The sequence below is a fragment of the Gilliamella sp. B2887 genome (assembly GCF_026537015.1).
GTDB lineage: Bacteria > Pseudomonadota > Gammaproteobacteria > Enterobacterales > Orbaceae > Gilliamella.
Map to the genome: position 1 here is coordinate 115,343 of NZ_JAFNMX010000001.1, position 194,379 is coordinate 309,721.

General features: G+C 34.7%; 176 protein-coding genes, 1 tRNA gene, 1 other RNA gene, 3 pseudogenes and 2 riboswitches (1 of these 183 running past the window's edge). Of the genes and pseudogenes, 97 read left to right on the top strand and 84 right to left on the bottom strand.

What is annotated here, in order from left to right; genetic code table 11:
• The 14 genes from J3U13_RS00485 to J3U13_RS00545 all read right to left on the bottom strand — a co-directional run.
• Positions 1–778: the 5' portion of a DEAD/DEAH family ATP-dependent RNA helicase gene (locus J3U13_RS00485; RefSeq protein ID WP_267339431.1), read on the bottom strand. It extends 992 nt beyond the left edge of the window; 778 of the gene's 1,770 nt are visible here — the first part of the coding sequence; the start codon lies at positions 776–778; its stop codon lies off the left edge, out of view.
• Between the two features lie 355 nt (positions 779–1,133).
• Positions 1,134–1,994, bottom strand: a complete 861-nt coding sequence (gene nlpI, locus J3U13_RS00490; protein ID WP_267339432.1) for a lipoprotein NlpI — start codon at positions 1,992–1,994, stop codon at positions 1,134–1,136.
• 23 nt (positions 1,995–2,017) lie between these two features.
• Positions 2,018–4,132 carry a polyribonucleotide nucleotidyltransferase gene (pnp, locus tag J3U13_RS00495; protein ID WP_416380323.1) on the bottom strand — a complete coding sequence of 705 codons (2,115 nt, stop codon included), beginning with the start codon at positions 4,130–4,132 and terminating at the stop codon, positions 2,018–2,020.
• A gap of 275 nt (positions 4,133–4,407) precedes the next feature.
• Positions 4,408–4,677 (bottom strand): 30S ribosomal protein S15, encoded by a 270-nt coding sequence (gene rpsO, locus J3U13_RS00500; RefSeq protein ID WP_267339433.1) that lies wholly within the window; start codon positions 4,675–4,677, stop codon positions 4,408–4,410.
• 149 nt (positions 4,678–4,826) lie between these two features.
• Positions 4,827–5,750 carry a LysR family transcriptional regulator gene (locus J3U13_RS00505; RefSeq protein ID WP_267339434.1) on the bottom strand — a complete coding sequence of 308 codons (924 nt, stop codon included), beginning with the start codon at positions 5,748–5,750 and terminating at the stop codon, positions 4,827–4,829.
• Between the two features lie 203 nt (positions 5,751–5,953).
• Positions 5,954–6,676, bottom strand: a complete 723-nt coding sequence (locus tag J3U13_RS00510) for an MBL fold metallo-hydrolase (protein WP_267339435.1) — start codon at positions 6,674–6,676, stop codon at positions 5,954–5,956.
• A 1,484-nt stretch (positions 6,677–8,160) separates the two neighbouring features.
• Positions 8,161–8,913 (bottom strand): TSUP family transporter, encoded by a 753-nt coding sequence (locus J3U13_RS00515; protein WP_267339436.1) that lies wholly within the window; start codon positions 8,911–8,913, stop codon positions 8,161–8,163.
• On the bottom strand, positions 8,910–9,983 hold the full coding sequence (gene aroC, locus J3U13_RS00520) for a chorismate synthase (protein ID WP_267339437.1): 1,074 nt from the start codon (positions 9,981–9,983) through the stop codon (positions 8,910–8,912). The genes J3U13_RS00515 and aroC overlap by 4 nt, the downstream gene beginning before the upstream one ends.
• Before the next feature lie 28 nt (positions 9,984–10,011).
• On the bottom strand, positions 10,012–10,905 hold the full coding sequence (prmB, locus tag J3U13_RS00525; RefSeq protein WP_267339438.1) for a 50S ribosomal protein L3 N(5)-glutamine methyltransferase: 894 nt from the start codon (positions 10,903–10,905) through the stop codon (positions 10,012–10,014).
• Between the two features lie 149 nt (positions 10,906–11,054).
• Positions 11,055–11,142, bottom strand: a tRNA-Ser gene (locus tag J3U13_RS00530).
• 73 nt (positions 11,143–11,215) lie between these two features.
• Positions 11,216–11,305: a YnhF family membrane protein gene (locus J3U13_RS11410; RefSeq protein ID WP_416380322.1), complete on the bottom strand. Its 90-nt coding sequence runs from the start codon at positions 11,303–11,305 to the stop codon at positions 11,216–11,218.
• 38 nt (positions 11,306–11,343) lie between these two features.
• The gene (gene prc / locus J3U13_RS00535; RefSeq protein WP_267339439.1) at positions 11,344–13,419 is read right to left on the bottom strand and encodes a carboxy terminal-processing peptidase; all 2,076 of its coding nucleotides are present in this window, start codon (positions 13,417–13,419) and stop codon (positions 11,344–11,346) included.
• 9 nt (positions 13,420–13,428) lie between these two features.
• The gene (proQ, locus tag J3U13_RS00540) at positions 13,429–13,977 is read right to left on the bottom strand and encodes an RNA chaperone ProQ (RefSeq protein WP_267339440.1); all 549 of its coding nucleotides are present in this window, start codon (positions 13,975–13,977) and stop codon (positions 13,429–13,431) included.
• Between the two features lie 69 nt (positions 13,978–14,046).
• A complete protein-coding gene (locus J3U13_RS00545) occupies positions 14,047–14,403 on the bottom strand; it encodes a DNA-binding protein (RefSeq protein WP_267339441.1) in 357 nt (118 codons plus the stop codon).
• 177 nt (positions 14,404–14,580) lie between these two features.
• On the opposite strand from J3U13_RS00545, the gene J3U13_RS00550 reads away from it, so the two are divergent.
• The 3 genes from J3U13_RS00550 to rnpB all read left to right on the top strand — a co-directional run bounded on the left by J3U13_RS00550 (position 14,581) and on the right by rnpB (position 15,977).
• Positions 14,581–14,880, top strand: coding sequence for a helix-turn-helix transcriptional regulator (locus tag J3U13_RS00550; RefSeq protein ID WP_324169955.1), 300 nt, complete (start codon positions 14,581–14,583; stop codon positions 14,878–14,880).
• 153 nt (positions 14,881–15,033) lie between these two features.
• Positions 15,034–15,396 (top strand): hypothetical protein, encoded by a 363-nt coding sequence (locus tag J3U13_RS00555; protein WP_267339442.1) that lies wholly within the window; start codon positions 15,034–15,036, stop codon positions 15,394–15,396.
• Between the two features lie 192 nt (positions 15,397–15,588).
• An RNA gene (gene rnpB, locus J3U13_RS00560) (RNase P RNA component class A) lies at positions 15,589–15,977 on the top strand.
• Positions 15,978–16,010: 33 nt separating this feature from the next.
• Here rnpB and J3U13_RS00565 read toward each other — a convergent pair.
• From J3U13_RS00565 to J3U13_RS00590, 6 genes are all read right to left on the bottom strand, one after another.
• Positions 16,011–16,679 (bottom strand): DedA family protein, encoded by a 669-nt coding sequence (locus tag J3U13_RS00565; protein WP_267339443.1) that lies wholly within the window; start codon positions 16,677–16,679, stop codon positions 16,011–16,013.
• 30 nt (positions 16,680–16,709) lie between these two features.
• Positions 16,710–18,167 carry a metalloprotease TldD gene (gene tldD, locus J3U13_RS00570; protein WP_267339444.1) on the bottom strand — a complete coding sequence of 486 codons (1,458 nt, stop codon included), beginning with the start codon at positions 18,165–18,167 and terminating at the stop codon, positions 16,710–16,712.
• A 112-nt stretch (positions 18,168–18,279) separates the two neighbouring features.
• The gene (gene rng, locus J3U13_RS00575) at positions 18,280–19,755 is read right to left on the bottom strand and encodes a ribonuclease G (RefSeq protein ID WP_267339445.1); all 1,476 of its coding nucleotides are present in this window, start codon (positions 19,753–19,755) and stop codon (positions 18,280–18,282) included.
• A gap of 14 nt (positions 19,756–19,769) precedes the next feature.
• Entirely contained in the window at positions 19,770–20,255 is a 486-nt protein-coding gene (mreD, locus tag J3U13_RS00580) for a rod shape-determining protein MreD (protein WP_267339446.1), read from the bottom strand.
• Entirely contained in the window at positions 20,242–21,084 is an 843-nt protein-coding gene (gene mreC, locus J3U13_RS00585; protein WP_267339447.1) for a rod shape-determining protein MreC, read from the bottom strand. The genes mreD and mreC overlap by 14 nt, the downstream gene beginning before the upstream one ends.
• 139 nt (positions 21,085–21,223) lie before the next feature.
• On the bottom strand, positions 21,224–22,267 hold the full coding sequence (locus tag J3U13_RS00590; protein WP_025316140.1) for a rod shape-determining protein: 1,044 nt from the start codon (positions 22,265–22,267) through the stop codon (positions 21,224–21,226).
• Positions 22,268–22,634: 367 nt separating this feature from the next.
• Here J3U13_RS00590 and accB point away from each other — a divergent pair, with 367 nt between their 5' ends.
• The 3 genes from accB to J3U13_RS00605 are packed head-to-tail and all read left to right on the top strand — an operon-like array spanning position 22,635 to position 25,179.
• The gene (gene accB, locus J3U13_RS00595) at positions 22,635–23,102 is read left to right on the top strand and encodes an acetyl-CoA carboxylase biotin carboxyl carrier protein (protein WP_267339448.1); all 468 of its coding nucleotides are present in this window, start codon (positions 22,635–22,637) and stop codon (positions 23,100–23,102) included.
• A gap of 33 nt (positions 23,103–23,135) precedes the next feature.
• Positions 23,136–24,482 (top strand): acetyl-CoA carboxylase biotin carboxylase subunit, encoded by a 1,347-nt coding sequence (accC, locus tag J3U13_RS00600; protein ID WP_267339449.1) that lies wholly within the window; start codon positions 23,136–23,138, stop codon positions 24,480–24,482.
• 58 nt (positions 24,483–24,540) lie between these two features.
• The gene (locus J3U13_RS00605; protein ID WP_267339450.1) at positions 24,541–25,179 is read left to right on the top strand and encodes a bifunctional 4-hydroxy-2-oxoglutarate aldolase/2-dehydro-3-deoxy-phosphogluconate aldolase; all 639 of its coding nucleotides are present in this window, start codon (positions 24,541–24,543) and stop codon (positions 25,177–25,179) included.
• Between the two features lie 49 nt (positions 25,180–25,228).
• Here J3U13_RS00605 and J3U13_RS00610 read toward each other — a convergent pair whose 3' ends face one another.
• Together J3U13_RS00610 and J3U13_RS00615 are read right to left on the bottom strand one after the other, a co-directional pair.
• A complete protein-coding gene (locus tag J3U13_RS00610) occupies positions 25,229–25,999 on the bottom strand; it encodes an ABC transporter permease (protein WP_267339451.1) in 771 nt (256 codons plus the stop codon).
• On the bottom strand, positions 25,992–26,933 hold the full coding sequence (locus J3U13_RS00615) for an ABC transporter ATP-binding protein (protein ID WP_267339452.1): 942 nt from the start codon (positions 26,931–26,933) through the stop codon (positions 25,992–25,994). Before J3U13_RS00615 ends, J3U13_RS00610 begins: the two co-directional genes overlap by 8 nt.
• Positions 26,934–27,173: 240 nt before the next feature.
• On the opposite strand from J3U13_RS00615, the gene mog reads away from it, so the two are divergent.
• The 5 genes from mog (at position 27,174) to cysS (ending at position 32,611) form a co-directional block, all read left to right on the top strand.
• The gene (gene mog, locus J3U13_RS00620) at positions 27,174–27,752 is read left to right on the top strand and encodes a molybdopterin adenylyltransferase (protein ID WP_267339453.1); all 579 of its coding nucleotides are present in this window, start codon (positions 27,174–27,176) and stop codon (positions 27,750–27,752) included.
• A 182-nt stretch (positions 27,753–27,934) separates the two neighbouring features.
• Positions 27,935–28,393 carry a transcriptional regulator ArgR gene (gene argR / locus J3U13_RS00625; RefSeq protein ID WP_267339454.1) on the top strand — a complete coding sequence of 153 codons (459 nt, stop codon included), beginning with the start codon at positions 27,935–27,937 and terminating at the stop codon, positions 28,391–28,393.
• Between the two features lie 110 nt (positions 28,394–28,503).
• Positions 28,504–28,678, top strand: a riboswitch (Lysine riboswitch).
• An 82-nt stretch (positions 28,679–28,760) separates the two neighbouring features.
• Complete coding sequence (gene lysC / locus J3U13_RS00630) at positions 28,761–30,122, top strand: lysine-sensitive aspartokinase 3 (protein WP_267339455.1); 1,362 nt, start codon at positions 28,761–28,763, stop codon at positions 30,120–30,122.
• A gap of 363 nt (positions 30,123–30,485) precedes the next feature.
• Positions 30,486–30,728 (top strand): GlsB/YeaQ/YmgE family stress response membrane protein, encoded by a 243-nt coding sequence (locus J3U13_RS00635; RefSeq protein ID WP_267339456.1) that lies wholly within the window; start codon positions 30,486–30,488, stop codon positions 30,726–30,728.
• A gap of 491 nt (positions 30,729–31,219) precedes the next feature.
• Positions 31,220–32,611: a cysteine--tRNA ligase gene (gene cysS, locus J3U13_RS00640; RefSeq protein ID WP_267339457.1), complete on the top strand. Its 1,392-nt coding sequence runs from the start codon at positions 31,220–31,222 to the stop codon at positions 32,609–32,611.
• A 79-nt stretch (positions 32,612–32,690) separates the two neighbouring features.
• Here the strand turns inward: cysS and trmJ are convergent, their stop codons facing one another.
• Complete coding sequence (gene trmJ, locus J3U13_RS00645) at positions 32,691–33,371, bottom strand: tRNA (cytosine(32)/uridine(32)-2'-O)-methyltransferase TrmJ (RefSeq protein WP_416380329.1); 681 nt, start codon at positions 33,369–33,371, stop codon at positions 32,691–32,693.
• Between the two features lie 321 nt (positions 33,372–33,692).
• On the opposite strand from trmJ, the gene raiA reads away from it, so the two are divergent.
• The 5 genes from raiA (at position 33,693) to J3U13_RS00670 (ending at position 38,924) form a co-directional block, all read left to right on the top strand.
• A complete protein-coding gene (gene raiA, locus J3U13_RS00650) occupies positions 33,693–34,028 on the top strand; it encodes a ribosome-associated translation inhibitor RaiA (protein ID WP_267339459.1) in 336 nt (111 codons plus the stop codon).
• Between the two features lie 99 nt (positions 34,029–34,127).
• A complete protein-coding gene (gene pheA, locus J3U13_RS00655) occupies positions 34,128–35,279 on the top strand; it encodes a bifunctional chorismate mutase/prephenate dehydratase (protein WP_267339460.1) in 1,152 nt (383 codons plus the stop codon).
• Positions 35,279–36,325, top strand: a complete 1,047-nt coding sequence (gene mutY / locus J3U13_RS00660; RefSeq protein ID WP_267339461.1) for an A/G-specific adenine glycosylase — start codon at positions 35,279–35,281, stop codon at positions 36,323–36,325. The genes pheA and mutY overlap by 1 nt, the downstream gene beginning before the upstream one ends.
• A 119-nt stretch (positions 36,326–36,444) precedes the next feature.
• A complete protein-coding gene (locus J3U13_RS00665) occupies positions 36,445–37,602 on the top strand; it encodes an MFS transporter (RefSeq protein WP_267339462.1) in 1,158 nt (385 codons plus the stop codon).
• A 281-nt stretch (positions 37,603–37,883) separates the two neighbouring features.
• The gene (locus tag J3U13_RS00670) at positions 37,884–38,924 is read left to right on the top strand and encodes an NADH:flavin oxidoreductase/NADH oxidase (protein WP_267339463.1); all 1,041 of its coding nucleotides are present in this window, start codon (positions 37,884–37,886) and stop codon (positions 38,922–38,924) included.
• Positions 38,925–38,981: 57 nt separating this feature from the next.
• Here the strand turns inward: J3U13_RS00670 and J3U13_RS00675 are convergent, their stop codons facing one another.
• Both J3U13_RS00675 and tatA (J3U13_RS00680) read right to left on the bottom strand, forming a co-directional pair.
• Positions 38,982–40,166: an FAD-dependent monooxygenase gene (locus tag J3U13_RS00675; RefSeq protein WP_267339464.1), complete on the bottom strand. Its 1,185-nt coding sequence runs from the start codon at positions 40,164–40,166 to the stop codon at positions 38,982–38,984.
• Between the two features lie 11 nt (positions 40,167–40,177).
• Complete coding sequence (tatA, locus tag J3U13_RS00680) at positions 40,178–40,339, bottom strand: twin-arginine translocase TatA/TatE family subunit (RefSeq protein ID WP_416380321.1); 162 nt, start codon at positions 40,337–40,339, stop codon at positions 40,178–40,180.
• Positions 40,340–40,980: 641 nt separating this feature from the next.
• Between tatA (J3U13_RS00680) and J3U13_RS00685 the strand changes: the two genes are divergently transcribed.
• Together J3U13_RS00685 and J3U13_RS00690 are read left to right on the top strand one after the other, a co-directional pair.
• Positions 40,981–41,673 (top strand): LexA family transcriptional regulator, encoded by a 693-nt coding sequence (locus tag J3U13_RS00685; protein WP_267339465.1) that lies wholly within the window; start codon positions 40,981–40,983, stop codon positions 41,671–41,673.
• Between the two features lie 251 nt (positions 41,674–41,924).
• Complete coding sequence (locus J3U13_RS00690; RefSeq protein WP_267339466.1) at positions 41,925–43,760, top strand: ABC transporter ATP-binding protein; 1,836 nt, start codon at positions 41,925–41,927, stop codon at positions 43,758–43,760.
• A 79-nt stretch (positions 43,761–43,839) separates the two neighbouring features.
• Here the strand turns inward: J3U13_RS00690 and dacB are convergent, their stop codons facing one another.
• Positions 43,840–45,276 carry a serine-type D-Ala-D-Ala carboxypeptidase gene (gene dacB, locus J3U13_RS00695; RefSeq protein WP_267339467.1) on the bottom strand — a complete coding sequence of 479 codons (1,437 nt, stop codon included), beginning with the start codon at positions 45,274–45,276 and terminating at the stop codon, positions 43,840–43,842.
• Between the two features lie 183 nt (positions 45,277–45,459).
• Here dacB and J3U13_RS00700 point away from each other — a divergent pair, with 183 nt between their 5' ends.
• Positions 45,460–46,482, top strand: coding sequence for a TerC/Alx family metal homeostasis membrane protein (locus J3U13_RS00700; protein WP_267339468.1), 1,023 nt, complete (start codon positions 45,460–45,462; stop codon positions 46,480–46,482).
• 46 nt (positions 46,483–46,528) lie between these two features.
• Here J3U13_RS00700 and cycA read toward each other — a convergent pair whose 3' ends face one another.
• Positions 46,529–47,902, bottom strand: coding sequence for a D-serine/D-alanine/glycine transporter (gene cycA, locus J3U13_RS00705; protein ID WP_267339469.1), 1,374 nt, complete (start codon positions 47,900–47,902; stop codon positions 46,529–46,531).
• A gap of 195 nt (positions 47,903–48,097) precedes the next feature.
• On the opposite strand from cycA, the gene mltA reads away from it, so the two are divergent.
• The 3 genes from mltA (at position 48,098) to asmA (ending at position 51,767) form a co-directional block, all read left to right on the top strand.
• On the top strand, positions 48,098–49,186 hold the full coding sequence (mltA, locus tag J3U13_RS00710; RefSeq protein WP_267339470.1) for a murein transglycosylase A: 1,089 nt from the start codon (positions 48,098–48,100) through the stop codon (positions 49,184–49,186).
• A 70-nt stretch (positions 49,187–49,256) separates the two neighbouring features.
• Positions 49,257–49,838, top strand: a complete 582-nt coding sequence (gene dcd, locus J3U13_RS00715) for a dCTP deaminase (protein ID WP_267339471.1) — start codon at positions 49,257–49,259, stop codon at positions 49,836–49,838.
• A gap of 36 nt (positions 49,839–49,874) precedes the next feature.
• Entirely contained in the window at positions 49,875–51,767 is a 1,893-nt protein-coding gene (asmA, locus tag J3U13_RS00720) for an outer membrane assembly protein AsmA (protein ID WP_267339472.1), read from the top strand.
• Between the two features lie 83 nt (positions 51,768–51,850).
• Here asmA and hslU read toward each other — a convergent pair whose 3' ends face one another.
• The 11 genes from hslU to sucC form a co-directional block, all read right to left on the bottom strand.
• Positions 51,851–53,179 carry an HslU--HslV peptidase ATPase subunit gene (hslU, locus tag J3U13_RS00725; RefSeq protein WP_267339473.1) on the bottom strand — a complete coding sequence of 443 codons (1,329 nt, stop codon included), beginning with the start codon at positions 53,177–53,179 and terminating at the stop codon, positions 51,851–51,853.
• 27 nt (positions 53,180–53,206) lie between these two features.
• On the bottom strand, positions 53,207–53,734 hold the full coding sequence (hslV, locus tag J3U13_RS00730) for an ATP-dependent protease subunit HslV (RefSeq protein ID WP_267339474.1): 528 nt from the start codon (positions 53,732–53,734) through the stop codon (positions 53,207–53,209).
• A 162-nt stretch (positions 53,735–53,896) separates the two neighbouring features.
• Positions 53,897–54,982: a cell envelope integrity protein TolA gene (gene tolA / locus J3U13_RS00735; protein ID WP_267339475.1), complete on the bottom strand. Its 1,086-nt coding sequence runs from the start codon at positions 54,980–54,982 to the stop codon at positions 53,897–53,899.
• A gap of 41 nt (positions 54,983–55,023) precedes the next feature.
• Entirely contained in the window at positions 55,024–55,443 is a 420-nt protein-coding gene (gene tolR / locus J3U13_RS00740) for a colicin uptake protein TolR (protein WP_267339476.1), read from the bottom strand.
• A 2-nt stretch (positions 55,444–55,445) separates the two neighbouring features.
• A complete protein-coding gene (gene tolQ / locus J3U13_RS00745) occupies positions 55,446–56,126 on the bottom strand; it encodes a protein TolQ (protein WP_267339477.1) in 681 nt (226 codons plus the stop codon).
• Positions 56,127–56,522, bottom strand: coding sequence for a tol-pal system-associated acyl-CoA thioesterase (gene ybgC, locus J3U13_RS00750; protein WP_267339478.1), 396 nt, complete (start codon positions 56,520–56,522; stop codon positions 56,127–56,129).
• 182 nt (positions 56,523–56,704) lie between these two features.
• Entirely contained in the window at positions 56,705–56,812 is a 108-nt protein-coding gene (locus J3U13_RS00755; protein WP_267339479.1) for a cytochrome bd oxidase small subunit, CydX/CbdX family, read from the bottom strand.
• A gap of 9 nt (positions 56,813–56,821) precedes the next feature.
• The gene (gene cydB, locus J3U13_RS00760; RefSeq protein ID WP_267339480.1) at positions 56,822–57,958 is read right to left on the bottom strand and encodes a cytochrome d ubiquinol oxidase subunit II; all 1,137 of its coding nucleotides are present in this window, start codon (positions 57,956–57,958) and stop codon (positions 56,822–56,824) included.
• Positions 57,959–57,975: 17 nt separating this feature from the next.
• Positions 57,976–59,547: a cytochrome ubiquinol oxidase subunit I gene (locus J3U13_RS00765; RefSeq protein ID WP_267339481.1), complete on the bottom strand. Its 1,572-nt coding sequence runs from the start codon at positions 59,545–59,547 to the stop codon at positions 57,976–57,978.
• Positions 59,548–59,648: 101 nt separating this feature from the next.
• Positions 59,649–60,521: a succinate--CoA ligase subunit alpha gene (sucD, locus tag J3U13_RS00770; protein WP_267339482.1), complete on the bottom strand. Its 873-nt coding sequence runs from the start codon at positions 60,519–60,521 to the stop codon at positions 59,649–59,651.
• A gap of 21 nt (positions 60,522–60,542) precedes the next feature.
• Entirely contained in the window at positions 60,543–61,715 is a 1,173-nt protein-coding gene (gene sucC, locus J3U13_RS00775) for an ADP-forming succinate--CoA ligase subunit beta (RefSeq protein ID WP_267339483.1), read from the bottom strand.
• Positions 61,716–61,895: 180 nt separating this feature from the next.
• On the opposite strand from sucC, the gene fldA reads away from it, so the two are divergent.
• The 5 genes from fldA (at position 61,896) to cls (ending at position 65,512) form a co-directional block, all read left to right on the top strand.
• Positions 61,896–62,408 (top strand): flavodoxin FldA, encoded by a 513-nt coding sequence (gene fldA / locus J3U13_RS00780; protein WP_267339484.1) that lies wholly within the window; start codon positions 61,896–61,898, stop codon positions 62,406–62,408.
• 79 nt (positions 62,409–62,487) lie between these two features.
• On the top strand, positions 62,488–62,946 hold the full coding sequence (gene fur / locus J3U13_RS00785; protein WP_267339485.1) for a ferric iron uptake transcriptional regulator: 459 nt from the start codon (positions 62,488–62,490) through the stop codon (positions 62,944–62,946).
• A gap of 74 nt (positions 62,947–63,020) precedes the next feature.
• Positions 63,021–63,563 carry an inner membrane-spanning protein YciB gene (locus J3U13_RS00790; RefSeq protein WP_267339486.1) on the top strand — a complete coding sequence of 181 codons (543 nt, stop codon included), beginning with the start codon at positions 63,021–63,023 and terminating at the stop codon, positions 63,561–63,563.
• Positions 63,564–63,584: 21 nt separating this feature from the next.
• The gene (gene yciA, locus J3U13_RS00795) at positions 63,585–64,043 is read left to right on the top strand and encodes an acyl-CoA thioester hydrolase YciA (protein ID WP_267339487.1); all 459 of its coding nucleotides are present in this window, start codon (positions 63,585–63,587) and stop codon (positions 64,041–64,043) included.
• Positions 64,044–64,048: 5 nt separating this feature from the next.
• Positions 64,049–65,512 (top strand): cardiolipin synthase, encoded by a 1,464-nt coding sequence (gene cls / locus J3U13_RS00800; protein WP_267339488.1) that lies wholly within the window; start codon positions 64,049–64,051, stop codon positions 65,510–65,512.
• On the opposite strand, the gene cpdA is transcribed toward cls, so the two are convergent.
• Together cpdA and nudF are read right to left on the bottom strand one after the other, a co-directional pair.
• Positions 65,513–66,343 (bottom strand): 3',5'-cyclic-AMP phosphodiesterase, encoded by an 831-nt coding sequence (cpdA, locus tag J3U13_RS00805; protein WP_267339489.1) that lies wholly within the window; start codon positions 66,341–66,343, stop codon positions 65,513–65,515.
• 166 nt (positions 66,344–66,509) lie between these two features.
• Entirely contained in the window at positions 66,510–67,136 is a 627-nt protein-coding gene (gene nudF / locus J3U13_RS00810; protein WP_267339490.1) for an ADP-ribose diphosphatase, read from the bottom strand.
• A gap of 138 nt (positions 67,137–67,274) precedes the next feature.
• Here nudF and tolC point away from each other — a divergent pair, with 138 nt between their 5' ends.
• A complete protein-coding gene (gene tolC, locus J3U13_RS00815; RefSeq protein WP_267339491.1) occupies positions 67,275–68,630 on the top strand; it encodes an outer membrane channel protein TolC in 1,356 nt (451 codons plus the stop codon).
• Positions 68,631–68,779: 149 nt separating this feature from the next.
• On the opposite strand, the gene J3U13_RS00820 is transcribed toward tolC, so the two are convergent.
• A complete protein-coding gene (locus J3U13_RS00820; protein WP_267339492.1) occupies positions 68,780–69,667 on the bottom strand; it encodes a LysR family transcriptional regulator in 888 nt (295 codons plus the stop codon).
• 102 nt (positions 69,668–69,769) lie between these two features.
• On the opposite strand from J3U13_RS00820, the gene J3U13_RS00825 reads away from it, so the two are divergent.
• Positions 69,770–70,444, top strand: coding sequence for an NADPH-dependent F420 reductase (locus J3U13_RS00825; protein ID WP_267339493.1), 675 nt, complete (start codon positions 69,770–69,772; stop codon positions 70,442–70,444).
• Positions 70,445–70,541: 97 nt separating this feature from the next.
• Positions 70,542–71,330, top strand: coding sequence for an SDR family NAD(P)-dependent oxidoreductase (locus J3U13_RS00830; protein WP_267339494.1), 789 nt, complete (start codon positions 70,542–70,544; stop codon positions 71,328–71,330).
• Between the two features lie 324 nt (positions 71,331–71,654).
• On the opposite strand, the gene J3U13_RS00835 is transcribed toward J3U13_RS00830, so the two are convergent.
• Entirely contained in the window at positions 71,655–71,942 is a 288-nt protein-coding gene (locus tag J3U13_RS00835) for a MerR family transcriptional regulator (protein ID WP_416380328.1), read from the bottom strand.
• A 164-nt stretch (positions 71,943–72,106) separates the two neighbouring features.
• Here J3U13_RS00835 and J3U13_RS00840 point away from each other — a divergent pair, with 164 nt between their 5' ends.
• Positions 72,107–73,264, top strand: coding sequence for an MFS transporter (locus tag J3U13_RS00840; RefSeq protein WP_267339496.1), 1,158 nt, complete (start codon positions 72,107–72,109; stop codon positions 73,262–73,264).
• 105 nt (positions 73,265–73,369) lie between these two features.
• Positions 73,370–73,942 (top strand): hypothetical protein, encoded by a 573-nt coding sequence (locus J3U13_RS00845; protein ID WP_267339497.1) that lies wholly within the window; start codon positions 73,370–73,372, stop codon positions 73,940–73,942.
• A 133-nt stretch (positions 73,943–74,075) separates the two neighbouring features.
• Here J3U13_RS00845 and metG read toward each other — a convergent pair whose 3' ends face one another.
• Positions 74,076–76,103: a methionine--tRNA ligase gene (gene metG, locus J3U13_RS00850; protein WP_267339498.1), complete on the bottom strand. Its 2,028-nt coding sequence runs from the start codon at positions 76,101–76,103 to the stop codon at positions 74,076–74,078.
• A 256-nt stretch (positions 76,104–76,359) separates the two neighbouring features.
• On the opposite strand from metG, the gene apbC reads away from it, so the two are divergent.
• On the top strand, positions 76,360–77,427 hold the full coding sequence (gene apbC / locus J3U13_RS00855) for an iron-sulfur cluster carrier protein ApbC (protein WP_267339499.1): 1,068 nt from the start codon (positions 76,360–76,362) through the stop codon (positions 77,425–77,427).
• A gap of 99 nt (positions 77,428–77,526) precedes the next feature.
• Here apbC and J3U13_RS00860 read toward each other — a convergent pair whose 3' ends face one another.
• Positions 77,527–78,267: an acid phosphatase gene (locus J3U13_RS00860; protein ID WP_267339500.1), complete on the bottom strand. Its 741-nt coding sequence runs from the start codon at positions 78,265–78,267 to the stop codon at positions 77,527–77,529.
• A 309-nt stretch (positions 78,268–78,576) separates the two neighbouring features.
• On the bottom strand, positions 78,577–78,930 hold the full coding sequence (locus tag J3U13_RS00865; protein WP_267339501.1) for a DMT family protein: 354 nt from the start codon (positions 78,928–78,930) through the stop codon (positions 78,577–78,579).
• Between the two features lie 227 nt (positions 78,931–79,157).
• Here J3U13_RS00865 and tpx point away from each other — a divergent pair, with 227 nt between their 5' ends.
• Both tpx and J3U13_RS00875 read left to right on the top strand, forming a co-directional pair.
• Positions 79,158–79,667 carry a thiol peroxidase gene (gene tpx, locus J3U13_RS00870; protein WP_267339502.1) on the top strand — a complete coding sequence of 170 codons (510 nt, stop codon included), beginning with the start codon at positions 79,158–79,160 and terminating at the stop codon, positions 79,665–79,667.
• A 148-nt stretch (positions 79,668–79,815) separates the two neighbouring features.
• Positions 79,816–80,979, top strand: coding sequence for a sugar transporter (locus J3U13_RS00875; RefSeq protein ID WP_267339503.1), 1,164 nt, complete (start codon positions 79,816–79,818; stop codon positions 80,977–80,979).
• Positions 80,980–81,042: 63 nt separating this feature from the next.
• Here the strand turns inward: J3U13_RS00875 and J3U13_RS00880 are convergent, their stop codons facing one another.
• Positions 81,043–82,971 (bottom strand): ABC transporter ATP-binding protein, encoded by a 1,929-nt coding sequence (locus tag J3U13_RS00880; RefSeq protein WP_267339504.1) that lies wholly within the window; start codon positions 82,969–82,971, stop codon positions 81,043–81,045.
• Between the two features lie 226 nt (positions 82,972–83,197).
• On the opposite strand from J3U13_RS00880, the gene J3U13_RS00885 reads away from it, so the two are divergent.
• Positions 83,198–85,405 carry a hypothetical protein gene (locus J3U13_RS00885; RefSeq protein WP_267339505.1) on the top strand — a complete coding sequence of 736 codons (2,208 nt, stop codon included), beginning with the start codon at positions 83,198–83,200 and terminating at the stop codon, positions 85,403–85,405.
• An 80-nt stretch (positions 85,406–85,485) separates the two neighbouring features.
• Here J3U13_RS00885 and glyA read toward each other — a convergent pair whose 3' ends face one another.
• Positions 85,486–86,742, bottom strand: a complete 1,257-nt coding sequence (gene glyA, locus J3U13_RS00890) for a serine hydroxymethyltransferase (protein WP_267339506.1) — start codon at positions 86,740–86,742, stop codon at positions 85,486–85,488.
• 829 nt (positions 86,743–87,571) lie between these two features.
• On the opposite strand from glyA, the gene J3U13_RS00895 reads away from it, so the two are divergent.
• From J3U13_RS00895 to thiD, 13 genes are all read left to right on the top strand, one after another.
• On the top strand, positions 87,572–89,014 hold the full coding sequence (locus J3U13_RS00895; protein ID WP_267339507.1) for an LTA synthase family protein: 1,443 nt from the start codon (positions 87,572–87,574) through the stop codon (positions 89,012–89,014).
• 7 nt (positions 89,015–89,021) lie between these two features.
• Positions 89,022–89,645 (top strand): LysE family transporter, encoded by a 624-nt coding sequence (locus tag J3U13_RS00900; protein WP_267339508.1) that lies wholly within the window; start codon positions 89,022–89,024, stop codon positions 89,643–89,645.
• Positions 89,646–89,839: 194 nt separating this feature from the next.
• Positions 89,840–90,802 (top strand): arabinose-5-phosphate isomerase GutQ, encoded by a 963-nt coding sequence (gutQ, locus tag J3U13_RS00905; protein WP_267339509.1) that lies wholly within the window; start codon positions 89,840–89,842, stop codon positions 90,800–90,802.
• A 186-nt stretch (positions 90,803–90,988) separates the two neighbouring features.
• The gene (aroK, locus tag J3U13_RS00910) at positions 90,989–91,510 is read left to right on the top strand and encodes a shikimate kinase AroK (RefSeq protein WP_267339510.1); all 522 of its coding nucleotides are present in this window, start codon (positions 90,989–90,991) and stop codon (positions 91,508–91,510) included.
• Between the two features lie 66 nt (positions 91,511–91,576).
• On the top strand, positions 91,577–92,344 hold the full coding sequence (locus J3U13_RS00915) for an SPOR domain-containing protein (protein ID WP_267339511.1): 768 nt from the start codon (positions 91,577–91,579) through the stop codon (positions 92,342–92,344).
• A 52-nt stretch (positions 92,345–92,396) separates the two neighbouring features.
• The gene (locus J3U13_RS00920; protein ID WP_267339512.1) at positions 92,397–93,218 is read left to right on the top strand and encodes a Dam family site-specific DNA-(adenine-N6)-methyltransferase; all 822 of its coding nucleotides are present in this window, start codon (positions 92,397–92,399) and stop codon (positions 93,216–93,218) included.
• A 39-nt stretch (positions 93,219–93,257) separates the two neighbouring features.
• Positions 93,258–93,935, top strand: a complete 678-nt coding sequence (rpe, locus tag J3U13_RS00925) for a ribulose-phosphate 3-epimerase (RefSeq protein ID WP_267339513.1) — start codon at positions 93,258–93,260, stop codon at positions 93,933–93,935.
• Positions 93,928–94,623, top strand: coding sequence for a phosphoglycolate phosphatase (locus J3U13_RS00930; protein WP_267339514.1), 696 nt, complete (start codon positions 93,928–93,930; stop codon positions 94,621–94,623). Before rpe ends, J3U13_RS00930 begins: the two co-directional genes overlap by 8 nt.
• A gap of 38 nt (positions 94,624–94,661) precedes the next feature.
• Complete coding sequence (gene trpS, locus J3U13_RS00935; RefSeq protein ID WP_267339515.1) at positions 94,662–95,657, top strand: tryptophan--tRNA ligase; 996 nt, start codon at positions 94,662–94,664, stop codon at positions 95,655–95,657.
• Positions 95,658–95,800: 143 nt separating this feature from the next.
• On the top strand, positions 95,801–97,162 hold the full coding sequence (gene trkA, locus J3U13_RS00940) for a Trk system potassium transporter TrkA (protein ID WP_267339516.1): 1,362 nt from the start codon (positions 95,801–95,803) through the stop codon (positions 97,160–97,162).
• 35 nt (positions 97,163–97,197) lie between these two features.
• Positions 97,198–97,300: riboswitch (TPP riboswitch) on the top strand.
• Between the two features lie 57 nt (positions 97,301–97,357).
• A complete protein-coding gene (gene thiM, locus J3U13_RS00945; RefSeq protein WP_267339517.1) occupies positions 97,358–98,146 on the top strand; it encodes a hydroxyethylthiazole kinase in 789 nt (262 codons plus the stop codon).
• A gap of 9 nt (positions 98,147–98,155) precedes the next feature.
• Positions 98,156–98,803: a thiamine phosphate synthase gene (gene thiE, locus J3U13_RS00950; protein WP_267339518.1), complete on the top strand. Its 648-nt coding sequence runs from the start codon at positions 98,156–98,158 to the stop codon at positions 98,801–98,803.
• 11 nt (positions 98,804–98,814) lie between these two features.
• Positions 98,815–99,609: a bifunctional hydroxymethylpyrimidine kinase/phosphomethylpyrimidine kinase gene (thiD, locus tag J3U13_RS00955; RefSeq protein ID WP_267339519.1), complete on the top strand. Its 795-nt coding sequence runs from the start codon at positions 98,815–98,817 to the stop codon at positions 99,607–99,609.
• Between the two features lie 324 nt (positions 99,610–99,933).
• Here thiD and J3U13_RS00960 read toward each other — a convergent pair whose 3' ends face one another.
• The 3 genes from J3U13_RS00960 to J3U13_RS00970 form a co-directional block, all read right to left on the bottom strand.
• Complete coding sequence (locus tag J3U13_RS00960; protein ID WP_267339520.1) at positions 99,934–100,389, bottom strand: STY0301 family protein; 456 nt, start codon at positions 100,387–100,389, stop codon at positions 99,934–99,936.
• 159 nt (positions 100,390–100,548) lie between these two features.
• Positions 100,549–101,034 (bottom strand): STY0301 family protein, encoded by a 486-nt coding sequence (locus tag J3U13_RS00965; RefSeq protein ID WP_267339521.1) that lies wholly within the window; start codon positions 101,032–101,034, stop codon positions 100,549–100,551.
• Between the two features lie 254 nt (positions 101,035–101,288).
• Positions 101,289–101,492 (bottom strand): heavy-metal-associated domain-containing protein, encoded by a 204-nt coding sequence (locus J3U13_RS00970; RefSeq protein WP_267339522.1) that lies wholly within the window; start codon positions 101,490–101,492, stop codon positions 101,289–101,291.
• A gap of 455 nt (positions 101,493–101,947) precedes the next feature.
• Here J3U13_RS00970 and J3U13_RS11415 point away from each other — a divergent pair.
• Positions 101,948–102,088 (top strand): annotated as a pseudogene (locus J3U13_RS11415) (hypothetical protein); the annotation flags it as partial.
• A gap of 315 nt (positions 102,089–102,403) precedes the next feature.
• Here the strand turns inward: J3U13_RS11415 and mnmE are convergent.
• From mnmE to J3U13_RS00985, 3 genes are all read right to left on the bottom strand, one after another.
• Positions 102,404–103,768, bottom strand: a complete 1,365-nt coding sequence (gene mnmE / locus J3U13_RS00975) for a tRNA uridine-5-carboxymethylaminomethyl(34) synthesis GTPase MnmE (protein ID WP_416380327.1) — start codon at positions 103,766–103,768, stop codon at positions 102,404–102,406.
• 128 nt (positions 103,769–103,896) lie between these two features.
• Complete coding sequence (locus tag J3U13_RS00980) at positions 103,897–104,490, bottom strand: YdcF family protein (RefSeq protein ID WP_267339524.1); 594 nt, start codon at positions 104,488–104,490, stop codon at positions 103,897–103,899.
• Between the two features lie 10 nt (positions 104,491–104,500).
• On the bottom strand, positions 104,501–105,079 hold the full coding sequence (locus J3U13_RS00985) for a DNA-3-methyladenine glycosylase I (RefSeq protein ID WP_267339525.1): 579 nt from the start codon (positions 105,077–105,079) through the stop codon (positions 104,501–104,503).
• Positions 105,080–105,283: 204 nt separating this feature from the next.
• On the opposite strand from J3U13_RS00985, the gene J3U13_RS00990 reads away from it, so the two are divergent.
• A complete protein-coding gene (locus tag J3U13_RS00990) occupies positions 105,284–106,636 on the top strand; it encodes an MFS transporter (protein WP_267339526.1) in 1,353 nt (450 codons plus the stop codon).
• A gap of 88 nt (positions 106,637–106,724) precedes the next feature.
• Here J3U13_RS00990 and gorA read toward each other — a convergent pair whose 3' ends face one another.
• The 11 genes and pseudogenes from gorA to ribE all read right to left on the bottom strand — a co-directional run bounded on the left by gorA (position 106,725) and on the right by ribE (position 116,571).
• Positions 106,725–108,077 (bottom strand): glutathione-disulfide reductase, encoded by a 1,353-nt coding sequence (gorA, locus tag J3U13_RS00995; protein ID WP_267339527.1) that lies wholly within the window; start codon positions 108,075–108,077, stop codon positions 106,725–106,727.
• Positions 108,078–108,359: 282 nt separating this feature from the next.
• Entirely contained in the window at positions 108,360–109,784 is a 1,425-nt protein-coding gene (gene hldE / locus J3U13_RS01000) for a bifunctional D-glycero-beta-D-manno-heptose-7-phosphate kinase/D-glycero-beta-D-manno-heptose 1-phosphate adenylyltransferase HldE (RefSeq protein ID WP_267339528.1), read from the bottom strand.
• A 47-nt stretch (positions 109,785–109,831) separates the two neighbouring features.
• Positions 109,832–110,602 (bottom strand): twin-arginine translocase subunit TatC, encoded by a 771-nt coding sequence (tatC, locus tag J3U13_RS01005; protein ID WP_267339529.1) that lies wholly within the window; start codon positions 110,600–110,602, stop codon positions 109,832–109,834.
• 14 nt (positions 110,603–110,616) lie between these two features.
• Positions 110,617–110,940 (bottom strand): annotated as a pseudogene (gene tatB, locus J3U13_RS01010) (Sec-independent protein translocase protein TatB); the annotation flags it as partial.
• A 3-nt stretch (positions 110,941–110,943) separates the two neighbouring features.
• Complete coding sequence (gene tatA / locus J3U13_RS01015; RefSeq protein WP_416380320.1) at positions 110,944–111,156, bottom strand: twin-arginine translocase TatA/TatE family subunit; 213 nt, start codon at positions 111,154–111,156, stop codon at positions 110,944–110,946.
• A 69-nt stretch (positions 111,157–111,225) separates the two neighbouring features.
• Entirely contained in the window at positions 111,226–112,767 is a 1,542-nt protein-coding gene (gene ubiB, locus J3U13_RS01020; RefSeq protein ID WP_267339531.1) for a ubiquinone biosynthesis regulatory protein kinase UbiB, read from the bottom strand.
• A gap of 14 nt (positions 112,768–112,781) precedes the next feature.
• Positions 112,782–113,558, bottom strand: coding sequence for a bifunctional demethylmenaquinone methyltransferase/2-methoxy-6-polyprenyl-1,4-benzoquinol methylase UbiE (gene ubiE / locus J3U13_RS01025; protein WP_267339532.1), 777 nt, complete (start codon positions 113,556–113,558; stop codon positions 112,782–112,784).
• A 360-nt stretch (positions 113,559–113,918) separates the two neighbouring features.
• Positions 113,919–114,443, bottom strand: a complete 525-nt coding sequence (gene nadR, locus J3U13_RS01030) for a multifunctional transcriptional regulator/nicotinamide-nucleotide adenylyltransferase/ribosylnicotinamide kinase NadR (protein ID WP_267339533.1) — start codon at positions 114,441–114,443, stop codon at positions 113,919–113,921.
• Between the two features lie 156 nt (positions 114,444–114,599).
• A complete protein-coding gene (locus tag J3U13_RS01035) occupies positions 114,600–115,655 on the bottom strand; it encodes a TrmH family RNA methyltransferase (protein WP_267339534.1) in 1,056 nt (351 codons plus the stop codon).
• 21 nt (positions 115,656–115,676) lie between these two features.
• Positions 115,677–116,096 carry a transcription antitermination factor NusB gene (nusB, locus tag J3U13_RS01040; RefSeq protein ID WP_267339535.1) on the bottom strand — a complete coding sequence of 140 codons (420 nt, stop codon included), beginning with the start codon at positions 116,094–116,096 and terminating at the stop codon, positions 115,677–115,679.
• 4 nt (positions 116,097–116,100) lie between these two features.
• Positions 116,101–116,571: a 6,7-dimethyl-8-ribityllumazine synthase gene (ribE, locus tag J3U13_RS01045; protein ID WP_267339536.1), complete on the bottom strand. Its 471-nt coding sequence runs from the start codon at positions 116,569–116,571 to the stop codon at positions 116,101–116,103.
• A gap of 381 nt (positions 116,572–116,952) precedes the next feature.
• Between ribE and lpcA the strand changes: the two genes are divergently transcribed.
• On the top strand, positions 116,953–117,531 hold the full coding sequence (gene lpcA / locus J3U13_RS01050; RefSeq protein WP_267339537.1) for a D-sedoheptulose 7-phosphate isomerase: 579 nt from the start codon (positions 116,953–116,955) through the stop codon (positions 117,529–117,531).
• Position 117,532: 1 nt separating this feature from the next.
• Positions 117,533–118,324 (top strand): class II glutamine amidotransferase, encoded by a 792-nt coding sequence (locus J3U13_RS01055; RefSeq protein WP_267339538.1) that lies wholly within the window; start codon positions 117,533–117,535, stop codon positions 118,322–118,324.
• Here the strand turns inward: J3U13_RS01055 and mdtH are convergent.
• From mdtH to pncB, 6 genes are all read right to left on the bottom strand, one after another.
• Positions 118,290–119,501, bottom strand: a complete 1,212-nt coding sequence (gene mdtH, locus J3U13_RS01060) for a multidrug efflux MFS transporter MdtH (RefSeq protein ID WP_267339539.1) — start codon at positions 119,499–119,501, stop codon at positions 118,290–118,292. The two genes, J3U13_RS01055 and mdtH, sit on opposite strands and share 35 nt — an antisense overlap.
• On the bottom strand, positions 119,502–119,960 hold the full coding sequence (locus tag J3U13_RS01065) for a methylglyoxal synthase (protein WP_267339540.1): 459 nt from the start codon (positions 119,958–119,960) through the stop codon (positions 119,502–119,504).
• 136 nt (positions 119,961–120,096) lie between these two features.
• Entirely contained in the window at positions 120,097–121,236 is a 1,140-nt protein-coding gene (locus J3U13_RS01070) for a porin (protein WP_267339541.1), read from the bottom strand.
• 304 nt (positions 121,237–121,540) lie between these two features.
• Positions 121,541–122,662 carry a porin gene (locus J3U13_RS01075; RefSeq protein ID WP_267339542.1) on the bottom strand — a complete coding sequence of 374 codons (1,122 nt, stop codon included), beginning with the start codon at positions 122,660–122,662 and terminating at the stop codon, positions 121,541–121,543.
• A 297-nt stretch (positions 122,663–122,959) separates the two neighbouring features.
• On the bottom strand, positions 122,960–124,363 hold the full coding sequence (gene asnS / locus J3U13_RS01080; RefSeq protein ID WP_267339543.1) for an asparagine--tRNA ligase: 1,404 nt from the start codon (positions 124,361–124,363) through the stop codon (positions 122,960–122,962).
• A 151-nt stretch (positions 124,364–124,514) separates the two neighbouring features.
• Positions 124,515–125,708, bottom strand: coding sequence for a nicotinate phosphoribosyltransferase (gene pncB / locus J3U13_RS01085; protein WP_267339544.1), 1,194 nt, complete (start codon positions 125,706–125,708; stop codon positions 124,515–124,517).
• A gap of 157 nt (positions 125,709–125,865) precedes the next feature.
• Here pncB and pepN point away from each other — a divergent pair, with 157 nt between their 5' ends.
• Together pepN and J3U13_RS01095 are read left to right on the top strand one after the other, a co-directional pair.
• Complete coding sequence (gene pepN / locus J3U13_RS01090) at positions 125,866–128,499, top strand: aminopeptidase N (protein ID WP_267339545.1); 2,634 nt, start codon at positions 125,866–125,868, stop codon at positions 128,497–128,499.
• Between the two features lie 121 nt (positions 128,500–128,620).
• Entirely contained in the window at positions 128,621–128,956 is a 336-nt protein-coding gene (locus tag J3U13_RS01095; protein ID WP_267339546.1) for a rhodanese-like domain-containing protein, read from the top strand.
• A gap of 72 nt (positions 128,957–129,028) precedes the next feature.
• Here J3U13_RS01095 and J3U13_RS01100 read toward each other — a convergent pair whose 3' ends face one another.
• On the bottom strand, positions 129,029–129,877 hold the full coding sequence (locus J3U13_RS01100) for a MetQ/NlpA family ABC transporter substrate-binding protein (RefSeq protein WP_267339547.1): 849 nt from the start codon (positions 129,875–129,877) through the stop codon (positions 129,029–129,031).
• Between the two features lie 184 nt (positions 129,878–130,061).
• On the opposite strand from J3U13_RS01100, the gene J3U13_RS01105 reads away from it, so the two are divergent.
• The 17 genes from J3U13_RS01105 (at position 130,062) to J3U13_RS01190 (ending at position 150,088) form a co-directional block, all read left to right on the top strand.
• Positions 130,062–131,222, top strand: coding sequence for an amidohydrolase (locus J3U13_RS01105; RefSeq protein ID WP_267339548.1), 1,161 nt, complete (start codon positions 130,062–130,064; stop codon positions 131,220–131,222).
• Positions 131,215–132,258, top strand: a complete 1,044-nt coding sequence (locus J3U13_RS01110; protein WP_267339549.1) for a methionine ABC transporter ATP-binding protein — start codon at positions 131,215–131,217, stop codon at positions 132,256–132,258. Before J3U13_RS01105 ends, J3U13_RS01110 begins: the two co-directional genes overlap by 8 nt.
• Positions 132,259–132,957, top strand: coding sequence for a methionine ABC transporter permease (locus J3U13_RS01115; RefSeq protein WP_267339550.1), 699 nt, complete (start codon positions 132,259–132,261; stop codon positions 132,955–132,957).
• Positions 132,958–133,264: 307 nt separating this feature from the next.
• Positions 133,265–134,056: a phospholipid ABC transporter ATP-binding protein MlaF gene (gene mlaF, locus J3U13_RS01120; RefSeq protein ID WP_416380326.1), complete on the top strand. Its 792-nt coding sequence runs from the start codon at positions 133,265–133,267 to the stop codon at positions 134,054–134,056.
• Positions 134,056–134,835 carry a lipid asymmetry maintenance ABC transporter permease subunit MlaE gene (mlaE, locus tag J3U13_RS01125; protein ID WP_267339552.1) on the top strand — a complete coding sequence of 260 codons (780 nt, stop codon included), beginning with the start codon at positions 134,056–134,058 and terminating at the stop codon, positions 134,833–134,835. The genes mlaF and mlaE overlap by 1 nt, the downstream gene beginning before the upstream one ends.
• Positions 134,836–134,846: 11 nt before the next feature.
• Positions 134,847–135,434, top strand: a complete 588-nt coding sequence (gene mlaD, locus J3U13_RS01130; RefSeq protein ID WP_267339553.1) for an outer membrane lipid asymmetry maintenance protein MlaD — start codon at positions 134,847–134,849, stop codon at positions 135,432–135,434.
• Between the two features lie 2 nt (positions 135,435–135,436).
• The gene (gene mlaC, locus J3U13_RS01135; protein WP_267339554.1) at positions 135,437–136,069 is read left to right on the top strand and encodes a phospholipid-binding protein MlaC; all 633 of its coding nucleotides are present in this window, start codon (positions 135,437–135,439) and stop codon (positions 136,067–136,069) included.
• Positions 136,070–136,084: 15 nt separating this feature from the next.
• On the top strand, positions 136,085–136,357 hold the full coding sequence (locus J3U13_RS01140) for an STAS domain-containing protein (protein ID WP_267339555.1): 273 nt from the start codon (positions 136,085–136,087) through the stop codon (positions 136,355–136,357).
• A gap of 91 nt (positions 136,358–136,448) precedes the next feature.
• On the top strand, positions 136,449–136,706 hold the full coding sequence (locus tag J3U13_RS01145; RefSeq protein ID WP_267339556.1) for a BolA family protein: 258 nt from the start codon (positions 136,449–136,451) through the stop codon (positions 136,704–136,706).
• Positions 136,707–136,799: 93 nt separating this feature from the next.
• The gene (gene prlC / locus J3U13_RS01150) at positions 136,800–138,827 is read left to right on the top strand and encodes an oligopeptidase A (protein ID WP_267339557.1); all 2,028 of its coding nucleotides are present in this window, start codon (positions 136,800–136,802) and stop codon (positions 138,825–138,827) included.
• Positions 138,814–139,545, top strand: a complete 732-nt coding sequence (locus J3U13_RS01155) for a class I SAM-dependent methyltransferase (RefSeq protein ID WP_267339558.1) — start codon at positions 138,814–138,816, stop codon at positions 139,543–139,545. The genes prlC and J3U13_RS01155 overlap by 14 nt, the downstream gene beginning before the upstream one ends.
• A 20-nt stretch (positions 139,546–139,565) precedes the next feature.
• A complete protein-coding gene (rsuA, locus tag J3U13_RS01160; protein WP_267339559.1) occupies positions 139,566–140,255 on the top strand; it encodes a 16S rRNA pseudouridine(516) synthase RsuA in 690 nt (229 codons plus the stop codon).
• Positions 140,256–140,407: 152 nt separating this feature from the next.
• On the top strand, positions 140,408–141,652 hold the full coding sequence (locus J3U13_RS01165) for a Bcr/CflA family multidrug efflux MFS transporter (RefSeq protein WP_267339560.1): 1,245 nt from the start codon (positions 140,408–140,410) through the stop codon (positions 141,650–141,652).
• Positions 141,653–142,278: 626 nt separating this feature from the next.
• Positions 142,279–145,242: a DNA translocase FtsK 4TM domain-containing protein gene (locus J3U13_RS11420; RefSeq protein WP_416380623.1), complete on the top strand. Its 2,964-nt coding sequence runs from the start codon at positions 142,279–142,281 to the stop codon at positions 145,240–145,242.
• Between the two features lie 110 nt (positions 145,243–145,352).
• Entirely contained in the window at positions 145,353–146,240 is an 888-nt protein-coding gene (citG, locus tag J3U13_RS01180) for a triphosphoribosyl-dephospho-CoA synthase CitG (protein WP_267339561.1), read from the top strand.
• 577 nt (positions 146,241–146,817) lie between these two features.
• On the top strand, positions 146,818–148,674 hold the full coding sequence (locus J3U13_RS01185; protein ID WP_267339562.1) for a beta-glucoside-specific PTS transporter subunit IIABC: 1,857 nt from the start codon (positions 146,818–146,820) through the stop codon (positions 148,672–148,674).
• Between the two features lie 10 nt (positions 148,675–148,684).
• Positions 148,685–150,088: a glycoside hydrolase family 1 protein gene (locus J3U13_RS01190; RefSeq protein WP_267339563.1), complete on the top strand. Its 1,404-nt coding sequence runs from the start codon at positions 148,685–148,687 to the stop codon at positions 150,086–150,088.
• A 352-nt stretch (positions 150,089–150,440) separates the two neighbouring features.
• Here the strand turns inward: J3U13_RS01190 and J3U13_RS01195 are convergent, their stop codons facing one another.
• Both J3U13_RS01195 and J3U13_RS01200 read right to left on the bottom strand, forming a co-directional pair.
• Positions 150,441–151,151: a response regulator gene (locus J3U13_RS01195; RefSeq protein ID WP_267339564.1), complete on the bottom strand. Its 711-nt coding sequence runs from the start codon at positions 151,149–151,151 to the stop codon at positions 150,441–150,443.
• Positions 151,152–151,169: 18 nt separating this feature from the next.
• A complete protein-coding gene (locus J3U13_RS01200; protein WP_267339565.1) occupies positions 151,170–152,759 on the bottom strand; it encodes an ATP-binding protein in 1,590 nt (529 codons plus the stop codon).
• A gap of 308 nt (positions 152,760–153,067) precedes the next feature.
• Between J3U13_RS01200 and J3U13_RS01205 the strand changes: the two are divergent.
• The 7 genes and pseudogenes from J3U13_RS01205 to citX all read left to right on the top strand — a co-directional run.
• Positions 153,068–154,363, top strand: a pseudogene (locus J3U13_RS01205) (2-hydroxycarboxylate transporter family protein); the annotation flags it as partial.
• A gap of 93 nt (positions 154,364–154,456) precedes the next feature.
• A complete protein-coding gene (locus J3U13_RS01210) occupies positions 154,457–155,302 on the top strand; it encodes a fumarylacetoacetate hydrolase family protein (protein ID WP_267339567.1) in 846 nt (281 codons plus the stop codon).
• A 4-nt stretch (positions 155,303–155,306) separates the two neighbouring features.
• Positions 155,307–156,341: a [citrate (pro-3S)-lyase] ligase gene (gene citC, locus J3U13_RS01215; RefSeq protein ID WP_267339568.1), complete on the top strand. Its 1,035-nt coding sequence runs from the start codon at positions 155,307–155,309 to the stop codon at positions 156,339–156,341.
• A 21-nt stretch (positions 156,342–156,362) separates the two neighbouring features.
• Positions 156,363–156,653 carry a citrate lyase acyl carrier protein gene (gene citD / locus J3U13_RS01220; protein ID WP_267339569.1) on the top strand — a complete coding sequence of 97 codons (291 nt, stop codon included), beginning with the start codon at positions 156,363–156,365 and terminating at the stop codon, positions 156,651–156,653.
• Entirely contained in the window at positions 156,650–157,537 is an 888-nt protein-coding gene (gene citE / locus J3U13_RS01225; RefSeq protein ID WP_267339570.1) for a citrate (pro-3S)-lyase subunit beta, read from the top strand. Before citD ends, citE begins: the two co-directional genes overlap by 4 nt.
• Before the next feature lie 12 nt (positions 157,538–157,549).
• Positions 157,550–159,079 carry a citrate lyase subunit alpha gene (citF, locus tag J3U13_RS01230; RefSeq protein ID WP_267339571.1) on the top strand — a complete coding sequence of 510 codons (1,530 nt, stop codon included), beginning with the start codon at positions 157,550–157,552 and terminating at the stop codon, positions 159,077–159,079.
• Positions 159,080–159,146: 67 nt separating this feature from the next.
• Positions 159,147–159,695 (top strand): citrate lyase holo-[acyl-carrier protein] synthase, encoded by a 549-nt coding sequence (citX, locus tag J3U13_RS01235; protein WP_267339572.1) that lies wholly within the window; start codon positions 159,147–159,149, stop codon positions 159,693–159,695.
• A gap of 89 nt (positions 159,696–159,784) precedes the next feature.
• On the opposite strand, the gene metB is transcribed toward citX, so the two are convergent.
• A complete protein-coding gene (gene metB, locus J3U13_RS01240) occupies positions 159,785–160,951 on the bottom strand; it encodes a cystathionine gamma-synthase (protein WP_267339573.1) in 1,167 nt (388 codons plus the stop codon).
• A 177-nt stretch (positions 160,952–161,128) separates the two neighbouring features.
• Here metB and metJ point away from each other — a divergent pair, with 177 nt between their 5' ends.
• A complete protein-coding gene (gene metJ / locus J3U13_RS01245) occupies positions 161,129–161,446 on the top strand; it encodes a met regulon transcriptional regulator MetJ (protein ID WP_267339574.1) in 318 nt (105 codons plus the stop codon).
• A gap of 107 nt (positions 161,447–161,553) precedes the next feature.
• Here metJ and rpmE read toward each other — a convergent pair whose 3' ends face one another.
• From rpmE to J3U13_RS01275, 6 genes are all read right to left on the bottom strand, one after another.
• The gene (gene rpmE / locus J3U13_RS01250; protein ID WP_034883381.1) at positions 161,554–161,769 is read right to left on the bottom strand and encodes a 50S ribosomal protein L31; all 216 of its coding nucleotides are present in this window, start codon (positions 161,767–161,769) and stop codon (positions 161,554–161,556) included.
• Positions 161,770–161,912: 143 nt separating this feature from the next.
• Positions 161,913–162,965 (bottom strand): outer membrane-stress sensor serine endopeptidase DegS, encoded by a 1,053-nt coding sequence (gene degS, locus J3U13_RS01255; RefSeq protein WP_267339575.1) that lies wholly within the window; start codon positions 162,963–162,965, stop codon positions 161,913–161,915.
• Between the two features lie 117 nt (positions 162,966–163,082).
• Positions 163,083–164,462: a Do family serine endopeptidase gene (locus J3U13_RS01260; RefSeq protein ID WP_267339576.1), complete on the bottom strand. Its 1,380-nt coding sequence runs from the start codon at positions 164,460–164,462 to the stop codon at positions 163,083–163,085.
• Positions 164,463–164,542: 80 nt separating this feature from the next.
• Positions 164,543–164,947, bottom strand: coding sequence for a YhcB family protein (locus tag J3U13_RS01265; protein WP_267339577.1), 405 nt, complete (start codon positions 164,945–164,947; stop codon positions 164,543–164,545).
• Positions 164,948–165,006: 59 nt separating this feature from the next.
• Positions 165,007–165,468, bottom strand: a complete 462-nt coding sequence (locus tag J3U13_RS01270) for a DUF721 domain-containing protein (protein WP_267339578.1) — start codon at positions 165,466–165,468, stop codon at positions 165,007–165,009.
• A gap of 839 nt (positions 165,469–166,307) precedes the next feature.
• A complete protein-coding gene (locus J3U13_RS01275; protein WP_416380626.1) occupies positions 166,308–167,786 on the bottom strand; it encodes a mannitol dehydrogenase family protein in 1,479 nt (492 codons plus the stop codon).
• Between the two features lie 268 nt (positions 167,787–168,054).
• On the opposite strand from J3U13_RS01275, the gene J3U13_RS01280 reads away from it, so the two are divergent.
• The 3 genes from J3U13_RS01280 to J3U13_RS01290 all read left to right on the top strand — a co-directional run bounded on the left by J3U13_RS01280 (position 168,055) and on the right by J3U13_RS01290 (position 171,111).
• Entirely contained in the window at positions 168,055–168,816 is a 762-nt protein-coding gene (locus J3U13_RS01280) for a GntR family transcriptional regulator (protein ID WP_267339580.1), read from the top strand.
• A 77-nt stretch (positions 168,817–168,893) separates the two neighbouring features.
• Positions 168,894–170,075, top strand: a complete 1,182-nt coding sequence (uxuA, locus tag J3U13_RS01285; protein ID WP_267339581.1) for a mannonate dehydratase — start codon at positions 168,894–168,896, stop codon at positions 170,073–170,075.
• Positions 170,076–170,661: 586 nt separating this feature from the next.
• Positions 170,662–171,111: a DUF3597 domain-containing protein gene (locus J3U13_RS01290; protein ID WP_267339582.1), complete on the top strand. Its 450-nt coding sequence runs from the start codon at positions 170,662–170,664 to the stop codon at positions 171,109–171,111.
• A gap of 98 nt (positions 171,112–171,209) precedes the next feature.
• On the opposite strand, the gene pth is transcribed toward J3U13_RS01290, so the two are convergent.
• Positions 171,210–171,794 (bottom strand): aminoacyl-tRNA hydrolase, encoded by a 585-nt coding sequence (gene pth / locus J3U13_RS01295; RefSeq protein ID WP_324123783.1) that lies wholly within the window; start codon positions 171,792–171,794, stop codon positions 171,210–171,212.
• A 93-nt stretch (positions 171,795–171,887) separates the two neighbouring features.
• Entirely contained in the window at positions 171,888–172,835 is a 948-nt protein-coding gene (locus tag J3U13_RS01300) for a ribose-phosphate pyrophosphokinase (protein ID WP_267339583.1), read from the bottom strand.
• 257 nt (positions 172,836–173,092) lie between these two features.
• On the opposite strand from J3U13_RS01300, the gene trmB reads away from it, so the two are divergent.
• The 11 genes from trmB to relA all read left to right on the top strand — a co-directional run bounded on the left by trmB (position 173,093) and on the right by relA (position 186,531).
• On the top strand, positions 173,093–173,794 hold the full coding sequence (gene trmB / locus J3U13_RS01305; RefSeq protein ID WP_267339584.1) for a tRNA (guanosine(46)-N7)-methyltransferase TrmB: 702 nt from the start codon (positions 173,093–173,095) through the stop codon (positions 173,792–173,794).
• Between the two features lie 20 nt (positions 173,795–173,814).
• A complete protein-coding gene (gene nfsA, locus J3U13_RS01310) occupies positions 173,815–174,540 on the top strand; it encodes an oxygen-insensitive NADPH nitroreductase (RefSeq protein ID WP_267339585.1) in 726 nt (241 codons plus the stop codon).
• Positions 174,537–175,694, top strand: a complete 1,158-nt coding sequence (locus J3U13_RS01315) for a histidine-type phosphatase (protein ID WP_267339586.1) — start codon at positions 174,537–174,539, stop codon at positions 175,692–175,694. The genes nfsA and J3U13_RS01315 overlap by 4 nt, the downstream gene beginning before the upstream one ends.
• 864 nt (positions 175,695–176,558) lie before the next feature.
• A complete protein-coding gene (locus tag J3U13_RS01320) occupies positions 176,559–177,833 on the top strand; it encodes an MFS transporter (protein ID WP_267339587.1) in 1,275 nt (424 codons plus the stop codon).
• Between the two features lie 43 nt (positions 177,834–177,876).
• Positions 177,877–178,893, top strand: coding sequence for a UDP-glucose 4-epimerase GalE (galE, locus tag J3U13_RS01325; RefSeq protein ID WP_267339588.1), 1,017 nt, complete (start codon positions 177,877–177,879; stop codon positions 178,891–178,893).
• 53 nt (positions 178,894–178,946) lie between these two features.
• Positions 178,947–179,996 (top strand): galactose-1-phosphate uridylyltransferase, encoded by a 1,050-nt coding sequence (galT, locus tag J3U13_RS01330; protein ID WP_267339589.1) that lies wholly within the window; start codon positions 178,947–178,949, stop codon positions 179,994–179,996.
• A complete protein-coding gene (gene galK, locus J3U13_RS01335) occupies positions 179,997–181,154 on the top strand; it encodes a galactokinase (RefSeq protein WP_267339590.1) in 1,158 nt (385 codons plus the stop codon).
• Positions 181,145–182,143 (top strand): galactose-1-epimerase, encoded by a 999-nt coding sequence (gene galM / locus J3U13_RS01340; RefSeq protein ID WP_267339591.1) that lies wholly within the window; start codon positions 181,145–181,147, stop codon positions 182,141–182,143. Before galK ends, galM begins: the two co-directional genes overlap by 10 nt.
• A gap of 284 nt (positions 182,144–182,427) precedes the next feature.
• Complete coding sequence (coaD, locus tag J3U13_RS01345; RefSeq protein ID WP_267339592.1) at positions 182,428–182,916, top strand: pantetheine-phosphate adenylyltransferase; 489 nt, start codon at positions 182,428–182,430, stop codon at positions 182,914–182,916.
• Between the two features lie 17 nt (positions 182,917–182,933).
• Positions 182,934–184,262, top strand: a complete 1,329-nt coding sequence (rlmD, locus tag J3U13_RS01350) for a 23S rRNA (uracil(1939)-C(5))-methyltransferase RlmD (protein ID WP_267339593.1) — start codon at positions 182,934–182,936, stop codon at positions 184,260–184,262.
• 10 nt (positions 184,263–184,272) lie between these two features.
• On the top strand, positions 184,273–186,531 hold the full coding sequence (gene relA / locus J3U13_RS01355; protein ID WP_267339594.1) for a GTP diphosphokinase: 2,259 nt from the start codon (positions 184,273–184,275) through the stop codon (positions 186,529–186,531).
• A 46-nt stretch (positions 186,532–186,577) separates the two neighbouring features.
• Here the strand turns inward: relA and folA are convergent, their stop codons facing one another.
• Both folA and J3U13_RS01365 read right to left on the bottom strand, forming a co-directional pair.
• Positions 186,578–187,078: a type 3 dihydrofolate reductase gene (folA, locus tag J3U13_RS01360; protein WP_416380315.1), complete on the bottom strand. Its 501-nt coding sequence runs from the start codon at positions 187,076–187,078 to the stop codon at positions 186,578–186,580.
• 5 nt (positions 187,079–187,083) lie between these two features.
• A complete protein-coding gene (locus J3U13_RS01365) occupies positions 187,084–188,148 on the bottom strand; it encodes an MJ1255/VC2487 family glycosyltransferase (protein ID WP_267339595.1) in 1,065 nt (354 codons plus the stop codon).
• 495 nt (positions 188,149–188,643) lie between these two features.
• Between J3U13_RS01365 and J3U13_RS01370 the strand changes: the two genes are divergently transcribed.
• The 3 genes from J3U13_RS01370 to J3U13_RS01380 are packed head-to-tail and all read left to right on the top strand — an operon-like array spanning position 188,644 to position 194,210.
• On the top strand, positions 188,644–191,175 hold the full coding sequence (locus tag J3U13_RS01370) for a type VI secretion system Vgr family protein (RefSeq protein WP_267339596.1): 2,532 nt from the start codon (positions 188,644–188,646) through the stop codon (positions 191,173–191,175).
• A 58-nt stretch (positions 191,176–191,233) separates the two neighbouring features.
• Complete coding sequence (locus tag J3U13_RS01375; RefSeq protein WP_267339597.1) at positions 191,234–192,358, top strand: hypothetical protein; 1,125 nt, start codon at positions 191,234–191,236, stop codon at positions 192,356–192,358.
• Between the two features lie 19 nt (positions 192,359–192,377).
• A complete protein-coding gene (locus tag J3U13_RS01380; RefSeq protein WP_267339598.1) occupies positions 192,378–194,210 on the top strand; it encodes a lipase family alpha/beta hydrolase in 1,833 nt (610 codons plus the stop codon).
• Positions 194,211–194,379 lie beyond the last annotated feature (169 nt).

Genomic DNA, 194,379 nt, shown 5'->3' on the forward strand with positions numbered 1-194,379 from the left:
CATCCAATGTCGCTGATTTTGTGCGAACAAAAATAATCGCAGCATCAAAATCTTCAGCTTCCAAAAAGCGAACAATTGCTTCATTTTTTCTCATACCACGAACAAGCCAATAGCTCTGATCGATATCTGGTGCAGTTTGGTTAGTCCCTTTGATTTGTACCTCTTTAGGGTTATGCATAAATCGTTTAGTAATACGGCGGATTGGCGCTGGCATTGTTGCTGAAAATAGTGCTGTTTGATGATCTTCAGGAATCGTCGCCATGATGCTCTCAACATCATCAATAAAACCCATTCGTAGCATTTCATCAGCTTCATCAAGCACTAATCCTTTAAGATTAGAAAGATCTAATGTTTTACGATTTAAATGATCAAGTAAACGTCCTGGTGTACCAACCACAATTTGAGGGCCTTGCTTTAACGCTTTTAATTGAACGTCATAACGTTGACCACCATATAATGCTAATACTTTGATCCCTTTCATATATTTTGAATATTCTGCACAAGCGTCAGCAACTTGAATTGCAAGTTCTCGAGTCGGTGCTAAAACTAAAAGTTGTGGTGCTTTTAGATTTGCATCAATATTCATTAAGAAAGGAATTGAAAACGCAGCAGTTTTACCACTACCTGTTTGTGCCATCCCCAATACATCGTTTCCTTCTAATAATAAAGGAATACATTCAGATTGAATTGGTGATGGTTTGCTAAAACCAAGATCATTTAATGCGTTAAGGATATCCTCAGATAAACCAAGGTCAATAAAAGAAATTTCTTTTGTCATGTAAACTCGCTTAAAAATTTTGAATATACAAACTTAATTTTGGTTAACCATATTAGATACATTGATTAACAAATAACAGTAATCGCTAAATTATTACTATTTCAAACAAAAAAAGTTTATATAAATTTATGCCAGCTCACTAAATTGAAAATTTACAACTCACCCCAATAACTAACTACCGATATTGACTCAACTACGATCCAATGTATACAAAATAAATAAATTTAAAGTTAAATGATATTTATTTAAAAGATGATAAAACTATTTGTATTATCAAATGTTGAGAATATATTTTTTGGCAAATCAGAACTACGCTATAACAATATTTTCACTTTTAAAACTGGCATGACCCATGTTACTTTTCATTTTCTGCAAGTAACTTCATTTCATAGAGCGCCTGTTGATGTTCAACAAAGTTATAAATATTATTAGCTAAAGCATATTTAAATAACATTTTAGCACGCTCGTTGTTACCTTTACTTTGATAATATTTACCTAAATAAAAGTAGGCTTCGCAAAGACGTTCGGCTAGTTGCCGGTTACTTTCAACGCCTTGTTGAAGATTTTGCATTAACTTAGATTCATTAATCTTACCTAAATAAAATGCAATGATATCGCTACTATAAATCGTTTTATCATTCATAAGATCATAACGTTTTTGTAGCTTATTTTGTGCAGCTTTATTATCTATCTCTTTGTCAATTAAATAAAGCCATAAAATTCTTATCGGTTCATTCACATCAAATTGATAGAATTGATGTGCATCGCGTTCTGCTGATTGATAATGACCAGTACGATATAAAGTAATGGCACGATTTAAATAAGCATAAGCATAATTTGGATCAAGTTCTAATGTCGTATTAAAGGACATTAAAGCATTGTCAAAATCCCCTTCACGTAAAGCATAAGTTCCCATGAAATTGTAAATGTCTGGAATTTCAGGATTGAATTCCATCAAGTAACTAAAATCACTTTGCGCAAATGCTTTGAAGCCTAGTGAATCGTAAACAATGCCACGTTGAAATATAAGCTGTATCCGCGTAACTGTATCAATGTCTTTTTGAGATAACTGTTGACTTATTTGTGCAATTTTCAGTTCGTCATCATAGGAGACTTGATCAGGAACAGCAAGCAAAGGCTGAGAATTACAACAACCTGACATAAGAATAATTGCTAATGAAAAGCTAATAATTCTCATCAGGTTGTATTGTCTCATCTTAACTCCTAGTGAATAATTTTTTATTCGGTAGTTTGAGCTGCTTCTGTTGTTGGTTCTACAGCATCTTTCATGCTCAAACGAATCCGACCTTGTCGATCAATTTCTAACACTTTAACATTCACTTCTTGTCCAACTTTTAAATAATCAGAGACTTTTTCAACACGATGATCTGCAATCTGTGATACATGGACAAGACCTTCTTTACCACCAATAATTGATACAAAAGCACCAAAATCAACAATCCGTGTAACTTTACCTGCATAAATTTTGTCAATTTCAACATCTGCAACTAAATTATTAATGCGCGCCATTGCGTCTTTCGCTTTATTGCTGTCTGAAGCAGCAATTTTAACAGTACCATCATCAGTGATTTCAATAGTGGTACCCGTCTCTTCGGTCAAGGCTCTAATCGTTGCGCCACCTTTTCCAATAATATCGCGAATTTTGTCCGGATTGACATTCATGGTATAAATACGTGGTGCAAACTCTGAAATCTCTTGACGAGGTTTATTAATAGCTTGTTCCATCACGCCTAAAATATGTAAACGAGCACCTTTTGCTTGATTAAGCGCAATTTGCATAATTTCTTTCGTGATACCTTCAATCTTGATATCCATTTGTAATGCACTTACACCTTCACGGGTACCCGCTACTTTAAAGTCCATATCACCAAGATGATCTTCATCACCTAAAATATCAGATAAAACGACAAATTTATCGCCTTCCTTCACTAGCCCCATTGCAATACCAGCAACGGAGGACTTAATTGGTACACCAGCATCCATAAGTGCTAATGACGCACCACATACAGAAGCCATTGAAGAAGAACCATTAGATTCCGTAATTTCAGAAACAACGCGAACCGTGTAAGGAAACTCTTCTATACTCGGCATTACAGCTGCAACACCACGTTTAGCTAAACGACCATGACCAATCTCACGGCGTTTTGGTGAACCAACCATACCTGTTTCACCAACAGAATACGGAGGGAAGTTATAATGCAATAAAAAGCGTTCAGTGTATTCACCGGTCAACTCATCAATAATTTGAGCGTCACGTTCAGTACCTAAAGTGGCTGTTACTAATGCTTGAGTTTCACCACGAGTAAATAATGCACTACCGTGAGTTCTAGGTAAGACATTCGTACGAATATCAAGCGCACGAATCATATCTTTTTCGCGACCATCAATACGTGGTTCACCAGCAATAACGCGTTGACGAACGATTTGACTTTCTAAATCAACAATAATATTGATAACTTCGTTTTCATCAAGTTCTTCATCTTTCTCTTTAAGTGCCGCTAATACCTCTTCTTTAATTAAATCGATTTGAGCATAGCGCGCTTGTTTTTCAGTAATTCGATACGCTTCACCTAAGCGATCTTTTGCTAATTCAGAAACAGCATTATAAAGTGCTTCATTTTTAACTGGTGCAACCCAATCCCATTTTTCGCAATTAGTTTTAGTCACAAACTCATTAATATTATCAATGACAACTTGTTGTTGCTCATGACCGAAAACGACCGCCGCCAACATTTGATCTTCAGTTAATAAATCTGCTTCAGATTCAACCATTAAAACCGCACTTTTAGTACCAGCAACCACTAAGTCTAAACGACTTGTCGCTAGCTCTTTTACTGAAGGATTTAAAACAAATTCATCATTTATCAAGCCCACACGAGCTGCACCAATTGGACCATGGAAAGGCACACCAGATAGGCATAGCGCAGCAGAAGCACCAATCATAGCAACCAAATCAGGACTAACATCTGGATTAACTGATACAACCGTGGCAATAATCTGAATCTCATTAACAAAGCCTTCAGGAAATAAAGGACGAAGTGGTCGGTCGATCAAACGAGCAATGAGAGTTTCCCCTTCACTTGGCCGGCCTTCACGTTTAAAAAATCCGCCAGGAATACGCCCAGCTGCATAAGTACGTTCTTGGTAATTAACTGTTAAAGGGAAGAAGTCTTGGCCTTCTTTAACTTTCTTGTCAGCAACAACCGTTACAAATACAGCAGTATCATCCATATTAACCATTACAGCAGCAGTTGCTTGACGAGCCATAATGCCTGTTTCTAAAGTGACGGTATGACGACCATATTGAAATTTTTGATATGTCGGATTAAACAAAATAATGTCCTCTTGTAGTAATTTTGTTGAAGTTTGATATTTTGATAGAGATCAGCACAACTTTAGTTATGATACTTACTTCAACAATGTGGGAATGATCAACAAAAGATTATTTCACTGTCACGACTAATGACAAATCTATAAATTATAGAACTCTCATTAGTCGCGCGAAACATGAGATATAATCTTTTACTTTTCGAACTCAGCATTATATCAGAGCCCTAATTTTTCACAACGAAAAAGAGGCCTAAGCCTCTTTCCTAGTAGATTATAAATTAGCGACGTAAACCTAATTTTTGAATCAGTTGGCTATAACGTTCGAAATCTTTACGACGTAAATAATCTAATAATTTACGACGACTAGATACCATGCGTAACAAACCACGACGACTATGGTGATCTTTCTTATGTTCAGAAAAATGACCTTGTAAGTCATTAATGCGTGCAGTTAAAAGTGCAACTTGAACTTCAGTTGAACCAGTGTCGTTAGTACCACGACCAAAGTCGGCAACGATTTTCGCTTTAGCTTCTACAGTTAGAGACATAATAAACCTCTTAAATTAACATAAAATATGGAATGACCGATCTCTAATTCAGACACTCCTCGATATTCATATACTAGATATATGAATCGTGCGCAATTATACTAGAATTTACTGAAATAGCAATTTGATTTGTTTTTATTGCACTGGCATCATTTAATGGTATAGCCATACTCTTCTTGAATGAGTTTTTTAAGTGCTTCAATATAATTTTGTGCCGAAATACTCAATTGTACTTTTTGAGAGGTAATCCACCCTACTAATATTTTTTCTTTCACTTTGAGCGGTATAGATATAATATCAGAACCATTCAAATCTGTGCTTAATATTCCCGTACTTATAGTATAACCATTTAAACCATGTAGTAAATTGAACAAAGTTGCTCTATCACTAACATGAATACTTTTTTTATGATATACCGTACTCAAAATCTCTTCCGAAAAATAAAACGAATTATACTCACCTTGTTCAAACGATAAGTAAGGATACTCTTCTAAATCATGTAAAGTTAGTAATTTCATATCAGCTAAAGGATGATTAGTACTGATAAATACATGAGGATCCGCTTCAAACAGAGGATTAAAAGTCAGCCGATGCTCTTTTAATAAACGTAAAATGACCTTTTGATTAAAATCATTAATATATAAAATGCCGACTTCGCTACGTAAATTAGCCACATCAGTAATGATATCGTAAGTTCTAGTTTCTCGTAATGTAAACTCGTATTCATCGGTGTGATTTTTTTTAATAAGATTAACAAAAGCGTTGACTGCAAATGCATAATGCTGAGTTGAAATGCTACATAACTGTTTCGATGGTGCTTTTTTAGCATAGTGTTGCTCTAACAGTTCAGCTTGATCCAATACTTGCTTAGCATACCCTAAAAATTCCACACCATCGGTTGAAAGTGAAACCCCTTTTGACGTACGCACAAAAATCTCAATACCAAATTCTGTTTCTAATTCTTTAACGGCAGTTGATAAACTGGGTTGGGTAATATATAAATTTTTAGCCGCTTCATTTATTGAACCTGAGCGGGCAATTTCTAAAATATAACGTAACTGTTGAAGTTTCATAGCATCACTTAATTGATTGTTATAAACAAATCATTTTGCAAAATAAATTCAACTATATACAAAATATAATTACAAGCGCAATAAAAAACTACAGTCCAAAACTCTAATTACACAAAATAGATAAACTAATTTAATATAACTTTTTATTCATGATATGGATCATAACTGTAATTAATTTTTAATTTCCTCGATAATTATTCTACTCACCAATTATCTAATATTAATATATCTTGCCAGTTTCCTTTATAAATACCGCCATGATAACAAATCACTTCTTCAATTTGGTAATGAAATAAACTTTTCACTGAACTTTGTGCTTGAGATAAGTCATAAGCAAATTCTGGATAAGGAATAATTAGTCGATCATCAACCAAAACCAATGCATCACCAGCTATAAGCGTTTTGGTTTCCTTAATATATAAGGATATGTGACCTTCAGTATGTCCTGGTGTAAAAATAACCTCAACACCTTGACTTATAGCTAAAATTTGGTGATTACTTAAAATATCAGTAACTTCAACCCTTTCTATACTTTCTAATATATTATGGAAAGTAATAGCCTGCTTTTTTTCATCATCAGATAAGGAAGAATATCTTTTTTCTGCTTGTTCTAAACGCAAAGGTTTTCTTCTTTTTTCGATATATGCTTTTTCTACATTAGATGACAATATTTTAATATAAGGATATTTTTTTTTAAAATCAGCTAATGAGCCAATATGATCAAAATCATGATGTGTAATAATAATATGAGATAACTTATTTAAATTTAGATCCTTTTTTTTTGCTTCTTGTTCAAATAAGTTGAACTGACAAGGATACCCAGCATCAATTAATATCATATTATTATCATCTTGTATAATAACAGGATGAATGACCTGTAAAACGCCATTATAATCAAAATTTATATCTAATACTTCAATTATCATTTTGTACTTAGCTTATTTGAGAATACTATGTAATTTGAATTAACTAAAATAACATAAAATTTAATTTTTGAAACTTATTCTTTACCAATATATTTCTACATTCAGCTTCAACGTACGAACTGAAGCGTTAAGACCAACTAGCGAGAGCAAAACAGCAGTTTTCTACACATCAAGGAAAATAGTTAAATGGCTTTGATAAGCTCCTTATAAAAATTCGCTATACATATTAAAACATCTTCTATCGTGCTTGACGCTATTCAGTGAGTGCTTTGCCTAAATCATCAAATTTTTTCGCTCTAATTCTTTTAATAAAATAGCAGCGATCAAACCATTTTTACATGGTATTGCTTTTTATATATATATGATCCGCTGTCCATAACTCAATGCTTTTACTGCTGATTTTGATGTCCTGCTTAGTGACCAGATTAACTTGGGCATTTTGGGCTTGCAGGTTTATATCACCCTGATTGGCAAAGGTGCTGTCTGAGCCCTCTATACCTACTGGACTAATAAGATTCTGCTTCCCTGTGCATAGGTTAAAATCCCTTATTCGATAATCGGATTAATGCCATTTTGAATGGTTTATCACCTGACAATTATAATAATGGCAAAATTATTTGCCCGGACTTGTTGCCCATGATCTAAAAATTGGGTGGATTTTTCAGTTTAAGATATTGTCCCATGCTGACGTTATTGTACTTTCCTTGCTACCCTTTAGGCATGCCGTGTTTTTTTAACCCGGCTTTAGCTTTGGAAGTGATTTCAGTTATTTTCAATTAGGGTAAGGATTCGGACACGCATCAGATCCTTGTGATATCCGTTCGGTATCCTTTTACCAAACTCTATTGACGGTGCATCAGGGTGAGCAACGGCATGATCCAACCGATCACATTGCCAGCCGGAACAAAACCAATAATAACCGTGTTACTATAACCTAAGTTGAATTCACGTTAACAAATAATCTAAAAAAGATTATAAAACACTCTTTTCGTATATTTTGCAATCTTTTTTTAAAATTCTTTAAATTTGAATTATGAATATAACTTACTGATATCATTAATAAATTAATGAAATATCCATCAAGCTTATTGCCTTAGCATTATCAAAAAAAGAGAAACCGAATTGAACTTTTACCAATGGTTTTTGAACATTTTGCACGGAACGTTGGTTAAGTTTTAATAGCTGAATAATCCTTTTTACGGAATCGTCCCCCCTTTTGTTCAAAATTTTTGACAAAATAACGGATGGCAAAGTGATAAAAATGGGTTACAACCGACCAATAAGATAAGCTGTTAAATGAAATTTTAGTGTGACGAATGAATTTTTTGAATATCGTGTTTTATAAGTAAATGATCATTTAAGTTGTAAAAAATATTCAGGAGTGTATACCGTTTTGTTTTTTGTTTTTTGTTTTTACATTCACCTATAAAGTGCCAGCCAGAGCATAAAAGAAAAAACATACGTTTAAGTGTAAAACTGAATCACTAAAAGAAGTTTTCATAGAAGAGTTTGATACTCATAATGGTCGAGACGGTAATAAGCATGGGCCTTATTAGTTTTCGCCCTTTGGTGATAACCATTTTTGCTCCTAACCTTGCACCAATAAATTGGCCTACAAGCATGACTAAACCAATTGACCAAACCACTTCTCCACCAACAATAAAAAAGATTAAACCCGCTAAGTTAGAAGTAAAATTAAGTACTTTCGTGTGTGCAGTGGCTTTGGTTAAATTAAAACCAGCTAGAGAGATATAGGCAAGTGCGTAGAATGAGCCTGCTCCGGGACCAAAGAATCCATCATAAAATCCGATTATTAACGCTGGTAATATGGCAAATTGGATTATGGTTAAGCGACTTTTACGATCATTTACCCCAATGGTTGGGGATAATAAGAAATAGAGCCCTACACTGATGGTTAAAATGGGTAATAATAATTTTAAAAAGTTCGCTTGTATATGCATGACTGATAATGTGCCAAGCGCCGAGCCGATAAAAGCACATATAATCGCCCATTTTTGCTGTTTTAAATCAACCATGCGTTCACGAATAAAGTAAAGACTGGCTGAAAATGATCCACCACAGCTTTGTAATTTATTAGTGGCTAAGGCGCTCGCTGGAGGTAAGCCAACTGCCAATAATGCAGGTACGGTTAATAATCCTCCACCACCAGCAATTGAATCGATAAATCCAGCTAAAGTAGCAAGAGCAAATAATAATAATAAGAGTTCATCACTCATAATTTATTCATATCATTACACTGGGCCCGATAACGAAGATAGTGATCCATTAAAACAATAGCAACCATTGCTTCAGCAATTGGCACAGCCCTTATACCGACACACGGATCGTGCCGTCCATGTGTTGATACTTCAACACTCTCACCATGAATGTTGATAGATTGACTTGCGATTTCAATACTTGGCGTCGGTTTTAATGCAATACTCGTTAAAATAGTTTGCCCTGAGCTAATTCCACCCAAAATACCACCAGCATGGTTAGATAAGAAACCTTGTGGAGTTATTTCATCACGGTTTTCACTACCACGTTTACTAATAACATCAAAACCATCACCGATTTCTACACCTTTTACAGCATTTATGCTCATTAGTGCATGGGCAAGTTCGGCATCTAATCTATCAAATACAGGTTCACCTAAACCAACTGGTACATTTTCAGCTACAATGCAAACCTTCGCCCCTATTGAATCACCTTCTTTTTTTAATGATCTTAATAATTCATCTAATTTTTCAAGTTTACTTTCATCAGCACAAAAAAATGGATTTTTTTCAACTTGTTGCCAATCTTTTAATTGACATTTTATCTCACCCATTTGGGCTAGATAGCCGCGAATGGTGATCCCTAATTTTTCATACAAATATTTTTTTGCTATTGCACCAGCAGCAACTCGCATCGCAGTTTCACGTGCCGAAGAACGCCCACCACCACGATAATCGCGGATCCCGTATTTATGTTGATAAGTGAAATCAGCATGGCTTGGTCTAAAAATATCTTTAATTTTGCTGTAGTCTTGGGAACGTTGATCGGTATTCTCAATTAATAGACCAATGCTAGTACCAGTTGTTACCCCCTCAAAAACGCCTGATAAGATTTTTATTTGGTCAGCTTCACGCCGTTGAGTTGTATAACGCGAGGAACCTGGACGACGACGATCAAGATCATGTTGCATATCTGACTCAGTCAAAGCGAGCCCAGGAGGCACACCATCAACAACACAACCTAAAGCAATACCATGTGACTCTCCAAATGTTGTGACTTTAAATAATTTTCCTATTGAGTTTCCAGCCATAATAATTTTTCCGAATATTGAAAATAGCCTAAATAAAACAGTGATGATATTGAATCAGCTTTTCTCGAGTGATAGAAAAAACACCTAACCCACCTCGTTCAAATTGCAACCACTGAAAAGGTACTTGATGATATTGCTCTTGTAAGTGAACCCAGCTATTTCCTACCTCACAAACTAATACACCTTGTGGTGATAAATAATTAATTGCATCACTTAAAATTCGTTTAACGATATCTAAACCATCAAATCCTGCTTCAAGTGCTAATTTAGGCTCATAGGAAAACTCATCAGGCAAATCGTCCATATCTTCATTATCAACGTAAGGAGGATTGGTAACAATAAGATCATATTGTTTTGTTGGAATATCATTGAATAAATCAGATAGCATTGGTGTTACTTGGAAATTCATTTGATGCAAGTCGATATTTTGTTGTGCTACATCTAATGCTTCTAATGAAATATCAGTAATATCAACTTGTGCATCAGGAAAAGCGTAAGCACACGCAATACCAATACATCCACTACCTGTACAGAGATCTAAAATCTGTTGGGGTGATTGGGATAATAAAGATTGGAAGTGATTATCAATTAATTCACCAATCGGAGAACGAGGAATTAAGACTCGTTCATCAATATAAAAACTATGTCCACAAAACCATGCTTGATTCGTTAAATATGGTGTTGGCACTCGATCATGAATCCGTCTTTGGATTACATTGAAAAGCTCTTGTTTTTCATCATTTGTAAGATTTGCTGAATAAAATTCGGTAGGAATAAACAGTGATAAACCCAAAGTGGTTAAGATAAGTTGTTTAGCTTCATCGATAGGATTATCAGTTCCGTGACCTAAAAAAGCATCTGATAAACTAAGTTGCGATGATGTCCAGCGTATAAAATCCTGAACCGTGCGTAAGTTTTCCATAATGGCTCCAATGATTAAGGAGAGGGAAGGTATAACTCGTCACTTCCGATCACATTATAATGAGGAAATGCACTAATATAATATTGAAAATGATATATGTAAATCACATTGAACAAAAGATTCTTCATTTCCAAAAACTAAAATAAATATGGCGGTGAGGAAGGGATTCGAACCCTTGATACGTTGCCGTATACACACTTTCCAGGCGTGCTCCTTCAACCACTCGGACACCTCACCTTATATTTACAACCTGCTTTAGAAAAAGCAGGTTGCATACTATAATAATCTCAAGCTAATTAATCAAGTTTTTTTAATGCGTAAAAACAATGATACCAAACACAACTAAAACGGATAGAATTGCAACTGTTGTCATTAAAGCAAATTTTAAATCTGTACACATCTTAAATTTTCTCCAATAATTCTGTTATTGACCAAAACCTATTTATTAATTGGTGAACTAAGTGAAATAACCTCTTGAGTTGATTTTTTTACCTCAATATTTGGATATTTAGGCGCTAAATCCAAAAGAATTTCGACTGATTCATTTAAATAAGCATCTGGTTGCTTATAATCTTTAGGTAAATCTTCTAATTTAGAAATGGGTGGTTTACCTTCACGAGCTAAACGTTCATTGGTTCTTTTTAAATCACGATCTTCATAACTTTTTTGTTCAGCTTCACGATTCTTTTTATTGAGAGACACAATATACCGACGTTCTTTTTTATCATTAAGCTCTTGAATATCTTGATCGATATAAACAAATTCTGGATTATTTGAAATTCGAGTTAAATGTTCTGATTTCAAATAAGGCAATATTGGTTTTATATTAGTCAGCGTTAAATATTCAGATGATGGTATTTTATCCCATGGCATGGCATTATCTAAAAAACGTTCACCTGTTTCATCGTCATATTTTGTTTTGCCCATTTCAATATCGGGTTCAACACCTTTAAGTTGTGTACTCCCTCCATTGATACGATAAAACTTCTGTACAGTATATTGTACACCACCTAACTCGGGCCAATTAGGATGGAGTCTGGCATCTGTTTGATAAGCAATATTTCGTGAGGTTTGAACAGTCCCTTTACCATAAGTTGTTTCACCGACTATTACAGCTCGACCATAATCTTGTAACGCTGCAGCAAATATCTCTGAAGCAGAAGCGCTATAACGATTGACCATTACAACAATGGGACCTGTATATTCAATACCTTTATTTTTATCATCATAAACAATTACTTTTTGAAGATTATCGCGAACTTGAACTACTGGTCCATAATCAATGAAAAGTCCTGTCAAAGAGATAACCTCCGCTAAAGAACCCCCACCATTATTACGTAAATCAATAACCAGACCTTGTAACTTAGCTTTATTAGCATCCAATAAAAGAGATTCGACTTTATCGGTTAATCCCATATAAAAACTTGGTATATCAATAATACCAACTTTTCCTCGCGGGTTATCGACAATATTTAATTTTGCTTCACGATCTTCAAAGTGAATTTTATCTCGAGTAAGTTCAATAATTTTTGGTTTACTATTGTTACCCGCGGGCAATATTTCAAGTTTAACCACTGTTCCTTTCGGACCTCGAATTTTGTCAACGATATCATCTAAACGCCAACCAATTACATCTTCTATAGGAGAATTACTTTGCCCAACACCGATAATTTTATCACCTACGGCAATTGATTTACTTTTTTCAGCCGGTCCGCCAGTAACAAAAGACATGATTACTGTATAATCGTCTTGTTGACTAAGTGTTGCACCTATACCTTCAAAAGATAAACTCATTTCCGAATCAAAATCACGTTTTTTACGTGGTGCTAAATAACTGGTATGAGGATCTATTTCTCGCGCAAATGCATTCATAAAGACTTGGAAAGCATCTTCATTATTTGATTGTTCAATAGTTTTTAAAACTCGATTATAACGTTTGGTCAATATTTCTCGAATTTGAGTTTCAGTTTTTCCAGATAAAGATAAGCTAAGCTCATCATATTTAACACGCTTATTCCAATAAGAATCGAGCTCTTTTTCAGTAATTGCCCAAGATATATCTTCACGATTAAAATCAATTTCATCGTTAGTCGAAAAATCCATTGGAGATTGTAAAACTTTAAGCGCATATTTATAACGTTCATAACGTTTACGCATTGCAAGATTATAGATATCGTATGCCGTTTTTAAATTACCATCAAATAATTCTTGACCTAATAACTCTTGCCTGTTGCGGAAAGTATCGATATCGTCTTGAATGAATATCGCTTTACTACCATCTAGCATTTTAAAATAGCGATCAAAAATTTTAGCTGAAAATGCACCGTCTAATGCAAAGTTACGATAATGTGCTTGAGTAAAAAAATTTGTTACTCGCTTAGCTACAACTTGATGAACATCATCTTGTTTAAGTATTGGTAATTGTTCAGCGACAGGCTGTTTGGCCTGTACACTTAGACTTACAATGCATAGTGCAAGGCTTAATTTAATAGTGCCTTTGAGTAATTTATTCATTCAAATTCTCTATTTGGTAATAATATGCTCAGGTTTAACAGTTAATTCCATACCAGATCCGACATTTACTTTGATATGCTCTTTTTCAATATTAATGATTTGTACTTTTAACGGTTTATTACCTAATATTACTTTAACATAATCACCTATTTTTAATGTTTTGGCTTTTTTGACAGACGGACGTGAATTTTTACGTTTTTCTTTTTGTGTTCGCTCTTTTAAACGCTCTTTAGCTTTCTGTTTACTTTCTTTTAATTGTTGTTGAGCATATTCCATTTGTTCTTTGCTTATAAGTTCATTTAGATTTCCATCTAAATCAACACGATGAGCGCCTTCTTTAATACTATATAAATAGCGCCAACTCATGGTATAAGCGCGTAAGGCAACACGAAGTTTTGTTTTACTTAGCGCCTCATCATCCAAGCGAGAAAGGATATCTTGAAAAATTCCAATTTTTAAAGGTTTTGCTTCACCTTCAAGAGTAAAACAATTTGGAAATTGTTGAGCTAAATATACAATAATATCTTTACTATTTGTTAATTGAAACTGACTTTCCATTGTTTATTCCATAGCAACTAAATTGATTTTTTACTAGCGTTAAAGTATATCGCAGCTTGCGCAATAACACTAACTATCTTTTTTATGTTTATTAATAAAACTTATAAAATCTTTAATGCCGTTTCGCATTAACCACGATATAACAATGGATTTTTCATCAACAGATAACTGTTCAAATGCTGTCATCCATAATTGCAATGGATCAATTGGTGAAACAACATATGTAGCACTTTCTTCTTCAAGATATAATGCTTTTTTGACACTTAGAGGTAAGCTGCTTATATGATACTCTAAAGCCTTTCCTCTAACACCCGTTCTTTTGCGTGCAGTCCAATTTTCAGCTCTTGCTTTACGATTAACACCTTGTATCGTTGATGGCATCCCGGCAATACTTGATAGCTCTTTTGATGAGAACCATTCTTTCATTTTACTATCCCATTTTAACACAATAAGAAAAAATTATAGAAATTAAAGAAACTTTGATACAATAAATAAGAAACAAGAAGTCATAAATAACTATAGTTAGATTATAAACTTACTTGTTTAAGTAACATCAAAGCATATCATAGATATACAAGGTTATAAACTAAGAGGAAATAAAAAATGAAAATTGATTCTAGTGATTGGCATCCTGCAGATATTATTGCCGCACTAAAAAAGAAAGGCACAACGCTTGCTAATCTTTCTCGACAATCAGGTTTAAGTTCATCGACATTGAGTAATGCTTTAGCTAGACCTTGGACAAAAGGAGAATTTATTATTGCACAAGCATTAAATATGGAGCCACATGAAATTTGGCCCAGTCGTTATATAGATTCCATAACCAATCAACCGATAAAGCGCGTACTACGACTTAAGAAGAAAAAAAAGCGAAAATCCATGACTAAACAAAAAAAAAATTAATAAAGAGTGATGAAATTATGGAAACATATAGAAATAAAAACAACATTTCTATCTTGATGTAGATTAAGTTTTTTGTAGATCTTGAACGTTACCAAACATATGCTATCATTCACATTCATGGAGAAAAAATATTAATTATCAGGTTACAATATAATGAAAAATGTTAATAAGTTCTTTATCGCTTTATTCTCAATCATATTATTATCGGGTTGTACACAAAATAATTTTATTGAACAAGGTACACCACTAAGTAAAGACAAAGTTAGTAGTATAGTTGAAGGTTCAACAACTGAAGCACAAATAATATCGTTATTTGGTGAACCGGCAAGTAAGAAAGTGATTAATTCTGATGAAGTACAATGGACATATAAATACATTAGAAAAAGCTCAACCAGCCATTTAATTATTGGTGAGACCCAATCTAATGCTATCAGCGGAACATTGGATGTTATCATTTCGAAAGGCGTAGTAACTTGGTATAATTATGATGAAAATCATGAACATAAAAGATGGTAGTTACACTTACTTTATTTATACCGATAGCACATTGCTATAATGTGCTATTAGCGTGAATTATTTTACTTCATTTAAGAGCAACTCTATCTTTTTCCGATAATAACCGTATAAAAAAGTATACACTTTACCCATCTATCTAATTAAGAACAGACATTACTGGACAAAATCATACATTAAGTTATACTCATTAACGAGATTAACCAGACAATCGCTGCTTTGTTATTGTCCTTTGTAAAAAGGAAACAAACAAAGGGGAGGAAAGTCCGGGCTCCATAGGGCAGAGTGCCAGGTAACGCCTGGGGGATGTTGGCGTGAGCGAACATTCACGACTAGTGCAACAGAAAGTATACCGCCGATGGCTTATTTATAAGAACAGGTAAGGGTGAAAGGGTGCGGTAAGAGCGCACCGCGCAACTGGTAACAGTTGTGGCACGGTAAACTCCACTCGGAGCAAGGTCAAATAGGGATTCATTGGCGCGGCCCGCGTTGAATCCGGGTAGACTGCTTGAGCTAATGCGTGAGTATTAGCCTAGAGGAATGATTGTCCACGACAGAACCCGGCTTATCGGTTAATTTCGCCCTCTTATTTATAAATTCATCTGTAAAATTAAATCTCAAGATTGCTTCTTCTTTGCTAACCAACGTTTAAAAGCAAGCCACAACGAGAAAATTAATCCTAATAATAATAATAAAACTGGAATCAACATAAGAAGAGACATGATTTGTTTTTCATATTTATTAAAAACTGGCGATAAACCAAATAAATAACCTAATGTTACAATTAAGAAGATCCATAATGTTGCACTTATCCAGTTATAAATATGAAATTTTCGACTATGTAATCCTGATAATCCCGCCATGATAGGTAATAACGTACGTACAAAAGCAATAAATCGCCCAATAAAAAGAGCTTGTAATCCATATTTATGGAATAAAACTTCTGATTTTTTATGATATTTTTCTGGAACATGTTCCATCCAGCTTTGTACAAGCTTAGTGTTACCTAACCAAAGACCTTGTGCATAACCTAACCAAGTACCTAAAGCGGCTCCAGCAATTAAAATAACATTTATTAAACCAAAATGAAAAACGTCGAGACTAATCAATACTCCAGTTAAGAATAATAAACTATCACCTGGTAAGAATGCTGCTGGTAAAACTCCATTTTCTAATAAAATAACGACAAATAACATACCGTAAAGCGTCCAAAGCACATTAGGATTTGATAGCGTTGCCACATCCAGATTAACAAAAGCATGATAAAGAGTAATGATTGTTTCCATCTATTTAATTTCCCATTTCATTTATAATTATTAGTTATTAATCGTTCCACCAACGGTTAAGTTATCCACTTTTAAAGTGGGTTGTCCAACTCCTACAGGAACACTTTGTCCAGCTTTACCACAAATGCCTACACCTGAATCTAATGTAAGATCGTTCCCTACCATCGATATTTGTTGCATGGTTTCAATGCCGGAGCCAATCAAAGTTGCACCTTTAACTGGCGTAGTTATTTTTCCTTTTTCAATCAAATAAGCTTCTGATGTTGAAAAAACAAATTTACCCGAAGTAATATCAACTTGACCGCCAGAAAAATTAGGTGCATAAAGACCATAATCTACACTGTTGATAATGTCGTTGAAAGACGATTCTCCTGCTAACATATAAGTGTTGGTCATTCTTGGCATAGGTAAACATGCATAGCCTTCACGACGCCCATTACCGGTTGAATATGTATTCATTAATTTAGCATTAATCTTATCAAACATATAACCTTTTAAAATACCTTTTTCGATAAGAACAGTTTTTTGACTTACTGTACCTTCGTCATCAATTGATAATGATCCCCTGCGATTTTCAATTGTTCCATCATCGACAATTGTACAGAGTTCCGAAGTAACTTTTTCACCAATTTTTCCTGAAAACACCGAGCTGTTTTTGCGATTAAAATCCCCTTCTAAACCATGCCCTACCGCTTCATGAAGTAATACACCAGGCCAACCCGCACCTAAAATTACTGGCATTGTACCTGCTGGAGCAGCTTTAGCAGATAATGAAACCAATGCAATCCGCACAGCTTCACGAGTATAACTATCAGCAAAGCTTTCAGACGCCTTAGGATTAATGTTCAAAAAATACTCATAACCAAAACGACCTCCACCGCCACTACCACCACGCTCACGTTTTCCATCTTTTTCTACAATAACCGAAACAGATAAACGAACTAATGGACGGATATCGGCACATAGTGTACCGTCAGTACCTGCAATCAAAATTTCTTCGTAACTACCCGTTAAACTGGCTGATACTTCAATTACATTTTTATCAATTGACCTTGCTAACTGATCAATATGTCGCAGCAATGCAATTTTTTGCTCTTGAGAAAAAGAATTAATTGGATTAATTGATGCATACAATGGTACGGTTTTAGCTGTTCTAAGCGGCGTAACAACAATAGGAGGTTGCTGTTTAGTAATGGAATTGGCTGCCAATACGCTTTGCTCTAAACGAGTTAGAGAAAGCTGATCAGTATAGGCAAAACCCGTTTTTTCGCCAACAACTGCACGAACACCAACACCTTGATCACGATGGAAAGAAGCATTTTTGATAATGCTATCTTCCAATACCCAGCTTTCGTAATAGCCAGATAAAAAGTATAAATCTCCAAAATCAATTTGCCTTGAACTTAACATATCAAGCAAATGCAAAATATCATGTTGACTTAAATTATTAGGGTTGAGTAGTCGATCACTCACTTGAGTTAATATCATAAATTCCTTAAATTTTAATTTTTGATGCTATCTTTCTGATATATATCCATTATTCTTTTATTTCCATACAGAAACGTATAGTTAACCTGAAACTTTTTAACACATTACTGTTTTACATTAGTACCACATCATATTGTTCTTGAATATAAAGTGGTTCAATTTTTACTTCAACTCTTTTACCAACAAAGACTTCAACTTCTGCAAGTGCATGTGACTCATCAATAGTTAAAGCATTAGCAACAGCAGATGACGCATAAACTAAAAAATATTCAGAACGATGAGCTTTATACACTCTAACAATTTCACGTAAAATTTCATTGCAAACAGTTTCAACTGATTTAACCATCCCTCTACCCTTACAAGCAGGACATTCTTCACACAAAATATGTCCAATACTTTCTCGAGTTCGTTTACGTGTCATTTCAACTAATCCCAATGTTGAAAATGAATTAATCGTCGTTCTAGCTCGATCTTTTGATAAAAAATCCTGCAATGATTGTAATACACGTTCTTGATGTACATTTTCTTGCATATCGATAAAATCAATAATAATAATACCTCCTAAATTGCGTAATCGTAATTGACGAGCAATAGCGATGGTTGCTTCTATATTGGTATTAAAAATTGTCTCTTCTAAATTTCGATGACCAACAAATGCACCAGTATTAATATCAATTGTTGTCATGGCTTCGGTTTGGTCAATAATTAAATAACCACCAGATTTTAGTTTAACTTTGCGATCTAATGCTCTCTGAATTTCATTTTCAGTATCATATAGATCGAATATCGGAATGTTACCACGATAATGAAAGAGTTTATTGGTCACTTCTGGCATAAACTCTTGAGTGAAATCGACTAAAAGATCGTAAGTTAATTTAGAGTCGACTAAAATACGCTCAATTGGATCACCGACAAAGTCCCTTAACACGCGTTGCGATAAAGCTAACTCACCATAAACTAAATTTTTGCTGGTAGGACGAGCCATTCGTTCTTGAATTTTACTCCATAACCGTTTTAAAAAATTTGCATCTTGCTCAAGCTCATGAGCGTTTGCACCTTCTGCGGCAGTTCTAACAATAAAACCACCATCTGGAGTTACGAATTGTTCAACAATATCTCTTAATCTTTGGCGTTCTTCTTCACTTTCAATACGTTGAGAAGTAGCAACATGAGCGGAATTTTGACCTGGCATCAATACTAAATAACGTGACGGTAAAGTAATATCGGTTGTAAGACGAGCACCTTTAGTTCCTAAAGGATCTTTAACTACTTGTACCATTAAATCTTGTCCTTGACGGACAAGTTCAGAAATGTCTTTTACTTGAAATTGCTCTTGCTCTGAATCCGAAACACATTCAGTATGAGGCATGATATCTGATGCATGCAAAAATGCAGCTTTTTCAAGACCGATATCGACAAATGCTGCCTGCATACCAGGCAAAATACGAATAATTTTTCCTTTATAGATATTACCGACAATGCCTCGACGAGATTCACGATCAACATGAATTTCTTGTAATACACCATCTTCAATATAAGCAACTCGCGTTTCGGATGGAGTGACATTCATTAATAATTCAACTGACATACAGAAATATTCCCCTAATTAATTGCAAAGTTTTGTTTTATTCTTTGCATTAGCAAATATATCCATATCCATAAAAAACCATCAACGCAACTTGATAATAATATATATGGTGACATAGTAATTGTATGATAAATACTTACCTGAAATATAAATATTAATGCATTATAACAAACCGAAATACCAAATAAGATAAAAGCCTGTTGCCATAAAGCTAAATTACTCAGCAATTGGTATTTAAATACGAGTAAATAAGCAATTAAAGAATAAATGAAGGCATGAACACCTAATATTGTCCCTGAACATAAATCTATTATTAAACCAAACACAAATGCTGTACCTATACCAATCTGATATGGCATAGTAATTAACCAATAAGCGATTATTAATAAAAATAAATGTGGTTTAAACATATCATATGATGGTGACCAAGGTATAATTTGAAAAAATAAGCCTATTAACAAAGTGAACCAAATAATTAATATGCTATTACGAGCCCTCATGCTTTACTCCTTGATCTCCCCATAGTAATAATAAATAACGTAAACGTTTTAAATCGGCTGTCGGCGTTGCTGAAATAACTGGAGTTGAATCGCTAATATCAAGTTTAACTGAACTGACTATTGCGACAGGATAACCTTCAGGAAAACGACCGTCTAATCCAGAAGTTACTAATATGTCACCAACTTTAATATCAACATTATTTGGTAAAAAATCGAGTGTTAAATCATTACTGCATCCGTTACCAACTGCCACCATAGAAATATCGTTTCTTAATATTTGTACAGGTATTGCATGTTGATAATCACAAACTAAAATTGCTCGGCTAGTATTTTGAGCTGTTTCATAAATTTGCCCAACAATACCTTTATCATCAACTACAGGTTGACCAATGTAAACACCCTCTTTTTTACCTTTATTGATAACAACTTGATAAACATAAGGGTCAGTATCAGCTAATATGACTTGAGCTGCCATTTTATGTTCATCATGTCTTAAAGGCGATCCGAGTAATTCTCTTAATCGATCATTTTCATGTCTAAGATGCTCAAGCAATAATAAATCTGTCTTTTTTTCAAGCAATATATTATTTAGATTTGCATTTTCTTTTTCTAACACTTCGCGTGTCTTTGACATCTCATACAGTGTGTCATACGTCGCTTTTGGCGCATTTGAAATATAATACAATGGCGAAATCATTGTATCTAAATAGTAACGAACTTCTTTAAACGGACGATAATTTAAATCTAATACTATTAATATAAAAGATAATAGTAAAGATATAAATAATTGCACACTAAGAGGAGAACGTTTAGAAAAAAGTAATTTCATTATCCAGTGCTTACCTGTTATATGCTTAAAATCTAATTAATTCAAGATATGACTCCGCCGACTATGTCGGCGGAAAAAATGAGATGTTTATTGACCATCGACTTCATAAATATGAAATTAATCAATAAGTAAATAATAATTACTCTTCACTAAAGAGATCTCCTCCCTCCATATCAACCATATCGAGAGCTTTACCACCACCTCTTGCTACACATGTAAGAGGGTCTTCGGCGACAACTACATGAATACCCGTTTCAGCCGATAATAATTTATCAATATTACGTAATAGAGCACCGCCACCAGTTAATACCATTCCATGTTCGGAAATATCCGAAGCCAGTTCAGGTGGACATTGTTCTAACGCAACTTTAACAGCACTAACGATACCACTAAGTGGTTCTTGAAGCGCTTCTAAAATCTCATTAGAATTTAAAGTAAAACTACGAGGCACACCTTCAGCAAGATTTCGACCACGAACTTCAATTTCAAGAACTTCATCTCCAGGATAGGCACTGCCAATAACATGTTTAATTCGTTCAGCGGTCGCCTCACCAATTAATGCACCATAATTTCGACGAACATAATTGATAATTGCTTCATCAAAACGGTCACCACCGATTCTTGCCGATGCCGAATAGACAACACCATTTAACGAAATAACGGCAACTTCAGTGGTACCACCACCAATATCAACGACCATTGAACCTGTTGGCGATGAAACAGGTAAATCCGCACCAATAGCTGCAGCCATCGGCTCTTCAATTAAATAAACCTCACGGGCACCTGCGCCCAATGCTGACTCACGAATAGCACGACGCTCGACTTGTGTTGCACCAACTGGTACACAAACTAATACACGAGGACTTGGTCTTAAAAAACTGTGGCTATGCACTTGACGGATAAAATACTGTAACATCTTTTCAGTTACAGAAAAGTCAGCGATTACGCCATCTTTCATCGGTCTAATAGCAGCAATATTACCTGGAGTACGTCCTAACATCTGTTTCGCAGCCTGCCCAACAGCAGCGACACTTTTAGGTGTGCCTGTGCGATCTTGACGGATGGCGACAACTGAAGGTTCGTTTAGTACAATACCTTGACCTTTTACATAAATAAGGGTGTTAGCTGTACCTAAATCAATCGATAGATCATTTGAAAACAAGCCACGAACTTTTTTGAACATAATAAAAACTCTTCCTAGAAATAATCTTGTTTAAGTGTTAGTGAGTACTTGAAGCAAACCATAGAATAAAATACTTAATTTTAATTTTATATCGTATAAAATAGTATTCTAGATTATTTTTTAAAACCTGTTTGCTTCAATAACAATTAGGTTTTTCTATTGTATCGCAATTCTAAAATAATACCTAGAAAATAGTATAATAACAGTTTGTAAAGGAAAGATATATAATGACAAAATCTAATTTACAGTGTATGCTTCCGCGTTAATGTTGAGTTACTGCCTTATTATCACTTTAAAAGATTACTTTTGAGATATTAAGGATGCATTAAATAATTGTTACTTATATCAAATAAACACGGTGTAATTCATGGATATACGCAAAATTAAAAAATTAATTGAATTAGTTGAAGAGTCAGGTATTTCAGAAATTGAAATTTCTGAAGGTGAAGAATCAGTTCGAATTAGTCGATCAATACCTACAGCAAACTATTCAGCGCCAATACAAAACATTCAAATCCCTCAAGCTGCCCCAGTTGTTGTAGCTCCTAGCTCAGCAAGTGAAAGTGTAGCTGAAACGGATCCTATTACTCCCGCTCCGGCAGGTACTACTATAAAATCGCCAATGGTTGGAACGTTTTATCGCACGCCAAGCCCAGAATCGAAAGCTTTTGTAGAAGTTGGTCAAACTGTCAATGTCGGTGATGTACTTTGTATCGTTGAAGCGATGAAAATGATGAACCAAATTGAATCTGAAAAAGCAGGCACAATTAAAGCTATTTTAGTTGAAAATGGTCAACCAGTTGAATTTGATCAGCCACTATTCATCATTGAATAATATTAACTTATTTATAAGATTAAGAGATCGAATATGCTTGATAAAATTCTTATTGCTAACCGTGGAGAAATTGCTCTACGTATCCTACGAGCATGTAAAGAACTTGGAATTAAAACTGTCGCTGTTCATTCCTCGGCAGATAAAGATTTAAAACATGTATTACTTGCAGACGAAACTGTCTGTATAGGTCCAGCAGCTTCCGCTAAAAGTTACCTCAATATTCCTGCATTAATTTCTGCCGCTGAAGTTACAGGTGCAGCAGCAATTCATCCTGGATATGGTTTTTTATCAGAAAACGCAGACTTCGCTGAGCAAGTAGAACGTTCTGGATTTGTTTTTGTTGGACCAAAGCCTGATACCATTCGTTTAATGGGTGATAAAGTGTCAGCAATTCATGCCATGAAAAAAGCTGGCGTACCTTGTGTGCCTGGCTCTGATGGACCTTTGAGCAATGATATTGAAAATAATAAGCAGATCGCCAAACAAATCGGCTATCCGGTTATTATCAAAGCGTCCGGTGGTGGCGGTGGTCGTGGTATGCGTATTGTTCGAGAAGAAAAAGATCTTGAACAAGCAATAAAAATGACCAAATTAGAAGCAAAAACCGCTTTCAATAACGACATGGTCTATATGGAAAAGTTCCTCGAAAACCCTCGTCATATTGAGATTCAAGTGCTTTCTGATGGTCAAGGCCATGCTATTTATTTAGGTGAACGTGATTGTTCAATGCAAAGACGTCACCAAAAAGTAGTTGAAGAAGCACCGGCAGTTGGCATTACCCCGAAAATGCGCAAATTCATTGGTGAGCGCTGTGTTAATGCGTGCATTGAAATCGGTTATCGTGGCGCAGGAACATTTGAATTCTTATTTGAAAATGGTGAATTTTATTTCATTGAAATGAATACGCGTATTCAGGTTGAACATCCAGTTACCGAAATGATAACAGGTGTAGATCTGATTAGAGAACAGATCTTAATTGCCGCAGGCAAACCTCTTTCTATCCAACAAAGTGATATTGAAATCAAAGGTCATGCCATTGAATGCCGTATAAATGCCGAAGACCCTAAAACATTTATGCCTTCACCAGGTAAAATTACTCGCTTCCATGCGCCAGGTGGTTTTGGTATTCGTTGGGAATCACACATTTATGCGGGTTACACAGTACCGCCTTACTATGATTCAATGATTGGTAAGCTAATTGCGTATGGTGAAACTCGTGAAGTTGCTATTGCACGAATGAAAAATGCATTAGCAGAACTAGTGATTGATGGTATTAAAACAAATATAGATCTTCACATTGAAATTATGAATGATAAAGACTTCCAAAAAGGAGGAACAAACATTCATTATTTAGAGAAGAAATTAGGCATTTACGAATAACAAAATAATCCCTATCATTTAGGGATTATTGCTATTTATTAAATATGGATAGAAACAAATGAAAAACTGGAAAAGAAGTGCTGAAGAAATTTTAACCATAGGCCCTGTTGTTCCTGTTATTGTTATTGAACGAATTGAAGATGCCGTGCCACTGGCAAAAGCGTTAATTAATGGCGGTGTTAAAGTTCTTGAAGTTACATTACGAACAGAATGTGCGCTTGAAGCAATCAAAAAAATCATTAAAGAAGTTCCAGAAGCAGTGGTTGGTGCAGGTACAGTAACAAGTGTTGAACAACTTAAACAAGTTACAGAAGCTGGAGTTGAATTTGTGATTACTCCAGGCATAACTGATGCCATTTTAAAAGCTGCAGTTGAAGGACCTGTTCCAGTAATTCCTGGTATTGCGACCATTTCTGAGTTATTAACAGCCCAAGAATATGGCTTAACAGCATTAAAATTTTTTCCAGCAGAAATTAATGGTGGCGTCGCTGCATTAAAAGCTTTTTCTGGTCCTTGTGGATATATGAAGTTTTGCCCTACTGGCGGTGTAAATCCTAAAAATTATCGGGATTATCTTGCACTTAGTAATGTACTTTGTGTTGGTGGGACTTGGTTTATTCCAACCGATGCTATTTCTAATGGTGATTTTGATAAAATTACTCAAATGGCAAAAGAAGCCGTTACTGGCGCCAAATAATTATTTTCCGCCGATATCATTCGGCGGTTATTCTGTTATTTAGTTATTTTTAACTTCTTAACCCTCGCCCACTTTCAATAAGTCGCCATGCAATTACATATAGTACAGAAACAAACAAAATTAACATTGAAAATGTGATCCATAGTGATACGTCAGTTACACCTAAAAAACCATAACGAAAACCATTAATCATATAAACGATTGGATTTAGTTTTGATACCCATTGCCAGAAAGTTGGTAGCATGGTTATTGAGTAAAATACTCCTCCAAGATAAGTTAATGGTGTTAATACAAATGTTGGAATAATACTGATATCGTCAAAAGTTTTTGCAAATACAGCATTTAATAATCCTGCTAATGAAAACAAAATCGAAGTTAATAGCAAAGTACAAATAACAAAGGGCCAAGAATGAACTTCAAAATGAACAAAAAATAACGATACCATCGTTACTAAAATACCTGTTAAAATACCACGCATCACACCTCCACCAACATATCCCCAAATCAAAATATGCGTTGGTACTGGTGCAACTAATAATTCCTCAATATTACGTTGAAATTTGGCGCTAAAAAAAGAAGAACAGACATTGGTATAAGAGTTTGTAATTACAGACATCATAATTAAACCAGGAACGATAAATGACATATAGCTAAAACCACCCATATCCCCCACACGTGAACCAATTAGATTACCAAAGATAATAAAATAAAGTGACATAGTGATAATAGGTGGGATCAACGTTTGCAACCAAATTCTTAAAAATCGTGTCACCTCTTTACGCCAAATACTTTTTAAAGCTATCCAATATAAATTACACATTATCACTTCCTTCTGAATTATTGTTGCGTAACAAATCAACAAATAGTTCTTCTAATCGATTAGTTTTATTTCGCATGCTAATCACTTTAACATTTTGATGATTGAGTTGCTCAAACAACTGATTTAAACCACGTTGTTTATCAACCTTAACTTCTAGCATTCCTGTATCAACATTTGTATAATTATAATCTGTTAAAACTATTGATTCACTTGTTGGTACATAATCGATAATAATAGTTTCAGATTGGCTATTAGCTAATAATTGACGCATAGAAGAATTCGCAATCAATTGACCATTTTGAATTATGCCAATATTACGACATAGCATTTCCGCTTCTTCTAAATAATGGGTAGTTAAAATAATCGTAATACCTTCATGATTGATTTCACGTAAAAAATCCCACATGGAACGTCGTAACTCAATATCAACCCCTGCTGTTGGTTCATCAAGAATTAATAATTTGGGTTCATGAACTAGTGCTCTTGCAATCATTAAACGTCTTTTCATACCACCTGATAACATGCACGCTCGACTGTGGCGTTTATCCCATAAATCTAAAATTCGCAGGTATTTTTCTGCTCGTTCTAAGGCCAATTTACGCGGTAGACCATAATAGCCTCCTTGATTAGTGATGATCTGAATCACTTCTTCAAATTGGTTAAAATTAAATTCTTGTGGTACCAAGCCTAATTGCCTTTTAGCATTGACAATATCGGTATCTAAATCGTAACCAAAAATTCGCACTTTACCCGAGGTTTTGGTTACCAATGAGCTTAGTATGCCAATAGTTGTTGATTTCCCGGCACCGTTTGGACCAAGCAATGCATAAAAATCACCTGCCTTAACCGTTAAATCAATACCTTTTAAGGCTTCTACACCATTTTTATAAATTTTTTTAAGTGCGACTAATTCAAGCGCAGGAATAGACGACATGATAAAATCCTAATTGAATAAGTTATGATTGAAATTATATAAACTCAATTATTAATGAGCTGCAATATTGACAACTTAATGAACTGTTGTAAAGGTATTTTTAGTTTTCTTTATTTTGATATAAATGAGTTATAATTTTCAGCTTTAGCGTACATTAACTTTAAGAAGCCATTAGCAGTATTTTGATGTGGTCTTAATTTTGATTCATAGCGATAAAAAATCACCTAAGGAATAAGTATTATGTTTAAAATTGGTTTAGTTTCTGTGTCTGATAGAGCTACAAAGGGTATCTATGACGATGAAGGTATTCCATCATTAATATCTTGGTTACAAACAGCATTGAAAACTCCATTTATTACCGAAAATCGAATAATTCCAGATGAAATATCTATTATTGAACAAACATTATGCGAATTTGTTGACCAATTACATTGTGATTTGATTCTAACCACTGGCGGTACAGGACCTGCCATTAGAGATGTCACCCCTGATGCTACTTTAGCAATAGCCGATCGGGTAATGCCAGGATTTGGTGAACAGATGCGTCAAATCAGCTTACATTTTGTACCTACCGCTATTCTTTCCAGACAAGTTGGTGTTATTCGAAAAAAATGTTTAATTTTAAACTTACCTGGCAGACCAAAATCGATAAAAGAAACGCTTGAGGGTGTAAAAAATAGTGAAGGAAAAATAATTGTTAATGGTATTTTTGCCAGCGTTCCTTATTGTTTAGAATTATTAGAAGGACCTTACATAGAAACGTATGAGCAAATAGTAAAATCTTTTCGCCCTAAAAGCAGCAACAAATCGAATATTTGATTTTATGCAAATCTTATGCATAATTATGTTTATAGAATGTAAATTCTATAACTTAATGTTTGATATTTAAATGATTTCAAAAATGTTTATAAAACTTATTCTTTTATACCGATATATTCAGCAATATTAATTTATTGCTATTTTAAGCTTAAACAGCAATAAATTAATTCCAAAGGAAAAATATGAAACAAGATGATCTGACTAAAGCTTTTAAAGAAATGCTTTTACAAGAAAAATTTAGTTCTCAAATAAGCATTGTACAAGCTTTACAAGAACAAGGGTTTGATAACATTAATCAATCCAAGGTTTCACGAATGTTAACCAAATTTGGGGCGGTTAGAACACGTAACGCAAAATCAGAAATGGTCTATTGCTTACCTGCTGAAATGAGTGTTCCTACAGCCAGTAGCCCATTAAAAAATTTGGTTGTTGATATTGATTATAATAGCTCAATGGTGGTAATTCGTACTAGTCCTGGGGCTGCACAGCTTATTGCCCGATTACTTGATTCAATTGGTAAATCAGAAGGTATTTTAGGTTCTATTGCTGGAGATGATACAATTTTCAGTACGCCAACTAAATCTTGTACGGTCAAAAGTTTATATCAAACTATTATTCAATTATTTGAACAAGAGTTATAACTATTATTCTAGAAATTAAAGTTTTAATAAATAATTTTTCCTATTTAACCTATTGACACATTTAGTAAAATCGTTAATTCTATATGATAATTAAATTGTAACTTAAGTTACGAGAACGAAGAGGCGCATTGCTCAGGTAGATTATTTTAGATACTGGAATCGATGATAAATGATTGAGGGGATGCAGTGCCGAGGTTTGATTGATTATCCAGAAAGCAATTAATCCGACTGCAAGGGCTGAATCCCTTGGGTTGTCACCCTAACAGGTGGAGCGCTTCGCGGTTTGTACTTTTTAAATAAGAACGGTAAATTGCACATACCCTCGCTCTAACTCTGTTAAAAATAAAATTTTTAATATGAGGAATACATGGAAACATCATTTGTAATTGCTAAGTTTGGTGGTACTAGTGTTGCTGATTATTCAGCAATGGTAAATAGTGCCAATATTGTTATCGCTAACTCATGTGTAAAAGTTGTAGTATTATCTGCATCTGCAGGTATTACGAACTTATTAGTAGCATTAGCTGAGGGTCGTGATTCTGATGTCCGAGCCCAGCATATAGCCAAAATTCAATCAATCCAATACAATATTTTAGAACAACTCCCTGAAAATCCAATATTAAGAGCTGAAATTGATCGCATCATTGCCAATATCGCATCTTTATCTGAAGCCGCAAGCTTAGCTACTTCACCCGCATTAACCGATGAGTTAGTCAGTCATGGTGAAATTATGTCTTCGAAACTATTTGTTGAGGTATTAAGAGAAAAACAAAAAAGTGCCATATGGTTCGATGTACGTAAAGTTATGCGAACCGATGATAAATTCGGTAAAGCTCAACCCAAAATTGAAGAAATCAAACAGCTTTGCTGTGCACATTTAAAATCCTTAAATACTAACGCGCTAATTGTTACTCAAGGTTTTATTGGCACAGAAAGTACAGGTAAGACTACAACATTAGGTCGTGGCGGAAGTGATTATACAGCAGCGTTACTTGGCGAAGCGTTAAATGCAACGCAAATAGATATTTGGACGGATGTTGCAGGTATTTACACTAATGATCCTCGCATTACACCATCGGCAAAAAGAATTGATGAAATATCTTTCGCTGAAGCTGCAGAAATGGCAACTTTTGGAGCGAAAGTTTTACATCCAGCAACATTAGTGCCAGCAGTACGAAGTAACATCCCTGTATTTGTTGGTTCAAGTAAAGCTCCACAAGATGGTGGTACGATTGTTTATAATACGAATAGTATCACATCTAAATTACCTGTGTTTAGAGCACTAGCATTACGACGCAAACAAACGTTGTTAACCTTAACCAGTTTAAATATGTTACATGCTCAAGGATTTCTTGCTAGAGTATTTACTATATTAGCTAAACATAATATATCCGTCGATTTGGTTACCACATCAGAAGTCAGTATCGCTTTAACTATTGATACAACAGGTACTTGTACTAATGGTAACAGTCTATTAACCAAAGAATTATTTGATGAGCTTTTAACTCTTTGTCATGTAGATGTTGAAGAAGATTTAGCTCTCATTGCCATTATTGGTAATAATTTAACTACGACAAAAGGTATAGCAAAAGAAGTATTTGGCGTGTTAGATGATTTTGTTATAAGACTTTGTTGTTATGGAGCAAGCACACACAATCTCTGCCTATTATCAAAAAGTAATGATGCAGAAGCAATTATAAAAATTTTACATAAAACCATTTTCGAATAAAAGCTTAAAAAGGGAGTGTTGATCTCCCTTATGCATAAATTTATATTACTATTGATTAGATACATGTTAAAAGATCGAAAAATTAACAAAAAACCTTAACTTTTATTACAAATAATTATAGAATAATCGTAAAGCATTATGTGAATAACATTATATGTAACGTATTCAAATAGTCGTTCTTTAATCTTTATATTAAATCATCTATCTCCATTTTTATGACCGTTAATCATTAATATAGTTAAAATTTGATTTACCAATTGTAATCAATAAAATTAAAACTTATATATTAATTTTAATATTTGATACATTTTCAAACTGTGTTTATAAGCTAAATTTAAACTTAATCAAACAAAGGAAATTATTATGGGTATTTTAAGTTGGGCTATTCTAGGATTAATTGCCGGTTGGATTGCAAAGTTCTTTATGCCGCTTGGAAGCGTGGGAGTAATTAAAACGATTTTATTAGGAATTGCAGGTGCCATCGTTGGCGGGTACATAAGTACATTTTTTGGATGGGGAAGTGTGACAGGATTTAATTTCCCTAGTTTATTTATCTCAGTGTTAGGTGCAATATTGCTTATTTACATCTACCGTCTGATGAAATAATATTCAGTTTTATACAGAATTGGCGGGAACTTCCCGCCAATGATTTATAAAAAATGAATCGAGATTATTATCGACGACATCACAGTCAATATAATTCTGTAAACTTAACTCATTTCCAAAATATCACTTTCTAAAATCCACGCACGCAAACAAAACTAAATTTTTCAAAATGCAATGAAATAGATAATATCGACACTATCCAAATGGTGATTGCATTATCAATTTCAATAAAATATTATGAAAATACAATAGGTAAATCTATAAATATAGCACAAAACCGTTTTCTTGGCTAAATTTCAGATAGCTACTATTTCAGTAGTCTCTTCATAAATGTCTTAAGTGAGACATTCGAAACATGAATAATTATTCCAATTTTGCATGATGGATTTATAATTACAGTATATAAAAGCATTTTAATAAATAATTTCACGATAACCGTATTTTTGTTATATTATTTAACAAACTTCATTAAATTAAACCTAAAGATTATAATGTTAAAAATATTCAATACATTAACTCGAGAAAAAGAAACCTTTAAATCAATTCATCCCAATAAAATTGGATTATATGTTTGTGGTGTAACTATTTATGACCTTTGTCATATTGGACATGGTCGCACCTTTGTCGCATTTGATGTTGTGACACGTTATTTGCGCTTTTTAGGTTATCAATTGACTTATGTTCGTAACATTACAGATGTGGATGACAAAATTATAAAACGTGCTCTTGAAAACGGTGAAACTTGTGAACAACTCACTGAACGCATGTTACAAGAGATGTATGCAGATTTTGATGCACTAAACATTAAGCGACCTGATGTTGAGCCTCGCGCTACTCAACAAATGCCACAGATTATTCAATTAATAGAAGAATTAATTGCAAAAGATCACGCTTATATTGCTGATAATGGTGATGTAATGTTTTCAGTAGATAGCGATCCTAATTATGGTATTTTATCACGTCAAAATTTGGAACAACTTCAAGCTGGTGCACGTGTTGATGTGGTTGATGTTAAACGTAATCCAATGGATTTTGTGCTTTGGAAAATGTCAAAACCTAATGAACCTAACTGGGATTCACCATGGGGTAAAGGACGCCCAGGTTGGCATATTGAATGTTCTGCGATGAACAGTTTTCAATTAGGTAATCATTTTGACATTCATGGTGGTGGTTCAGATTTAATGTTCCCTCATCATGAAAATGAAATTGCTCAATCTACCTGTGCTCATGATGGGCAATATGTTAATTATTGGATGCATTCAGGTATGGTAATGATAGACCAAGAAAAGATGTCCAAATCACTTAATAATTTTTTCACTATTCGCGATGTATTAAAACACTATGATGCTGAAACAGTCCGTTACTTTTTATTATCTGGTCACTATCGTAGTCAGCTTAATTACAGTGAGGAAAATTTAAAACAAGCTAGAATGGCTTTAGAACGGCTTTATACGGCACTTCGTGATACTGATGCTAATTATCCATATACAACAAAAGAGAGTAATTATTGCCATCAATTTTGTAATGCGATGAACGATGACTTCAATACTCCTGAAGCTTATTCGACCTTATTTGACTTAGCTCGAGAAATCAATAAAGCTAAAGCTGATAACGATATGCCGTTCGCCAACGAATTAGCGGCAGAATTGCGTTATTTAGCTGCTGTATTAGGCCTACTTGAACAAGATCCAGTGAAATTTTTACAAGGAAATCGACAAGATGATGCCGATGCTGAATTAATCGAAGCATTAATCAAACAACGTAACGAAGCCCGTGCTAGCAAAAATTGGGCTCAAGCTGACGAAGCACGTGATAAACTTAATGCAATGAATATTGTGTTGGAGGATGGGGCAAATGGTACAACTTGGCGGAAAAAGAGTTAATCCATTAAATTATCCTTACCATAATCGGTTATTGTTCAAAAATACCCACCCTTTTGTGGGTATTTTTATTCCTAAAAAATTACAACTTTTTATCAATCGACGTTAAAATTCCTCGTAAAATATTGAGCTCTTGTTGTTCAATTCGCGCTCGTGTAAACAATCTTCGCAAACGCCCCATAATTTGCCCTGGGTGATTAGCATTGATAAATTCTGTTTGCAATAAAGTTCTCTCTAAATGTTGATAAAAACGCTCAATATCAATATCTTTAGGGTACTCAGTTGTATGCGTATTTGAAGTTCCTTGCTCTGATGAACTATCTTGAAAGTTTAACAATGACATACGAATTTCATAACACAGTACTTGTACTGACATCGCTAAATTTAAAGAACTGTAGTGAGGGTTAGCTGGAATACCAACATGGAAATGGCATTTTTGCAATTCATCGTTGGTTAAACCCACTCGTTCTCGACCAAATACTAACGCAACTTGAGCATTAACGGCTTCATCAACGATTTTATCACCGCACTCTTTTGGTGTTAAATTGGGCCATTGTAAAGTACGAGGACGAGCGCTGGTACCTATCACGAGTGAACAATCAGCTATTGCCTCTTTTAAAGATGAAAAGATTACTGCATTTTTAATAATATCACTAGCACCTGCTGCTAATGATATTGATTGTGAATCAGGCTTTATCACTGGATTGACTAAACAAAGGTTGGATAAACCCATGGTTTTCATTGCTCTGGCAGCAGAACCCATATTACCAGTGTGGGACGTTTCAACCAAAATAATTTTAACATTATCTAAATAGCTCACATCTTCCTCATTAAAAGATCTTATAAAATAAATGAAATTGGTATTTACTTACAGTATATAGCAAAGCTAAGTAAAATGCAGTGTGATACTCTTATAACCATAAAATACATGATTAATAAAACCTTTTTTTTAAATTAAAAATCATAAAAAACTTATTTTATTAATAAACTTCTTATTGACGAAATAAAAATAATTTGCCAATGTATTAATAGAAAAATTAAAAAATATCAACTTAGTTGTTTGAAATTATAAAGGAGGTCGATTATGGCTTTAAGTATTACCAGTAAACAAATGGATATTACTCCATCAATTCGTAGTTATTTAGAAGATAAATTTTCGAAATTAGATAAATGGAGAGCGCTGTTAATCAATCCTCATTTTATATTATCTAAAGACCCTGATGGATTTATTATAGATGCCACAATTGCCACAAAAGGAACACCACTTGTCGCATCTGCAAAAAATATAGATATGTATACAGCTATTAACGATCTTATAGGTAAACTTGAAAAACAGCTAAATAAAATTCAACATAAAGGCGAAGCACGTCGAGCAACGGAAAGTATTAAAGGAGCAATTTTTGAAGAAGAAATCGAATAAATAAATCGTCCTGTTTTTTTAATTGGTACTACTTTAAGTAGTACCTTTATTTATATAGCTTGTTATAATATTATTAACCTTTAAAAAAATCTAATAAAAATGAAAGTAAACCCTTTATTACCTTTACGAGATAAAATTAACGAACTGGATCAGACTCTCTTAGAACTTATTGCTAAACGTCGAGAGCTTTCAACACAAGTCATTGATACTAAAATTCAGGCAAACATACCTGTACGCGACTTGGAGCGTGAACGTTCATTGATTAAATCATTAATTGAACATGGCAAAAAACATCATCTCGATGAGATTTTTATCAAACATTTATATCAAATAATTATTGAAGATTCTGTGCTTTTACAACAAAAAATTCTACAAGAAAAACTGAATTATGGCGCTATCTCGACCGCAAAAATTGCCTTTTTAGGTCCCATAGGATCTTATTCTCATACGGCTGCTCGCCGCTATGCTAGTGCTCATTTAGAGCAAATCGTTGAATCCAGTTGTGCTACTTTTAAAGATGTTTTCGAACAAATAGAAAAAGGCATTGTTGATTATGGTATTGTACCAATTGAAAACTCAAGTTCTGGATCCATTAACGAAATTTATGATTTACTACAAAAAACGAATTTACACATTATTGGAGAGCTATCACTACCAATTGATCACTGTATTTTAGCTATCCCAAATACCCAATTAGATCAAATTGATACTGTATATAGTCATCCACAACCATTCCAACAATGTTCATATTTTTTGGAAGGATATCCGCATTGGAAGATTGTCTTTTGTGATAGTACATCATCAGCTATGGAAATGGTCGCTAAGTCAAACAAACCTAATTTCGCTGCTATGGGTAATAAAGATGGCGGCGAACTTTATGGATTACAAGTTCTTGAACATAGTTTTGCAAATCAAAAAGAGAATATAACGCGATTTATAGTTTTATCTCGTAAACCAGTTCAAGTATCCGATCAAATCCCAGCTAAAACGACCATACTAATGAAAACAGGCCAGCAAGCAGGCGCACTCGTTGATGCTCTATCTGTGTTACGGAATCACAATATTGTCATGACGAAACTTGAATCTCGTCCAATTCACGGTACGCCATGGGAAGAGATGTTTTATATCGACCTACAAGGTAATCTTTATTCCGAGGAAATGCAAAATGCATTAAAACAGCTAGCTAAAATCACTCTATATACAAAAGTGCTCGGTTGTTATCCAAATAACTCAATTACTGCTGTAATGTAATGACTGTAACCATCTCTCCCTTTGCAAAAGCTGTATTAAAATGGTATGAAAAGTATGGCAGAAAAACGCTACCATGGCAGATCGAAAAAACGTCTTATCATGTGTGGCTATCTGAAGTAATGTTGCAACAAACACAAGTTGCAACTGTTATCCCCTACTTTAACCGTTTTATTAAGTTATTTCCTAAAATAACGGATTTAGCAAAAGCACCTATTGATGATGTATTACATCTTTGGACAGGGCTAGGTTATTATGCCCGTGCTCGTAACTTACATAAAGCGGCACAAATTATTAATAATAAGTTTAATGGATTATTTCCGAGTCAATTTGACGATGTAGTGGCATTACCAGGAATTGGCCGTTCAACAGCTGGAGCAATTTTATCGCTTTCACAAAATCAGCATTACCCAATTTTAGATGGTAATGTAAAACGTGTTTTAACTCGATATTTTGCTGTTGAAGGATGGCCTGGTAATAAAACAGTCGAAAATAAACTTTGGCAATTAAGTGAACAGGTTACACCGAAACAAAATATTGCCAAATTCAATCAAGCAATGATGGATATTGGTGCGATGGTTTGTACTCGTACTAAACCTAAATGCACACTATGCCCATTGCATAAAGATTGTATTGCTTATAAGACAGAAAGTTGGCAACAATATCCAACAAAAAAAACGAAGACAACCAAGCCAGAAAAAACCGCCTATTTTTTGATGTTAGAATATAATCGTTCTATTTGGTTAGAAAAAAGACCTCCGTTAGGTATATGGGGAGGCTTATATTGCCTACCAGAATTTTCAAATGATCAAGATCCAAAAGAGTGGTTAGAAAAAAGGGGAATTATTACGACTGAACCTAAACAGTTAAACTCATTCAGACATACATTTAGCCATTTTCATTTGAATATTACGCCAATTTATTGTGTTATTACCAATATTATAAAATGTTGGGACGAATCTTCTGGCTATTGGTATAAACTTGAATCAAATAATGCAAAAATAGGACTCGCTACACCCGTTTATAATTTATTGAAACAATCTGCTTAACATTACTGTCAAGCAGAAGCAAATATATTTAATGTATAATCAGCCATTATATTTTGTTACATTTATTTTTTATGCATTGCAAACAATCTCAAGATTTAACAAACTGGTTAGTTTTTTTAATGGCATTTGCGATTGGTATCACTATTGCCAGCAATTATTATGCTCAGCCACTACTACATTCAATTACTCATGATTTGAATATTGCAGTTGATCATGCCGGCTTAATTATAATGGTAGCACAGTTAAGCTATGCTGTTGGTTTACTTTTTATCACACCGCTTGGCGATAAATTTGAACGAAAACGATTAATTATTATTTTAATGATATTATGCACTTTTGGGCTTATGATTAGTGCTTTGTCAAATAACCTATGGATGCTAATAATAGGTACATCCATAACAGGACTATTTTCAACCGTTGCACAAGTTTTAATTCCTTTTGCGGCAACTTTATCAAAACCTCAACAACGCGGTAAAATTGTTGGTACATTAATGAGTGGAATGTTAATGGGAATTTTATTGGGTAGATCCTTTGCCGGCGCTATTTCAACTCTTTCCGATTGGCATTATGTCTATTGGATTGCAACAGGTATTATGTCTATAGTTACGCTATCTCTCTGGATTTCACTGCCTAGTTACCGTAATACGGTTAATATAAACTACTTTCAATTATTATGCTCAATTGGTTCATTGTACAAACAAGAACCCATCCTCAGAATTCGTTCGTTATTAGCCATTATATCATTTGCACTTTTTTCTTTATTATGGACACCTCTTGCCTTTTTATTAAGTAATGAACCTTATCACTATTCCGACTTTATTATAGGTCTATTCGGAATTGCAGGAGCGGCTGGTGCACTAGGTTCGCCTATAGTGGGTAAATTATCAGACAAAGGTAAAGGTAGACTTGCTACCACAATAGGATTATGTTTATTGCTCATATCATGGTTACCACTTTCATTGGCTCAATACTCAATCATTGCTTTAGTATTGGGAGTAATTCTATTAGATTTTTCAGTTCAAGTTACACATGTTTCAAATATGAGTGCAATTTATCAAATAAGGCCTGATGCCCGTAGCAGAATGAATACTGGTTATATGATATTTTACTTTGTTGGTGGAATGCTTGGTTCAATCGGTTCTACTTATTTATTTAGCCATTATGGATGGATAGCAATTGTAATATCAGGAACAATTTTGGGACTCATGGGCATCATTTGTTGGATATTTTATACAAAAACGTATAGTGAACCTAAAACTTTTTTACAAACTAATTGATATTTAAAATATCGTTTAATTTTGACTTTAAGTAAAAACAAAATTATTATCCCTCAACATAAAAGCGTTGAACTTTGAGGGTAAATGAAAACTGATAATAAAAAAGTTATTATTAAGTAAATGGAACAAGCTATCACATTTTTTTGCATGTTTGTTAAAGCTATTCAATCATTGACAATGGAAAACTATTTTGAACTCAATTAAATCATGATGTTGATATTTACTTTTACTGATATATAAATTAATTTAATACTTTTATTAAGTTACCTAAGGAGTCATTTATGGCGACAATCTCTTTTCTTAATACTCCCTTCATCATCAAAAATTTATCATTAAAAAATCGTATTGTAATGCCCCCTATGTGCCAATATCAAGCAACCGATGGTATGCCTAATGATTGGCATTTTATTCACTATGTATCTCGAGCAATTGGTGGTGTAGGTTTAATTATTGTTGAGATGACAAATGTCGCTCCTAATGGACGTATTTCACCTAATTGTCTTGGGTTATGGAACGATGATCAGCGTGATCAATTTAAACGCATTGTAGATGCTGTACATGCTCAAAATGGTAAAATTGCCATTCAAATTGCTCATGCCGGTCGAAAAGCTTTAGGTGCTTCAGATGTTGTATCTTGTTCACCTATTCTTTACGATGGTTCAAACGAAGCCAATTCTAAATGGCAATATCAAATGCCAAGAGAATTATCAAAAGATGAAATCAAAGATATTATTAAAAAATTTGAAGAGTCAACAAAACGAGCCGTTGAAGCAGGTTTTGATGCCATTGAAATTCATGGTGCGCACGGATATTTAATTCATCAATTCAGTTCCTCAAAAACGAATCATAGAACCGATGAATATGGTCAGGATAAATTATTATTTGGTGAACAAGTTATAAAAGCAGCTAAATCTGTCATGCCTAGCGATATGCCACTTATTATCCGTTTTTCAGCGCAAGAATATAGTAAAGATGGATATGATATAGAATATGGGCGCCAAATAGCAAAACGCTTTGCTGATGCAGGAGCTGATATTTTAGATGTAAGTGGCGGCGGCGATGGTCAATTAGATCCAGCTCATACACCACTGTTTCATGCTGGATATCAAGTATATCTTGCTCGGGCGATCAAACAAGCAATCAATTTACCAGTAATCACTGTTGGCATGCTAGAAGATCCTTACCTAGCAGATTATGTATTAAGTACTGGTGATGCTGATCTAATCGCTATTGGACGAGGATTATTAAATGATCCGTATTGGGCAATACATGTACCATCTTCACCATTTGTACCAGCACCTTATCAAGTTGCTTTCAAATAATTCGACTTTGAATAAAATCCTGTAAACACATTACAGGATTTCAATACTCAGATAAAATTAAATATGCATTGCATATTTAATAAGTTGTTTTTTCAATGGTGAACAATTATCTATAGCATTCATACCGATAGTTCTTAGCGTTTTTTTCAATATATTATCACCATGAAACATATCTTGAATAGTTCTCATCGCAGTTAACATTACTAACGTATCTTTACGACGAGTGAATTGAAAAGATTTTAAATTTTCAGCAAGTCCAAAATCTTTTTGTTTATCATGTAACTGTTTAATGGTCGAAACTAATAAAGCAGAATCCTGAAAACCTAAATTCACTCCTTGCCCTGCTAGAGGATGAATAGTATGTGCTGCATCACCAATTAACACTAATCGATGTTTAATAAATTGTCTAGCCAAACGCGCTTTCAAAGGAAACACCGTACGTTTATTAATTACTTGGCATTTGCCTATTTTATCATCGGTTAATTTAAACAATTCTTGGCAAAACTTATATTCAGAAAGCGAGGTTAACATTGTTGTTTGATCAGGTTTAGTTGACCATACTAAACAACTTTTATTTTCTTGCCAAAGTGGTAAAAACGCAACAATACCATTTGGATAAAAAATTTGTTTGGCACAAGACTGATGGGGATATTGAGTCTCAACTGTTGTAATTAATGCATGATGAAGATAATTACGTTCAAAAACTGAAATTTTTTCGTGGTTTCGCAACCAAGAGTGTGCACCATCAGCACCAACAATCAGTTTAGCTTGTAAAATAGTATTATCAGATAAAGTTAAAAAAGCATAATCGGCATTATAAGTATTATCAATGGCTGTGAGATTAAAAATTGTTATATTGTGATTTTCTTCAGCAAATTGATACAAACAGTGAGAAATTAGATTATTTTCGATAATATAACCAAGATTAGGATACCCATAATCTTTTGCATGAGCTGAAAGATGTGCTAAACCGTTTTTTTCCCATACACCTATTTCGGTAAATTCTTGTACACGATGACTATTGAATAAATCGCTCCAAATGCCTATTTTAGACAAATACCTTTGGCTAGCACCATTAATTGCTGAAGCTCTAACGCCTATTTCGTGGTGAGGAAAAGATTCATAGCAATGAACCCTAGCATCGATAATCGCAATCTTTAAATCATATTGACTAAGTGCACAAGCCGTAGCTAGCCCAACTAAGCCACCACCAACAATGGCAACATCAAAATAAGTATTCATAAGATCAGTGGCTACTTATTATCTTTTTTTAATTCACTATCATCATTCATCGCTTTTTTAAAGCTTTTTAATGCAAAACCAAGATCTGAACCTAAATTACGCAATTTTTTAGTACCAAATACTAAAACGACCACGGCAAGAAACACTAAAAGGTGTGGGATACTAAATGACATAATAAAACCCTCTTACTTAACTACTCTTATCTATTTAAACATTTTCTTAGACGCAAGTTTTAATGAGGTATCATTATACTCTTTTTGTGAAAGGATTTCATAACTAGATTACGAATAAAAAAAAGACCTGTATAAACTATACAGGCCAACATGAAATATAAGGAATATAAGGAAAGAAAACAATGAAAAATCCTTACACTGCTTATTATCCATTTTTTTTCGCTTCAGTCAACGTTTTTATTTGTTTTTTTGTTTTATAAAAACGAATCATTAAAAACAAGAATAAAACATTAAAAATCATAATATTAAATCAAATTGATACTAAAATTTAGCCATTCCGCTAATTAGATTAAAATCAAAAATAAAATAAAAAAATGTTATTAACCATAAAAATAGCATAAACAAGACACAAAACAACAGATTTAAACCGAAAAATATCATTCATCAATTTTTTTCTAAATATCGGTACAACTATCTTAAAACGCAAAAAAACATTTTTCACAATATTATAACTCGCACAAAAAACGTTAAACCGAAGAAAAACACATTAAACACATATTATTCCCAATACCATGTATATAAAACTTAAAAAATATGCTCTATAATTAGCGAACGGATGAAAAAAGAAAAACGAGACAGAAATGAATATGATCAAAAATAAAAATGTCAAAACCTTCAAAGACAGACTATACAACTCGATGCAAGGTTTATCTGTTTCTGCTTTTGCGAAGAAATGTGATATGTCAGAAACTGTTATCAGGGATTATTTATCAGGAAAAACTTATCCCTCACTTACTCGTTTAGAGGTAATAGCTGAAAAATGTAATGTTTCATTTAACTGGCTTGCAACAGGTTACAGACTTGAAGTATTTGATCCCAAAGATGATGATGATGATGTATATAATGAAAATATATATCGTATTCCTGTTTATAAAAAACAATTACCGACAAAAGAAGAAGCACAATATCAACGTTTTATTCGTGAAACACCGCCAGTAATGAATTACCCAGTTGTAGAAGGCTGGGCATCCCATCGTGGTTTAGACATAAAAAAATTAATTCTCTATTGGGCAAAAGGTGATTTAATGTCTCCTGAAATTGAAAATAATAATGGACTTATTATAAACACGGATATCACTGAAATTATTGATGGAGCGATATATTTAATCGAATATGAAAATTTCACCCTATTAAGAAAAATTCGTCTAACGCTGAGCAGTTGGATTTTAATATGTAACAATAATCAATATCCAACAATTGAAGTACCTAAAGCACATTTTGATAAGTACAATATCGTTGGTCGTGTTGTACAAATAATTAAAGACGTCTTCTAAATTTAATAAATAGAAATCTTCTGTTTTTCAATATATAATTGCTGATGTGGGGAAATATTAATCAGATCTTTCCTCACTATTTTTTATATTCATAACTTATTTCATGATAGGTAGATAGTTAAGCAATGTTTATTTAAAATTTCACATAAAATTGGATGTTAGAATAATTGATATCTATTAACCCTAAACTTGTATTCCAATATCACTAATATATTTACCAAACAAATATCATTTTAATAATTAGGTCTTTTATGTATCGATTTTTTGAAAAATTGGTGTCGCCTTATCCTAAAGATGCTCCTCAACCGGCGGCTAAAAACTTTTTTAGTTTTATATGGCAGTCAACCAAAGGCACTCGCATATTTATGCTATTATTAATCTTATTGAGTGGATTAAGTGGTGCTTTCGAAGCTTTTTTATTTGCAGCATTAGGTAAAGTGGTCGACTGGCTCGCAGACGCTGAACCATCTAAATTTTGGCAGCAAGAAAAAACAACATTAATTATTCTGGCTATAATAATTTTAGCAAGCACACTGATCATTAGTTTACAAACGATTATTAAACATCAATGTCTCGCCGGAAATTTTCCAATGAGAATGCGTTGGAATTTGCATAGATTGGTTCTTAACCAAAGTATGCGCTTTTTCCAAGATGAATTTGCTGGGAGAATATCAGCAAAAGTGATGCAAACATCCCTTGCTGTTAGAGATACTTGTTTTTTAGTCGCGGATATTTTTATCTATGTTCTTATTTCATTTATTGCTATGGCGGCTGTTATTGGGCAATTAGATCCTTGGTTATTAATGCCTTTTCTTGGTTGGGGTGTGCTTTATGGGATTGCGATGTACTACTTTATTCCACGCTTAAGTAAAGTTGCTAGCATGCAGGCAGACGCGCGTTCTACCATGACCGGAAGAGTCACCGATGCTTATACCAATATCATGACCGTTAAACTGTTCTCACATGCAGGTAATGAAGCCAAATACGCTCAAGAATCAATGGATGAGTTTTTAGTTACCGTTAATCAGCAAATGCGTTTAGTCAGCAGTTTTGAAATTGTAAACCATATATTATCTATTACGTTGATACTTTGCACGACTGGTATTGCTTTATGGTTATGGACCGATCAATTAATTGGCATTGGAGCAATTGCCACAACTACCGCCGTCGCATTACGATTGAATGGTTTTTCTCACTGGATCATGTGGGAACTTGCTGCTCTATTTGAAAATATTGGTGTAGTAAAAGATGGCATCAATACATTTTCTTCAACTAAAACTGCTCACGATCAACCAAATGCAACAGAACTTATTGTTAAGCAAGGTAAAATAGAGTTTAAACACATTAATTTCAATTATGATATCAACAGACAAAAGTCAACCATTCAAGATTTGGATTTAACAATTAATTCAGGTGAAAAAATAGGTTTAGTCGGTCGTTCTGGAGCAGGGAAATCTACACTTATTAATTTATTATTACGCTTTTATGATTTACAAAGTGGTAAAATTATTATTGATGGACAAGATATCAAAACTGTTACTCAAGAAAGCTTACGTGCTCAAATTGGTATGGTAACTCAAGATACATCCCTATTACATCGCTCTGTACGAGAAAACTTGATCTATAGCAACAGTCAAGCCACTGAAGAAGAGATGATTACAGCAGCGAAAAAAGCTCATGCTGATAGCTTTATTCAAACACTTGTTGATGCAAATGGTCGAACAGGCTATGACGCATTTGTAGGAGAGAGAGGCATAAAATTATCAGGTGGACAACGGCAGCGCATTGCAATTGCCAGAGTAATATTAAAAAATGCTCCCATTCTATTATTGGATGAAGCTACCAGCGCACTGGATTCTGAAATTGAACAAGCAATTCAAGAAAGTTTATATACTTTAATGGAAGGCAAAACCGTTATTGCCATTGCTCACCGGTTATCAACTATCGCAGCAATGGATAGATTAGTTGTACTTGATCAAGGTAAAATTATTGAGCAAGGAACTCACAAAGAGTTGCTCGATAAAAATGGACTATACGCTCAACTATGGAAACATCAAAGTGGTGGATTCTTAGGGGAAAATGTGTAAACATCAATCTATTACAACAAAGAGTGATAGGACACATATAAGATTAAGTACTAATATGTGTCCTTGATGAGTTAGTCAATCAGTTAATAAAATTTTTATAAAACTCTGATTCAAATCGCATTATTGCACTATTTTTTGGTTCTCCTCGTGTATCAGCATGATATCCTGATAATAACTGCACAAACGCCAAATATTTACCATTGTTCTTTTGAATAAATCCAGCCAGATTATAACTACCTTGAATATAACCCGTTTTGGCTCGAATGGTTTCCTTAAATGGGATTTGATTAAAACTTTTACGATTTTGCAAAGTACCATCAACTCCAGCAATCGGTAGCATTTCAATAATTCCTAACTGCTCATTATTCGCTGAAATATATTGTAATATTTCCATTAATTTGTCTGCACTAACTAAGTTTAATCGGGATAATCCCGATCCATCAACAATGACTAAATTTTCAAGATTAATACCGGCTTTCGTTAGTAAAATTTGTTTGACTGCATCACTACTATTACGCCAAGTCCCTGCTATATTGTAATAATGTACCCCAAGAGTTCTAAAAATAGCATCTGCATATAAATTATTTGATTTTTTGAGCATAACAGTCAGTATTTCAGAAAGTGGGACTGATTGACTGGAAGTGAGTAAAATCAGTTGTGAATTATTTTTTTTATTCTTCTCTAAAATTTTACCATTAAGAACGATTTTTTGTAATTTAAGCTCTTTTTTTAAAATTGCAGAAAAATAAGCTGCTCCATCAAGTACCGCAAATTTTAATGGTATTTTATTATTACCTGAAGCAATGCATCCTGATAGGTAATAACGATTTTTATCCGAATAACTCACATCTAACTCACAATATTTATCATTCAAATCTTTACTATTAGTGGAAATCGTTTTGATATCAGCAGATACCACTACTGGAATATTAGATGATACTGAAACAGATGCTTTAGAGCCCACCTTTCCTGGTATAACTGTTGCATAAAAACAATTATCGTTTATGATTGCAGCTGAGGGAGGTGCATTATAACAAGCGGTTAAATTATTCCATGACCAACCCGCAGCTTTATCATGACTGGCAAAGACTGAAGTGTCTAAAATGATATTTCCAGCAATTTTTTCAATACCTTTTTGGTGCAGTTCAGTAAGCATTATTTTTAATCTATCACTAGAGAAAGTAGGATCCCCACTTAATTGTATGATAAGGTCCCCATTTAACTGCTTATTACTTATTGAACCATTAGTTTTCATAAGAGTTTTAAAGCGAAAATCACCCCCTAATTCAAGCTGTGCAGCTAAAGCGGTAATAACTTTTTGAGTACTAGCTGGTTGTTTAAATTGATCACTCTTATATTTTGCTAATGTTTTCGGATTACTACCAACAGATTGAACTAAAATAGATAAATCACTTCCTTTAGGTAACGTTGATAAATAAGGTTCTATTGACTGTGCATGTAATAATCCTGATAGAAAAAGAAGAATACATAAAATAATTATCCTGATATTATTCATGAAAATTGGCTCAAAATGTTATTTAACTATAATAGTCAATGGTTTTTTTCAAATATAACTTTTTTTGATTTAGCTAGCAATATATACTATATCACTTTTATACTTACATAGTACCGTTTATATAAAACAGTTCCAATTTCCCAAATTATCTGTGTATCAATATTATAACTAGGTGTCATAAATATGATTCAACACTCATTAGGATTTCCAGTAGAAACAGTATTAGTATTCGTTGGGTTATCCCTAACTGCAATTATTATCGACTTATATGCTCACCATAATGATAAACCTATCAGTTTAAAAAATGCAATTGGATGGTCAATTTTTTGGATAGCTGTTGCATTATGTTTTGCTTTATTTCTATATATTCATCATGGTAGTACAACAGCAAGTTTATTTATAACTGGTTATATACTTGAAAAAGCATTATCTGTCGATAATCTGTTTGTTATTATGGCCATTTTTTCATGGTTTACCGTCCCCAATAATTACCGTCATCGCTTGCTTTACTGGGGAGTTATTGGTGCCATTATTTTCCGAGCAATATTTGTAATAATTGGAACAAGCTTATTATCTTTAGGTCCATGGATGGAATTAGTTTTCTCAGTTATGGTTGCTTTTACGGGAATAATGATGCTAAAAAATCATAATAGAGATGAAGAAATTAAAGATTACTCCCATCATATCGCCTTTCGCATAGCAAAACATATTTTTCCTTCTTATCCTAAAATTGTAGGGCACACTTTTTTATTAACTCAAAAACAACTCGATACCGAACTAGCAAAACCAGAAAACAACGATTTAGTTGGCAAAATTTCTAAAAGTGCCGTCTATGCAACACCGCTATTTCTATGTATTGTTGTTATTGAACTCAGTGATGTTATGTTTGCTTTTGACTCAGTCCCAGCGGTGATTGCGGTTAGTCAAGAACCATTAATTGTTTATAGTGCCATGATTTTTGCTATTTTAGGACTGAGAACGATGTATTTTGTCTTAGAAGCTATGCGACAATATTTAGTTCATCTTGGTAAAGCAGTCATCTGTTTACTATTTTTTATTGCTGGTAAATTAGCTTTAAACGCCAGTAATCACCTGTTTGGTTACGGACCTGATATAAGCCCAACCTTTAGCCTTTATATCGTTTTAGGAATTTTAGTCCTAGGTATTATTGCCAGCTTTATCTGGCCAGAAAAAAATAATGAGTAACTGAACTGGAATTGGCAGGAGACCCTGCCAATATATTTAATTTACATTATTGTCTTTTTAATGAACGAATATAATAACTTACACCCAATATCATAAACCAAATAGGTGTTGCAATTAAAGCTTGACAAGTATCTTTCTCTAATGTAAGCAACACAATCATAAATGCAAAAAAGACCAAACAGACAAAGCACATCAAAATACCGCCAGGCATTTTAAAGCTAGATTGTTCATGCAAATCTGCTTTCTTACGACGATAAGCAATATAGGAAATTAAAATCATTGACCAAATAAACATAAATAAAATAGCTGAGATAGTCGTAACTATGGTAAATGCCTCCATCACATTAGGCACAAGATAAATCAATACCACTCCACCAAATAAGCAAAGACAAGAAAACCACAAACCATTAGCTGGAACCGAGCGACTTGACAACTTTCCGAAAGGCTCTGGCGCATCTTGTTTTTTTGCAAGTCCAAATAACATACGACTCGTTGAGTAAATACCACTATTAGCCGAAGAAGCTGCTGAAGTCAGTACGACAAAATTAATAACGCTTGCCGCAGCCGGTAATCCTATTAAGCTAAATAATTCAACAAACGGACTTTTATTTGGTGAAATAAATATCCAAGGTGTAACACTCATAATTATGATTAGAGAAAACACATAGAAAAAGATAATTCGAGCAGGCACAGAATTAATTGCTCGTGGCAAATTTTTATCTGGATCGACGGTTTCTGCGGCGGTAGTACCAACCAGCTCAATCCCTACAAAAGCAAAAATTGCAATTTGAAAACCGGCAAAAAAGCCTATAGTACCATTAGGAAAGAAGCCACCATATTCCCATAGATTTGAAAATGCTGCTGTTGTATCAGTTTGAGTGGAATGAAATGAGATTAAAATTAGCATAACTCCAATGGCAATTAATCCTACAATCGCAACAATTTTAATCATTGAAAACCAAAATTCTGTCTCACCAAACATTTTTACGGTCAATAAATTTAAGGTTAATAATAAAATAACCGTCAAAAACATCGGTATCCACGACTGTAACTCAGGAAACCAGTGTTGTGAATACCCCGCAATGGCAACAACGTCTGCAATTCCGGTAATAACCCAGCAAAACCAATAAGTCCAGCCGGTAAAAAAACCAGCCCAAGGACCTAAAAGGTCATTGGCAAAATCGCTAAAGGATTTATACTTCAAATTAGAAAGAAGTATTTCACCCATTGCACGCATAACAAAAAACAGGATAAAACCAATAACCATATATACCAAAACGATCGAAGGTCCAGCGAGACTTATCGTTTTACCTGACCCCATAAATAAGCCTGTACCGATTGCACCACTAATGGCAATTAATTGGATATGTCGGTTAGAAAGGTTTCGCTTTAGATCATGGTTAGAGGATTTAATGCTCATTGCTATTATTACCTTTTATTTTCACAATTTTCCGATTCAAAGAGTATGAGACTATAAAGTCTATAGAATCAAATCGCAAGCTGAATTGTTATGAAAACTTTTTATGGATTCATAATAATTATCTATAGTTTCTTATAATAGAATTGTGTAGCATAACCAACTATCCTTTATAACTTATTATAATAAATGATTAATATGAAACAAAATAACCATTGCTTTTATTTATCAGTCTTATTTATTTTGATTATCTTATCAGTATCAACTGGCTGTCAAAGCAATTTAAATAAAAATACTAAACAAGATCAACAATACAGCGATGGTAAGTTGCTCTTACCTTTTAATGTATCACCTACCCATTTGAGTTATCCTGTTAACATATCCGATTATGTTATTCAGATTGCAAAGATTGAATCTTCATCCCCGGAGTTGTATCGTCAAAATGAACATATTTATACCGCTATTAATAACTGGATTACTAACTTATTAGATTTCGATGAACTTCTTAAAGTCGGATTAAATAGTTATGGGTTGGCTGGACAAGATGGCTATGGTAATGTACATTTCACTGGTTATTATACACCTGTCATCAAAGCAAGACATACCCCAACATTAGAATTCAAATATCCTATTTATAAAATGCCAGCAATAACTAAAGGGCAATTGCCTAGCCGCGAACAAATTTATAATGGCGCATTAGCCGATAAAGGGTTGGAGATAGCTTACAGTAACTCTCTAATGGACAACTTTATTATGGAAGTTCAGGGAAGTGCTTATATTGATTTTGAAGATGGCAATCCTTTAGTATTTTTCAGTTATGCGGGTAAAAATGGTTATAGCTACTCAAGTATTGGGCAATTGTTAGTAAAACAAGGTGAAATAAAAAAAGAAGAATTGTCAATGCAAGCAATAAAAGATTGGTCTGAAAATAAAAGCGAAGAAAATCTTAAAAAATTACTGATTCAAAATCGTTCTTTTGTATTTTTTGAACCAAAATATAATGCAGAAGTAAAAGGTGCAGCATCCATCCCCTTAATTGCAAATGCATCGGTTGCTTCTGATAAGACATTAATTCCCATTGGCTCAGTGATATTAGCCGATGTTCCTCTTCTTGATCAAGATGGTCAGCATCGAGGTAAAAGAGAGACGCGATTAATGGTAGCACTAGATGTAGGGGGAGCTATAAAAGGTCAACACTTTGATCTTTATCTCGGGATTGGTGAAAAACCAGGCGCACTAGCTGGTTTTTACAATCACTATGGACGAGTATGGTTGATAAAACCTTAATTTACGAACATCGACGACATTAAAAGAACCTGTTAGAATAAACTAATATAAGTTGCATTAAGGATAACTCATGAGATTATGCGATCGAGATATCGAAACGTATTTACAAAATGGTAAATTAAAAATAACCCCTCAGCCCGCACAAAACTGCATCAATGGTGCAACTATTGATGTAAGATTAGGCAATAAATTTCGTACATTTAGGGAACATACTACACCTTATATTGATTTAAGCGGTCCTAAAGAACAAGTATCTGCGGTTTTAGAAAAAGTGATGAGTGATGAAATTGTATTATCTGAAGGTGATGCATTTTACCTTCATCCTGGTGAGTTAGCATTAGCCGTGACTTTGGAATCAGTTACAATTCCTAATGATTTAGTTGGCTGGTTAGATGGGCGCTCATCCCTTGCCAGACTTGGGCTTATGGTACACGTTACAGCCCATCGTATCGATCCTGGCTGGCAAGGACAAATTGTGCTAGAGTTTTTTAATTCCGGAAAAATACCATTAGCTCTTAGACCAGGAATGACAATAGGAGCACTTAGCTTTGAAACACTAACGGGTCCAGCAGCTAGACCGTATAATAGTAGACAAGATGCAAAATATAAAGATCAACATGGCGCAGTTGCTAGCCGTATTGATAAAGACTAAATCACCCAGTAGTTTTTATTCTGAAGGAATATTAACATGATCAAAAAAATATTAGTTACTCTTTTAATTTTAATCCTACTTTCTGCCATTGGTATTGTATCTCTTATTGTTTTTGTTGATCCTAATAATTATAGAGGATTTATTTCTAATACCGTTAAAGATAAAACAGGTTATGAATTAACTATTGATGGTAATTTACGATGGCACATTTGGCCACAAGTTAGCATATTAACTGATTCAGTTAAATTATCAGATATTGATGCCAAAAAACCAATTTTAACAGCAGATAATATGCGCCTTGATGTAGAACTGTTTCCTTTATTTTCAAAAAAATTAACGGTCAAAAATGTTTTTATAAAATCCGCTATTATCAATATTACCGATGAAAGTAAAGGACAAGTTTACAAACATAAAGCTCAACAACAAACAACTACAGATGAAAATCAAACTTCCCAAACTAAGCAGCAAAAAGACTCATCAAAATGGGCATTCACTTTAAATAAACTTGAAGTGTCTGATAGCACTGTTGTTTTACAAAATAAAGACGATTTCATTAATTTTAGAAATATTAATCTTGCTATCACTCAAAAAACAGATAAAAAAATTGCCATTGATGTTAAAGGCAATATCGACCGTAACCAGCAAGATTTTTCCTATGTGGCTAATGCTGATGTCGATTTAGCTTTATTTCCAGAAAAAGCCATAATTGATTTAAAGAAATTTAATTACATTTATAAAGGGATTGACCTTTCAGCCAAAGAATTGAAAGGCAATTTGAAAGGAGTAATTGATTATTATCACAATTCAAAACAATTAATGAGTAAAGATTTATCTTTTTCTGCTAATGAAAATTATTTTTCAGGCTCTTTTAATGCAAATTTTGATAAAAAACCTTATATAGATTTAACGATAGCGAGTAATGAATTAAATTTCACACCTTTTATACAGAAAGACAAAGATAAAAAAACAAATCAAAACATTACAATACAACAAACTCCGCCCGTTGTATCTAATGTTATAAATGTCGATAATGAACTAAACTTCCTTAATAATTTTAATGCTAAAGCAAAATTAGACATTAAAAAATTAAATGTTAATAATATGATATTCAATAATATCAATGTTGCTTTAGTCAATAATGATGGAGTAGCAACAATTCAAAATATCAGTGCTGACTTCGCCAAAGGGCACATAGCTGCTACCGGTATGGCAAATGGTAAACAAAAATATACTCAAATCAAGTTAATTCCAAAAATTAGTAATATTGATCTCAATACATTCTTCAACCAGATGGAAACACCAAATGATTTAGAAGGATTATTTAATGCGAACGGAGATATAGAGCTAAGTACATTATCCGCAAATAAATTATTAGAAAGCTTAAAAGGTAACTTATCAATCAATATATCCAACGCAAAATTAAACAAAATTAATATCAATAATATTATTGAAAATGCTGCAACTAAATATATCAAAGATGTTTCATCAACTGAAAATCTGAAAAATTATACAGAATTTTCTAAAATCAGTACGACTGCCTATTTCAATAAAGGGGATCTAGAATTAACAACATTGAATGCGCTTTCACCAACCCTTGAAGTGGTTGAAGGCTCAGGCAGAGTTGGTATGATTCAAAAAGATCTCGATATTAACATGAATGTTAAAATTCTTGGTGGATGGAACGGAAAAAGCGAAACTATTGCAAAGCTACAAAAGCTAGTAATACCAATGCATATTTATGGGGAATTTTCAAAACTTCATTATCAGCTTGATTTAGGTCAAGTGATTAAAGATATTTTTAATGATAAGTTACAAGAAAGTTTAGATAAATTTCGCAATAAACTAGAGAATCGAAATTCAAAAGATGACTCGAAATCGAATTCAAAGCAAAAAGCCGTCGATATGTTAGAAAATCTATTGAGTAAATAATAAGATAAATTAATTAATCAATATAATAAAAAAGGTGAGTTAAACTCACCTTTTTTATTGTTAGTACCGTTTTACTCTATTTACTATAGAATAAACTTACTAAGATCCTCATCCGCCACAAGTTTATCTAAATGGTCACTTACATATTTAGCATCAATAGTAACTGTTTTACCACTAAGTTCACTTGCATCAAATGAGACTTCTTCCATTAGACGTTCAAGAACAGTATGCAATCTACGAGCACCAATATTTTCATTTTGCTCATTTACTTGCCAGGCTGACTCAGCAATTTTACGAATACCATCAGGAGTGAAGTCAATATTAACACCTTCAGTTGCCATTAACGCTTTATATTGAACAGTTAATGATGCATTAGGTTCAGTTAAAATTCTTTCGAAATCTTCGCTTGTTAATGCTTGTAATTCAACTCGAATTGGTAAACGTCCTTGAAGCTCGGGAATTAAGTCTGATGGATTTGCTGTTTGGAATGCACCAGAAGCGATAAATAAAATATGATCGGTTTTTACCGAACCATGCTTAGTTGAAACAGTACAACCTTCAACAAGTGGTAATAAATCACGCTGAACACCTTCACGCGAAACATCTGGCCCAGAAGAATTACCTCTTTTACACACTTTATCGATTTCATCGATAAACACAATACCATTTTGTTCAACAGCTTCAATTGCTTCATGCTTAAGATCATCAGGATTAACCAATTTTGCTGCTTCTTCTTCAATAAGCTGTTTGAAAGCATCTTTTATCTTCATTTTACGAGCTTTTGTTTTTTGACCGCCTAAATTTTGAAACATTGATTGGAGTTGGCTGGTCATCTCTTCCATACCCGGTGGCGCCATAATTTCAACACCAATATTAACACCAGCTACTTCAATTTCAATTTCTTTATCGTCAAGTGCGCCTTCTCGTAATTTTTTTCTAAATGCTTGCCGAGCTGTTGAATCATTATTATTTTCAACTTGTCCCCAACCATCTTTAGCCGGTGGTACAAGTACATCTAAAATACGCTCTTCAGCTAGTTCTTGAGCTCTGTTACGATTTCTTTCAATAGTTTCTTGTCGAATCATCTTAACAGCAGAGTCTGTTAGATCTCGAATAATTGAGTCTACTTCTTTTCCTACATAACCAACTTCAGTAAATTTTGTCGCTTCTACTTTAATGAACGGAGCTCTAGCAAGTTTAGCTAATCTTCTTGCAATCTCTGTTTTACCAACACCCGTTGGTCCTATCATAAGAATATTTTTCGGTGTGACTTCATGACGTAATGCTTCATCAAGTTGCATACGACGCCAGCGATTACGTAAAGCAATTGCAACAGAACGTTTTGCTTTATCTTGTCCTATAATATGTTGGTTTAATTCGCTTACAATTTCGCGAGGAGTCATTTCAGACATAATAGTATTTCTCTTAAATCAGTTTAATTAGTAATTGAGCTCTTCAATAGTTTGGAAGTTATTGGTGTAAACACAAATGTCACCAGCTATTGATAGAGATTTTTGTACGATATCATGTGCAGATAATGATGTATTATCTAATAAAGCCCTTGCAGCTGATTGAGCGTAAGGTCCACCCGAACCAATGGCAATAAGATCATCTTCTGGTTGTATAACATCACCAGTACCTGTAATAATCAGTGAGGCACTTTCATCAGCAACAGCAAGTAATGCTTCTAATTTGCGTAACATTCTGTCTGTACGCCAATCTTTGGCTAATTCGACAGCGGCCTTAGTTAAATGGCCTTGGTGCATTTCAAGTTTACGTTCAAATAACTCAAAAAGTGTAAAAGCATCGGCAGTACCACCAGCAAAACCCGCAATTACTTTATTATTATATAAACGACGAACTTTACGTGCATTACCTTTCATTATAATGCGTTCACCAAGTGTAACTTGACCATCACCACCAATAACCACTTGCCCTTCACGGCGAACACTGACTATTGTTGTCATATTCTGCTCCTTCTCTTACTTTAAATAACTAAATTTGGAATGAATAGAACATATATGAGGACGAATAATTGATTTTCAACATCTCTATTAAAAGATGTTGAAAATTTATTTCCATTAAGAATGCCTTAAATCAAAACATTTTTGATACAAATAATTTCAATATCATTTTGGTTGGAATTCAACAATCATTTTTTTTACTTTATCATATAGCCCAATTGCTGGTTTTGGTATTGTTGCAAGTTTAGTAGCAGCAACCGCTTCACGACATAAAGCATCATCACCTCCACTAGCGGCAACATTAAGTAACAGCCCATCCGGCGCTATTTGAATTTGTAAAACACAACTTTTGCCACTATAAACGTTAGCTGGGTTTATAAATTTATTACTTATAGCATTTGTCACTAATGCTTTGTATTTAGCTAGTTCATCATCGGATGAACCTCTACGGCTTGCCGCTGCTCCACTTAGATTACTTGGAGAATTTGGAGAGCCAGAAGTCAGCCCGCCTAATAGATCATTAAGCGCTTTATCTTTTTTAGCCTGTTCTGCCTTCTGTCTTGCTTTTTCCGCGGCTGCCCTTTCTGCTGCCGCTTTCTCAGCTGCCGCTTTCTCTGCCGCCGCTTTCTCTGCTGCCGCTTTCTCTGCTGCCGCTTTTTCCGCGGCTGCCCTTTCTACTGCCGCTTTCTCTGCCGCCGCTTTTTCCGCGGCTGCTCTTTCTGCTGCTGCTCTTTCTGCTGCTGCTCCTTCCGCGGCTGCTTTTTCCGCGGCTGCTCTTTCCGCGGCTGCTCTTTCTGCTGCTGCTCTTTCTGCTGCCGCTTTCTCTGCTGCCGCTTTTTCCGCGGCTGCTCTTTCTGCTGCCGCTTTCTCTGCTGCCGCTTTTTCCGCGGCTATCCTTTCTGCTTCTTGTTGTTTTAATTGCTCAGCAATTTTAATCCGTTCTTTCGTTAAGTCTTTTAAATATTGTTGTTCAGCAAGTTGTTTTTCTTGTAATTCTTTAGCTTGATCTGCTACCTGCTGTTCTCTTTTTTTATCAGCTTGTTGCTGGCTCTCTTTTGTTTTTAAATGTCGCTGATGTTGATCACTCATAACAGAAGGATCGATCATAATAGCATCTATACTATTACCAGTCTCTTTACCATAATCTACACTATCTTTTTCTTGCATAGCTTGATAACCAAGAATAATAATTAATATTAAATGTAATATAATCGATATTATAATTGGGATACTTAATTTTGAATTTCTCATATAAGACATTGCTGATATTTTTTATGTATTATTATGCTTAGTTAAATTGGTTGAGTCATCAAGCCAACTGATTTAACGCCTGCGGATTGCAATAAATTTAACGCTTTTATAATTTCTTCGTAAGGAACATTCTTAGCACCACCAACTAAAAAAACAGCTTTTTCATTTATTGAAATTTGATGTTTTACCTCAGCAATAATTTGCTCCTGAGGTAAATCTGATTGACGAGTTTGATCAATAATGAGAGCATATACACCAATACCAGATACTTCAATGATTATTGGTTTATTATCAGCAGGAGATACTGTTTTTGATTCTGATGCTTCAGGTAAATCTACCTCAACACTTTGGCTTATAATTGGCGCTGTGGCCATAAAAATAAGCACCAACACTAATAATACATCAAGCAAAGGAACTATATTGATTTCAGATTTAGTTGAATATCGTGAACGTCTACTCATAATTATTTCCTAACAGCTACAGCTTGACGTTGTAAAATAGCTGAAAATTCATCAATAAAATTAAGGTAACTCTGTTCAATTCGGCTTACACGTAATGTTAAACGATTATAAGCAAGAACAGCTGGAATAGCAGCAAATAAACCAATCGCCGTTGCAATTAAAGCTTCAGCAATCCCTGGTGCAACCATTTGCAATGTTGCCTGTTTTACTGCCCCTAAAGAGATAAATGCATGCATAATTCCCCATACAGTACCAAATAAGCCAATATAAGGACTAATTGAACCTACAGTACCTAAAAAAGGAATATGTAATTCTAAATTATCGAGTTCACGATTCATTGCCAAACGCATAGAGCGAGATGCGCCATCTAATGCAGCTTCAGGCATATTAGGATTAATTTGGTAAAGACGAGAGAATTCTTTGAAACCTGAATAAAAAATATGTTCTGTACCACTAATGTCTTCTTTATGGTATTTTGCTTTATCAAACAAAATATTCAACTCTTCAGATGCCCAGAAACAATTTTCGAATTGATCAATTTGCTTTTTAGCTTTTCCTAGAATTTTACTGCGTTGGAATATAATAGCCCAAGACATTACAGAAAATGTTAGTAATAATAACATAACACCTTGTACCAAAAGTCCTGCCTGTAAAAATAGATCAATAATATTCAAATTTTCCACTTAAATAAACTCCAAAACTAATAACTTTGGAAGCGCACATGGCTTCATTTTAGTCATATTAACACAAGCAATAACTACATCAGCATTGCTGATAATTTGCTTATTCTGATTTAATATAGTCTGTTTAAAAATAATAGACGCCTTACGAATTTGCTCAACCTGAGTGCTGATAGTTAGCGTGTCATCTAAACGGGCTGGAAAGTCGTAGCTAATATCCATCTTTTTAACAACAAATGCAATACCTTCTTGTAGCAACTTATGTTGATTAATATCAAGCTGTCTTAGCATCTCTGTCCTAGCGCGTTCATAAAAAGCAAGATACCGAGCATGGTAGACAACTCCGCCAGCATCTGTGTCTTCATAATAAACCCTTGCATTCCAATTGAATTGTTTCATATTCTAAAATCTGATTTCAAAAAAATTAGCAATATTATATTTGAAAATAAAATTCGCACACTATGATATAAAAATAGTTAAATGAAAACAATTATCATTTGTAAATTATTTATCACATTTCAGACTAATAATCAAAAAGGTGACAATTTGCCACCTTTATATTTATTTTTCTGTATACTTCGCTATTTGTTCGTTTCTTTTTCATTACTAGAATTCTCAACCCAAAGTCCAGTAACAACAGCAAGCATGCAAGTTGCAATGACTCCAACTAACCATAAGATATAATACATAATTAATCCTTAATAAAGTGAATGTTTATTATTTTCAATATGATTTTTATCTAACCGCCCAAACATTTTTATATAACACCATGATGTATAGAAAAGAATGATTGGTAAGAATATTGCCACTACACCCAACATTATATTCAGGGTTAATTGACTAGAACTTGCGTCCCAAATTGTTAAACTAGCATTTGGCATAATGCTTGATGGAATAACAAATGGAAATGTTGCAATACCATATGTAAATAATACACAAGTAATAGTTAATGAAGATGATAAAAATACTAACCCATTTTTATTCAAACTAGAACAAAAAATGGTAAACAAGGGCAACAATACTCCTAACGCAGGTACTACCCATAAAATAGGATAATTCATGTAATTTTTTAGCCAAGAAACATCTGTTGATACAGTTTTATTTAACGGGTTAGAAACACCGTTATAATCAATTATACTAGTAATTTCATAACCATGAATGCCAAAAATAACCCAAACACCAGCCAATACGAATGCAATTAACATAATTAAACTTGCCACTTGGGTTGCTTTTCTAGCTCTAAGATAAAGTTCTCCAGAAGTCTTCATTTGTAACCAAGCACCACCATGGGCAACCATAAGCATTAAGCTGACAATACCCGCTAATAATGCAAATGGATTAAGTAGACCAAAAAAAGAGCCTTCATAAAAGGCACGATAAGAATTATCAAATCTAAATGGCACACCCTCTAATAAGTTTCCAAACGCTACCCCAAACACAAGTGCGGGAACAAAGCTTCCTAAGAAAATAGCAATATCCCACATATTCCGCCATTTAGTATTTTCTAGCTTACTACGGTAATCAAATCCAATTGGTCTAAAAAATAATGCACATAGCACTAAAATCATTGCGATATAAAAACCAGAAAAGGATACAGCATAAGCCATAGGCCAAGCAGCAAAGATACCTGCCCCACCGGTAATTAACCAAACTTGGTTACCATCCCAATGAGGGGCAATTGCGTTTATCATTATACGACGTTCAGTATCGGTTTTTCCGATAAAAGGTAATAAAATACCAACGCCCATATCAAAACCATCAGTGACAACAAAAGCGATTAAAACAACACTAATCAACAGCCACCAGATGATGCGTACAATTTCGTAATCAATCATTGTATAACTCCCTATGCCTATTCTGATACCGCTTGTGTTTTTTCGTAATAATAATTGCCTGTACCCAACGAACTCGGTCCTAATCGAGCGAATTTAAACATCAAGTACATTTCAGCAACTAGAAATAGCGTATATAGACCACAAATTAAGACCATAGTAAATAATACTTGACCTGGTGTTAACGATGAATTGGCGACCCCAGTTGGTAAAATATCTTGAATTGCCCAAGGTTGACGACCATATTCCGCAACAAACCAACCACATTCACAAGCAAGCCATGGAGATGGTAACAATATAAGAAGTAAACGATGTAACCAACGCTTTTGACCAATTTTGTTTTTGTAAGTTGTCCATAAAGCTAGCCCAGTGCCTAAAATCATCAATAGTCCAAAACCAACCATTCCTCTAAATGCCCAGAACAAAGGCCATACAGCTGGAATTGAATCTTCGGTCGCCGCTTTAATATGTTCTTCAGTAGCCTCAGGAATCGTCAAATTATCACGATCGGTAAAGCGTTTAACCAAATAACCATATCCTAAATCGGCTTTATTATCTTCAAAGGCTTTAAAAACAGAGGGATCTTGATCGCCCTTTTGAATTTTTTCCAAATTACTATAGGCTAAGATACCATTACGAATTCTGGTTTCATTATCATTAATAATATCTTTTAAACCAATTACTTGCTTGTCAAGCGAACGTGTAGTCATGATTCCCATTAGATACGGAATTTCTATTGCAAATAAATTTTCCTTATTTTTTTGCGATGGAAATGCAATAACATTAAATGACGCTGGAGCAGGTTGAGTTTCCCACTCACCTTCAATTGCTGCAAGTTTAGTAGGTTGAACAGTCGACAATTCGTGTCCGGCTTCATCGCCCATGAAGGCAACAACAATTGACATAATAAAACCAAACATGGCCGCTACTGCAAAAGAACGACTTGCAAAAGGTAAATCTCGTTTCTTGAGAAGATAATATGAACTAATACTTAAAACAAACATCGCACCAGTTAAATATCCTGCTGCAACAGTATGTACGAACTTATATTGAGCAACAGAATTAGTAACTAATTCAAAGAAACTAGCCATTTCCATACGGGAATTTATCGGATTAAAGTCTGAACCAATAGGGAATTGCATCCAGCCATTAGCAACTAAAATCCAAAGCGCGGAAAAGTTTGAACCAAACGCCACACACCAAGTAACCATTAAATGTTTACCACGACTTAGTCTATCCCATCCAAAAAAGAATAAACCAACCATCGTTGATTCCAAGAAAAATGCCATTAGTCCTTCAATTGCAAGAGGTGCCCCAAAAATATCCCCCACATAGTGCGAGTAATAAGACCAGTTGGTACCGAATTGAAATTCCATGGTTAAACCGGTAGCGACACCAACGGCAAAATTAATACCGAATAATTTACCCCAGAATTTGGTCATATCCTTCCAGATTTGCTTGCCACTAACAACATATACAGTTTCCATAATTGCAAGCATAAATGCCATACCCAAAGTTAATGGTACAAAAATGAAATGATACATTGCTGTGAGTGCAAACTGAAGGCGCGACAGTTCTACTATATCTAACATAAAGCGTTCCCTTTATCCTTAAATGCCCACAAATTTTATATCATCATTTTAGCAATTGTATAACATTATTTAAAGAATAAAAATTGACGAATATCAAAAAACTATATGTCAAACTGTTTTTTTACAGCATCTCCAATATCAGCAAGATTACTAACAATCGTGATACCAGCTGATAATAATGCTTTAGTTTTTTCTTTTGCTGTCCCTTTGTTACCCGAAATAATTGCACCAGCATGTCCCATACGTTTACCTGCTGGAGCCGAGGTTCCAGCAATGTATGCTATAACGGGTTTAGTCATATGTTTTTTAATATATTCAGCGGCTTCTTCCTCAGCAGTACCACCAATTTCACCTATCATAACAATAATTTCAGTATCAGGATCTTGCTCAAGTAATTTCAAAATTGAAACAAAATCGCTTCCAGGAATGGGGTCACCGCCAATACCGACACAAACAGATTGTCCAATACCTATATCAGTTGTCTGTTTAACTGCTTCATAAGTTAACGTTCCAGAACGAGAAACAATCCCGACTTTGCCTGATAAATGAATATGTCCTGGCATAATACCAATTTTACATTCGTTTGGTACAATAATTCCAGGGCAGTTTGGTCCAATCATTGTTACGTCGTTTTGTATCAATTTTTCTTTTACAATTAACATATCTAAAGTTGGAATGCCTTCAGTTATACAAACGATTAGTTTTATCCCAGCATCAATGGCTTCCAAAATGGAATCTTTCCCAAATGCAGCAGGCACATAAATAACAGTGGCTGTAGCACCGGTGGCGGCAACAGCCTCTTTAACGGTATTGAAGACTGGCAAACCTAAATGTGTTGTTCCACCTTTACCTGGCGTGACGCCCCCAACCATTTTTGTACCATATGCAATGGCTTGTTCAGAATGGAAAGTACCTTGACTACCAGTAAATCCTTGACAGATAACTTTGGTTTCTTTATTAACTAAAATTGACATAATAAATCTTCTCCATTCCTACTATTTGGCAACAGCAACGATTTTCTGTGCAGCATCTGTTAAACTTTTTGCAGTAATAATATTTAACTTACTATCAGCTAAAATACCTCTAGCAATTTCGGCATTGTTACCTTGAAGTCGTACAACAACAGGAACCTTAAGACCTATTTCTTCGATGGCACTTATAATACCTTCAGCAATTAAGTCACAACGAACAATGCCACCAAAAATATTGACGAAAATCGCTTTGACATTTTTTTCTGATAAAATTAATTTAAATGCTTCAGCTACACGTTCTTGTGTTGTACTTCCTCCAACATCTAAAAAGTTAGCAGGTTCCCCACCATATAATTTGATGATATCCATAGTAGCCATAGCTAACCCTGCGCCATTGACCATGCATCCTATATTTCCATTTAAAGAAACATAACTAATACCTTGCTTGGCTGCAATCGATTCAAGTTCATCCTCTTGTGTTGTATCTTTTAAATAATTTAATTTAGGATGTCGAAAAAGCGCATTATCATCAAGAACGATTTTAGCATCTAAACAAACAAGCTCTTGCTCATCAGTAATAACCAAAGGATTGACTTCAGCTAATGAAACATCATTATCTAAAAATAGATTAGCAAAATTAACAAATAATTTAGAAAATTGGTTAACAAGTTTACCTTTTAACCCTAATTTAAAGGCAAGTTCACGACCTTGATAAGCAGATGGTCCAGTTAATGGATCAAGTGGCATTTTATGAATTAAGTGTGGGGATTTTTCAGCAACACTTTCAATATCAACACCACCCTCAGTCGAGGCCATTATAACAACACGTTTAGAACTTCGATCAATTACTGCTCCCAAATAAAGTTCTTTATAAATATTTGAAGCTTTTTCAATTAAAATCTGATTTACCGGCTGTCCTCTAGATGTTGTTTGATAAGTAACTAAATGTTTACCTAACCATTTTTCAGCAAAAGCTTTTATTTCATTGAAGTGTTTAGTACAAATTACGCCTCCAGCTTTGCCTCTTCCTCCGGCATGAACCTGGCATTTAGCAACCCAAGAACCAATATCCGATTGAGGTTGTAACTTTGATAAAACATCTTTTACCTCATCAACTGAATTACAAACATATCCTTCAGGTACAGGTAAATTATATTCTTTAAAAATGTATTTTGATTGATACTCGTGCAGGTTCATAACTAAATTCCATGATTTAAATTAATATAAACACTGATAATAATTCTAATCTAAGATGAAGAAATTGTGTAGTAAATAATATCTTATGTTGATAGTAATTGAGAACGATTGCTGATATTAAGTGACAATGATATACTCAAAAAAATATTTTGATGAAGTAATAACAGTGAAGGTATAAATATGGCAAACGTTGGTATTTTTTTTGGTAGTGATACAGGTAATACAGAAAATGTAGCTAAACAAATCCAACAAATTTTAGGCTGTGATAAAGCAGATATTTTTGATATTGCAAAATCTACCAAAGAAATAATTGAACAATATAATTACCTTTTTTTAGGTATTCCAACTTGGTACTATGGTGAATCACAAGCAGATTGGGATGATTTTTTTCCTAACCTAGAGCAAATTGATTTTAATGGTAAAATGGTTGCAATTTTTGGTTGTGGCGATCAAGAAGATTATGCTGAATATTTTTGTGATGCAATGGGTACATTACGAGATGTTATCGAACCTAGAGGTGCTAAAATAGTCGGGCATTGGTCAACTGAAGGATACAGTTTTGAAGCATCGAAAAGTTTAGTGGACGATACTCACTTTATAGGGTTAGCCATTGATGAAGATCGCCAACCAGAGTTAACCGAAGAACGTATTAGTAATTGGGTCAACCAAGTTAAAATCGAAATGAACATTTAATCAATTACAATGATTTCTTTTATTTACTGTGCATAGTTTCTATAATGTGTAATTATTAATAACTTAATTGGGATGTAATATGACAAATCATGATAATGATAATAATGCAGCACTCAAAAGTGCTGGTTTAAAGGTTACGTTACCACGATTAAAGATTTTAGAATTATTGAGAGATCCTTCATGTCAACATATTACCGTCGAGGATCTTTATAAAAAATTGCTTGATATGGGTGAAGAGATCGGACTAGCTACTGTCTATCGTGTTTTAAATCAATTTGATGATGCTGGGATCGTGACACGCCATAATTTTGAAGGTGGAAAAGCGGTATTTGAGCTTGCAACACAAAAACACCATGATCATTTAATTTGTCTTGATTGTGGTGAAGTGTTTGAATTTCGAGATGAAATTATTAATGCAAGACAAAAAGAAATTGCTGAGCAATATGGAGTTAAATTAACTTTTCATAGTTTATATCTTTATGGACACTGCCAATCAGGTAATTGTAAAGCCCATCCTGAACTTCATACAAAAAAATAAGCCTATTTCTGATAGGCTTTTCACTTACAATTATAGCTAAAACAAGTTATCTTTTCTATCAGGTTAATATTTACATGAAACAACTTTTAAATTTTATACCCCTCGTAATCTTTTTTATATTTTTAACAATGTATGATGTTTTTGTTGGTGTGCAGGCTTTAATGATAGCAGCAACGGTTTGTTTTCTAATTGTTCTTATCATTTATCGAAAAATCGACAAAGTAGAATTGATATCTTATTTAATGGTGATGATTTTTGGAGGATTTACTCTTTATACTCGAGAACCTAATGTTATAAAATGGAAAGTGACAATTATTAATTTTTTATTTGCCTCAGGTTTACTTATTAGTCAGTATTTTTTCAAAATAAACCTGCTTCAAAAACTACTAGGCAGAGAAATTCAGTTAGATATAATCTTTTGGAATAGATTAAGTATATTATGGATAGCTTTCTTTATGACATGTGGAGTTATTAGTTTAGGTGCAACCTATTATACAACAGATGATTTTTTCTGGATTTTTAAAGTATTTATTTTACCTGGTGCATCGTTATTATTATCCTTGATATCAGGAATCTATATATATAAACATATAGATAAAGATATAGACAATAAATAGCACAAGATGGAGTATTTTAATATGAAACAATCCGATACAACCCCTAAAGGACAACTAGTACTAAGAACACTGGCAATGCCTGCTGATACAAATCCTCATGGTCATATTTTTGGCGGTTGGATAATGTCACAAATGGATCTTGCTGGAGGTATTTTATCAAAAGAGATCGCTAGAAATCGAGTTGTAACGGTAAACGCGAGTAGCATTACATTCCATAAACCGGCAATGGTGGGAGATGTAGTTTGTTGTTATGCTCATTGTATTAAAACAGGAAAAACTTCTATTACTATTGGCATTGAAGTTTGGGTTAAAAAAGTGATTGATCCATCTGATTCATTAAAACGTTTTTGTATCACTGATGCTGTATTTACTTATGTTTCAGTAGATAAACATAATAATCCCAAACCTTTACCTGAAGTATTTCAGAATTATGATTGTACAAAAGATGGGATTAATAAACTTAACCTAAATAATAGCTAACTTATATGCAATATACTTCATTCCACGCCTTAGTTAGTTCATTGATCTTTTTTGTTTATTGGTTGATGATCGTTGCCACTACGTTAAGAATAGTATTTAAACGCAGGCCAACCACCTATGTCATTGCTTGGATGCTAGTGATTTATATCATACCAATAGTTGGAATTATTCTTTATTTTTCGTTAGGTGAAGCTCATTTAGGCCAACAGCGTGTTAAACGAGCACAGAAAATGCGACCAATCATTGCTAACTTTATCAATAGAATTAGCGTCCTTCCAAATATTTTCACAACCCAAGTTAGTCAAGTTAGTAAACCTATTTTTCAACTTTGCAAGCATCAAACCGGACTAGACGGCATAAATGGTAATCATATTGACCTGCTTAGTGAAACTGACGCAATTTTTGATCATCTAATTGAAGATATCAATCAAGCAACCTCTAACATTGAGATGGTATTTTATATTTGGAATGAAGGCGGTCGAGCAGATGATGTTGAAAAAGCATTGATTGAAGCAACTAAACGTGGTGTAACTTGTCATTTAATGGTAGATTCTGCAGGTAGCCGCCGTTTTCTTAGAACAAATGCAAGTAAAAGAATGCGTGAAGCAGGAATCATTATTGTTGAAGCCTTAAAAGTCAACTTGCTTCGATTTATGTTTAGACGACTCGATTTGCGACAACATCGTAAGGTTGCAATCATAGACAACTATATCTCATATACAGGTAGCATGAACATTGTCGATCCTCGCTTCTTTAAACAAAATAAGCATGTTGGTGAGTGGGTCGATATTATGGTTAGAATGCGAGGTCCTGTTACCACATTAATGGGTGCAATTTATGCTAGTGATTGGGAATTAGAAACAGGTACTGATCTTGCTTTACCTAAAATTACGGACTTTGCCGAACCCCCAGAAGAAAAAAAACATATTATGCAATTAATTGCTTCTGGCCCTGGTTACACTGAAAACATGATCCATCAAGTATTATTAACAGCAATCTATTCAGCTCAAAAACAAATAATTTTTACTACCCCCTATTTAGTTCCTAGTGATGATATTTTACATGCCGTATGTACTGCCGCTCAGCGTGGAGTGGAAGTTATTATTATCGTTCCCAGAAAGAATGATTCTTTAATGGTCAAATGGGCTAGTCGAGCATTTTTTTCTGAATTGCTTGATGGTGGAGTTAAACTTTATCAATACAACGATAATTTATTACATACTAAGAGTGTTTTAATTGATAATCAACTGAGTTTAGTCGGTACAGTTAATTTAGATATGCGAAGTTTATGGTTAAATTTTGAAATTACGACTGTCATTGATGATGCAGAATTTGCCCAATCACTTTCTTATCTTTTACAAAAATATTTAGCTCAGTCTGAAGAAATAAATATTGAAATATGGAAACAAAGACCTATTTGGCAACGTATTGTAGAACGGTTATTTTATTTTTTTGCACCATTACTATAATTAATAACCGTTTTGGGATAAATCAGGAACAAAACGATTATCACCAATACGAAATACTTCTGTTTCAAGCATACCATCGTTGGTTAATGTAATTTCACGCCAACCTGGTGCATCTTTATCTGCGAGTCCAAAATCATAACTATTAGGTTTAAATTGTACACAAGTTGATGGAGTAGAAAATGCTTTACATGCATACCATTGATGCTCTTGGCTTTGATGAATATGCCCCCATCCTAATCCTTTTATTTGGGAATAAGTCTGTAAAATTTTTTCTAACTCAACACTATTTTTCAATATATGTTGATCCAGCCAATGACACTTTGAATTGATTGGATGATGATGTAAAAAGACCAGTGCATTTTTGTCAGAATATCTATCTAATTTTTCCTGTAAAAAAAGCACTTCTGAGTTAGGTAATAAACCATAAGCTTGGCCTTCGACTTGACTATTTAAAAGAATAATTATCCATTTATCACTTAACAAAATGACTTTATTATCTAAAAGTCGATAATTATCAAAAACGGATTGCATAGTGCCATAGTTATCATGATTTCCAGCTAACCAAACACAAGGTGTATTTAAAGTGGTTATTTGTTCTGCAAAAAATTTATAAGCTTCTTTTGTACCATCTTGAACAAAATCGCCCGTTGCTACGATTAAATCATAAGTTCTTCTGCAATTTTTGATCTCATCAATTACAGCCAAAAAACTCGCGTTTGAATTCACACCAAGCAAAGTACGGCTATTGTCAGAAAAAAGGTGAGTATCTGTAATTTGTAATATTTTACCGTAATTTTTATTTTTTGTTGGAAGCTGTAAAAGTGACTCCAAAATTCACCTCAGTTATTCATCAAATATTATGGTTAATAATGTTAATAGCAAAACAGAACATTGCAGCAGAGTATATAATTTTATTATAAATCTTAGCGTTATAATAAAGTGTAAAATATATCACATTTTAATGAAAGAAATAATTAAATATAATCAGTAATATTAATCACTTCCATTCATTTTTTAGATTCAAATAATTAAGTTGCAACCATTGTAAAGCAATAATTGATGCTGCATTATTAATTAATCCCTCTTCAACCCATTTATAAGCTTGATCTCTACTGACAACATGAACTTTAATGTCTTCATTTTCTTCCACAAGTCCATGAATACCTGTTGCTGTTGAAGCATCTACTTCACCAATCAAAATATGCAATTTTTCAGTTAAACCACCAGGAGAAGCTAAATAACTAATAATAGGCTTGCATCGTCCAATAGTAACACCTGCTTCCTCAATTGCCTCACGTCTTGCCACTTCTTCATACGATTCATTTTCATGATCCATCATTCCCGCTATCAACTCTAACATCCAAGGGGTTTCTTGGGTTTCTATTGCAGCAATACGGATTTGTTCAATTAAAACTACCTCATCACGTTTAACATCATATGCTAGTAAAACTACAGCATGACCGCGTTCTAAAACTTCTCTGGTAACGATATCGCTAGTTGATCCATCAAATTTACGATATTGGAAACGATATTCAAGTAAAGAAAAAAAACCTCTATAAAGAACTCGTTTAGATAGATTGAATACATCGTTTTTGTTAAAATTTATTGGATTATTAATTTTCATATTGTTTCTCATTTTAAAGTAAATTTTATTAAAAAGTGCGAATGATAAAGAAACTATGCTTACTATATGCTAATTATCTGTTAAAATCGCATAAATGAAAATACAATTATATTTTATATGTTTTTAAAGAGATGATTGATGAAAAAAACGCTAACCTTTCTAATCGGCTTAACATTAAGCCAAGCAGTTTTTGCTGAAAATTTGATTCAAGTTTATGAACAAGCTAAAGAGACAAATCCAGATCTACGCAGTTCTTTAGCTGATAAAGAGAAAGCTTATTCGGCAATTTCAGGCTCACGAGCAAGTTTATTACCACAAGTTGGTTTAAGTGCATCTTATGGTGTAACACATGGCCGCCGCGACATCAGTGGACAGAAAAACAAAAGTGGTAATTTATATCAAGTAACGTTATCGCAAAGTATTTTTGATTTCTCAAGTTGGAAAGCTTTAGATATTACGAAAAAACAAGCAAGTATTGCTGATATCTCTTATCAATATCAAGGTCAAACATTAATTCTAAATACTTCGGTTGCTTATTTTAATGTTCTAAAAGCACTTGATGCTTTAAGCTTCATTGATGCTCAGAAGAAAGCAATTGGTCGTCAATTAGAGCAAACTCGTCAACAACATCAAGTAGGCTTAGTGGCCATTACCGACGTACAAAATGCGCAAGCTAATTATGATTTAACTGTTGCCCAACAAGTTAACGCATTAAATGAATTGAATAATTCAATCGAAAACTTACGTCAAGTCAGTGGTCGTTTTTATTCAAGCTTAGCAACGATTGATACAAAAACATTTAAAACAGAAGAACCAACTCAAATTAGTATATTGTTAAAACAGTCCGAGTCAGCTAATCTTAATTTATTAACAATGAAATTAAATCAGGATATTGCTCGTGAACAAATTAAACTTGCACAATCAGGTTATATGCCTACTGCAAGTATAGATGCATCGACAAACTTGAATAAAAATGAGAAATATGGAAATTATTCTTCAAATAATGCTATTGTATCTCATCATAATAAAAGCTATTCTGGTAATAATTATGTTGGCGTGAGTGTGAGCATGCCGATTTTTTCTGGTGGTGCAACTATGTCACAAGTTGAACAAGCACAGCATAATTTTGTCAGTTTTAGCGAGAAATTAGAAAGCACTAATCGCAGTGTGATTAATCAAGTTCGCTCATCTTACAATAATATTACATCTTCAATCAGTTCAATCAAAGCGTATCAACAGGCTGTTGTTTCTGCCGAAAGTTCATTAGAAGCGACCTCATCTGGATATCAAGTTGGTACACGTACCATTGTCGATGTGCTAAATGCAACAACTCAGCTATATAGTTCTAAACGGAATTTATCGGATGCAAAATATAATTATCTAACAAGTTTATTACAGTTGAAATATGCCGTTGGTACTTTGACAGCAGATGACTTAGTCTATTTGAACAATATGTTAGGTAAAGAGCTGAGCACTCTAGCGACCATAAAATAATAAGTATTATTAATGATTCTATAACTATTCACATAAAAAGGCGGTTATCATCGCCTTTTTTGTTATGATCAACTTCACTAAGTATCTAAATAAATCAAATTTGAATTTATTTACAAAATAACTTAATACAAAAAAATCCTTTCCATTTATCATGCTGAATTCAGCATAAACTCAATAAACATCTTAAGGTTAGGAAGCTGTTGTTTATCAGCCTTATAAAGCATATGAACTTCTCTTGCTGGTGGTAAAAAATCTTGTAATATTGGCAATAATTTATTCTGACAAATAAGCTCACTGAGCATTGATTTAGGTAACATGGTTATACCCAACCCTTCGACAGCAGCATTTGCTAAAGCTAAAGTATCATTACTTTTTAAGGATCCTGATATAGGAATATTGACTACTTTTCCATTAATACTAAAAGGCCAAAGATGATCTTTCTTAGTTGGATTAACATATTGATAAATCAAGCACTGATGTTTTTTTATATCATTAGGTATTGTGGGCACACCATGTTTAGCGAGATAACTTGGCGAAGCTGCAAAAATAAGTTGATAAGAATTGAGTTTACGCGCAATAAAACTTGAATTAGCTAACTCGCCAATACGAAAAACAACATCAAAATCGTCTTTAACTAAATTAACATAGCGATCACTTAATTGAATATCAACATTTACTTTAGGATAGCATTTCATAAATCGACTAAGAACAGAAATTAAATTAAAATGCCCGTAACTCACCGGTGCACTAATTCTAAGCTGTCCTTTAGGCTCTTCAATAAATTGTTGTGCTAATATTTTTGAGCTTTTCACTTCATCAAGAATGAATAAACACTTTTCATAATATTGTTTACCAAATGCTGTTAAACTTTGCGATCGTGTCGTCCGATTCAGTAACTTTAAACCTAAATAATCTTCTAGAAATACCACATATTTGGCAATCATTTGTGGTGAAGTATTTAGTGAAATGGCTGAAGCTGCAAATGAACCCGTTTTCACGGTCAATGCGAAAGCTTCCATACTTCTTAAAAGATCCATATTACCAACCCTCAGTTGTTAATAAACCAATTTTCAAATCATTTATTATCTTTTATTTTAAGAGCATAATACAACAAAGTCATTAATCATCAAGGAATTACTGTGTTGAAAAAAATTGGAATAATTGGAGCGGGATTTATTGGTCAGGCTTGTACTAAGTTATTTATTCAAGCTGGATATCAAGTCATGATATGCAATTCGCGCGATAAAATAACATTATTTAGCGTAGCAAGCAGTTTGGGATGTAAAGTGGGTAGCCTACAAGAAACCGTTGATTTCGGTGATATTATTTTAGTAGCAATCCCTTTTATCAATTATCAACAGTTACCAACAGATCTTCTCAGTAATAAAATTGTTCTTGATGCTATGAATTATTACCCTGATCGTGATGGACGTATTCAAGTATTAGATACTTTCCAAACGACCACAAGTGAATTAGTCGCCAAACATCTTTATAAATCTAAAATAGTCAAAGTATTCAATGCTATTCTTCAACAGGATATTTTAAAAGATGCCAAACCCAATGATAAAACAAATCGAAGAGCACTTCCCATTGCAGGGAATGATAATTTGGCAAAACAAACTATATTTAAGTTAATTGATCAAGTCGGATTTGACTATATTGATGTAGGAAAATTATCTGAAAGTTGGCGATTTGAGCGTGCTAAACCTGCTTATTGCGTTCCACTAAACCTTGAGCAATTAAAGCTAGCGTTATCTATGGCTGACAGAAAAACTGAACTATCTCATAACTCATGGAAATCTTATATTAAATAGAAATTATTATCATCTTTAATAATGAAAGATGATAATAATTAGTTAATTTAATCATTCATTAAAATTTAAATAACAACTTCAAAAGTGGATATAAAAAATGGTCAAAGCAGATTTAAGATATACTGTCATTACAGGAGCGAGCTCAGGAATAGGTTATGCAACGGCTATTGCATTTGCAAAACGAAATAAACCACTAATTATTATTGCCAGACGGCAAGAGCAGTTAACCTTACTCAAACAAATAATCGCTGATATTAATCCTGAATTAGACGTCATTATAAAAAAATGTGATTTATCTTTATCAAAAAATGTTCATTCACTTTTTACAGATCTAGAGCAATATTTTATTGAAACTTGGATCAATAATGCTGGTTTTGGTCATTATGGTAGTATTGGCGAACAAGATTTAAACAAAATAGAGTCAATGTTACATTTAAATATTGAAGCATTAACAATCTTATCAACGCTCTATGTGCGTAAATATCATGATCAAGCTGGTACACAACTTATCAATATTTCATCAAGGGGTGGATATACTATCGTTCCAAACGCAGTAACTTATTGTGCAACTAAGTTTTATGTCAATGCCTTTACTGAAGGATTAGCACAAGAATTAATAAAGGCTAAAACACAGTTACGTGCAAAAGTTCTAGCTCCGGCAGCAACTCAAACCGAATTTGGTCAAAAAGCTAATAATGTTGATAAATATGATTATGATAAAAGTTTTGCAAAATATCATTCTGCTGATCAAATGGCGCAATTTTTATTAGAACTGTATGATAGCGATAAAATCATTGGAGAGATCAATACAAAAGATTTCACATTTTCGTTAAAAGATTGCATATTTCCTTATTCAGGAAATCCTTCAGAAAACCAAAAAAATTAAATTATTTTATTTATTAATAAGAAAATAGAATTTAAATTTTATGCACAAAGAATAATATTTTCATCTCAAATGAAATATTCACGGGTTTAGGGGAATAACAGCATCGATATCCCCCTTGCCATTAGTTGATAGTACCAAACTAAATTTAAAATAATGGTAATAGGATTTATCGTTATATATAACTATTATTAGCTATAACCAACAATAACAACTAAAATCTATAATAAATTTCATATTGAAACATATATTTAAGTAAAATTATAGAAAAGTACTGACTTGTACTTAGACTAAGATCTATGATAACCAAATGTCGATATGTAAAAATCACATTTGGATTAGATTCATCAATGATTCTATTTTAGCAATCCTATCTTCTACTTTTTTAGCTGCACCGTCTAACGAATAACCATCATCCATTAATTCTTGAATAAGAATAATTTTTTTAATATTAGCTAAATCAAACTGGCGAGATTTAGATTGAGGATCAACCGTGTTAATAATACCCTTTTCTTCCCAATAACGTAATTTTCTTACAGGGACTTTTGTCATCTCGGAAACTTCACCAATACCTACAATAACCTTTGATAAAAAGTCATCATATGAATGCTTCAAAGTACCATCTTTCATTACAATTCATCTATTAAATAAAAATTATTAAAACATTTTATAACTCGACATATCGATTAGCAACAAATTATATTTTACTTAAACACTAAATGAATATAGAATACAATAATTGTACTTTAACTACAATCATTGAATATTTGGAGCGCTAGATGAAATTTAAATTAATGATGGGAACTGTATTCATCCCATTGCTCGCACTTGCAGTTGTTACACAACTTTACTTATTTATGCCAGTTTCTACAAATTTAGTGATATTTGTTAAATATGCAACGCCAAATAATATTGGATTATTAACCACTATATTTGGTATTTTTTATGCTTCTGGATTGATCATTTGGGGAAGTCTATCCGATAAAATAGGAAAAGACTTAACATTAATTATTGGTCTTTTGCTGCTTGCCTGTATTAGTTTTATTGTACCGTTATTAAAAAACTACTATTTATTATTATTTGCTCGCGCTATTCAAGGATTTTGCGCTGCTTCCTTTCCACCAGTGGCATTAGCTTGGGTTTCAATAAATTTATCTGAAAGTTCAAAACCTATAGCGATATCAATGATAAGTTGTACATTTTTACTTGCTGCAACTGTAGGTCAATGGCTTGGTTCTTTTTTAATTTCTAATTCTCTTTATTGTTCAATGTGGTTTTTAGGAAGCGTATATATTTTTGGTGCCACTATTTTTTACATTTACCGTTCAAATATCAAACAAGACAATCAAGTGTTGACAGATATTTCATTACTCACCATTTTTTACAAACTCCCTAACCTATTAACCAATAGAAAACTATTTCCTATATATGTTTGCTCACTATTTGTTTTACTTAGCTTTGTCACACTTTATTTTTTGTTACATCGTAGTCCACTGATGATTTATGTTCCAATACTTAGAAATATTAGTGTTTTTGCCCTGCTTTTTAGTTTAACAGCTAGTTACTTATTTAAAGTAATTGAACCAGTGTTTGTACTAGCCATATCACTTTGTCTAATGGCTGTATCACTATTGATACATATGTTCTTTTTAAATGGTCAATTAAATAATGTGTTTATTTTATATCTCTTTCATTTTATTTTGATTATTGCTCTTGCGTATGCTGTTCCCTCAATGATTATATGTGTCGCTTTGCAAGCAGAGCTTAAAGATCGCGGTATTGCAACATCATTATATACCTGCATTTTATTTATTGGTGCAAGTTTAGGATCCTACTTACCAACTTTGATTAATCCGCTTATTTTAATAATAGCGCTTGCTATTTTACTTTTAATTTGCTCATTACAACTTATCTTTAATTTACAACTTAATCGTTAAAGGCATTAATTCATCATGACATTTTTTATCAAATTCATATTTATATTCAGCAGTTTTTACTCGACCTGCTATGCTCATGAATTGAGCCACAAAAAGGAAAATACCATGACCTCAACACAATCAAAAAAATTAAGTACGCTACTCACACCAAATTTATCTAAGTTATTACTTAATGAGGAACTTGATCTCAATTTAGTTTTAACACACAAAGGAATGCATAATGAACAATCTATTAATTTATATCGTTTTGAACCACAAACAACCATGCAACTCGATAGCCAGCACATCTCTTTTTTATTGAATGATACTGGTAAATTACAAGGTTTTGTCAGATTATTACCTCAATATCAATCAACCGAACAACGGGTTGCAAAAGATACAGCTTTGGCAATCACGCAAAAATTTCTTGAAGTTTATTCCCCTGATTTATTAGAAAACTATGAAAATAAATGGATTGATGTGCATGATGAAAATATTATCATTAATGGAAAGAAAATTACATTAACTGGCATGAAAGTTAAATGCCGTGATTTGAATACAGGACTTTATTTTTGGACAATTATCGCACCAGATGAGACAGTAATGGTATTTGAAAGAGATATCAAATGGGATTTTATTCGAGCGGGTCGACAAACGCAAAAATGGTTACATGATAGTTGGTTAAGTAAACATTTATAATAAAAAAAGAAACTTAAATCAATATTACTTTAATAAATCAATTCATTTTTTATACTTAAACGTATATATAACCTCAAACATCTTAACAAGAATATTGACTTGTTAAGATGTTATTTAAAAATACAGATATGAATTATGAAATTCGCATACCTGGTTTTGCTCCACTATCCGGTGATAATAGATAAACACCGTCACTATCGTCTTTACTACTTGCACAAAGCACCATACCTTCTGATACACCAAAACGCATTTTACGAGGGGCTAAGTTAGCAATCATAATTGTCAAACGACCAATTAAAACTTGAGGATCAGGATAAAATTGTTTTATTCCCGAAAATACATTACGCGTTTCATCACCAATATCAAGTGTTAATTGTAATAATTTATCTGAACCTTCCACAAAAGTAGCATTCTTGATTAAGGCAACGCGCATATCAACTTTAGCAAAATCATCAAATTTAATGGTATCAGCAATTGGTTCAGCTACTTTTTCTTTAGCAGATGCAGTAGATGTCGTTAATTCTTTAGTTTCTTCAATCATTGCAGTAATTTTTTCCATATCAATACGGTTAAATAACGCTTTAAAGCGATGAATAGTATGTCCAATTAAAGGTTTATCAATACTGTACCATTCTAATTGACTATTTAAAAACTCTTCAGTACGTTGCGCTAACGATGGTACAACGGGTTTTAAGTAAGTCATTAGAATGCGAAATAGAAAAATACCCATTGAACAAATATCTTGTAAAACTTGATCTTGTCCTTCTTGTTTAGCCACAACCCATGGTGCTTTTTCGTCAATATAGCGATTGGCTTCATCAGCTAATGCCATAATTTCGCGAATAGCTTTACTTGATTCACGATGTTCAAAGTAATTGGCAATGACGTTAGCTTTTTCAACAAATTGTGCATATAGCTCTGGTTCTGCAACTTTATCAGATAATTTGCCATCAAAACGTTTACTAATAAATCCAGCCGAACGTGATGCGATATTCACAACTTTATTAACTAAATCACTATTAACACGTTGCACAAAATCTTCTAAATTTAAATCAATATCATCAATATGTGGTGATAATTTTGCCGCATAATAGTAGCGCAAACAATCTGGATCTAAATGTTTTAAGTAAGTATTTGCTTGAATAAAAGTCCCGCGCGATTTTGACATCTTCGCGCCATCAACGGTAACATAGCCGTGCACAAAAATATTGGATGGTTTACGATATTCGCTACCATCAAGCATAGCTGGCCAAAATAAACTATGGAAATACACAATATCTTTACCAATAAAGTGATAAAGTTCAGTACTAGAATCTTTATTCCAAAACTCATCAAAGATGGGTTTATTATTTTTATTACAATAATTCAAGAAAGATCCCATATAACCAATTGGAGCATCTAACCAAACATAGAAATATTTACCTGGTGCATCAGGAATTTCAAAACCGAAATAAGGGGCATCACGGCTAATATCCCATGGTTGTAAACCTGCTTCAAACCACTCTTGCATTTTATTAGCAACCTGTTCTTGCATTGTACCAGAACGAATCCAAGCTTGTAACATGCCTGAAAAAGCGGGCAAATCAAAAAAGAAATGCTCCGATTCTTTCAAAATCGGCGTTGCACCTGAAACGACAGATTTTGGATCAATCAAATCGGTAGGATTATAAGTAGCACTACATACTTCACAATTGTCACCATATTGGTCTGGTGCTTTACAATGAGGGCATGTACCTTTAACAAAACGATCAGGTAAAAACATGTGTTTTTCTGGATCGAATAATTGTGATATGACTTTAGTTTTAATATAACCGTTAGCTTTTAATCGTTTATATATTTGTTCTGATATTTCGCGATTTTCAGGGCTATGAGTTGAATGGTAATTATCATAACTAATGTTAAATCCAGCAAAATCGCGTTGATGTTCAGTTTTAACTTCTTCAATCATCTGCTCTGGAGTAATACCTAATTGCTGAGCTTTAAGCATAATTGGTGTACCGTGCGCATCGTCGGCACAAATAAAATAAATTTCGTTACCGCGCATACGTTGAAAACGTACCCAAACATCCGCTTGAATATGTTCAAGCATATGACCTAAATGAATTGAACCGTTTGCATAAGGAAGTGCACAAGTCACCAATATTTTGCGTTGCGTTGTCATGTGAATTAATTACCTTTTATTACATAATGGCAGAAATAGTACATCAAACGTGTGATTATCGCCAGATTTATGCCATAATTTGATAAAATTTGTTTATATACTCAATGGTATTGTATAGTGTAAAAGTCATAAATGTTAGATTTATTATGTGTGTAAGATATGTTTCACATTTAATAAATAATGATGTGACTTGAAATATTCTAAAGCCAAAACAATATGAGTATAAGTGAATGCATAACAATTAAGGCTAAAAATCATGGAAGCAAGAAAAATTCTGGAAAATTTTACTCATCCTACCTTACAAAAAAATTTGATTGAACTTGGCGCAGTTAAAACTTGTGAAATAGAAGATCAAATTCTAGTCATTAAGTTAGTTATGCCTTTTGCATGGCAAGTAGCTTTTGATGAACTTAAATCAGCAGTCACACCACAGTTACTTAAACTTACTAATGTTAAAGATGTTAAATGGCAGATTGAATACAATATCGCCACACTTAAACGCGCCAATAACCAACATGCAATACACAATATAAAAAACATTATTGCTATTAGTTCTGGTAAAGGTGGCGTTGGTAAATCATCCACTGCCGTTAATATTGCACTAGCACTACAAAAGCAAGGCGCTACGGTGGGTATTTTAGATGCAGATATTTATGGTCCTTCCATTCCCACCATGTTAGGTACAGAAAAGAAACAACCCTTAACACCAGATAATAAACATATGTCACCCATAATGGCATATGGGCTGGCGAGTAATTCAATTGGTTATCTAGTGGATTCTGATGGTGCAATGGTATGGCGTGGACCTATGGCCAGTAAAGCATTATTGCAAATATTACAAGACACACTATGGCCTGAACTTGATTATTTGATCATTGATATGCCGCCAGGAACAGGGGATATTCAGTTAACGCTTGCACAAAGTATTCCAGTCACTGCAGCGGTCATTGTAACAACTCCGCAAGATATCGCACTGATTGATGCCAAAAAAGGGATTACCATGTTTACTAAAGTTAGCATTCCCACTTTAGGCATTATTGAAAATATGAGTTACCATATTTGTGAAAATTGTGGTCAACATGAAGCCATCTTTGGCGAAGGAGGCGCAAAGCGTCTAGCTGAACAATATCATACAGCATTACTTGGACAGATCCCTTTACACAAAACTCTACGTCAAGATCTTGATACAGGTAAACCCACTGTCATTAATCATCAAGAGAGTGAATTTACCCAAATTTATTGTCAAATCGCAGGTCGTATTGCGAGTGAACTTTATTGGCAAGGTCAAGCCATCTTACCAGATATATCTTTTAAAGCACTTTAATATACAAAAAATATATTGGCTTTTAACGACTAAAAGCCAATATCAAGATAGATTAAAAGAATGCAGTAAAATAAAAACCCTCTTTAGAGTTGATACTCACTATTTCAAATGGCTAAATTCCTCTTTAGCTTTAGCTAGCTGTTTATTAAACTCCCCATTGGTATGTAGCTGTGCAACAACAGCAGCTGCCATCACTTTAGCTGCATCAATATCACTTTGCCAATGATAACCACAAATGACTCGACTTTCCCCAATTTCATAACCACGTTTTAAAATCTCGTTTTGGCGTAGTGGGTTTATTTCTGCAAGCACTAACGAAATAGCAAACCCCAAAGTAGTATGCCCTGAAGGATAAGAACCATTGGTAGATAATGTTTTCTCATCTTCAGGACGACATGTTGGTTCATTGAAAAAAGCAAATGGACGAACTCGATTATAATAAACTTTTGCTGACCGAGTAGCAAGATCCCCTGCATCTTCTTTCATTGTCGTGATAAGCTTGTAAATTTCTGGTGTTGAAGTACTTGAAATCTCATAACCAAAAGAGGGGGAAAATCGTTTAGTAACATTATTTTTCGTCGCATCAGCATCTAAATATGCCTGATGCCCTCGTTCAGTATTACGAACAGACTTCCCCCAGTCATATTGGGCTTTATCCCTAAGAAATTCAATACTATTGTAAGATGGTGGTTGAGGCAAAAGTAGCAAACTATCTGGAGCCTGATCAACTTTAAGGTAATAATCTTCCGGATCGGTTGTTACATCTTTTGCTTCAATGGCGAACACATTTGTACATAACAAAGAACAAATGATAATACTCTTTACAAAAACTTTTTGCATACTTATCTCCTCAATAAAAAAATAATATTTGAAATTTAATCATTTATTTAATAACATAAATTTACTTATTCATTTTTTTAAAGTGATATAAAGCATTTATATTAGATCGATAAATCGCTGCTTAATAAGACTGGCTTTTGTATAAATTGGAACTTATATTAATAAATCATGATATTTGATGATGTGACAACAGTCACATTTCAATATCTAACGATCAGTCCTACTGAATTTAAAAATTTTATAAGGAGTATCGCTTTGGATTAACCAATTGATAAACGAATATGTCTATCAATTGATTTTTAATTTATATTACACAAAGATTTTGTCGCGAAACATAAAAAACACAGCACCGAGCAAACATAAACCAGCCCATATAAAATCAGTTTTAAAAGGCTCTTTTAGGATATAGATTGAAAATGGAATAAAGACAGATAAACTAATAACTTCTTGAATAATTTTTAACTGCCCAGTAGTTGCTATTTGAAAACCAATACGATTAGCTGGAACTTGCAATAAATATTCAAAAAGCGCAATTCCCCAGCTAATAAACACCGCTATAATCCAAGTTTGATTATGCAAAAAGCGTAGGTGTCCATACCAAGCAAAAGTCATAAAAATATTACTTAAAATGAGTAAACTGACCGTGATAATAAGTGGGTTCATAATAATCACTAGTATATTAAAATAAGGGTATAATATTATATACCTTTGAATAAAAAATATGCAAAATGACAAGGTTGATTTTTGTTTTATTACATAACAATTAACAAATTTAATAATAAAATCAATTGTGTATTTCAATGCATAATAAATTATTGATACTAATTGCTGCTAATTTTATAGTTAATGAAAAATATCATTCCCATCAACTCGACACAAAGGAAACCATTATGCAAAGAAGAGTAAATCAAGTTACTATGAAAGGTCATCCGATTACATTGCTCGGACCAGAAATCAAAGTTGGTGATCAAGCGCCCGATTTTGTTGTCGAAAATATAGAAATGCAGCCAGTTAAATTATCGGATTTCAAAGGTAAAGTCAGAATTATTAACTCCGTACCATCCATTGATACTTCAGTATGTAGCGCTCAGGTGCACCGTTTTAATGTTGAAGCGACAAAATTAAAAGATACCACTATATTTTCAGTCAGTGTCGATTTACCTTTTGCATTAAATCGTTATTGTGCAGCAGACGGAATTGACTCAGTTAACATCACATCGGATCACAAAACTCTCGATTTTGGATTAAAATATGGAGTCGTAATTGAAGAAAAGCGTTTATTGGCGCGTGCGGTATTTGTTGTTGATAAAAATGATAAAATTGCTTATGTTGAATATGTAAAAGAAACCTCAAATGAACCTGATTACGATAAAATATTGAACGTAGTTAAAACACTGTGATAAAAATTAGAACCATAATGATGTTTATGCCACCTTATTTCATTAGGTGGCGTTTGAAATTAAGATTTATCTTTCCTATATATGTAACAATGGTTAAGATTCAGTTATAATTACCAATAATCAATTTATCCCATCTTTAAGTAAAATCATGAATAATGCTAAAAAGCGCTCTCGGATCTGGTCGTCGATTCTTTGTTTAGCTTTTGCTGGATTTATTTTCAATACTACCGAATTTGTACCGGTAGGTTTACTGCCTAATATTGCGGAAAGTTTTTCAATGGATGTAGCTCATGCTGGGTTATTATTAACTATATATGCTTGGGCTGTATCATTACTGTCGTTACCATTGACAGTATTAACATCCAAAATGGAGCGTCGCAAACTCCTTATTTTTTTGTTTTGTTTATTTATTGGAAGCCATATATTAGCTGGCTTTGCATGGAATTTCTATAGTTTAATGACAGCGCGCATTGGTATCGCTTGTGCACATGCAGTATTTTGGGCTATTACCACACCTTTAGCTGTTCGATTGGCACCAAATGGCAAAAAAGCCAAAGCGATGAGCTTTATTGTAATAGGCACATCAATGGCAACCGTGCTCGGTATTCCGATAGGTACCAAAATAGGAGAATTAGTCGGTTGGCGTATCACGTTTTTATGTATCGGTGGCATTGCCTTTGGAATTTTAGTTTTATTGCTTTACTTGCTCCCCAAAGTACCAAGTATTAATACCATTTCACTCAAAGATTTGCCAAAGGTGTTAAAACGTCCAGCTTTACTCAATATTTACTTGTTAACGGCTATTATTATCACTGGACATTTTACTGCCTATACTTATATTACTCCATTTATGATGAAGGTAGGTGGATTCAGTCAAGAAATTGTTGTCCATCTATTATTAATTATTGGATTTTCAGGCATGATTGGCAGTGTTATTTTTACTCGATATGCAAGTAAATACCCAACAGCAATATTAGTTGGACCCATGATATTATTAATGGCATGCTTATTATCACTCTACTTCTGCACATTTAGCCTTTACACCGCGATGGTGCAAGGCGTGATATGGGGATTATCAATCACCATTATTGGTATGGTAATGCAAAGTAAAGTAATCGATATCGCGCCAGATGCCACCGATATAGCTACGTCTGTTTATTCTGGGATTTATAATATTGGAATCGGAGGAGGAGCCTTTGTTGGCAGCCAAGTATTAGTAAAACTGTCTACCCATTACATTGGGTTGGTTGGTGCTATTTTTGTTATTTTAGCGTTACTACTTTTTTTCTTGTTATCCAAAAAAACCTGGTAAAAGCAAATAAGCACTGGTTATACCAGCGCTTATTAATTTTGTTAATTGATGCGATAACATTCATCACTGTTGACTAAGTGCTTCTAACTGCTCCCAGCGGTCGAACACAGCTTCTAATTCGACTTCTTTATCACTTAATGATTGTAAAATTTGATTCGTTATATCATGAGGTTGATTAAAAAAGTCATTTTGACCAATTTGCTTTTGTAAATCAGCAATTGCTATTTCAAGCTGTTCTATTTTACTTGGTAATTGAGCTAATTCACGTTGTTCGTTATAGCTAAGTTTCACTTTCTTTTTAACTGCAAAATCTTTATTTTGGTTATTAATCGTTTTTGATTCTTGTTTAGTTTGTTGACTACTAGTATTTATTTTTAAAACTTTAACAGGTTGTGCCTGCTGCTGTTGTTGTAAAGCATCAGCATAGCCTCCTGAATAAATACCAATATTCCCTTTATCTTCAAAAAACCAACATTGTGTTACAACATTATCAACAAACTGCCGATCGTGGCTTACCAATAAAACGGTTCCTTGATAATCATTGACTAATTCTTCTAATAATTCTAGCGTTTCAATATCTAAATCATTTGTTGGTTCGTCCAACACTAATAAATTGCTGGGTTTTAAAAACAGTTTTGCCAATAACAATCGATTACGTTCACCACCAGATAACGCCCTTACTGGCGTTCTAGCTCTTTTTGGCGGGAATAAAAAGTCCTGTAAATAACCCAATACATGACGTGAACGACCATTTACCATCACCTCTTGCTTGCCTTCAGCCAAGTTATCCATCACTGTTTTTTCTGGATCAAGCTCCAAACGATACTGATCAAAATAGGCAACCTCAAGCTTAGTGCCACAATGCACACTACCTGATGTAGGTATTAAATTGCCAAGCATCAATTTTAACAATGTAGTTTTACCAATACCATTAGGGCCAATCAGTGCAATTTTATCGCCTCTCAAAACTTGTACTGAAAAGTCATTGATCAACAATTTATCTTCAACTTGGTAAGTCACATTTTCTAATTCAAAAACGATTTTTCCTGAACGTAATGCTTCCTCAATTTGCATTTTAGCTTTTCCCATCACTTGGCGACGCTCAGAATACTCTTGTCGCATTGCCTTTAATGCTCGTACTCGACCTTCATTACGGGTGCGACGTGCTTTGATACCTTGACGGATCCATACCTCTTCTTGAGCTAATTTTTTATCGAATTCGGTATTTTGTAGTTCTTCAACACGCAATGCTTCTTCTTTACCAAGTAAGTAATTATCATAATTACCACTCCAAGAAGCGATTTTGCCACGATCTAAATCAATAATCCGTGTTGCCATTTGACGAATGAACGAACGGTCATGCGAAATAAATACAATGCTACCATTAAAACTTTTTAAAAATTCTTCTAACCATTTGATAGTTTTAATATCTAAATGGTTAGTTGGTTCATCTAGTAATAAAACTGTTGGCTGACAAACCAAAGCTTTAGCTAAAGCCGCTTTACGCAACCAACCTCCAGAAAGTGATGATAATTGAGCTTCACTATCAAGTGATAATGATGAAATCACATTACGAATCCGATTTTCAAGTTGCCAACCATTTTGGTGATCTAACTGCTCTTGCATTTTAGCTAATTTTGTTAAATTACTTTCACTGGGTTCTAGCTCAACTCGACGCGATAATTCGTGAAAGTTCTTTAATAACTGCGATTGTTCTTGTAATCCTTCTGCCACAAAATCAAATACATTACCTTGGATATCACGAGGAGGATCTTGTTGTAAGCGTGATACGATAACGTTAGTTTCATAAACAATTTGCCCTTCATCCAATGGTACTTCTTTATTAAGTACTTTAAGTAAAGTGGATTTACCTGCACCATTACGACCAACAAGACAAACACGTTCGTTGGCTTCTATCGCCATATCAATATGATCCAATAGTGGTGCATCACTAAATGAAAGATAAGCATTGGTAAGATTAATTAATGACATATTTATGATTTTTATTTGGATATTAAATAATAAAGCGTTATTCTATCACAAAGTTGTGAAAGGCAACTAAAATTCAACTTACAAAGAATATAAAACCCTTACAAAATCAGAATTGTGTTTCTCTTCGATAACAGAAACAAATGCAACGATATTTATTGATAATTTTAGTTTAAAAAATTTATTACCAATTGAATATGCAAATAATATGTTGGTACGGAGGTTATTTATGAGTCATATGTGGACATTCCAACGGGTCGGTGGATTAGATCAAGTTGTATTTAAAAACGCTAGCGACATTATCAATCTACCTGATTTAGATCCTAAATTATGGGTAGCATTAAGTTGCCCAACTACAGGGTTAGATTTTGATAAACGAACCTTAGCTTTACTTGATACAGACCAAGACGGACGCATTCGTATACCGGATATTTTAGATGCAATTAGTTGGACCAAAGACAAAATATTATCGTTTGGCAGTATTTTACAATCCTCTAACACATTACCATTATCTGAAATCAACACCTCAACAGAACAAGGTAAAAAACTTTCCGTTACTGCACACAGCATTCTTGCGAATTTAAACAAACATGATATAAATTATTTAACTCAAGAAGATGTGCAAGATTCGATAAAAATTAATGCAGGTAAGCTTTACAATGGTGATTTAATTTTTCCATCTTCTGCCGAGTTATCACCTGAAATGCAAACATTCATTCAAACGGCAATTAAAACAACCGGTGCCATGAAAGATATGAGTGGGCAAGATGGCATTAACTTAGAGATTGCGCAAACCTTTATGGATAATCTTAAAACTTGGCAGCTGTGGCAAACTGACATTAGCAACACCCAAACTCCATTTGGTGAAAACCGAGCAGAAATTTGGAAATTAGTCCAACTTTTAAAACCCAAAATTGATGATTATTTTCTACGTGTTGAATTGGCCGAATATGCTCCACAAGCACAAACAGCGCTCAATGTAGACGAAAAATATATTGTCCCTAACGAAAATGGTTTACTCTCAGATGAAGCTTTATCTGAATTACCTTTATCAAAAATTGACTCCACCCGTTATCTTGATTTAGTCAATGGGCTAAATCCGCTTTGGAAAGAAAAAATTACTCGTTTTAAAACCTTAGTTTCCTCATCATTATCTAATCCTGACCAACTAACCCAACAAGAATGGCAAAATATTCAACACAGCTTACAAGAATACACTACGTTGATCAGTTCAAAACCAGAACTTGTACAATTAAATGTTGCTATCGAGCCAACAGCGAGTATAGAAGACATTCACAATGATGTTATCTCCAGATTGTTAAACTCAGATTTATTAATAGAATTCAAGCAAATGGTTGAGCAAGATAACCAAACCCCTATTTCAGCATCCGATGTGCTGGTGCTTGAAAAGTTAGTTTTGTTTCATAAACATCTTTATCGCTTACTGGTTAATTTTTCCTCGTTTGCTGATTTCTTCTCGCCCGAAAAAAGAGCTGCTTTTCAGCTAGGTAAACTGTATATTGATGGTCGCTGTGCTACCCTTTGTGTCGCCGTCGATAACATTGCCAAACATGCCAATATGGCAAATTATTCTGAGCTTTGTTTACTCTATTGTGAATGTACCCGTCATGGTGAAAAGAAACTGATTGCAGCGGCAATAACCGCTGGACAAGGTGATTTATTGATTGAAGGTCGTAATGGTGTGTTTATTGATAATGAAGGGAATGATTGGGATGCCAATGTGATTAAAATGATCACCAAACCTATCAGTATTCAACAAGCCATTTGGGCTCCATATCAACGTTTTGGTCGTTTAATTACCGAACAAATTAACAAATGGGCAACGGATAAAGATGCCGATATCGAAAAGTCTAGCGAACAAGCCTTACAAAATCCTGCTAATAAATTCGATATTGGTAAAAGCATGGGGATTTTTGCTGCAATTGGTTTAGCTATTGGAGCTATTGGTACAGCATTAGCCTCTATTTTTCAAGCAATCTTTTCGCTCGCTTGGTGGCAATTCCCATTAGTTATTTTTGGGCTATTTTTGATTGTCTCTGGACCTTCAGTAATCTTAGCATGGCTAAAACTACGCCGTCGTACACTTGGACCCTTACTCGAAGCATCAGGCTGGGCAATAAATGGACAAGTGAAAATTAACTTAATGTTAGGCGGATTGCTCACGAGCAAAGCCGAACTACCTAATAATGCTAAACGAAATTTGCGTGATCCCATGAAACAGAACAATCATAGGCTCATCGCTATTTTTTGGTTAGCCATATTATTAGGTGTGGGGATTAGCGGTGGCTGGCTTTGGCATAAAGGTTATTTAAACAAATTTATTGAACCACAACATCATATTCAACAAAATGTGCAACAACAATCACACATTCATAATAATAACAACGTAAGTGAAAATCATAAAAAAATGAAATGACTATCGGAGATTCAAGCCGATAGCCAATACAAACTTTGCCGACTGATTATGTCGGCAAAAGTTAACTAAATAACAGTCAATCAGTGTTGATAAACGGGTAAACGACGACAAACAGCTAATACTTTAGCTTTTACGGTTTGAATAGTTTGCTCGTCATCAATGTTATCTAAAACATCACAAATCCAATTTGCCAACTCACGTGATTCTGCTTCTTTGAAACCTCGGCGAGTGATGGCTGGTGAACCGATACGTACGCCTGATGTCACAAATGGGCTTTGCGGATCTTTTGGTACACTGTTTTTATTTACCGTAATATTCGCGCTACCTAATGCGGCGTCAGCTTCTTTACCTGTAATTTTTTTATCCACTAAATCAATTAAAAATAGATGATTTTGCGTTTCACCTGAAACCACTTTATAACCACGTTTTAAAATAACATCAACCATGGCTTGCGCATTTTTTATTACTTGATGTTGATATTCTTTATAGGCTGGTTCCATCGCTTCTTTTAAAGCTACCGCTTTGGCGGCAATTACGTGCATTAAAGGTCCCCCTTGAGCCCCAGGGAAGACAGATGAATTTAATCTTTTATAAAGATCGTCACTACCGCCTTTGGCTAAAATTAACCCCCCACGAGGTCCGCCTAATGTTTTATGAGTTGTCGTAGTAACTACATGAGCAAAAGGTACTGGGTTAGGATATACACCTGCGGCAACTAAACCAGCAACATGAGCCATATCCACAAACAAGAACGCACCGACACTATCAGCAATCTCGCGCATGCGCTTCCAATCGACCACACCTGAATAAGCAGAAAAACCACCAATAATCATTTTAGGTTTTGAATCTAAAGCTATTTTTGCCAATTGTTCGTAATCAATATGTCCAGTTTCGTCAACACCATAAGCGACTACATTATATAATTTACCTGAAAAACTGACTGGTGAACCATGTGTGAGATGCCCGCCTTCTGACAAATTCATACCTAGCACCGTATCACCTGGTTTTAATAATGTCATATAGACAGCAAAATTAGCCTGTGAACCTGAATGCGGTTGCACATTAGCATAGTCAGCACCAAACAACGTTTTTGCTCGCTCAATAGCTAACCGCTCAACAATATCAACGTATTCACAACCGCCATAATAACGTTTACCTGGATAACCTTCGGCATATTTATTGGTTAATTGCGATCCTTGTGCTTGCATTACGCGAGGACTGGTATAGTTTTCGGATGCGATTAGCTCAAGATGATCTTCTTGACGTTGTTCTTCACCTTTGATGGCATTCCATAATTCTTTATCATAATTGGCAATGGTCATATCTTTACTGAACATATTGGCTCCTTGTTAATAATTGCATTCACCATTAAGCATAACTGCACTTATTGGTTTAAAAACACATCATCAGCAATTATCCTCACTTAATCAGCATATTATTTCAATCTTTTTTTTGGATTATAAAAAAATTTTATATTAAAACGGTAGTTAAATACGACAGTTTTTATTGCTGGTTTCATCTGTGAAAACTTACTTTAAATTCAATTGTTTTATCAATTATCTTTTGACAAAACAAATTTTACTTAAATTCTGTAAACAAAAATCAACAACATTTCTTGAGTCACCTAGTTAGAATCACTTTAGGTAATCATTTGATAGCTTTTGCCATCATCATAAAAACAAAATTATATAATTGCGTCTAAATACACTTTTTTCTAATCGTGTTATTGGTATTCATTTTTTTCTAATGCCAATAATTTTATTTTGGTTTTGAAGAATTCAAATCCCCCATAGCGATAATGTCTTCATTCGCATCCATCTCGCTGCTTGATTCATAGATTTATGTGAACAGTCAAGTCCTTTAACAAAGGAGAGTAATGAAATAAATATAAACAAGATAAAGATAGTTAACTTCTTCATAGTTATTTCTTTTATTTAATGAAGTTAATAGTAGAACTGAAAAAGTTAATTGCCATTTATTTCATTAATTAACATAAATGAATTTTGTGTTTAGACTATACAAAAATGAAAGATTAAGTAATCATCAAAATAATATAAAAAATCAATTTTAATTATTTTGAATGTCACAAAATTGCAATAGCACTTTTTTATTTATTAATATTATGTATATACTGTTGCTAAAATTGATTATTGAGTAACACGTTTTATGCCCTTATCTACGCTCGTTATTTTGCCTTTTTTAATATTAACCATTACTTTTGCTTCACTTTTTCAACAAAAAAAATGGCAATTACTGATTATTGTCTTAATGACAGTTTTCATCGTGATGGAACTCACCTCTGTCTATTTTAGTGGTGGTTTTATTAACTATCAGTTTTTTGTGAATTTAAATGTAAATGATATCATTGAAGGTTTGTTCATTTTTAAACTGCAAGCGGTACTAGTTATTGCTGTCTTTTTTGGGTTGGTATTTATATTGTCAAAATTGGCCAATCTATACAAACGTAAATGTCGGTTATTTATTCGCTTATTATTTGCCGGTTTTGCCATCATCTCAATAAGTTACCCTAACGGTCCTTTAAGTCGTTTGTATGAAATATATCAAGTAACGAGTGCTCCTCATAAACCGTTTCAACAAGCGCTACAATCATTAAATATGATTGACTATCCAACCAAAGATCAAATTGTAAGCCAAAAGGGCAAAAATATTATCGTATTGTCTCTTGAATCTTTTGAACAAGGCTTTTTGGATTTTGAAGAAATTACACCCAATCTACGACAATTACGCCAAGATTATACCTTCTTTGCTAATATGCCAATGAGTACGGGCAGCAGTTGGACTACCGCTTCAATGTATACTTATATGACAGGCATGCCATTTCTAATTGGAGGATACACAACCTCACCATTAATGAAAGCAAACCAAACACAATTAGTAAGCTTGGGGGATGTACTTAGACAGGCAGGCTACCAAACACGTTATGTAATGGCGGGTCCTAACTTTGCAGGAATTGGGCACACAGCTGGATTATTTGGTATGCAAATTGTCTCCGAAGAAACTTATGTTGGTCAATATCCCAATGCCCCATTTGGATTATACGACAAGGATATTTTAGATATAGCTCAAAAACAGATTATTGAGATGAACAGCTCAGGTAAGCCATTTGCTTTATTTATTTCAACAGTTTCAACTCATGCGCCTAATGGCTTCAATGATGAACGCATGCAATCAGTCATATCACCTAAAGATGATAATATGTCATTTGTCGCTGCTTCGCTCGATTATAATGTTGGACAATTTATCCGATATTTAAAAGATAATGGATTATTGGATAACACTGTGTTTTATATTTTCCCCGATCATTTAATGATGGGTGCAGGCACTGCAACAATTAATCGCTTATCCCAAAAAGAGCGCAAACTTTACCTACTCACCAATGCTAAAACTGAAAATTTACATAAAACACCCGATCAAGTCATTTACCAAATTGATCTACCTCGTTTAATTTTAAATGGTGCGCAAGTTGAGAGTAATGCTAAATTTTTAACTGATTACCTAACCGAGCCCAATTTAAATAAAAAACAATTTATTGAGCAATATAAATCAAAAATTGCAACGATAAATAATTCTGCACAAGTATTTAAATAGGTATAAAATGACAGTCGATACATTAATGCTAGTCATCACTATCAGTTTTTTAGGATTGATTTCACCGGGACCTGATTTTTTTCTGATTCTGAAAAACAGTTTGAGCTATAGCCGAAAAATCGCGTTGATGTCTTGTTTAGGCGTGATTATGGCGATATTAATTCATATGAGTTATTGTATTGCCGGTATTGCCATACTCATTGCAACAACACCGATTCTTTATAATGGATTACGTTATGCAGGTTCAGCTTACTTATTATGGCTCGGAATAAAAGCATTACTAGCAAAGAAAGCAAGTACAACTTATCTTATTCAACAATCGAACATCAAATGTATTTCCGCTAAAACGGCCTTTATGCAAGGCCTATTTTGCAATCTACTTAATCCTAAAGCAACACTCTACTTCTTAGCAATTTTCACTCAAGTATTAAGTGCAAATTCATCAATGATTGATAAACTTTTGGTAGCACTTATCATTTGGATAGAAGCTGTTATTTGGTGGCCTTTTGTTGTGTATATATTCCAAACACCAGCTGTACAACGAAAATATTTTAAAATACAAATAATTATTGATAAATTATTAGGTATTATTTTAATAACATTAGGTATAAAAGTTGCATTAGGATTTTAAAATAAATTTCTCAATATTTTTTTACTAAAACATTATGTTCACCTGAAACTTTTTTACATCAAAACTTTCTTTTTTTGAATCTTCTATAGTTAATGATACACTGTTAGCAATATGATTGATTATAATTAACCATTATTGATTATCGATTATAGCTATATGATTTACTTATATTTAAATATATTAGGTTAGTAAATATGAACAAATTATTACAATATGGTCGAGAACTTCTTGAATTAGAACTTCAAGAAGCCCAAAAATTACCTGATCGACTAGGTAAAGATTTTATTGAAGCGTGTCAACTTATTTTATCAAATAAAGGGAAAGTCGTTGTATCAGGTATTGGAAAATCCGGACATATTGGAAAAAAAATCGCAGCATCATTAGCAAGCACCGGTAGTCCAGCTTTTTTCATGCACCCATCTGAAGCCTTACATGGGGATTTAGGTATGGTCACTAAAAATGATGTAGCCATTCTTATCTCATACTCTGGACGAGCAAAAGAATTTAACTTTATTTTACCAATGCTGTCAGCAATGAACGTACCTGTGATAGCCATTACAGGTGGATTGGATTCTCCATTAGCTAAATCAGCGCAAGCAGTACTCGATGTATCAATCGAACAAGAAGCATGTCCAATGGGACTTGCACCGACTTCAAGTTCAACCAATACTCTACTAATGGGTGATGCACTCGCTATCGCAGTTATGCGTGCTCGTGGATTCAAAGAAGAAGATTTTGCTCGCTCTCATCCTGCGGGTAGTTTGGGAGCTAAATTACTCAATCATGTCAAAGATGTCATGAGACAAGGTGATTTAATTCCAAAAGTACCTCAGACTGCAACGGTATTCGATGCCATATTAGAATTAAGCCGAACTGGAGTGGGTTTAGTTGCAATCTGTCAGGATAATAATAAAATAATTGGTGTTTTTACCGACGGAGACTTACGTCGATTATTACTAAAAAATGGTACATTGCAAGATAGTATTAGCTCTGTTATGACAAGCCCTGGCTATCAAATACCTGAGAGTTGGAAAGCAGTAGAAGCTTTAAAATCATTTAATGATCATAATATTACCGCAGCACCTGTCGTTAATAGTTCAGGTGAATTAGTAGGCGCTTTAAATATTCATGATTTACATCAAGCGGGAATAAGCTAAAAACTATTATAAATACTTATTGCAAAAAGGTACTATCTATTGAGATAATTACCGACCTAAATTTTTGTCGTTAGACGGAGATCCAAGAAAAGTTACACAGTTAACAATGCGAATGATTAAATAAATCATTGAACGTTAATGTTGTGTTGTATATTTTAACCAAAATTAATAGATGATGAAACTACAATGGCAGAAAAGCGAAATATCTTTCTAATTGGCCCAATGGGGGCAGGAAAAAGCACAATAGGCCGACAGATTGCACAACAGCTAGGCATGGAATTTTTTGATTCAGACCAAGAGATTGAAAAACGTACAGGCGCTGATATTGCATGGATTTTTGATTTAGAGGGTGAAGACGGATTCCGAGCCAGAGAAGAAAAAGTCATTAATGAATTGACTGAAAAACAAGGCGTAGTACTTGCAACCGGAGGGGGTTCAGTATTATCGAAAGAGACTCGTAATCGATTATCGGCTCGTGGCATTGTTGTTTATCTTGAAACAACCATTGAAAAACAAATGGCTAGAACGCAAAAAGATAAACGTCGTCCACTTTTACAAGGCGGCAATACTCCAAGAGAACTTTACGAAGAACTTGCCGGCGAGCGAGAACCTCTTTACGAAGAAATTGCGGATATTACAATCAAAACTGATGAACAAAGTGCTAAAGGTGTTGCAAGTTATATTATTGAGAAAATAGAGCAAATTTAAGTCGCTTATTTTAGAAATAATGGTACTTTATAAGGCAATAATCTTTTGATAGGTTAAGGAGGAAATATGCGTGTAGATAAAGACGATCGTTATATATCAGAACAACCTAGCAAGGATTCAACGCCCCCATTAAAATTGCCTAATTTTCTTCAAAATTATCCAAAGAAAAAACTTATTATTTGCGGTTTGATAATCCTAGTTATTTTTTTAATAATAAGCTTGATTATTTTCCGACCTTCACGAAAAAGCGAACCAACGCCTTTAACGCCTCCTGTGGTTAACGGTGTTGCTTCAACAGTTGAAACGGATAATATTAATGCTGTTTATGATGGACAAAGCAATGTTACAGATAATGGAAAAACTACTGATAATTCATTGGTGAATTTGGAAAGATTGAATCCATCTAAACCTGAAGTGCCAAAACCATCTGAAAATAACAGTAATGGTATAATTTCAACTGATAATTCAAATATGGCATCAAATGCCAATCGTAATGGCGAAAAAAAACCAACTAAAAAGATAGTTAATCTAAACGACGACAAAAATAGTTTAGCTAAAAACTCTAGGATAAAAGATGATCATTATGTGATTCAAATTACTGCATCTAGGTCGATTGAGGGCTTAAAAAAATTTGTTACACAAAATAAAATAGCGAATTACCATATTTATGAAACTCAATACAGCAATGGTAAATGGTTTATTTTAGTTAAAGGTAATTATTCATCAATTGATGAGGCTCATAAAGCGATCAAGTCACTACCAACAGCTCTCCAAAAAGATAAACCATGGGTTAAGTCGGGAGCAATGGTTAATAAAGAAAAAATAGTAAACTAATAAAGGATATCGTCCATTTATCCTACTAGCAACGAAAAAATAGGAGCAACCGTTGAAGAAGCAACGAGCCTTTTTAAAATGGGCCGGAGGAAAATATGCGCTTGTAGACACAATTAAGCAATATCTACCAGAAGGGGAACAATTAATTGAACCTTTTGTTGGCGCAGGTTCTGTTTTTTTAAATACCGATTACAAAAGTTATATTTTAGCTGATATCAATCATGATTTAATTGCACTATTTAAACTACTAAAAACAAACCCTGATCAATTTATTAATGATCTTAAACCATTATTTAATGAGCAAAATAATCAATCTGAGGCATTTTACCAACTTCGAGATGTATTTAATGGTAGTAACGATCAGTATTTAAGATCGTTACTCTTTGTCTATTTCAATCGACATGGTTATAACGGGTTATGTCGTTATAATACTAATGGAAAATTTAATGTACCCTTTGGTCGATATAAAACAGTCTATTTCCCTGAAAAAGAACTTTACTTTTTTGCTGAAAAAGCACAAAAGGCTGAGTTTATTTGTGCGCCTTATCATGAGGTCATGCAAAAGGCTGAACAAAATTCGGTGATTTATTGTGATCCACCTTATATTCCACCTAATAAATCAGGAGGATTTACGTCTTATTATTCCAATATTTTTGGCTTTGAAGAGCACAAAAATTTGTCTAAATTAGCGGAAACAGTGGCATATAAAAAAAATATACCCGTACTGGTGTCTAACCATTATACTGAATACACCATGACGCTCTATAATAAGGCGAGTTATCTTTACCGAGCAGAAATGCGTCGTTCAATCAGTTGTGCAGGTGGAAGCAGAAAAAAGATTGATGAGATTTTAGCTTTATATAAAAAGTCATGAGCAAGCTTATATGTAAAGTTGATTATTTAGAGGTAGGTTATGAAAGAATTTATTATTGCACCATCAATATTGTCCGCGGATTTTGCTCGCCTTGGGGAAGATACTCAAAAAGTACTTGATGCGGGTGCAGATGTTATCCATTTTGATGTAATGGATAATCATTTTGTACCAAATCTAACCATGGGTTCAATGTTTTGCAAAGCGTTACGTGACTATGGGATTACCGCACCGATTGATGTGCATTTAATGGTTTCGCCAGTCGAAGAATTAATTACCTCTTTCGCCAAAGCTGGCGCTACGAATATCTCTATTCATCCGGAAGCGACCATCCATTTGGATCGAGCGATACAGTTAATCAAAGATCATGGTTGCAATGCTGGTATTGTATTTAATCCAGCCACCCCATTAGATTATTTAGATTATGTAATCGATAAAATTGATATTATTTTATTAATGAGCGTTAATCCTGGTTTTGGCGGACAATCTTTTATTCCTTCCACCTTAAAAAAATTACAACAAACAAGAAAACGCATTATTGATTCGGGACGAGATATTCGTTTAGAAGTCGATGGAGGCGTTAAAGTTGATAATATAGCCGAAATTGCCAAAGCTGGTGCCGATATGTTTGTAGCAGGTTCAGCTGTTTTTGGTGAACCAGATTATAAAACGGTAATTGACGCTATGCGCCAACAGTTAGCAGGAGTTACATATGCATAAATTACAAGATATTCAAGCAATCGCCTTTGATTTAGATGGCACACTTGTTGATAGTGTGCCAGGACTTACGCTTGCTGCGCAAAATATGCTTGCAGATTTAAAACTTGCCACTATAACAAATGAACAAGTAAAAAACTTTGTTGGAAATGGCATTGATGTGATGTTAGAACGCATATTTAAAGCAATTAATGTTATACCATCAGCTGAACAATTTGCCAAAGCTAAAGCACTATTTAATCAACATTATGACAAGGTCATCGATGCCGAAACTAAGCTATTCCCTCATGTCAAAGAAACCTTAAAAACACTGCATAATAATCAATATTCATTGGCACTAGTGACGAACAAACCCGCTCAATTTTTACCAGATTTGCTATCATCGCTTGGCATAAAAGAGTACTTTTCCCTGATACTTGGAGGTGGTGATGTTATTAAATTAAAACCACATCCAGCACCACTATACCAAGTCATGGCAACCTTCGGTTTATTCAGCGATCAGTTATTGTTTGTGGGAGATTCTAAAAACGATATTACTGCTGCCCAAAATGCCAAATGCCCTACTGTTGCACTAACCTATGGATACAATTATGGCATCTCGATTGCGACCAGCAATCCTGATTTTTTATTTGATGATTTTAAAGATATATTAACCTTATTACCTCAGCCCAAAGCTGAAGCTAAAAAATAATGATTAAAGATAAAAAATAACCAGATTAGGAATAAATTATGAGTAAACCGATTGTATTTAGTGGCGCTCAGCCCTCAGGCGAACTAACACTTGGCAACTATTTAGGGGCTTTAAAAAACTGGGTAACTTTGCAAAGCGAATATGATTGCGTTTATTGTATCGTCAATCAGCACGCCATTACTGTACGTCAGGATCCGCAAAAACTGCGTAAAGCAACACTTGATACATTAGCCTTATATTTAGCTTGTGGTATCGATCCGAAGCAAAGTACTATTTTTGTACAATCACAGGTACCCGCTCATGCTGAACTGGGTTGGGCATTAAACTGTTACACCTATTTTGGTGAATTGAGCCGTATGACGCAATTTAAAGATAAGTCTTCTCGTCATTCTGAAAATATTAACGCTGGACTGTTTGATTATCCTGTTTTGATGGCGGCAGATATATTATTATATCAAGCCAATTTAGTACCTGTTGGTGACGATCAAAAACAACATCTTGAATTATCACGCGATATTGCGATGCGTTTTAATGCACTTTATGGTGATATTTTTTCTGTACCTGAGCCATTTATTTCTAAGGTTGGCGCGCGGGTCATGTCATTACAAGACCCAACCAAAAAAATGTCTAAATCAGATGAAAATCGCAACAATGTGATTGGTTTACTCGAAAATCCTAAAGATATTGAAAAGAAAATTAAACGGGCAATGACCGATTCTGACGAACCACCAGTAGTACGTTATGATTTAAAAAATAAAGCTGGCGTATCAAACCTGCTCGATATCTTAACAGGTATTACCGGTAAACCAATTGCTGAACTTGAAAAAGAGTTTGAAGGCAAAATGTACGGGCACCTCAAAACCGAAGTGGCAACTCAAGTGATTGATATGTTAACCGCATTACAAACTAAATATTACCAATTTCGTAATGATGAGAATTATTTACTTTCAGTCATGCAAGAAGGGGCAGAAAAAGCACGCTCCAAAGCCAAACCAACCTTGAAAAAGGTTTATGATGCAATTGGTTTTGTATAAACAATAAGCCATTAACTGCTAAACCAAAAAACTGATAGTTAAAATTCAAAATTATTACCTATCACAAAAAAATAGTATAGATTGGCTTTAATTAATGGATATGATGAGTAACGATTAAAGTCATCTGAATATATGGGTTGGTTATGAAGATTATTATTCTTGGTGCCGGACAAACAGGCAGTGCTTTAGCTGAATACCTTGTTACCGAAAAACAAAACGATGTCACTGTAATTGATGAAAATCATGATAAATTGCAATCTTTACAAGAGCGTTTTGATTTACAGGTCATTTGTGGCAAATCATCTTACCCACAAGTATTAGAAAGCGCTGGTGCTGAATCGGCTGATATGCTGGTTGCCGTCACTAATTCGGATGAAGTCAATATGATGGCTTGCCAAATAGGTCATGTCATGTTTAATATTCCGCAAAAAGTCGCACGCATTCGCGCACCAGAATATAATGACGAAAAATATTCGTTCTTTAATAAAGATTGCATTAATATCGACCATATTATTGCTCCAGAGAATCTTATTACCAATCATGTCAGTCAGTTAGTACAATATCCAGGATCTTTACAGTTTGCTTCTTTCTACGATAATCGTGTATGTTTGGTTGCAGTCACTGCCTATTATGGTGGAGCATTAGTCGGAAGTGAACTGTCTGAACTGAAAGAACATTTACCCCATGTTGAAGCTAGGGTTGTTGCAATATATCGAAAAAACCGCTTTATTCGCCCATTAGCTTCCACACTTATTGAGGCTGGTGATATGGTCTATTTCATTACTCCACCTAGCAACATCAAAGCAGTAACAAGTGAATTACAGAGACTTGAAAAACCTTATAAGCGTATCATTATTAGTGGCGGTGGCGGCATAGCGGTTGCCCTAGCCAAACGTTTAGAAAATGATTATCAAGTCAAATTAATCGAACGTAATGCTGAGCGTGCCGAATTAATTGCCGAACAATTGGTCAATACCACTGTTTTACATGGTGAATCGTCAGATCAAGAGCTACTATCACAAGAACAAGTTGAACTGACTGATCTATTTATTGCCGTAACAAGTGACGATGAATCTAACATTATGTCATCAATGCTGGCTAAAAGAATGGGCGCAAAAAAAGTTATTGTTTTAATTCAAAAGCAAGCCTACCTTGAACTGATTAATGATAGTGTTATTGATATTGCTATTTCACCACAACACGCCACTATTTCAGAGTTATTAAGTCATGTAAGGCAAACAGGTGTAGTCAAAGTTGTCTCTTTAAGGCAAGGTGAATCAGAAATAGTAGAGGTGGTAGCTCAGGGGGATAAAGACAGTTCCAAACTGGTTGGTAAAAATATCAATGGTTTAAAGTTACCTTCAGGTGCCACTATCGGTGCAGTAGTGCGTGGGGAAGATGTGATTATCGTTAATACCGATCTAACCATTGAAAGTAACGATCATCTTATCATCTTCTTACCCGACCGTCGTGATATAACTGATATAGAAAAATTATTACAATAGCTTGTGTTAAATTTTTAGTCAGTCCATAATAAATACTCTTTGACTCGGGGTGTTTTTTGTAAAGTACAAAAAACTGAGATTTTACCCGTTGAACCTGATCTGGATTATACCAGCGTAGGGAAGTCTCAGCCTTGAAAATTCTAGATTGGCCACTCTTCCCTTAATTAATTTTAAACATCGTAGTAAGGAAAGAATATGTCTGCCATCAATACTCTACAACTAGCTCAAGTTAGGCCTTTTATTGATCACATAAAACAACGATCTCCATTAATACATTGTATTACTAATGATGTCGTACAGAACTTTACCGCCAATGTCTTATTAGCGATTGGTGCATCGCCAGCGATGGTCATTGCGGAACAAGAAGTTGCTACTTTTGCACAAATTGCCAGTGGTTTATTAATCAATGTTGGTACCATTCATAGCAGCAGTGCGCAAAGTATGTTATTAGCCGCTGCTAGCGCTCAACAAAATCAAACACCATGGGTACTTGATCCGGTTGCTATTGGGCCTGCGCTCGCCTATCGCAGTGAAATCGTCCAACAATTATTAGCTTTTAAGCCAACAGTAGTGCGTGGCAATGCATCAGAAATATTGGCATTAAATGGTGAGACCACATCTGCTAAAGGTCCTGATGGTCAAGACTCCACCGAATCTGCTTTAAATGCAGCTAAAAAGCAAGCACTAAAACATCAAACCATTATTGCTATTACGGGCGGTATCGACTATATCACCAATGGCACGGAAACTTATAGCATCAAAGGTGGCGATATTACACTAACTAAAATTACAGGCACCGGCTGCTCGCTCTCTGCCATGGTTGCAGCGTTTATTGCCGGATCAACTAATCCCTTACTTGCAGCGGCTTCAGCTTGCTTTATGATGAAAAAAGCTGGCGAGCTTGCCAATAAACATCAAGGATTAGGCACTTACTCTGTGTCATTATTGGATAAGCTTTCACTATTTAACTCATTATATGTATAAAGAAATCACATGAAAAAACAACTCGATTTAAGTCTCTATTTAGTATTAGATCCAATGTTATGCGGTGGCATTAAAGGCATGATAGAAACCACCAAAATAGCTGTTGCCAATGGGGTAACGGCAGTACAATTAAGATCAGAACATGACTTTTCTGGCAAAGATTGGTATCACACCGCACTGGCATTAAAAGAGCTGCTAAATGACACTACCGTCCCCTTATTGATTAATGATCATGTCGATATTGCCCTAGCCGTTGATGCCGATGGTGTCCATATTGGGCAAAGCGATTTACCTGTCGATGTTGCCCGTAAATTAATCGGTAATGATAAGTGGTTAGGATTTTCGGTCGCCAATCGTCAACAACTGAATGCGGTTCCATGGCAACTTGTCGATTATATTGGGATTGGTCCTATTTATCCTACCACCACTAAACAAGATGCAGAACCAGCAATAGGCATGCCACAATTATCCCAATTAGTTAATCTAAAACAATGCCCTGCTGTCGCTATAGGCGGTATTAATACCAACAATGCCACACAAATACTACAAACCGGCATTGAAGGTATCGCGGTGGTGTCAGCTATTTGTGGTCAAAAAAATGTACAACAATCTACGTTATTGCTACTCGAAAAAATACAACCAATTAAATTAAGATAGGAAGAAAAATTATGACAACAGTGGCCTTAACAATGGCCGGTTCTGATCCAAGTGGTGGTGCCGGAATTCAAGCCGATTTAAAAGCCTTTTCTGCGATCGGAGCATATGGAATGTCGGTAATAACAGCGCTCACGGCCCAAAGTACCCAAGGAGTAAATGGTGTGATGGCAATCGATCCCGAATTTGTAGCCGCACAATTTAACACCCTTTATCGTGATATCAAAATTGATTCCGTAAAAATAGGTATGTTAATGAATAAAGAGATTGTGACTACGGTTTATCATCTATTAAATGATAATCCTATTGCCAATATAGTGCTAGATACCGTAATGATTGCTAAAGGTGGACATTCACTTTTAAAATCTGATGCAGTTAAAGCAATTCGTGAATTACTATTACCTTTAGCCACGGTAATAACACCTAACTTACCTGAAGCTGCTGCCTTACTGGAATGTGATGAGGCAAAAAGCGAAGATGAAATGCAACAACAGGGGCATGACTTATTAAAATTCGGCTGTAAAGCGGTATTAATAAAAGGTGGGCATTTGCAAAGTCAAGAAAGCCCCGATTATTTAATCACCCCAACAAAAACCATCAAAATGGTATCATCACGCATCCAAACTAAAAACACTCATGGCACAGGTTGCACATTATCAGCAGCAATTGCAGCTTTGTTACCAACACATAATTTAGAACACACCGTACGACAAGCAAAAGAATACTTGCAAGGTGCGATAAGTCATGCGGATGATTTAAAAATTGGTCAAGGAATTGGACCAACGCATCATTTTTATCGATGGTGGTAAATGAAATTTTTAATGAATATTGACAACAGGTGTGACTAATAAGATGATTAATACAATTTTTAAACATAACGACACACTAGTACGGCATAGATACTCAAAGTATTTTAATTTTGATTAATAATTGAAATCAACTACCTATTAATGCTAATAAACCAATAACAACGAAAACTACAGGAATTAAAATCGTTATTGCACGTAGCATAAATCCAAAATACTTTTTAAAAAAGAAATTTTTAAGTATAAGAGCAATGATTAAAATAACTTTGATAAAGCCCTTCAGTGCAACATAATTTTATATTAAAAGAATCTCCACATTACAAGGAATTAATGGCGATTCTTTGATTCACTCACACTACAGTGGAGCGTACCTTGTTTTACATTTTCATCTTCTGAATAAATAACCCAGCAACTCTTCATTGAAGGGTCAATTTTTTTGGTTATTGCAATTCCACTCTCTGCATATACACAAACAGCATAATAAGGGGCAGTATCTTCAGCATTATTGACTCTCCACACTAATTGCTGTTTAAAGCCATCACTTGTGCCAGATACGGGCACTTGCGCAGCTTTTTTCACAGGATTATCATAATAAAGTTCTAAATTTAAAAAAAATGAAGTAACAGTTTTATCTTCAGATACATCCCATCCATCGGGCTTATCTTCAACTTTTTCTTTAAAGGTGATCTCTTTTGGACAATCTATCTGGTACGCGTTCACAGTAAAAACGCTCGCTAACCAAGCGATAATTATCATAGTATTGCATAATCTTTTCCATGTCATATCCTATGTCCTCTCTAAACTGTCTTTACAATTAATAATTAGAAAAACAGGTTAATATTGTAAATTGTCATGATAATTTGATTAAAATAGTAAATAGATATCATTAAATTTTTAAAAATTAGATTATTCATTATCTTGTTTTGATAATAAAATTCTTACCTAATTTTTTGTATCGCTCGTTTTATTTGTAGTGCAGCTAAGCGAAACAACATTATTTACTACTTTTCCGTATTTATCCTCAGAATAAAAACTTTTGCATATATTCACTGAACGATCTATTTTTTTTATCATTTCGATTTTACTTCCAACATAAATACAGTCGACATAAAAAGGAATATCATCTATAGGTCGACTGACCTGCCAGGTAAGCTCAAATTGTTTACCCCAATTCTTACGACCAATTAAAGTTTCTTCTGGCTTTTGTTGAATCTTTTTAACTGGTTTATTGTAATAAACTGCTATGCTTAAAGGTTCATATATAGCACCATCTTCACTCTCAACAACCTCCCATCCATTTGTCAGATTTTCAACATATTTTTTGACTTTCAGTTCTTTTGGACATTCAATCTGATAAGCATTCACAAAAAAAACTGCTGCCAACCAAGCCATTGAAGCAACAGTAATACGTAATATTTTATCATCCATATTATAGATCCTTTAAAATTAGCACATTATCACATATACCAAATTTGCTATTATTTCAGATGATTATGCCAACACCATGAGAAAAATCAAGAAGAATTAATATGTTATATATTGGGGAAAATATTGATTTTTAAAAAAATAAACTAAACTTTTGGAGAAGATGGATGTTTAAATCGATTTTGTGTGATAAAAAAGGCGATTTTTTAGTTTAATCGCCTGAATTTATTAATATTATAAGTTTATATTATTAATTTCTAATACGAGATACCCACAAATTCAAATCCCGCTTCATTAACTGCTAAAATGGCTGCTTCTTGTGAGATCGTTCCTCCTTCTATATCAACTTCATGCTTAGTAAGATTTACAGTCACTCTCGCTTTAGGATCGATATCGTTGATTGCTTTAGTAATGGTATTTACACAATGTTGACAACTCATATTATCCACAATTAATTTCATAATGAACCCCTTATAGTTATTAAATAGTTTAACTACATTCTATCCTACTCACATCATAGAAAATGTCAGATTTTCTCTATACTTTTGATGCGTTGTACAAAACGATTTAGTTAGTTTTAGCCATCAGCTAAGTTAAACATATTGATTATATTACGCCAAAACTAACCAAATCCAAACCGACAAAAAAATAAATTGAACATGTTAATTTCAATTTAACGTTATTAAATTAAATACAAGAACCAATAAAACTGACATTGCCGCACAATTAGTATAAATAATGATACCCATATTAGACGGTTGAATAACCGGCAGATTATTTTGCAATTATATTTTCAAGTCATACACATCTTCCAATATAAAATTAAATAAATCATAGGATCAACAAAAATTGGAGGTATTGTATATATATTAAACGAATGAGTTGTTGTGATTGATTTGTATGCAATTTTTTAATTTTTCTTGGCTTAGGATTTTATGCCACACCATCGATTGACACAGCAATATCTAGCGCCTATAAAGATAAAGTTGGTATTGCATCAGGAATACCTAAAATGGCAATCTCATTAGGCGGTTCATTTGGGGTGGCAATTTCGGCATGAATCTATTCAGTAAGTATTGCCTGAGATCAATGTGTAACTATAGGTGTTGCACTAGAACTATGGTTCAATGTGGTATTTTGTCTCTTATGTTTTATCTCAATTTTAGTTTTAGTTTTAATTTCAAATAATGCTGGAAAAAATAAATAAGTCAGCTTAATTTTTCATAATTTTACTATTTACTATAGGGTCGAAATTTTAAACTCTATACCTATTTTATAGAAGATAGATGAATTCAACCTATAAAGCTCAAAAAGCAATATAGGTTGAATATTGAAGAATCTCCAAAAAGGAGATTAATTTATAACGCTCAACTTATTTGCCAATACAAAATGAACTGAATATTCTTCCTAATAAATCATCAGAAGTAAATTGACCTGTAATTTCACTTAAGGCTTCTTGAGCTAGTCTGAGCTCTTCAGCTAATAGTTCACCAGCATGAAATGTCGCGAGTTGGTATTTACCATTATTTAAATGCTCTGAAGCTTTTTCAAGTGCTTGCAAGTGGCGACGCCGAGCTAAAAAACCACCTTCTGTGCTGCTTGAAAAGCCCATAGCTTGTTTTAGATGATCACGCAATAGTGTTATACCTTCACCCGTTCGAGCTGATAATTGTATGAGCGCATACCCCTCTTGTTCGCTATAATCAAGTATTTCGCCGGTTAAATCAGCTTTATTGCGAATTACGGTTATAGGAATATTTTTAGGTAATCGTTCAATAAATTCTGGCCATAATTTTTCTGGATTGGTTTCACTAGTAGTTGTGCTATCAACCATAAATAAAACACGATCGGCTTGTTCTATTTCTTGCCATGCACGCTCAATACCTATACGCTCTACTTCATCACTGGCCTGACGCAGTCCAGCTGTATCAATGATATGCAAAGGCATACCATCAATGTGGATATGTTCTCGCAGTACATCACGGGTAGTCCCTGCAATATTAGTAACAATAGCAGCATCACGCCCAGCTAGAGCATTAAGCAAACTGGATTTTCCCGCATTGGGTCGACCAGCAATGACCACTTTCATGCCTTCACGTAATAATGTGCCTTGTTTGGCTTCCTGTCGAACTTCATTAAGGCGAGTAATAACATCGTTAAGTTGCGCCTCAATTTTACCATCGGATAAGAAGTCAATCTCTTCTTCCGGAAAATCGATAGCCGCTTCGGTAAAAATGCGTAAATGGATCAATGCTTCAACCAACGCATTCACTTTTTTAGAAAATACGCCTTGCAAAGATGATATCGCTGATTTTGCTGCTTGTTCTGAACTGGCATCAATTAAGTCAGCAATAGCTTCGGCTTGGGCTAAATCAAGTTTATCATTTAAAAATGCCCTTTCCGAAAATTCACCCGGTTTGGCAATGCGAACGTTAGCTATTTCAAGTACGCGTTTTAAAAGTAAATCTAAAATAACAGGACCACCGTGTCCTTGCAATTCAAGCACATCTTCACCAGTGAATGAGTGCGGATTAGGAAAGAATAACGCTATACCTTCGTCAAGTGTTGAGCCATCATTCGCTAAAAAGGGAAGATATTCGGCATACCTTGGTTTAGGTAATTTACCTAATACTGCGTGTGCAATCTCTTGCGCTTTCGGGCCTGATATACGCAATATGCCCACCCCCCCACGCCCTGGTGGCGTTGCTTGTGCAACAATTGTATCTGATTTCATAATTTTGTTTATAGCTAAATTAAATTGAATAGTTAATAATATCATGGACGCCCGGCAAAAACAGCTGTGACTATCGCTTTTGCTGAGCTGTTATTCGCTAATTTTAGCGTATTTTATATATCATTTTGTGGTTAATTTGTAAGTTTTGTATTGTCATCAGGATGATCAAAGAGCCAAGAGTTTGCTAATGCAAGCGGCTCACGAATTAATGCCACATATTTATCAGCATCATTAAATGCTAATGGTGCTGATAAACCTGATACATCATTAACACCTGAACGTTTGGCAAGCATTATTGAACGCAAAATATGAAAATCATTGGTGACCACTACCGTTTTCCCCAAAGGTAATATCCGATTTGCAAAAATAAATTGCTCAGCAGTGCGCCTTGACTTATCTTCTTGATAAACTCGGTTTGCATCAATTCCTTTGTCGATAAGATATTTTGCCATTACACTGGCTTCAGCTGTGGACTCATCTTCACCTTGTCCGCCACATACTATCACTTTAGTTTGAGGATTTTTATTGAGGTATTGGACAGCAGCATCTAATCTGTCCGCTAAAGTAGGTGGGGCTATAGCGGGTGTACCCGTGACTTGGGCCCCCAATATAACCATTGTTTGAGCATGTTGACTTGGTTTTTGCTGAGCATAAATATAGATAACAATGTTACAGACGATAAAATAGATTAATATGAATAAAAAACCAAACTTTAGTAATTTCATTATCATAACCCTACTCTCCTAGTTTCATTTTTTTAAAACAATTTTCAACATGATCATCGACAAGTCCCATTGATTGCATAAAAGCATAGCATATAGTTGAACCTACAAAAGAAAATCCACGTTTTTTTAGCTCTTTTGACATTCGATCAGACATATCGGTATTAATTGGTACTTCGCTTTTATCTTTAAAGTGGTTGATTATTGGTTTATTATCAACAAAAGACCAAATAAATTGTGAAAAATTCTCACCATTTTCCATCATATTTAAATAAGCATGAGCATTGTTAACAATACTATTAAGCTTTAAACGGTTGCGAATCAATCCTTTATTCTCAAGCAGATGTTCAATATCTTCAGGCCTGAGTTGGATGATTTTACAAGGGTCAAAATTAAAAAAACAACGACGATATTCATCACGTTTTTTTAAAATAGTAATCCATGATAATCCTGCTTGTTGCCCTTCAAGACAGATTTTTTCAAATAATTTTAAGCTATCATATTGAGCAACGCCCCATTCATTATCATGATAATTAATATAAATTTGATCGTTTAACAACCAATCACAGCGCACTTTTTTAATATGATTCATTCTTATTTTCATCCAAATTATTTAATATTTTAAAAATATTTATTCGATTAAATTATAAATCAAACCCTCGGTTTTATTGCATACATTAAATTTTTTTATGACGGAAAAAAAGCCAAATTTTTGTGGCAGAATAATTTCTACATTTAAAAAGATCAAAAAAGATAGTTTTTTTCTATCTATCTCAAATAAATAGAAGGTTTTTTCATGAGTCAATCTGAAATCAATGCCCAATGGCAACCCAATGCTCGACCATTAAATAGTAAGGATTTTAAAACATTAATCTTGTCATCTTTAGGTGGAACCCTTGAATTTTATGACTTTGTTATCTACGCACTATATATTGATACCATTGTCAAACCACTGTTTTTACCTCATACCTTATCCCCATTAACATTAGATTTGTTTGCCTGGGGTATTTTTGCTGCTGGTTATTTGGTTCGTCCAATCGGTGGTATTATTATGGCACACTTTGGTGACAAAGTAGGTAGAAAACAGATGTTTACCCTAAGTGTAGCAATGATGGCGCTACCAACCTTTATTATTGGTGTGTTACCAACATACGAAACAATTGGCATTTTTGCACCATTACTATTGTTAGTAATGCGTATGCTACAAGGTGCCGCAATCGGAGGGGAAATGCCAGGTGCTTGGGTATTTATTGCAGAACATACGCCAAAACAACGTTATGGTTTAGGCGTTGGCACTTTAACCTCTGGTATTACGGGTGGTATATTACTTGGATTTTTCGTCACAATTATTATTGATCTCTATTTTACTAACCAAAGTATTTTGGATTTTGCATGGCGTATTCCATTTATTATTGGTGGTATTTTTGGAGTCATTTCCGTCTATTTGCGCAAATTTTTATCTGAAACGCCAATTTTTAAAGAATTAGCAGCCCGCAAAGCTTTAGAAAAAAGTATTCCAGTTGTAACTGTGTTAAAAAAACATAAAAAAGCTTGTTTGATTGTTGCTTTATTAACTTGGTCATTATCAACTGCAATTATGGTTGGTATTTTAATTACCCCAGGGCGAATTGTTGGCGGTATGTATCATTTTACTAACCTTGATTGGCGCATTGGTGGATGCATCGCAGCATTAACATTATCTATTGGATGCATTATTGTTGGTTGGTTGGATGATAAATTAGGTACAGCAAAAACCGTTATCCTAACTTGGGGAGGTTTAGCAGTAATTAGTATCTATTTTTACAGTTCACTAAGCGCAGATATATCATTAACTAAACTTTATTCTATTTGGGCAACATTTGGCTTATTTATTGGAGCAATCGCAATGACACCAATTATAAGTACTAGAACGTTCCCACCAGCTATTCGTTATTCTGGATTATCGTTATCTTATAATTTAGCTTATGCATTGTTTAGTGCAATTACACCGACTTTAACAATCTATTTATTAAGCCCTGATCATATGTTAGGCGCATATAGTTACCTTGGTGCAGGTATTTACATCTCGTTTGTAGCATTAATAGCAATAGGTATAGGTTTTCATCCGCTTGCTCAACATGGATGGCATAGTGATTCAGCCGATTGTTAACCCATAAATGCCATAATCGCGAAAAAGCAATAAAAGCAAATAAAGCAGGATAATTACCCTGCTTTTTTTATTACTTCAATCGTTACCGTTAACGCATAGTAACGAACTCTTCTGCAGCTGTCGGGTGGATAGCGACGGTGTTATCAAAGTCTTTTTTAGTAGCACCCATTTTAAGTGCTACAGCAAACCCTTGCAACATTTCGTCCATACCATAACCTATACCATGTATTCCAACAATTTTTTCATCCGGTCCAACACAAACCAATTTCATTCGGCAAGGTTGGCGATGACTTGTCACAGCTGTATACATAGCAGTAAAGCTTGAGGTGTAAACTTTGACGTTTTCATCACCGTATTCTAAAATCGCTTGCGGTTCGGTTAAGCCTACAGTGCCAATAGCAGGATGTGTAAATACCACGGTTGGAATGTTAGTGTAGTCTAGATGTTCATCAGGTTTGTTATTGAACAATCTTTCCGATAAACGACGCCCAGCGGCAACAGCGACGGGAGTTAGCGCCATTGCACCTGTATCATCACCAACAGAATAAATGCCAGGTACGTTCGTATTTTGGAATTTATCTACTGTAATAAATCCTTTATCATTAACTTCAATACCTGCAGCAAATAAATTCATATCCTGTGTAGCGGGTTCACGACCTATTGCCCAAATTAAACAATCAACAGTATAACTTTCACCATTTTCTAGGGTTAAAGTTAAACTACCATCGCTATTTTTAGTGACTGATTGTGGAATGGCAAAAGTATGTAGATGCTGTCCTTCAGCAGTTATCACTTCCATTAGCGTTTTAATAATCAACGGATCAAAAGATCTTAATGGTGTTGCTTGACGAATAAATTGATGCGTTTCGGATCCTAATGCATGCACAACTCCAGCGATTTCACAAGCAATATATCCTGCACCAACAACAGCAACTCGTTTAGGCAAGGATTTTAATGCAAAAAAACCATCCGAGGTAATGCCATATTGTGCGCCAGGGATATTGGGTACAGTCGGTTTACCCCCTACTGCAATTAAGATATGATCGGCACTATAGAGTTCACCATTTACTTCTATTGTATGGGCATCGATAAATTTAGCATAACCATAAATGATATCAATATTGTTATTAGTTAAAACACGATCATAAGATTGATGAATACGATCAATATAGGCATTTCGGCTATCAAGTAATTTATCCCAGCTAAATTGGTTAATAGTTGCATCAAAGCCATAATCTGGACCGTAGTGATTAATCGCTTCGGCAATTTGTGCCCCATACCACATCACTTTTTTAGGTACACAACCTACGTTAACACATGTTCCACCTAATAATTTTGCCTCTATAATTGCACATTTTTTACCGTATGATGCCGCTCGGTTTACTGATGCTATACCACCACTTCCACCACCAATTGCTATATAATCATAATGTTTAGTCATTAAATAACCTCTATAAACTTTCTCTAATTTATCTAATAGCTTTGCACAAAGTGAATAATAAAAAAAGTGTTAATTATAAAATTTAATAATAGATATTAACGATTGATCTTACCTATATTGAATAAAAAACCAATTTATTAGTAGTTTAGGTACTAAGAAGATATTTAATTCTATTAACTGCTTATCATTAATATTAAACAGAGAAGAGTATAAAACATTGATTAGTGTAATTTTGACAAACAATCGGCTACTTATCTCAGTAACCGATTGTATCATAGAAAATTAGCGGTTTTTTATTGCATTAATAATGTGGGTGGTTGAGCAACCATCTTCAAAATTGAGGACTTTTACTGTACCACCAGCAGCAGTGACTTCTTTGCCTCCAGCAATATCTTCAGGTTTATAATCGCCACCTTTGACTAATACATCTGGCAAGATTTTGGCAATTAGACGTTGTGGAGTTTCCTCTTCAAATGGCACCACCCAATCAACAGAATCCAGTGCACCTAGTACAATCATACGCTGCATAAGTGGATTAATGGGTCTTGATTCACCTTTTAATTGTTTTACCGATGCATCACTGTTAACAGCAACGATGAGACGATCGCCGAGTTTTCTCGCATTAGCAAGGTAAGATACATGTCCTGCATGCAGAATGTCAAAACAACCATTGGTCATCACGATTTTTTCGCCACGCATACGCGCTTTTCTAACTTCTTCTTTAAGCTCATCTTCAGTCATTACACCAAAACCATCATCTGATCGAGCACGGATGGCGTTGCTAAGTTCAACTTGTGAAACTGTTGATGTGCCCAGTTTACCAACCACTACACCTGCTGCAGCATTGGCTAGGAAACAGCTTTCTTCTAATGATTGACCTGCCGCTAAAGCAGTAGCTAATGTAGCAATAACCGTATCACCTGCGCCAGTTACATCAAAAACTTCCTTAGCTTGGGTTGGTAGATGATAAATCGGTTTGTTTAATTGCAACAAAGTCATCCCTTTTTCACTACGAGTAACTAATAGTGCTTTTAGATCATATTGTTCAATCAGTTGATAACCTTTTTCTACAATATCTTCTTCTGTTTGACATTGACCGACTACGGCTTCAAATTCCGACATATTTGGAGTCAATAATGTAGCACCACGGTAACGTTCAAAATCCGTACCTTTAGGGTCGACCAATACCGGAACATTAATTTGATTAGCCAATTTTATCATAGTTTGCACCGCTGATAACGCGCCTTTGGCATAATCCGACAAGACCATAACTTTATGTGTTTCTAATGCGGTTTGAATGCGTTCAAGCATAGACTTGGAATCAACATTGCCAAACCCTTCTTCAAAATCAATACGAATCAATTGCTGATTGCGAGATAAAACGCGTAATTTGGTAATAGTCGGATGTGTCGAAACTGATACAAAATCACATTGCACTTTATGTTTCATTAATTGTTCATTAAGAATTTTGGCCGGTTCGTCAATTCCCGTTAAACCAATTAGACGGGCATTACCACACAGTGAGGTGATATTCATTGCAACATTGGCAGCTCCACCAGGTCTTTCTTCTAATGCATCAATTTTGACCACCGGTACAGGCGCTTCAGGCGATATGCGATTAGTGCTTCCATACCAATAGCGATCGAGCATGATATCACCCACAACTAGTACATTAGCACGGTTAAAATCAGGTAATGACGTTTTCATTATGATTAGTTATCCTTACTGGTTATTTGAATCATAGCTATCTGTAATTACTTTTCATCATCATTCGATGCAAAATTATCTTCTTCACTGTCTTGGTGTTGACGTGGTTGGTAAAAACGAGCAAAGAAAGTACCAATTTCGAAAAGCAGACAGATAGGTACAGCTAATAAAATTTGAGAAAAGACATCTGGAGGTGTGACAAACATAGCAACTGCAAACACCCCGACAATAATATATGGGCGTTTTTTACGTAAGCTTTGAGGCGTAGTTATACCTGTCCAACAGAGTAATATAATGGCAACCGGGACTTCAAAAGCGAAGCCAAATACAATAAAAAGTGTCATCACAAAATCAAGATATTTCGTGATATCAGTATTAATTGCTACATCAACAGGTGCCGTATGAATAAAAAAATAAAATGCCAGCGGAAATACTACAAAATAAGCAAATGCAATACCAAGATAAAAAAGAATGGTGCTAGATACAATTAATGGCATGACCAGACGTTTTTCATGCTGATACAAAGCGGGGGCAACAAATCCCCATACTTGGTAAAGTACATAAGGAATTGAGATAAATATCGCTACTACAGCAGTTAATTTAATGGGGGTAAAAAATGGTGCAGCAATATCCGTTGCGATCATACTGCTACCTTGTGGTAGCTGGCTGATAAGTGGATTAGCCACAATATGATAAATTTCATTAGAAAAATAGAGCAAACCAGCAAATACGACTAGAATACAAATAACACAACGTAGCAGCCGTGCTCTGAGTTCGACAAGATGTCCAATTAAAGGTTGTGTAGCGTCGTCAGTCATGATTTATCTTTATCTGAGTGAATTTGAGGATCCAATTGAGTGGCCAAATCGATCTCTTTTTGTAACGATTCTGTTACGCGTTTTAAGTCATCAATGGATTCCTGAATTTCTGGAGTCAGAGATTTTAAACCGCTTTGTTCAGCCTTTTTTAAACTGTCTTGCAGCTCTTGCAATTTTAGTTCTTTGTTTAATTCCAGTTGCACTGTTGCTGACATGCGGCGCAATACTTTTATCCAACCAGCAACAGTTTTAATTGCAACAGGCAACCGCTCCGGCCCTAATACCACCAGTCCAATAATTAATAATAATAATAGTTGACCAAAGCTAATGTCAAACACGCGTTACTCTTTTTTAGAATTATTGTCATCGGTCGAATCAAGATTTTCGACTTTCGCTGAATTACTGCTTTCTGGCTTATCATCATCATTCATGGCTTTTTTAAAGCCTTTGATTGATGCGCCAAGGTCAGAGCCCAATGAGCGTAACTTTTTGGTTCCAAATAATAACACAACAACTGCAATTAATATGAGTAGCTGGGGTAGACTTGGCATCATAATATTTTTCTCCATTAAAGTTGATATTTAAATTATACACTTAAATGATAAGATTCCAAACAGTACCGATTAATGAAGTATGAACAGTACCATTCCAATAACACCGATTAAAGCAAGTATTGCCATTAAATATTGCTGACATCTTTTACTTTGTTGCAATTCTCGGTTAATTTGTTTTAGTTGGGCATTCATCTGTTTGGTAATTCGCTCATAATCATTCAATTTTACTGGTAATTGAGGCAAGATAGCACGCCACTGTGGTAGTGAAGCCCAAGCTTGTTGCAATAGCTTTTGCGCACTATATTTATCTTCATACCATTTTTCCAAAAAAGGTTTTGCGGTTTGCCATAAATCAAGTTCAGGATAAAGCTGGCGACCCAAACCTTCAATATAAAATAGTGTTTTTTCAAGAAGTATTAATTGTGGTTGGATATCCATCTCAAATTGACGTGCAACCTCAAATAGTTGCAATAAAATTTGTGAAAATGATATTTCAGCTAGTGGTTTAGCAAAAGCAGGCTCACAAACATTTCGCATAGCTCTTTCAAGAGCCATAATATCGGTTGTTTCAGGTACCCAGCCAGAAGCAATATAAGTTTCCGCTATTTTTCGATAATCGCGATTAAAAAAGGCTAAGAAATTTTCAGCAAGATAACGCTGATCATCTTCACTTAATATACCAACAATTGCACAGTCAATACCAATATAGCGAGGATCGTTAGGATCAGAGATATCAACAAAAATATTACCTGGATGCATATCTGCATGAAAAAAATTATCCCGAAATACTTGAGTAAAAAAGGCTTGGACGCCACGCTGGGCAAGTAATTTCATGTCGACATTGTGGTGCTTAAGCTGATCAATATTGGCAATAGGAATTCCTTTGATGCGTTCTTCAACAAGAACATTTTTACGGCATAAATTTTCATATACATAAGGGATATATAAAATATTACTATTGATAAAATTTGCTCGTAATTTAGCAGTATTGTAAGCCTCTTGCAGCAAATCGAGCTCTTTTAATAAAGTTGACTCATAATCACGCACAATTTCAATGGCGCGTAATTTCTCACCATGCTTTATACGCTTAGTAAATTGTTTTGCCACCCAATACATTAAACTAATATCGGCTTGAATTACTGGCAGAATATCAGGACGTAATACTTTTATTACGATTTCAGATTGGCTATGTTTTAAAATAGCCGTATGTACTTGTGCTATTGATGCTGATGCTAATGGCTTTTCATCAAAATTTGCAAAATAATAATCAATTGGTTGTTCAAGTGCTTGTTCAATAAGTTGTTTAGCAATTTTACCGTCAAAGGGGTCAACCTGATCTTGTAATTTTGCTAATGCATCAGCAATCTGTTTAGGTAACACATCACGTCGAGTTGAGATCATCTGCCCAAATTTTATCCAAACAGGTCCTAACTCCTGTAAGGCTTGACGTAAACGTTCGCCAATTGCTTGTTGCTTGGCCTTAGGTTTGACCCAAAATAGACAAAGCGATAAAAAGCGTAGCCAGTTTGATAATCGATGTGCTGGCAAAAGCTCATTTAAACGATAAGCATGAAATACTGTTATTATTTTATATAGTCGAAAAAATATCATTATCTGTCATCGCTTCAAAATTTAAAGCCAGTGTGTAATGCGACAATTCCACCTGTCATGTTGTGGTATTTAACATCAACAAAGCCTGCATTTTCCATCATTTTTTTTAAGGTATTTTGATTTGGATGCATGCGGATTGATTCTGCTAAATAGCGATAACTATCAGAATCATTTGCCACAATTTTGCCCATTAAAGGTAACATAGTAAAGGAATAAAGATCATAAGCTTTATTAAGAATTTTGTATTGTGGTTTAGAAAATTCCAAAATGAGTAAACGTCCACCTGGCTTTAATACTCGCCACATAGATTGTAATGCTTTGTCTTTATCAGTAACATTACGAAGACCAAAGGAAATGGTAATACAATCAAAATAGTTATCCGCGAAAGGTAATTCTTCAGCATTTGCCTGAACGTATTCAATATTTTTAAATAGTCCTTTATCACGCAGTTTATCACGTCCAACTTTTAACATGGATTCATTGATATCTGCTAAAACAACTAAGCCATTGTCACCAACAAGTTGAGAAAATTTTGCAGTTAAATCTCCTGTTCCTCCAGCAAGGTCTAACACTTTTTGACCTTTGCGAACACTGCTATATTCAATGGTGATTTTTTTCCAAATACGATGAATACCAAATGACATCAAATCATTCATTACATCATATTTATCCGCAACAGAATGAAATACATCGGCGACACGTTTGACTTTTTCTTCTTTTAAGACTTGTCGATAACCAAAATCAATTTTTTCTTGATTGTTATTATTTTGATTGTCAAATGATTGAGACATATAAATTTACCTATCATAAAGATTTAGCTTATTTTAACACAAGCATGAATAAATGTGATGAACTAAATCAAAATGATAACTTCATTTTAGATCTTTCCCTTCTTTTTTAAAAAGAAGTGTGTATTATTGGACTAACGTATCAAAATTAATATGATAAAATCAATTTATTGCTATTTTCTATTGCTATTGAATGGCATCCCCTATGCAAAATTGCAATGCGAGTACGGTCAGTTTTTTTAAGACAATGTTAATTATTGGAGTTAAAATCTCGCATTATATATACCATTACTGATATATTATGTAGTGTAAATGTAGGTGAATTTCAATAATAACTCATTGAATTTATCCAACAATAAATTGCTACTTTTTATCAAAAAATGGTTTAGCTGCATCAGCAATAAATGACCCATATTTATAAGGATTTTGACGAATTTGTGTCGCACTGATGTTCATAAAATTACGATCAGCATCAACAATAACTACTGGACAGCCGAAATAGAATTCATAATTTTTAACATCTTGTGGTTCACTAGTGAAGACAACATTAGGTTTAATGTTATGCTTAAATAAAATCTGTTTAACGCGATCGCTCCAATCTTTCCAGCCATTGGGATAAGACTCAATTCCCGCTTCATCTAAAACATGTACATGAATATTATGACGGTCTTTAAACGTTTCTTTCAACCATGAAAAGCGATCGCTCACTTGAGGTTGTCTTGGTAGATGGCTTTTCTCAAAAAGTTTCTTATCTCGTGTCGCTTCACAACCCAGAAAAACATGCAGTTCATCAACTTGCGTCATAGCTTGTTCAATTAAATAGATATGACCATAATGTAAGGGATAAAACTTACCAAAAATCATACCAATTTTGTACTTTGAGCCCATAATAAATACCAACACATTTATATGCTTTATTTGTTAACAATGTACAGAAAAATAGAGCGATTTCTAATCAAATATTGCTATAAAATATATTTCACCAAAAATTTCTCAGTTTTTTCAATGAAACGATATGATAATGATTGATAAATTCACAGTTCATTATCTATATAAATTTGATAATAAGATCCCTGTAGCCACTGAGATATTCAGCGCCGGCATATTATCATTACCTTTCAAATGTACAACGACATCAGCACAGTTGACCAGTTTCATATTAATTTGCTGAAAAATAACCAAAACAACTTTCTTATCAAATTGAACTTTATGTAACTCGCTAGAATCTATCGATTTAGTTTGACAAGGTAGCAAAGCAACAATTTGATAACCACGTTGCTTTAAGATATCAAGCGAAGCAAGAAAATCGTCACTTTTAATTGATTCTACTGCTTCAATGCCGCCTTCTGATACTCGCATTGCAGCACCGCTATCAAGCAGATTTGATTGACGTAACATGACAGCATTTACATCATAAAAAGCCGCACTTCTTATCAATCCACCTAAATTATGCGGATTATTAACATCATCAATAGCTAAAATACAATCCTTATTTGCATCACTTTTTTCATCTAAATAATTGAATAAAGTTAATGGAGCACGTTTTTTAGCAATTAAACAAACACCACCATGATGCTGTGTTTGAGTTATTTTATTGAGCTGTTCATTCGAAACAATATCATAACCTAAACGCTCCTGAACTAACCAGTTAATTAACTCTTTAAACTGGTAAGTCATCTCTTGGATAATAAATAATTTCACAATAGCGCTGCGTCGATGTTTGAAAACGGCTTTACAGCTATTTTCGCTGTAAACTAAGGTTTCTTCTTTACGTTGTCGATATCCATCATAACCAAATGTTGGTGTTTGGTCATTCGCACGTACTTTCTTCTGCCATGGCGAATCATGTTCAAATTCCGATGGAGATCGATTTAATTCTATAACAATACTCTGTTTTGCAAACTTAGGTCTATCACTGCGCGCTTGAAATGTTTCAATACGGTCATTACGATCGCGTTTCGGTTTAGACTGAAATGCATCATTTTTACGCCTCTCTTTCCATCCATTTGATTTTTCTTTATTAGCCCGAGAGTGTTTTTTCGGCTCGCTATGTTTAGCGTAAAAAATAGTTGGTTTACTTTTTTCAGTATTGTCGGTCATATCAATCTCACAATTAATCGGTTATCGCGTTCGGATGGTTGGCGCTATTTTATCTAATACACCATTAACAAATTTATGGCTATCAGCAGCACCGAATGTTTTCGTCAAGTCTATCGCTTCGTTTATTACTACTTTATAAGGCACATCCTGACGCTTTAATAATTCATAAAGTGCAATGCGTAATATGGCGAGTTCAATCTGACCTAGCTCTTCGACTTTACGCTCAGTGAGATAAGGTGCCATTTTTTCGTCTAATTCCACGGTGTTTTTAGCCACGCCATGTAATAGTTCACGAAAATACTTAGTATCAACACCTTTCATATCTTGTTCTGCAATAAAACTGGTCTCAACATCCGCAAGATCGTTTCTAGAAACTTGCCAAGAGTATATAGCCTGTACTGCACACTCTCTTGCTCGACGACGAGGATTAACTAATGCCACTAAATTACTCCTTAATTGCTTTGATAATATTTAGCATTTCTAATGCAGTTAACGCTGCTTCGGCACCTTTATTGCCAGCTTTTGTACCTGCACGTTCAATAGCTTGTTCAATAGATTCGGTTGTTAAAATACCAAATCCTACGGGAAGAGTATGATCCAAACTTGCACTCAATAATCCAGAACTTGATTCGCCCGCAACAAAGTCAAAATGTGCAGTGCTACCACGAATAACTGTACCTAACGCCACAATTGCATCGTATTTTTTTGATTGAGCTGCAACTTTAGCGGTTAAGGGAATTTCGTAAGCACCTGGCACCCAAATTACCGTAATGTTTTTTTCGTCAACTTGACCGATACGAGTTAACGCATCAACAGCACCATTGACCAAACTTTCATTAATAAATTGATTAAATCGAGCCACTATAATGGCAACTTTAGCATTAGGTGCAGCAACTTGACCTGTTACAGTTTGCATATTAATTCCTTATCTATTGATTTTAAATGCAATTTCACTATTTTTATTTGTGAAAATTTTCCGGAAAAATTGTACCACAATTTAACGGCTTATCCTATTAACAAATAACGCCTCCAACAAGCTTTATCTAACAATTTATTGGAAAAGAAATACAAATATTTTGTCTATTAATACAAAGTAATTTTTTATTACTTGTTAACAAAAAAATTCCTTTAATTTATCGACTCATTTATGCTCAATTCCTCTTCAATTTTTACTTAAACATATATCTTACCTGAAACTTTTTTACACAATTTGGCATTTAATTTTTATTATCACTTGCAAGCAGTTAGGAAAAAACTAAAATGGTAAAAAGCTTTTTTTACTTATGAGGTAAGACTGATGTATATTAATAATATTCGAAATGAATTAACCCAAGCTATTGAAGTATTAACAAACTTTGTTTCGGATGATAAAAATCTTGAAGTTATTCAACAAGCAGCGGTATTAATTGCCGATTCATTTAAGCAAGGCGGTAAGGTTCTATCGTGCGGTAATGGCGGTTCTCATTGTGATGCTATGCATTTTGCTGAAGAGTTAACGGGTCGTTTTCGTGATAATCGTCCTTCATATCCAGCGATTGCAATATCTGATGTGAGCCATATTTCATGTGTAGGTAATGATTACGGATTTGATTATATTTTTTCACGCTACGTGGAAGGTGTGGGTAACAAAGGTGATGTACTACTTGGCATTTCAACTTCAGGCAATTCAACTAATGTTATTAAAGCCATTGAAGCGGCTAAACAAAAAGGCATGAAGATCATTACACTCACTGGTAAAGATGGCGGAAAAATGAATGGTCTTGCTGATGTGGATATCCGTGTTCCGCATTTTGGCTATGCTGATCGCGTACAAGAAATCCATATTAAAGTTATTCATATTCTTATTTTGCTTATTGAAAAAGAGATGATCAAATAAAATGTGTGAATTGTTGGGTATGAGTGCTAATGTGCCAACAGATATCTGCTTTAGTTTCACCAGTTTAATTAAAAGAGGTGGAGATAAAGGTCCCCATAAAGATGGCTGGGGAATCACTTTCTATGAAGGCAAAGGTTGCCGAACATTCAAAGATCCCGAACCTTGTAGTTACTCTGCTATCGCCAAAATGGTTCAAGAGTATCCTATCAAATCTAAAGCAGTAGTTGCACATATTCGACAAGCTAATCGTGGCGCTGTTGCACTTGAAAATACCCATCCATTTACCCGTCAGTTGTGGGGAAAAAATTGGACTTTTGCCCACAATGGTCAACTGACTGATTACCAAGATCTCAATACAGGTTTTTTTCAACCAATAGGTGAAACAGATAGCGAATATGCTTTTTGTTATTTAATTAACCAATTACACCAAAAATTCCCTCAGCAACCCTGTGATGTTCTCGTTTTATTTCGCTTTATCAAACTTTGTGCTGATAAGCTAAGTGAGCAAGGAATATTCAATATGTTACTTTCTGATGGGCAGTTTGTACTTGCTTACTGTACCACTAATCTGCATTGGATAACCCGTAGAGCGCCATTTGGCAAAGCAAAATTACTTGATGAAGATGTAGAAATTGATTTTCAAAAACATACAACACCGAATGATGTAGTTACCATTATTTCTACCTTACCTTTAACATCAAATGAGACTTGGCATAAACTTGATAGAAGCGAAGCAATCTTGTTTAAAAATGGTGAAATTATCCAATCTTTTTCATCTTTATGCGAACCATAGGTGGTTCATTTTTGAATAGATATTGTAAATAGGCTAATGTTACTAAACCAATAAAAGTTAAAATAATCCAAGGCAGATGCGGAAAACCAATCTGTATGGCAATATCATAAAGCCATCCTGCACCGGTATAACCCATAAATCCACCTAGGGCAAGTCCTAACCGACTAAATCCCATATAACTGCCTTTAGCTTTAGGATTCGTTAGGACCGTTGATAATGTTTCTCGGGCAGGTTCAGCAATAATTGCTCCTAAATAAAATAGTGCAATTAGTGATAAAAGCATAGATAAATGTGTAGTGAAACCAATAATGATGAAAGCAAATGACATCAAGAACAGACCGAATTTAAGACGTTGATCTAATCTAAAATATTTTTCACTTAAACGTGCTAGTGGATAAAGCAATACTAGTGATATACAAGCTTGAATTGCATACATCCATTTTACATAACTAGGGCTACCAGATACCTGAGTTATAGTGAGCGGTAACATCAACATTATTTGTACCCATAATACATAATAGCCGGTCAAAGTAAGCACATAACTGGTAAATTTCTTATCTTTTACAACCATTTTCATACCATTAATAATCGAGGCTTTACCTATGGCAATATGGTAAGCTGGCAAAAAGAACATGTTGAAAATACCGCACAAGAAAAAAATGAAAGCCCCACACCAACAAACTAAATGAAAGTCATAATCAATCAGAATTCCACCAATAAGCGCACCAATAACTGCCCCGGCATTATCTTGTATCATTAATAACGAAATAAATTTGCCTCGCTCATGTGGACGAGTAAATTTAATGGTTAATCCCATTCGAGGAGGATCAAAGAGTAACCCTCCTAATGCGGAAAGCAAACAAGAAAGTAATAATAGCCAAGGTTCATTAGCAATCGCCATCGAAATAAATCCGATACAACGCAAAAACATTCCTGTAACAATCATTGGTTTTGCGCCAAAACGATCCGCTATCGCACCACCAATAATGCCAAAACCTTGTTGCACAAATTGTCGAAGACCTAAAGCAAAACCGACAAAGAGGGCACTCCATCCAACTTGACTTACAAAATGCGTTGAAACCAGAGGAAAAACGACATAAAAACCTAAAACAATAAATAAATTATCTAACAAGAGTATTTGTCTGCCAGTTTTGCGAATTTGAGATGGTATTGGCATTTACTGGACTCTTTCGATTAAATAACCTTGGTAATCAGGAATTTCGATATCGACTTCATGTTCAAACATTGCTGATTGAATTAATGCATTAGCAGTAGCTTGATTAGTTGCAACAGGAATATTCCAAACTGTTGCTAACCGCAGTAACGCTTTAACATCTGGATCATGCGGTGCGGCGTTAAGTGGATCCCAAAAGAAGATAAGCATATCAATTTTACCTTCTGCGATTAAAGCGCCAATTTGCTGATATCCACCCATTGGACCACTAAGCATTGGCGTAATATTTAATCCGATCTCTTTTTTTATTAATCTGCCAGTTGTTCCTGTACCCCATAAATTATGATGTGCAAGCTTTTCACTATTTTTTTGACACCAGGTTAGTAATGATTCTTTCAAGTGATCGTGTGCAACTAACGCAATATTTTTTTTTGCAGGTAATTTACGAGTGGTATAACGCATTTTTTTATCCTAATTCTTTATTATTTTTTTAATTTTTTAACAGAGTATGAATTAAAGTGCAAGAGATATTTATTAATCAATAGATAATAAAAAAGGCACCGAAGTGCCTTTTTAAACTTTAACCAGTTACAACTAATTAGAATTGATAGATTAAACCAAGTGCAACGGTATCTTTGGCAGTTGCTTTAATTTGAGACTTAGTAAATGTACCATCTTCATATAAAGCACGACGTGCGCCAATATCATCCTTATCTAACAAGTTGATTTTATAATCAACAATTGCTGATAAATTTTTGTTGAAGTCATAAGTTAAACCAACATCAACATATTTAGCTAGATCATTACCTTTAAGACCCGCATCACTTGTTAAGCTAGACGCATCTTTAACTTTATGTTGGATATAAGCAACAGATGGAGTTAAACGACCAATATCAAAGTCAATACCATATTGTGCTACAATTTCAAATCCTTTAGTTTTTAAATCATCAGCACGACGATTTGTTGAAGCATTGTTCCAACCATATTTTTGCTTACCTTCAATGTAAAGTGCTGCTAAATATATGTTGTTGTTGTCATATTTAACACCAGCTGACCATGATTTAGCATCTTTATGACCGCCTGTTTGTGCATAACCTGCACCAACAGTTAAACCAGTATCAAGCACATCCCAATCTACAACTGAACCCCATGCTTCGGCACTATTGTGACCATTTTGAGTTTGTCTATTGAAATGATCAGTTGAACTGTTATCACCATTGTCAGCGTATTGAACAGCAAAACGTAAACCATCAACTAGACCGAAGAAATCTGAATTACGGTATGTTGCTACAGCTTTAGTACGTGCAGTTAATGCATAAAAATCATTGTTTGATGCATCTCCACCAAATTCTGGTAAAACATCAGTGTAGGAAGTTAACGTTTTTAACACACCATCATTACGACCATAATCGAATGAACCAAAATCACCAAAGTTTAAACCAGCAAATGCATAACGAGTTTCGTTATCAGCGTCTTTACCTGTTTTTGCTTCATATTCCCAACGACCATAACCTGTTAAACTGTCAGTGATTTGTGTTTGTCCTGACATGCCTAAACGAGCGGTAGTTTTGTCACCTTCGCCAGTTTGATTGTTGCGATCAGTAATATAGTTTAAAGCATAAACTCGACCATAAAAGTCAACTTTATTTCCATCTTTGTTCCATACTTCAATAGAAGCGTTAGCTGTACCTGCAATTAAAAGCGCAGGGATAGCGATTGCTAATAGATTACGTTTCATTTTGTTACCCTCGTAGGTATATTTTATTATTAAAAAAGCAAATTACTTTGCTCTGGATTTAATAATTAACTACTAAAAATAGCAATTATATTATTACGGTGATATCTATTTTAATTTTTATAAATAGATTTTAATCATATATACTATCTATTTAACAATGTTCTTTAGATAAAATCTGAGGTTTTGCGATTATTTTAATATTTAATATTAATTTTTTTAAACATTAAATGTTTTTTTGCTTAAAAAAATTTTTATTAGGTAATATAAAAGGCACCTAAGTGCCTTTTATATAGGGGTTAAGAGATTAGAATTGGTAAATTAAACCAACACCTAACACATCTTTAGTACCTGGTTTGTTTTTGTGACCGCGAGAATTTTCAGTATTGTTTGCAGCGCCGACATCTTTACGATCAAGAAGATTGAATTTATATTCAACAATCGCGCTAAAGTTTTTATTTAGATCATAAGTTGCACCTAAAGAAACATATTTAGCTAAAGGTGAGGTTGATGAATGATCTGCATAACGATAATGATCAATACTTTCTTTATGTTGTACATAAGCTAAAGATGGAGTTAAGCGACCCACATTTAAATCAATACCATATTGTGCAACTAATTCAAAACCTTTGATTTTTTCATCAGAAATATATCTATTACCATTAGCATTGTTAGTTACAATCCATTTATTTTTAATTTTGGTTTGGAAATAGTTAGCAGCTAAATATAAATCATAATTTTCATATTTAAGACCAGTAGTCCAAGTGCTATGGCGATGATCGCTTGAAGTTGATTGAGCATAACCTGCACCTGCTGTTAAACCTGTATCAAAAATACGCCATTGAGCATTAAGACCATAAGCTTCTCTTGATTCACCACGAACTGAATCTTCAGTTTGTGAATTATCACCGTTATCAGCATATTGTAATGCAAAACTGATATCATCAGCTAAACCAAATAGATTGTTGTTACGATAAGTTGCAACCGCTTTAGTACGAGCTGAAAGCACGTTCCAATCATTATTCGCTGCATCACCGCCAAATTGTGGTAATACGTCAGTATAAGCAGTGATTGCTTTTAAAACACCATCGTTACGACCATAATCGAATGAACCTAAGTCACCAAAGTTTAAACCAGCAAACGCATAACGAACTTCGTTTGAAGAATTTTTACCTGCTGCCGCTTCATATTCCCAACGACCGTATCCAGTCACGCTATCAGTGATTTGCGTTTGACCAGACATACCTAGACGAGCTGAAGTATCATCACCTTCATTTTTTTGACCACGGTCAGTGATGTTGTTAGCTGCTTTTACTCGACCATAAAAGTCAACTTTGTTGCCGTCTTTGTTCCATACTTCGATAGAAGCGTTTGCACCAGCTGCAACTAAAAGTGCAGGAATAGCGATTGCTAATAGATTACGTTTCATTTTTTACCCTCATGGTTATTTTATTGCTGACACAGTCCATAGGATTTGAGTCAATTTCTACTACGATGATTATTCATCCAAAAATAATATTTTTGTCTATTATTTTTATCCAATTTTCATAGCAGAGTGAATTATGTCTAAATTTAACTTAAAATCAAGTGAACTTTTCGTTAAACATGATGTCTAATGTCAAAAAGGGGTCTGTTTGACTAATTTTTATACTTTTTTTGAATCTGTATTGTGCTTTTTTCATCTAAACCGACTTAAAATCGGTTTAGTGTATGAAATATAATCAGTTTAGAAGTTTGCGTTACGCGGGGTTCTTGGGAATGGAATAACATCTCGGACATTTTGTACACCAGTAACATAGACAATTAAGCGTTCAAATCCAAGACCAAAACCAGAGTGAGGGACTGTTCCATAACGACGTAAATCACGATACCACCAGTAATCTTCTTTTTTAAGACCCATTTCGTCCATACGTTTATCTAACATATCTAAACGTTCTTCACGTTGTGATCCACCAATGATTTCACCAATGCCTGGTGCTAACACATCCATTGCAGCCACAGTTTTACCATCGTCATTCATGCGCATATAAAATGCTTTAATATCTTTAGGGTAATTTTTAACAACAACTGGCGCTTTAAAATATTGCTCAGCTAAATAACGTTCATGTTCTGAGGCTAAATCAATACCCCAACTCACTGGATTTTCAAATTGAGCATCACAATTTTGTAAAATGGTGATGGCATCGTTGTAATCAACTTGTGCAAAATCAGCCTTAATAAAGTTTTCTAGACGATTAATCGCATCTTTATCAATATGTTGAGCGAAAAATTGCATATCGTCAGCTCGTTTTTCGAGTACTGTCTTAAATACATATTTCAACATGTCTTCAGCGAGTTTAGCGTTATCATCAAGATCAGCAAACGCAACTTCAGGCTCCATCATCCAAAACTCAGCTAAATGGCGTGTAGTATTTGAGTTCTCAGCTCTAAAAGTTGGACCAAAAGTATAAACTTTTGAAAGCGCACATGCATAAGTTTCAGCATTTAATTGACCAGATACCGTTAAAAATGCTTCTTTACCAAAAAAGTCTTTATCGTAATCAATTTTACCGTTATCGTTTTTTGGAAGATTTAACATATCAAGCGTTGAAACACGAAACATCTCGCCAGCACCTTCGGTATCCGAAGCGGTAATAATTGGCGTAGAAAGCCAAAAAAAGCCACGTTCGTCAAAAAACTGATGAATAGCCTGAGCAAGAGTGTGACGAACACGCGTAATTGCACCGACAATATTAGTTCTTGCTCGTAAATGGGCAACTTCACGTAAATATTCAATTGAGTGACGTTTAGCCGCCATAGGATACGTTTCAGGATCGTCAACAAAACCATATACATCAACCTGCGTTGCTTGTAATTCGTATTTTTGTCCCTGCCCTGGTGATTCCACAACTTTACCAGTGACTTTAACCGAGCAACCCGCGGTTAAACGCAAAATATCTTGTTCATAATTAGGTAAGTTATTTTCGATAACAGCTTGAATAGGCGAAAAGCAAGAGCCATCATAAACTGCTAAAAATGAAATACCTGCCTTAGAATCACGGCGAGTTCTTACCCAGCCTTGAACGGAAACGGTGCTACCAACAGCGATTTTGCCTTGTAACACATTAACAATAGGTGCAACTGAATTCATTTTATTATCCATCTCTACATTAATTTGTTTAATTAAATTTTAAGTTATACTGATATATTTTAACGATTTCCCATAATAGAATGGAATCAATACCCCAATTAAAAAAGTTTTATTTTGGATTTATATTTATAAGATTAATAATAAGTTATTATTAATATTTAACGTTGAAAGTTCGTTTTAACTCATCAATAAAATTTAAATCTTGAGATATTGTTTTACCTGGACTGTCAGATAATTTAGCTACAGATTGATTATTGCATTGCGTTAATTTAATTACAATATTCAATGCTTTGGTATTCACTTCAGTTGAAGGAATATCACACGCCAAAAAACCACCTATACCAAATGACAGTTTTACTCGATGATTAAAATGGTTATAAATTTTAATAGCTTTATCAAAATTTAAACTATCAGAAAAAACAAGTAATTTAGTCTTAGGATCTATCCCTAATTTCTGATAATGTTTAATCGCCTTTTCACCCCATTCAATAGAGTCCCCCGAATCATGACGAAGACCTTGATAACAAGAAGCAAAGTGATGATCGAAATCACGCAAAAAAGCATCCATGGTAATACAATCAGTTAAAGCAATATCTAAATCATGAGGATACTCGTCTAACCAAACTCGAAGCGCATCTTTTTGGCAATCTTTCAAAATTGGACTTAATCGTTGATGCGCTTGAAACCATTCATGAGCTTGTGTTCCAACAGGCGTTAACCCCAAACGATAAGCAAGTAAATAGTTGCTGGTGCTATGAAAATTTTCAAAATTATCTTTCAAATAGCTAACAACGGCTTCTTGCACCGCAAACGAATAACGCCGACGCGTACCAAAATCCATTAAATTAAAATCAGACTTATTCATATTAGCCGTTTTTTCATTAAATTGAGCTAATTTATCTTTCAGCCTGGCAATGGCCTCCGGTACGCCAATTTGTGGAGAACGAGCCTTATGTACAATTTCACTAATTACCGCAAGTAAGGGGACTTCCCATAAAATAACATCTAACCATTTACCTTCAATCGAAATTTCAAGCATGCCATCTTCGTTTTTAATGGTGAGTAAATCACTATTAAAGTGCCAATTTTTAAGCCAATTTAAATAGTCAGATTTAAAAAAAGGAATGTCAGATAAATAATTAAATTCATCATCCGTAAGTGATAATGATTCCATTAATTTTACTTGATACATTATTTCATCAGCATAGTGCCCTAATAAGTCATCACTACGACATCGGAACTGCGCAACGACGGTTGCATCAGGGTAATGATGAAAAACGGCTTGTTGCATATGCAACTTATATGCATCAGTATCTAAAATTGATGTAATTATTGCTGGTAACATATGTATCTATTATTACTACTATAAAGAAAATTCCTCAGATTATAGCAGAATAATAGTGAAGAGATAGATTAATTATGTAATAAGATTGTTTTTAATCAGCTATAATACTCACTAAATAGAAGATAGATTAAATACCAACCAAAAAGGTCATGACAAAATGAATACCAAAACAGCGGAATTACAACCCATTGCCAAATATCGTCTTGATTATAAAGCACCAGATTTTACTATTACTGACATCGATCTTGATTTTGATTTAGCAGCTGACATCACGACAGTCATAGCTCGCAGTCGTGTTGTGAAAAAAAACAAGCAAGCAAAAGATCTCATTTTAGATGGCGAAGACCTTAAGCTCATTTCGATCAATATTAACGAACAACCATGGCAAGACTATCAAATTACTAAAACAGGGTTAATCATTCAAAACGTTCCAAGTGAATTTATACTCACCATAGTTAACGACATTAAACCAATTGATAATACGGGATTAGAAGGACTATATGTTTCGGGTGAAGCGCTATGTACTCAATGTGAAGCTGAGGGATTTAGACATATTACCTATTATCTTGATCGACCTGATGTCCTTGCTCGATTTTCAACTCGAATTACCGCCAATAAACAAAACTACCCTTACCTACTTTCTAATGGTAACCGTATTGCACAAGGTGAACTTGCTGATGGACGTCACTGGGTTCAATGGCAAGACCCTTTTCCTAAACCAGCCTACCTATTTGCTTTAGTTGCAGGTGATTTCGACATCTTAAGAGATCAATTTACCACTCAATCTAATCGTAAAGTTGATTTAGAAATTTATGTCGATAAAGGTAATTTAGACCGTTCACATTGGGCTATGGCCAGCTTAAAAAATTCTATGCGCTGGGATGAAACACGTTTTGGATTAGAATACGATTTGGATATTTTTATGATTGTCGCCGTTGATTTTTTCAATATGGGAGCAATGGAAAATAAAGGTCTGAATATCTTTAATTCCAAATATATATTAGCCAAACCAGAAACTGCAACCGATACGGACTATTTAGGAATAGAAGGTGTCGTTGGTCACGAATATTTTCATAATTGGACCGGTAATCGCGTCACTTGTCGAGATTGGTTCCAACTTAGCTTAAAGGAAGGATTAACGGTATTTCGCGATCAAGAATTTAGTGCTGATATGGGTTCAAGAGCCGTTAAGCGGATTGATGATGTAAAATTAATGCGCACAGTACAGTTTGCTGAAGATGCAAGTCCGATGTCACACCCTATTCGACCTGACCAAGTCATTGAGATGAATAATTTTTACACAGTAACCGTATATGAAAAAGGTGCTGAAGTTATCCGTATGATGCATACCTTATTAGGAGAAGACAAATTTCAAGCTGGTATGAAGCTCTATTTTGAGCGTCATGACGGTAGTGCAGCAACATGTGATGATTTTGTAGCTGCTATGCAAGATGCATCGGGAATCGACTTAACTCAATTTAAATTATGGTATAGCCAATCAGGAACACCTGAATTAATGGTTACTGACAGTTATGACCCCAAAAATCAGCAGTATACTTTAACTGTTGAACAACATACCCCTGCAACTCAAGATCAAGCAGAAAAACAAGCGCTGCATATTCCACTAGATATTGAATTATATCAACATAATGGCCAAGTGATGACACTACAATATCAAGGAAAACCCATTCACCATGTGTTAAATCTGACGCAGCCTAAACAGCAATTTATTTTTGACCATATTAATGAAAAACCAATTATTTCACTACTACGAGATTTTTCAGCGCCAGTTAAATTGACTTATGATTATCTAGACGATGATCTGATTTTCTTGATGCAACATGCTACTAATGCTTTTAGCCGTTATGATGCATCCCAAATGTTATTGGCAAAATATGTTCGTTTAAATGTCGTAAATTACCAAGAAAATCGTGAATTAACATTACCAGAATCCGTATTAGATGCCTTTAGGGCAGTATTATTATCAGAAACAACTGATCCAGCTCTAATTGCACAAATTTTAACTTTACCGTCTGAAAACGAATTAGCCAATTTATTTAAGGTCATCGATCCAGCCGCTATTTATCAAGTTCGTCAATTTTTATTAAGCCGTTTTGCCAACGAACTGAACGACGAACTCAATGCGGTTTATTTTAATAATAAAGCTGTTGACTATCATATTGAACATATAGATATTGCTAAGCGATCTCTTAAAAACTGCTGTTTAACTTTATTAGCCTATGCTGATAATAAATCCCATGCAAACACATTAGTAAGTCAGCAATACTATCAAGCAAATAACATGACTGATTGCTTAGCGGCTTTAACTGTAGCAGTTAAAACGCAACTCGATTGCTCCAATGAATTGTTAACTGATTTTGATGAAAAATGGCATCAAGATGGTTTGGTAATGGACAAATGGTTATCCCTCAATGCAACAAGTCCTGATACCGAGGTGCTATCAACTGTGAAGAAATTATTAACTCACCGTTCATTTTCAATGAGTAACCCAAATCGGATCCGTGCATTAATTGGTGCTTTTGTGAATAATAACCTTGTTGCTTTTCATGCACAAGACGGCAGTGGGTATCATTTCTTAGTTGAGATTTTAACTGAGTTAAACCAAAAAAACCCACAAGTTGCTGCTAGATTAATTGATCCACTGATTCGATTAAAACGTTATGACGAAAAACGACAACAACAGATGCGAACAGCGCTTGAAACATTACTAAAACTTGATAATCTTTCTAAAGATTTATATGAAAAAATCAGTAAAGCCTTAACGGCATAATCAAGAAAAATATCATCCTACATAATCATTGTAGGATAATATAACGGTGTTAGTTGATATTTTTTACTAAAACGTATAGGTAACCTCAAACTTTTTGACAAACATGATAATGAGTTTTTAAATGACAACGACCATAAAATCAATTACACCTGTGGAACTAGCACAGAAAATAGAGGCATCTGAAGAATTATTCTTACTTGATGTTCGTGAACCTAATGAAGTCGACATATGCAGCATTAATGGGTCAACACACATTCCAATGAATCTTATTCCATTATATTTAGATAAAATTCCAGATGGTATCGATATCGTTATTTATTGCCACCGTGGTGTAAGAAGTTTAAATGTTGCGAATTATTTAGTCGAAAATGGCTTTGATGCCCAAAACCTATATAATCTCACAGGTGGAATTGATGCTTGGGCATCAGTTATAGATAATCAGATGATAAGATATTAAAAAGCCCGTGACTAAACCGGCTTTAGGCGACTAGTTTCCTCTATACTACTATGCATTAATTTGTATTTTGATTTATTCCTTAGGCATTACCCAATAACCATTTTGATTATGTGCTTTCATATAATCTTTGAATTGTTGGGATTGATAAATACGCTTAATATCTTGAGCCCACTGACTATTTTCATTGCCACCGTTTACAACAACCATAATTTCTAAATCAGGAATAATGGTTTCTAAAAGTAACGCTTTACTTGAGTCAATGTTAGCTGAATAAACGATACTTCCTGGTATTACCGCAAAATCAACCTCATTCATTACACGGGGTATGTTCGCTGAATCCATTTCAATAATCTCAATCCCGGCAATATTTTGAGCGATATCATTTTTGCTAACGATGATCGGATCTGCATTGTCTTTCAACTTAATCCAACCTGCTTTTTCTAATAAGTTATAAGAACGGGCAGCATTTGATGCATCTTGTGGGATCGCAACTTTAGCGCCCGCAAACACTTGATCTAATGAGGTATATTTATTCGAAAATATGGCAGCTGGTACAGATGGAACATGAACCACAGGCTTTAAATTTGCTTTGCGTTGACTATTAAAAACATCCATATAAGCAGTATGCTGAGCGACGGTTAAATCAATACTTCCTTCGCTTAAAGCTACATCCGATTCAAGCAAATGTGGGAAATTGATCAATTTAACCTTATAACCTTCTGATTCCAATATTGGCTTAACGGCATCTTTAAACAGATCATTATAGGGACCGGGCGATACCCCCATACTGATCTCTTTTTTCGTTTGATTATCGGTTTGCTTGGATGAGTCATTACAAGCATTTATAAAAAATGCTGAACATATGATGAAAACAAGTGATAGGTATTTAAACAATTTTTGTTTGATTAAACATTTTTTCATGTGAGTTACCCTTGATAAGCTATAAACACTTGATACACTCTATCATATAAAAAATAGTTCATTTATTCCAAGTAATTCTATCTTATAACTTTTTGGAATAAGATATAAAAAACGATTATTAGAGAGATAAATAAGCCTATGTTACCGTTAATGCCATCAATCATCATTAATCGTTGGATAAATTATGAGTCAAACTATCGCAAATACTATTCATCAGCTTTTTGTCGAATTACACCAAAATCCTGAACTTTCTAATCAGGAATTTGAAACCACAAAACGATTAAAATCTTATTTACAAAAAGCCAATATCCGCATTTTAGAATTAGGAGCTAAAACGGGAGTGATAGCAGAAATTGGCTCAGGTTCACCAGTGCTAGCATTACGTGCTGATATTGATGCATTGCCTATCAAAGAACAAACTACTTGTGACTACCGCTCAAGAAATCCAGATGTGATGCATGCCTGTGGTCACGATGTACATGCCTCTATTTTAATGGGAGCAGCTTATTTACTAAAAGCACATGAAAACGATTTAAAAGGAACAATTCGTCTACTGTTTCAGCCTGCTGAAGAAAACTTTAGTGGCGCGTTACATTTTATTGAAATCGGCGCATTAAATGGTGTTGATGCAATAGTAGGGCAACATAATAATCCCAATTTATCCATAAATCAGATGGCATCCTGTGCCGGACCGTTTTCTGCTAACGTCGACCGTATTGAAATTACTGTTAAAGGTGTGGGCGCACATGCAGCAAGACCAGAAACCGGTGTTGATCCTATTGTTGTTGGTGCTCAAATAGTGAATGCCATTCAAACCATATCGAGTCGCAGTATCAGCGGATTAGATGCAGTTATTGTAAGTATAACCAAATTTCAGGGTGGAAATACCTGGAATGTAATTCCCGAAACAGTAGAAATGGAAGGAACGGTTAGAACGCTCACCCCTAAAATTAGAGCTAGAGTTAAACAGCAGTTAACAATTATTACTGAAAATATTGCTTCTGCCCTAGGCGCACAAGCTGAGCTGCGCTGGTTTGATGGCCCACCTTCAATTATCAATGATGCCAAATGGGTGGAATTTGCCAAACAAGTGGCTCAGCAGCAAAATTATGAAATTGTTGATTTTAAACCTCAATTAGGTGGCGAAGATTTTGCTCATTACTTACATCATGTTCCAGGCGCTTTTATTAACCTTGGTTCACAAAGTTCTTATGCTGTGCATCATCCTAAATTTCAAATTAATCGAGATATGATAATGCCTGCGGTTAAATATTTATCTGAACTTGCCCAACAGGCACTCATCCAATTAGCACAAAATAAAAAGCCGGCGGTAAACCATGATTAAATTTGAATGTGTATCAAAACAATACGAGCGTAATGGCATTACTACCCAAGCATTAAATAATATCAACCTAACCATAGCAAAGGGTGATATTTATGGCATTATTGGTTATAGCGGGGCAGGAAAAAGTACACTTGTTCGTTTAATTAATTTTCTTGAAAGGCCCACTCAAGGCAATGTCTTTATTCAAAATCAATCACTCAACCAATTATCTAGTAAAGATTTACGCCTAGTTCGTCGAAAAATCGGTATGATCTTTCAACATTTTAATTTACTCGAGTCGAAAACTGTATTTGAAAATGTCGCCATTCCGTTAGTTCTAATCAAAAAAGATAAACAAACGATTAAACGAAAAGTGAGGGAACTTTTAGAATTTGTGGGATTAAGTGATAAAGCTAATATTCATCCTAAAGAGCTATCAGGTGGACAAAAACAACGCATAGGTATAGCGCGAGCTTTAGCTAACGATCCTGATATACTGTTGTGCGACGAAGCCACATCTGCGCTTGATCCACAAACCACCCAAGCCATTTTAGATTTAATAAGAAAAATCAATGAAAAATATAAAATAACCGTCGTATTAATCACTCATGAGATGAGTGTGATTGAACGAATTTGTCACAAAGTTGCCGTAATGGAAAAAGGCAGAATTATTGAGCATGGTAATGTGCTTGATGTATTTGGCTATCCGAAACACCATACCACCCAAAATTTTGTCAGCTCTGTGATAAACGATCAAATCCCAAGTGGGGTAATTGAAAATCTATTAAAGATTGAGGAAAACAAAAATAATATCAAATTATTCAAATTGGAGTTTTTAGGACGTTCAGCCTCTGAACCCGTCATTAACTCACTCATATTACAACAAAAAGTCATCGTGAATATTTTATTTGCCCATATGTCAGAAATCGAAAAAACGGTTTTAGGCAGTATGTTTGTTCAATTAAAAGGAGATGATAACCACATTAAAGAAGCGGTACACTATCTACGTGAACGTGATGTTCAAGTGACCGAAATAAAACAATGGGAGATCAACTAAATGCAAATATTAAATAATATATTGAGTTATTTAAGCACGACTTTTGCCACAACGGTCACTTCTGATCAGTTTGTACAAGCCTCTTACGAAACATTGATTATGGTCGTGTGTTCTTTAATATTGGGCTCATTAATTGGCATTCCGCTAGGTATCTGTTTAGTCACAACTCGTCCTTCAGGTCTGCTTGAAAATAGACGGGTATACCGGGTTATCAACCCAATGATAAATTTAGTCCGTTCCTTGCCATTTATCATTTTGCTTGTGGCAATTTTGCCTTTAACAAAGTTTATTGTCGGTAGCTCAATTGGCACCACAGCTGCAATTGTCCCACTGACTTTTTATGTCGCCCCTTACATAGCTCGATTAGTGGAAAATTCGTTATTAGATGTAAAAAGCGGTATTATTGAAGCAGCCCAAGCCATGGGCGCAACACCTATCCAAATAATTTGGCACTTTATGTTACCTGAAGCTTTTAGCTCATTACTTTTAACGCTTACAACCGCCACAATTGGATTAATTGGAGCTACCGCTATGGCAGGTGCTATTGGTGCTGGGGGTATCGGCGATTTAGCGGTTTCATATGGTTATCAACGTTTTGACACCACAGTGACTTATATTTGCGTCTTTATTTTGGTTATTGTCATTCAATTTGTCCAAAGTACGGGTAACTACTTAGCCCGTAAGGCACGCCATGAATAGCTCAATTACGCGTTGATATATAGAGTAAATTACTCTTGTTGATTGCATTAATTCCATTACATGAGTTCAAATTCTATTTTATTGCATATTAATAAAAAATAATGAGTGTAAAAAAGTTTCAGATTAACTATACGTTTGAGTATAAAATATCTGAATAATCAAGTTATAATATCGCTAAAACAGTAAAAACAGACTCACTGATAATGTGTTTAATAGATTTCATTATTTATAAATATCAAGTAAAATAGGCGAAATTTTAATTCTGGTAGTGTAGGAAATCATTGTGACTGATGCATTACAGCAAAATTTGGTTGAAATACACGATATGTCTTTTTATCGTGGAACGCGACCTATTTATAAAAATATGAGTTTGACCGTTCCAAAAGGTAAAATAACCGCTATTATGGGACCTTCTGGAATTGGTAAAACTACACTATTAAGACTGATTGGTGGACAATTAAAACCACAAACAGGACAGATTTTATTTGATGGTGAAGACATACCCACCATGTCCCGCGCAAGGCTATATGAAGTACGCAAACGCATGAGCATGCTATTTCAATCAGGCGCATTATTTACTGACCTATCAGTATTTGATAATGTTGCTTATCCACTGCGTGAACATCTTAGATTACCTGAGCCAGTATTACATAATTTGGTATTAATGAAGTTACAATCCGTAGGACTTCGTGGTGCGGCAAACATGATGCCATCAGAATTATCTGGAGGGATGGCTAGGCGAGCTGCATTAGCTAGAGCGATTGCACTTGATCCAGATTTAATCATGTTTGATGAACCTTTTGCTGGGCAAGATCCCATTTCAATGGGTGTAATAGTTAAGCTTATTTCTGAAATCAACCAATCCTTAGGCTTAACATGCATTGTGGTCAGTCATGATGTAAATGAAGTATTGAGTATAGCCGATTACGCCTACATTGTAGCAGAACAGCATATTATCGCTGGAGGTACCTCAGAGCAACTACGTGACAATAACGATTTACGAGTCAAACAATTCTTGGAAGGACTTGCTGATGGACCTGTGCCTTTTCATTATCCTGCTAATGATTACAAATCGGACCTATGTAGAGGGATAAAATAATGTTGAATTTACTCGAGAAAATTGGGCAATGGTTGATTAATGTGATCGCCCTAATTGGCCGATCAGGAATGATGCTATTTGGTGCATTGATTGGTCAGCCTCAATTTAAAAAACAATTCCCATTACTGATCAAACAATTCTATTTTGTTGGTGTTCAATCACTATCCATTATTATCGTGTCAGGTCTGTTTATCGGCATGGTACTAGCGTTACAAGGTTACTTTATTTTAACAACATTTGGTGCTGAAGCCAGTTTAGGGATGTTGGTTGCATTGGCATTATTACGAGAGCTAGGACCTGTTGTTGCGGGACTGCTTTTTGCCGGTCGTGCAGGTTCTGCTTTAACAGCTGAAATTGGTCTTATGAAAGCAACCGAGCAATTATCGAGTATGGAAATGATGGCAATCGATCCGTTACGCCGAATTATCGCTCCACGGTTCTGGGCAGGATTTTTCAGCATGCCTTTTTTAACAGCGATTTTTGTTGCGGTCGGCATCATAGGTGGCGTATTAGTTGGTGTTGATTGGAAAGGGATTGACGCAGGATTCTTTTGGTCATCCATACAAAGTAATGTCGATTGGTGGCATGATTTAGGTAACTGTTTTATTAAAAGTTTCGCATTTGCTATTGCGAGCACTTGGATTGCACTTTTTAATGGATACGATTGTGTACCAACATCGGAAGGAATTAGTCGGGCAACAACTAATACAGTTGTTTATTCATCATTGGTTATTTTGGGGTTAGATTTTATTTTAACCGCATTAATGTTTAGTAATTGAGGTCATTTAACATGAGTCGTAAAGTAGAAATTACAGTGGGATTATTTATGGTGCTGGTTATTGTCTCAGTACTATTCTTATGCTTTAGAGTAACTGACCCAACATCGTTTATCAGTCATAATTCGTATAGAGTTTATGCGCAATTTGATAATATTGGTGGTTTAAAAGTACGCTCACCAATTAAAATTGGTGGTGTTGTTATTGGCCGTGTCAGTAATATAAGTTTAAAAGCTACGAACAATGAAGACTATAAACCTTGGGTAACCATGGATTTAGACACCCAATATAATAAAATTCCAAAATTAAGTGCACTTTCAATTAAAACATCAGGTCTATTAGGTGAACAATTTATCGATATTAACTTTGGATTAGATCAAAGCATAGAATACGATGTTGATGCTTTAGATGCACCGACATCTTTACCAAGTAAGGACAGTCATAATAAAGAAGATATCAATCCTTATCTTGAAGATGGCTCTATTATCTATAACACAAAGCCAGCAGTAGTCATTGAAGATTTAATTGGACAATTTTTATATAGTGCCGGTGGATCATCAGATAAAGATAAAAAACAAGATACTAATGACAATAAGGAGTAACTATGTTAACCAAATTTAAACAAACCTTTTTTTTAGTACTGACTTTAATGATAAGCGCTACGGCATTTGCAAACGATCCATATCAAGATATGCAAGTTGCAGCAGACAAAATTTTTAGTACGATGAAAGCGGAATCATCAACAATTAAATCTGATCCGAACAAACTTAAAGATATGGTCAGAAGGGATTTACTTCCTTACGTACAAGTTAAATATGCAGGGGCATTAATCTTAGGTAGTGCTTATAAATCTGCGACTGAAGCACAACGTACAGCTTACTTCAACGCGTTTGAAAACTATTTAATACAAGCATTTGCTCAAGCGCTATCAATGTACAATGGTCAGAGTTATCAAGTTGAAAAATCAAAAAATTTAGATGGCAAATCACTTGTTTCAATCCGGATATTATTAAATCAACCAGATAAAAATCAACAACCTATCCGTATTGATTTCCAATGGCGAAAAAATACTGTTACTGGTGAATGGAAAGCTTATGACCTAACCGCTGAAGGGGTAAGCATGGTTACCACTAAACAAAACGAATGGGCAACTATTTTGCGCCAAAAAGGGATTGAAGCATTAACCAAACAACTCAATGATCTATCAAATCGCAATATTGATCTTAACGCTAAATAAAAAGGCTATTTTATAATGTCGCGAATCAAAACAGATAAACAACAAGATGTATTGTATTTACAGGGTGAACTCGATGTTCACGCTTTAAATGATTTATGGTCAGCGCAAAGCTCTATATTAAATGGTGTTAAATACATTGATTTAGGAGAGCTGAGCCGAGTTGATTCTTCAGGACTCGCGACTTTAGTCTATTTTTGTATTAAATATTGTGTAAAACTCAAAAGTATAAATCCACAATTACAAACATTAATCACTTTATATGATTTACAACATGTCATTGATGATTGATTTATTAGATTTTATACTGAAACACCCCCATAACCTGAAACTTTTTTACAAAAATAAACTCTATAGTTTAGAGTAATGATGAGAATAAATAATGGATAAACAAGAAATTATAAATAAATTAAAAGGTTCACTTGAACTTGACGATATTCATGTTATGACTGACGACGGAAGTCACTTTCAAGTTATTGCAGTTGGAAAATTATTTGCTGATCTTAGCCGAGTAAAAAAACAGCAAGCCATTTACGCTCCTTTAGCAGAATTTATTAATGATAATCGTATCCATGCGCTATCCATAAAAACGTATACACCTATTGAATGGCAACGTGAGCGCAAACTAATGGGATTATAAGGATCATTCTTATTAAACCTTGAATAAACGTTTTTTAGCCTCAATATTATTCTCTATTAATAGAAAATATCAATGTACATAAGGTATCGTAACATGACTAACCCATTATTAACAAACGCACCGTTACCCCTATTTTCAAAGATTAGGCCAGAACATGTTTTGCCAGCCATACAAGAAACATTAAAAAATAGCCGTCATACGATTGAAACAGTATTAAAACAAAACAACCACTATACTTGGGAAAATTTAATCCAACCAATTGATGAAATGGACGAAAAATTCAGTCGTGCTTGGTCGCCTGTTAGTCATTTAAACTCGGTCAAAAATAGCCCTGAATTACGCGAAGCTTATGAAGCGTGTTTACCACTACTCTCTCAATACAGCACTTGGGTTGGTCAACATAAACCTTTATATGAGGCATATAAACAACTTAAAGAAAGTGAACAATATGCCAAACTGACAAAAGCTCAGAAAAAAGTTATTAATAATGCCCTACGTGATTTTGAATTATCAGGCATTGGCTTACCCGATGAAAAACAGAAACGTTATGGTGAAATTGTTGCAAAACTATCCGAATTATCATCAACCTATAGCAATAATGTATTAGATGCAACTATGGGTTGGTCTAAATTAATCACGGATGTTAAAGCCTTGTCGGGGCTACCCGAAAGTGCCCTTGTAGCTGCCCAAGAGCAGGCTAAAGCTAAAGGTGAAGAAGGCTGGTTACTTACCTTAGACATTCCAAGCTATCTGCCCGTAATGACCTATTGCGATAACCGTGAACTACGCTTTGAACTCTATCAAGCTTATAATACCCGTGCATCAGACCAAGGTCCAAATGCTGGTAAGTGGGATAATACCCAAATCATCAAACAAATTTTAACGTTACGCGATGAGCTTGCACAATTATTAGGATTTAAGACCTATGCTGACCAATCACTTGCGACAAAAATGGCAAAATCCACCACGCAAGTAATCGAATTTCTGACTGATCTAGCCTCTAAAGCCAAACCACAAGGCGAAAAAGAACTTGCCGAACTTAAACGTTATGCTTATGAGTTTTTCGGTGCCAGTGATATACAACCATGGGATATAGCCTATTACAGCGAAAAACAAAAACAGCATCTTTACACCATCAATGATGAAGAGTTACGCCCGTACTTTCCAGAGCAACGCGTGATTAGTGGTCTATTTGAAGTTGTACATCGGCTCTTTGGTATTACTGCGAAAGAACGCCAAGATGTTGAGGTTTGGGATCCAGAAGTTAAATTCTATGATCTTTATACTGCTGATGGAGAACTTAAAGGTAGCTTCTATCTTGATTTATATGCACGCGAACATAAACGTGGTGGCGCCTGGATGGATGATTGCATCGGTCGAATGCATTTTGCTGACGGTCATATACAAAAACCTGTTGCTTATTTAACGTGTAATTTTAACCGACCGATTGGTAATAAACCTGCGTTATTCACTCATAACGAAGTCACTACCTTATTTCATGAATTTGGGCATGGCTTACACCACATGTTGACCGAAGTTGAAGTACCAGGCGTTGCCGGTATTAATGGTGTACCTTGGGATGCGGTGGAATTACCAAGTCAATTTTTAGAAAACTGGTGCTGGGAGCCCGATGCACTTTCGTTTATCTCAGGACATTATCAAACTGGTGAACCATTACCAAAAGAGATGTTAGATAAAATGTTGGATGCTAAAAACTATCAAGCGGCATTATTTATTTTACGCCAGTTAGAGTTTGGCTTATTTGACTTTACTTTACACAGTCAAAAAGATCCGGATATTTTAGAAACACTAAAAAAAGTCCGACAACAAGTAGCTGTAGTGCCCACTGTTGAATGGGGTCGGTTTCCACATGCTTTCAGTCATATCTTTGCTGGTGGTTACGCCGCTGGTTACTATAGCTATTTATGGGCAGAAGTATTGTCAGCTGATGCATTTTCACGATTTGAAGAAGAAGGTATCTTCAATACTAACACCGGCAATGCTTTTCTTGACAATATCTTGTCACAAGGTGGCAGCGATGAACCAATGACATTATTCAAAAATTTCCGGGGTCGCGAACCACAACTTGAGGCATTGCTTCGTCACTATGGAATTAAGTAATCCTGACACTGCTCAGCTCAAACGAATCGCTGAGCAGTGGTTATCCACACATACCGATCTGCCGTTCACTCTTGTAAATCAAAACAACCAACTCGAATTACAAAAAAACGACGAACCCAAATTAGGCTCAATATGCGTCAATTTTGTATCCGGTGCTATGGCTCATCGTCGTCAATTTGGTGGAGGACGAGGTGAAGCTATCGCTAAGGCTGTTGGCGTTAAAGGGGAGCATTTACCAATGGTTATCGATGCCACCGCTGGACTGGGCCGCGACGCATTTGTACTTGCCGCCATTGGTTGTCATGTCACTATGTTTGAACGACATCCTGTTGTTGCGGCACTATTACAAGACGGTCTACAGCGTGCTTATTTAGATGAAAATATTGGTTCTTGGTTACAGCAACATCTACATTTGATTTATCACTCAAGTATAGATGGATTAGGCACTCACACTCAAAAACCCGATGTGGTCTATCTTGATCCTATGTTCCCTCATCGAACCAAAAGTGCACTCGTCAAAAAAGAGATGCGCATTTTTCAGCAATTAGTGGGCAGCGATGAAGATGCAGACAGTTTACTTGAGCCAGCAAGGCTGTTAGCCAACAAACGTGTAGTGGTTAAACGCCCTAGCTATGCACCCTTTTTAGCTAACCAAAAACCAACAGCAGAAATTAAAACGAAGAATCATCGTTTTGATATTTATACCCCTTTAAAGTAATACAGGAAAATTCATAATTTATGCGATTAGATAAGTTTCTTGCTCATCATCTCGGTATCAGCCGAACGATTGTTAATAAAGAATTAAAAGCAAAAAAAGTCACTGTTGACGGTGCAATTATTAAATCAGGTGCTCATCAATTATCACCTAAACAAACTGTTGAATATGATGGCTTTAAGATTACACCCATTACCGAAAACCGCTATTTTATGTTAAATAAACCTAAAGGTTATGTTTGCTCAACCGATGATCCTGATCACCCAACGATTCTTTATTTTATTGATGAACCTATGCCAGAAAAACTTCATGCTGCTGGTAGATTGGATCTTGATACAACAGGATTGGTACTATTAACTGATGATGGTCAGTGGTCACATCGCATTACTTCGCCTAAGCATCATTGTGAAAAAATCTATCTGGTGACTGTTGAGCGCCCATTAAGTGCAGATCTCATCAAAGTTTTCAACAATGGTATTCAATTAAAAAGTGAGAAATCACTAACGAAACCAGCCAAATTAAATATTCTTGACGATTTCCATGCGGAGCTTACCATTAGCGAAGGACGATATCATCAAGTTAAACGTATGTTTGCAGCTGTAGACAATCATGTGGTTGAATTACACCGTAAACAAATAGGCAATATTAAGATTGATATTCCCGAGGGCGAATATCGCCCCCTCACTCAAGATGAAATTAATTCGTTTAACTAAAATTAAGATATTTAATCAAGTTAAATAATTTTTAGTAGGTTAAATCAATATTGAATATTTCAACATCTTTTACTAAATTGCAGGTATGGTTATCGTTTTTTAGACAACATATTCATCACTGTACAGGTTAGAACAGAAACAGGACTCAATCAGTGCAAGATCAACATTTACAGTTAGGAATCAACATTTCCAAAAAAAAACTGATTTTAATTCTTGGATTATTATCTATGTTAATGCCATTATCCATAGATATGTATCTACCAAGCATGCCAACCATTGCTCAAGATTTTAACGTAGCGGATGCGACAGTACAACTTACCATTAGTTGTTATTTATTAGGATTTTCTTTTGGACAACTCTTATTTGGTCCTATTACTGATAGCTACGGACGACGCTATGTTTTAATTGTGGGTCTGGTTATCTTCATAGTTGCAGCATTAAGTTGTGGTATTGCCGAAAATATCAATCGATTAATTACCTCTCGCTTTTTTCATGGCGTTGCTGCCGCCGCAACAACCATAGTAATTAATGCGTTAATGAAAGATATTTATCGGGATCGCGATGACTTTTCTAAAATGATGTCGTTTGTAATGCTAATATCCAATGTCGCCCCTCTGCTTGCACCGATCATTGGTGGATTTATTCTCTATTGGTTTAATTGGCAAGCTAATTTTTACACTATTAGTTTAACTGCACTGTTAGGACTGGCTTTAGTTATCTTTTTTATTCCAGAAACATTATCAAAAACAAAACGCGCTAAATTCAGTTTCACCCGTATTTTGAGTAATTTCATTACGTTATTCCGTCATGGGCAAGTGTTGGCTTATATGATGATAGGAGCCTTTGCAGGCGCAGGTTTATTCTCATTTTTAAGTTTAGGACCCTTTGTTTATATGAACCTACATGGTGTTGCACCGACAAATTTTGGTTATTACTTTGCGCTTAATATTATTGTTATGGTATTTATGAATACACTAAACAGCCGTTTAGTTAAGCATGTGGGTTCATTTAAGATGATGCAGTTAGGTCTTTTTATCCAATTTGTAATGGCAATTGGACTGATGGTCGTGACACTATTTAATTTAGATTTCATCTATTTGATTATCTTTATTGCTGGATATATTGGCTGTATGTCAACCATAGGCGGAAATAGCATGGCAATTATTTTAGATTTTTACCCACATATCGCCGGAACAGCCTCTTCGCTTGCGGGCACAATTCGATTCGCAGTAGCGGGAGCTGTTGGTATATCATTATCATTACTGGTCTCAAATTTTACAACTGTAACAACAGTTTCAGACAACATTAGTGAATGGTTAATGACAGGTTCCATGATTTTATGCAATTTTCTTGCTGTCGGTCTCTTTTTAAAAATCAGAAATATCAAAATAAAATAACCATGATCTACCAATTAGGAGGAGATGGATATCCACAACTTCATGGACATTAATATATTATCAATACGCTGAATATTATTGGTTATGGAATTTGCAATCAATGAGTATTAATTAGGTTTAATACCCTCTAGCGAGAGTGATATTGCTTGATTTATCTTGGCAATATTTAACAATATTCAAAATAATTGTACAGTGCCTATTAATATCCATATTCTTGTATTGTGATTAAAAATATTACCGTTACTCACAACGGTATTCTACGCAATGGTCATATTGAGGATAATAGTTCAATCGGTATGATAAATACCCTCTTTAACAATACAAAATTGCGAAAATTGTTTCTTTAGACTAATCATAAGTGACGCATACGTTACCTAAAAAAGGGTTGAATTATGGAAAGTCACCCGCCAAATTCGTTCACAAACACACTAATGTTAATTTCGTCGTTCATAGACAAAATACTTAAAATACGGTACAAAACGGACAAAGATTTATCAAAAACCTATCATGGATGGATTAATACTAGTAAGAATAATGATGCTTTATGGTTTATTCACTCTGTGAGAGAATGCAATTTATGATAAAATGCTAACAATGTTAACTGTTGCAATTGTTTAGGTATGTACTTGAAAAAGTCAAAAACAACAAGAAAACAGATAATCACTCAATTCATTTTACTGGCAATTATAGGATTATCTGTTGGTCTATTTTTATCCCTATTTTCTTATAATCCATCTGATCCTGGATGGTCTCGTACTGCATGGCACTATCCAATCAGCAATTATTGTGGCTTTATTGGAGCCTATGTTTCAGATATTTTATTCCAATTCTTAGGTTTTATTGCTTTCACTATCCCATTTATCTCGATATTCTTTAGTTCACAACTGGTGATCTATTATTATCGTAACGCCAATGCACCTATCAATTATTTTAGTTTATCATTTCGCATAATTGGTATTTTAGCATTTATTTTTAGTAGTACCGGTTTTTTTGCCTTAAACATTCGTGATGCGGAACAATTTAACGCTGGAGGGTATTTAGGAGCAATTGTCATTGAAAGTCTTTTACCTGTAATGAATACTCTGACTATTTCATTAGTATTACTCATTACAAGCCTTGCCTGCATCACTTTATTAACTGGGTTATCTTGGTTTTACTTAATGGAAAAATTAGGTGCTTTGGTTATGTTACTCATTACGCCATTTTCAAAGTTGATTTTATCACGTAAAACTAACCCGATAATCAATACTCACCAACAGACAGACACAGAGCCATCAATTGTTGATAAAGAGCAAGAACCAAAATTCACTATGCCACTTGATTGCGATACAGTAAAAACTGAGATCGCCCCATCAACATCAATCATAGCCAGTGAAGAAAACATCAATGATGAAATCAATACAGATAAAGCAGAACAAAATATAGAATCAAACATACATAAAGATAATGAAGCATTCATCAAAACTGCGGAACAATTATTGCAAGAGCTTGAAAAAACAACGATGGATCAAAACGATTTATCGAATCAAGATACTCGTGATGAATCTAAAAAGAACATTGATTCTAATGATATTTTAGCTCGTATGGAAGTGATCTTAAAAAATATGAATGAGCGAAAAACCTCACCTGACACACAATCAGATAAATCTGAAGAGGTGAAAGCTTTGGAAGAAAACAAATATACCATTTCTGATGCACCGAGCAAACCTTTATTCACAGTAGGCTATGATTCCCATAAAACAGAACTGAACCAAGAGATTAAAATAAATCCATTTGAGCCTATCAGTGAAATCACACCACCAAAAACTGATTTTTCAACAATCATTGAGGTTGACAATGATCATGAAAAACCCAAAGAAGAAGTTGTTGAAAGACAACAACCCTATGATGTTGATATTGAGTCTTTGAAAAAAGTGAACCCTGTTATTGATGATATCTATCTTGATGAACAAGAGATAGAAGAAATACCTCAACATTCTACTGTTGAAGTAGAGCAGGTAAAAGAAGAAAAAGAGAAAAAAAATGACAATGAGAACGAGAAAGAAGAGGAAAGTTTAATTCACCCTCTATTAAGGCGTGACAATAAGCCTTTGCCAAAACCAACAACACCTTTACCATCGTTGAATTTACTGACAGCACCACCAACAACACGAATTGAAATCGATCATTCAGCGTTAAACGCAACGGCCAATCTTCTGGAAAAAAGTTTATCTGATTATCGAGTTAAAGCAAAAGTCGTTGACTATTTACCTGGACCTGTTATTACTCGCTTTGAAATTGAACTTGCACCAGGCATTAAAGCTGCACGCATTTCAACATTAGATCGTGATTTAGCCCGTTCATTATCCATGCCATCTGTACGTGTGGTAGAAGTGATTCCCGGCAAACCGTATGTAGGAATTGAATTACCAAATAAAAATCGCCAAACCGTCTATTTTAGAGATGTACTTGATAGCCCTCAATTTAGAAATGCACAATCACCGCTCACTGTTGTACTCGGTAAAGATATAGCAGGACAATCTGTAGTTGCAGATTTAGCCAAAATGCCTCATCTTCTTGTAGCAGGGACAACGGGATCAGGTAAATCGGTTGGTGTTAATGCGATGATCTTAAGCATTTTATATAAATCGAAACCTGAAGATGTAAGATTTATAATGATCGATCCAAAAATGCTTGAGTTATCCATTTATGAAGGCATTCCACACTTATTAACCCAAGTCGTTACGGATATGAAAGATGCCGCTAATGCACTGAATTGGTGTGTTAACGAAATGGAACGCCGTTATCGTCTTATGGCAGCTTTAGGCGTACGTAATATTGCAGGTTATAACGACAAAATTAAGCAAGCCGAAAATATGGGTAGACCGATTCCAGATCCCCTTTGGAAACCAACTGACAGTATGGATTTTGAAATGCCAACGCTGGAAAAACTGCCTTACATTGTCGTTATGGTCGATGAATTTGCTGATCTTATTATGGCTGTTGGCAAAAAAGTGGAAGAGTTAATCGCCAGACTAGCACAAAAAGCAAGAGCCGCAGGCATTCATCTTGTGTTAGCCACCCAGCGCCCATCGGTAGATGTGATCACTGGTTTAATCAAAGCGAACATTCCAACTCGTATTGCTTTTACGGTATCAAGTAAAATTGATTCGCGCACCATTCTAGATCAGATGGGTGCCGAATCGTTGCTCGGTATGGGCGATATGCTGTATTTAGCACCGAATAGTTCTATTCCAATTCGTGTTCACGGGGCGTTTGTCCGTGATGAAGAAGTACACGCAGTGGTACAAGATTGGAAAGCGCGCGGTACACCAAAATACATTGAAAACGTTACCGTCGCAACCGATGATGGTGAAAACGGAGGAGCGGATCTGTTTCAGGAAGAGCTTGATCCATTATTTGACCAAGTGGTAGCCTTTGTCGTTGAAACACGAAGAGCGTCTATATCTAGTGTACAACGAAAATTCCGTATTGGTTACAATAGAGCAGCCCGAATTGTGGAACAAATGGAAGTTGAAGGTATCATTAGTGCTCCTAGCCACAATGGAAATCGTGAAGTTCTTGCTGCATCACCACACAATAATTATTGATTTTGTAAATAAAACATCCGCCAACCCTTTGCTTGAATGAGTTGGCGATCTGAAAATATGGCATCACAAAAAAATGATTTTATATCATCGCCTATAGGTAACCATTGATAATGAGTGATTATTCACAGCAAATAGCACTATTAGAACATGAATTAAACAGTGATAACAATCAATCTGTACCCGCACAATTAGCGACAAAAGCATTAATAAAAGAGATCTGTTTATCGCCTAAACCTGGATTGGTTGATATGAATAACAACGGTGCACATCGTGATATGGACTTTCACACTTTTGTTCAAAGTATCAAAGCAATCTGCCCATGGTTTGAACATTTTTATCGTTATGGTCAAACATCTGCTTTGCAGAATAACCAACAATTTTTGGCAGGAATTAGACCGATTGGTATAGAGTGTGAGCAAGCAATGTACCAAGCGACGAATCAAGTCAACACACACAAAGGCGGTATTTTTGCTTTTGGGCTATTACTAGGTGCCATTGGCAAACTAGAACAACTAGGCTTAACAATCAATAAGCAAAATATTTGTCATGAAGTTTCAACCATTTGCCAAGGAATTGTTACCAACGAACTGAGACAAAATAACCAAACCACTTCAATAGGTGAAAAACTGTTTAAACTTCACAATCTGTCTGGAGCAAGAGGGGAAGCAGAATCAGGCTATGCAACGGTTCGTAACATCTCACTTCCTATCTATAAAACGATGAAAGATAGTGGTTACGATGAAGAAACCTGTTTACTGCAAGCAATGTTACATCTGCTTGCCTATAATCAAGATACTAATTTAGTGTCTAGAGGTGGCTTAGAAGGATTAACCTTTGCTCAACAAGAGGCGAAAAAACTCATTAAACTAGGTGGAATGACTCATGCCAATGTTTTTAAACTTTTAAATCAATTAGATGAAGAATTTATAAAACGCAACTTAAGTCCCGGTGGTACTGCTGATTTAATTGCTATTACTTGGTTTTTATCACAATATTAATTGAACAATGACAGCATTTTGGGCTAAATATCTGACTCTTTCTTAGCAGTACAAAAATATATTATGGACATTTAGAGATATTTATCAATACTTTGATTTTATTGTTCTATTTGAATAATAGAAACAATAAAACATGGTACCCAAAATCGCTACAGTCGCTAGACTGCAATAAGCCGCCGTCATTGAATATAACAGACTAACATAAACATAACCTACCATGATTGGAAAACCGTCAATCCTAAAGCAAATATTATATGTGCCAAAAAAAGTACAAGACCAAAGTAATAAACACGACTTTTTGCACTGCTTCCATGAATTATAATTTTAATGCTTACGATCCTAGAAGTTAAAAATATAACGAAATAAAATAGTTAGCTACAATTCAAATCAATCTTGTTTAACCTTTTAATCTGTGTTAGGTTGATGAAAGTTAACTCAATGGTAAAAAAGTATTATTAATAAAATTAATATGATCAACTATACATGATCATGATTGTTTCAATGTTAACAACAATTCTGGTCTGTTTGGTCTTTTTTCTACCAAAAATTAACCATTGTTAACATCAGGGAGAAAATAATGGATTATGAGAAAATTGCACAGCAAATATTACTGTTGGTTGGGAATAAGCAAAATATTATCAGTGTAAGCCATTGCTTGACTCGATTACGATTCCAATTAAACGATAATAATAAAGCGAATCATGAAAAATTATTACAAACGGAAGGCGTCATTTCAGTTGTAAAAAGTAATGGGCAATATCAGGTGGTAATGGGAAATAAAGTCAGTAAAATTTATGAGGCACTTTTACCACTTATAGGTGAAGAAATCTCAATAAAACAAGAACAACCCAAAGTATCAATTGGCATTAGAATACTCAATGCTTTTGCCGCCATTTTCACCCCAATTATTCCAGCAATAGCTGCATCGGGTATGCTAAAAGGTATCTTAGCAATTGCGGTTATTATTGCTAATTACTATTCAACGGACATTAAAACTTATAATACTTATATTATTTTACATGCAGCATCTGATGCTGTATTTTACTTTATGCCAATAATTCTAGGTTATACCGCAGCTAAAGTATTTAAAGCCCATCAATTCATCTCAATGATTATTGGCGCAACGCTATGTTATCCCACGATTGTGACGTTAATGACAAGTAAAAGTGAGGTCACCTTTTTTGCGATTGAACTGACTAAAGCCAACTATACATCCAGTGTCATTCCAATTATTATTACTGTTTTTATTTTAAGTTATGTACAAAAATTTTTAGAAAATATCATTCCTGAAGTCTTAAAAATAATCATGGTACCCACATTTTCACTACTCATCATGATCCCTACTACGTTACTTGTTTTCGGTCCAATTGGAATTTATATTGGTGAATTTATAAACTGGATCTATTACTACATCATGGGTTTTAGTCCTATCTTATTAGGTGCCTTTATTGGTGGCGTATGGTGTATTTTAGTGATATTTGGCGCTCACCGTGCGATTGTGCCAATTGGTATCAATGATGTAGCACAAACAGGAAGGCAAAATCTTCTTGCATTTGCAGGTGCGGCTAATTTTGCGCAAGCAGGTGCCGCTATTGGAGTATTTTTTAAAACTAAAAATAAAAATTTGAAAACAGTGGCTGCCTCAGCAACAGTTACTGCTCTGTTTGGCATTACTGAACCCGCTATTTATGGGGCGAACTTAAGATTAAAAAGACCGATGATCTGTGCCGTGATTTGTGGTGCAATCGCAGGTGGATTGATGGGTTGGGGAGGTGCTTATGGTAATGCTTTTGCTAACCAAGGGATATTAACAATACCTGTTTATGCACAAGCAGGTACAAAAGCTTTCTTATGTTATTTAATTGGTATTGGTTTTGCTTTTTTTGGTTCATGCATTATGACGATGATTGTTGGATTTAATGATATAGCAAATGAAGAAGCATCAAAGACAATTGAAACATCATCACAAACCCAATTAACATCGGATACCGCTATTGTGTCTCCTGTTGCTGGTGATGTGATTGCTTTAAATTGTGTTAAAGATGAAGCATTTGCCTCAGGAGCAATGGGAAAAGGAATCGCAGTTTATCCTAATATTGGTGAAATCATTGCACCAGAAGACTGCACTGTTACAGCGCTCTTCCCTACTTTACATGCTATGGGTCTAAAATTGGATAATGGTATTGAACTGCTAATTCATATTGGCATAGATACGGTTAACTTACAAGGTAAATACTTCCAGTCTTATGTCCACGCTGGTCAACATATTACTAAAGGAACCAAATTAGTTTCATTTGATATTGACAAAATAAAACCGGAATTTGATTTAACCACTTCAATTATTGTGGTTAATTCCGATCAATATAAAAATATAAAAGATTGTCAACAATCTCAAGTAAGTATTACAGACAATTTATTCGTTATTCAAGTTTAGAGGTTTAGATATGAAAGCTTTTGCAAAGGATTTCTGGTGGGGAGCATCTTCGTCAGCTTTTCAAATAGAAGGAGGATGGGATGAGGATGGAAAAGGAATGACCGTTGCTGATTATAATTCATTTCAACGCTCCGCCACACAAGCAGACAGTAAAGTTGCCAGTGATTTTTATCATCATGTCGAAAGTGATATTGCTTTATTTAAAGAATTAGGATTAAAAACCTATCGCTTTTCACTATCTTGGGCAAGAATTATTCCTGATGGCGAAGGTGAAATAAATCAAGCAGGAATTGATTTTTACAATCGAGTCATTAACGAATTACTTAAAAACAATATTGTACCTTTTATAACGCTTTATCACTTTGACTTACCTTTTGCCTTAGTTGATAAATACAATGGTTGGCAAGATCGTCGTTCAGTGAATGCATTTAGACGCTATGCTCAAGTGTGTTATAAAGCATTTGGCGATCGAGTCAAACACTGGCAGATTAATAATGAACAAAATCTGATGATTCGTGTAAATGAAAGAATGAATATGTATAACGTTGCACCACAAAATATTGAAAAAGTTCGTGCACAAATGGATTATCATATGTTTGTTGCACATGCAATGGCAACCAATGATTGTCATAAATTAATTTCTGACAGTAAAGTCGGTCCTGCGGTTTCATCCACGATGACTTATCCGGCAAGTAACAAACCCATGGATGTATGGGCTGCAAAAATGAACGATAATTTCAAAACTCATTATGCGCTTGAAATGTACTGTTTTGGTGATTATCCTGGCTATTATAAAAACTATCTAACCCGCTGTAGAATCTATCCTGATACTCATCCAGAAGATGCAGAAATATTAAAACAAGCAAAACCCGATTTTATTGCCGTAAATTATTATCGAACTTTAGTTGCCAGTTATTTACCTGAGGATGATGCGCATCCATTTGGCACGAAAGAAAAAGATATCGATTTTGACCTTTATGGTTATTTTAAAATCGAGAAAAACCCAAATTTAATCGCATCAACTTATGGTGCTCAAATTGACCCTATGGGACTACGTCTTGTACTAAATGAATATTATCGAAAATATCGTTTACCATTAATCATCACTGAGAATGGTTTAGGCACCCCAGATACGTTAACCGCTGACAATAAGATACATGATGATTATCGCATCGATTATTTAAAATCCCATATTTTAGCTTGTCATGATGCAATTGAGGATGGAGTTGAATTATTTGGATATTGTCCATGGTCAATAATTGATTTATTGAGTTCACATCAAGGTTTTAAAAAACGTTATGGCTTCGTTTATGTCGATCGGGATGACCATGATTTAAAAACGCTTAACCGAATTAAAAAAGATAGCTTTTATTGGTATCAGCAAGTGATCAAAGATAGTGGAATTAAAGAATAATGAAAAAAACATTTAGATGGGCTTTTAATAGCCCATCATAACTAATATTAAGTATTATCATTCATTTACTAAATAGGTCACTGTATGCGCTTCCATCGGTAATGGTGCTTATCGTATTATAAAACATTTGTGTTTTATTCATTTGGTAAGCTTATTTCATTATTTGCTATAATAATTATTTTGTTATAGACATACATTTACTTCTAATATTTGATACTCAATTGAAACTCTCCAACCGTTGGATTTATTCAATTTAGCATCAAATATTTAATGGCTAAAATAACGAATAAGCATATTTAAATCATCATAAACTATATAAAATCGGATCAACATATTAACTATGCACAAACCATTACTTTCCTAATCGTTTATAAAGTCTTTCAGGACGCCCTATTTTCCCGTGATTGAGTTCAACTACTAATAATTTAGTTTGGACACAATATTCTAAATATCGTCTGGCTGTAGTTTTACTAATATTTGCTTTTTCGACTATTTGATCTACCGTTTGTGGTTCGTCTATCTTCATAAATAGATCTTTAACTTTTTGTAAAGTAATCTCTTCAATCCCTTTAGAGTGACGATTGATATCAACAAAATCCTTAGTTTGCAAATTAAACAATTCATCAATACGCCTTTGATTGACATGTTTTTGTAAACTTTGACGGTATAAAAAAAGCTCAAAACGCTCAAGTGAATGTTTTAATCGTTGATAAGATACCGGTTTAATTAAATAATCAAAAGCACCAAAACGTATAGCTTTACTGCACGTATCCATATCACTTGCAGCAGTGATAAAAATAACATAACAGTCTAGTTGGTTATTAATAATATACTCAAATAATTCAATACCTTTACCATCGGGCAGATAATTATCTAGTAAAATTAATGTTGGTTTTAACTTTTCAACCATTATTTTAGCTTCATCTAAATTTGACGCAATCCCAACGACTTTTACTTTGGTATCCCTCTGAATAAATTCAGCGTTTAATTCTGCTAAAATAGGTTCATCTTCAACAATAAGAACTTTTATGGCCTCTTCTTTATATTCGTTAAGCTCACTCATGCATTTACCTCTTTTTTATTATTTAGGTATAAAAACTGAAAAAATTGTGCCATATGGTGTATTGTCTTCAAATGTAATATAACCATTAGCCTTTTTTATGTAGGTTGAAACAAGATGCAAACCGATACCATGCTCTTTAGCATCTTGAGAGGTTACGCCTGGTTCGAATATTGATTCTCGAATACTTGCATCTATACCACATCCTTGATCACTCACTTCTAATACAATTTCATCCGTTGCATCACTTAGATACAAATAAATCGTTTTATCACCCTGATTATTTTTCAAACACGCATTAAAAGCGTTATCAAGTAAATTACCTAGCACTGACATAAACTCGGTTTCAGTGATCAATACAGGTAATGCACTTAATTGACATGCAGGGTCAAAAATTAAATTCAAGCCAATTTCATGTGACTTTGAATATTTACCAATTAATAATCCACAAACCGCCGGTATTTTGAAATGTTCAGAAATAAAATCTAAACAGTTTTGATTATCCGCCGAATGTAAAGTAATAAAGGATTGCGCTTCTTCATAACGTTTCATATAAATGAGTCCCGATAAAGTCGCCATCCAATTAAGGTGTTCATGCCGTAAAGCCCGCAAATTATCAATATATTGAGTAACCTGAGTCAATTTCATACTTAATAAATTGATATCATCATAATTGCGAAAAGTGATCACCCAACCTTGAATTTGATCATCCACAATCACACGAATTCGATTAGCAATGACAATAATATTATTAAAGTAACAAATATAATCATGCACATCTTTTGTCTGATTTTCATTGCCGTAAAGAAAATCAGTTGATTTGATAACATTGCGTAAATCATGGTTAAGCAAATCTTGATCACTCGCAATGATGTCTAACATATTGCGAGCTGATTGATTAATATTGATAATTTTATAATTAAGATCAATGGCGATGATCCCTTCAAAAATAGATTCCATTATTGACTTTTGGCTTTTAACCAGTAAGGCAATCTCTTTAGGCTCTAAATTAAACATCTGTTTTTTAACTGCTTTTGAAAAAAAGAACGAAAAAACAAACAATGCAAAAAAGAGTAAGGAACAAAAAATGATGATGGGTATAAATTGGTTAATATGTAATACATATATATCATCAATCATATAACCAACAGATATAATCCCTATTATTTTACCTTGATCCATAATAGGAGCTTTACCTCGAAGTGCTAAACCTAACGAGCCTTCGCTAATAGTAACACTGCTCTTTCCTCTTAATACTTCCTTATTATCCCCACCAACCATTGGTGAATATAACTTATTATTTGAGGTATGATATAATCGATAAGCTTGTTCATCACCAATAACGATATAGCTGGCATCACTTTGTTCAAAAATATCATTAACTAAATTGGCTAACTCGACAGTATCTTTTTCTTTAACATATTTTATTAAACTTGGGATCACAGACAATTCTTTGGCTTGAATTTGTGCTTTTTCACCCAAACTTTTATATAATGTAGTCTTCGTTGCATTCCATATATAACTTTGTAAAAGTGCGAGCATTATTAAAGAAAAAAGCAAAAGGGACAGAAATAACTTTGTCGCAAAAGATAATTGTACTTTTTTTCGCATAATAACGCTCATATTAAAAATTTAGTATTGACTTTAAGTTTATCACAGCATTAAAAAACATATAGCCTTTAAAACCATAAAAACCACACTCAAAGTATGATTTAAATCACAAAATTAGGTTTAAAATTTTGCAACCATATGCGCCAATTTAGCAATTCAGATTTTTTGGAGAAAAATAAAATATGGCGGATCTTAATTCAATCGGGAAAACGCGGACTGAAAAAGAATCAGTATCGAGCTCTGATGAACAAAAACATGATAAATGTTCTCACAATGGGAATCAACAACTAACTGGATGGCCATACAATTGGTGGCGGCTTATGGACAATTATAAAATTGGTGTAATCCCGCTTCCATTATTTATAATTGCTGGTATTCTAATTTTTGCTGAAGTGTTAGTAACTGGTAAATTACCTAGCGAAATTGTTGTGATGGTGGTAACTTGTGCATTCTTTGGCTTCCTATGTGGTGAAATTGGTAAACGTTTACCAATCGTTGGGAAAATGGGAGCAGCAGCGATCTGTGCAACCTTCATTCCGTCGGCATTAGTATATTATGGTATTTTGCCAACTCCGGTTGTCGAAGCAACAACAAAATTCTACAAAGATACGCACATTTTGTATCTGTACATTTGTTGTATTATCGTTGGTAGTATTATGAATATGGATAAGAAAACGCTTATTCAAGGATTCTTAAAAATATTTGGACCAATGGTATGTGGTGAAATTGTTGGAATGTTAGTTGGTGTTGGTGTTGGTTATTTATTAGGTTTATCACCATTTGAAACATTCTTCTTCTTGGTATTACCTATTATGGCAGGTGGTGTTGGTGAAGGAGCTATTCCTCTTTCAATCGGATATGCATCAATATTAGGTATGGAACAAGGTGAGGCGCTTGGCCGTGTATTACCAATCGTTATGTTAGGTGGTTTAACGGGTATTATTTGTGGTGGTATTCTAAACCGTATTGGTAAAGCTTATCCACATTTAACTGGTAATGGACGATTATTACCGGCTTCAGAAGATGATGAATTAATGGGTGCTAAAAAATCAGCTAAAGCTGAACCTATTATCGATGTAACAACATTTGCTTCAGGTGTATTATTAGCAGCGATTCTTTATATGGTTGGTATGATTGGTCATAAAGTAACAGGTATTCCAGCTCCGGTAGGAATGTTATTTGCTGCAGTTTTTGTTAAGTTAGTATCAGGTGTTTCACCGAAAGTATTAAGTGGTTCACAAGTCGTTTACAAATTTTTCCAAACGTCTGTTACCTATCCAATTCTATTTGCGGTAGGTGTAGCAATCACTCCATGGGATAAAATCGTTGCTGCTTTCACTATTACAAATTTAATTGTTATTGTTTGTACTGTTGTTAGTTTAGTCACCACTGGTTTCTTTGTCGCTAAAAAATTAGGTATGTATCCGATAGATGCTGCTGTTATTTCATGTTGTCAAAGTGGTCAAGGCGGAACAGGTGACGTAGCAATCTTAACTGCCGCAGAACGTATGGAGTTAATGCCATTTGCTCAAATTGCAACCCGTATAGGTGGTGCAATAAATGTATCAGTGTCATTACTCATTCTCGGCAATTTCTTAGTTTAGATTAAAATTTTAAAGAGCAACCTTAGTTTATCTAAGGTTGTTCGTTTTTATTTATAGTTAAATTTAGCATAAAACAGCTTTTAAGGAGTTTTCATGAAGCTTGTCAGTTATCTTGTCTCTGATCGAGCAAGTTTTGGTCTTCTTACTCACAATGGTATTGTTGATTTAAAAGAAAAATTAGGTAATAAATATGCCGATTTAAAATCTCTACTTGCTGATCCAGAAGGACTCTCTGTCGCCAAAACTTATCTTGATGCACCAAGCGACATTGATGAACAAGACATTATTTATCTACCTGTTATCCCAAATCCAAACAAAATTTTATGTGTTGGTATGAATTATGCTGAAAAACGCGCGGAATTTAACGAAACTAGCTCAGCACCAACGTTATTCGTTCGTTTTCCTGATTCTCAAACAGGGCACAAAACTAATATTATCAAACCAGCTATCACTAACGAATTAGATTACGAAGGTGAATTAGCCATTATTATTGGTAAAGCAGGATTTCGTATTAAACCAGAAGAGGCATTATCACATGTAGCTGGCTACAGTTGCTATATGGATGGATCTATCCGTGATTGGCAATACACTTGGTTTACTGCCGGTAAAAACTGGCCAAGTACTGGTGCATTTGGTCCATGCATTACAACCAGTGATGAAATTCCTGATCCAAAAGTTTTATCTTTAACGACTTATCTAAATGGTCAGGAAATGCAGCACGATTCAATTAAAAATCTTGTGCACACCGTACCAGAACTTGTTTCTTACATCAGTACATTTACTCGTTTATCGCCTGGAGATGTCATCCTCACTGGTTCACCTGGTGGCGTAGGTAAAAAACGTAATCCTCCAGTATTTATGAAAGATGGTGATAAGATTGAAGTCGAAATTACAGGAATTGGTCGTTTAACCAATTACGTTGTAGCAGAAAGAGGGTAATTTTATGTATGATTTAGTTGATTATACCATCGTTGATATTTCTAAATCAGAACAAGACTATCAAGACATTAAGCAATTATTATCTCGATCGGATCTTGATTTAGATTCGCAAGTGACTCTTTTTATGGTTGCAAAAATTAACGATAAAATTATTGCTTGTGCAGGTATGGATCGCAATATTATCAAATGTGTTGCCATCGATCCTCAATATCGTGGTAATCAACTAAATCTGACTTTAATGGATCACACCATAAAATATGCCAATGAAAACGGCTATTTTCACCTTTTTTTATACACAAAGCCTGAAAATATAGATTTCTTTAAAGGATGCGGTTTTTACCCGATTGTTGAAATAACCGATTTAGTTGTCCTAATGGAGAACAATCCAGTCGGAATACAGCTATATTGTAAACAACTCAATGCACAGAAAAAAGAAGGGAAAAAAATTGGTAGCATTGTTATGAATGCTAATCCTTTTACTAAAGGTCATCAATACTTAGTACAATATGCGGCAAGTCAATGTGATTGGTTACATGTATTTGTTGTCAATGAAAATGCCTCGCAATTTTCCTTTGATACACGCTTAAAGTTAGTTAAAGATGGCACAAAGCAGATAAAGAATGTCACTGTGCATGCAAGCTCACCCTATATTATATCTAGAGCAACATTTCCTACTTATTTCCTAAAAGATAAGACAAAGATTGATCAAGCCTATATGGGTATCGATCTGCTAATTTTCCGAAATTATATTGCTCCAAGTCTCAATATCACTTATCGATTTGTCGGGACTGAACCTTTTGATGAGGTGACCAAAGCTTATAACGATGCGATGCGCTATTGGCTTGAAGATAATACGGTAAGTAATCTACCAGCTATCACAGTTGTAGAAGTTGAACGAATATCCGAAAACAATTGTGTTGTATCAGCTTCATTAGTAAGAAAGCTATTAGCAGCTGGGCAATATGAACAGGTAAAAACGTTGGTTCCCCCAACAACATGGGATTATCTTTCGGCTAATTTGGATAAATTTAAAATTTAACACGTTTTAAAAGGTAAAAAAATGAAAATACAAAAAGAAGCTATGGCTGGGACTCTCGAATCGAGCGATTTGTTAGTTAAAGTCATGCCAAATACGGGGATTGAAATTGTTATTAATAGTGATGTTAATAAGCAATTTGGCGATCAAATACGTGAAGTGGTCAATCAGACTTTAAATGATTTGAATGTAACTGATGGTTTAATTATTATTGATGATAAAGGTGCTTTAGATTGTGCGATTAGAGCAAGAATTCAATGTGCAGTATTACGCGGTGCAGAAGAAGAGAATTTAGATTGGAGTAAATTACTATGAAAAAATTACGTCGCAGCATGTTATTTCTTCCAGGCGCCAATGCCGCAATGTTATCAACATCGTTTGTATACAAACCTGATTCAATCATGTTTGACCTTGAGGATGCGGTTTCAATTAAAGAAAAAGACTCAGCACGTCTACTAGTAGCTCAAACATTAAAAATGCCTGTTTATAAAGAACACAATATTGAAACAGTGGTCAGAATTAACGCACTAAATACACCATTTGGACTTAAAGATTTAGAAGCCGTAGTTCGAGCAGGAGTAGATGTTGTTCGTTTACCAATGACAAACAGCGCAGAAGATATTCATGAGCTTGAAGCTCACGTTGAACGAATTGAAAAAGAATGTGGGCGTGAAGTCGGCAGTACTAAATTAATGGCAGCCATTGAATCGGCTCTAGGTGTTGTTAATGCAGTTTCGATTGCTAAATCATCGTCTCGTTTAATTGGTATCGCTTTAGCTGCATTTGACTATCTTGTCGATATGCAAACAGAAAGAGGCGATGGTACGGAATTGTTTTATGCTCGTTGCGCTGTTTTACATGCAGCTCGTGTAGCGGGTATCGATGCTTTTGATGTTGTCTATTCAAATGTTAATGACGACGAAGGTTTCTTAAAAGAAGTGAGCCTAATCAAAAAATTAGGATACAACGGTAAATCATTGATTAATCCAAGACAAATTGAGCTTTTACACAATGCTTATGCTCCTACTGCGAGTGAAGTAGAAAACGCTAAAAAAGTAGTTGAAGCAGCTGAAGAAGGTGAAAGAAAGGGGCTTGGAGTTGTTTCTTTGAATGGCAAAATGATTGATGCACCAATTATTACTCGTGCTCAAAAAATCATTGAACTAGCAAAATACTCCGGTGTACGTAAAGAAATTTGATAGGATTGAAATATGACAACTTCTATAAACCAAAAAATTGATGATTTATTAAAACAGCATCCTGATCTTAAAAATATCACACCATTTACTGATGCTAATGCAACAACACCATATTTAAAAGATGAGTCTAAATATACTCGTAAATTATGTGATTCTATTGAACAAGCAATTAAAAATTGTGAATTACGTGACGGTATGACCATATCTTTCCATCACGCTTTCCGTGAAGGTGATAAGGTTATCAATAAAGTTGTAGAGACAATTAGTCAATTAGGCATTAAAAATCTGACTTTAGCATCAAGTTCATTGTTAAGTTGTAATGCAGCATTAATTCCACATATTGAAGCTGGTGTGATTACTAAAATTTACACCTCTGGATTACGTGGAAAATTAGCTGATGCAATTTCACATGGTTTAATGGATAACCCTGTACATATCCATTCTCATGGTGGACGGGTAAAACTTATCCAAAGTGGTGAAATTAATATTGATATCGCATTTTTAGCCGTATCTACTGCTGATGAACAAGGTAATGCTAATGGTGTATCAGGTAAGTCACAATGTGGTGCACTTGGCTATGCAATGGTTGATGCACAGTTTGCCAAAAAAGTGGTTTTACTCACTGAAGATATCGTTGGTTATCCAAATAACCCTGCTAGTATTCGTCAAGATCAAGTTGACTATATTGTTAAAGTTGATGAAGTCGGTGACCCAACCAAAATCAGTGTTGGTGCAGCACGTATCACAACCAATCCTCGTGAACTTATGATTGCTCGTTACGCTGCTGATGTTATTGAACATTCTGGTTATTTTGAAGATGGCTTCTCAATTCAAACTGGTTCTGGCGCTTCTTCAACAGCCGCAACGCGTTTCCTTGAAAATCGTATGCGCGCTAAAAATATCACAGCCTCATTTGCTTTAGGTGGCATTACAGCAAGTATTGTTGATTTACATGAAAAAGGATTGGTTAAACGTTTATTAGATACCCAAAGCTTTGACGGTGCAGCAGGACAATCTTTAGGCCGAAATAAAGATCATATTGAAGTCTCAACCAATGTTTATGCTAACCCAGCTTCTAAAGGGGCAAGCGTTGATGAATTAGATATTGTGATTTTAAGTGCTTTAGAAATTGACCTTAATTTCAATGTAAATGTATTAACGGGTTCTGATGGCGTAATGCGCGGAGCATCTGGTGGTCACTGTGATACCGCTGCTGGAGCAAACTTAACAATTATTGTTGCGCCATTAATTCGCAGCCGTATCCCAACAGTAATTAAAAATGTAACCACGCTGGTAACTCCAGGTGAAAGCGTTGATGTACTAGTGACTGATCATGGTATTGCAGTGAACCCTAATCGTCCAGAAATTGCTGAACGTTTAAAAGCAGCTAATTTACCAGTGATGAGCATTGAAGAACTTTATCAACGAGCGGTTTCTTTAACAGGTGAACCAAAACCAATCGAATTTGAAGATAAAATTGTAGGTATCGTTCATTTCCGTGATGGTTCTGTTATTGATGTAGTTCGTCAAGTTAAAGATTAATGACTCAACGATCTTTTATAGCATGGCATAAATAATGTCATGCTATAATTCCTTTATTATGAATAAAATGTTAATTAAATTTGATGATGGCACCCCAATTAGTCTTGAGCAAATGTTATTAGCTAAAGAAAAAAGGGTAGAAAACCAACTAACCGCTATTTCACTTTATAAAAAACCTCTTATATCATTAACGTTAGTCATCCCAGGTCCAATAAAAAGTAGTAGTGGAGCGCATTATCTATTTCAAGAAGCGATCGCCGCGTTACATCAATTTTTTATTAAAAATAATATACCGTTAATTGAAGAGCAACACTATCATGAGTTAACGGGTTCAGAAGCAATTCTTGTGTTAGATTGCGCTATTGAAAAACTGAAACAATACTGCATTGATATCGAAAGCCAACATCCATTAGGTCGTTTGTGGGATATTGATGTGATCGATCCAATAACACAAAAAAGTGTATCTCGCTCGCAATTTGAGCTTGCGCCAAGACAATGTTTAGTTTGTGAGAATATCGCTAAAATATGTGGTCGAACAAAACGACACTCTTTCGATGAAATTTTTGCTGCCATTAAAGAAAAAATAGAAGACTTTCAAAAAAATAATAAAATTTAACATAATGATAAAGTTGAAGAAACAGAATTGTGTTGAGTTGAAATATCACATCATTGTGTAAATTAAACTTTATCATTTTTACTAAAATGTTAAATGGCTGCTAAAGCTTGTTCTAAATCCCCCAACAAATCATTGATATCCTCCAAACCAACAGAGACACGAAGGAGTTGATCGGAAATACCGGCTGTTGTACGTGCTTGAGCACTAATACCTGAATGAGTCATTGTTGCTGGATGACAGATTAAACTTTCAACGCCCCCTAAAGATTGAGCCAGCGTAATAATATTCAGTTCTTTTAAGAATTTAGGCATTACCTCAGGTTCTCCAGCTAATTCAAAACTTAGCAATGAACCAAAACCCTTTTGTTGTCTTTTGGCAATTTCATGACCAAGATTAGACGATAACGAAGGATGATAAACATGAGCGATTTTCGGATGGTTAACTAAAAACTCAACAAGTTTTTGTGCATTGGCTTGTTGTAAAATTACTCGAGCTGCAAGTGTTCTCAAGCCACGTAATAATAGATAACTATCAAATGATGAGGTAAGCGTACCAATATTATTTGCCCACCATAACACATCTGTAGCAAGTTGTTGGTCTTTAAATACTAAAATACCCGCTAAAAGATCGGAATGCCCATTCAGAAATTTAGTACATGAATGACTGACAATATCCGCTCCTAGCTCTAAAGGTTTTTGCAATATAGGGGTCATAAATGTGTTATCGACTAAAACCAGAGCACCAACTTCATGTGCTTGTTGTGATATTTCTTGAATATCAACAACACGAAGTAATGGATTACTTGGCGTCTCAATCAATACTAATTTTGGTCGTAACCTTAAAGCTTCTTTTAATGCAACAGGATCAGATTGATCAACAAATTTTGCTTTAAAATAACCACGTTGACTTAAACTATTAAATAGACGATAGCTGCCACCATAACAATCATGAGGAGCAACCACCAAGTCATCCGGTGTTAACAGCGCTACACTGACAAGATGAATGGCAGACATACCACAGTTAGTAAGAATCGCATCCGAACCACCTTCCAACTTAGCGACCGTTTCCTCAACAAATCGTCTACTAGGATTTGCTTTGCGTGCATAATCAAATTCTCTCGGTGTTGCAAACTCTTGATAACGGTAACACGTTGACGGTGTAATGACAGGAACCACGCTCCCATATTGATCATCGGTATTGATTCCACCTCGGACAGCAATAGTGCCTTGACTTAAATTTTTTGATTGGCTAGCCATAATAACATCCCTAGATAATACTATATTTATTTTAATAATTTACTTGTATAAGAATAACACAACTATTCAAGACGTCAACATGTCTAGACGTCTAACTATCTCGATGTATAGATTGCAGCAAAATAAAAAAAAAGTTAAAATTAACCCTATAAATTGTGATGTAATTTGGTGAAAAATATGATGGAATGGAATGGCCAATACATAAGTCCCTATGCTGAGCATGGAAAAAAAAGTGAGCAAGTAAAAAAAATTACTGTATCCATACCTTTAAAGGTATTAAAAATATTGACTGATGAACGTACGCGTCGACAAGTGAATAATTTACGCCATGCAACAAATAGTGAACTGTTATGCGAAGCATTTCTTCATGCTTACACTGGTCAACCGCTACCTTGCGATGAAGACTTACAGAAAGATCGTGAAGATGGCATCCCTAGCCAAGCTAAGGAAATGATGCGTAATTTAGGTATCGATCCCGATTTAATTGATGAATAACTGTCATTTATATTTTTATTGAAGAATAATATCATCAATTAAGATAAAAAAATAAAAAAGGCGCATAATGCGCCTTTTTTAATAATTACTCTGTAATTTACGGAAAATTATTTTTTACCGCCAACCATAGCAAAACGTTGTTTAAATTTATCTACACGTCCGCCAGTTGCAACATCACGTTGTTTACCTGTATAGAACGGGTGACATTCACCACATACGTCAAGATGAATATCATGACCAATTGTTGAATGAGTATTAATAACATTACCGCAAGAACAAGTTGCTTTAATTGCTTTATATTCTGGGTGGATACCTTCTTTCATAATAAACCTCTAAAGTTTGTTCGTATCGCTATATAAATGGCCATAAAAGCAAAATCTATACACCATACGAGTGTTAAAAAACATGATAAGGTCGCGAATTATACGCCTTAAACGGTAAATAATCAAGTTATAAAAAAGATCAATCAAACTGGTAACTGCCCTATTACCACCTGCAATTCAATCTTTTCTCCATTTCGTAATACGATAATGGGGATGGTTCGTCCCGGTTTCAACTCTGCAATCTGATCCATCGTTTCAACAATTGATTTAACCGGTTTACCATCAACCATAATCAAAATATCATTAGGCTGTACACCTGCTTGTAAGGAAGGACCTTCAGCATTGGTCACTAAAATACCTAACACAACTGGTATATCACTTGGATTTTGTGTTGGCGCAAACTCTAACCCATCAATACCAATATAACCACGAATAACTTTACCATACTGAATTAATTTCTTCATAATTTTAACGGCCAAAGATGTTGGAATAGCAAATCCAATGCCTTCTGGAATTTCATTTCCCATATTTTTTGCAAACGTCAGAGTATTAATCCCCATTAATTCGCCTTTTGTATTAACCAAAGCACCACCTGAATTACCATGATTAATTGAAGCATCTGTTTGAATAAAATTCTGTCTTCTATATGGGCTTAATCCATCTCGACCTGTTGCACTAATGATCCCTTGAGTGATAGTTTGCCCAATATTATAAGGATTACCAATTGCTAAAACGACATCGCCAATTTTGGGTTCGCGTTGGGAATTGATGTGAATCGTTGGAATATTAGTCGCTTCAATTTTTAAAACGGCAATATCAACCAATTTGTCAGAACCAACAGTCAAAGCTTCAAATATTCGACCATCTTGTAAAGCAACAATAATTTGTTCTGCTCCGTCTACCACATGATAATTAGTAATAATATAACCATGTTTGCTCATTATAACCCCTGAACCTAATGGCGTGATTGCGCTATCTTGTGATCGATTTGGCACGGAGCTAATTGAACGACTATAGATATTCACTACTGCTGGAGCAGCAGTTTTAACCGCATATGAATAACTCATAGGGTCATTATTAAAAATGAAGTTTGGAAAATTTGATTGAGTTCCATTACGTAGCGATGGAAAAATAATCAACAATACGATAGCTAAAACAGAACCAATCAATATTGGCCATAGGATTTTTTTAAGCATTAGAATGATTACTAGAGTAGCAGTAGAATAGATATGATTTTAACATATCTAATTAACAGTTAATATTTATGTTTTTCGCCGATAGAAACTATCGGCGAAATCACATAAAACAATGCATTATCGTAAAATAAGATAGAGTTGGCTATCACCACGTACAATATTTAACGCAATTGCTGATGGTTTACTATCGATAATTTTACGTAAATCAGCAATATTGGTAATCCTTTGTTTATTTACACCCGTGATAAGATCACCTTTTTGTAAACTTAATCGAGATGCTGGCGAATTTTTAGCAATACCTTCAATTAAAACGCCTTTTTGTCCTTTGACATTGCCATTACTTAATGTTGCGCCGTCAAGAGCTGGGTGTAATGATTTTGCTTCGGTAGCAGACTCATCACTATTTTTTAATTTGACATTGACTGTCATTGTTTTACCATCACGAATGATACCTAACTGTACAGTTCTGCCCGCACCAGTAGTAGCAATTTTAGCTCGCAATTCTGCAAAACTATCGACTGGCTTACCATCCATTGAAACAATCACATCACCAGATTTAATACCAGCTGCTTTAGCGGCAGAGTCGTCAAGCACCTCACTCACAAAAGCACCTTTTTGCACATCTAAATCAAATGCTTTGGCAATATCAGAGGTTAACTCATTACCTTTAATACCAAGTACACCACGTTTAACTTCTCCATATTCAATCAGTTGAGAAGTTAAATTTTTCACCATATTACTCGGTATAGCAAAACCGATACCGACGTTACCACCACTAGGTGCAATAATAGCCGTATTAATCCCCACTAATTCACCATTTAAATTAACTAAAGCACCACCTGAATTACCTCGATTGATTGAAGCATCCGTTTGAATAAAATTCTCAAAGCCATTCATATTAAGTCCACTACGAGCTAGCGCAGAAATAATACCAGATGTAACAGTTTGTCCAATTCCAAATGGATTACCAATAGCAACAACATAATCACCAACACGTAATTTGTCCGAATCAGCTAAAGTAATGGCCGTTAATTTCTTAGCCTCTTCAACTTTAAGCAATGCAATATCACTTTGAGGATCTTTACCTATTAATTTAGCAGCATATTCATGCCCATCATTTAAACAAACAGTGATTTTATCTGCATTTTCGATAACATGATTATTGGTAACAATATACCCTTTTTCACTGTCAATAATAACGCCTGAGCCTTGCCCTGAAAACGCTCTTGATTGACTATCAGGATACCCAAAAAATCGCTTAAATTCTTCAGGAATATTGGTTTGCATTTGAGCAGTTCCTTCAACCTTAATGCTAACCACCGAAGGCAATACTGTCTCTAACATTGATGCTAAGCTAGGTTGTTGCTGACTATTTTCACTAGTTGGAAATGAAGGAAAAACAGCAAAGGCATTAGGTAAGGTAGATAATGAAAGACTTAAGCCTAACACAATTAAACTAAGTAATTTTTTGGGTTTTAGTAAAGAATTATTAATCATAAAACTCTCTCATCCTTAAAAAATTTAATATTTACCACAACATTTCACCAGATAATTCTAGTGCAAAAAACTAAGATTTATTAGGATTTATTTTCGTCAGTTTTGAATAAACCGGAAGGGTCATCAGAATAATCTTTTGGTTGTTTTTTTAGAGTGAATGTTTTTTTTATACTCGTATCATTGCTCGAATCTAGAGCCATAACTGGCATATCATTTTCTGAAGTAAATTTTCCTGAATTTTCAGCCATATGTTGATAAAGACGACGAAAATCATTAGCCATGTTATCTAAAATTTCAGCGCTATGTGAAAAATATTTACTAATTGTCTGTTTTTGGATTTTTAACTGCTCTTGAGTTTCCTCAAGTTGGCGTTTTACTTGTGCAAATTTACGCCCTTTTGCACTAAACACATTCGTCAAAATAATACCTAAAACAAAACCAATTACTAAGCCAATAACAAGATAAATCATCATCTGTTTATCCATATTTCACTCCTTGTATCTTTCGTTGTATAACTTTTTACACTATTGTTCAATAGTTTTACTTATTTTGCATGGTTAGCAAGTTTAATCAATTGTTTTTTCAGTTTATCTGGAGCACTTTCTGCCAAAGCAGACAAATAAGTAGCACTTTGAGGACTTAAAGCTCGCGCAATTGTAACACTTTTTGATGAATCATTGATCATTTTTGAATGTTGACTGGAAAGGTCTGGATTAATTTTATATTGAATTGAAGATAGGGATGGTAATATCTGTTTTCTAATTTCAGATAACAAATTACTTTGCTCGTATCTTAATCTGGTTAACCAACTGGCTGAGCTTACTTCAAGGACAAGAATACCTTGACGATAATTAGCAATTCTATATTGCTGCCTTAGCAATGTTGGTAATAACTCGTTAATCACATCAGCCAATTTATTTAATGCAAATGTTTTCTCTTTTATCTGGGATAAACAAGTTTGTTGAGACAAAATTGAGGTTAACATCTGTGGCTCATTATAACGCATATTTGATACTTACCTTTATTTCCGAATAAAATAATAGTCAACTAATTACACATGATGCAAAATAAGTAGTATTAATTTACCTTATTTAAATCAAAAAGTCTTACTTAAAAAAAACATTTACAGTTTATTATTTTTTTATTGAAAAACAATAGTATCTCACAACTCTATTTTGTCAAAATTTAAATAATAGAATAATCAACTACTGAATTATTCTATTGAATATAAAGGTCGTTTTTTTGATTGTTTTTCGAGATAAAGTTATTATCATCCAGTTTGGAAAAAAAGCCAGCTCTATTAAGAATAATTGGCACTTTGCTTTTACTGGAATGTGCTTTAACTTATAAATGAAAGCCAGTGTGTTGATTGTTAAAAGTGAATTGAGAATCAAAACAAAACTGTTCACATCTTTATTAGCATGGAAGCAATACTTAGTATAAGTTTTACCACTCTTTATTTTTTACACAGTATTATTATTGCGGATAATTTCGAGCTTCCATGATTATCAATTATTTAAAAACATTTTGCTTATACAAATTGAAAGTTTCAGGACGAGTTAATCTAATCTAAAATATTCATCATTCGAAAACATTATGCATCTTAGATTATCACTCTAAAAATTGTTAATAACCGATATGCATCATAATCTGTCGGTACTAAGAATGAGATTGCAACAACGTTACTTTATCTTTCGTTAGTACCAAAAATATTAAAACTCATTATTATTACATTGAAAGCAATCTAAAAATAATCAATCGAATAGGTTGGTGTCTCTTTTGCTTTCATCTTTATTGGTAACAAAAATTATTGTTCAAAAATTTTTTCGTAAGAGTGATACAACTTCAACTCACTAAATCACAGAGAGTTTGTTTTGCACCTTTTTGCATTAAAGAAAGATAATGATGCGTTATTTGTTCTTTAAATAATGAATTATTCGATAAATCTTCACCAAACACCGCATTCAAACTCAATAAAGCATTTACCCTTTCTAAACCATCTTGACTTGAGTTAACAAGCGATTTTAATTCTTTTTGCATTGGATCGCGTACATCAATATCATTCTTATTATCATCCATACCGCTTACATAACGCATCCAACCCGCTACACCTAAAGCAAGCAATGAAAAATCGGAGTTGTTTTTAAGGTGCCAACGCACAGAATCAAGCATTCGTTGTGGTAATTTTTGCGTACCATCCATGGCAATCTGCCAAGTTTTATGTTTAAGGGAAGGGTTACTGAATCGTTCAATAAGTTGATTAGCATATTGTGATAGATTGACGTGTGAAGGTACATGAAGTGTGGGGGCTTGTTGTTGCATCATCAGTGCAAGTGTTATTTTTTTATAATTGGCGTCATTCATACAATCATTAATATGTTTGTACCCTGCTAGATAACCTAAATAAGCCAAAAAAGAGTGACTGCCATTTAGCATACGTAATTTCATCTCTTCATAAGGTACCACATCATTGACAAATTCGGCACCAACTTCATCCCAATTAGGGCGACTGGTAACAAAATTATCTTCAATAACCCATTGAATGAAAGGTTCACAAGCAATACCACATGGATCAAACATGCCACCTAATACATTTTGAATATCAGTTAATGTCTCCGGTGTTGCCGCAGGTACAATACGGTCAACCATGGTACATGGAAAAGTGGCATTCGTCTCAATCCACTCTGCTAATTTTACATCTCGTGCTTTTGCCAAACCTAATATCGCTTTTTTTAATACTGCCCCATTTTCTGGAATATTATCGCAGGATAACACCGTAAATGATTTGAGTCCTCTTTGCATTCTTCTATAAAGAGCTTCGACAATAACACCTGGAGCAGATCTCGGTTTGGATGGATTAGCTAAATCAAATTTAATTAATGGATTCTCTAAATCTAAATCACCACCACCTGGTAGCATGCAATACCCTTTCTCAGTTATGGTTAAAGACACAATCTCTACCACACTATCGGCCATTTTTTCTAAAATTGCATCAATGCCGTCAGTAGATGCCAAAAACGACTCTTTTACACTACCAACAATAAACGCTTGGGTTGTCGTAGTTCCTTTTTCTAATACGGTGTACAAATGATCTTGCTGACGAATATCTTCAATTAATTCCTCACCACCCAAAATATTAACTTCACAAATTCCCCAGTCACTTACGCCCTTATTCAGTAAGCGATCGGTAAACAATGCTTGATGCGCTCGATGAAACGCACCAAATCCTAAGTGGACTATGCGTGAAATCATTTTTTTTCTGTCATATGAAGGCTTATGTTCGATTGATTCTGGGATTTTGGATAAATTTAACATTTTATTCACCGTAATTAACAATTTAAATACTTTATTGGTTGGACATATTTTCACTTGTAGATAAAATTTTCATCTTTAATTTTCAAATATGTGATCATAATCACATATTTTGGTTTATTTAATAGGCACCTTTTCGAAACTATTTATAATACGAATGCATATTGGCATACCAATTATAAAAATAAACGTATTTTAAATCATCAGTGGCTTATAGTACTTATGACAAATCGCTTATAATTGACGTTATTTAACCGAAATTAGAATGAGGATTAAAATAATGCCAACAATTAATCGGCTCTATCAACAAATTGGTAATGAGCTGAAATCATTATTAAAAAGTGGTATTTATAAAATTGGTGAACGATTACCACCTGAGCGCGATATTGCTGATGCATTTAATGTAAGCCGAACAGTAGTGCGTGAAGCGCTAATTATGCTAGAACTTGAAAATCTGGTTACAGTAAAAAAAGGTTCTGGTGTATATGTAATTGGTTTACCAAGTGAAATTTTATCTGAACAAGATAAAAACATAGAAGAAGAGGATTTTGGACCATTTGAACTATTACAAGCAAGACAACTTATTGAAAGTAACATTGCCGCTTTTGCCGCTTCACAAATATTGAAATCCGATATCATCGAGTTAAGAGCAATTTTAAAGCAAGAACGCCAAATTTTAGAACAAGGTATTCTTGATGATTATAGTGCTGATGAGATGTTTCATATTGCCATTGCCAAAGCAACAAAAAACTCAATACTTGAAAGTTTATTAAATGATTTATGGCAAAAACGTTCGGCCAGCAAAATGTGGAATCAATTACACAGTCGCATTACCGATCATAGTTACCGAAAAAAATGGCTTTACGATCATGAAAGAATTCTGCAAGCATTACAGGTAAAAGATGCAATAGGTGCACGCCATGCTATGTGGCAACATTTAGAAAATGTTAAACAAACATTAATGACAGTTTCTGATAGTGAAGATCCAAATTTTGATGGTTATTTATTTGATTCTATTCCGGTTAGCATTGTTAACCCATAGACAATAAAAAATCAGCATTGTTTATAGATCTTCTCGTATAGAAAATTAAACAAATAAAAATCATTGAGGAGATTTATATGGAACAAACAATGCGTTGGTTTGGACCAAATGATCCAGTATCACTAGATGATATCAAACAAGCAGGAGCAACTGGAATTGTGACAGCTTTGCACCATATTCCAAATGGTGAAATATGGACAGTTGAAGAAATACAAAAACGAAAAAAAATTATTGAAGAAAAAGGATTGACGTGGTCTGTTGTTGAAAGTATTCCTGTTCATGAAGAGATCAAAACGCATTCAGGAAATGTTAAACAACATATCGAAAATTACCAACAATCAATTCGTAATCTAGCCGCTTGTGGCATTGATACTGTTTGTTACAATTTTATGCCTGTGTTAGATTGGACTCGTACTGATCTTGCTTATGAGCTACCAGACGGTTCCAAAGCTTTACGTTTTGATCAAACTGCATTTGCAGCATTTGATATTCATATTTTACAAAGACCCAATGCCAAAGAAGATTACTCAAAAGAAGACATCGACTCAGCAAAAATTTATTTTGAGATAATGACTCAAGCAGATAAAGACAAACTTATAGCTAATATCATTGCTGGTTTACCTGGTGCGGAAGAAGGCTACTCTCTTGAGCAATTTAAAGCACATTTGGCGACTTATGATGGTATTGATAAAGCCAAATTGCGCGAAAATTATGCCTACTTTTTGAAAGCAATTGTTCCTGTCGCTGAAGAAGTTGGTGTGGTATTAACTGTGCACCCTGATGATCCTCCTCGACCAATTTTAGGTTTACCGCGTATTGTGTCAACAATCGAAGACATGCAATGGATCAAAGATACCGTTGACAGTATTCACAATGGATTTTGCTTTTGTACAGGTTCATACGGCGTTCGCAATGATAATGATTTGGCGACCATGGCTGAAAAGTTTGCTGACCGAGTTCATTTTATTCACTTACGCGCAACCGTTCGCGAACAAAATCCACTCTCTTTTCACGAAGGTGACCATTTAGGTGGTGATGTGGATATGTATGCGGTAATCAAAGCGCTCGTTACCGAAGAACAGCGCCGTAAAAAAGTAGGAATTCAACGCGCTATACCTGTTCGCCCTGATCATGGGCATCAAATGTTGGATGATCTTAAAAAGCACACCAATCCTGGTTATTCGGGAATAGGTCGTTTACGTGGTTTAGCGGAAATTCGTGGTGTTGAATATGCCATTAAACGGGCATTTTTTGGATAACTTTAATTTTTTCTGTATTAATAAATGCCCATTTTAATGGGTATTTTTTTGCATAATCATAAATAAAGTGTCGTAGATAGGTATTGCATCTAAATAAACATCATTAACTTTCTCCTATTATTGCGTACAATAGAATCATTAATTCACGTCAGGCTCCTACAGTATTTAATAGCGCACCAATAATAATTTTTGGTAGCAATCTAATTTTCTAAATTCATTAGATTCGATAAACAATATTGATAAGTAATGTTTATAAAATTCTTAAGGATATTTTACTTTGTCTATTTTTATAATATTGATGAAAAATTAGTATAACTAATTTACTAGAAATGGCCATCCAAAACAGTTAAATTGATGGTGTAAAAGGAAAATAATGATAAAAAAACGCTAAGTAACATTCTACATATTTGTATCATTAAAGATGATTTGAAAAAATCGTTAACCTAGGTTTCTAGTTATAAAATGCCAAGAAAATATTACTTTTTTGACTTTTCCTACTGTTCCGCGTTATATTAATAGTGATATTGTCTACATCCATATCGTTAAGCAGTCTTTTCAAAAGCAGTTTAAACATAAGAGGTGTAATATGGGTATCTTAAATAGTATTTTTTCTAAAATATTTCCAAGTGCGCAAGCAGCAGTAGGTAATGTTACTGATGCTGTCAAAAATCAAGTTAATAATATGACAGGTAATAACAAAGATACAACATCTACCGGTCAAGATCAAAACCAACAAAATCAGCAGAATCAACAAAACTCAGGAAACCAAACACCAGCATCAAATGTTGATGTTATGGCAATTCTTGAAAACTTAGCTAAAAAATTTCCTGAAAAACTAAACTGGAAGACATCAATTGTCGATCTTTTAAAACTTTTAGGTTTAGATAACAGTTTGGATGCTCGTAAAAAACTAGCTAAAGAGCTTGATTATACAGGTAGTATGGATGACACAGCTGCCATGAATACATGGCTAATAAAAGCAGTAATGAAAAAAATTGCGGAAAAAGGGGGAAATGTATCTCACCTTTTCTCTTAAAACAAAGAGTTAAAGCATGTTAAATCCACCTTTTATTATAGGTGGATTTTTAATAAAAACGCTATATTAGCGGTCTTGATACTCATCAACCCTATTCACTAGGCTTTAAAAGCATGCAATCGATTCATCGCGGTTTCAATACCATCAGACAACAAAATATCTGTACAACGTACCGATTCATCAATCGCTTTATCAATTAACTCTTGTTCTGCTTTTGAAGGCTTATTTAAAACAAAACCCACAACTTTATTTTTATCGCCGGGATGACCAATACCGATTCTTAAGCGATAAAAATTAGGATTATTACCTAATTTGTTGGCAATATCTTTCAAGCCATTATGCCCGCCATGGCTGCCGCCAAACTTGAATTTAGCAATACCTGGATTGAGATCGAGCTCATCATGCGCAACAAGAATCTCTTCAGGCTTAATCTGATAAAATGTTGCCATAGCTTGTACTGCTTTACCACTTAAATTCATAAAAGTTGTCGGTACCAATAAACGCACATCATGACCAGAAATAGTTATTCTTGAACTGTAACCAAAAAATTTTGGATCATTTTTTAAAGATTGATGATATCGATCCGCCAATTGTTCAACAAACCATGCTCCCGCATTATGGCGAGTTGCCGCATATTCGTTGCCAGGATTGGCTAGCCCTACAATAAGTTTAATAGTTGTCATGATAATTTGATAATAAATGTTGCTAGAAAATATAAGTTGCTATAAGTAAAAAAGCCCCAAAAATGGGGCTGGTAATCATAATACTAAAACAGATTAGTAATGAAACATTGCTGAAATTGATTCTTCGTTACTAATACGACGAATGGCTTCAGCAAGCATACCTGATAAAGTTAATTGGCGCACATTTTTCAATGCTTTAACTTCAGCGGTTAATGGAATTGTGTCACAAACCACAATTTCATCAATAGCACAATTTTTAATATTACTGACTGCTTTTCCTGAAAAAATTGGATGAGTTGCATAGGCAAATACTCTTTTAGCGCCACGAGCCTTTAAGGCATCAGCAGCTTTACAAAGTGTTCCTGCAGTATCAATCATATCATCCACTAAAATACAATCACGATCAGCAACATCACCAATAATATTCATTACTTCAGCTTCATTGGCACGCTGACGACGTTTATCGATAATCGCCATATCAGTATCATTAAGAAGTTTGGCAATTGCACGCGCTCGCACCACACCACCAATATCAGGAGATACCACAATTGGGCGTTCAAAATCACGTTGCAACATATCTTCTAAAATAACTGGGCTACCAAATACATTATCAACAGGCACATCAAAGAAACCTTGAATCTGTTCAGCATGAAGATCAACTGTCAATACTCTATCAACACCAACAGTTGATAAAAAGTCAGCAACCACTTTAGCCGTAATAGGCACACGTGCAGAACGAACTCGACGATCTTGCCTTGCATAACCAAAATAAGGAATAACCGCAGTAATACGACCAGCTGATGCACGACGCATAGCATCAATCATTACCAATAATTCCATTAAGTTATCATTGGTTGGCGCGCAAGTTGATTGTATAATAAAAACATCTTCACCACGGACATTTTCATTAATTTGGACATTTACCTCACCATCACTAAAACGGCTAACTACAATGTCACCAAGAGAAGTATAAAGACGATTAGCTATACGTTTTGCTAGCTCGGGTGTGGCATTACCAGCAAAAAGCTTCATATCAGGCACGAGAAATCCTCAAGCATGTTATAATGATTACTTTATTTGTAATCGGTTAAATCGGAGCCATAATTATATAATTATTTATCTATCATGCTCAACCACAATATAAAAAATTATCAAAAATATTTGATATATATATCAAAATTATTAATTAAAAAAATTTGACCTTAAGATACTTTGGCTCATACCCCAAAATCGAGTAAAATAACGTACAAATCCATTAATTAGTTTTACTAAATTCCACAATCCAAGTAGATAACGTGATGAACGAACAATTAAATAGCAATAACCAAGAAATCAAACCCAAAAGAACGATCCGAAGTTTTGTACTACGACAAGGTCGTTTAACTAAAGGTCAAGAACAAGCATTAAATAATTTATGGCCAATATTTGGCATTGAATACCACTCAAACTCACCAATATGCTTTGATAAAAATAAATCTGTCGTTTTAGAAATTGGATTTGGCATGGGGGCATCATTAGTTAAAATGGCCCAAAATGCACAAGATAAAAACTTTCTAGGTATTGAAGTACACAAACCAGGTGTTGGTGCTTGTTTAATGGCTATTGAAGAAAACCAATTATCGAATTTAAAAGTAATGTGTCATGATGCCGTAGAAGTGCTAGAAAACATGATTCCTGATCATTCATTAGACAAAGTGCAGATCTTCTTTCCCGATCCATGGCATAAAGCAAGACACAACAAACGTCGCATTATTCAACCACAATTTGTACAATTAATTCGGCAAAAATTAAAAATCGGTGGTGTTTTACATTTGGCTACCGACTGGCAAAATTATGCCGAACATATGTTAGAGGTTTTAACTGAAGCTGAAGGTTTTGAAAATTTATCAGCTACAGGTGACTATATTCCACGACCGGATGATCGACCTATCACCAAATTTGAAAAACGTGGTCAAAATTTAGGTCATGGCGTTTGGGATTTACAGTTCATGAAAAAATAGCAATAAAACAAGGAGTCATTATGCAAAATAGAACAATTGATTTAATTTGTCACCGTCGTTCAATTCGGTCTTACCAATCAACGCCATTATCTAACGAACAAATTGAATCACTTGTGCAAGCTGCACAATCGGCTCCAAGTTCTAATTTTCTACAATGCACCACAATAATCAGAATTACTGACAACAAAAATCGCTCAAAACTAGCACATTATGCTGGAGATCAAAACTATATAAATCAAACCTCTGAATTTTGGGTGTTTTGTGCCGATTTTAATCGCCATTTTCAAATCGATCCAACCATTCCCCTTGAAAAAGCCGAACAGCTTTTAGTTGGTTGCATTGATACCGCTCTTATGGCACAAAATACTGTTATTGCGGCTGAATCATTAGGTTTAGGCACGGTTTATATTGGTGGGTTACGCAACAATATCGATAAAGTAACACAATTACTTGCCTTACCCAAATATGTTCTACCGCTTTTTGGACTTTGCATTGGTTACCCTGACCAAAATCCAGATCTTAAACCAAGATTACCAAAAGAATTAGTTTTTTTTGAAAATCACTACCAACCAATTAATCATCAATTATTAGCACAATACGATACTCAGATGCGCCAATACTATGGACATCGACAAACCAATCAAAAAACAAGTGGTTGGAGTGATAAAATTGCAGAAACCCTTATTAAAGGGCAACGAGACTTCATTTTAAATTATTTGCATAAACAAGGATGGGTAACTCAATGAACAACAATCAATACCAATTAGACAAAGTCATTATATTAAGTCGTCACGGTATCCGTACTCCGTTAGAAAACACAATAGCATTTTTAGAACAATCCAGCCCGTTAAAATGGCCTAGCTGGGATCATGCTTATGGTTATTTAACAACGCGAGGAGGCGTATTAGAAGCTTTCTTTGGACATTATCTATCACAATGGCTTGAACAAAAAAACATTAATATTGAACCTCAAAATCCTGATATCTACGTTTATGCAAACAGCCTTCAAAGAACAGTGGCAACAGCTCAATTCTTAGTTAATGGCGCTTTTGCGGGTTATGACATTCCTATCCATCACAAATACACCATTGAAAAAATGGATCCGATTTTTGATCCAAGTGTACAAGATGACTCTACAGAATTAAAACAAGCTGTATTGAGGGATATTGAAGAGGCCGACAAAACCGCATCTATCTTCAAAAATTTAGCGCCCGCTTATCAAATGGTCTCAGATATATTGGACTATCCACATTCACAATTATATGCACGCTATCGATGTGATTTTGCCGATATCCCCTATGAACTCTATTTTAAAAAAAATGAAGAACCTGAGTTACATGGACCACTAGCCATCGGAATTTGTGCCGTTGATGCATTTTTATTACAATATTATTCTGCATTTCCAAAAGATCAGATCGCATGGGGCAAAATAACCCGCCTAGAACAATGGCAACAAATCCTGCAAATTCGTAACCACTATATTGATTTAGTCTTCCATTGCAAGACCATTGCTCAACACATTAGTAAATTATTAATCAATAAGATCGATGATTTACTGCATCACCAATCTCACAAAGTTAATCTACTCGTTGGGCATGATAGTACTATTGCAGCCTTGCTCGGCGCTTTGGATTTTGCACCATACCAGCTTCCAAACCAATGTGAAAATACACCAATCGGCGGGATGGTTATCTTCCAACGCTATCGCCACATTTCTTCAGGTGATTACTTTTTTAGAGCCGAATACGTTTATCAAAGTTTTGAACAACTTTATACTGGGCAGCCAATTGATATTCATAATCCACCACAACATTATCAATTAAAGTTGGAAAATGCTTATATCAACAGTGATGGTTATTATAATTGGGCAGATTTTGCAAAACGTTTAAAGGATAATTAATAGTCATTTAAATTTTTCAATAAGACATCGATTCCACCGACACACATCGGTGGAACACATAATCTTTAACGCAATTATCACAAGAATAATTAACGACTGTTTTCAGATGCTCTATGAGTAATTTACGTAAAAATATTAATCCTATTAAGCTGATAAAATAGATTACTCACTCAGATCCGATCCCATAACATATTGATGCAAAAATCTGCACAACATATCTTCAGAAAACTACTTATTTTTAAAGGGAGATAATATAAAAACAAACTTAATATACGTTTTCACACCGATTCGATACATTTTCAAAAAAAGCTTACTGACCATTTGGATGAAAACCGTTATCTATGACCTAAATCTCATCTTTCAATATCATACTAAAAGATTAAGTACATTCACTGTACACCCATTTTATTTCTATTTTTAAGTGTCATTATTTATATTCATCTAAAGAAGTTAACAAATCAAGCGAATAAGTCATTATTCATAAAATATCGTTATACCCAATAATTGTAATCGATTTCATAAATCACTTTTTTATAATAAATACCAAAATGAAAAAAAATTAAAAATTCATTTTATGTAAGTAAGCATTGCTGTAACCCTTACTCTATTGGCTACTATTGGCTATTATCACCTCAATAAATTAGAAAATAATTATAAAATATATACTGAAACGTCTGCTTAACCTCAAACTTTTTAACAAAAAACTTAAATGTAATCGATTTCATAAAATGTTAACTGGATCACTTTTTTGTAATAAATAAAGTGATAGTATTCATTTTAACCAATAACGTTTTCGATAAATAAAAGTGTAAACGATTTCTAAATGAGGCCAAATCATTTAAAGCTTAACAGAGGAAGTTCATCATGAATCAAAACATTAAGTCATCACTGCATAATAAAAACTATTGGGTATTTAGCCTCTACTTTTTTCTTTACTTTTTTATTATGGGAGCATACTGCCCTTTTTTTCCAGTTTGGTTAAAAATGATTGGCCTTGATGAAGCAAGTACAGGATACGTCTTTTCTTTTATTTCGTTATTTGCATTAGTTTTTCAACCTATTTTTGGTTTGATTTCGGATAAATTAGGATTAAAAAAACACCTGCTATGGATTATTACCCTGCTATTAGTATTGTTTGGACCATTTTTTATTTTCGTATTTGGACCACTACTCAAATTTAATGTCACGTTAGGTGCAATTGTGGGTGGATTTTACCTAGGTATGGTCTTTAGTGGTGGGGCTCCAGCTATCGAAGCCTTAGTTGAAAAAATCAGTCGTCGCAGTGGTTTTGAATTTGGTCGCAGTCGTATGTTTGGATGTTTTGGTTGGGCAATTTGTGCATCGTTTGTTGGGATTATGATATCGAAAAACGTCAATGCTGTTTATTGGTTATGTTCTGGATTTGCCCTAATTCTATTAATTTTAGTTAAAATCGCTGATCCGGCAAAAACCTCAACAACTGACGTAGTAGAACAATTGGGATTAAACAAACCTGAACCTTTCAATCTAAAACTGGCGTTAGATTTACTTAGAATGCGTAAGACATGGTTTTTTATGCTTTATATCGTTGGTGTAGCATGTACTTATGATGTATTTGACCAACAATTTGCTAACTTTTTTACTTCCTTTTTTTCAAGTGAGCAATTAGGCCGTGAAGCATTTGGTTACGTTACAACACTCGGCGAATTTTTAAATGCCACAGTAATGTTTTTTGCGCCCATAATTGTAATGAAAATCGGCAGTAAAAATACCTTATTGATTGCAGGCATAATCATGTCAATTCGCATCACTGGTTCAGCTTTTGCTAGTAACGCAGTTGAAGTGGTAATTTTAAAAACATTGCATATGTTTGAAGCACCATTATTATTAGTTGGAGCCTTTAAATATATTACTAAACACTTCCCTATTCGCTTATCAGCAACCGTTTACTTAATCGCATTTTGCTTTGCAAAACAATTATCTATCATGTTTATGTCTACTTTTGCTGGATTGATGTATGTTAATATTGGCTTTGAAGGAGCCTACTTAGTTCTTGGACTCATCGCTTTCAGCTTTACACTGATTTCGTCCTTCACATTATCAGGACGTGGACCATGGGATGTTTTCAAATATAAAAAAAATGAAGAATCCGGTAATTAATTTCGATTCTCTGAACATAATTAACTCAAATTAAGGTATTTAGATGAAAATATTAGTCACTGGCGGTTGTGGATATATCGGTAGCCATACTTGTGTTCAACTCATTCAATCAGGCTATACACCTATTATTATTGATAATTTATTCAATAGTAAAGCCTCAGTATTACAAAGAATACAAACTATCACAGGGAAACCTATTATCTTCTATCAAGGGGATGTGTGTGATGCAAAATTATTAGCAACCATTTTTAAAGAGCACAACATCAAAGCCGTTATTCACTTTGCTGGTTTAAAAGCTGTTGGTGAGTCTGTATACAAACCGCTGGAATACTATGAAAATAATGTGTATGGCAGCATTGTGTTAATGAAAGCGATGCGTGATGCAGGGGTTAAGCAATTGGTATTCAGTTCTTCAGCTACGGTATACGGTGAATTAGCACCCGTTCCTTACGTTGAAACGTTACCGCAAGGATTACCTACTAGCCCATACGGTAAAAGTAAACTTATGGTTGAACAATGCATGATGGATTTAGCCAATGCTGAGCCTGATTGGTCATTAACACTGCTACGTTATTTCAATCCAGTTGGTGCTCATCCTAGTGGTTTAATGGGTGAAGATCCTCTTGGTATTCCAAATAATCTTATGCCATATATTACTCAAGTTGCAGTGGGTAAACGTGAATCTCTGGCTGTGTTTGGTAATGATTATCCAACCGAAGATGGCACTTGTGTTCGCGATTTTATTCACGTTGTGGACTTAGCTGATGGACACATTGCTGCACTTAAAGCTGATCAAAATAGAATTGGAATCCATATTTATAATTTGGGTTCAGGTGTTGGTTACAGTGTTTTGCAAGTAATTAAAGCTTTTGAAAAAGCGTCAGGAAAACCACTTAACTGGCATTTTGCACCTCGCCGTGCTGGTGATTTGCCGGCTTTCTGGGCTGATGCTAACAAAGCCGAACAAATATTAGGTTGGAAAACCAAACTCACCCTTGATGATATGGTAAAAGATTCATGGAATTGGCAATCTAATAATCCACAAGGCTATCCTGATTGAATTGAAGCTCGACAATAATAACAACAAAATCGAATCAAATTAAAGAGGCAAATATGGATATTTTTAACCCAGTAGATCATCCTCATCGTCGTTATAATCCATTAACTAATCAGTGGATACTTGTTTCACCACATAGAGCAAAACGTCCTTGGCAAGGACAACAAGAAGAGTTAAGCGAAGAACAAAAACCGAGTCACGATCCAACTTGTTTTTTGTGTGCAGGAAACAAGCGAATAACCGGTGATATCAATCCCAACTATAAGGGGACTTTCGTCTTTACCAATGATTTTGCTGCATTGATGGAAGATACGCCAATTTCGCCAGATAATAATGATCCGCTATTTCAAATGCAAAGTGCCAGAGGCACAAGTCGCGTTATCTGTTTTTCACCTGATCACAGTAAAACTTTGCCTGAACTCGATTTATCTACCATTGAAAGCATGATCAAAACGTGGATAGGTCAACAACAAGAATTAAGTAAAAAATATCCTTGGGTACAAATATTTGAAAATAAGGGCTCAATCATGGGGTGTTCTAACCCACACCCACATGGACAAATTTGGGCAAACAGCTTTTTACCCAACCAAATTGCGCGTGAAGATCTCAATATGCGCAATTACTATGAAAAATATCACCGAAATCTGTTAGTTGATTATGTAGAAAAAGAACAAATAAAGCGTGAGCGAATTGTCGTTGAAACCAAACATTGGTTGGCCGTGGTCCCTTTTTGGGCAACTTGGCCATTTGAAACATTATTATTACCCAAAATGCATATTCCACAATTAACCTCACTAACAAGCAATCAACAAAGTGATTTAGCAATAGCACTGAAAAAATTAACCAGCCGCTACGATAATTTATTTCGTTGCTCTTTTCCTTATTCAATGGGTTGGCATGGCGCACCATTTATGCAAAATACAACTGATTATTGGCAAGTTCATGCTCACTTTTATCCACCGTTGTTACGTTCAGCAACAATCAAAAAATTTATGGTCGGTTACGAAATGTTAGCCGAAGTACAACGAGATTTAACGCCGGAACAGGCAGCTGAAAGACTGCGTAATGTTAGTGATGTGCATTATAAAGAGATAAAGGATAAATAAATGAAAGAATTAATCAATAAAACTTCGCAAGCATTTGAAGCTAAATTTGGCTATAAACCCGATACGACAATACAAGCGCCAGGTCGCGTAAATTTAATTGGTGAACATACCGATTATAATGACGGATTTGTACTCCCTTGCGCTATTAATTATCAAACAGTAATCAGCTGTCATAAACGTTCAGATAATTTGATTCGGGTCATTGCAGTTGACTACAATAATGAGCAAGACGAATTTTCATTAGATTCCTCAATTGAAAAACATCCAAAATACCAATGGGCTAACTATGTACGTGGCGTAATCAAACATTTAAAAAAATATACTCATAATATACAAGGGGTTGATCTAGCCATTAGTGGTGATGTGCCACAAGGTGCAGGACTTAGTTCATCAGCATCACTTGAAGTTGCCATAGCTAAAATGTTTCAGGTTTTATATAATTTGCCATTAGATGGCACTAAATTAGCGTTGATTGGTCAGGAAGCAGAAAACCAATTTGTTGGTTGTAATTGTGGAATAATGGATCAGCTTATCTCCGCACTAGGGCAAGCACAGCATGCCTTACTGATTGATTGCCGATCATTAGAGGCAATGCCAGTTTCAATACCTAAAGATTTTGCAGTCGTAATTATCAACTCAAATATCAAACGTGGTTTAGTGGACAGCGAATACAACAGTCGTCGTCAACAATGCGAAGCAGCCGCTAAAGCCTTTGGTGTCAAAGCGTTACGAGATGTAACTTTAGATGAATTAAAGCAAATTAAAAATAAACTGGATCCTATTGTTTTTAAACGCGCTCGTCACATAATTACCGAAAACGATCGTACCTTAAAAGCAGCTGTAGCACTGGCAAATAGCGACTATAAACTACTATCAAATCTTATGGCACAAAGCCATAACTCTATGCGTGATGATTTTGAAATCACTGTGCCAGCCATTGATTATCTTGTTGAAATCATACACAACAACCTAGGTGAACAAGGTGGCGTACGTATGACAGGTGGAGGTTTTGGGGGATGTGTAGTTGCACTCGTACCAAAAAATAAAGTTGACGATATCAGAGCCGTTGTTAAAAATAATTATGCTAAAAAATTTGGAATCAAAGAAGATTTTTATGTCTGCATACCAAGTAAAGGGGCACACGCTTTATGCTCATAAAACAGATTATAACACTTTCAAACAGACAGGGAATGACAATTAAACTTTCAAACTGGGGAGCAACTTGGCTCTCTTGTCAATTACCCGTTGCAGGACAAAATCGTGAAGTACTACTTGGTTGTAAAAATTTGGAACAATATGCACAACAAAAGGCCTATCTTGGGGCTACCATTGGTCGATATGCTAACCGAATTGCAAACGCAACCATTGAAATTAACGGAATAAACTACTCACTTAGTACCAATCAAGGAACAAACCAATTGCATGGCGGTAAATTCGGATTTGATAAACAACTATGGCACATCCAATCTCAATCTGACAAGCAAGTTATATTTACCTTGATATCGCCTGATGGAGATCAAGGATTCCCTGGAGAGCTAAAAGTTGAAGTTACCTATAAACTCACCGATGACAATCAAGTTATTCTCTCTTTTAATGCGATTACCACCAAAACTACCCCTGTAAATCTAACCAATCATGCTTACTTTAATTTAGACGGAGAAACGAGCAAAGATATCCTAAATCACACCTTACAAGTTAATGCTGACTTTTATTTACCGGTTGATCATAGCGGCATACCAAACAGTGATTTAGTGAGCGTTAACCAATATGACATGGATTTACGCAGACCAAAATTCATCGCCGAAAGATTTCTAGAAAGCCCGATAAGACAAATCACTGGCGGTTATGATCATGCTTACTTATTAAATAAATCGCAATCCATTGCCGCTAAACTAATATCAGCCGATAAAAAAGTGAAGATGAATGTGAAAACAACCCTACCCGCACTGCAAATCTATACCGGTAATTTTTTAAAACATACGCCTAACAGGCATAATGGTCAATACAATAATTTTGCAGGAATAGCTTTAGAAGCTCAGTTTTTACCTGATAGCCCTCATCATCCTGACTGGCCACAACCAAGCTGTTATTTAGAACCTCAACAAACTTATCATCATCAAATTTGTTATCAATTTGATATTAAATAGGAATTATTAAAAAACTATTGATTAACTCACATTCTCATCATCAATCACTACTCTTTAATAACACTGTATGAATAAAATTATGCAATGAACAAATAATGTTCTCATCCTGTTAAACTGATCACACAATTTTATAAGAGATCTAACACTTTGTGTTTTTTTGTAAAAAAGGTTCAGGTTATCGCTACGTTTGAGTATAAAAACAATTGCTTCTATCACGTTAAACTAACAATCTTGAGCAAAATTAGGTATGATATTCACATCTTTGCTAATGGATAACATAATAAATGAAAAGCAAAACTTTAACCGCAATCTTCCCTGGAACGTTTGATCCCATTACTAATGGGCATATTGATCTCATTACCCGAGCATCATTACTTTTTCCTCGTTTAGTTGTTGCGGTTGCTGAAAGTCCTAATAAAAATAGACTTTTCACCTTAGAAGAACGAGTTAATCTAGCATCTACTGCTGTTGAGCATCTTCTTAATGTCGAAATTATTGGTTTTGATAATTTAATGGCTAATTTTGCCCAAACACATAATGCTACAGTGATTGTTCGTGGGGTACGCACCACACATGATTTTGAATATGAAAGACAACTTGCCGAAATGAATCGTGCATTAAAACCAGATTTAGACACTATATTTTTGATGCCATCAATAGCCATGGGCTTTATTTCATCAACGATTGTCAAAGATGTGGCTTATCATGGTGGTGATATTACCAATTTAGTGCCTACCCATGTCAAAATAGAATTGTTAAAACGACTAACTTAGATTTTAAACTTACGATTATGGTTAAATTTTACACACCAACCAAAAAAAAGCTTACCTCCCAAAAATTGACCGTTACTGTTTCGTCACTTGATGCCTTTGGACAAGGTGTTGCTAGTCACAACGGCAAAACAATTTTTATTAAGTCAGCCTTACCTGATGAAACCGTTGATATTAAATTAACAGAAGATAAAAAAAATTACGCGAAAGCGACGGTTATAAAATATTACAATCAAAGTAACGAACGGGTTAAACCTCAATGTGAATATTTTAAAAAATGTGGTGGTTGCGAACTCCAACACATCTCATCACATTTACAACAACATGCCAAATATACGGCACTGATTAACTTATTACAAAAAGAAAGTGGACAGTCTTTAGCAAATATTGTTAAAAATTCACCGCAAATAATTGCCGATCAACCTTACCATTATCGCCGACGAGCAAGATTGGCAATTCATCTTGTTAAAGGTGAATTATTTATTGGATTTCGTCAGGCTGAATCAAGTCAAATAATCAATATTGAGCATTGTCCAATATTGGTTGAACAATTAGATTTATTACTTGCTCCATTACAACATTGTCTACGCAAAATTACCCAAAAAAAAGCGCTCGGTCACATTGAATTAATCGCCGTAGATAGTGGTGTGCTGATTGTATTAAGACACACATTACCAATGACACCACAAGATACCAAAATACTGAAACAATTTGCTGAAGATCATCAACTTACGCTCTATTTTTACGGAACAGAATTAGTCCACATTAGGGGGAACAAAGAACATTATTATTTAATCAATCAATTAAAGTTAACCTTTAGTCCACTTGATTTTATTCAAGTAAATAGCAAAATTAATCAAAAAATGATTAATCAAGCTTTGGAATGGTTAACATTAAAACCAACGGATAATGTATTAGATCTATTTTGTGGAATGGGTAATTTTTCATTGCCGATGTCAACATTATGTAAATCGGTTACTGGAATTGAAGGCATCCATACTCTGGTTGAAAAAGCCAAATTCAATGCTTTATTAAACAACAAAGAAATTTGTGCTAAAACACATTTTTTAGTTAATAATTTAGATGATCAACAGCAACTTTCGACATGGAGTCATGCTAAATTTGAAAAAGTATTATTAGATCCTGCTAGAGCAGGTGCTTACAATGCTACAGCAGAAATTGTGAAGATAGCACCAGAAAAGATTGTTTACATTTCGTGCAACCCTGCTACCCTAGCGAGAGACTGTAAGCAATTTATTGATAAAGGATATAAAATTGCTCAAGTTGCTATTTTGGATATGTTTCCGCAAACCAAGCACATTGAATCAATGTTGCTGTTAACAAAGTAGGATAGTAATTATGGTATCAGTTAGAGGAGCCCATCAACACAGTGAAGAGCATTATTCTCTTGCACAATTTGATATTGAAAGATGGACCAGTCAAGAATTATTATTAGTCAATCCAACCTCTTATAAAAAATTCAAAGAAGTTTGGGACTTTTGTTTTGAAAACAGTGCCGGTGCACCTGAACAGATCCACTGCTTCCAAAATGCGATTGAAATGGTCGAAATTTTATCGACGCTTAATATGGACATTAACAGTCTGTGTGCCGCGTTATTACTTCCTTTCGTTGACACCAAAATTATTCGTCGAGAAGATATTCCCGAAGATTTCGATCGCGAAATTTCAAATATTATTTCCAGCATAGTAAGAATGAAAGAAATTCGCCACTTACGAGCAATTCGTAACGGCAGTGCAACGACGGAACAAATTGATAGTATTCGCCGCATGTTACTGGCAATGGTAAATGATTTTCGCAGTGTTGTAATTAAATTAGCAGAACGCATTACTTATTTACGCGATTTGATGTCTGCCCCGCAAGAAGAACAAGTTTTAGCCGCCAAAGAGTGCTTTAACATCTATGCACCCCTAGCTAACCGATTAGGCATTGGTCAATTAAAATGGGAACTGGAAGATTTTTGCTTCCGCTATTTATATCCTGATAAATATCGCCTTATCGCCAAAAAATTGCAAGAAAAGCGCTTAGATCGGGAATTATATATCAATCGATTTGTTAAGCACCTACAAGATTTAATGAATCAAGATCACATACGTGCTGAAGTTTATGGACGCCCTAAACATATATACAGTATCTGGCGCAAAATGGAACGTAAACATCTGAAATTTGAAGAACTTTATGATATTCGTGCAGTTCGAATCATTTGTGATCGTATCGAAGATTGTTACAACGCTTTAGGTATTGTTCATAGTCATTACAAACATATTGCTAAAGAATTTGATGACTATGTTGCCAATCCAAAACCGAACGGTTATCAATCCATTCATACGGTCGTTTATGGACCGCAAGATAAAACGATCGAAATTCAAATCCGTACTGAACAAATGCACAATGACGCAGAACTAGGTATTGCTGCGCATTGGAAGTATAAAGAAGGCAGTACCGATAAAATGACTGCTTATGATCAGCGAATTTCTTGGTTACGTAAACTGCTAACTTGGCAACAAGAAATGTCTGAAAGTGGTGAAATTCAAGAAGCCGTACGCAGCCAAATTTTTGATGATCGAGTCTATGTTTTTACGCCTAAAGGGGATGTGGTTGATTTACCAGCCGGTTCGACTCCACTTGATTTCGCCTATCACATCCACAGTGATGTAGGACACCGCTGTATTGGTGCAAAAGTAGGCGGACGCATTGTCCCTTTTACCTATAATTTAAAAATGGGCGATCAAGTTGAAGTCATTACCCAAAAACAACCCAATCCAAGTCGCGATTGGTTAAATCCAAATACCGGATTTGTGAACAGTAGTCGTGCCAGAGCTAAAATTCAGGCCTGGTTTAAAAAACAAGATCGTGAAAAAAACATCGCCTCGGGTGAACAAATCTTACACAATGAGCTAGAGCCATTAAACATTACTTTAAAAAGTGTCGAAAAAGTACTAATCAGTAAATACAATGCTCACTCATTTGACGAAGTTCTTGCCGGTATTGGCAGTGGTGATATTAGAATTAATCAGTTAGTTAATTTTATTAATGCTCAATTTAATAAACCAACGGCAGAAGAGGAAGACGAAGCCGTATTAAAGCAAATTGCTCAAAAATCAAATACACAAACTAAAAATAACAACAAATCAGGCAATAAAAAAGGCAGTGAAATTATTATAGAAGGTGTAGGAAATTTAATGTACACCATTGCTAATTGCTGTCGTCCTATCCCCGGTGATCCTATCGCTGGATTTGTCACTCAAGGACGGGGTATTTCAATCCATCGTGCTGATTGTGAACAGTTACTGGATCTAAAAAATCACGCTCCTGAACGCATCACTAACGCTGTTTGGAGTAACAATACGCACTCAGGCTATACCATGGTAATGCAAATCGTTGCTAACGATCGCAGCGGTTTATTAAGGGATATCACAACAATATTAGCTAACGAAAAAATACAGGTACTTGGACTTATAAGCCGTTCAGATATAAAGCAACAATTAGCAACCATTGAGGTAGACATGAAAATCTTTGATCAAGATTCATTAAATCGCATTCTTAATAAAATAAAACAACTACCCGATGTGATTGAAGCCAAACGTTTTCAAGGCTAATTTAGCATAAGATCGCCACATTTAAGTGGCAATTATGCACAAAAGGTTATTTACGTTCTAAAATTTCAAATTGATATGGATAGCTATTTTGCTCATCGGCTTGATGATCTTGTTGATAAATCACCTGCCATTGCTCAGGTAAATAATCGGGAAAATAGGTATCTCCTTGAAGATCGGCATCGATGTGCGTTAAATACAGCCGATTAATTAAAGGTAAAACCTGCTGATAAATATTTCCACCACCAATGACAAAAGCTTCTTCTACGTGCTGTGCTTGCACGAGTGATAAAGCTGCCTCGATCGATTGCACCCAGCTTATATTTGGGTTGGCATTAAGGTCACTGACAGCTTGCCGTGAAACAATAATATTATGACGATTGGGAAGCGGTCTACCAATCGATTCAAACGTTTTTCTCCCCATAATCACAGGTTTATGGAGTGTATTTTTTTTGAACCATGCCAAATCAGCGGGTAAATGCCAAGGCATTTGATTATTTTGGCCAATAACACGATGATGTGCCATAGCAACGATAACACTTAAAATCATACTAATTACACGTATCCTAAAGATTTAATTCGTTGATTTACATTTTCTGGAAAAATGGTTTCACTCCACAACCTTCGGCTTAAAGAAAGTAAAGGCTCTGTCTGTCCGGAAACTATCCAATTTGCTAATTCGGTTGCTACATTAGGATAGATTGTTGGTTTAGGAGAAGGTAAGCTCAACCAATATTTAAGTTTGATACAATTTAAACTCTCCATAACAGTTGCCATATCTAACGTAATCAAACAACGTGCATTATAGATTTGCTCAAATTGTCCTGATACAGGCTTAGTCAAAATCTTTTTACCTAATACTAACGCTTCTGAAATTAGGGCAAAACCAGTATTAGTAATAATACCGGAACAACTGACTAAAGCAGCGGTAAAATTATCACGACCAAGTGGTTGAAAAATAATATTGCTTTGTTGTGACAGTTGCTTTATATCCGGATGAAAACAGATAAATTGATGATCCGGAAACTGTTTCAACATTAACGTAATTTCGTCTAATGCTTCAAAAGGCAAATAAACAATAATATTTCCATCTTCAGTTGGTGCAACGTTAAAGGAGTCAATCATTGGTGGAATCAATTTATGCCCAAAATGAAACCAATGTAGGCCAATGGGTTTAGTGACAGGCGCATAATACTTCATAATTACATTCGCTATCATCCCATATTCTTTAGGCTTAAGATATTGGCATACAGCCTGATTACTGATACCTAAACAGTCCCGATGCTGATAATGTGCAGCCCAAGCACTAACTGGCTCAAAATCGCTAATAATACAATCATATTTTGACAAATCGAGTTCACGAACATCTTTAACCAGGCGAAAGGCTCGAATTCGCTGAACGGTTTTACGAAAATTGATTTTGCCATTTAGTGTCGCAAATGACACACCACGATAGGTTTTATAATTACCAAAAGCTTGCATATCAAAATAGTCTTTAGGATTACGGCCACTGAAGATATAGTCAACATCAGCACCAGCTATTTTAAGAGCTTTGGCTAATGTTCTACAACGACTGACATGGCCATTTCCTGTTCCTTGAACACCAAAGAGAATTTTCATATCAATATTATTCGATAGTTGTTATTAGCAAATATAATACCAGAACACTCAATTATTAGCTCCATTATTTTAAGCAAATAAACTCGATATTGATAACAAACATTGATTCACATCAACTTTGATTGCAAACCATAAAATGAAGTTAAACAATTTATCTATCAATCAAAACATTGTTGAACATTTAACGTTTAATGTTATGAGTGAATTTTATCCAAATTCACTCATGGTAATTCAATCTTACAAACAGCAAAAAATTTTTAAATCACGTTTTCCTTCTGTCGTTAACTTTCAATAATAAATTAAAACATCGATATAAAACAATACAATAAATAAAATAATTATTACAGAATCTTATTTATTTCAGTAATGAAATAAAGATTGCATTATTCAAAAAAACATCGTATGTTATTTCGCGTATATTGATTGTCATTATTATGAATTATTTGGTTTAAATTAATCAACAAACCATAACGATCTAAATTAAAGGAATGCATTATGAATTCTATGGAGTCAATCGTTAACAATATTTCATCGTTCATAAATAACTCGTCACTTAATAACTATTCGCTCAACATTGAAGGTTTAAATAACGAGTTAACCTTACCTTCTATTGAATCCATTAAGGGCAATGAAGCGTTAAATATACCTTGGCATTACAACATTATCTTCACATGCCCAAATAAGCATATTGAGATTGATTCAGTACTTAGCCAACATGCTTCTTTAACTTTTCAGACTCACAATTTAGCCAATACCTTAACACATCTTACTTCTTATAATCTAAATCAAAAACCAAAAACGCTTCATGGCATTATTACTCAATTCAGCCTGTTATCTATTAATAAAGATGAAGCTCGCTATCAGGTGACACTTGAACCACGCTTAGCATTGCTGGCAAATAGCTATCACTGCGCAATTTATCAAAATCAAAGTGTTGTTGCTGTGGTAGAAGAAGTCCTGCGTAACCATCATTTTATTGGTATTGATTACCGATTTGAACTTAAAGAAACTTATCCCGAAAGGGAGTTTATTACTCAATGGCAAGAAAGTGATCTCACTTTTATACAACGATTGCTTGCAGATGTTGGGATCTGGTTCCGTTTTGAAACGCATCCTGAGCATTATTGTGATGTGATGGTAATAAGTGATGATCAACAAGGATTTGCAGACGGTGGCACCATTTCACTCAAAACACCAAGTGGAATGCATGATGATCATCAAAACAGTGTCTGGGATTTACAATTCACCAGCCACACCAAGCCCCAAAATGTCATTGTTAACGACTATAACTATCGCTCAGCTGACAGTGATCTTAATACTCAAATCAATACCCAACCTAAAGATATCACCACCCGTGGTGATGACTATCATTATGAAGAGCATTACAAATTGCGGGGAGACGAACGCACCATTGAAAGTGGTCAATGGTATGCACAAATTCGCCATCAGCAGTATATCAGTGGCAAACTTATTATTTCTGGCAAATGCAATGACTACAATCTTGCTCCCGGTCAACATATTATCATACCTCAATGTCCAATTAATGATATCCATAATGGTATTATTATTCTCTCGACACAAAATTATGGAGACAGAACTTATCCTTATCAAACCCATTTTACTGCCATTGCCTATGATGAGCTTAAACCTTATCGCCCTACGCCCTTACCATGGCCACAAGTTAGTGGTACGTTACCAGCCAAAGTAACCAGTCCTGATAACGATACATACGCCTACATTGATATTCAAGGACGCTATCGAGTCAAATTCAATTTTGATTTAAAAAATTGGAAAAACGGTTACGAAAGCTTATGGGTCCGGCTTGCTAAACCTTATGCCGGTGAAACTTATGGTTTTCACTTTCCATTAATTGATTCAACCGCAGTAGCCATAGCCTTTACGAATGGTAATCCTGATAGACCCTATATTGCTCATGCTATGCACGATAGTATGCATCCCGATCACATCGCGACGGCCAATAAGCATCGAAATGTGATTCGTACCCCAGCTAACAATAAACTAAGAATGGATGATAAACGTGGGCAAGAACATATCAAACTCTCTACCGAATATGGCAAAACTCAACTTAACTTAGGTCATCTGGTTGATGGGGAAAAAAATCAGCGTGGTGAAGGTTTTGAATTACGTACTGATGAATGGGGAGCGATACGTGCAGGTAAAGGCGTATTTATCACTGCTGACGAACAATCTAAAGCGCAGAATATACAACTTAATATGCAAGAAGCCAAAGAACAACTTGAAAAAACCGTTAATATGGTCTCGGCATTACAAAGTGCCGCCAAACAAGCTGAAGCTGAATTAGCCGACTTAGAAAGTCAAAAAAAACTGTTCACCCAATCGCTGGCAGAATTAAAACAGGCGTCCATTTTATTATCATCACCTAAAGGAATTGCCCAAGTCACACCAGACAACATTCAATTAGCGGCAGGTAAAAATATTATGTTCGCCAGTCATCAACACACCGATATTAATGTATTAAGAAAATTTACCGTGGCAGCAGGCGAAATCATCAGTTTATTTTCACAAAAATTGGGGATTAAATTGCTGGCCTCTCATGGCAAAGTGGATATTCAGGCGCAGAGTGATGAAATGTCACTCACTGCACAAAAAGACCTGACAATGGTAAGTCAACAAGGGCGAACAATTATTTCGGCTAAAAAAGAACTTATTTTAACTTGTGGTGGTGCTTACATTCGTCTTGCTGATGGTTCAATTGACATAGCTGCACCAGATAATGTCATTTGTCGGGCAGCGACATGGCAAAAAACTGGTCCAGATAGTTTAAGTCAAATGTCGAATGAACAAAAAACAAGTAATTATTCTTTTAAATCCCGACTGCTTTGGCAACATGATGGCACTCCAGTCAAAAACCGAAAAGTAAGAATTATTCGTGCAGACAACAGTGAGATCAATACGATAACTGACGAAAACGGCAAACTACCCGAACAGTTTGGCCAATTTATAGAACCAATTACCGTGGTAATAGAACCTGAAAACAAAATTTAACAGGTCAATGATTACCAATAATTATTGTAAAAAATTATTAACAAAAGGGAGCTGATTTATGGGATGGAATATTCCTAGGCCATTAGAGCACGAACCTATCAAAAAAATCTCCTATTTATTATGGGGATTAAGCTTTTTATTGCTTGTACTGATTAGTTTCATAGTGACCTTATTTATCTATGACGGCGATGATTCCCTGTTATTTTGTTTTTTTGCATTCATATTACCAATGATTCTATGGTTTATATCATTAGCAATTAAGGTATCCAACCTATATTCGGATGATGTTTATAACAACGAAATCACCAAACAAAACCTAGAATCAACCAAACTTTGGCAAAATTGGAGCAAAACACAGCTTCCCATTTTTGCAAGTCACGTTATTTGTGCCGAACCCAATGGAGTGCAGGCATTAACAGGTGAACTAACCAAAATACCACTCTACCCACTAAAAGCACGACCACTATTTAATGCGACTGCCTCAACTAAATCTTTTTGGTTTCTGGATGAAGTAAAGCAAAATCTGGAACAGCAATGCCCTCATTATCGTAAATATTTAAGCCATATCTATATACCTAACGCACTAATGGAAGATGAAGATCTGCTAAACGCCATTTTTAATCGTTGGGATTTGCGTGCAGAACCTATTATGGACTATAACATTTGGATTTCAGAATTATATCAACATATTGATGATATCGAATTATCACTCATCTTAACGTGTCAATACAGTGATACCAACTACCGCAATCACAGTAAATTCATTAGTGCACTACTCATTGGAGGAACATCATTGATTGACAGCCAAATACAAACGGCTCAATCGTGGTTAGGGCGTTTAATGATTTCAGAGCATGATTTATCGGCTGATTTGCAACAGCTATTTACTTATACTCAGTTTTCACCTGAAAACATTAACGATATTTGGCTATCAGGATTAAATAAAAATCATCGAATACAGTTAGCCCTTGCCACAAATCAATTAGCAATGGGTGAAGATAACCAACAACTACTGCACGATATTGATATGACCTTTGCTAAACCAAGCAAATTAACTCAATATTTTACTTTAACATTAGCAAGTGAACGTGTAAGAACGCATTTACGCGATCAATTAACCCTCATTGAATACCAAGGTACTGTCTATTTGCAATTAATCACCCATCAAAAATTGGTGTCATGATAATAAGGATAAAGAGCACATGACTGAAAATAACAATCATCAACAATTTGAATTCAATACCGTACCGCGTTCTGATAACAGTATTGAACACATAACGCTTAAAAAAGAGCGTCAAGTCATCCCGATTATTTTTCTGCCTGGGGTAATGGGCAGTAATTTAAAGGTTAAAGCTCAAAAAAACAGATATGAAGATGACAATGAAAATAATGGTGAAGATGACGATACTGAAGCGATTTGGCGTTTAGATAATATAACCAGTTTAGCAAAATGGATTTTATGGCGATTTGGAAACGCCAAAGCCAGAAGAAAAAAATTACATCCCCAAAAAACCCAAGTTGATAATCGTGGAAAAGTGATCGATGCGGCAACTAATCAGATTAATCTGATTCAAGCCTATGGTATGGCTGAAGATCAAGGCATTAACCCCAGTAATGAACCCACACAAGTACAAATAAATAAAGCCATTAAAAATCACCCTGAAAACAAACTGTTTGGGACCCGACGTGAACGGGGTTGGGGTACGGTAGGTTATATAAGTTATGGTAAGTTTCTAGAAAAATTTCAATCTTCTTTATTTCAAGCTAATGGTCAACTTTCTGATAAATTACGCAGTTTAACCAAGTCCCCTTCATTTGAACTAGATAAAGATAAAAATGAAGAAGAGGACAAAATTACACTAACCTTTACCCAAACACAAATCGACATTTGTAAAAACTATGATTTGCCCCTTTATGCCATGGGTTATAATTGGCTAGAATCCAATGAAGAAAGTGCTAAACGCTTAAAAACTTTAGTGGAAAAAACCATTCCTGCTTTTTATAAAAAACAGGGTAGAATTTGCGACAAAGTGATTTTAATTACCCACTCCATGGGCGGATTGGTTGCCCGCTATTACACCGAAGTCCTCGGTGGTCGTGAAAAAGTCTATGGCGTCATTAATGGTGTGCAACCGGCCACCGGTGCGGTAGCAGCTTATACCCGAATGAAACGAGGTAACGAAGCTAACTGGGCTATAGCAAATGTATTGGGGAAAGATGCAGCCGAAATGACCGCTGTTTTAGGCCAAGCGCCGGGGCCATTACAATTATTACCCAGTGCCGATTATGGTATGGGTTGGCTCACCATTACTAATCCGGAAATTAAATCAGACTATTACCCTAAAACCGACCCATATAAAGAGATCTACTTAAATAAAAAAGATTGGTGGTGCGTGTGTGAACCTCACTTGATTAATCCGTTTAATACCAATCATGATTTAACACAAATGCAAAGTGACTGGGAAGAATATGAATCAATTATAAAGGATTTGGTAAAACCATTTCATGAAGCTATAAACAAGAAGTACTTTAAAAATACGTATGTGTTTTATGGGATTGATCATGGTAAAAACATACAAGAGAAATACTTAACCTATGATACTGCGCATTGGCAAGGAGAGTATATTCAAGGTTATAAGTCTGAAGCTAAAAAACCGTTTAAAAATCATATAGGTGCCGAAAATCGTTTAGATTTAAGTGAAATGTCAGAAACCCGAACCGTAACCACTGAAAATAACTATTGGATTGAAGTTCAACGAAAAGCCGGACGCACACATGTAAAGTATCAAGATTATAAAGGTAACATTGCTGAGCGCTATACCCTCAAACCCGCGGTGAGTAATGGCGATGGCACGGTACCTCAACGTTCCGGGGAAATCCCCATCGAAAACATTAAAGTACGCATGCATTTGCCCATAGAGCATGAACCAGCATACAAAAATTCAATCACGCAAGAATTCACCTTGCGTGCGGTTGTCAATATTTTACTTGAGGTAAATAAACAAAATGAAAAAAAGACCGCCCCTAACGCATGAGCATTACCTCTTAATTATCGCTCTACTCATTATTTTATTTGTTACTTACCGCTACTTAACTAAGGATATACGTATGGTTACTCTCACAACCCAACAACAGCAACAAGTCGATGAACTGCTAAACAATACCGCTACCCGATGCATGGGGGTTTACTTATTTGATCTGCCC

Coding starts and splice junctions, on each gene's coding strand:
- citX (WP_267339572.1), top strand. CDS start 159,147: ATGTTAATTAAATTTGATGATGGCACCCCAATTAGTCTTGAGCAAATG.
- J3U13_RS01320 (WP_267339587.1), top strand. CDS start 176,559: ATGAATCAAAACATTAAGTCATCACTGCATAATAAAAACTATTGGGTA.
- aroC (WP_267339437.1), bottom strand. CDS start 9,983: ATGGCTGGAAACTCAATAGGAAAATTATTTAAAGTCACAACATTTGGA.
- J3U13_RS00885 (WP_267339505.1), top strand. CDS start 83,198: ATGAGTCATATGTGGACATTCCAACGGGTCGGTGGATTAGATCAAGTT.
- J3U13_RS00960 (WP_267339520.1), bottom strand. CDS start 100,389: ATGACATGGAAAAGATTATGCAATACTATGATAATTATCGCTTGGTTA.
- J3U13_RS01110 (WP_267339549.1), top strand. CDS start 131,215: ATGATTAAATTTGAATGTGTATCAAAACAATACGAGCGTAATGGCATT.
- galK (WP_267339590.1), top strand. CDS start 179,997: ATGAAAGAATTAATCAATAAAACTTCGCAAGCATTTGAAGCTAAATTT.
- mlaD (WP_267339553.1), top strand. CDS start 134,847: ATGAGTCGTAAAGTAGAAATTACAGTGGGATTATTTATGGTGCTGGTT.
- rpsO (WP_267339433.1), bottom strand. CDS start 4,677: ATGTCTCTAACTGTAGAAGCTAAAGCGAAAATCGTTGCCGACTTTGGT.
- J3U13_RS00635 (WP_267339456.1), top strand. CDS start 30,486: ATGGGTATTTTAAGTTGGGCTATTCTAGGATTAATTGCCGGTTGGATT.
- nlpI (WP_267339432.1), bottom strand. CDS start 1,994: ATGAGACAATACAACCTGATGAGAATTATTAGCTTTTCATTAGCAATT.
- nadR (WP_267339533.1), bottom strand. CDS start 114,443: ATGGGCTCAAAGTACAAAATTGGTATGATTTTTGGTAAGTTTTATCCC.
- rpmE (WP_034883381.1), bottom strand. CDS start 161,769: ATGAAAGAAGGTATCCACCCAGAATATAAAGCAATTAAAGCAACTTGT.
- J3U13_RS00990 (WP_267339526.1), top strand. CDS start 105,284: ATGAGTCAATCTGAAATCAATGCCCAATGGCAACCCAATGCTCGACCA.
- J3U13_RS01055 (WP_267339538.1), top strand. CDS start 117,533: ATGTGTGAATTGTTGGGTATGAGTGCTAATGTGCCAACAGATATCTGC.
- prc (WP_267339439.1), bottom strand. CDS start 13,419: ATGAATAAATTACTCAAAGGCACTATTAAATTAAGCCTTGCACTATGC.
- J3U13_RS00615 (WP_267339452.1), bottom strand. CDS start 26,933: ATGTCGTCTATTCCTGCGCTTGAATTAGTCGCACTTAAAAAAATTTAT.
- mutY (WP_267339461.1), top strand. CDS start 35,279: ATGACTGTAACCATCTCTCCCTTTGCAAAAGCTGTATTAAAATGGTAT.
- J3U13_RS01280 (WP_267339580.1), top strand. CDS start 168,055: ATGCCAACAATTAATCGGCTCTATCAACAAATTGGTAATGAGCTGAAA.
- tldD (WP_267339444.1), bottom strand. CDS start 18,167: ATGATATTAACTCAAGTGAGTGATCGACTACTCAACCCTAATAATTTA.
- J3U13_RS00505 (WP_267339434.1), bottom strand. CDS start 5,750: ATGAAACTTCAACAGTTACGTTATATTTTAGAAATTGCCCGCTCAGGT.
- tatA (WP_416380320.1), bottom strand. CDS start 111,156: ATGATGCCAAGTCTACCCCAGCTACTCATATTAATTGCAGTTGTTGTG.
- argR (WP_267339454.1), top strand. CDS start 27,935: ATGAAACAAGATGATCTGACTAAAGCTTTTAAAGAAATGCTTTTACAA.
- ubiE (WP_267339532.1), bottom strand. CDS start 113,558: ATGTCTCAATCATTTGACAATCAAAATAATAACAATCAAGAAAAAATT.
- thiM (WP_267339517.1), top strand. CDS start 97,358: ATGTCTGCCATCAATACTCTACAACTAGCTCAAGTTAGGCCTTTTATT.
- tolC (WP_267339491.1), top strand. CDS start 67,275: ATGAAAAAAACGCTAACCTTTCTAATCGGCTTAACATTAAGCCAAGCA.
- nfsA (WP_267339585.1), top strand. CDS start 173,815: ATGCAAAATAGAACAATTGATTTAATTTGTCACCGTCGTTCAATTCGG.
- hslV (WP_267339474.1), bottom strand. CDS start 53,734: ATGACAACAATAGTCAGTGTTCGCCGTGAAGGGCAAGTGGTTATTGGT.
- J3U13_RS01145 (WP_267339556.1), top strand. CDS start 136,449: ATGGATAAACAAGAAATTATAAATAAATTAAAAGGTTCACTTGAACTT.
- J3U13_RS00665 (WP_267339462.1), top strand. CDS start 36,445: ATGGCATTTGCGATTGGTATCACTATTGCCAGCAATTATTATGCTCAG.
- J3U13_RS00700 (WP_267339468.1), top strand. CDS start 45,460: ATGATTCAACACTCATTAGGATTTCCAGTAGAAACAGTATTAGTATTC.
- rpe (WP_267339513.1), top strand. CDS start 93,258: ATGAAAGAATTTATTATTGCACCATCAATATTGTCCGCGGATTTTGCT.
- hldE (WP_267339528.1), bottom strand. CDS start 109,784: ATGAAAACGTCATTACCTGATTTTAACCGTGCTAATGTACTAGTTGTG.
- J3U13_RS00515 (WP_267339436.1), bottom strand. CDS start 8,913: ATGAGTGATGAACTCTTATTATTATTATTTGCTCTTGCTACTTTAGCT.
- J3U13_RS01265 (WP_267339577.1), bottom strand. CDS start 164,947: ATGGATAAACAGATGATGATTTATCTTGTTATTGGCTTAGTAATTGGT.
- J3U13_RS01270 (WP_267339578.1), bottom strand. CDS start 165,468: ATGCGTTATAATGAGCCACAGATGTTAACCTCAATTTTGTCTCAACAA.
- dcd (WP_267339471.1), top strand. CDS start 49,257: ATGAGATTATGCGATCGAGATATCGAAACGTATTTACAAAATGGTAAA.
- pncB (WP_267339544.1), bottom strand. CDS start 125,708: ATGTTACCAGCAATAATTACATCAATTTTAGATACTGATGCATATAAG.
- tpx (WP_267339502.1), top strand. CDS start 79,158: ATGCAAAGAAGAGTAAATCAAGTTACTATGAAAGGTCATCCGATTACA.
- mreD (WP_267339446.1), bottom strand. CDS start 20,255: ATGAGGGCTCGTAATAGCATATTAATTATTTGGTTCACTTTGTTAATA.
- J3U13_RS00755 (WP_267339479.1), bottom strand. CDS start 56,812: ATGTATTATATCTTATGGTTAGTTGGAGTCATTGCAACTTGCATGCTT.
- J3U13_RS01100 (WP_267339547.1), bottom strand. CDS start 129,877: ATGAAAAAATGTTTAATCAAACAAAAATTGTTTAAATACCTATCACTT.
- J3U13_RS01065 (WP_267339540.1), bottom strand. CDS start 119,960: ATGCGTTATACCACTCGTAAATTACCTGCAAAAAAAAATATTGCGTTA.
- ybgC (WP_267339478.1), bottom strand. CDS start 56,522: ATGAAACAATTCAATTGGAATGCAAGGGTTTATTATGAAGACACAGAT.
- J3U13_RS01210 (WP_267339567.1), top strand. CDS start 154,457: ATGAAGCTTGTCAGTTATCTTGTCTCTGATCGAGCAAGTTTTGGTCTT.
- mlaC (WP_267339554.1), top strand. CDS start 135,437: ATGTTAACCAAATTTAAACAAACCTTTTTTTTAGTACTGACTTTAATG.
- mog (WP_267339453.1), top strand. CDS start 27,174: ATGTTTAAAATTGGTTTAGTTTCTGTGTCTGATAGAGCTACAAAGGGT.
- J3U13_RS00980 (WP_267339524.1), bottom strand. CDS start 104,490: ATGAAATTACTAAAGTTTGGTTTTTTATTCATATTAATCTATTTTATC.
- cls (WP_267339488.1), top strand. CDS start 64,049: ATGCAATATACTTCATTCCACGCCTTAGTTAGTTCATTGATCTTTTTT.
- metJ (WP_267339574.1), top strand. CDS start 161,129: ATGATGGAATGGAATGGCCAATACATAAGTCCCTATGCTGAGCATGGA.
- thiD (WP_267339519.1), top strand. CDS start 98,815: ATGACAACAGTGGCCTTAACAATGGCCGGTTCTGATCCAAGTGGTGGT.
- J3U13_RS01095 (WP_267339546.1), top strand. CDS start 128,621: ATGACAACGACCATAAAATCAATTACACCTGTGGAACTAGCACAGAAA.
- galE (WP_267339588.1), top strand. CDS start 177,877: ATGAAAATATTAGTCACTGGCGGTTGTGGATATATCGGTAGCCATACT.
- metG (WP_267339498.1), bottom strand. CDS start 76,103: ATGACAACGCAACGCAAAATATTGGTGACTTGTGCACTTCCTTATGCA.
- J3U13_RS01190 (WP_267339563.1), top strand. CDS start 148,685: ATGAAAGCTTTTGCAAAGGATTTCTGGTGGGGAGCATCTTCGTCAGCT.
- tolA (WP_267339475.1), bottom strand. CDS start 54,982: ATGAGAAATTCAAAATTAAGTATCCCAATTATAATATCGATTATATTA.
- folA (WP_416380315.1), bottom strand. CDS start 187,078: ATGATTTTAAGTGTTATCGTTGCTATGGCACATCATCGTGTTATTGGC.
- J3U13_RS00865 (WP_267339501.1), bottom strand. CDS start 78,930: ATGAACCCACTTATTATCACGGTCAGTTTACTCATTTTAAGTAATATT.
- J3U13_RS00555 (WP_267339442.1), top strand. CDS start 15,034: ATGAAAAATGTTAATAAGTTCTTTATCGCTTTATTCTCAATCATATTA.
- J3U13_RS01375 (WP_267339597.1), top strand. CDS start 191,234: ATGGGATGGAATATTCCTAGGCCATTAGAGCACGAACCTATCAAAAAA.
- J3U13_RS00820 (WP_267339492.1), bottom strand. CDS start 69,667: ATGGATCTTTTAAGAAGTATGGAAGCTTTCGCATTGACCGTGAAAACG.
- J3U13_RS01200 (WP_267339565.1), bottom strand. CDS start 152,759: ATGCGAAAAAAAGTACAATTATCTTTTGCGACAAAGTTATTTCTGTCC.
- J3U13_RS00840 (WP_267339496.1), top strand. CDS start 72,107: ATGAAATTTAAATTAATGATGGGAACTGTATTCATCCCATTGCTCGCA.
- tatC (WP_267339529.1), bottom strand. CDS start 110,602: ATGACTGACGACGCTACACAACCTTTAATTGGACATCTTGTCGAACTC.
- J3U13_RS00590 (WP_025316140.1), bottom strand. CDS start 22,267: ATGTTCAAAAAAGTTCGTGGCTTGTTTTCAAATGATCTATCGATTGAT.
- trmJ (WP_416380329.1), bottom strand. CDS start 33,371: ATGGGTTCTGCTGCCAGAGCAATGAAAACCATGGGTTTATCCAACCTT.
- galT (WP_267339589.1), top strand. CDS start 178,947: ATGGATATTTTTAACCCAGTAGATCATCCTCATCGTCGTTATAATCCA.
- mltA (WP_267339470.1), top strand. CDS start 48,098: ATGAAACAAAATAACCATTGCTTTTATTTATCAGTCTTATTTATTTTG.
- citG (WP_267339561.1), top strand. CDS start 145,353: ATGAGTGATTATTCACAGCAAATAGCACTATTAGAACATGAATTAAAC.
- J3U13_RS01105 (WP_267339548.1), top strand. CDS start 130,062: ATGAGTCAAACTATCGCAAATACTATTCATCAGCTTTTTGTCGAATTA.
- thiE (WP_267339518.1), top strand. CDS start 98,156: ATGAAAAAACAACTCGATTTAAGTCTCTATTTAGTATTAGATCCAATG.
- asnS (WP_267339543.1), bottom strand. CDS start 124,363: ATGAATTCAGTTGCACCTATTGTTAATGTGTTACAAGGCAAAATCGCT.
- ubiB (WP_267339531.1), bottom strand. CDS start 112,767: ATGATATTTTTTCGACTATATAAAATAATAACAGTATTTCATGCTTAT.
- mdtH (WP_267339539.1), bottom strand. CDS start 119,501: ATGCCAATACCATCTCAAATTCGCAAAACTGGCAGACAAATACTCTTG.
- trmB (WP_267339584.1), top strand. CDS start 173,093: ATGAACGAACAATTAAATAGCAATAACCAAGAAATCAAACCCAAAAGA.
- J3U13_RS00965 (WP_267339521.1), bottom strand. CDS start 101,034: ATGGATGATAAAATATTACGTATTACTGTTGCTTCAATGGCTTGGTTG.
- nudF (WP_267339490.1), bottom strand. CDS start 67,136: ATGAAAATTAATAATCCAATAAATTTTAACAAAAACGATGTATTCAAT.
- galM (WP_267339591.1), top strand. CDS start 181,145: ATGCTCATAAAACAGATTATAACACTTTCAAACAGACAGGGAATGACA.
- yciA (WP_267339487.1), top strand. CDS start 63,585: ATGAAACAATCCGATACAACCCCTAAAGGACAACTAGTACTAAGAACA.
- rng (WP_267339445.1), bottom strand. CDS start 19,755: ATGTCAGTTGAATTATTAATGAATGTCACTCCATCCGAAACGCGAGTT.
- prlC (WP_267339557.1), top strand. CDS start 136,800: ATGACTAACCCATTATTAACAAACGCACCGTTACCCCTATTTTCAAAG.
- trpS (WP_267339515.1), top strand. CDS start 94,662: ATGAGTAAACCGATTGTATTTAGTGGCGCTCAGCCCTCAGGCGAACTA.
- citF (WP_267339571.1), top strand. CDS start 157,550: ATGACAACTTCTATAAACCAAAAAATTGATGATTTATTAAAACAGCAT.
- J3U13_RS00900 (WP_267339508.1), top strand. CDS start 89,022: ATGACAGTCGATACATTAATGCTAGTCATCACTATCAGTTTTTTAGGA.
- rsuA (WP_267339559.1), top strand. CDS start 139,566: ATGCGATTAGATAAGTTTCTTGCTCATCATCTCGGTATCAGCCGAACG.
- J3U13_RS01115 (WP_267339550.1), top strand. CDS start 132,259: ATGCAAATATTAAATAATATATTGAGTTATTTAAGCACGACTTTTGCC.
- J3U13_RS00765 (WP_267339481.1), bottom strand. CDS start 59,547: ATGTTAGATATAGTAGAACTGTCGCGCCTTCAGTTTGCACTCACAGCA.
- J3U13_RS00930 (WP_267339514.1), top strand. CDS start 93,928: ATGCATAAATTACAAGATATTCAAGCAATCGCCTTTGATTTAGATGGC.
- cycA (WP_267339469.1), bottom strand. CDS start 47,902: ATGAGCATTAAATCCTCTAACCATGATCTAAAGCGAAACCTTTCTAAC.
- raiA (WP_267339459.1), top strand. CDS start 33,693: ATGGCTTTAAGTATTACCAGTAAACAAATGGATATTACTCCATCAATT.
- glyA (WP_267339506.1), bottom strand. CDS start 86,742: ATGTTCAGTAAAGATATGACCATTGCCAATTATGATAAAGAATTATGG.
- tatA (WP_416380321.1), bottom strand. CDS start 40,339: ATGTCATTTAGTATCCCACACCTTTTAGTGTTTCTTGCCGTGGTCGTT.
- sucC (WP_267339483.1), bottom strand. CDS start 61,715: ATGAACCTGCACGAGTATCAATCAAAATACATTTTTAAAGAATATAAT.
- J3U13_RS00670 (WP_267339463.1), top strand. CDS start 37,884: ATGGCGACAATCTCTTTTCTTAATACTCCCTTCATCATCAAAAATTTA.
- J3U13_RS01195 (WP_267339564.1), bottom strand. CDS start 151,151: ATGAGTGAGCTTAACGAATATAAAGAAGAGGCCATAAAAGTTCTTATT.
- J3U13_RS00545 (WP_267339441.1), bottom strand. CDS start 14,403: ATGAAAGAATGGTTCTCATCAAAAGAGCTATCAAGTATTGCCGGGATG.
- J3U13_RS01315 (WP_267339586.1), top strand. CDS start 174,537: ATGAACAACAATCAATACCAATTAGACAAAGTCATTATATTAAGTCGT.
- prmB (WP_267339438.1), bottom strand. CDS start 10,905: ATGGAAAACTTACGCACGGTTCAGGATTTTATACGCTGGACATCATCG.
- J3U13_RS00790 (WP_267339486.1), top strand. CDS start 63,021: ATGAAACAACTTTTAAATTTTATACCCCTCGTAATCTTTTTTATATTT.
- J3U13_RS01290 (WP_267339582.1), top strand. CDS start 170,662: ATGGGTATCTTAAATAGTATTTTTTCTAAAATATTTCCAAGTGCGCAA.
- J3U13_RS00860 (WP_267339500.1), bottom strand. CDS start 78,267: ATGCAAAAAGTTTTTGTAAAGAGTATTATCATTTGTTCTTTGTTATGT.
- J3U13_RS01070 (WP_267339541.1), bottom strand. CDS start 121,236: ATGAAACGTAATCTATTAGCAATCGCTATCCCTGCGCTTTTAATTGCA.
- J3U13_RS01035 (WP_267339534.1), bottom strand. CDS start 115,655: ATGACCGACAATACTGAAAAAAGTAAACCAACTATTTTTTACGCTAAA.
- J3U13_RS00510 (WP_267339435.1), bottom strand. CDS start 6,676: ATGATAATTGAAGTATTAGATATAAATTTTGATTATAATGGCGTTTTA.
- lysC (WP_267339455.1), top strand. CDS start 28,761: ATGGAAACATCATTTGTAATTGCTAAGTTTGGTGGTACTAGTGTTGCT.
- cydB (WP_267339480.1), bottom strand. CDS start 57,958: ATGATTGATTACGAAATTGTACGCATCATCTGGTGGCTGTTGATTAGT.
- J3U13_RS00605 (WP_267339450.1), top strand. CDS start 24,541: ATGAAAAACTGGAAAAGAAGTGCTGAAGAAATTTTAACCATAGGCCCT.
- gorA (WP_267339527.1), bottom strand. CDS start 108,077: ATGACTAAACATTATGATTATATAGCAATTGGTGGTGGAAGTGGTGGT.
- J3U13_RS01370 (WP_267339596.1), top strand. CDS start 188,644: ATGAATTCTATGGAGTCAATCGTTAACAATATTTCATCGTTCATAAAT.
- J3U13_RS00915 (WP_267339511.1), top strand. CDS start 91,577: ATGCGTGTAGATAAAGACGATCGTTATATATCAGAACAACCTAGCAAG.
- hslU (WP_267339473.1), bottom strand. CDS start 53,179: ATGTCTGAAATGACTCCTCGCGAAATTGTAAGCGAATTAAACCAACAT.
- sucD (WP_267339482.1), bottom strand. CDS start 60,521: ATGTCAATTTTAGTTAATAAAGAAACCAAAGTTATCTGTCAAGGATTT.
- citD (WP_267339569.1), top strand. CDS start 156,363: ATGAAAATACAAAAAGAAGCTATGGCTGGGACTCTCGAATCGAGCGAT.
- J3U13_RS00830 (WP_267339494.1), top strand. CDS start 70,542: ATGGTCAAAGCAGATTTAAGATATACTGTCATTACAGGAGCGAGCTCA.
- J3U13_RS00685 (WP_267339465.1), top strand. CDS start 40,981: ATGAATATGATCAAAAATAAAAATGTCAAAACCTTCAAAGACAGACTA.
- lpcA (WP_267339537.1), top strand. CDS start 116,953: ATGTATATTAATAATATTCGAAATGAATTAACCCAAGCTATTGAAGTA.
- J3U13_RS00880 (WP_267339504.1), bottom strand. CDS start 82,971: ATGTCATTAATTAATCTTACCAATGCTTATCTTTCATTTAGTGATGCA.
- dacB (WP_267339467.1), bottom strand. CDS start 45,276: ATGAATAATATCAGGATAATTATTTTATGTATTCTTCTTTTTCTATCA.
- J3U13_RS01260 (WP_267339576.1), bottom strand. CDS start 164,462: ATGATTAATAATTCTTTACTAAAACCCAAAAAATTACTTAGTTTAATT.
- tolR (WP_267339476.1), bottom strand. CDS start 55,443: ATGAGTAGACGTTCACGATATTCAACTAAATCTGAAATCAATATAGTT.
- J3U13_RS00565 (WP_267339443.1), bottom strand. CDS start 16,679: ATGGAAACAATCATTACTCTTTATCATGCTTTTGTTAATCTGGATGTG.
- mlaE (WP_267339552.1), top strand. CDS start 134,056: ATGTTGAATTTACTCGAGAAAATTGGGCAATGGTTGATTAATGTGATC.
- pepN (WP_267339545.1), top strand. CDS start 125,866: ATGAATACCAAAACAGCGGAATTACAACCCATTGCCAAATATCGTCTT.
- citC (WP_267339568.1), top strand. CDS start 155,307: ATGTATGATTTAGTTGATTATACCATCGTTGATATTTCTAAATCAGAA.
- fldA (WP_267339484.1), top strand. CDS start 61,896: ATGGCAAACGTTGGTATTTTTTTTGGTAGTGATACAGGTAATACAGAA.
- aroK (WP_267339510.1), top strand. CDS start 90,989: ATGGCAGAAAAGCGAAATATCTTTCTAATTGGCCCAATGGGGGCAGGA.
- gutQ (WP_267339509.1), top strand. CDS start 89,840: ATGAACAAATTATTACAATATGGTCGAGAACTTCTTGAATTAGAACTT.
- relA (WP_267339594.1), top strand. CDS start 184,273: ATGGTATCAGTTAGAGGAGCCCATCAACACAGTGAAGAGCATTATTCT.
- asmA (WP_267339472.1), top strand. CDS start 49,875: ATGATCAAAAAAATATTAGTTACTCTTTTAATTTTAATCCTACTTTCT.
- J3U13_RS01185 (WP_267339562.1), top strand. CDS start 146,818: ATGGATTATGAGAAAATTGCACAGCAAATATTACTGTTGGTTGGGAAT.
- J3U13_RS00845 (WP_267339497.1), top strand. CDS start 73,370: ATGACCTCAACACAATCAAAAAAATTAAGTACGCTACTCACACCAAAT.
- proQ (WP_267339440.1), bottom strand. CDS start 13,977: ATGGAAAGTCAGTTTCAATTAACAAATAGTAAAGATATTATTGTATAT.
- cysS (WP_267339457.1), top strand. CDS start 31,220: ATGTTAAAAATATTCAATACATTAACTCGAGAAAAAGAAACCTTTAAA.
- coaD (WP_267339592.1), top strand. CDS start 182,428: ATGAAAAGCAAAACTTTAACCGCAATCTTCCCTGGAACGTTTGATCCC.
- trkA (WP_267339516.1), top strand. CDS start 95,801: ATGAAGATTATTATTCTTGGTGCCGGACAAACAGGCAGTGCTTTAGCT.
- J3U13_RS00690 (WP_267339466.1), top strand. CDS start 41,925: ATGTATCGATTTTTTGAAAAATTGGTGTCGCCTTATCCTAAAGATGCT.
- J3U13_RS00985 (WP_267339525.1), bottom strand. CDS start 105,079: ATGAATCATATTAAAAAAGTGCGCTGTGATTGGTTGTTAAACGATCAA.
- J3U13_RS00970 (WP_267339522.1), bottom strand. CDS start 101,492: ATGAAATTAATTGTGGATAATATGAGTTGTCAACATTGTGTAAATACC.
- metB (WP_267339573.1), bottom strand. CDS start 160,951: ATGGCTAGCCAATCAAAAAATTTAAGTCAAGGCACTATTGCTGTCCGA.
- J3U13_RS01365 (WP_267339595.1), bottom strand. CDS start 188,148: ATGAAAATTCTCTTTGGTGTTCAAGGAACAGGAAATGGCCATGTCAGT.
- J3U13_RS01155 (WP_267339558.1), top strand. CDS start 138,814: ATGGAATTAAGTAATCCTGACACTGCTCAGCTCAAACGAATCGCTGAG.
- J3U13_RS00610 (WP_267339451.1), bottom strand. CDS start 25,999: ATGTGTAATTTATATTGGATAGCTTTAAAAAGTATTTGGCGTAAAGAG.
- J3U13_RS00895 (WP_267339507.1), top strand. CDS start 87,572: ATGCCCTTATCTACGCTCGTTATTTTGCCTTTTTTAATATTAACCATT.
- rlmD (WP_267339593.1), top strand. CDS start 182,934: ATGGTTAAATTTTACACACCAACCAAAAAAAAGCTTACCTCCCAAAAA.
- pheA (WP_267339460.1), top strand. CDS start 34,128: ATGAAAGTAAACCCTTTATTACCTTTACGAGATAAAATTAACGAACTG.
- J3U13_RS01075 (WP_267339542.1), bottom strand. CDS start 122,662: ATGAAACGTAATCTATTAGCAATCGCTATTCCTGCACTTTTAGTTGCA.
- fur (WP_267339485.1), top strand. CDS start 62,488: ATGACAAATCATGATAATGATAATAATGCAGCACTCAAAAGTGCTGGT.
- mreC (WP_267339447.1), bottom strand. CDS start 21,084: ATGAAATTACTTTTTTCTAAACGTTCTCCTCTTAGTGTGCAATTATTT.
- degS (WP_267339575.1), bottom strand. CDS start 162,965: ATGCTTAAAAAAATCCTATGGCCAATATTGATTGGTTCTGTTTTAGCT.
- citE (WP_267339570.1), top strand. CDS start 156,650: ATGAAAAAATTACGTCGCAGCATGTTATTTCTTCCAGGCGCCAATGCC.
- J3U13_RS01140 (WP_267339555.1), top strand. CDS start 136,085: ATGTCGCGAATCAAAACAGATAAACAACAAGATGTATTGTATTTACAG.
- J3U13_RS01380 (WP_267339598.1), top strand. CDS start 192,378: ATGACTGAAAATAACAATCATCAACAATTTGAATTCAATACCGTACCG.
- uxuA (WP_267339581.1), top strand. CDS start 168,894: ATGGAACAAACAATGCGTTGGTTTGGACCAAATGATCCAGTATCACTA.
- pth (WP_324123783.1), bottom strand. CDS start 171,794: ATGACAACTATTAAACTTATTGTAGGGCTAGCCAATCCTGGCAACGAA.
- ribE (WP_267339536.1), bottom strand. CDS start 116,571: ATGCAAACTGTAACAGGTCAAGTTGCTGCACCTAATGCTAAAGTTGCC.
- J3U13_RS11410 (WP_416380322.1), bottom strand. CDS start 11,305: ATGTGTACAGATTTAAAATTTGCTTTAATGACAACAGTTGCAATTCTA.
- accB (WP_267339448.1), top strand. CDS start 22,635: ATGGATATACGCAAAATTAAAAAATTAATTGAATTAGTTGAAGAGTCA.
- accC (WP_267339449.1), top strand. CDS start 23,136: ATGCTTGATAAAATTCTTATTGCTAACCGTGGAGAAATTGCTCTACGT.
- J3U13_RS00675 (WP_267339464.1), bottom strand. CDS start 40,166: ATGAATACTTATTTTGATGTTGCCATTGTTGGTGGTGGCTTAGTTGGG.
- J3U13_RS00875 (WP_267339503.1), top strand. CDS start 79,816: ATGAATAATGCTAAAAAGCGCTCTCGGATCTGGTCGTCGATTCTTTGT.
- J3U13_RS00550 (WP_324169955.1), top strand. CDS start 14,581: ATGAAAATTGATTCTAGTGATTGGCATCCTGCAGATATTATTGCCGCA.
- apbC (WP_267339499.1), top strand. CDS start 76,360: ATGGAAGCAAGAAAAATTCTGGAAAATTTTACTCATCCTACCTTACAA.